Source organism: Rhizobium sp. BK619 (assembly GCF_014195245.1).
Classification (GTDB): domain Bacteria; phylum Pseudomonadota; class Alphaproteobacteria; order Rhizobiales; family Rhizobiaceae; genus Rhizobium; species Rhizobium acidisoli.
In genome coordinates this window covers 1-183,254 of record NZ_JACIBH010000018.1, presented here as the reverse complement: position 1 = coordinate 183,254, position 183,254 = coordinate 1, and the positions used below count along the sequence as shown (strand labels likewise).

General features: G+C 62.5%; 189 protein-coding genes and 2 pseudogenes. 73 read left to right on the top strand and 118 right to left on the bottom strand.

Features of this window, described 5'->3' with window-relative positions; translation table 11 throughout:
• The 9 genes from FHX14_RS30230 to FHX14_RS30190 all read right to left on the bottom strand — a co-directional run.
• The coding region (locus tag FHX14_RS30230; protein ID WP_184378723.1) for a cytochrome c maturation protein CcmE at nucleotides 1–116 on the bottom strand (116 nt) is incomplete at its 3' end.
• Complete coding sequence (gene ccmI / locus FHX14_RS30225; RefSeq protein ID WP_012557064.1) at nucleotides 113–1,291, bottom strand: c-type cytochrome biogenesis protein CcmI; 1,179 nt, start codon at nucleotides 1,289–1,291, stop codon at nucleotides 113–115. The genes ccmI and FHX14_RS30230, both read right to left, overlap by 4 nt.
• A gap of 90 nt (nucleotides 1,292–1,381) precedes the next feature.
• Nucleotides 1,382–1,807 (bottom strand): hypothetical protein, encoded by a 426-nt coding sequence (locus tag FHX14_RS30220; RefSeq protein ID WP_184380668.1) that lies wholly within the window; start codon nucleotides 1,805–1,807, stop codon nucleotides 1,382–1,384.
• A gap of 118 nt (nucleotides 1,808–1,925) precedes the next feature.
• Complete coding sequence (locus FHX14_RS30215; RefSeq protein ID WP_003587694.1) at nucleotides 1,926–3,329, bottom strand: HAMP domain-containing sensor histidine kinase; 1,404 nt, start codon at nucleotides 3,327–3,329, stop codon at nucleotides 1,926–1,928.
• The gene (locus FHX14_RS30210; protein ID WP_003569356.1) at nucleotides 3,319–3,990 is read right to left on the bottom strand and encodes a response regulator transcription factor; all 672 of its coding nucleotides are present in this window, start codon (nucleotides 3,988–3,990) and stop codon (nucleotides 3,319–3,321) included. Before FHX14_RS30210 ends, FHX14_RS30215 begins: the two co-directional genes overlap by 11 nt.
• 53 nt (nucleotides 3,991–4,043) lie before the next feature.
• A complete protein-coding gene (locus FHX14_RS30205) occupies nucleotides 4,044–4,292 on the bottom strand; it encodes a hypothetical protein (protein WP_003587696.1) in 249 nt (82 codons plus the stop codon).
• Nucleotides 4,293–4,590: 298 nt separating this feature from the next.
• A complete protein-coding gene (locus FHX14_RS30200) occupies nucleotides 4,591–4,794 on the bottom strand; it encodes a hypothetical protein (protein ID WP_041671353.1) in 204 nt (67 codons plus the stop codon).
• A gap of 45 nt (nucleotides 4,795–4,839) precedes the next feature.
• Nucleotides 4,840–5,145 carry a Dabb family protein gene (locus tag FHX14_RS30195; RefSeq protein ID WP_012557062.1) on the bottom strand — a complete coding sequence of 102 codons (306 nt, stop codon included), beginning with the start codon at nucleotides 5,143–5,145 and terminating at the stop codon, nucleotides 4,840–4,842.
• A 19-nt stretch (nucleotides 5,146–5,164) separates the two neighbouring features.
• Complete coding sequence (locus tag FHX14_RS30190) at nucleotides 5,165–5,851, bottom strand: hypothetical protein (protein WP_184380666.1); 687 nt, start codon at nucleotides 5,849–5,851, stop codon at nucleotides 5,165–5,167.
• A 157-nt stretch (nucleotides 5,852–6,008) separates the two neighbouring features.
• Between FHX14_RS30190 and FHX14_RS33410 the strand changes: the two genes are divergently transcribed.
• Nucleotides 6,009–6,140: a hypothetical protein gene (locus tag FHX14_RS33410; protein WP_003587702.1), complete on the top strand. Its 132-nt coding sequence runs from the start codon at nucleotides 6,009–6,011 to the stop codon at nucleotides 6,138–6,140.
• Nucleotides 6,141–6,178: 38 nt separating this feature from the next.
• Here FHX14_RS33410 and FHX14_RS30185 read toward each other — a convergent pair whose 3' ends face one another.
• The 4 genes from FHX14_RS30185 to FHX14_RS30170 all read right to left on the bottom strand — a co-directional run bounded on the left by FHX14_RS30185 (nucleotide 6,179) and on the right by FHX14_RS30170 (nucleotide 8,940).
• Nucleotides 6,179–6,739, bottom strand: a complete 561-nt coding sequence (locus tag FHX14_RS30185; protein ID WP_184380664.1) for a TetR/AcrR family transcriptional regulator — start codon at nucleotides 6,737–6,739, stop codon at nucleotides 6,179–6,181.
• A 28-nt stretch (nucleotides 6,740–6,767) separates the two neighbouring features.
• Nucleotides 6,768–7,229, bottom strand: a complete 462-nt coding sequence (locus tag FHX14_RS30180) for a nuclear transport factor 2 family protein (protein ID WP_003587706.1) — start codon at nucleotides 7,227–7,229, stop codon at nucleotides 6,768–6,770.
• A gap of 85 nt (nucleotides 7,230–7,314) precedes the next feature.
• Nucleotides 7,315–8,268, bottom strand: a complete 954-nt coding sequence (locus FHX14_RS30175; protein ID WP_003587708.1) for a pyridoxamine 5'-phosphate oxidase family protein — start codon at nucleotides 8,266–8,268, stop codon at nucleotides 7,315–7,317.
• A gap of 60 nt (nucleotides 8,269–8,328) precedes the next feature.
• Entirely contained in the window at nucleotides 8,329–8,940 is a 612-nt protein-coding gene (locus FHX14_RS30170) for a glutathione S-transferase (RefSeq protein WP_003587709.1), read from the bottom strand.
• 146 nt (nucleotides 8,941–9,086) lie between these two features.
• Here FHX14_RS30170 and FHX14_RS30165 point away from each other — a divergent pair, with 146 nt between their 5' ends.
• Nucleotides 9,087–10,013 carry a LysR family transcriptional regulator gene (locus FHX14_RS30165; RefSeq protein WP_003587711.1) on the top strand — a complete coding sequence of 309 codons (927 nt, stop codon included), beginning with the start codon at nucleotides 9,087–9,089 and terminating at the stop codon, nucleotides 10,011–10,013.
• Here FHX14_RS30165 and FHX14_RS30160 read toward each other — a convergent pair.
• Nucleotides 9,983–10,351, bottom strand: coding sequence for a DUF983 domain-containing protein (locus tag FHX14_RS30160; protein WP_003587713.1), 369 nt, complete (start codon nucleotides 10,349–10,351; stop codon nucleotides 9,983–9,985). The two genes, FHX14_RS30165 and FHX14_RS30160, sit on opposite strands and share 31 nt — an antisense overlap.
• A gap of 217 nt (nucleotides 10,352–10,568) precedes the next feature.
• Entirely contained in the window at nucleotides 10,569–11,972 is a 1,404-nt protein-coding gene (locus FHX14_RS30155; protein ID WP_003587714.1) for a PLP-dependent aminotransferase family protein, read from the bottom strand.
• Between the two features lie 287 nt (nucleotides 11,973–12,259).
• On the opposite strand from FHX14_RS30155, the gene FHX14_RS30150 reads away from it, so the two are divergent.
• Complete coding sequence (locus FHX14_RS30150) at nucleotides 12,260–13,165, top strand: S1C family serine protease (protein WP_003587715.1); 906 nt, start codon at nucleotides 12,260–12,262, stop codon at nucleotides 13,163–13,165.
• Between the two features lie 43 nt (nucleotides 13,166–13,208).
• Here the strand turns inward: FHX14_RS30150 and FHX14_RS30145 are convergent, their stop codons facing one another.
• Nucleotides 13,209–14,096 carry a LysR family transcriptional regulator gene (locus FHX14_RS30145; RefSeq protein WP_003587717.1) on the bottom strand — a complete coding sequence of 296 codons (888 nt, stop codon included), beginning with the start codon at nucleotides 14,094–14,096 and terminating at the stop codon, nucleotides 13,209–13,211.
• 102 nt (nucleotides 14,097–14,198) lie between these two features.
• Here FHX14_RS30145 and FHX14_RS30140 point away from each other — a divergent pair, with 102 nt between their 5' ends.
• Both FHX14_RS30140 and FHX14_RS30135 read left to right on the top strand, forming a co-directional pair.
• Complete coding sequence (locus tag FHX14_RS30140; RefSeq protein WP_003587718.1) at nucleotides 14,199–14,816, top strand: NAD(P)-binding domain-containing protein; 618 nt, start codon at nucleotides 14,199–14,201, stop codon at nucleotides 14,814–14,816.
• Nucleotides 14,817–15,000: 184 nt separating this feature from the next.
• The gene (locus tag FHX14_RS30135) at nucleotides 15,001–15,381 is read left to right on the top strand and encodes a VOC family protein (RefSeq protein WP_003587720.1); all 381 of its coding nucleotides are present in this window, start codon (nucleotides 15,001–15,003) and stop codon (nucleotides 15,379–15,381) included.
• A gap of 85 nt (nucleotides 15,382–15,466) precedes the next feature.
• Here FHX14_RS30135 and FHX14_RS30130 read toward each other — a convergent pair whose 3' ends face one another.
• Entirely contained in the window at nucleotides 15,467–16,429 is a 963-nt protein-coding gene (locus tag FHX14_RS30130) for a LysR family transcriptional regulator (RefSeq protein WP_184380674.1), read from the bottom strand.
• 122 nt (nucleotides 16,430–16,551) lie between these two features.
• Here FHX14_RS30130 and FHX14_RS30125 point away from each other — a divergent pair, with 122 nt between their 5' ends.
• Together FHX14_RS30125 and FHX14_RS30120 are read left to right on the top strand one after the other, a co-directional pair.
• Nucleotides 16,552–17,952: an MFS transporter gene (locus tag FHX14_RS30125; protein WP_184380662.1), complete on the top strand. Its 1,401-nt coding sequence runs from the start codon at nucleotides 16,552–16,554 to the stop codon at nucleotides 17,950–17,952.
• A 94-nt stretch (nucleotides 17,953–18,046) separates the two neighbouring features.
• A complete protein-coding gene (locus FHX14_RS30120; protein ID WP_172643247.1) occupies nucleotides 18,047–18,424 on the top strand; it encodes a hypothetical protein in 378 nt (125 codons plus the stop codon).
• A gap of 602 nt (nucleotides 18,425–19,026) precedes the next feature.
• Here FHX14_RS30120 and FHX14_RS30115 read toward each other — a convergent pair.
• Entirely contained in the window at nucleotides 19,027–19,338 is a 312-nt protein-coding gene (locus FHX14_RS30115) for a hypothetical protein (protein WP_037073230.1), read from the bottom strand.
• Between the two features lie 200 nt (nucleotides 19,339–19,538).
• On the opposite strand from FHX14_RS30115, the gene FHX14_RS30110 reads away from it, so the two are divergent.
• Entirely contained in the window at nucleotides 19,539–20,591 is a 1,053-nt protein-coding gene (locus tag FHX14_RS30110; protein WP_172643300.1) for a fatty acid desaturase, read from the top strand.
• An 89-nt stretch (nucleotides 20,592–20,680) separates the two neighbouring features.
• On the opposite strand, the gene FHX14_RS30105 is transcribed toward FHX14_RS30110, so the two are convergent.
• Nucleotides 20,681–21,595 carry an SDR family oxidoreductase gene (locus tag FHX14_RS30105; protein WP_184380660.1) on the bottom strand — a complete coding sequence of 305 codons (915 nt, stop codon included), beginning with the start codon at nucleotides 21,593–21,595 and terminating at the stop codon, nucleotides 20,681–20,683.
• Between the two features lie 89 nt (nucleotides 21,596–21,684).
• Between FHX14_RS30105 and FHX14_RS30100 the strand changes: the two genes are divergently transcribed.
• On the top strand, nucleotides 21,685–22,245 hold the full coding sequence (locus FHX14_RS30100) for a TetR family transcriptional regulator (protein ID WP_184380658.1): 561 nt from the start codon (nucleotides 21,685–21,687) through the stop codon (nucleotides 22,243–22,245).
• A 5-nt stretch (nucleotides 22,246–22,250) separates the two neighbouring features.
• On the opposite strand, the gene FHX14_RS30095 is transcribed toward FHX14_RS30100, so the two are convergent.
• On the bottom strand, nucleotides 22,251–22,739 hold the full coding sequence (locus tag FHX14_RS30095) for a YcgN family cysteine cluster protein (protein ID WP_184380656.1): 489 nt from the start codon (nucleotides 22,737–22,739) through the stop codon (nucleotides 22,251–22,253).
• A gap of 195 nt (nucleotides 22,740–22,934) precedes the next feature.
• Between FHX14_RS30095 and FHX14_RS30090 the strand changes: the two genes are divergently transcribed.
• From FHX14_RS30090 to FHX14_RS30080, 3 genes are all read left to right on the top strand, one after another.
• Entirely contained in the window at nucleotides 22,935–25,121 is a 2,187-nt protein-coding gene (locus FHX14_RS30090; RefSeq protein ID WP_054181697.1) for a PBP1A family penicillin-binding protein, read from the top strand.
• A 294-nt stretch (nucleotides 25,122–25,415) separates the two neighbouring features.
• Nucleotides 25,416–26,003, top strand: a complete 588-nt coding sequence (locus FHX14_RS30085) for a DUF1214 domain-containing protein (protein WP_003587738.1) — start codon at nucleotides 25,416–25,418, stop codon at nucleotides 26,001–26,003.
• Complete coding sequence (locus FHX14_RS30080) at nucleotides 25,996–26,544, top strand: membrane protein (protein ID WP_003587740.1); 549 nt, start codon at nucleotides 25,996–25,998, stop codon at nucleotides 26,542–26,544. Before FHX14_RS30085 ends, FHX14_RS30080 begins: the two co-directional genes overlap by 8 nt.
• Nucleotides 26,545–26,557: 13 nt before the next feature.
• Here FHX14_RS30080 and FHX14_RS30075 read toward each other — a convergent pair whose 3' ends face one another.
• Complete coding sequence (locus FHX14_RS30075) at nucleotides 26,558–26,725, bottom strand: hypothetical protein (protein WP_003578079.1); 168 nt, start codon at nucleotides 26,723–26,725, stop codon at nucleotides 26,558–26,560.
• Between the two features lie 538 nt (nucleotides 26,726–27,263).
• On the opposite strand from FHX14_RS30075, the gene FHX14_RS30070 reads away from it, so the two are divergent.
• Together FHX14_RS30070 and FHX14_RS30065 are read left to right on the top strand one after the other, a co-directional pair.
• Nucleotides 27,264–27,470 carry a hypothetical protein gene (locus FHX14_RS30070; protein ID WP_003569406.1) on the top strand — a complete coding sequence of 69 codons (207 nt, stop codon included), beginning with the start codon at nucleotides 27,264–27,266 and terminating at the stop codon, nucleotides 27,468–27,470.
• A gap of 250 nt (nucleotides 27,471–27,720) precedes the next feature.
• Complete coding sequence (locus FHX14_RS30065) at nucleotides 27,721–28,770, top strand: DUF2336 domain-containing protein (protein WP_184380654.1); 1,050 nt, start codon at nucleotides 27,721–27,723, stop codon at nucleotides 28,768–28,770.
• 21 nt (nucleotides 28,771–28,791) lie between these two features.
• Here FHX14_RS30065 and FHX14_RS30060 read toward each other — a convergent pair whose 3' ends face one another.
• Nucleotides 28,792–29,136, bottom strand: a complete 345-nt coding sequence (locus FHX14_RS30060) for a DUF1491 family protein (protein ID WP_184380652.1) — start codon at nucleotides 29,134–29,136, stop codon at nucleotides 28,792–28,794.
• Nucleotides 29,137–29,183: 47 nt separating this feature from the next.
• Nucleotides 29,184–30,158: an oxidoreductase gene (locus FHX14_RS30055; RefSeq protein WP_184380650.1), complete on the bottom strand. Its 975-nt coding sequence runs from the start codon at nucleotides 30,156–30,158 to the stop codon at nucleotides 29,184–29,186.
• Between the two features lie 97 nt (nucleotides 30,159–30,255).
• On the opposite strand from FHX14_RS30055, the gene FHX14_RS30050 reads away from it, so the two are divergent.
• Nucleotides 30,256–31,218, top strand: coding sequence for an AraC family transcriptional regulator (locus FHX14_RS30050; RefSeq protein ID WP_246713497.1), 963 nt, complete (start codon nucleotides 30,256–30,258; stop codon nucleotides 31,216–31,218).
• 172 nt (nucleotides 31,219–31,390) lie between these two features.
• On the opposite strand, the gene FHX14_RS30045 is transcribed toward FHX14_RS30050, so the two are convergent.
• Nucleotides 31,391–32,314: a peptidoglycan-binding domain-containing protein gene (locus FHX14_RS30045; protein WP_012557038.1), complete on the bottom strand. Its 924-nt coding sequence runs from the start codon at nucleotides 32,312–32,314 to the stop codon at nucleotides 31,391–31,393.
• Nucleotides 32,286–33,827: a HAMP domain-containing sensor histidine kinase gene (locus tag FHX14_RS30040; RefSeq protein WP_184380648.1), complete on the bottom strand. Its 1,542-nt coding sequence runs from the start codon at nucleotides 33,825–33,827 to the stop codon at nucleotides 32,286–32,288. Before FHX14_RS30040 ends, FHX14_RS30045 begins: the two co-directional genes overlap by 29 nt.
• Nucleotides 33,828–34,279: 452 nt before the next feature.
• On the opposite strand from FHX14_RS30040, the gene FHX14_RS30035 reads away from it, so the two are divergent.
• Nucleotides 34,280–34,774 (top strand): DUF5330 domain-containing protein, encoded by a 495-nt coding sequence (locus tag FHX14_RS30035; protein WP_184380646.1) that lies wholly within the window; start codon nucleotides 34,280–34,282, stop codon nucleotides 34,772–34,774.
• 349 nt (nucleotides 34,775–35,123) lie between these two features.
• The gene (locus FHX14_RS30030; protein WP_003587751.1) at nucleotides 35,124–35,546 is read left to right on the top strand and encodes a SufE family protein; all 423 of its coding nucleotides are present in this window, start codon (nucleotides 35,124–35,126) and stop codon (nucleotides 35,544–35,546) included.
• A gap of 213 nt (nucleotides 35,547–35,759) precedes the next feature.
• Here the strand turns inward: FHX14_RS30030 and FHX14_RS30025 are convergent, their stop codons facing one another.
• From FHX14_RS30025 to FHX14_RS29985, 9 genes are all read right to left on the bottom strand, one after another.
• Nucleotides 35,760–36,191: a MucR family transcriptional regulator gene (locus FHX14_RS30025; protein ID WP_003569414.1), complete on the bottom strand. Its 432-nt coding sequence runs from the start codon at nucleotides 36,189–36,191 to the stop codon at nucleotides 35,760–35,762.
• A 440-nt stretch (nucleotides 36,192–36,631) separates the two neighbouring features.
• A complete protein-coding gene (mnhG, locus tag FHX14_RS30020) occupies nucleotides 36,632–36,964 on the bottom strand; it encodes a monovalent cation/H(+) antiporter subunit G (protein ID WP_003587752.1) in 333 nt (110 codons plus the stop codon).
• A complete protein-coding gene (locus FHX14_RS30015) occupies nucleotides 36,961–37,311 on the bottom strand; it encodes a cation:proton antiporter (protein WP_003587754.1) in 351 nt (116 codons plus the stop codon). Before FHX14_RS30015 ends, mnhG begins: the two co-directional genes overlap by 4 nt.
• Nucleotides 37,308–37,781 (bottom strand): Na+/H+ antiporter subunit E, encoded by a 474-nt coding sequence (locus FHX14_RS30010; RefSeq protein WP_003587756.1) that lies wholly within the window; start codon nucleotides 37,779–37,781, stop codon nucleotides 37,308–37,310. Before FHX14_RS30010 ends, FHX14_RS30015 begins: the two co-directional genes overlap by 4 nt.
• Nucleotides 37,778–39,331, bottom strand: coding sequence for a Na+/H+ antiporter subunit D (locus FHX14_RS30005; protein WP_184380644.1), 1,554 nt, complete (start codon nucleotides 39,329–39,331; stop codon nucleotides 37,778–37,780). The genes FHX14_RS30010 and FHX14_RS30005 overlap by 4 nt, the downstream gene beginning before the upstream one ends.
• Before the next feature lie 250 nt (nucleotides 39,332–39,581).
• The gene (locus tag FHX14_RS30000; RefSeq protein WP_003587760.1) at nucleotides 39,582–39,959 is read right to left on the bottom strand and encodes a Na+/H+ antiporter subunit C; all 378 of its coding nucleotides are present in this window, start codon (nucleotides 39,957–39,959) and stop codon (nucleotides 39,582–39,584) included.
• Nucleotides 39,959–40,378, bottom strand: a complete 420-nt coding sequence (locus FHX14_RS29995; protein WP_012557033.1) for a Na(+)/H(+) antiporter subunit B — start codon at nucleotides 40,376–40,378, stop codon at nucleotides 39,959–39,961. Before FHX14_RS29995 ends, FHX14_RS30000 begins: the two co-directional genes overlap by 1 nt.
• A complete protein-coding gene (locus FHX14_RS29990) occupies nucleotides 40,378–42,738 on the bottom strand; it encodes a putative monovalent cation/H+ antiporter subunit A (protein WP_184380642.1) in 2,361 nt (786 codons plus the stop codon). Before FHX14_RS29990 ends, FHX14_RS29995 begins: the two co-directional genes overlap by 1 nt.
• A gap of 125 nt (nucleotides 42,739–42,863) precedes the next feature.
• Nucleotides 42,864–43,079: a hypothetical protein gene (locus FHX14_RS29985; RefSeq protein WP_003587763.1), complete on the bottom strand. Its 216-nt coding sequence runs from the start codon at nucleotides 43,077–43,079 to the stop codon at nucleotides 42,864–42,866.
• Nucleotides 43,080–43,269: 190 nt separating this feature from the next.
• On the opposite strand from FHX14_RS29985, the gene msrB reads away from it, so the two are divergent.
• A complete protein-coding gene (gene msrB, locus FHX14_RS29980) occupies nucleotides 43,270–43,683 on the top strand; it encodes a peptide-methionine (R)-S-oxide reductase MsrB (RefSeq protein ID WP_003587764.1) in 414 nt (137 codons plus the stop codon).
• A 190-nt stretch (nucleotides 43,684–43,873) separates the two neighbouring features.
• Here msrB and FHX14_RS29975 read toward each other — a convergent pair whose 3' ends face one another.
• The 4 genes from FHX14_RS29975 to FHX14_RS29960 all read right to left on the bottom strand — a co-directional run bounded on the left by FHX14_RS29975 (nucleotide 43,874) and on the right by FHX14_RS29960 (nucleotide 46,533).
• Nucleotides 43,874–44,575, bottom strand: coding sequence for a pentapeptide repeat-containing protein (locus FHX14_RS29975; protein WP_012557029.1), 702 nt, complete (start codon nucleotides 44,573–44,575; stop codon nucleotides 43,874–43,876).
• Nucleotides 44,576–44,715: 140 nt separating this feature from the next.
• Nucleotides 44,716–45,225 (bottom strand): GNAT family N-acetyltransferase, encoded by a 510-nt coding sequence (locus tag FHX14_RS29970; RefSeq protein WP_184380640.1) that lies wholly within the window; start codon nucleotides 45,223–45,225, stop codon nucleotides 44,716–44,718.
• A gap of 92 nt (nucleotides 45,226–45,317) precedes the next feature.
• Nucleotides 45,318–45,986, bottom strand: a complete 669-nt coding sequence (locus FHX14_RS29965) for a hemolysin III family protein (protein WP_184380638.1) — start codon at nucleotides 45,984–45,986, stop codon at nucleotides 45,318–45,320.
• A gap of 127 nt (nucleotides 45,987–46,113) precedes the next feature.
• Nucleotides 46,114–46,533: a universal stress protein gene (locus FHX14_RS29960; RefSeq protein ID WP_003587769.1), complete on the bottom strand. Its 420-nt coding sequence runs from the start codon at nucleotides 46,531–46,533 to the stop codon at nucleotides 46,114–46,116.
• Between the two features lie 190 nt (nucleotides 46,534–46,723).
• Here FHX14_RS29960 and FHX14_RS29955 point away from each other — a divergent pair, with 190 nt between their 5' ends.
• The 3 genes from FHX14_RS29955 (at nucleotide 46,724) to FHX14_RS29945 (ending at nucleotide 50,341) form a co-directional block, all read left to right on the top strand.
• Nucleotides 46,724–47,689 carry a VOC family protein gene (locus FHX14_RS29955; RefSeq protein ID WP_184380636.1) on the top strand — a complete coding sequence of 322 codons (966 nt, stop codon included), beginning with the start codon at nucleotides 46,724–46,726 and terminating at the stop codon, nucleotides 47,687–47,689.
• Nucleotides 47,690–47,863: 174 nt separating this feature from the next.
• Nucleotides 47,864–49,030 (top strand): AI-2E family transporter, encoded by a 1,167-nt coding sequence (locus FHX14_RS29950; protein WP_184380634.1) that lies wholly within the window; start codon nucleotides 47,864–47,866, stop codon nucleotides 49,028–49,030.
• 18 nt (nucleotides 49,031–49,048) lie between these two features.
• Nucleotides 49,049–50,341 carry an FAD-dependent oxidoreductase gene (locus FHX14_RS29945; protein ID WP_184380632.1) on the top strand — a complete coding sequence of 431 codons (1,293 nt, stop codon included), beginning with the start codon at nucleotides 49,049–49,051 and terminating at the stop codon, nucleotides 50,339–50,341.
• Between the two features lie 227 nt (nucleotides 50,342–50,568).
• Here the strand turns inward: FHX14_RS29945 and FHX14_RS29940 are convergent, their stop codons facing one another.
• Together FHX14_RS29940 and FHX14_RS29935 are read right to left on the bottom strand one after the other, a co-directional pair.
• A complete protein-coding gene (locus FHX14_RS29940) occupies nucleotides 50,569–51,357 on the bottom strand; it encodes a polysaccharide deacetylase family protein (RefSeq protein ID WP_184380630.1) in 789 nt (262 codons plus the stop codon).
• A 100-nt stretch (nucleotides 51,358–51,457) separates the two neighbouring features.
• The gene (locus FHX14_RS29935) at nucleotides 51,458–51,847 is read right to left on the bottom strand and encodes a DUF930 domain-containing protein (RefSeq protein ID WP_003587774.1); all 390 of its coding nucleotides are present in this window, start codon (nucleotides 51,845–51,847) and stop codon (nucleotides 51,458–51,460) included.
• Between the two features lie 253 nt (nucleotides 51,848–52,100).
• Between FHX14_RS29935 and FHX14_RS29930 the strand changes: the two genes are divergently transcribed.
• Together FHX14_RS29930 and FHX14_RS29925 are read left to right on the top strand one after the other, a co-directional pair.
• Complete coding sequence (locus FHX14_RS29930) at nucleotides 52,101–54,209, top strand: S9 family peptidase (RefSeq protein WP_184380628.1); 2,109 nt, start codon at nucleotides 52,101–52,103, stop codon at nucleotides 54,207–54,209.
• Nucleotides 54,210–54,488: 279 nt separating this feature from the next.
• Nucleotides 54,489–55,007: a DUF1697 domain-containing protein gene (locus tag FHX14_RS29925; protein ID WP_012557022.1), complete on the top strand. Its 519-nt coding sequence runs from the start codon at nucleotides 54,489–54,491 to the stop codon at nucleotides 55,005–55,007.
• A 59-nt stretch (nucleotides 55,008–55,066) separates the two neighbouring features.
• Here FHX14_RS29925 and FHX14_RS29920 read toward each other — a convergent pair whose 3' ends face one another.
• Nucleotides 55,067–56,509: an MFS transporter gene (locus tag FHX14_RS29920; protein WP_184380626.1), complete on the bottom strand. Its 1,443-nt coding sequence runs from the start codon at nucleotides 56,507–56,509 to the stop codon at nucleotides 55,067–55,069.
• 260 nt (nucleotides 56,510–56,769) lie between these two features.
• Here FHX14_RS29920 and FHX14_RS29915 point away from each other — a divergent pair, with 260 nt between their 5' ends.
• Both FHX14_RS29915 and FHX14_RS29910 read left to right on the top strand, forming a co-directional pair.
• On the top strand, nucleotides 56,770–58,272 hold the full coding sequence (locus FHX14_RS29915) for a protein adenylyltransferase SelO (RefSeq protein WP_184380624.1): 1,503 nt from the start codon (nucleotides 56,770–56,772) through the stop codon (nucleotides 58,270–58,272).
• A 141-nt stretch (nucleotides 58,273–58,413) separates the two neighbouring features.
• On the top strand, nucleotides 58,414–60,753 hold the full coding sequence (locus FHX14_RS29910; RefSeq protein WP_184380622.1) for a glucose/quinate/shikimate family membrane-bound PQQ-dependent dehydrogenase: 2,340 nt from the start codon (nucleotides 58,414–58,416) through the stop codon (nucleotides 60,751–60,753).
• Between the two features lie 477 nt (nucleotides 60,754–61,230).
• Here FHX14_RS29910 and bla read toward each other — a convergent pair whose 3' ends face one another.
• The 3 genes from bla to dmeR form a co-directional block, all read right to left on the bottom strand.
• Nucleotides 61,231–62,121, bottom strand: a complete 891-nt coding sequence (bla, locus tag FHX14_RS29905; protein ID WP_184380620.1) for a class A beta-lactamase — start codon at nucleotides 62,119–62,121, stop codon at nucleotides 61,231–61,233.
• A gap of 89 nt (nucleotides 62,122–62,210) precedes the next feature.
• Nucleotides 62,211–63,203, bottom strand: a complete 993-nt coding sequence (dmeF, locus tag FHX14_RS29900) for a CDF family Co(II)/Ni(II) efflux transporter DmeF (protein ID WP_184380619.1) — start codon at nucleotides 63,201–63,203, stop codon at nucleotides 62,211–62,213.
• Between the two features lie 23 nt (nucleotides 63,204–63,226).
• Nucleotides 63,227–63,499 carry a Ni(II)/Co(II)-sensing transcriptional repressor DmeR gene (dmeR, locus tag FHX14_RS29895; RefSeq protein WP_003587785.1) on the bottom strand — a complete coding sequence of 91 codons (273 nt, stop codon included), beginning with the start codon at nucleotides 63,497–63,499 and terminating at the stop codon, nucleotides 63,227–63,229.
• Between the two features lie 260 nt (nucleotides 63,500–63,759).
• Between dmeR and FHX14_RS29890 the strand changes: the two genes are divergently transcribed.
• Nucleotides 63,760–64,254: a GNAT family N-acetyltransferase gene (locus tag FHX14_RS29890; RefSeq protein WP_054181675.1), complete on the top strand. Its 495-nt coding sequence runs from the start codon at nucleotides 63,760–63,762 to the stop codon at nucleotides 64,252–64,254.
• 12 nt (nucleotides 64,255–64,266) lie between these two features.
• On the opposite strand, the gene FHX14_RS29885 is transcribed toward FHX14_RS29890, so the two are convergent.
• The 3 genes from FHX14_RS29885 to FHX14_RS29875 all read right to left on the bottom strand — a co-directional run bounded on the left by FHX14_RS29885 (nucleotide 64,267) and on the right by FHX14_RS29875 (nucleotide 66,538).
• Nucleotides 64,267–65,181: a cytochrome c gene (locus tag FHX14_RS29885; protein WP_184380617.1), complete on the bottom strand. Its 915-nt coding sequence runs from the start codon at nucleotides 65,179–65,181 to the stop codon at nucleotides 64,267–64,269.
• A gap of 136 nt (nucleotides 65,182–65,317) precedes the next feature.
• Nucleotides 65,318–65,758, bottom strand: a complete 441-nt coding sequence (locus tag FHX14_RS29880; protein WP_012557014.1) for a cytochrome c — start codon at nucleotides 65,756–65,758, stop codon at nucleotides 65,318–65,320.
• Between the two features lie 144 nt (nucleotides 65,759–65,902).
• Nucleotides 65,903–66,538 (bottom strand): LysE family translocator, encoded by a 636-nt coding sequence (locus tag FHX14_RS29875; RefSeq protein WP_179613463.1) that lies wholly within the window; start codon nucleotides 66,536–66,538, stop codon nucleotides 65,903–65,905.
• 130 nt (nucleotides 66,539–66,668) lie between these two features.
• Here FHX14_RS29875 and FHX14_RS29870 point away from each other — a divergent pair, with 130 nt between their 5' ends.
• Nucleotides 66,669–67,361, top strand: coding sequence for a YafY family protein (locus FHX14_RS29870; RefSeq protein ID WP_184380615.1), 693 nt, complete (start codon nucleotides 66,669–66,671; stop codon nucleotides 67,359–67,361).
• 316 nt (nucleotides 67,362–67,677) lie between these two features.
• Here the strand turns inward: FHX14_RS29870 and FHX14_RS29865 are convergent, their stop codons facing one another.
• The gene (locus FHX14_RS29865; protein WP_184380613.1) at nucleotides 67,678–68,523 is read right to left on the bottom strand and encodes a metallophosphoesterase; all 846 of its coding nucleotides are present in this window, start codon (nucleotides 68,521–68,523) and stop codon (nucleotides 67,678–67,680) included.
• 134 nt (nucleotides 68,524–68,657) lie between these two features.
• Nucleotides 68,658–69,260, bottom strand: coding sequence for a superoxide dismutase (locus FHX14_RS29860; RefSeq protein WP_003569477.1), 603 nt, complete (start codon nucleotides 69,258–69,260; stop codon nucleotides 68,658–68,660).
• Between the two features lie 213 nt (nucleotides 69,261–69,473).
• Between FHX14_RS29860 and FHX14_RS29855 the strand changes: the two genes are divergently transcribed.
• The 3 genes from FHX14_RS29855 (at nucleotide 69,474) to FHX14_RS29845 (ending at nucleotide 71,351) form a co-directional block, all read left to right on the top strand.
• The gene (locus FHX14_RS29855) at nucleotides 69,474–69,800 is read left to right on the top strand and encodes a hypothetical protein (RefSeq protein WP_179613466.1); all 327 of its coding nucleotides are present in this window, start codon (nucleotides 69,474–69,476) and stop codon (nucleotides 69,798–69,800) included.
• A gap of 108 nt (nucleotides 69,801–69,908) precedes the next feature.
• Nucleotides 69,909–70,562: a class I SAM-dependent methyltransferase gene (locus tag FHX14_RS29850; RefSeq protein ID WP_184380611.1), complete on the top strand. Its 654-nt coding sequence runs from the start codon at nucleotides 69,909–69,911 to the stop codon at nucleotides 70,560–70,562.
• Between the two features lie 57 nt (nucleotides 70,563–70,619).
• Complete coding sequence (locus FHX14_RS29845) at nucleotides 70,620–71,351, top strand: sulfite exporter TauE/SafE family protein (protein ID WP_012557008.1); 732 nt, start codon at nucleotides 70,620–70,622, stop codon at nucleotides 71,349–71,351.
• A gap of 10 nt (nucleotides 71,352–71,361) precedes the next feature.
• Here the strand turns inward: FHX14_RS29845 and FHX14_RS29840 are convergent, their stop codons facing one another.
• Entirely contained in the window at nucleotides 71,362–71,703 is a 342-nt protein-coding gene (locus FHX14_RS29840) for a nuclear transport factor 2 family protein (protein WP_184380609.1), read from the bottom strand.
• Between the two features lie 115 nt (nucleotides 71,704–71,818).
• Here FHX14_RS29840 and FHX14_RS29835 point away from each other — a divergent pair, with 115 nt between their 5' ends.
• On the top strand, nucleotides 71,819–73,060 hold the full coding sequence (locus tag FHX14_RS29835) for a multidrug efflux MFS transporter (protein ID WP_184380607.1): 1,242 nt from the start codon (nucleotides 71,819–71,821) through the stop codon (nucleotides 73,058–73,060).
• Here the strand turns inward: FHX14_RS29835 and FHX14_RS29830 are convergent.
• Complete coding sequence (locus tag FHX14_RS29830) at nucleotides 73,057–73,668, bottom strand: TetR/AcrR family transcriptional regulator (protein ID WP_012557005.1); 612 nt, start codon at nucleotides 73,666–73,668, stop codon at nucleotides 73,057–73,059. The genes FHX14_RS29835 and FHX14_RS29830 overlap by 4 nt on opposite strands.
• 114 nt (nucleotides 73,669–73,782) lie before the next feature.
• Between FHX14_RS29830 and gstA the strand changes: the two genes are divergently transcribed.
• Nucleotides 73,783–74,466: a glutathione transferase GstA gene (gstA, locus tag FHX14_RS29825; protein ID WP_184380605.1), complete on the top strand. Its 684-nt coding sequence runs from the start codon at nucleotides 73,783–73,785 to the stop codon at nucleotides 74,464–74,466.
• A gap of 12 nt (nucleotides 74,467–74,478) precedes the next feature.
• Here gstA and nadE read toward each other — a convergent pair whose 3' ends face one another.
• From nadE to FHX14_RS29805, 4 genes are all read right to left on the bottom strand, one after another.
• Nucleotides 74,479–75,312: an ammonia-dependent NAD(+) synthetase gene (nadE, locus tag FHX14_RS29820; RefSeq protein ID WP_184380603.1), complete on the bottom strand. Its 834-nt coding sequence runs from the start codon at nucleotides 75,310–75,312 to the stop codon at nucleotides 74,479–74,481.
• A 251-nt stretch (nucleotides 75,313–75,563) separates the two neighbouring features.
• Nucleotides 75,564–76,769: an adenylate/guanylate cyclase domain-containing protein gene (locus FHX14_RS29815; protein ID WP_184380601.1), complete on the bottom strand. Its 1,206-nt coding sequence runs from the start codon at nucleotides 76,767–76,769 to the stop codon at nucleotides 75,564–75,566.
• 21 nt (nucleotides 76,770–76,790) lie between these two features.
• On the bottom strand, nucleotides 76,791–78,401 hold the full coding sequence (locus FHX14_RS29810; RefSeq protein ID WP_184380599.1) for an MDR family MFS transporter: 1,611 nt from the start codon (nucleotides 78,399–78,401) through the stop codon (nucleotides 76,791–76,793).
• Nucleotides 78,402–78,476: 75 nt separating this feature from the next.
• The gene (locus FHX14_RS29805) at nucleotides 78,477–79,667 is read right to left on the bottom strand and encodes an HlyD family secretion protein (protein ID WP_184380597.1); all 1,191 of its coding nucleotides are present in this window, start codon (nucleotides 79,665–79,667) and stop codon (nucleotides 78,477–78,479) included.
• Nucleotides 79,668–79,804: 137 nt separating this feature from the next.
• On the opposite strand from FHX14_RS29805, the gene FHX14_RS29800 reads away from it, so the two are divergent.
• On the top strand, nucleotides 79,805–80,707 hold the full coding sequence (locus FHX14_RS29800) for a LysR family transcriptional regulator (RefSeq protein WP_184380596.1): 903 nt from the start codon (nucleotides 79,805–79,807) through the stop codon (nucleotides 80,705–80,707).
• Nucleotides 80,708–80,760: 53 nt separating this feature from the next.
• Here the strand turns inward: FHX14_RS29800 and FHX14_RS29795 are convergent, their stop codons facing one another.
• Entirely contained in the window at nucleotides 80,761–81,216 is a 456-nt protein-coding gene (locus FHX14_RS29795; RefSeq protein ID WP_184380594.1) for a hypothetical protein, read from the bottom strand.
• 149 nt (nucleotides 81,217–81,365) lie between these two features.
• Between FHX14_RS29795 and FHX14_RS29790 the strand changes: the two genes are divergently transcribed.
• A complete protein-coding gene (locus FHX14_RS29790; protein ID WP_184380592.1) occupies nucleotides 81,366–82,103 on the top strand; it encodes a class I SAM-dependent methyltransferase in 738 nt (245 codons plus the stop codon).
• 270 nt (nucleotides 82,104–82,373) lie between these two features.
• Here FHX14_RS29790 and FHX14_RS29785 read toward each other — a convergent pair whose 3' ends face one another.
• Nucleotides 82,374–83,261, bottom strand: coding sequence for a branched-chain amino acid aminotransferase (locus tag FHX14_RS29785; RefSeq protein ID WP_184380589.1), 888 nt, complete (start codon nucleotides 83,259–83,261; stop codon nucleotides 82,374–82,376).
• A gap of 251 nt (nucleotides 83,262–83,512) precedes the next feature.
• On the opposite strand from FHX14_RS29785, the gene FHX14_RS29780 reads away from it, so the two are divergent.
• A complete protein-coding gene (locus FHX14_RS29780) occupies nucleotides 83,513–84,556 on the top strand; it encodes a zinc-dependent alcohol dehydrogenase family protein (protein ID WP_184380587.1) in 1,044 nt (347 codons plus the stop codon).
• A gap of 276 nt (nucleotides 84,557–84,832) precedes the next feature.
• Here FHX14_RS29780 and FHX14_RS29775 read toward each other — a convergent pair whose 3' ends face one another.
• On the bottom strand, nucleotides 84,833–85,651 hold the full coding sequence (locus FHX14_RS29775) for a sugar phosphate isomerase/epimerase family protein (protein WP_184380585.1): 819 nt from the start codon (nucleotides 85,649–85,651) through the stop codon (nucleotides 84,833–84,835).
• A 342-nt stretch (nucleotides 85,652–85,993) separates the two neighbouring features.
• Between FHX14_RS29775 and FHX14_RS29770 the strand changes: the two genes are divergently transcribed.
• The 4 genes from FHX14_RS29770 to zwf all read left to right on the top strand — a co-directional run bounded on the left by FHX14_RS29770 (nucleotide 85,994) and on the right by zwf (nucleotide 90,944).
• Nucleotides 85,994–86,458, top strand: coding sequence for a cupin domain-containing protein (locus tag FHX14_RS29770; RefSeq protein ID WP_054181653.1), 465 nt, complete (start codon nucleotides 85,994–85,996; stop codon nucleotides 86,456–86,458).
• A 581-nt stretch (nucleotides 86,459–87,039) separates the two neighbouring features.
• Nucleotides 87,040–88,314, top strand: coding sequence for a hemolysin family protein (locus FHX14_RS29765; protein ID WP_184380584.1), 1,275 nt, complete (start codon nucleotides 87,040–87,042; stop codon nucleotides 88,312–88,314).
• Between the two features lie 56 nt (nucleotides 88,315–88,370).
• Nucleotides 88,371–89,141, top strand: coding sequence for a trans-aconitate 2-methyltransferase (gene tam / locus FHX14_RS29760; RefSeq protein ID WP_184380582.1), 771 nt, complete (start codon nucleotides 88,371–88,373; stop codon nucleotides 89,139–89,141).
• Between the two features lie 285 nt (nucleotides 89,142–89,426).
• The gene (gene zwf, locus FHX14_RS29755) at nucleotides 89,427–90,944 is read left to right on the top strand and encodes a glucose-6-phosphate dehydrogenase (protein ID WP_184380580.1); all 1,518 of its coding nucleotides are present in this window, start codon (nucleotides 89,427–89,429) and stop codon (nucleotides 90,942–90,944) included.
• 18 nt (nucleotides 90,945–90,962) lie between these two features.
• Here the strand turns inward: zwf and FHX14_RS29750 are convergent, their stop codons facing one another.
• Together FHX14_RS29750 and FHX14_RS29745 are read right to left on the bottom strand one after the other, a co-directional pair.
• Nucleotides 90,963–91,283 (bottom strand): hypothetical protein, encoded by a 321-nt coding sequence (locus FHX14_RS29750; protein ID WP_012556992.1) that lies wholly within the window; start codon nucleotides 91,281–91,283, stop codon nucleotides 90,963–90,965.
• 150 nt (nucleotides 91,284–91,433) lie between these two features.
• Nucleotides 91,434–91,826 (bottom strand): hypothetical protein, encoded by a 393-nt coding sequence (locus FHX14_RS29745; RefSeq protein ID WP_184380578.1) that lies wholly within the window; start codon nucleotides 91,824–91,826, stop codon nucleotides 91,434–91,436.
• 196 nt (nucleotides 91,827–92,022) lie between these two features.
• On the opposite strand from FHX14_RS29745, the gene FHX14_RS29740 reads away from it, so the two are divergent.
• The 4 genes from FHX14_RS29740 to FHX14_RS29725 all read left to right on the top strand — a co-directional run bounded on the left by FHX14_RS29740 (nucleotide 92,023) and on the right by FHX14_RS29725 (nucleotide 98,440).
• Complete coding sequence (locus FHX14_RS29740) at nucleotides 92,023–93,591, top strand: helicase HerA-like C-terminal domain-containing protein (RefSeq protein ID WP_012556990.1); 1,569 nt, start codon at nucleotides 92,023–92,025, stop codon at nucleotides 93,589–93,591.
• A 321-nt stretch (nucleotides 93,592–93,912) separates the two neighbouring features.
• Nucleotides 93,913–95,508, top strand: coding sequence for an ABC-F family ATP-binding cassette domain-containing protein (locus FHX14_RS29735; RefSeq protein WP_184380576.1), 1,596 nt, complete (start codon nucleotides 93,913–93,915; stop codon nucleotides 95,506–95,508).
• A gap of 629 nt (nucleotides 95,509–96,137) precedes the next feature.
• Nucleotides 96,138–97,658: an ABC-F family ATP-binding cassette domain-containing protein gene (locus FHX14_RS29730; protein ID WP_184380574.1), complete on the top strand. Its 1,521-nt coding sequence runs from the start codon at nucleotides 96,138–96,140 to the stop codon at nucleotides 97,656–97,658.
• Nucleotides 97,659–97,825: 167 nt separating this feature from the next.
• Nucleotides 97,826–98,440 (top strand): outer membrane protein, encoded by a 615-nt coding sequence (locus FHX14_RS29725; protein WP_184380572.1) that lies wholly within the window; start codon nucleotides 97,826–97,828, stop codon nucleotides 98,438–98,440.
• A gap of 55 nt (nucleotides 98,441–98,495) precedes the next feature.
• On the opposite strand, the gene FHX14_RS29720 is transcribed toward FHX14_RS29725, so the two are convergent.
• The 4 genes from FHX14_RS29720 to FHX14_RS29705 form a co-directional block, all read right to left on the bottom strand.
• A protein-coding gene (locus tag FHX14_RS29720) for an IS630 family transposase (protein WP_184380571.1) occupies nucleotides 98,496–99,441 on the bottom strand; the annotation gives its coding sequence in 2 pieces (ribosomal slippage) (nucleotides 98,496–99,101 and nucleotides 99,103–99,441; 945 coding nt in all).
• Nucleotides 99,442–99,670: 229 nt separating this feature from the next.
• On the bottom strand, nucleotides 99,671–100,450 hold the full coding sequence (locus FHX14_RS29715) for a VOC family protein (protein ID WP_179613496.1): 780 nt from the start codon (nucleotides 100,448–100,450) through the stop codon (nucleotides 99,671–99,673).
• Nucleotides 100,451–100,501: 51 nt separating this feature from the next.
• Nucleotides 100,502–100,969, bottom strand: coding sequence for a DUF1579 domain-containing protein (locus FHX14_RS29710; RefSeq protein ID WP_037073237.1), 468 nt, complete (start codon nucleotides 100,967–100,969; stop codon nucleotides 100,502–100,504).
• 141 nt (nucleotides 100,970–101,110) lie between these two features.
• Nucleotides 101,111–101,839 (bottom strand): thioredoxin family protein, encoded by a 729-nt coding sequence (locus tag FHX14_RS29705; protein ID WP_184380569.1) that lies wholly within the window; start codon nucleotides 101,837–101,839, stop codon nucleotides 101,111–101,113.
• An 85-nt stretch (nucleotides 101,840–101,924) separates the two neighbouring features.
• On the opposite strand from FHX14_RS29705, the gene FHX14_RS29700 reads away from it, so the two are divergent.
• A complete protein-coding gene (locus FHX14_RS29700) occupies nucleotides 101,925–102,440 on the top strand; it encodes a MarR family winged helix-turn-helix transcriptional regulator (RefSeq protein WP_184380567.1) in 516 nt (171 codons plus the stop codon).
• A 275-nt stretch (nucleotides 102,441–102,715) separates the two neighbouring features.
• Here FHX14_RS29700 and FHX14_RS29695 read toward each other — a convergent pair whose 3' ends face one another.
• Nucleotides 102,716–103,138 carry an organic hydroperoxide resistance protein gene (locus FHX14_RS29695; RefSeq protein WP_012556982.1) on the bottom strand — a complete coding sequence of 141 codons (423 nt, stop codon included), beginning with the start codon at nucleotides 103,136–103,138 and terminating at the stop codon, nucleotides 102,716–102,718.
• Between the two features lie 125 nt (nucleotides 103,139–103,263).
• Here FHX14_RS29695 and FHX14_RS29690 point away from each other — a divergent pair, with 125 nt between their 5' ends.
• Nucleotides 103,264–103,752: a MarR family transcriptional regulator gene (locus tag FHX14_RS29690; protein WP_184380672.1), complete on the top strand. Its 489-nt coding sequence runs from the start codon at nucleotides 103,264–103,266 to the stop codon at nucleotides 103,750–103,752.
• Nucleotides 103,753–103,794: 42 nt separating this feature from the next.
• Here the strand turns inward: FHX14_RS29690 and FHX14_RS29685 are convergent, their stop codons facing one another.
• The 10 genes from FHX14_RS29685 to FHX14_RS29640 all read right to left on the bottom strand — a co-directional run bounded on the left by FHX14_RS29685 (nucleotide 103,795) and on the right by FHX14_RS29640 (nucleotide 112,478).
• A complete protein-coding gene (locus tag FHX14_RS29685; protein ID WP_003580252.1) occupies nucleotides 103,795–104,028 on the bottom strand; it encodes a hypothetical protein in 234 nt (77 codons plus the stop codon).
• A gap of 131 nt (nucleotides 104,029–104,159) precedes the next feature.
• The gene (gene rpsU / locus FHX14_RS29680) at nucleotides 104,160–104,396 is read right to left on the bottom strand and encodes a 30S ribosomal protein S21 (protein WP_003569533.1); all 237 of its coding nucleotides are present in this window, start codon (nucleotides 104,394–104,396) and stop codon (nucleotides 104,160–104,162) included.
• 56 nt (nucleotides 104,397–104,452) lie between these two features.
• Nucleotides 104,453–104,737 carry a cold-shock protein gene (locus tag FHX14_RS29675; RefSeq protein ID WP_184380565.1) on the bottom strand — a complete coding sequence of 95 codons (285 nt, stop codon included), beginning with the start codon at nucleotides 104,735–104,737 and terminating at the stop codon, nucleotides 104,453–104,455.
• A 212-nt stretch (nucleotides 104,738–104,949) separates the two neighbouring features.
• Complete coding sequence (locus tag FHX14_RS29670) at nucleotides 104,950–105,159, bottom strand: cold-shock protein (RefSeq protein ID WP_003546468.1); 210 nt, start codon at nucleotides 105,157–105,159, stop codon at nucleotides 104,950–104,952.
• A 275-nt stretch (nucleotides 105,160–105,434) separates the two neighbouring features.
• Nucleotides 105,435–106,169 (bottom strand): L,D-transpeptidase, encoded by a 735-nt coding sequence (locus FHX14_RS29665; RefSeq protein WP_184380563.1) that lies wholly within the window; start codon nucleotides 106,167–106,169, stop codon nucleotides 105,435–105,437.
• A 174-nt stretch (nucleotides 106,170–106,343) separates the two neighbouring features.
• The gene (locus tag FHX14_RS29660; protein ID WP_184380561.1) at nucleotides 106,344–107,150 is read right to left on the bottom strand and encodes a L,D-transpeptidase; all 807 of its coding nucleotides are present in this window, start codon (nucleotides 107,148–107,150) and stop codon (nucleotides 106,344–106,346) included.
• A 446-nt stretch (nucleotides 107,151–107,596) separates the two neighbouring features.
• Entirely contained in the window at nucleotides 107,597–108,517 is a 921-nt protein-coding gene (locus FHX14_RS29655; protein WP_012556977.1) for an alpha/beta fold hydrolase, read from the bottom strand.
• A gap of 118 nt (nucleotides 108,518–108,635) precedes the next feature.
• Nucleotides 108,636–110,261 carry a cisplatin damage response ATP-dependent DNA ligase gene (locus FHX14_RS29650; RefSeq protein ID WP_184380559.1) on the bottom strand — a complete coding sequence of 542 codons (1,626 nt, stop codon included), beginning with the start codon at nucleotides 110,259–110,261 and terminating at the stop codon, nucleotides 108,636–108,638.
• A 354-nt stretch (nucleotides 110,262–110,615) separates the two neighbouring features.
• A complete protein-coding gene (locus FHX14_RS29645) occupies nucleotides 110,616–111,626 on the bottom strand; it encodes a ligase-associated DNA damage response exonuclease (protein ID WP_184380557.1) in 1,011 nt (336 codons plus the stop codon).
• A 48-nt stretch (nucleotides 111,627–111,674) separates the two neighbouring features.
• The gene (locus FHX14_RS29640) at nucleotides 111,675–112,478 is read right to left on the bottom strand and encodes an alpha/beta hydrolase (protein WP_184380555.1); all 804 of its coding nucleotides are present in this window, start codon (nucleotides 112,476–112,478) and stop codon (nucleotides 111,675–111,677) included.
• Between the two features lie 120 nt (nucleotides 112,479–112,598).
• Here FHX14_RS29640 and FHX14_RS29635 point away from each other — a divergent pair, with 120 nt between their 5' ends.
• Complete coding sequence (locus FHX14_RS29635) at nucleotides 112,599–113,570, top strand: glycerophosphodiester phosphodiesterase family protein (RefSeq protein WP_184380553.1); 972 nt, start codon at nucleotides 112,599–112,601, stop codon at nucleotides 113,568–113,570.
• A gap of 132 nt (nucleotides 113,571–113,702) precedes the next feature.
• Here the strand turns inward: FHX14_RS29635 and FHX14_RS29630 are convergent, their stop codons facing one another.
• Nucleotides 113,703–116,000 (bottom strand): EAL domain-containing protein, encoded by a 2,298-nt coding sequence (locus FHX14_RS29630; protein WP_184380551.1) that lies wholly within the window; start codon nucleotides 115,998–116,000, stop codon nucleotides 113,703–113,705.
• Between the two features lie 244 nt (nucleotides 116,001–116,244).
• Here FHX14_RS29630 and FHX14_RS29625 point away from each other — a divergent pair, with 244 nt between their 5' ends.
• Entirely contained in the window at nucleotides 116,245–117,615 is a 1,371-nt protein-coding gene (locus FHX14_RS29625; protein WP_003587858.1) for a TIGR03808 family TAT-translocated repetitive protein, read from the top strand.
• A 99-nt stretch (nucleotides 117,616–117,714) separates the two neighbouring features.
• Nucleotides 117,715–118,380 carry a glutathione S-transferase family protein gene (locus FHX14_RS29620; RefSeq protein WP_012556967.1) on the top strand — a complete coding sequence of 222 codons (666 nt, stop codon included), beginning with the start codon at nucleotides 117,715–117,717 and terminating at the stop codon, nucleotides 118,378–118,380.
• A gap of 1 nt (nucleotide 118,381) precedes the next feature.
• Here the strand turns inward: FHX14_RS29620 and FHX14_RS29615 are convergent, their stop codons facing one another.
• Nucleotides 118,382–119,278 (bottom strand): LysR substrate-binding domain-containing protein, encoded by an 897-nt coding sequence (locus FHX14_RS29615; RefSeq protein ID WP_003587862.1) that lies wholly within the window; start codon nucleotides 119,276–119,278, stop codon nucleotides 118,382–118,384.
• A gap of 114 nt (nucleotides 119,279–119,392) precedes the next feature.
• On the opposite strand from FHX14_RS29615, the gene FHX14_RS29610 reads away from it, so the two are divergent.
• A complete protein-coding gene (locus FHX14_RS29610; protein ID WP_003587863.1) occupies nucleotides 119,393–119,587 on the top strand; it encodes a hypothetical protein in 195 nt (64 codons plus the stop codon).
• 82 nt (nucleotides 119,588–119,669) lie between these two features.
• Here FHX14_RS29610 and FHX14_RS29605 read toward each other — a convergent pair whose 3' ends face one another.
• Together FHX14_RS29605 and FHX14_RS33240 are read right to left on the bottom strand one after the other, a co-directional pair.
• Nucleotides 119,670–120,161 (bottom strand): GNAT family N-acetyltransferase, encoded by a 492-nt coding sequence (locus FHX14_RS29605; RefSeq protein WP_037073936.1) that lies wholly within the window; start codon nucleotides 120,159–120,161, stop codon nucleotides 119,670–119,672.
• Nucleotides 120,162–120,511: 350 nt separating this feature from the next.
• Entirely contained in the window at nucleotides 120,512–120,865 is a 354-nt protein-coding gene (locus FHX14_RS33240; RefSeq protein WP_246713496.1) for a hypothetical protein, read from the bottom strand.
• Between the two features lie 32 nt (nucleotides 120,866–120,897).
• Between FHX14_RS33240 and FHX14_RS33235 the strand changes: the two genes are divergently transcribed.
• From FHX14_RS33235 to FHX14_RS29590, 3 genes are all read left to right on the top strand, one after another.
• Nucleotides 120,898–121,491, top strand: coding sequence for a phosphodiester glycosidase family protein (locus tag FHX14_RS33235; RefSeq protein WP_246713495.1), 594 nt, complete (start codon nucleotides 120,898–120,900; stop codon nucleotides 121,489–121,491).
• Nucleotides 121,492–121,629: 138 nt separating this feature from the next.
• A complete protein-coding gene (locus tag FHX14_RS29595) occupies nucleotides 121,630–122,280 on the top strand; it encodes a glutathione S-transferase family protein (RefSeq protein ID WP_003587867.1) in 651 nt (216 codons plus the stop codon).
• Between the two features lie 74 nt (nucleotides 122,281–122,354).
• Nucleotides 122,355–122,720, top strand: coding sequence for a hypothetical protein (locus FHX14_RS29590; protein WP_003587868.1), 366 nt, complete (start codon nucleotides 122,355–122,357; stop codon nucleotides 122,718–122,720).
• On the opposite strand, the gene FHX14_RS29585 is transcribed toward FHX14_RS29590, so the two are convergent.
• Complete coding sequence (locus FHX14_RS29585) at nucleotides 122,705–123,325, bottom strand: glutathione S-transferase N-terminal domain-containing protein (RefSeq protein ID WP_003587869.1); 621 nt, start codon at nucleotides 123,323–123,325, stop codon at nucleotides 122,705–122,707. The two genes, FHX14_RS29590 and FHX14_RS29585, sit on opposite strands and share 16 nt — an antisense overlap.
• Before the next feature lie 269 nt (nucleotides 123,326–123,594).
• A complete protein-coding gene (locus tag FHX14_RS29580; RefSeq protein ID WP_003587870.1) occupies nucleotides 123,595–123,951 on the bottom strand; it encodes a hypothetical protein in 357 nt (118 codons plus the stop codon).
• A gap of 140 nt (nucleotides 123,952–124,091) precedes the next feature.
• On the opposite strand from FHX14_RS29580, the gene FHX14_RS29575 reads away from it, so the two are divergent.
• A complete protein-coding gene (locus tag FHX14_RS29575) occupies nucleotides 124,092–124,847 on the top strand; it encodes a DeoR/GlpR family DNA-binding transcription regulator (protein WP_184380549.1) in 756 nt (251 codons plus the stop codon).
• On the opposite strand, the gene FHX14_RS29570 is transcribed toward FHX14_RS29575, so the two are convergent.
• Nucleotides 124,848–125,855: an asparaginase gene (locus FHX14_RS29570; RefSeq protein WP_003587873.1), complete on the bottom strand. Its 1,008-nt coding sequence runs from the start codon at nucleotides 125,853–125,855 to the stop codon at nucleotides 124,848–124,850.
• A gap of 746 nt (nucleotides 125,856–126,601) precedes the next feature.
• Between FHX14_RS29570 and FHX14_RS29565 the strand changes: the two genes are divergently transcribed.
• Nucleotides 126,602–127,813: an MFS transporter gene (locus tag FHX14_RS29565; protein WP_003587876.1), complete on the top strand. Its 1,212-nt coding sequence runs from the start codon at nucleotides 126,602–126,604 to the stop codon at nucleotides 127,811–127,813.
• 28 nt (nucleotides 127,814–127,841) lie between these two features.
• Here FHX14_RS29565 and FHX14_RS29560 read toward each other — a convergent pair whose 3' ends face one another.
• Nucleotides 127,842–128,465, bottom strand: a complete 624-nt coding sequence (locus FHX14_RS29560; protein WP_003587877.1) for a metalloregulator ArsR/SmtB family transcription factor — start codon at nucleotides 128,463–128,465, stop codon at nucleotides 127,842–127,844.
• Between the two features lie 102 nt (nucleotides 128,466–128,567).
• Here FHX14_RS29560 and FHX14_RS29555 point away from each other — a divergent pair, with 102 nt between their 5' ends.
• A complete protein-coding gene (locus FHX14_RS29555; protein ID WP_003587878.1) occupies nucleotides 128,568–129,989 on the top strand; it encodes an MFS transporter in 1,422 nt (473 codons plus the stop codon).
• Here FHX14_RS29555 and FHX14_RS29550 read toward each other — a convergent pair.
• From FHX14_RS29550 to FHX14_RS29535, 4 genes are all read right to left on the bottom strand, one after another.
• The gene (locus FHX14_RS29550; protein WP_037073241.1) at nucleotides 129,976–130,974 is read right to left on the bottom strand and encodes an NAD(P)H-quinone oxidoreductase; all 999 of its coding nucleotides are present in this window, start codon (nucleotides 130,972–130,974) and stop codon (nucleotides 129,976–129,978) included. The genes FHX14_RS29555 and FHX14_RS29550 overlap by 14 nt on opposite strands.
• Before the next feature lie 150 nt (nucleotides 130,975–131,124).
• On the bottom strand, nucleotides 131,125–132,957 hold the full coding sequence (locus FHX14_RS29545; RefSeq protein WP_184380547.1) for an EAL domain-containing protein: 1,833 nt from the start codon (nucleotides 132,955–132,957) through the stop codon (nucleotides 131,125–131,127).
• A gap of 157 nt (nucleotides 132,958–133,114) precedes the next feature.
• Complete coding sequence (locus tag FHX14_RS29540; protein ID WP_003587881.1) at nucleotides 133,115–133,357, bottom strand: type II toxin-antitoxin system ParD family antitoxin; 243 nt, start codon at nucleotides 133,355–133,357, stop codon at nucleotides 133,115–133,117.
• A 163-nt stretch (nucleotides 133,358–133,520) separates the two neighbouring features.
• Nucleotides 133,521–134,069 carry an HdeD family acid-resistance protein gene (locus FHX14_RS29535; RefSeq protein ID WP_003587882.1) on the bottom strand — a complete coding sequence of 183 codons (549 nt, stop codon included), beginning with the start codon at nucleotides 134,067–134,069 and terminating at the stop codon, nucleotides 133,521–133,523.
• A gap of 141 nt (nucleotides 134,070–134,210) precedes the next feature.
• On the opposite strand from FHX14_RS29535, the gene betI reads away from it, so the two are divergent.
• The 4 genes from betI to FHX14_RS29515 all read left to right on the top strand — a co-directional run bounded on the left by betI (nucleotide 134,211) and on the right by FHX14_RS29515 (nucleotide 139,677).
• Complete coding sequence (gene betI, locus FHX14_RS29530) at nucleotides 134,211–134,906, top strand: transcriptional regulator BetI (protein ID WP_003587883.1); 696 nt, start codon at nucleotides 134,211–134,213, stop codon at nucleotides 134,904–134,906.
• A gap of 1 nt (nucleotide 134,907) precedes the next feature.
• A complete protein-coding gene (betB, locus tag FHX14_RS29525; RefSeq protein WP_003587884.1) occupies nucleotides 134,908–136,371 on the top strand; it encodes a betaine-aldehyde dehydrogenase in 1,464 nt (487 codons plus the stop codon).
• A 203-nt stretch (nucleotides 136,372–136,574) separates the two neighbouring features.
• Nucleotides 136,575–138,224, top strand: a complete 1,650-nt coding sequence (betA, locus tag FHX14_RS29520) for a choline dehydrogenase (RefSeq protein WP_184380545.1) — start codon at nucleotides 136,575–136,577, stop codon at nucleotides 138,222–138,224.
• Between the two features lie 121 nt (nucleotides 138,225–138,345).
• Complete coding sequence (locus tag FHX14_RS29515) at nucleotides 138,346–139,677, top strand: chloride channel protein (protein WP_184380543.1); 1,332 nt, start codon at nucleotides 138,346–138,348, stop codon at nucleotides 139,675–139,677.
• 28 nt (nucleotides 139,678–139,705) lie between these two features.
• On the opposite strand, the gene FHX14_RS29510 is transcribed toward FHX14_RS29515, so the two are convergent.
• Complete coding sequence (locus FHX14_RS29510) at nucleotides 139,706–140,152, bottom strand: Rrf2 family transcriptional regulator (protein ID WP_003569590.1); 447 nt, start codon at nucleotides 140,150–140,152, stop codon at nucleotides 139,706–139,708.
• A gap of 419 nt (nucleotides 140,153–140,571) precedes the next feature.
• On the opposite strand from FHX14_RS29510, the gene FHX14_RS29505 reads away from it, so the two are divergent.
• The 6 genes from FHX14_RS29505 (at nucleotide 140,572) to FHX14_RS29480 (ending at nucleotide 148,638) form a co-directional block, all read left to right on the top strand.
• Nucleotides 140,572–141,330 carry a phosphoadenylyl-sulfate reductase gene (locus FHX14_RS29505; RefSeq protein ID WP_184380541.1) on the top strand — a complete coding sequence of 253 codons (759 nt, stop codon included), beginning with the start codon at nucleotides 140,572–140,574 and terminating at the stop codon, nucleotides 141,328–141,330.
• Between the two features lie 113 nt (nucleotides 141,331–141,443).
• A complete protein-coding gene (gene cysD / locus FHX14_RS29500; RefSeq protein WP_054181616.1) occupies nucleotides 141,444–142,397 on the top strand; it encodes a sulfate adenylyltransferase subunit CysD in 954 nt (317 codons plus the stop codon).
• 1 nt (nucleotide 142,398) lies between these two features.
• A complete protein-coding gene (gene cysN / locus FHX14_RS29495) occupies nucleotides 142,399–143,895 on the top strand; it encodes a sulfate adenylyltransferase subunit CysN (protein ID WP_184380539.1) in 1,497 nt (498 codons plus the stop codon).
• 494 nt (nucleotides 143,896–144,389) lie between these two features.
• Nucleotides 144,390–145,031, top strand: a complete 642-nt coding sequence (locus tag FHX14_RS29490; RefSeq protein ID WP_184380537.1) for a peroxiredoxin-like family protein — start codon at nucleotides 144,390–144,392, stop codon at nucleotides 145,029–145,031.
• 106 nt (nucleotides 145,032–145,137) lie between these two features.
• Complete coding sequence (locus FHX14_RS29485) at nucleotides 145,138–147,429, top strand: PBP1A family penicillin-binding protein (protein ID WP_184380535.1); 2,292 nt, start codon at nucleotides 145,138–145,140, stop codon at nucleotides 147,427–147,429.
• A 255-nt stretch (nucleotides 147,430–147,684) separates the two neighbouring features.
• Nucleotides 147,685–148,638 carry an NmrA/HSCARG family protein gene (locus FHX14_RS29480; protein WP_184380533.1) on the top strand — a complete coding sequence of 318 codons (954 nt, stop codon included), beginning with the start codon at nucleotides 147,685–147,687 and terminating at the stop codon, nucleotides 148,636–148,638.
• 62 nt (nucleotides 148,639–148,700) lie between these two features.
• Here FHX14_RS29480 and FHX14_RS29475 read toward each other — a convergent pair whose 3' ends face one another.
• Together FHX14_RS29475 and FHX14_RS29470 are read right to left on the bottom strand one after the other, a co-directional pair.
• Entirely contained in the window at nucleotides 148,701–149,621 is a 921-nt protein-coding gene (locus FHX14_RS29475) for a LysR family transcriptional regulator (protein WP_184380532.1), read from the bottom strand.
• Between the two features lie 114 nt (nucleotides 149,622–149,735).
• Nucleotides 149,736–150,773, bottom strand: coding sequence for a LacI family DNA-binding transcriptional regulator (locus FHX14_RS29470; protein ID WP_184380529.1), 1,038 nt, complete (start codon nucleotides 150,771–150,773; stop codon nucleotides 149,736–149,738).
• A 559-nt stretch (nucleotides 150,774–151,332) separates the two neighbouring features.
• On the opposite strand from FHX14_RS29470, the gene FHX14_RS29465 reads away from it, so the two are divergent.
• The gene (locus tag FHX14_RS29465) at nucleotides 151,333–152,838 is read left to right on the top strand and encodes a DegQ family serine endoprotease (protein WP_184380527.1); all 1,506 of its coding nucleotides are present in this window, start codon (nucleotides 151,333–151,335) and stop codon (nucleotides 152,836–152,838) included.
• A 164-nt stretch (nucleotides 152,839–153,002) separates the two neighbouring features.
• Here the strand turns inward: FHX14_RS29465 and FHX14_RS29460 are convergent, their stop codons facing one another.
• A complete protein-coding gene (locus FHX14_RS29460) occupies nucleotides 153,003–153,392 on the bottom strand; it encodes a hypothetical protein (protein ID WP_003587898.1) in 390 nt (129 codons plus the stop codon).
• 173 nt (nucleotides 153,393–153,565) lie between these two features.
• Between FHX14_RS29460 and FHX14_RS29455 the strand changes: the two genes are divergently transcribed.
• The 5 genes from FHX14_RS29455 (at nucleotide 153,566) to FHX14_RS29435 (ending at nucleotide 155,671) form a co-directional block, all read left to right on the top strand.
• The gene (locus FHX14_RS29455; RefSeq protein ID WP_003587899.1) at nucleotides 153,566–153,868 is read left to right on the top strand and encodes a hypothetical protein; all 303 of its coding nucleotides are present in this window, start codon (nucleotides 153,566–153,568) and stop codon (nucleotides 153,866–153,868) included.
• Nucleotides 153,869–154,013: 145 nt separating this feature from the next.
• Nucleotides 154,014–154,277 (top strand): DUF1488 domain-containing protein, encoded by a 264-nt coding sequence (locus tag FHX14_RS29450; RefSeq protein WP_003587901.1) that lies wholly within the window; start codon nucleotides 154,014–154,016, stop codon nucleotides 154,275–154,277.
• Nucleotides 154,278–154,686: 409 nt separating this feature from the next.
• Nucleotides 154,687–154,923 (top strand): hypothetical protein, encoded by a 237-nt coding sequence (locus FHX14_RS29445; RefSeq protein ID WP_184380525.1) that lies wholly within the window; start codon nucleotides 154,687–154,689, stop codon nucleotides 154,921–154,923.
• Between the two features lie 126 nt (nucleotides 154,924–155,049).
• On the top strand, nucleotides 155,050–155,217 hold the full coding sequence (locus FHX14_RS29440; protein ID WP_003587904.1) for a hypothetical protein: 168 nt from the start codon (nucleotides 155,050–155,052) through the stop codon (nucleotides 155,215–155,217).
• Between the two features lie 253 nt (nucleotides 155,218–155,470).
• Complete coding sequence (locus tag FHX14_RS29435) at nucleotides 155,471–155,671, top strand: hypothetical protein (RefSeq protein WP_003587906.1); 201 nt, start codon at nucleotides 155,471–155,473, stop codon at nucleotides 155,669–155,671.
• Nucleotides 155,672–156,185: 514 nt separating this feature from the next.
• Here FHX14_RS29435 and FHX14_RS29430 read toward each other — a convergent pair.
• From FHX14_RS29430 to FHX14_RS29290, 27 genes and pseudogenes are all read right to left on the bottom strand, one after another.
• Nucleotides 156,186–156,371: a hypothetical protein gene (locus FHX14_RS29430; protein ID WP_012556939.1), complete on the bottom strand. Its 186-nt coding sequence runs from the start codon at nucleotides 156,369–156,371 to the stop codon at nucleotides 156,186–156,188.
• Nucleotides 156,372–156,504: 133 nt separating this feature from the next.
• Entirely contained in the window at nucleotides 156,505–156,933 is a 429-nt protein-coding gene (locus FHX14_RS29425) for a hypothetical protein (protein WP_012556938.1), read from the bottom strand.
• Complete coding sequence (locus FHX14_RS29420; RefSeq protein WP_184380524.1) at nucleotides 156,930–158,555, bottom strand: hypothetical protein; 1,626 nt, start codon at nucleotides 158,553–158,555, stop codon at nucleotides 156,930–156,932. Before FHX14_RS29420 ends, FHX14_RS29425 begins: the two co-directional genes overlap by 4 nt.
• Nucleotides 158,552–158,764 carry a hypothetical protein gene (locus FHX14_RS29415; RefSeq protein ID WP_184380523.1) on the bottom strand — a complete coding sequence of 71 codons (213 nt, stop codon included), beginning with the start codon at nucleotides 158,762–158,764 and terminating at the stop codon, nucleotides 158,552–158,554. The genes FHX14_RS29420 and FHX14_RS29415 overlap by 4 nt, the downstream gene beginning before the upstream one ends.
• A 19-nt stretch (nucleotides 158,765–158,783) precedes the next feature.
• Nucleotides 158,784–159,146, bottom strand: a complete 363-nt coding sequence (locus FHX14_RS29410; protein ID WP_184380522.1) for a hypothetical protein — start codon at nucleotides 159,144–159,146, stop codon at nucleotides 158,784–158,786.
• On the bottom strand, nucleotides 159,146–159,610 hold the full coding sequence (locus FHX14_RS29405; protein WP_184380520.1) for a lysozyme: 465 nt from the start codon (nucleotides 159,608–159,610) through the stop codon (nucleotides 159,146–159,148). The genes FHX14_RS29410 and FHX14_RS29405 overlap by 1 nt, the downstream gene beginning before the upstream one ends.
• A complete protein-coding gene (locus FHX14_RS29400; RefSeq protein WP_184380518.1) occupies nucleotides 159,585–159,839 on the bottom strand; it encodes a hypothetical protein in 255 nt (84 codons plus the stop codon). Before FHX14_RS29400 ends, FHX14_RS29405 begins: the two co-directional genes overlap by 26 nt.
• Before the next feature lie 544 nt (nucleotides 159,840–160,383).
• The gene (locus FHX14_RS29395; RefSeq protein WP_184380516.1) at nucleotides 160,384–160,941 is read right to left on the bottom strand and encodes an acyltransferase; all 558 of its coding nucleotides are present in this window, start codon (nucleotides 160,939–160,941) and stop codon (nucleotides 160,384–160,386) included.
• A 112-nt stretch (nucleotides 160,942–161,053) separates the two neighbouring features.
• On the bottom strand, nucleotides 161,054–162,409 hold the full coding sequence (locus tag FHX14_RS29390; RefSeq protein ID WP_184380514.1) for a hypothetical protein: 1,356 nt from the start codon (nucleotides 162,407–162,409) through the stop codon (nucleotides 161,054–161,056).
• 198 nt (nucleotides 162,410–162,607) lie between these two features.
• On the bottom strand, nucleotides 162,608–163,102 hold the full coding sequence (locus FHX14_RS33230) for a hypothetical protein (protein WP_246713494.1): 495 nt from the start codon (nucleotides 163,100–163,102) through the stop codon (nucleotides 162,608–162,610).
• A 493-nt stretch (nucleotides 163,103–163,595) separates the two neighbouring features.
• Complete coding sequence (locus FHX14_RS29380; RefSeq protein WP_184380676.1) at nucleotides 163,596–163,763, bottom strand: hypothetical protein; 168 nt, start codon at nucleotides 163,761–163,763, stop codon at nucleotides 163,596–163,598.
• A gap of 133 nt (nucleotides 163,764–163,896) precedes the next feature.
• Nucleotides 163,897–165,966, bottom strand: coding sequence for a hypothetical protein (locus FHX14_RS33225; RefSeq protein ID WP_246713493.1), 2,070 nt, complete (start codon nucleotides 165,964–165,966; stop codon nucleotides 163,897–163,899).
• A 150-nt stretch (nucleotides 165,967–166,116) separates the two neighbouring features.
• The gene (locus tag FHX14_RS29365; protein ID WP_003587928.1) at nucleotides 166,117–166,434 is read right to left on the bottom strand and encodes a hypothetical protein; all 318 of its coding nucleotides are present in this window, start codon (nucleotides 166,432–166,434) and stop codon (nucleotides 166,117–166,119) included.
• On the bottom strand, nucleotides 166,431–167,438 hold the full coding sequence (locus FHX14_RS29360; protein ID WP_184380509.1) for a tail fiber domain-containing protein: 1,008 nt from the start codon (nucleotides 167,436–167,438) through the stop codon (nucleotides 166,431–166,433). The genes FHX14_RS29365 and FHX14_RS29360 overlap by 4 nt, the downstream gene beginning before the upstream one ends.
• Entirely contained in the window at nucleotides 167,404–167,820 is a 417-nt protein-coding gene (locus FHX14_RS29355) for a GNAT family protein (RefSeq protein WP_184380507.1), read from the bottom strand. Before FHX14_RS29355 ends, FHX14_RS29360 begins: the two co-directional genes overlap by 35 nt.
• The gene (locus FHX14_RS29350) at nucleotides 167,817–169,640 is read right to left on the bottom strand and encodes a hypothetical protein (RefSeq protein WP_184380505.1); all 1,824 of its coding nucleotides are present in this window, start codon (nucleotides 169,638–169,640) and stop codon (nucleotides 167,817–167,819) included. The genes FHX14_RS29355 and FHX14_RS29350 overlap by 4 nt, the downstream gene beginning before the upstream one ends.
• Nucleotides 169,637–170,344: a hypothetical protein gene (locus FHX14_RS29345; protein ID WP_184380503.1), complete on the bottom strand. Its 708-nt coding sequence runs from the start codon at nucleotides 170,342–170,344 to the stop codon at nucleotides 169,637–169,639. The genes FHX14_RS29350 and FHX14_RS29345 overlap by 4 nt, the downstream gene beginning before the upstream one ends.
• A 241-nt stretch (nucleotides 170,345–170,585) precedes the next feature.
• On the bottom strand, nucleotides 170,586–171,149 hold the full coding sequence (locus tag FHX14_RS29340) for a hypothetical protein (RefSeq protein WP_184380501.1): 564 nt from the start codon (nucleotides 171,147–171,149) through the stop codon (nucleotides 170,586–170,588).
• Between the two features lie 263 nt (nucleotides 171,150–171,412).
• On the bottom strand, nucleotides 171,413–172,198 hold the full coding sequence (locus FHX14_RS29335; protein ID WP_184380499.1) for a hypothetical protein: 786 nt from the start codon (nucleotides 172,196–172,198) through the stop codon (nucleotides 171,413–171,415).
• Nucleotides 172,199–172,219: 21 nt separating this feature from the next.
• Nucleotides 172,220–172,996, bottom strand: a pseudogene (locus FHX14_RS29330) (phage major capsid protein); the annotation flags it as partial.
• Between the two features lie 1,037 nt (nucleotides 172,997–174,033).
• Nucleotides 174,034–174,228, bottom strand: a pseudogene (locus FHX14_RS29320) (phage major capsid protein); the annotation flags it as partial.
• 32 nt (nucleotides 174,229–174,260) lie between these two features.
• Nucleotides 174,261–175,307 (bottom strand): hypothetical protein, encoded by a 1,047-nt coding sequence (locus tag FHX14_RS29315; protein WP_184380495.1) that lies wholly within the window; start codon nucleotides 175,305–175,307, stop codon nucleotides 174,261–174,263.
• Nucleotides 175,308–175,399: 92 nt separating this feature from the next.
• Entirely contained in the window at nucleotides 175,400–175,711 is a 312-nt protein-coding gene (locus FHX14_RS29310) for a hypothetical protein (protein ID WP_184380493.1), read from the bottom strand.
• Nucleotides 175,712–175,725: 14 nt separating this feature from the next.
• The gene (locus FHX14_RS29305; RefSeq protein ID WP_184380490.1) at nucleotides 175,726–177,882 is read right to left on the bottom strand and encodes a hypothetical protein; all 2,157 of its coding nucleotides are present in this window, start codon (nucleotides 177,880–177,882) and stop codon (nucleotides 175,726–175,728) included.
• Nucleotides 177,882–179,453, bottom strand: a complete 1,572-nt coding sequence (locus tag FHX14_RS29300) for a terminase (RefSeq protein ID WP_184380488.1) — start codon at nucleotides 179,451–179,453, stop codon at nucleotides 177,882–177,884. Before FHX14_RS29300 ends, FHX14_RS29305 begins: the two co-directional genes overlap by 1 nt.
• Nucleotides 179,419–179,889 (bottom strand): hypothetical protein, encoded by a 471-nt coding sequence (locus FHX14_RS29295; protein WP_012556909.1) that lies wholly within the window; start codon nucleotides 179,887–179,889, stop codon nucleotides 179,419–179,421. Before FHX14_RS29295 ends, FHX14_RS29300 begins: the two co-directional genes overlap by 35 nt.
• 18 nt (nucleotides 179,890–179,907) lie before the next feature.
• Nucleotides 179,908–180,144: a hypothetical protein gene (locus tag FHX14_RS29290; protein ID WP_012556908.1), complete on the bottom strand. Its 237-nt coding sequence runs from the start codon at nucleotides 180,142–180,144 to the stop codon at nucleotides 179,908–179,910.
• A 1,022-nt stretch (nucleotides 180,145–181,166) separates the two neighbouring features.
• Between FHX14_RS29290 and FHX14_RS29285 the strand changes: the two genes are divergently transcribed.
• Together FHX14_RS29285 and FHX14_RS29280 are read left to right on the top strand one after the other, a co-directional pair.
• Entirely contained in the window at nucleotides 181,167–182,048 is an 882-nt protein-coding gene (locus FHX14_RS29285; protein ID WP_184380670.1) for a dienelactone hydrolase family protein, read from the top strand.
• A gap of 90 nt (nucleotides 182,049–182,138) precedes the next feature.
• Nucleotides 182,139–182,318 (top strand): hypothetical protein, encoded by a 180-nt coding sequence (locus tag FHX14_RS29280; protein ID WP_184380486.1) that lies wholly within the window; start codon nucleotides 182,139–182,141, stop codon nucleotides 182,316–182,318.
• The last annotated feature ends 936 nt before the right edge of the window (nucleotides 182,319–183,254 follow it).

The following is a 183,254-nucleotide window of genomic DNA, read 5'->3' as shown; positions in this document are numbered from 1 at the left end:
GGCATGTAGAAATAGGCGACCGACTGGCTGAAGGCGAACATGACCAGCAGCACGGCGGCGGCAATAAAGCCCATGCCGCCCGCGATCACCGCCAGACGCTTCTGCTTGCGGGTCATTGCGTCGCTCCCTCAGTGGCTATGCCGAGTTCCTTGGCCAGGGCCAGCAATTGGCTGCCCTGTTCGCCGGGCGGCGGAAAGGCGGCAAGCCCGCGCTTCAGCGCATCGGCGGCACGATCCTTATCGTTCAACACGGCATAAGAGCGGACGAGCCGCACCCATCCCTCGAAATTGTTCGGATCGGCGCTCAGCTTGGCGTCGAGGCTCTCGACCATGCCACGGATCATCTGCTGCCGGTCGCCAGCATTCATGCTTTCGGCCGCCGCCACATCCTGCTGCGTGGGATTGCCGGGGGCAGCCGTATCGGCGCCCGGGGCAGCCTGATTGGCGCCCGGGGCAGCCTGGCCGGCGCCTGCCGGCGCGCTGCCATTCATGGCGATATGCTGGTTGACCAGCGGCAGCCAGGGCGCATCGGCCGGCGATTGTTTCGCCAGCGCTTCGAAGGCCTGGCGCGCCTCGTCGCGTCGTCCTGCCTGCTCCATGCTGAGGGCGACGTAGAAGCGCGCGCGCGGATTGTCGGGTTCCAGCGTCAGCGACTGTTCCAGCACCTGCCGCGTTTCCTCCGTCACCACACCCTCGGAGACCGCCATCAACGTCTCGGCAAGGCCGTCCAGCCGGGCGGGGCTCGGGCCGAGCAGCCGGATAGCGTTGCGGTAGGCCAGTTGCGCGTCGTTCACGCGCATGGTGCGCAGATAGATCGGCGCCAGCACGTCCCAGCCCTTGCCGTCATCGGGGCTCTCGGCCAGGTGCCGTTCCGCCTTGACGATCAGCACCGCCATATCGTTGCCGGGATTTTCCAGCCGCGCTTCCAGCGGCTGCGAGGGCAGATTCGGCCTGCCCGTCGTCAAATAAAGACAGAGCCCGAGAAGCGGCAGCACCAGCAGCACGAAGGCCTCGGTGAAACGGTGATGCCGTGCAGGTTTCGGCGCCTCTTCCGGCTCGCCACCAGAGACGGCGATCAGCCGACGGCCGATTTCCGCCCTGGCATAATCAGCCTCCTCAGGCGTGATCAGCCCGCCATTGAGATCGCGGTCGAGTTCGCGCAGCTGGTCGCGATAGACCGCCGCCTCGCCCGCACGGATATTCTCAGCCGCCTTCGCACCGCGCAGAAGGGGGTAGAGTAGGACAGCAGCGACGACTGCCGTCAGAACGGCGACGAGAATCCAGAACAGCATATCGGCCCAAATACGTGAAGCGGGCCGCCATTCCAACTGCCAAAGCCGGAATGACGAAGATTTGAGGCTATAAGCCGCAATTTACCTGATTCAGCCGAGCGGCGACCAGCTGCCGTCCTCGTTGCGGCAGGCAGCGCCGCGCACCACGGTATCCTTGCCGTCGACGGTCAGCGTATGGGTATATTGCCGGCAGTTCTGTGAACCCACCTGGTAGGGTGCGGCGGCGACCACCTTGCCGGTGACGTCCTTGCCGGTCCACAGCATCGGCTGGCCGACAGCGGCGCCTTCCAGCGCCCGATATTCCGCCTCGAGTGCCCGCTGCTTGTCGCTATCGCTGAGCGTCACGCCGCTGCGGCCGACAAGGCCGCCCTGCAACGCGGTGAGGAAGGCGGCCGAGGCCGAGGGCTTGCTCGAAAAAATGCCGCGTGAAGCAGCACCCTTCGTCGTCGTGCAGCCGGAGAGCGCGACGGCGACGAGAAGAGCGGAAGCGATCATGCCTTGCGAGCGTAAAATCATTGCGTCGAACCACGATCAGGGGTCAATTTCAGCCGATCGAAGTGCAGCGTCCCCGTGTCAGCATTAAGGCAAAGCATGCTATGCATTTGCCAGTATCTTTGTGACATCAAGCAGTTGCTCATGCAACATCCTTTGTGATGCCGGGCAGGATAAGCTTCGCCTTGAGCCCGCCCCATTCGCCGCGGGAAAGCTCGAGCCGCCCCTGATACTCGCTGGAAATCTCGGTGACGATCGAAAGGCCGAGCCCGGTACCGGGCTTGCTTTCGTCGAGCCGGCGGCCGCGCTTCAGCGCCTCGCGGATCTGGTCGGGCTCCAGGCCCGGCCCGTCATCCTCGACCGCGAGTTCCACCCAGTGGCGGCGCGCGCTCGCCTCCGCGCCCCTGACGTCGTCGCCGGCCTCGACGGCCGAAAGCCGGACCTTGCTCCTGGCAAAACGCGCCGCATTTTCCAAGAGATTGCCGACGGTCTCCTCGAGATCCTGCTGCTCCATGGCGACGGCCAGATGCGGCGGCGAGACGACGAGATCGAATTCGGTATCGACGTTCAGCCGGCGCATGACGCGCACCAGCCGCTCGAGCGCCGGCTCGGCATCGGTGCGGGCGAGCACAGATTCGCGCTGCGCAGCGATGCGGGCCCGGTTGAGATAAGACTGCACCTGCCCCTGCATCGATTCCGCCTGGCTGCGCACCAGTTCGCCATGGGATTTTTCGAGCACGCGCGCCTCGTTCAGCAGAACGGCGATCGGCGTCTTCAGCGAATGGGCGAGATTGCCGACCTGCATGCGGGCCCGCTCGACGATGCGGCGGTTGCTGTCGATCAGCGCGTTGACCTCATTGGCAAGCGGCAAAATCTCGCGCGGGAAGTCGCCCTTCAGCTGCTCGCTCTCGCCGGCGCGGATGCGCTCCAAGGCGGCGCGCGCCTTGTCGAGCGGCTTCAGGCCATAAAGAATCGCCAGCGCATTGACGATCAGGCTGCCGACGCCGAAGCCGGCGAGCGCCAGATAAAGGCTGTGGGAAAAGGTGCGCACGTCGTCCTCGACGACATCGACATTGCCGGTGACGCGGACGCGCGCCGCGCGCCCGTCGGTGTCGAGCACCACTTCGGTTTCAGCCACCTGGACGCGGTTCCCGGAGGCATCCGTCACCTGGTAATAACGTTCGTAATTCTTGTCGAAGGGCGCCTCGACGACGGAAGGGACCGGAATGAGCGCCGAGCCGAGCGAGGGCGAGACCAGCGGCGCCGTCGTATAGGTGCCGAGCGGCTCCACCACCCAGTACCAGCCGGTCTTCGGCTGGGCAAAGCGCAGATCGCCAAGCTGCGGGCTGCCGCTGAGCGCGCCCTGATCGCCGATGGTCACCGAGTTGATGACGTTATAGAGCTGTGCCCGCAACAGATCCTGGAAACCACGCTCGGCGCTCTTGCGGTAGAGGGTGGAGATCAACAGGCCGATCACGACAAGCGCCACCGTCGACCACACCGTGGTCAACAGCAAGACACGTGCAGTGAGCGACTTAATTCGCATGTTTCGGCGCTTGGATGCGGTAACCGAGACCGCGCACCGTTTCGATCAGATCGACGCCCATTTTCTTGCGCAAACGGCCGACAAAGACCTCGATCGTGTTGGAATCGCGGTCGAAATCCTGATCGTACATGTGCTCGACCAGTTCGGTGCGCGAGACGACCTCGCCCATGTGATGCATTAGATAGGCAAGCAGGCGGTATTCGTGCGAGGTCAGCTTCAGCGTCGTGCCGTTGACCGTCGCCTTCGAGGATTTTGTATCGAGCCGCACCGGCCCGCAGATGATCTCGGATGAGGAATGCCCGGCCGCACGGCGGATCAGCGCCCGAATGCGCGCCAGCACTTCCTCGACATGGAAGGGCTTGGTGACGTAGTCGTCGGCGCCTGCGTCGATACCGGCGACCTTGTCGCTCCAGCGGTCGCGCGCCGTCAGAATCAGCACCGGCACGCCGCGGCCGGCGCCGCGCCATTTTTCAAGAACGGTCACTCCATCCAGCTCCGGCAGGCCGATATCGAGAATGATGGCGTCATAGGGTTCGGTATCGCCGAGGAAATGGCCTTCCTCGCCGTCGAACGCCTGGTCGACGACATAGCCCGCCTCCTTCAGCGTGTCGGCCAGCTGCCGGTTCAAATTGACGTCGTCTTCGACTACCAGAATACGCATCGGTCCGCCTTCGTCCGCTTCAAATCGATCTGTCCTGAATAGACCGATTCCGCCTACATCGGAACCTTTACCGTCACCTTGCGTGGACGCTGGCCGTTGCCCGACACCAGAACGGTGATGATGCAGGTATCGCCCACCGGCTGCACGGAGAGAAGCTGGCCGCCGGTCTGCTCGACGACCTGGGCTGCGGCGGCGCTGCAATCGCCTGCAACACTATGAACAAGGGTGCCCGCGCCATCCGGTGAAGGCGCCGATACCACCAGTCCGGCGGCCAATGCTGCGACGCTCAGAGGAAAGGCCATGTGCTATGCTTTCAAGGTAATGCCAACGTGGCCCGAATATGTACTCACACGACCTGAATGGCAAATGAATGCACTGTAATGCAGGGCATTTAGAACCATTCTCGACTACTGGCGGCAGATGCTGAAAACGGCTGCCGCGACCGGCTTCGGCGGCCTTCTCCGCGTGGGAAAAGTCTGCGGCTCTGGGCGCACACGGAGTGCTGGGCGTGGATACTCGGGTCACCTGCCCTGACGACGGGGGCGGCGCCCACGCATCAGCCGAGCCCGGGCGTCCCTCAACAGTCCAGGTCAGCCCTTCTTAATATGTCTGGATTATCATCGGCATCAGGACGAGAGCGGCTCTCCGTCCAAGCATCGCGACCGTTGCGGCCGCCTGACCATGAACGCGCAGCTGTTTTTGGCGAATCTTTTGAATCGCTTGCCAGCGCTTTTTCGAAAGTTGAGTCGGGCGGCTCGGAAGTTGATTGAGCTTCAGCGCATCCTGCACCGGAAAATCATTCATCCATTTGAAACATCAACGGAATGTGACAGCCGAATGCTTTGAAACTCATAGCGGCCGCGTCACTGCCGTACGGCTGTCGTAATCGGCGGCGATGCGTTTTTCCCGGAGCGGCCGCACCCGCTCGATCGACAGCTGATAATCGGGATGAGCCTTGTAGGCGGCAAGGGCCGCTTCGTCGTCGAATTCACCGTAGACCACGAGATCGATCTCGGTGCCCAACTGATCGGTCTTCACATTGGTGCCGATTTCCAAAAGCCGCGCATGCGGAATGGCGGTCAGGATCGAAAGCCCGGCCCTCACCTCCTGCAGATGCTCCTCTTGCACGGTGAAGAAGACGATATGGCGGATCACGCGAAGCTCCTGTCAAGTTTCAGAGGGTCAGCCGCGCGATAACACGCAAGCCCCAGGCCTTCAACCGCGCGATCATGCCATGCGCAGCATCGGGACGCATCGCCGCATGGAAGGCCATGGCATAAGCCGCGAGCTTCTCCGCCCGGTCGGTGCCATTGACGATGCGGCGCGCGTTCACCCAGTCCTCGGTCGCCGCGTTCAGGTGATCGGCAAGCTTGTGGCCGGTAAAGCTGCCCTGCAACATGCCCTCGATCAGGATCGTCACCGCTGCATCCATCTCCATCGCCCGGTCGGGATCGGCAACGAGGTCGATGCCCGTCAGCGTGCTCATCGCCTCATAGTTCCGCTTGTGGGTGAGCTGCACCAGGCCGCGCCCGAGCCAACAGCGGCCATCTTCATCGGGCCGCCAGTAGGGCGTCTTCACCCAGGAAAGCCGGCCTGCGGCAAAGGCCGTCTCCAGGATCTCGACGGCGCGGGCATCGCTTTGCGCCAGCGTCTCCCGCACCGGCTGCATCGTATAGGCGGTCTCATGATAGGCGGTTGCGAGGATATAGGCGAGCCATCGCCGGTCGGCATGGGGAAACCGCTCTTCCCAGGCGTCGAGAATCGCCGTGACGCCCGCTACCTGAGGATGAGTCAGCTTTCCCTTAAAGAGCTCGTCCTTCACCGCATCGAAAAATAAACTTCGGTCCATGTGGACAACCATTCCGCGCTTCCCAGAAAACATCATGGTTAAAACCGCCTTAATCGATTAAAATTCATTTAATCGTTTAAAGTCTTTAAGCCACTGATTTACACGCCTTTTGTCTTGTGCAATGCATCTTCTTGCCCTGAAGCCTTGCCGCGAAAAGAGGAGACTTCCGATGCAGACGCCTGCCACTCCGCAAACCACCATTCCCCAGCACCTCGTCGACCAGATGGAAAACGAGTGGCGCCAGATTCGCCTTGAACGGGAAAATCCGCGCCCGGCCCAGCAGCCTCAACAGCAACGCTGAGAGATACAGGCAAAGCGGCGCGGATGTAAGGCCAGCCCTCATCGCGTCGCAGCCTCAAACCGCTTCGCCAGCGTTTCCAGCGAGCGGGTAAAGATCATTTCGTCTCCCAGCGCCCGCGCCAGCACCAGCGCGCCTTGAATGCCGGCGACACCTTCCTCGGCGAGCGCTTGCGCCTCTTCGTCAGAACAGCCTGCCCGGCTCAACGCCGAACGCAAGGCGCCGATCCAGCGAATGAAATAGTCGCCGATCGCCGCCGAAAACCGCTCCCTTGTGTCGTCAAGGGCGAAGGCGCCGACGAGGCAGATGCGGCGACCGGATCTGAAGTAATCATTCACATTGACCCACATCGCTGCGATCGCCTGACGGGCGTCGTCCTGCCTCAGCGGCCGATAGATCGCCTGCTCGAACCAGGCGTCGATTTCGGCAAGCACGGCGTTAGCCATCTCCTCCTTGCCGCCGGGAAAGAAGTGGTAAAGGCTCCCCTTGCCGAGGCCGGTGCGTTCGGTGATGCGGCTGAGCGCCGTGCCCTCATAGCCAAGTTCGCGGAAGATTTCCGCCAGCAGCGGCACGATGTCGGCGCGTTCGTAGACGGTCTTCACCGGCAGAGTTTCCTTGGCCTGGTTTGCGTCAAAGGCCAAGCTCGGTCAGGCCGGGATGATCGTCCGGCCGCCGGCCGAGCGGCCAGTGATATTTGCGCTCGGATTCGCGGATGGGCAGGTCGTTGATGCAGGCGAAGCGGCGCTGCATCAGGCCGGCGGCATCGAATTCCCAGTTCTCATTGCCATAGGAGCGGAACCAGTTGCCGCTGTCATCGTGCCATTCATAGGCAAAGCGAACGGCGATGCGATCGTCGGTGAAAGCCCAGATCTCCTTGATCAGCCGGTAATCCAACTCCTTCGCCCATTTGCGGGTGAGGAAGGCGACGATCTCGGCGCGGCCGTTGACGAATTCGGCGCGGTTCCGCCAGCGGCTGTCCGGCGTATAAACGAGCGAGACGCGCTCGGGATCGCGGCTATTCCAGCCGTCCTCGGCAAGGCGGACTTTCCGGGTGGCGGTCTCAAGGGTGAAGGGCGGGACGAGGCTGGACATGGATGCTCCTGTACTGAACAGTAATTATTGTACCGATCGGTACAATGATTTGCAAGAGGGCCGGAGCGGCGTTTTGCCGCTCCCCTCACCCACGCGAGCGCCGCAGCAGATCGGCGCTCTCCTTCCTCCATCGCAGCGGCAAGGCATCCGGGCGCAGCACGATCTCTTCCGGCGTGAATCGCCACAGCCGTTCCGCCCGTTCAAAGCTTGTGACTTCGGGCGAATCCAGCAGCACCTCGACCTTTCCCGCCAGCTGCAGCATGTCGCCGGTTTCAAAATCGACGAAGACCAGCCCGGCCTTCGGGTTGACCAGAAAATTGCCGAGGGTGTTGAAGAACCGATTGCCGGAAAAATCGGGAACGGTCAGCACCCCATCGGCACTGGCACGCACGAAGCCGACGTCGCCGCCGCGATGGGAGACATCCACCTGCCGCTCGCCATTGTCGCGATCGACATAGGAGGCGACGAAGAAGGTATCGGCGCCCTCGATCATCCCGCGCATGCGATGGTCGAGGTGACCGGAATGCAGCGGCGCCACCTCTGTCGGCCTATCGGGATCGCGGACAAAGACGGAAGAGCGAGGCTGGATATATTGCGGGCAATTGCCGAAGCTCTGGCCGACGCGCAGGCGGAAGGCTTCGGCATCCGTTCGGCGGATGACGCCGTTTAGCCGGTTGCGCCGCCGGGTCTCGAGCTGGATGCCGAGCATTGCGATCGCGTCGCCATCCTCCATGCCGGCATCGGCAGGATCGGCCGGGTCGCGCGGCAGGTCGACATCGAGGCTCTCCGGGTCCGGCGAGGACATGAAACCCGGTCGCGCAGCCCGCACCGTCGCCCAGACATCGCCTTTGGTATCGACAGCGCCGAGCACTATGAAGGGCAGCATCGGAAAAAATGCGCGGTGCTGTTCGGGCATCGCCTTGCGGACGAAATTCCGGCCGGGTCCATCCATACGTTCGACGACCCCGACGCTGCGCTGCATGGCAAGCTCACCCTGATGCCAGGGTGACGTTGCGTCCTCTCTTGTCTGCTCCAGCATGACGGCCTCCTTGCGGGCACCATTTGGGAAATCGGGACGGTGATCCGTCCCGGCGCAGTCTCATGCGGCAAGGCCGATCTTCGTCTTGCGAAAGCCGACGAAACCCGGCAGCGCCTCGATGCGGGCAAGCCAGGCGCGGACGCTCGGATAGGCCGAGATGTCGACATTGCCCTCCGGCGCATTGGCGATGTAGCTGTAGAGCGCGACGTCGGCGATGACAGGATCGCCGCCAAGCAGGAAATTGCGGCCGGCGAGCTCCGCTTCGATCAGCGCCAGAATACGGTGTGCCCGGGCGATCACCTCATCGGTGCGGAAATCGGCGCCGAAAACGGTAACCAGGCGGGCGGCGCAAGGTCCATAGGCGATCTCACCAGCCGCGACCGAAAGCCATTTCTGTATTCGCGCCGCGGCCAATGCCTGTTCCGGCAGCCAGTCGGTGCGGCCATATTTGCGCGCGAGATAGACGAGGATGGCAGAAGAATCGGCAATGACCGTGCCCTCGTCGTCGAGGACCGGCACCTGCCCGAAGGGGTTGAGCTTCAGAAATTCCGGCGCCTTGTGGGCGCGCGCCGCCAGGTCGACCTCGACCAGTTCATAGGGCACGCCAAGCAGCGACAGGAACAGGTGAACCCGGTGCGAATGGCCGGAAAGCGGGTGATGGTAGAGTTTCATGACGGTTTCCTTTGGTCTTCCCGATCGACGGGCCATGATTGACGATGGCCGCCTGCGAACCATCTGCGGGCTAATTTATTTCCTTCCATTTGATTGCAGTAGAATGCTAATCTGGAAGGCATATTCCCATTTTTCGGAAGGATAGAATGGACCGCCTCGACGCCATGACCGTGCTGCTTGCCGTTGTCGAACAGGGCAGCCTATCGGCTGCCTCCCGGCATTTGCGATCGCCGCTCGCCACCGTCAGCCGCAAGGTTTCCGAGCTGGAAGCCCATCTGAACGCCCAGCTGCTGCAGAGAAGCAACCGGAAGATCACGCTGACCGAGGCCGGCCGCTCCTATGTGGAGGCGGCGCGGGAAATTCTCGATCGGGTGGAAGAGGCGGAACGGACGGCGGCCGGCGAATACAGCGTGCCGAAGGGCGCGCTGACGATGACCGCGCCGATCGTCTTCGGGCGGCTGCATGTCCTGCCTGTGGTGGTGGATTTCCTGAAGGCCTATCCCGATATCAATCTGCGGCTGATGCTTGGCGACCGGCTGTCGAACCTCGTCGAGGACCATATCGATGTGGCGCTCCGGATCGGCAACCTGCCGGACAGCAACCTGATCGCCACCAGGCTCGGCGCGATCCGCCGGACGGTCTATGCCAGCCCGGATTATCTCGCACGGCAGGTCACGCCTCGGCATCCGGGCGACCTCGTCGCGCATGACTGCATCACCTTCGACAGCATGGCCTCGACGCTGAGCTGGACATTCGCCGAGGGAAAACGCGATCTCACCGTGCCGATCCGCTCACGGCTTGCCGTCAACACCGCCGAGGCCGCGGTCGATGCGGCGGTCGCCGGCCTCGGGATCACCCGGGTGCTGTCCTACCAGGCCGCACGCGCCGAGACGGCGGGTCTGCTTGCGCCACTGCTTGCCGATTTCGAACCGCCGCCGGCACCGGTGCATCTCGTCTATCCCGCTCAGGGATTGGTGCCCCTGAAATTGCGCGCGCTCATCGATTTCGCCACGCCGCGGCTGCGCGCGACGCTGAACAGATCTCAGGCGAGTTTGCCCTCTTCCGCCTTATAGAAATACTGGCTGGCGACCAGCCAGCCCTTCAGCGGCCTGAGCGGCGGAATGCAGGTGGCAAGCATGAAGGGGCCGGTGACCAGAAGCTGCACCCAGATCGGCGCGGTAAACGCCACCTCCAGCCAGACGCCGAGCAGCACGCTCGGTATGCAGGCAAAGCAGATGACGAAAAAAGCCGGGCCGTCGGCCGGATCGGCAAAGGAATAATCGAGGCCGCAAGCCTCGCATTCCGGCTGCAGTGTCAGAAAGCCCTTGAACATATGACCCTGGCCACAGCGCGGGCAGCGCCCCCTGATGCCGGTCTGCAGCGGAGGAAGCGGGGGATATTCGGTTTCCATGACGATCACACCTTGTTCTGCATAGGCATCAAACCATTCAATGCCCAGCAATGAATGCATTCAATATAAATACATTATTGAGACATTGCCAGTCAACTCGTCAGAATGCCGCAGAGTTCCGCAGGCCGGGCCGACCGCGGATTGTGCAAACTTGATTTGAAGGGGTCGCAATAACCGATCGCTTGCCTGGAGGGCTCAGCTGCGCGGCGTTGGCGGCTCAGAAGAACGAAGCCGCCATCTCCGGCGGACCCTCAAGCGCATGGGCCATGAAATCCAGTGCGCCCTGCAGCTTCTCCCGGGTGATCGGGCCGCCGAGGCAGACACGCACGGCCTCGCGCGCGGCGCCTTCGACCGTGAAGGCATCGCTTGCCACGACGCCGATGCCGGCGGAGCGCATGTGGCTGCCGAAGGTGGAGCGGGTCCAGCCATTGGCGAGCGGCAGCCAGATGTTGAAACTGAGCGGGTCGGCGCGGTAGCTGCCTTCAGGCAGGAGCGCGGCGACCATCTGCTGACGCGCGGCGGCTTCCGTGCGGATGAAGCGCAGGATCGCGTCGGCCGTGCCGTCCTCGATCCAGCGGGTGGCGAGCGCCAAGGTCAGCGGCGAGGCCATGACATTGTTGGCGCGCATGGCGCTGACGAAGGGCCACACGGCCTTGCTATCCGGGGCCACGACATAGGCAAGACGCAAGCCGGCGCCGATACATTTCGCCAGCCCGCCGATATGCCAGGTAAGATCGGGCGCCGTTGCCGCAAGCGGCGACGGGCCTTCCAGCGGAATGAAGCCGTAGGCATCGTCTTCGACGATCGGCACGTGATAATTGCGGGCAACCGTACCGATTTCCTCGCGGCGCCTGGCCGGGATGGTCAGCGTCGTCGGGTTTTGCAGCGTCGGATTGAGATAAAGCGCCTTCGGCTGCAATCGCTCGCAAGCTCTCGCAAAGGCGTCCGGCAGGATGCCGTCCTCGTCCATCGGCAGGCCCGCCAGATTGAGCCGCAGCTGGGCAGCGATCGAGCGCATGCCGGGATAGGTGATGATTTCCGAGAGCACGGTTTCGCCCGGCTTTGCCAGCAGGCCGAAGATCGCCAGCAGGGCCGGATGGGCGCCCGGTGTGACAAAGATCCGCTCCTGCGGAGGCTTGAGCCCGCGACGGCTGAGCCAGGCGGCGGCAGCCTCCTTGTCCATGCTGGAGCCGCCGAAACCCTGATAGCGCAGAAGCGGAACGAGGTTTCCTGCCACCATCGCCATGCCCTCGCGCATGCGGGCGATCAGTTCCGGATCATCCGGTTCCGGCGGCATGTTCATCGAGAAATCGACGATAGCTGCCCGGCGCGGATCGGGCGCCGCGCCAGGCGCGAAGCCCTGGCTCTCCCTGGCCGCACCACCGGTGACGAAGGTGCCTCGGCCGACATGCGAATCGACCAGCCCGCGCTTCTGCGCCTCGACATAACCTCTCGCCACCGTGGTGAAATCGACATTCAGCCGCTTGGCGAGTTCGCGTTGCGGCGGCAGCCGGTCGCCGGCCACGAGGTGGCCGCTGCGCAGATCCATTTCGATCACATCGGCGATCGCCATATAACGCGGGCTGCTGCTGCGCCCGAGATCGGGGTGCCAGTCTTTCATGTCGTCATCCGTGCAGCCTGAGTCCTGATGGGATTGACTGTATATTGTTGCACGGTGACGCTGTCACGAAAAATGTCGTGTGCAACACTTGGTGCGGGCAGTGAATGGCGTGGTGCAGCTCTTTCCAAGCGATTTCATTGCCCATTGAATGCATTGCGCATTGGGTTCCGGGGTTTGGAAATTCCATTGGCAATAGCCTTGCCTCCGCCCACCCATCTTCTTACCTATTCAAGACAGAGTGCGTCAGATTTCGGCCTTTCGCGCCGGCGCTCTGTCAGGATGAAAGCATGAATATCGATCCAATTTTGCGGTCAATCGTGGCCGTTCGTTCTTCCATCCCGGAAGACGCCTTCACAGCAGAGACGCTGGGCACTGTCCGGGAGGGCAGCGGCGTGGTCATTCGCGACAATGGGCTGGTGCTGACTATCGGTTACCTCATCACCGAGGCCGAAGAGGTTTGGCTGACCACCCATGACGGGCGCGTCGTTCCCGCGCATGCACTTGCCTATGATCAGGAATCCGGCTTCGGCTTGGTGCAGGCGCTCGGGGTTCTCAATGCACCGGCCGTGGATCTCGGCGATGCGGCAAGCGCCAAGGCCGGCGATGCTGTGGTGCTTGCCGACGGCATCGGAGAATTCGTCGAGGCCAACATCGTCGCCCGGCAGGAATTCGCCGGCTACTGGGAATATCTGCTGGATGAGGCGATTTTCACGGCGCCGGCCCATCCCTCATGGGGTGGTGCGGCGCTGATCGGTTCGGACGGCAAGCTTCTCGGCATCGGTTCGCTTCGCCTGCAAATGAGCCAGGGCGACGAGGTCGCCGATATCAACATGGTCGTGCCGATCGACCTTTTGACTCCGATCCTCGACGATCTGTTGAACCGCGGAAGCGTCAACAAACCGCCGCGGCCCTGGCTCGGCGCATTCTCCGCCGAGAGCAATGGCGGCGTGGTGGTGATGAGCGTTGCCGAAGGCGGTCCGGCCGCCCAGGCGGGTCTGCGGCAAGGCGATATCATCTCGGAGATCCGCGACGAAGAGGTCGATGGCCTGGCCGATTTCTACCGCAAGGTCTGGAGCAGCGGCCCGGCCGGCGCCGAAATTCCGATGCGGATTCTGAGGAACGGCCGGGAAGCCTGGCTGCGCATCAAGTCCGCCGACCGCAACAATTTTCTCAAGAAGCCGCAGCTGCAGTAAGGTCGCCGACCACCACCGAATGCGCTTTCTGTTTGCGCGGACTCTACCGGCGGAGATCTCCGGCGATCCAGCCGATCGCGGCCTTCACCCGTCGCGGCACGAATTGCCGCGACGGGTGAACCGCATGGATCGGCAGGCTGTATTTTTCCCAATCGGCAAGCACCTCGGTCAGCCGCCCGGCGGCGATGTCCTCCTCTACCAGCACCAGCGGCGCATAGACGAGGCCGGCGTCTTCTATCGCGGCAACACGCATGGCTTCGCCATTGTCGATACCGATATTGCTGCTGATCTTTGCCGCCAGCACCCGTCCATTTTGATCTTCGAAATGCCATTGATCGCGCGGGACGAGGTTGAGGCTGAGAATGCAGCGGTGCTCTTGCAACTGCTCGGGATGGGTCGGGGTGCCGTTCTTGCCGAGATAGCCGGGAGAGGCGCAGCAGACGAAGCGATAGGCGCCGATCTTTCTTGCGATCAGGGAAGATGGCCGCAGATGCGCCACTCGAATGGCAAGGTCATAGCCTTCGGCGATCAGATCGACGTTCCGGTCGGTCAGATTGAGTTCCAGACTGACAGCGGGATGCTGATTGGCAAAGCGAGCAATGGACGATGCCAAGCGCTTCACGCCGAGCGTCGTCGGTCCGCTGATGCGGAGGTGGCCGGATATTTCGTGGTTGTCGGGGCCGGCAATATCGTTCAGCTGCTCCAGCTCATCGATAACCCTGCTTGCTCTCTCCAGAAATCTGCGACCGATCTCGGTGAGCCTCTGGGTTCGCGTGGTGCGCTCGATCAGCTTGACCCCATAATCTGTTTCCAAAGCCTGGATGCGCCGGCCTACCATGGCGGGCGACAGGTTGAGCCTGGCGGCAGCTTTGGCGAAACTGCCAGCCGTCGCCACGGCGACAAAGGTCTTCAAATTGGTGAGATCGGTCATTCGATACTTTTATGCAATTATATTCCGCCATTCAATGCCATTCATGATGGGATTGCTGTCGGCTATATCGACGTCATTCAACTCGATGAAGGAATCGACCACATGAAAACCGCTATTATCGGAACTGGAAACATGGGCGCCGGCTTGGCGCGTCGTCTGGCAGGCAAGCGCGAGCTCATCCTCGCGTCGCGGAATGAGGCCGCGGCAAAGTCGCTTGCCGAGGAGATCGGCGCCACAGGCGCATCGATCTCCTCCGCCGTGGCCGAAGCCGATATTCTGGTCCTCGCGCTGCCTTATGCTTCGGCGCTCGAATTTGCCGAAACGGCAGCATTGCGGGGCAAGATCGTCGTCGACATCACCAATCCGCTCAAGCCCGATTTCTCCGGCCTGCTGTTCGGTCACGACACGTCGGCAGCCGAGGAAATCCAGCACAGGGCCAAAGGCGCCAAGGTCGTGAAGGCCTTCAATACCATCTTTGCCGAGCTGTTTGCGGCTTCCCCAAAGCACACCTCCACCATACCGGTCTTCCTGGCCGGGGACGATGATGTTGTCGAAACCGCCGCAGCGCTGGTCAAGGATGCCGACTTTGCTGTCGAGAAAACCGGCTCGCTCGACGCCGCTCGCCTGCTCGAACCCTTGGGGATGCTGAATATCCGCCTTGGTTACGGCCTCGGTCGCGGCACCGGGATTGCCCCGAAATGGGTTGCAGTCGACGGCTGACGTCACGGCTGGTCTCGCCCATGCGGGGCCAGCCATTCCTATCGCCTGAAATGCATGAGCTGCCAGGCCGCAGCAACCAGCGCCGTTCGTTGACTTGAGACGGCGGTTGAAAGATGGTGGCGTCGTACCATCTTGAGGATGGAAATCCGTCTGGAACGAGCGGTGACAAGGAGTTTTGCGGCCCATGTTCGATCATGTCTCCATCGGCGTCAAAGACCTCGACAGAGCCCGCCGTTTCTATGATGCGGCGCTGGCGCCGCTCGGATATGAGCGGCTCTCCAATTCCGACACCATGATCGGCTATGGCCCGGAACGGGTCGGGCTCTGGGTGATGCAGGTCGAGCAGCCGGTTCTTGCCGATCTGCGGTCCGGGCTGCATTTCTGTTTCGTCGCACCTGATGAAGCCGCCGTCGATGCCTTTCACGCGGCAGCCGTCGCCTCCGGCGGCACGGATAATGGCGAGCCGGGCATTCGGCCGGATTACGGGCAGTTCTATTATGCCGCCTTCATTATCGACCCGGACGGCTACCGTCTCGAAGCCTATTTTCACAAAGGCGAGCTGTAATAGGCTCTAGCTATAACGCAATTCCCGGCAAAAGCGCTTCGCGCTTTGCCTGTGAAAACCGCTTCACACTTTTCCTGGAATTGCTCTACGCCGCAGCTCTCGATATCGAGACGCGGCAGCCGGAGGCGACGAGCGCCTCGTCGGCGACGTCCAGGAACAGACGGCGGAACCAGCGCGCCCGGCCATCAGCCTGGTCGACGCGGCGATAGAGCATCGTCACCGGATCGGCCGGCAGCGACAGCGGCGGCGCACAAATCGTCAGCCCGTGCAATTGCGCCATGCAGCGGCCGATCGATTCCGGCACGACTGATATGGCCGGCATCGCCCGCAGCGCCGTCGGCAGGGCGGAAAAGCGCGGCACCGTGGCGACCACACGCCTGACATGGCCGGTGCGGCTCAACGCGGTGTCGATGCTTGTGGAGGCATTGCCCTCGAACGAGACCGTGACATGGGCGACATTGGCAAAATCCTCAAGGCTTAATGGCGCCTTCAGCTTGAGTTGAGCCTCGTCGTAAATGCAGATCGAGGCCTGGTTGAACAGCGGCGCGCGGATGTGCCAGGAGGCCGGCTCGTCATGCACGGAAACACTGAAATCGAAGACCCCCTCGTCCAGCCGGCGCGCAGCATCGCGCTTTTCGGAAGCGATGCCGATCAGCCGGGCGCCGGGTGAAAGCTGCAATAGGCGGGCGGCAAGCGGGCCGAAAAAGGCCGTTTCGAGATTGTCGCACATGCCGATGCGGAACTCGCCCTGCCAGCTTGCCGGATCGAAGTCGGCCTGCGGGCGAATGGCGCGTTCGATGCCCGACAGCGCATCCTCGATCGCCGGGGCAATGGAAAGGGCGCGCGGCGTCGGCTGCAGGCCGCGACCGACCCGCACGAAAAGTTCGTCATCAAGCGTCTCGCGCAGCCGTCGCAACGCGGCCGACAGGCCCGGCTGCCCGAGCAGCAACCGCTCGGCGGCGCGGCTGACATTGCGCTCCTGCATCAGCACCGAAAAGGCGAGCAGCAGGTTCAGGTCGATTTTGCGAAGCGTGGCATCATTCATCATCATGAGTAATACCTGGCATGGCTACTATCAATTTGCAATGAGGTAGGAAGATGTACATTTTTTCGTTCCCTGCCGTCCGCGCAACCTCCCTCGACGAGGCGGCAGCAAAAAGGAACGTTTCGATGACACTTTCCAAATCGAAAGGCGCTGCGGGGCTGGCATTGCTGCTGCTCTGCGCCGCCAACTTTCTCGACGCCATGGACGTCTCCACCATCGGTGTCGCGCTTCCCGCCATCCAGGCCGAACTCGGCATGGAGGCGACATCGCTGCAATGGGCCGTCAGCGCTTATGTGCTCGGCTATGGCGGCTTTCTGCTGCTCGGCGGCCGGGTGGCCGACGTCTTCGGCCACCGCCGCGTCTTCCTCTGGTCGCTGGCGATTTTTGCCGCCGCCAGCATCGCCGGCGGCTTCGTCGACAGCGGCCCGACGCTGATCGCCGCCCGGCTGATCAAGGGCATTGCCGCCGCCTTCACTGCGCCTGCCGCGCTGGCGCTGCTGCTCTCCGTCTTCGGCGAGGGATCGGCGCGGGCCAAAGCGCTCGGGGTCTTCGCCTCCACCGGCGCCACCGGCTTCGTGCTCGGCATGGTGCTAGGCGGTGCCGCGACGATCTTCAGCTGGCGGGCAACGCTGGTCATGGGTGCGCCGGTCGCCATCCTGACGCTCTTTCTTGCGCCGCTGGCGCTGCCGGCCGACCCGAAAAGAACAGGACCGCGGCCTCCTTTCGACTGGGCCGGCGCACTGACGATCACCCCCGGGCTGCTGCTCTTCGTCTTCGGCATCACCAATGCGGCGGCCGCCGGCTGGCAGGCTTTTGCGACCTGGGGCTCGCTCGCGGCATCGCTGGCGTTGATCCTGCTCTTCCTCGCGGTCGAGGCGCGTCACGCCGATCCGATGGTGCCGCTCGGCATGTTCCGCCGGGCGAAACTTAGGCACGCCAATGCGATTGCCGCCCTCTTCCAGGGCGCCTATGTCGGCTTCCAGTTCCTGGCGACGCTCTATTATCAGAACGTCCTCGGCTGGTCGGCCTTCACCACCGGCTTCTGCTTTGCGCTCGGCGGCGTCTTCGTGATGTTCCTGGCCCCGCGTTTTGCGACGCTGGCACAAAACCGCGGCGCCACCGGGCTGATGGCGGTAGGTGTCGGCCTGCAGGCCTTCAGCTACATCTTCTGGGTGACCGCGCTCGGGCATGTCGACCCGATCCTGCTCGTGCTGTTCTCGCAGATCCCGCTCGGCCTCGGTTATGCACTGACCTACCCTTCCGTACAGGTCGCAGCCCTTTCCGACGTCGAGGATGACAAATCGGGGCTCGCTTCCGGACTGCTCTTCGCCTCCTTCCAGATCGGCGGCGGCATCGTGCTCGCAGCCGCCTCGGCAGTGTTCGGCGCCGCACCGCATTTCGGCTGGGATCCTTATGTCGCCGGTATCGCCTTCGTGGCGCTGCTAGCGGTCGCCATCACCCTGCTTGCCGCCGCCGGTCCGCGGACATCGGCCGCCCGGACGCCGGCCTATCAGGCCGCGGAATGACCGTTGCGCCCGCATCCTGACCGGTGCGGGCGCTTTATAAGATAAAAGGAATATTAGCGACAGAATCCCATTGCCTTGCCCCGGCGAAAGGAGCATGGTCTCGCCTTCGGCAGCCATTGTACGGGCGCTGCCGACTGAGGGTTTTCATCCCCTCGCCCCGACGAAAGGAGGGCCCATGTCTTCCACTTCCGAAAAGCCGCATCTGACCTCGTCCGATCTCGACATGCTTCAAGGCGTGCTCGACGAGGCCGGCTACGATGCCAGAATTCCGACCGACGACCAACGGGTGTTCAACGTCGCGGCCGTGCTGCTGATCAAGCTGTTCCAGGAGGGCGTCACCTCGCCGGCCATGCTCTCACGGGCGCTCGAATACCATTTCGGCAAGCCGAAGGCCCCGCCGAAACCGGTCGTGCCCGTTTGTAACCGATATGCGATACAGGGATTGCCCCGCGAAAAACGCGCCGCCGGCTAACGCGCGGCGCGTCTTTCAGATGCGCCAAAGGAGCCCAATCACTTTGAACCTGCGGTATCGGCGTTGCAGCGGCCGGTTATATCGTGCGGATCGGCGCTTACCAGCAACGGCAGCATGCCCAGGATCTTGCGGAGATTGACAAGGAGTGCCGGGTGGCGCTCCTCGAAGCGGACGGCTGCCTGGCGCGCGGCATCATGTCGGCATCCGGCCACGCGAAAATGCAAAGAACCACACTGCTCGCCTGTTTCCCATCAACGCGTCCCGCTTGTGGAAATATGGCTTTCTTGCGGCAACGGCCTTAATGGCACCGCAATTTCATCGTAAGAGAGTGGTTCGCTGATTTGGCCGATGCGGCATCTGCGGTGACCGGAATCCGGCCCGCCATTTTCCCGATCGCGAAAGCATGATGACGTCCCGCCTCAACGTCGGGTTTGGCTTTTGGTGACCTCTCAGGTCATCCGCCTCCAGACTTCGATGCGGTTTCAGCAGGCATCATTTCATTCAATTCCTGCGGCCCGGCGTTGTCGGGTCGCCCTCATGACGATCCTGCGATCTCCGGTCGCGATCGACAAGCGGGCGAACACCGCGCAGGCTACGGCTTTTCAGTTTTCGATCAAAAGGGGAGATTTATCCATGGCAAAAGGACAGGTAAGAAGCAATCGCGAGGTCCGGAAGCCGAAGAAGGACAAGCAGGCGGCGAAGGTGGAAAGCACGTTCGCCAACCAGATGAAGACGGCGACCACGACCGCGCCGCATGGCAGTGCTCCAAAGAAATAAAACATCTTATCGAGCCTCCGCCCCTTCGCAGAGACAGCGCAAATCGGCATCGATTTGCGCATAAAATCATGCGTGAACTGAAGGTGACTGTGCGTCCCGTCGGCCGCGCTGCGCTCCGGCGTGACATTATCACCCATTGACATGTTTCCACAAAAACAGGAAGTGCTGCAGCCATGGTCTCTCTTCACACAATGTACCGTTTCGACTATCCGCTCTTTCTCATTCGCTCGGCTGTGGTGATCGCACTCGGCCTTTCGAGTATCGCGGCCCTTCATGGCGCTATTCTGTGATCGAATCCGCGCGCCGCAACGAGAGCAAGGAAATCCAAGTGGTCCCTTTGGGCGAACCCGCCGCAAACTCGGAGTCCTCCGAGGGGCACAATGCAATTTTGGCTGAGAAGCGCTGGTTGAAGATCCTTGCCGGATATCGTCAGCCGAGAGCCGGACGCAGCGCTTTCGAGCTTGCCGTCACGGTCGTCCCCTTCGCGCTGTTCTGGGCTGCCGCATGGGCTGCGGTTCATTACAGCTTCTGGCCCGGCCTCATCCTCGTCGTTCCCGCCGCCGCCTTCCTGTTGCGGCTGTTCATGATCCAGCACGATTGCGGCCATGGCTCGTTTTTCGCACGCCGCGGCGTCGACGACTGGGTTGGACGAACGATCGGCATCCTGACGCTGACGCCGTACGACTATTGGCGCCGGGCGCATGCCGAGCATCACGCCTCGGCGGGGAACCTGGACGAACGCGGCGTCGGCGACATCGAAACGCTGACGATTGCCGAATATAATGCGCTGTCGCGCTGGGGCCGGCTCGGCTACCGGCTCTACCGGCACCCGGCGGTGATGTTCGGGATCGGGCCGGCATGGCTGTTCATCTTCAAGCAGCGCCTGCCCTTCGGCATGATGCGCTCCGGCGCCCTGCCCTGGGTCTCCACAATGGCGACCAATCTTGCCATCGCAGCGGTCGCCGCACTGCTGATCTGGGCCGTCGGGATCGTCCCCTTCCTGCTGGTGCATCTGCCGACCGTGCTTCTGGCCGGCGCTGCCGGTGTCTGGCTGTTTTACGTCCAGCACCAGTTCGAGGAAACGCACTGGTCGAAGGAGCCGGACTGGCAGTTCCAGCATGCAGCCCTCCACGGCGCCTCGCATTACGACCTGCCGCCGGTGCTGCGCTGGATCACCGGCAATATCGGCATCCACCATGTCCATCATCTGTCGAGCCGGGTGCCCTATTACCGGCTGCCGGAGGTGCTGCGAGACCATCCTGAGCTTGCCGACCTCGGCCGCATCACGCTCATGGAAAGCCTGCGCTGCGTCAAGCTGGTGTTGTGGGACGAACAGACGAAACGGCTGGTGTCGTTTCGCGATGCGGCGCGGCTCGCAGCCGCGCAGTAAGCAGCGGCCTCAAAGCGCGTCGCCGCAAATCCGATTGATGCGGCGCGCTTAGTCCTTTGTTTTGGGCATGTGCCCCTGGGCGACAGGTATTAGCGGTATCCCGTTACATCTGCCGGCTTGCCCGGCTCCTGCACTTCCACCATGTAGCGCCAGCAATCCGGCCGCGAACCGTCGATGTCGTCGAAGCCGTAGACCTTGGCCAGTCCGCCGCTCGACAGGGACTGGCCATTCCAACGGGCGCGGTCGGGATCGGCGGCAATTGCCGCCACCGCGCGGCCGACGAAGCGCGGCGTTTCGGAAATGGCGAAATGCGGCTGCACCTTGGTCGCGTCGCGCCAATTCTCCTCGCTGACACCATAGGCATCCAGCATCATTTCGGAGCGCAGCCAGCCGGGCGTGATCGAAACCGCCGTGGCGCCGTGTTTTGCCAGATCCTGTGCATGCGCCCAGGCCATGCGGGTGACGCCGGTTTTGACGAGGTCGTAGAAGGGCGACAGCCGGTAATGGGTGGCATTGTAGTCGGCCGTGCCGTCGGTCACCTCGACCAGCAGCCCGCCCGGCCGCTCGATCATCAGTGGCAGCGCATAATGGGCGGTGATCAGATGCGTGTCGATGCCGAGCCGCAGCAGGCGCAGACCCTTGTCAAGCGAATGCTCCCAGACGGCCTTATCCCATTCGAACAGTTTTTCGCCGCCCCAAATGTCGTTGACGAGAATATCGAGCCGGCCGGCCTCCGCCCGGATGCGGGCGACCAGCGCCTCCACTTTAGCCTCGACGAGATGGTCTACCCGCACGGCGATACCCCTGCCGCCCGCAGCCGTGACACGTTCGGCCGTTTCCTCGATCGTCTCCGGCCTGGCATATTCGGATTGCTGCGCGCGCGTCGTGCGCCCCGTCACATAGACGGTGGCGCCGGCAGCGCCGAGTTCGACTGCAATGCCGCGGCCGGCGCCGCGCGTTGCACCGGCGACCAAAGCCACTTTCTCCCGCAAGTCCGTTGTCACTTCTCCATCCTCCACGTTAAAAATGAAAACCGCCCATTTTATATAAACGAACGTTCGTTCATAAATAAGGCAGATGCAAGAGGAATTTGATGCCGCGCCGCCGTACGCTTTCCGATGAACAGCTTCTCGCCATGGTGCTGGCGCTGATCCACGCCGAGGGGCCGGATGCGGCGACCTTTGCGGCGGTGGCCAAAGTCAGCGGCCTTTCCGGCTCGACGCTGGTGCAGCGTTTCACCACGAAGGCGGCGATGCTGCGCGCAGCACTGCTATACGCCTGGGACAGGCTGGATGCGGAAACGGCAAGGCTTGCCGGCAGCGTGGCGAACACACCGGACGGCGCCGTCGCGCTGCTCGTCGGACTGTCGCAGAATTACGGCGACAATGCCGCCGCCTATGGCGAGGGACTGCTGGTGCTGCGCGAGGACTTCCGCGATCCAGTGCTGCGCGCCCGGGGGGCGGTCTGGGGAACGGCGCTGACGGCGGCGATCGCACGCTGTTTCGGATCGGCAAGCGCGCCGGAGACCATCGCCCGGCTGATGCTGTCGCAATGGCAGGGCTCGCTCACCTGGTGGGGCTTTGGCGCTGAAGGGCCGGTGGATAAATATGTGGAGATGGAACTGCGCCGCTTCCTCGCAGCGGTAAAGAGCTGAGCCGCTTACGCCTCTTCCTCTTCCTCTTCCTCGTCCTTTTCTTCACCCACGGTCAGCGGCCAGTCGACAACGTAGTCTTCGAGATCGTCGATATCGATCTCGTTTTCGTTGATCGTGCGGCCGCGCGCGGAAATGCCGGCGGCATGAACGGTTTCCGGATCGCCGGAGATCAGCGGATGCCACCAGTAGAGATCACGGCCTTCATTGACCAGCCGGTAGCCGCAGGTGGGCGGCAGCCAGGCGATATCGGGCACGTTCTCCTTGGTCAGCTGCACGCAATCGGGAACGAAATCCCAGCGGTTCTCATAGCTGGAGCAGCGACAGCTTTCGCCGTCGAGCAGCTTGCAGCTGACCGAGGTGAAATAGATATCGCCGCTATCCCATTCCTCGATCTTGTTGAGGCAACAGAGACCGCAGCCGTCGCAGAGGCTTTCCCACTCGGCGACAGTCATTTCGGCAAGCGTCTTGCGCTTCCAGAAGGGCAGATCGTTCATCGTCGTTTCTTGCAACAGCGGCCCGCAAATTGACGTGACCGCCATCTATCTCTCTTGTTATCAGCCGCAAAATCAATCAATTCTTCAGCATGCTCCTGGTATCGGAGAGCTTTGCGGCCATATGGCGGCCTCGCGCTTTCGCCGCTTTCCGAGGGCCGGAGATGAGCGAAACGCGATCAGGCGGGAATACAGGACGTGCAGGATCCGGACAACCCCGAAAGAGGTCCCGAAGCGGGCCTCAAAGAAACGGCGAGTAACGCGGCGGACAAGCGGCCGGCGAAAAGCCGCCACATCCTGCTGCGCATCGATTCATGGATCGATTCGACCGTCTGGAACGCCGGCTTCCGCGCCGCCGAGATCTGGGAAGACATCACCATCTTCTTCCGCCGCTTCCGCGTGCGCGGCTGGAAGCGCATGGTTTTCGAACTGGCCGGCGAAGGGCTGACGCTCGGGGCGGCCGGCTCGGTGCTGATGCTGCTGCTTGCCCAGCCGGCCTTCGAGGCGACCAAGGAGGACTGGCGCAACCGCGGCGATTTCGCCGTCACCTTCACCGATCGCTACGGCAACGTGATCGGCCATCGCGGCGTCATCCACCAGAACTCCGTGCCGATCGACGAGCTGCCGGATTCCCTGATCAAGTCGGTGCTGGCCACCGAAGACCGGCGCTTCTTCGACCATTTCGGCATCGACGTGATCGGCCTCTTCCGCGCCATGGTCACCAACGCCCAGGCCGGTGAAGTCGTGCAGGGCGGCTCGACGCTGACCCAGCAGCTCGCCAAGAACCTGTTCCTGTCCAACGAGCGCTCGATCGACCGCAAGATCACCGAAGCGTTCCTCGCCTTGTGGCTGGAGTCGAACCTTTCGAAGAAGGAAATCCTCTCCACCTATCTCGACCGCGCCTATATGGGCGGCGGCACGTTTGGCGCAGCCGCGGCGGCGCAGTTCTATTTCGGCAAGAACATCACCGATGTGAACCTGGCCGAATCCGCCATGCTGGCCGGCCTGTTCAAGGCGCCGGCGAAATATGCGCCGCATGTCAACCTGCCGGCGGCACGTGCTCGCGCCAACGAGGTACTGACCAATCTCGTGCAGAGCGGGCTGATGACCGAGGGACAGGTGATCGCCGCCCGGCGCAATCCGGCAACCGTCGTCGACCGCAACGAGGTGGAATCGCCCGACTTCTTCCTCGATTGGGCTTTCGACGAGGTGCAGCGGCTTTCGCCGCGCTTCCACCAGCATTCACTGATCGTGCGCACGACGATCGACATGGGTATCCAGCAGGCGGCCGAGGAATCGGTCGAAACGTCGCTGCGCGAATATGGCGAAGCCTATCACGCCAAGCAGGGCGCCATGGTGATGATCGAGAACGGCGGCGCGGTGCGCGCCATGGTCGGTGGGCGGGACTACGGCGAAAGCCAGTTCAACCGCGCCACCAGGGCGCTGCGCCAGCCGGGCTCCTCCTTCAAGGTCTATACCTATTCGGTGGCCATGGAGAGCGGGATGACGCCGCAGACAACGATCGTCGACGCACCGATCTCCTGGGGCAACTGGAGCCCGCACAATTATGCGAACCATTATGCCGGCCGCATAACCCTTGAGACGGCGATCGCCCAATCGATCAACACGGTGCCGGTGCGGCTCGCCAAAGAGAAGCTCGGCATCCAGCCGATCCGGGCCATGGCGAAGAACCTCGGCGTCGAAACGCCGATCCGCGACGACGTCACCATCCCGATCGGTACATCCGAGGTGACGGTGCTCGATCAGGCGACGGCCTATGCCACCTTCCCGGCCGGCGGCTACCAGTCACGCCGCCACGGCATCACCCAGGTTCTCGATTATGACGGCGACGTGCTCTATGATTTCGACCGCGACGAGCCGGCGGCCAAACGCGTGCTGTCCGAACAGGCCGACGCCTATATGAACCAGATGCTGTCGCGCGTTCCCTATGTCGGCACGGCGCGCAAGGCGGCACTCGACAACGGCATCGTCACGGCCGGCAAGACCGGCACGACGCAGGCCTATCGCGATGCCTGGTTCGTCGGCTTCACCGGCAACTACACTTGCGCCGTCTGGTTCGGCAATGACGACTATACCTCGACCAACAACATGACCGGCGGCTCGCTGCCGGCGATGACCTTCAAACGCGCTATGGACTATGCCCATCAGGGTGTGACGCTGCGCGCCATTCCCGGCATCGAGAATCCCCTGCCCTCGGAAAAGGACCTCGCCAAGACCGTCGCAGCCAAACCGCAGGACGGATTGCCGCAGCTCATCCGGCCGCGCATGCTCTCGGTGCAATCGACGAATATCCTCAAAGCCCTCGGCGCAAAGCTGAAAAATGCCGCCCCGCTGGCGCCCGCGAAGGTGGCGAGTGCGGAATAGATCCTGAGCGGATGCGTCGAACGATGCCGGGAGATCGGCGAGAGTAGCCCCTCATCCGGCTGCCGCCACCTGCTCCCCGCACGCGGGGCGAAGGGGCCAAGCCGTGACCTCTCGGTCTCTCGCTAACGTCTGGTAGGGCACGTCCCCTCTCCCCATCAAAACGGGGAGAGGGTTAGGGTGAGGGGCAGGCATCGGCGTTAACCGGACAGATCGGCGTCCATGTCGTCGCATGGCATTCCACCCTGCCAGAATCAGTGGTAACCCTTCATCTGATATGGTTTCCAAGGTCTTGACGTGTTTCGATTCCCCCTCTTCATCCTGGTCACGCTGATCGTCGCCTTCGGCGGCGGGATCATGATTTCGCTGTATGCGCTGGATGCGACGCAGGGTTTCGGGGCGATCAAGCTCGGTGCCTGGGAGGCCTTTCCGGCGCTGCAAACGGTCGATGCCGATCCTTATGCCAAGTCGCACCGGGCGCGCGCCGGCAAGCTGCTCTACGGCAGCGCCGAGGGGCTGACCTTCACGGCGAGCGTCGACGACGACGGTGCGCGGCTGAATGCCGGCTGCCGTTACCGCATCAGCGGGCAAACGCCGCCTGCCCGGCTCTGGACCCTCTTTACCGCCGACAATGGCGGCAATCCGGCAGCGGTGAAGACCGGGCATCCCGCAGCGCTGAATTCCTGGACGGTGCTGCGCCAGCCGGACAGCAGCTTCTCGATCGACATTTCAGCCGCGGCTCAGCCCGGCAACTGGCTGGCCTTGCCTGAAGCCGGCACCTTCCGGCTGGTGCTGACGCTGTTCGATACGCCGACCGCCGGCAGCTCCGGGGTGATCGACCTTGCCATGCCGAAGCTCACCAAGACCGGATGCGGCAATGCTTAGGATCTTCTTCGCCATTCTGACCGGCCTTTTCGGCGCAGCGCTGCTGCACCTCGTCATCATCCTGTCGCTGCCGCATTTCACCGGCAAGGATGCGGCGACCCGGGTGGAGGCGGAGGGCGACCTCAACAATTTCACGCTGCTCGGCGGCCAGTATGACGAGGCAGGCCTTGCCAATGGCGACCCCTTCGTGCGCACCGCCGTCTGCTCCTTCGACGTCGAGGATGCGCCGGTGCATTTCACCGCCAAGGGCAATGTGCCCTTCTGGTCGATCGCGATCTACGACAGCGCCTCCAACGAGGTCTTCAGCATGAACGACAGGACCTCGGTCGGCGGCGCGCTCGATGTGCTGGCCGGCGGCCCGATCCAGCTTACCGACCTGCGCAAGAACCTGCCGCAGGAATTGCAGCAGGCGATCCTGGTGGAAATGGCGCGGCCGGACGGCTATGCCGTGCTGCGGACGCTGGCGCCGCAGGCAAGTTTTAATGAGGCGGCGCGGAACTTCCTGACGGAAGCCGGCTGCGAGCAATTTAGCGCCCGCTAAAGTTGAACGGACGTTACTTCTTGTTGACGCGCGGCGCGGGCGCCGGGCCATGCCTAGGGCTCTCGGCCAGCCGCTCGTAGCGGACGCCGGTGAACCAGAGGATCTTAGCTTCGCGGGGCTCTTTGTCCGGGCGGCGCGGCGCCCGCGGCTGCCGATCCGCCAATGCGACTACTATTGCCATTCTCGTCTCCATGCACTGCCCGAGACGGATGAACTTACGATGGATTTCACCCTGCCCGCCAATGTGCGAGCCGGCGCGTCCTGCGGTGGCGGAGTGACCGAACCGAGGGCATTCGCGCCTTTCCCACGGCACCTGGTTGAAATACCGTGATCAGGAGTTTCAACGATCCAAACACTCAAATCGCGTCGTTCCCATCCGAATTGAGACAGATGACAGTTAACAGTTTACTAATATTCGGCGGAAGCCAAACACAGTTCACGTTACTTCCTCTGTAACGCGCGAAGAGTTGATTTGGTTTCACGCGCCCGCCCAAGGCCCCGACCGGAACTCGAAGTATAAAACAAGAAGTAAATCATATAGTTGAGAAGAGTTCGGCATACTTACCCGGTGGCAAAGGGGCAATGTTGCAAAAATGCTTCATGAAAATATTTAATTGCAGCCGACTCCGATACGCGTATGGTTGCTCCAGTCGATCACGCATTTCCGGCCCCGATCGATCGCGGATATTCACGCTCTTGCCGGAATGCGGAGGCTAGCGATGTCTTTGCTGGTGAATTCATATTTCTCGCCTGACGATCTCGACGTTCTGCGCGGTGCGCTCGATGCCTGGTGCGCGGAACGGCGCGTCGACATCAAAAGCGTCGAGGCGCAGTATGCGGCATCGGCGGCACTCGACCTTTATCAGGCCGGTCACGACAGCCGCGAAAAACTGCTGGACGCGCTGCGCGATCGCAAGGCCGCCTGACCTTTCCCTTGTGATGCCAGCGATGAGCAATCGTCGCAGTGCCTCTTCAAACCAGACTTATGATGTTCCCGGCCAATCACATGGCGACACGCGCCGCGTGTATATTTCTGGCGCATTTTAATAAAATCTTCAGTATGCATTAACCCTACCGGTGTAGGATTTGTTCATAACCCATGTGGCCCGGCATGCGTTCCGCCAGCGCATATCGGCCCCGTGGTTCCCCTTGGTTCGGCGTTTTCGGGGTGTTCTTGTGCGTGACCGGTTTCGAGACCTAGAGGGCCCATTGGCCGTCAGGAAAAAGGACGTGGTATTGATGGCGACCGTCAGCAGTTTCGAGAACCTGTCTCATCCGACACGGTCCGAACTGCGCCAATTTGCCGAGCTTTTCATGCCGCTCTTCCAGGCCTCCTCCGACGAGGCCAAGCGCCAGGCGGTCGCGGCGCTCTCTCAATGCGAAAACATGCCGGCGGCCGTGGCGCTGTTCATCGGCAACCAGCCGATCGAGATCGCCGCCCCTTTTCTTGCCGCCTCCAAGGCCATCGCCGACGATACGCTGATCACCATCGCGCGCATGCAGGGTGCAGCGCATGTCAAGGCGATCGTCAGCCGCGATTCACTCTCGCCGAAGGTCATCGATGCGCTGGTGGCGCTGCGCCAGAGCCAGCCGCGGTCGGCCGCCGCACCGGCGCCGATGGCAGAATCACAGACGGTGCCGCTTTCGCCGGCGCCTGGAGAGAGCAACGAGGCGGATGCGCTGCAGGAACAGCGGGTTGCCAATGAAGAGGCGTTGCGCGAGCGTATTCTCGGCCTTGCCGGCCATCTCGGCCGGGCCGACGAGGACAGGCTCGGCCTGCGCACGCTCACCGACATTCAGGAGGCGCTGCTGGTGCGCTTTGCCCGCTCACGCGAGGCGATGCATTTCGCAACAGCGCTGGCCGATGCGCTGTCGGCCAGCCGCTGGCTTGCCGAGCGCATCATGCTCGATCTTTCCGGCCAGCAGCTCGCGACGACGCTGACGAGCCTCGGCATGGGCTTTCTTGACGCCGTCTTCGTGCTGGAAAAGCTTTATCCGCATCTTGCCGAACAGCAGCACAATGTCACGCGCGGCTGGATGGTGCTCGATGCGCTCGATCCGGAAGAATGCCACGAACGGGTGGAAGCCTGGCGCCGCGCCGATCGCTACACCTACAAGCCCGAGGTGGCCAATCCGCCCGCCTCTCAGGAAACGCCGAACCACCGCTTCCTCAATCAGGCGCCGGCGCAGCGCGACATGCGTGTCCTGGGGCGGCGGTCCCGCTGAGATCGGCAGACCCGCCGGCCCTCAGCCAACCCGCGCAAGCGGGATCATGTCTCCCAGTTCCTCCGCCTCGAGCTCGACGATCCACAGATCGGGGTCGAACCGGCGTTCCCGCTCCAGCATGGCGCGCACCGCTTCCGGCTCGCTGCGCGACAGGCGGATCTCGAACAGACGGTCGCCCGCCTCACCTTCGCCGAAGGCGGTCTGCGGCGCCGGCGCATAGAGCGTTTCCAGGCCGTCGCGAAAATGCTGGCGGATGAAGATCGCCCCCGCCTCCTCCGCACCCTTCTTCTCGACGGCGGCAAAATCGCCGCTGGCGAAGACACGGCGCAGGAGGGCGGAAACGAAGATGTCGGCGCGTAATCTCATCGGCGCGGTATAGACCGGGCGGCCAGCGGCGGCAATCCGGCTGCCCACTAGCTGGCAATGAAACCCGTCAGCCGCTCACTTAGCTGCCAGAGGCGCTCGGCGAGTTCCGGATCGGTTGCCCAAGGACGGACACCGAGCATCTCGGTCGAATCGCCGGGGACGGCAGTGGCGATATTGCAGTTCTCGCAATAGACGCCGCCCAAACCGTCGAGCTTCTCGCTGACGGCGCACCAGACTGTGGTCGAGGCCCCCTGCTCTACCGTCTTCTTGTTGTTTTCCGGATCGATGACCGGCTGGCCATGCTCGTCGACATAACCGCTCGCCTTGAGGAACTCGCCCGATTGGTGACGGACCAGATTGGTGGTGACGATACCACCGGGATGCAATGAGAAGGCTCTGATACCGTACTTCGCCCCCACAGCGTCCAGTGACACGGCAAAGAGAGCATTTGCCGTCTTCGACTGGCCATAGGCGAGATAGGGGGCGTACTCACGGTTCTCGAAATTCGGATCGTCGAAATCGACGCCGGAGAAGACGTGACCGCGCGAGGAGACCGCGACGACGCGCGCACCCTCGGCCTTTACCAGCGCCGGCCAGAGGCGAGCAGCGAGCTGGAAATGGCCGAGATGATTGGTGGAGAATTGGGACTCATATCCCCGGGCGTCACGCGTCAGCGGGTTCGCCATCACGGCGGCATTGTTGATAAGAAGATGCAATGGCGCACCGCTTTCAAGAAAGCGGTCGGCGAAGTCGTCGATCGAGCCGGGATCCATCAAGTCTAGCATTTCCAGCGCAAGGCCGGGAATGTTTTCCACGGCAGCCTTGGCTTTGCCGAGATTGCGGGCGGGGACGATGACCTTGGCGCCGGCTTCGGCAAGCACACGAGCCGTCTCAAAGCCAAGACCGGAATAACCGCCGGTGACGACCGCCACCTTGCCTGAGAGATCGTGCCCGGCGATGACCTCCGCCGCGGTCGAGGCGGCGCCGAAGCCGGAAACGATGGGAGCCTGTGGGGTGGACATGATATGCCTCCGTGCTTGCGTGATGGCCTTGTATACGTCCGCGAAACGGGATTCTGAATGCTTGCAAATCCCGATTTCCTGCTCCATCGTTCAAAAAATGACCAGTGACCCGCTCTCTGAAATGCTCAATCTGCTCGATGCGCGCTGCCTTGTGTCCGGCGGGCTGATCGCCGGCGGCGCCTGGGCGCTACAATTCCCCCGGCCGAACAGGATCAAGATCAGCGCCGTTGCCAAAGGCCGCTGCTGGCTTTTGCTCGACAATGGCAGTGAACCGATTCTCCTCGAGGCAGGCGACGTTGCGCTTCTGAACGGCCGGCACTCCTTCATCCTGGCGAGTGACCTTGCAGTTGATCCGACCGATGCGGTCGGCGCCTTCAAAGAGAAGGTCGACGGCATGGCGCGCCACGGCGTCGGCGAGGATTTCCATTATCTCGGCGGCCATATCGCGCTTGGACCGCAGGGCATGGAACTGCTGTCCGACGTGCTGCCGCCGATCATCCACGTGCGCGCTGCCCTTGCCGAAGCCGGCGTGCTGCGCTGGCTGCTCGACCAGTTGGTGCGGGAGATGGCGGCAAAGCGGCCAGGCGCGCTGCTCGCCTCGACCCAGCTTGCGCAGTTGATGTTCGTCCAGGTGCTGAGGGCGCACATCATGAGTTCGGCGCCTATGACGGTCGGGTGGCTCCGAGCCTTCGGCGACGATCGTATTGCGCCGGCGTTACGGCTGATGCACGGCGATCCGGGCCGATCCTGGCAGCTTGGCGAACTGGCAAGGGCTGCCGGCATGTCACGCACGAGCTTTGCGTTGCGGTTCAAGACAGTGGCGGGGGTTGCGCCGCTCACTTACCTCACCGGCTGGCGCATGCGTCTTGCCGAACGCGAGCTGCGGGAGGGCGGCATGCCGGTTTCGGCGCTGGCGCTTTCGCTCGGCTACACATCCGAAAGCGCCTTCAGCAACGCCTTCAAGCGGATGACCGGCATCGCGCCGAAGCGCTATCGCGCGGCGATCGCCCGCGAAGCCGGGCCGATCGATTGGTGGTGGATGTCGAGGGCCAGGCAATGACGGCATATTATCGGCCGTTGAAGGCGGCATCTTAGAAGAGTGTCAAAGGCTTTCGGTCGACGTCAGGTTCTAAATCGCGCCGCAGCAAACTTGATTCATGCGACGCGCTTTAGCTCATTGTTTTATGCATGTCGTTATCCCGGAACCGCTGCACACTTCCGGGCGACATGCATTAAATCGCGCCGATTTCCTTGAGTTTTTTCAGCACCGCCTGGGTCGGCTCGCCGTTTTCGGGCAGGTTGTAGTGCTTCTGGAAATGGCGGATGGCGGCGCGGGTCTGCTCGCCGGCGACACCGTCGACGCCGACATTGGCATAGGCCATGTTGGAAAGGCCCTTCTGGATCTTCAGCACCAGATCGACATTGGTAATTTCGCTTGAGGGAACCTGCTTTGCGGATGACGGAGCGGTTTTGACCGTCTTTTCGGCGCTGCGGATCGCTGCTGCGACCGGGTCTTCCGCCGCCGCCTTCGAGCTTACATCCTCGGGCGGCTTTTCCGCGGGAACGGTCGAAGGGCCTGATGCATCGGTCTTCAGCGCCGCCAGCACCTCCGGCGTCGGATCGCCGGTCTGGGCCATGCCGACGGTTTCCTCGAAGAAGAGGATGGCTGCACTGGTGCGTGGGCCGATGACGCCGTCGGGTATGCCGTTATAGAGGCCACGGCGCACCAGTTGCTGCTGGATGTCCATGACGAGCTGGCTCGGCTGCTGGCCGGGCGCGGCTGGCGCCGGCGTTGCGTTGGTTGTGGTCGCGCCATCCTCCGGCCGCTCGATGCGGAAGGTGGTGACGTCGCCCTGCTGCTCCTCGGCTGGGCGGCGGGCGCCGAGCACGTTGGAAGACTGCGGATCGCGGGTGCGGAAAATCGGGTGGGGATGCAGGCCCGGCTGATACCAGAGCGCATTGGCGGCGACGAAGGAGAAGATGACGACGAAGGTGATCGTGCCGCCGGCAACCGAGGGATTGCGGCCGATGACGCCGCCGAGCACCGAGGCGCCCTGCAGGCTGAGGCCGCCGAGGGCCGCTGCACCCGACATCAGGAGGCCCGGCTGCTGCCGGCCTCTTTTTCCCTTAGGCGATTTTCGCTTGCGCGCGGCCATCGAAACGCCCCTCCCCCAATTCTGCACCTGCATTGACCGCGCCCTTCAGCCGCGGCGGGAACTCGACAGTCGCGCCCTGGCCGGCGTCCTCGGCGCACACGGCGCCCGAGCCGTCCACCGCGATCTCGATGGTGATGATCGTGCCTTCGCCGGGCTGGCTGGCGATGGCGAAATGCCCGCCATGCAGCGCCACCAATCCCTTGACCAGGGAAAGACCAAGGCCGGTGCCTTCGAAGCGGCGGGTATAGTCGTTCTGGATCTGGACGAAGGGCTGGCCGAGCAACGCCAGCTTGTCGGCCGCAATGCCGATGCCGGTGTCGCTGACCGTCAGCTTGAGGATGCCGTCGCGCGCCGCCGCATCGACCGAGACGACGCCGCCGGCCTCGGTGAACTTTATGGCATTGCCGACGAGATTGATGAGGATCTGCTGGATGGCGCGCTGATCGGCGACGATTTCGCCGAGGCCGCGCTGGATCCGGCTCGTCAGCGTCAGGCCCTTGGTCTTGGCCTGCAAGGCCAGCATCGATTCGCAGGATTTGACCGAGCTCGCTATATCGAAAGGTTCAAGGATCAGCTCATAGCGGCCGGCTTCGATCTTGCTCATGTCGAGCATGGTGTTGACGACGGACAGGAGATGGGCGCCGGATTCGCGCACGAGGCCGACATATTCGCGCTGACGGTCGTTTTCGAACTTGCCGAAATATTCACCGATCAGGATATCGGAAAAACCGAGAATGGCGTTCAGCGGCGTGCGCAGCTCGTGGCTGACGGCGGCGAGGAAGCGCGACTTGGCATCGTTTGCCGATTCGGCATCGGCGACGCGGTTCTGGGCCTCGGCCCGCAGCTGCTGCTCGACGGAGACATCACGCAATTGGGCAATGACGGCGGCAAGTTCGCCGTCGGCGTCGCGCCGGGCCGTCATGTCCATTCTGAGATAGGCGAACTGGCGTTGATCGCGCGCGACCGGGGGCCGGTCGATGCGCAGATCGACGCACTCGGCATCCTCGCCCCGGCGCAGGCTATCGAGCGCCTGCAGGAAAAGGATGCGGTCGGAGACGTGCACCTGCTCCAGGAAGCCCCTGCCCTTGGGATCGCGCATCCAGGCGAGGAAATCGCGCCGGTCGCGGCCGCCGATCGTCGCCACACTGCCATGCGGGTCGAGGAAGAAGACGAGGCCGGGGGTGGCGTCAAGGAAGAAGTCCTCGGCCGATTGTGTCGCGATCCCGGCGGACGAGCCCTGACGCGCAAGTGCGATGCTGCCGACGGCGGAGAAGAGAAAGGCGGCGAAGACCATGGCGACCCCTGCCGGCAAGGCGACGGCCGGGCTGGTGACCGCCGAAAGGCCGATGGGAGCGGCAATAAGAGCAGCCGACGAGAACAGCACGAGGCGGCGCAGGATCGCAAGCTCGCGCTGGCGCACGGCTTCACCGCCGCCCGTCCGGGAGAGCCAGCTTGTCGCCGCCCGGTCTACGAGCGCCGTCACCCAGCCGCCAATGTTACTCAATACTCGCACGCAATACCCGCCCAAAAAGGCTGTCTATCGATCCGGACAATAGGCCCCGGCGGCTTAAAGAAAGGATAAGGCAAAAGCGCTGTTCACAGCCGGAAAGGCCCGAAAATCCCGTTTTGAAGCATCTGAAAGGCCCTTTGCCTTTTGTGGTTAATGGCAGGTAAGCGACGGATTTTCCTCATATTTCAGCATTGCGTTAACTCCTGTGGCAAGGCGAGCCGGCAAAAGCCCTGCAATTGCAAGCAGGTGCTGCCCTGATGCTTAACGGCGATCGCTCGCATTCGACTAAAATGTCCGTCAAATGCCGTTCGCTAAAATTTGAACTAAATTTGCCGCAAATGCGCGTGAGTTTCGAAAAGCGGCATTCGCAACTTGGCGGTAGGGTGAAATCACACCGGACAACCGGCCTGATTCGGCGACAAGAACCGAACGGGAAAACAGGATGGGCAACGACAATGTGGTTTCTGATCAAAGGATCCTTCTGGTTTGGCCTTGTGCTCGTGCTTCTTTCCGTCTTCAGCACGGAGAGTTCCGACAAGTTCGCCAGCGGCCCGCAACTGCAGCTTTCCGACGCCTTTACGGCGGCAAGCGGCGCCTATGACTACCTCACCGGCATGTGCTCGGAAAAACCCGAGGTCTGCGCCAAGGGCGCCGAAACCCTCACCGCACTCGGCTACCGGGCGCGTGAAGGCGCCCACGTCGCCTATGAACTGCTCGACAGCCAGTTCCAGGACGAGACGCCGGCGACGGCAAAACATACCGAACCGCAAATGCCGGTGGCTCTCACCATGCCCTCGCTTACCGCACCCGCCATCCAGGAAAAGGTACGCGAGGCAAAGGCCGCGCTGAACCAGCCAATGCCCTACCGCCCGCCGGTCGAAGATGACGCCTCCGCCGAGACGGTTGTCACCGGCGCGATCCCGCTGCCGACGCCGAAGCCGGCGATCTGAATTTTCCAAGCTTGCATCGGTGGCCCGCATGACGCGGAAATGCCCCATGCCTGACGTGCCTGCCCTGTTTAATTCAGCATGTTGCTGCGCCGTGAGGATGCCCATCCCTCACGGCGTTTCTTTTTCATGCATGTCCTCAGCACGCGTGCCGCGGTTCCGAGAGAACGACGTGCATAAAAACAAAGAATTGAAGCGTGTCGCATCAATCCTGTTCGACGTGACGCGCTTTAACGGTTCAAATCCGCCGGTCTTTCACCTATATGCAGTTTAGAGCTTTTCCTGGCGCATTCCGGACGCAAAACCGCTGTGCACTTTTGCTGGAAGAGCTTTAATAGTGAAAGGCTTTCCCATGGCATCCCTCGACCAGATCATCGACGACTTCGCTTTCCTGGACGATTGGGAAGACCGCTACCGCTATGTCATCGAACTCGGCAAGGCGCTGCCGGACCTGGCCGAGGAGAAACGCACCTCCGAAAACAAGGTGATGGGCTGTGCCAGCCAGGTCTGGCTGGTGACGCATACGACAGGCGATCCCGACAACCCGGTCATGAGTTTCGAGGGTGATTCCGACGCCCATATCGTCCGCGGCCTCGTCGCCATCGTGCTTGCCACCTATTCCGGCAAGACGGCGTCGGAGATCGCCGGCCTCGATGCCTTCGAAATCTTCTCGAAGATCGGCCTGGTGGAGAACCTGTCATCGCAGCGTTCGAATGGACTGCGATCGATGGTCAACAGGATCCGCGAGGAAGCAAAGCTTCGCGCCGCGGCCTGAACGCGCTTGCGATCAAAGGTTCTGAGCAATGCCGCGCGCACCGCGATTCGGAGAGCGCTGCGATCGACGAATCAGTACATTAACACTTGCTGATAGTATAGGAATACATTCAACGGCTGCTGGTAAAGCATAGCGCGGCGGCGGCGCCGCAAGCACAGACAGAAAAGCCGGGCACAAGACCCGGCTTTTGTCGTTGATGGCTTTCGAAAAAGCTCAGCCGCGGCCGCGCTTGCGGCGCTGACCCAGGCCCATTTCCTTTGCCAGACGCGAACGCGCTTCGGCATAGGCGGGCGCTACCATCGGGTAGTCGGTCGGCAGATCCCACTTCTCGCGGTATTCTTCCGGCGAGAGGCTGTGATGCGTCATCAGGTGACGCTTGAGGGACTTGAAGTTGCCGCCGCATTCCAGACACGTGATCTGCTCGTCCTGTACGGACTTGCGGACAGAGACTGCAGGCTTCTGTTTTTCGACGATGGCCGCAGCAGGCTGCGGTACGGACGTGTTGCTCAGTGCCGAATGCACGTCGGAAATCAGATTTGCCAGGTCGCTGACCGGGACAACATGGTTGCTGACATACGCCGCGACGATGTCGGCTGTCAGTTCCACAAGCAGCTCCGGCGCATTGCCGGTCGCCATTTCCGTCATATTTTTTCTCCTGTTAGCATGCTCAAACGGCCCTTGACTGTTACGTCAAAGACCCGCCTCGTAGAAGCGAACAGCAAAAGCACGGGAAGCGACCTTCTGTTTCGAAAAACGCGAAATCCACCCCTAGATTCCGAAGAGCGAGACCTGTTCTAATACTGCCTGGCTGCAAATCACTACGTCATGCCCCAGGCGATGGCCCCAGTTTAGACATAAAAAATCAAAACTGAGAGACTTGGAAGCAGTACGATTGCGATTCACAATCAGAACTCTACTTGCATTTTCAAATACCATCGTTTGGTCGAAAGGCCAATTATTATTTGTCGTTTTTCTTGAGAAAAAATGACAGATGAAGAATTAAGGCGCGTTCTGGCAAGCTTTACTCACAGCTTCCTGTGCATAAGTTTTGCATAAATCTGGTAAAGCAGCGAAACAGCACAGGCTCAGCGCTTGCGCATATCGTCGCGGACCGAGACGGCGCCGAGCGCATATCCCGAAAGGTGGGCGGCTCTGGCCAGCAGATGGGCGGAGACCGGCGCCGTCAGCAACAGGAAGACGAAGCCGGCAATGGCGCGGGCGAGAATCGCCAAATCCTGCGAATAGAGCCCGGCGGCAAGAAGCAGCAGACCGCAACCAACCGTCCCGACCTTCGAGGCCGCGTGCATGCGTGTATAGAGATCCGGCAGCCTGACCAGGCCGATCGCTGCCGAAAGAGCAAAGAGCGCACCTGACATCAGCAGCAAGGCAGTGATGCCGGCCAGGATATAATCCATCATCGCTTCTTCCCTCCCGCACGCTTTTTGGCGTTAGCCTTTGCCGGAGATGCGGACGCCGGCGTTTTGATGTTGCCGCGCGACAGCACGAATCGGGCGAAGGCGACCGTTGCCAGGAAACCGACGAGGCCGAGCGAAATGGCGATATCGATATAGAGCGAAAATCCGGTTTTGACCGCGATGACGGCGATCAAACCGATGGCGATGCCGGTCAGCATATCGAGGGCGAGGATGCGATCCGGCAATGTCGGGCCGGCGACGACGCGCCAGACCGTCAGTATCAGCGCCAGGCCGAGGATGATGAGTGCAGCCGAGGATGCGGCCGCGACGATGGCGGCAGGTGTGATCACCGAAAAGCCTCCATGATCTTGCGTTCGAAACCATTGGCGATATCGCGCTTGGCTGTCTCGGGCTCGGAACAATCGAGCGCGTGGACATAGAGCGTGCGGCGATCTGTGGAGACATCGACCGAAAGCGTGCCGGGTGTCAGGGTGATGAGGTTTGCCAGCAGAGTGATCTCGAAATCGCTCGTCACCGTCAGGGGGAAGGCGAAGATGCCGGGCTTCAGCTTCATGTCGGGCGAGAGAATGGTGAGCGTGACCCTCCAGGCGGACAGCGACAATTCCTTCAGGAACAAGAGGGCGAGCGAGAACACCAGGCTGGCGCGGCGCAGATATCCCTTGCCGCCGAAGGGTTCGCGGATGATGGCGAGGGAAAGGGCGGCAAGCAGGAAACCGAGAACGAGATTGTGCAGCGAGGCGCTGCCGGTGACGGCGACCCAGGCAATGGCGAGCAGCAGATTGAAGACAAAGGCGATCACCTGATGCCTCCGGGAAAGACCGAATGAACATAGGCTTCCGGATCGGCAAGGCCGGCGGCCGCCGATTGCGACAGCGCCAGCAGCTGTTCCGGCAGGATGCCGAAGCCGACGACCAGCGCCGTCAGCGCGGCAAGCGGCAGGCCGGCACGCCAGAGGGCTGTAACCGGTTTCGTGGCCATCGGCGCCGGCCGCCAATAGGCGAGCAGAAAGAGGCGTCCGAAAGCGATCGTCATCAGAAAACCGCCGGCGAGGATGACGGCCGCCAGCCACCAGGAGCCGCTATCGAGCGCGGCCTTGACGAGAATGACCTTCGGCCAGAAGCCGGAAAAGGGCGGCAGGCCGCAGGCGGCAAGGAAGAGCACAAGGGAGAGCGCGGTAAAGCCGCCGCTTTGGCGATAGAGGCCGCCGAGCCCCGACAATAAAAAGCCGCCGCCGCGCCGGGCGATTTCACCAGCGGCAAGATAAAGCGCCGTCATCAGCACCATGGAATGGAGCGCGTAAAAGACTGCGCCGCTGATGCCGCCGCCCGTACCGCCAAGTGCGACGCCCGCAAGCATATTGCCGATGCCCGATATGACGACATAGCCGAACAGCCTGCGGATATCGTTTTCGGCAAGCGCGCCGAGCGCGCCGACGAGGATGGTCGCGGCGGCGATAAACGCGATCAGCAGGCTCAATTCCTGGCGCTCCATCGGCAGCAGCATGACCACCACCCGGATCAATGCGTAAATGCCGACTTTGGTGAGCAGGCCGGCAAACAGCGCCGAGACCACGATGCGCGGCGTATGGTAGGCGGCGGGCAGCCAGAAATTGACCGGGAAGGCAGCCGCCTTCATAGCGAAGGCGAGCAGGAAGAGACTTGCCAGCGTCATCAGCGGCGCCGTGGCGCGCAAATCCCTCGCCCTTACGGCGATATCGGCCATGTTGAGGGTGCCGAAGACGGCATAAAGGATGCCGACGCCAACCAGAAACAGCGTCGTGGCGATCAGGTTCAGCACCGCATACTTCAGCGCGCCATCGATCTGCTGACGTTCGGAGCCGAGGATGATCAGCCCGAAGGAGGAAATCAGCAGCACCTCGAACCAGACATAGAGATTGAAGACATCGCCGGTGAGAAAGGCACCGCTGACACCGGCCATCAGCAGCATGAGCAGCGGAAAAAACCCGTATCGCCGGCCGCTGTCACCGATATCGGTCAGCGCATAGATGCCGGCGGCGAGCGCCGCAAGGGCCGAGGTGAAGGCCATCAGCGCCCCGAAGAGGTCGATGGTGAAGGCGATACCGAAGGGCGGCAGCCAGCGGCCCATGACCATGGTGAGCGGCCCTTCGGCCACGACCTTGGCCAGCAGCGCCGCATCGATCAGCGCCAGCAGCGCAAGGCCCGATATGGCCAGCCAGGCCTGCAGGCGGGGGTAGGCGCGCAGCATCAGCAGGACGGCGCCGAGCGTGATGCAATGGGCGACCGGCAGGATGGCGAGCCAATGGCCGAGCGGTACCGGGGCGGTGATCAGGGCGGCGGAGAGATCGACGGCGGAGGTGGGAGCGGCCATCAGGCGTGGCCTTTGGGAACGCGAGGGGCGGGCTGTGAGGTACCCCCCTCTGCCCTGCCGGGCATCTCCCCCACAAGGGGGGAAATCGGCAAGACGCGCCCGCTTGCCGATATATCAATTGCACCGCAAGCCACTTCGCTTATCTCAGGGACCTGACGAGGGTGAGACTTCGCCCCCAGCCGATCTCCCCCCTCGTGGGGGAGATGCCCGGCAGGGCAGAGGGGGGTAACCACCAGCACCGACATGATCCTCAATACCCCAATGGCGGCAGCGGCCGGTCGTCGGGCTCGGCGGCGCGCATTTCGCTGGTGTCGTCGGTCCCGAGGTCCTGGTAGGCGCGGTAGGTCAGCACCAACAGGAAAGCGAGGAAGGAGAAGGAGATGACGATCGCCGTCAGGATCAGCGCCTGCGGCAGCGGGTTGGCGGTGCCGGCGGGCAGGCTGTCGAGACCTGCCGGGATGATCGGCGGCACTTCGCGCGTCAACCGGCCTGATGTAAAGAGCAGCAGGTTGACGGCATTGCCGAGGATGGCGATGCCGAGCATGATGCGGATCGTGAATTTCGACAGCATCAGATAGATGGCGGCAGCGAAAAACAGGCCGACGAGGATTGCCAGAAGCGGCTCCATCATTCCACCTCCTTTTCTTCCAATGTCAGCGCAATCGAGGTGATGGCGCCGAAGACGACGAGATAGACGCCGACGTCGAAGAGCATGACGCTCGACAGCGGCACTTCGAGACCGAAAAGGTTCGGATAGACCCAGAGGCCGGTCATGAAGGGAACGGCAAAAAGGATGGAGAGAAGACCTGATACCGTCGACAGCAGCAGGCCGAAGCCGGCGATCGACAGCGGGTGGAAGAAAAGCGCGCGGCGAACGGCGGCAACGCCAAGAGCAATGCCATAGATCGCCAGTCCCGAAGCGGCGATCAGCCCGCCGATGAAGCCGCCGCCCGGCTCGTTATGGCCGCGCAGCAGCACGAAGACGGAAAAAAGCAGCATCAGCGCGGTGAGGAACGGGGCGACGGTGCGGAAGATCAGGGTGTGCATCAGCCCTCGGCCTCCACTGGATCATTGGCGGCAAGCTTGCGCTCGGTGCCGGCGCGGATGCGGATCAGCGCCAGGATGGCGAGGCCGGTGACCGCGACGACGGCGATTTCACCGAGCGTGTCGGTGCCGCGGAAGTCGACGATGATGACGTTGACGACATTGGCGCCATGGGCAATCGTTTTCGAATAGGCGTTGAAGAATACCGTCAGCGCATCGTTGAACGGCACCTGCGTTGCCCGCATCAGCAGAAGCGTGAAGCCAAGGCCGCAGACAAGCGCAAGCGTACCGTCGAAGAGCCTGCGGCCAAGCGGGCGCCGATCGTCCGGCGAGAGGCGGAGCCTGGTCATCACCAGGGCGAGGATGACCACTGACAGGGTTTCGACCATGAACTGGGTGAAGGAGAGATCCGGCGCCCCGAACAGCAGGAAGATGATCGCGACGGCAAAACCCTGAATGCCGAGCGAGACGATTGCCGTCAGCCGGTCGCGGGCGACGAGCACGGCGGCAAGGCCGACGGCGGCGATCAGCAAAACCGCCCATTCATAGAGCCTGACATCGGCCGGCCAGGCGGGAAGGTGTGGCAGTTCACCATAGACGACGGGGGGAATGATGAGGATGGCGGCGACGGAAAGGAAGGTGCAGGCGATATAGATCTGCAGTCGCCCCGGCTGCAGAATACGCATGGTGCGGGCGGCAAAGCGGACAAGGCCCGATATGGCAAGGTCGAATCCGTGATCCGGCCCGCGGCCGGCGGCGCGCAGGAAGATGGCCATTGCCGCGCGGGCGCGGGCGAGCTGCCAATAGACGCCGATGCCGAGCAGCACCGTCAAAGCGGAGAGCGCCAAGGGCACGCCTGGATGCAGCGCCAGCGAAATGTCGATCTCAGCAGGGGTCTGGCGGATGGCGGCTGATATCGGCGACGACAGGGCAGCGTGCGTGAAGCTCGAAAAGATCGCGGCAAGCAGGCCGAGGGTAGCGAGAACGGCCGGGCCGAGCCAGAGCAGGACGGGCGCTTCGTGCGGATGTTTCTCCGTCTCCACCGGTGGGCCGAGAAAGGGCTTCAGCGCCACGGCGAAGGCGACGGCAAACATCAACGCATTGCCGAAGACGGTGATGGCGGTGAAGGTTATCGCGCGGATATCGCCGCCGGTGAGCGCCGTATAGATCTCCTCCTTGGCGAGGAAGCCGAAGAACGGCGGCAGGCCGGCCATGGAGAGGGCCGCCGCCAGGGCGATCACCCATGTCAGCGGCATCGCCCGCCCGAGGCCGCCGAGCCTGGTGACATCGCGCGTGCCGGTCTCGTGATCGATGATGCCGGCGACCATGAACAGCGCACCCTTGAAAAGGCAATGCGCCACGAGATAGAGCGCTGCCGCCTCCACCGCATGTTCGGAGCCGAAGCCGATCAGCATGACGAGCAGGCCGAGCGAGGAGACGGTGGTATAGGCGAGCTTAAGCTTCAGGTCGGCCTCGCGGATGGCGAGCGTGGCGCCGACCACCAGCGTCAACCCGCCAAAGAAGGGCAGAAGGATTTCCCAGGCAGGGGTCGCCCCCATGACGGGATTGAGCCGCATCAGCAGATAGACGCCCGCCTTCACCATGGTGGCCGAATGCAGGTAGGCCGACACCGGCGTCGGCGCCTCCATGGCGTTCGGCAGCCAGAAATGAAAGGGGAACTGCGCCGACTTGGTGAAGGCGCCGGCAAGAACCAGGATGAGGGCAGCGAGATAGAACGGGCTTTCACGCACGGCATCGCCAAATGCCATAAGCTGCGACAGCTGCGTGACGCCCGAGATGTTCCAGAGCAGCAGCAGGCCGGCCAGCAGGCAGAGCCCTCCCCCGCCGGTGACGACAAGCGCCTGCAGGGCGGCGCGGCGTGCGGCCGCGCGCTCATGGTCGAAGCCGATCAGCAGGAAGGAGGTGATCGACGTCAGCTCCCAGAAGATGAAGAGCATCAGGAAACTGTCGGAAACGACGAGGCCGAGCATCGCCCCCATGAAGAGGAAAATGAACGAGAAGAACCGGCCCTGGTCCTTGTGTCCCTTGAGATAGCCGCCGGCATACAGCACGATCAGGGTGCCGATGCCGGTGATCAGCAGTGCGAAAGCCAGCGACAGGCCGTCGAGGAACCAGGAGAAGGAGAGATTGTAGCTCGGGACCCAGGCATAACCGCCGGCGACGACCTCGCCCCGCGCGATCGCCGGCACGAAACGCAGGAAATGCAGAAAGGCGAGCAAGGGCGCGAGCGCCAGAAGCCAGGCACCGTTGGCGCCGAAGAGGCGGATGGCGAAGGGAGCGGCAAGAGCGCCGGCGAGCGGCAGACACAGGGCCAGAAATGTCAGAGCCGTGACATCGGCCATGTCTCCTCCTCTACCGGCAACAGACGAAAGCCGGAGAAAACCGACTGCCTTCTGACTTAGGCGAAATGGTAGAGCGCCTCAAGCAATTTCGATCGGAGGGCGAAAGGGGCGCGATGGCGGGTGGATCAGGCCGCCGATCGGGAACGACGCGTCAGCAGCCGGGCGACGCAGCCATGCAGGATGAAGAGCAGAATGGTCAACGGCCAGAGCATGCAGGCGAAGAGCCCGGCCAGACGATGAAGCGTCAAGCCGTCATGATTGGTCCAGCCCTCCAGCAGCGTGACCGCCATGGCGGCCACGGCTACGAGGCCGTAGAGCAGGACGATTGCTGCTTCAAACACTGTTGATCCCTCAATACACGCAACATTAACCCTAACAGGAAACCCTTAACGGATGTAAAAAGCAAGCGTCCTCACCCCATTGAGGTATGCAGCCAATTTCACGGTGCGCTGTTTCAGACTTGATGAACGGACGACGGCGCACCACATTTTCTGGCAAAATGGAACCGCCCCTCGGCAAAAGGAGCATGGCATGTCCGACACTGCAACCACCGCCAAGATCCACAAGACCGACGCTGAATGGAAAGAGCAGCTCACCCCCGAACAATACCGCATCACCCGCCAGCACGGCACCGAGCGCGCCTTCACCGGCCCCTATTGGGATTCCTTCGAGACAGGGCTTTACCGCTGTGTCGGATGCAATGCCCCGCTTTTCCGCTCCGACACGAAGTTCGACGCCGGCTGCGGCTGGCCGAGCTATTTCGAAGCCGTCTCGCCCGATGCGGTGACCGAGCATCGCGACACGGCCTTTGGCATGGTGCGCACCGAAATCCGCTGCGGCAGCTGCGAAGCCCATCTCGGCCACGTCTTCCCCGACGGCCCGCCGCCGACCGGCCTGCGCTACTGCATCAACGGCCATTCCATGGTGTTCGAGCCGGGGAAATAGCCTTTCGGCGCAGAAGCCAGCCTGCCCCTCATCCGCCTGCCGGCACCTTCTCCCCGCTTGCGGGGCAAACGAGGTGTGCCGCGCCCTCTCCGTTCCCCACGAACCTATCGTATGGCAAGTCCCCTCGCCCCGTCTTTACGGGGAGAGGGTTAGGGTGAGGGGCAACCTTCGGCGTTAAACGAACCCCCGATCACTCATGCTCCGCAGGGCATGGCCAGGTTGTCGGCGCCGAGAGGCCGGCCGGGAGTTTGGTCGAGGTGTCGCCGCAGGCAAGGTCGATCTGGGTCTGTTCGAGGCCGGATGCGGCCGAGAGGTCAAGGCCTTCGATGCGGGTCAGGAACATGAAGGCGCGCTCGAAGACTGCCGGGCCTTCGAAACTTGCGCCGGAGAGATCGGCACGGGAGAGATTGGCGAAAGAGAATTTCGTGCCGGTCAGCACTGCCTTGTCGAAATCGGCGCGGCCGAGTTCGGCTTTTTCGAAGCTCGCGCCGGCAAGCCTGGCCCCGGCGAAATTGGCCCGCTGCAGCTCGGCGCCGGCGAAGGAAGCGCCTTCGGCAATGATATTGGCGAAGCTGGCGCGATAGGCTTCGATCTTGGCGAAGCTGGCGCCTTCGGCGTGTGCGCCCTCGAGCGAGGCGCGCACCAGTGTCGCCTTCTCGAGATTGGCGGATTTGACATTGGCGCCGGCGAGATCGGTCAGCGAGAAATCCGTGCCGACGAGATTGGCGCCTTCGAGGTCACTGCCCTGCAGCATCAGGTTCTTCTTGGTGCATTCCTGCCAGTCGAGCTTCGGCGAGGCCAGGCTGCCGCAATCGGCGGCCCGGGCGGCGACCGGCGGAAATGCCAGAAGGACGAGGGCAAGGAGACCGAGCGACGATCCGTGCTTTGCCATTGAACTGTTCACCTCCATACCATTCTGAAGCCACCCGCGAAGCAGGCCGCCTCGACTTTCTTACACAGCTCAGACTACAATAAAAAGATGGAGAGCGCCGTTCACAATGGCAATGCCCCAGGGGGTCAGGGCCCGCCGGATCAGGCCGAAGGCAGGCGAAGCTCCATGCAGGTGAGGTCCAGCCAGCGGCCGAATTTGGTGCCGACCTCGGAAAATCTGCCGGCGATGCGGAAACCGAGCTTTTCGTGCAGCCGGATCGAAGCGGTGTTCTCCGCCTCGATGCCGGCGATCATCACATGGATGTTGCCGGCCGCGGCGCGGACGATCAGCTCCCGCATCAGGCGCTCGCCGATGCCGGCGCCGCGGCAATCCTTGTCGACATAGACGGAATGCTCGACGGTATGGCGGTAACCGTCGAAGGCGCGCCAATCGCCATAGGAGGCATAGCCCGCCACCTTGCCGGAGATCTCGGCGACGATGACGGGAAAGCCGCGGGCCTTGCGCGCCTTCATCCATTCCCGACGGTTTTCGAGATCGACCAGCGTCTCGTTCCAGATCGCCGTCGTGTGTTCGACGGCGTGATTGTAGATATCGCGGATGGCGGGAAGATGGGTTTCGCTGGCGTCGCGGAGGAGGACGGGGTCTGTCATGATTGCCTGTTCGTATTGTCTGCGACAGGCGGCATACGCCCTGCCCCAAAAGATGTAAACGGCGGCCCCACCTGCGAGAGACGCGATCTTTATCAGACGCCCGGCGCCGACAGGCTGAAACAGGTGAAGACGGCCGAATAATGCACGGCCGCGGCGGTGACGACGAAACCGTGCCAAATGGCGTTCTGGAAGCGCAGCTTCTCCCAGACATGGAAGATGACGCCGAGCGAATAAATGACCCCGCCGATGACGATGAGCAGCATCGAGGCGGAGGGAATGCGCGCAGCCACAGGGCCGGCCACCAGCACGCCGCTCCAGCCCATGGCGAGATAGAGCAGGATGGCAAGACGGTCGTAACGGCCGGGAAAGACGCATTTCAGAATAATCCCGGCAGCGGCAAACAGCCAGATCGCCACCAGCATGAACAGGAGCAGCGGGTCGTCGGCGCCACGTTCGAGGAAGGGCGTGTAGGTGGCGGCGATCAACAGGAAGATCGCCGAGTGATCGAAGCGGCGCAGATACCATTTGGTGCGCGAGACCGGCCAGGCATTGTAGGAAAAGGAAATGGCAAGCGTCAGCACCAGCCCGACGCCATAGATCCAGGCGGCGGCGAGCGCGCCATAAGAGCTCCAGAGAGTGGCGTAGAAGATCAGCACCGTGGCGCCGATCAGCGCCAGCACGAGACCGACGCCGTGGACGATACCGTCGGCGATCAGTTCATATCTGTCGTAAGCCCAGCGAACGCCGTTGAACTCGGCCATGCACGCCAATCCGTTTCATACCCCGATTGCAATCGTCGCATCGAACGGTAGGGCACGCAACTGCGGCAAAGCGCACCGGCGGTAAATCTTCGTGACAGGCTGTCTGGCGGCGAGACGGCCGCACAAATCAAACCTTTTGCCGGTCGACGAGCACCGAGCATTTGGCGTGGCGCACGACCCGGTCGGCGGTGGCGCCGATGAAGTAGTTGGAAAAATCCGGAACATGCGAGGCGACGATGATCAGGTCGGCGCCGTAGCTTTCGGCGGTCGAGATGATCGCCTTGGCGGGCGGGCCGTTGCGGATCTCGACGGTTGCCGCAATGCCGGTTTCTGTCAGCAGCGCCTTCAGCTTGTCACGGCTGTCCTGCATGGCGTCCTCGACCATATTGGCCGGCAGTTCGATCGCGACATAGGTCGGCACATCCTCGATGACGTTGAGCGCGACGATCTCGCCGCCGTCATCGAGCAGAGACGCGGCCTTGCGGAGGATTTTCTCTCCCTTTTCGATGCCCCCGAATGCGATCGCTACGATGATCTTCCTGTACATGGCTCCCTCCATGACTGAGATGTATAAGCATCCCCTAAATAAGATATGGCCGCATTGACGGCGATCAAGTGGGCGCACCATCATCGTCAACAGCCGTTCAACAGTTCATCCTCAAAAACGGGTCTTCTGTGAACAATCGCGATCCGCCATATAGAGATCAAGTACAGCGGCTGAGAGGAGACAGAGGCGAATGAACCGGCGAAACTTCCTCGGCCTTGCTGCAGGCGGCACTTTTGCCGCCACCGCCGGCACGCCTTCCCTTCTACAGGCCAGATCACAGGCAGGAGACCAATCCATGACGACCGAAACTTCTTATGCGCTGACGCGGCCCGCCTATATCGACCAGTCGCATCTCCTCGTGAAGGACCTCGCTCTCGTGTCCGGCTTCTACCGATCGATGCTCGGCCTGAAGGTCATCGAGGAGACGGCGAGCGGCCAGGTGCTGGGTGTCGGCGATCTGCCGCTGCTGACGCTGACGACGGCCAATGATGCCGCGATCGCGCCCCGCAATGCCGCCGGCCTTTTCCACACCGCCTTCCTGATGCCGGATCGCGCCGAACTGGCGCGCTGGCTGCGCCATGCGGCGCAGAACAATGTCGTGCTCGACGGCGCCTCGGACCATCTGGTCAGCGAGGCGATCTATCTGTCCGACCCGGAAGGCAACGGCATCGAAATCTATGCCGACCGGCCGCACGAACAATGGAAGTTCCAGCAGGACGGCATGGTGGAGATGGCGACGCTGCGCCTCGACCTGCAGGCGCTCTACGACAGCGCGCCCGATGAGCGCTGGGGCGGCATGGCTGATGGAACGGCGATCGGCCACCTGCATCTGCAGGTCGGCGATATTCCACAAGCTGACGCCTTTTACCGCGACGTGCTCGGCCTCAAGCTGATGGCGAGCCGTCCCGGCGCAAGTTTCTTTGCGACCGGCGGCTACCATCACCATCTCGCCGCCAATATCTGGAACAGCCGGGGTGCTGCCGCCCGCGCCGACAATATGACCGGGCTTTCGGACTACAAGGTCCGGTTCAACGACAAAGCGACGCTGGATGCGGCGATCTCCAAGCTCGATGCGCTGGAGATCAAGAGCGAGAAGCGCGATGGCGGCACCTTCCTCAAGGATCCGTGGGGCATCGGCCTGACGCTTTCGGCGTAATTTCCGAGGCGCGGATCAGGCCAAACGACCGAAAACATTCGTGTTATGCGGGCAAAATCATGCGGGTGAAGAGGTGCCGCGTGCGGTTTGCCGGTTGGCCCTTTGCCGCAGGGAACCGGAACCGCGTCGGCGCGTTTCCGTGACGAAGCAATGGGCTTCGGGGGACCTCACCGCATGGGCATCGCCAATGGCATCCGCAAACAAGCCAAGAAGATTGCGATCGGCGAACGCCGCACCAGCGCCTGGGCGCAGACATTGAAGGAGGCAGCCGAAGAGCTGCCGCCGACACCGCTGCACCGGCTCGAGAAGGACGGGCTGGACATCAGCATGGCCTGGGCGATCATCGGCATCTTCGGCATTCTGGGGCTTGCCGCCGTCTACCTGATGTCGCTGATCCTGATCCCGATCACCCTTGCCGTCGTCGTCGGCATGATCCTCGGCATGGCGGCGGAGAAACTCAGCAGGATGGGCGTGCCGCGGCTTGCCAACGCCTTCATGCTGTCGAGCAGCGTAGCGCTGGTGATCTTCCTGGTGATCAACTCGCTCGCCGGCCCGCTGATGACCCTTGCCAATGAGGGGCCGGCTTTTGCCGAGCGGACCATCAACCGCGTCATGCCCTATCTCGAGCGCATCGAATGGCTGCATATCACGCCCGCGACCTTCGAAAGCGGGCCGATGTCGATCGGTGCGCTGCTCGAAAACACCGGCAACGTACTGCATGTGGTGACCACCAGCCTGACGCCGGCACTGGTGCAGGGGATGATCTTCTTTGCGGCGCTGCTGCTCTTCCTCGCCAGCCGCGTCAACCTGCGCAAGACGATCATCATGACCTTCCGCACCCGCACGCAGCGGCTGGCGGCCATCCGCGTCATCAACGCCGTCGAGCAGGTGCTCGGCTTCTATTTCGCCACAGCCTCGCTGATCTATGTCGGGCTCGGCGTCGTCATGACCGTGATCGCCTATGCCGGCGGGCTGGCGGCGCCGGTGCTCTGGGGCTTCTTCGCCTTCCTGTCGAGCTTCATTCCCTATCTCGGCATCACGCTGATGACGTTTGCCGTCGCCGTCGCCGGCATTCTCACCCATGATGACATCGTCATCGGCCTGATGCCGGCCGCGGCCTTCTTTACCGTGCATCTGGTCATGGAGAACCTGATTTTCCCGGCGGTGATGGGACGGCGGCTGGAAATCAACCCCTTCGTCGTCTTCCTCGCCATCCTGTTCTGGACATGGATGTGGGGTGCCGTCGGCGCCATGCTGGCCCTGCCGCTGTCGCTGATCGTCATCACAATCATCGAGGAATTGCTGATCGAGGAAAAGCCGCAGCCGCAATTGCCGAAATGATCAACCGGGGAGATAGTGGTGGCATCTGATCTCGCTCTCAACGAAGCCGATCACGACCAGATGGTCAGCGGTCGATCGCTCTGGGGGAAAAGCGGTATTCGGCCGGAATGGCGGCCGATCGAGCAGAGTTTTTCCACCGACATCATCGTGATCGGCGGCGGCATCACCGGCGCCCTGGTCGGCGAACATCTGACGGCGCGCGGTTTTTCCGTTGTTATCATCGACCGGGAGGAGCCCGGTTTCGGCAGCACCGCGGCAAGCACGGCGATGCTGCAATGGGAAATCGACAGCACGCTCACCGAACTTGAGGATTATTACGGCTTCGAACGCGCCGCCGGCATCTACCGCCGCAGCGGAGCAGCAGTCGCCGGTCTTTCCAAGCTGATCGCCGCGCACGGGATTGCCTGCGGCTTCCGGCCGCGCAACACGCTGTATCTCGCCACCAACCAGGAAGGCGCGCGCGAGCTGCTGGAGGAGCGCCAGCTTCGCCGCCGGGCCGGCCTGCCCGGCGTCTACCTCGAACATCCCGATCTCTTCACCCAGTTCGAGCTCGACCGGGATGGGGCAATCTATTCGCCGGGTTCGGCCGAGGCCGATCCGCTGCTTCTGACCTGGGCATTGATCGAAATGTCCGTCCGGCGCGGCGCGCGGCTGGTCAACGCTTCCGTCACAGCGCTTCACAGCGAAGGCGATCACGTCACGGCGGAGACGGAGGGAGGGCACGTCATCGAGGCGCGGCATGCCGTCCTTGCCACCGGCTATTCGATGCCGGGCCTCGACATGCCGAAGCTGCACCGCACCAGTTCGAGCTGGGCGCTCGCCACCGTACCCCAGGACCCGGCAAATTTCTGGCGCGACAGGGCGCTGATCTGGGAGGACAGCCACCCCTATCTCTACATGCGCACGACCGAGGACAATCGCATCGTCGCCGGCGGCGAGGATGACGGCACGGCCGATCCCGAAGCCCGCGACCGCAACCTGCCGGCAAAGATCATGGCAATTCGCGAGAAGATAAAGCGGCTATGGCCGAAAGCGGATACGCGGGTGGAACATGCCTGGTGCGGAACCTTCGGCGAAACGGCCGACGGCCTGCCGCTGATCGGCCCGGTGCCCAATATGCCGCATGTGTTCGCAGCCTACGGCTACGGCGGCAACGGCATCACCTTTTCCTATCTCGCCGCCCAGATGATCGGCGCCATGCTGGCCGGCATGCATCGCGACTGGTTCGAGGATTTCGCGCTGGACCGGGACGGGCCGGGGCTGCGGCGTTTTGGAGAGGATAGGCTGGGGATGGGAGACGCTTTACGGTAGAGGCTTCGTATTGGCTGTTGTGCCGTGGCCGCCCCCTCTGCCCTGCCGGGCATCTCCCCCACAGGTGGGGAGATTGGATGGGCGCAATGGTTTCCCCAAACAACAGCGTCACGGCTAGGCGAAACGGTGGAGAGTCGGGAAGGTTTGTCTACTTGCCGATCTCCCCACCTGTGGGGGAGATGCCCGGCAGGGCAGAGGGGGGCTGCTACCGCACGCCCTTAAAGAATTTACTCAGTCGTCTTGTCGTCGCCCATATCCTCGACATCCTCCAGACGAACGAACTCCGTGCCCTTGGCTTTCAGATCGACCAGCGCCTTCGCCACCCCCTCGCCCGCCGCATGGGTCGGCTGGTTGATGTGGGAGATGACGACGTCGCCGTCCTTGGCTGAGGCGATGCGTTTTTCGGTGATGACGGCGCCGAGCAGCGAGCCGCCGTCGCCGTTCACCGAATAGCCGGCGATGCGATAGCCCATGGCGCGGATTTCGCCGATGGCGGAAAGATTATATTTGGCGGTCGAGCCGCGGAACCAATGGGGCGCGGGAATGCCCGCCGCAGTCATGGCCGCAGCACCGCCCTCGACCTCCTTCTTTACCGCCTGCGGCGAGCCGGCCGAAGCGATGCCATAGACGAGCGTCGGCGTGTCGACGGCCGGGATATGGTTCTCTCCGTGATTTTCGAGTTCGAAGAGATCAGGGTTCTGCAGGAACACGGCAAGTGCGGCGGGATTGTGCTTCAGCCAGCGGGCAGTGACGAAGATCGTCGCCGGGATGCGTTCCCGCACCAGCGTCGACAGGATGCGCTCATCCGCCTGCCCCATGCAGGCATCGAAGGTCAGCGCGATGCGGGCATGGCCGGCGATATTGGAACGGGCAATATGCAGATGCGGCTCGACGAGCTTTACTTCAGGCGCCTTCGGGGCCGGACGTGCGGCCAAGGGCGCTGACGGCAATTCGTCCGCCGATGCGGCGGAGAGGGCAACCAACAGGAACGCCGAAGCGAGCAGGATACGGTTCATATGGGACTTCTACGATTTCGTCGGCCGACTTTAGCGGCTGCTTCTGCGTGGCGCCATGTGGCCGGATGTCACCGCGGCTGCCGCAACAAATCCAGCGGCATCAATCGTAGAGATAATACTTGTCCCACTTCTCGCGCGGCACCTTGTCGCCGATCTGGTAATTGAGCTCGCGCACGTTGATATGCTGCGGGCCGGTGATGCAATTGTAGGAGAGATGGTACCAGTCGCCCTTGCTGCGGAAGACGGCGCCCGGCGCCTGCAGCGAATTGTCGCCGGGGATCGGGTCCTTGAACGTATAGGCGATCACCTTGTCGGGCTTGAAGCCGGCGCTGTCCTGGTTGATGCGGCTCATTGCCTCAGTGTCGCAGCTCTGTTCCAGACGGGTGGAGGGATCGAGTTTTTCAAGCTGCTTCTTGATGGCGGGATCGACGGCAAAGGCAGGGGCAGCAAGGCTGACGAGGGATACAAACAGGAGCAGATGTTTCGGCATTGCGGAGAAATCCCTTGCTGTTGTCCATTCTTCACCCTGCCACAGGCAGCTTGCCGGGGGCTTGGCACGTGTAAATTTCGCTCTGCGATAGCGGACATTCTTAAATATTGTGGTGACATCAAGGCAAGCTCGGCAGGGCGGCCTCCAAGCCTGTGGAAGCTTATCTACCGCCTTGGCGCAGCCTTGCCGCTTGATCCGGCGGCGACGCGCCTCTATCTCTTGCCAACCCGATATCCCGATCCGGAGCCATTCCTTGTCCGTTTTCAACAGCCTGCCGACACCGCCCGCCGCAGCGAAGAAGCCCGTCTCCGATACGCGCCACGGCATTACCCGCACGGACGATTATGCCTGGCTGCGCGCCGATAACTGGCAGGCCATGTTCAAGGATCCTTCGATCCTCGACCCAGAGATCCGCCGGCATCTTGAAGCCGAAAACACCTATATGAACGCTGCGATGGAAGACACCAAGCCGCTGCAGAAGCTGCTGTTTTCCGAAATGCGCGGCCGCATCAAGGAAGACGACAGCTCGGTGCCGGTGAAGGACGGCGCCTACGCCTATGGCACATCCTACGTGACCGGCGGCGAACAGCCGCGCTATTTCCGCATCGCCCGCGACGGCGACGTCGCCGACGAGACGATCCGCACTGTGCTGCTCGACGGCGACAAGGAGGCATCGGGCAAGGCCTATTTCCGCCTCGCCGGTCTCGACCATACGACCGATCACAGCCGCGGCATCTGGGGCTATGACGACAAGGGCTCGGAATTCTTCACGCTGAAAGTGCGCGACCTCGCGACCGGCCAGGATCTCGAAGACCGGATCGAGAATACCGGCGGCGGCGGCGTCTGGGCGCCGGACGGCAAGAGCTTCTTCTATTCCGCACTCGACGAGAACCACCGGCCCTCGAAGGTGTTCCACCATATTGTCGGCCAGCCGCAGTCGGAAGACCGGCTGGTTTATGACGAAGCCGATGCCGGCTTCTTCATGGGCGTCGGCGGCTCGCTGCTCGACGATGTCATCTATATCGACATTCACGATCACGAAACCAGCGAATACCGGCTGCTGTCGACCAAGGATCTGACGGCCGAGCCGAAGCTGGTGGCAGCGCGCGAGGAAGGCATCGAATATTCGCTGACCGAGGGCGGCGACATCTTCTATATCCTCACCAATGACGGCGGCGCCAAGGATTTCAAGATCATGGAAGCGCCTGTCGACAATCCGGGCAAGGAAAACTGGCGCGAAGTGGTCGCCCACAAGCCCGGCACGCTGATCATCAGCCACATGGCCTATGCCCGCCACCTTCTGTGGCTGGAACGCAAGGACGGGCTGCCGCAGATCATGATCCGCGACCGCAAGACCGGCGAGGAACATGCGATCGCCTTTGCCGAGGAAGCCTATTCGCTGGGGCTTTCGGGTGCGGCGGAATACGACACGGATGTCATCCGCTTCTCCTATTCGTCGATGACGACGCCGTCGCAGCTCTACGATTACAATATGGTGACGCGCGAGCGCACACTGCTCAAGACGCAGGAGGTGCCGTCGGGCCACAATCCCGACGATTACATCACCCGCCGCGTCTTCGCGCCGGCCTGGGACGGCGAGACGGTGCCGGTCACCCTGCTCTATCGCAAGGACACGCCGCTCGACGGCACCGCGCCCTGCCTGCTCTATGGCTACGGCGCCTACGGCATCACCATTCCGGCCGGCTTCAACACCAATTGCCTGTCGCTTGCCGATCGCGGCTTCGTCTATGCCATCGCCCACATCCGCGGCGGCAAGGACAAGGGATTTTCCTGGTACGAAGACGGCAAGATGGACAAGAAGACGAATACCTTCAAGGACTTCGTCGCTGCTGCCGACTATCTGAATCAACAGAAGTTCACCTCTTACGCGAAGATCATCGCCGAGGGCGGCTCGGCCGGCGGCATGCTGATGGGCGCGGTTGCCAATATGGCGCCGGAAAAATTCGCCGGCCTCATCGCCGCCGTCCCCTTCGTCGACGTGCTCAACACCATGCTCGACGACACGCTGCCGCTGACCCCGCCGGAATGGCCGGAATGGGGCAACCCGATCGACAGCCGGGAAGAATACGAGCAGATCGCCGCCTACTCGCCCTATGACAATGTCGCCGCCAAGGCCTACCCGCCGATTCTGGCGCTCGGCGGCCTGACCGATCCGCGCGTCACCTATTGGGAGCCAGCCAAATGGGTGGCGAAGCTGCGCGACCAGACGACCGGCGCGGCACCCATCCTGCTCAAGACCAACATGGACGCCGGCCACGGCGGGGCGTCCGGCCGCTTCCAGCGGCTGGAAGAGATTGCGTTCGAGTATGCGTTTGCGATCAAGGTGGCGGGGAAGATGTGAAGGGTTGATAGAGTGGGGTAGCGTAACGCGTGCCGTGGTCGCCCCCCTCTGCCCTGCCGGGCATCTCCCCCACAGGTGGGGAGATCGGCAAGTGGCTAAACCCTCCCGCCTCTCTACCGTTTCGCCCAGCCGTGACGCTAGTTGTTTGGGGAAGCCAGCAAGCCCAGCCAATCTCCGCACCTGTGGGGGGGGTCCGAAGGACGGGCGAGACCCGTGGCTCGCCCCGGGCCCGGCAGGGCAGAGGGGAGCTTACACGGCACAACAGCGAGGGAGAAACAAATGGCAGTCTACATCGCCCTCCTGCGTGCCGTGAACGTCGGCGGCACCGGCGCCCTGCCGATGGCCGAACTCAAGACCATCTGCGAAGGCCTCGGCTTCGCGGATGTGAAAACCTACATCCAGAGCGGCAACGTGCTTTTCCGCTCGGATGCATCCGAAACGGCGGTGGAGGAAAAGCTCGACGCGGCGCTTGGACAGAAGATGGGCAAGCGGCCGGGCGTGATGGTGCGGACCCGCAAGGCGCTCGACGCGATTGCCGCCGACGCGCCCTTTCCCGATGCCAAGCCGAATTTCCTGCTCGTCTATTTCCTGCCCGAAAAGCCGCCCGGCGATGCGCTCGATAAAATGGTGGCGCCAGATGGCGAGGAGGCGAAGCTCGCCGCCCGCGAAATCTATGTGCATTATCCCAAGGGGTCCGGCCGCTCGAAGCTGAAGCTGCCGACGCTGAAGTCCGGCACCTCGCGCAATCTCAACACCGTGCGCAAGCTCGCGGACATGGCGGCCGCGATGGAAGGCTGAGAGTCCAACGCAGAATTTGATTCAAGCGCGGGATATCAAGCCATTGTTTTTATACAACATCAGCCCCTTGCCGTCTGCTTGGCCTTGTAGCCGCTGATCTCTTCGCCGGCGGTTTTGGAGAAGCGCAGGTTCCAGATGGTGGCGGTGATCGAGATGATGGTGACGACGATGAAGGCTATGGAGAAATCGCCAAGCGACGGCGTTTCGACATTGTTGAAAGCCATCGAGCCGTGCAGCGCCAAGGCGCCGATGCAGATGCCGAGCGACAGCATGAGCTGCTGGAAGGTGGTGTAGAAGCTCGTGGCCGAGCTCATCCGTTCTTTGTCGATCTCGTCATAGGCGATGGTGTTATAGGCGGTGAACTGGAAGGACAGGAAGAAGGCGCTGAGGACCAGGACGATGAAGATCAGCGGCATCGGCCAGTCCGGCCGGAAGGCGGCGCAGAGGCCATAGCCGATCGTGCCGAGAATGCCGTTAAGGACGAGGCTGCGGCGGAAACCGAGCCGGCTGAAGACGAACTTCGCCATCGGCTTCATGGCGAGCGCGCCAAGTGCCGTGGCAATGACGATCTGGCCGGCTGCAGCCGCCGACAGGCCGAAGCCGATCTGGAAAAGCAGCGGCAGCAGGAAGGGCTGGGCACCCTGGGTGATGCGTGTCAGCGAACCGGCGATGACGGACGTGCCGAAGCTCGGCACCTTCATCAGCGAAAAATCCATGATCGGCGACGGATGCCTGCGGGCATGTCTGAGATAGCCGATGCCGAAGATGAGGCCGACAGCGATCAGGAAGATCGAGAAGGCGCCCTCGCCTTCATGGCTCGACATTTCGAAGCCAAAAAGCAGCGAGCCGAGCGAAAGGCCTGATAGAATGAAGCCGATCGTATCGAAGGGACCGCTCGCCTTGCCCTTGACCTCGTCGATATAGATCGAGACGAAGATCATGCCGATGATGCCGACCGGCACGTTGATGTAAAAGATCCAGCGCCAGTCGAGATAGGTGACGAAGAAGCCGCCGAGCGGCGGGCCGACGATCGGGCCGATCAGCGCCGGCACCAGCAGCCAGGACATGGCGCTGACCATATCCTTGCGGGCGACGCTGCGCATCAGCACCAGGCGTCCGACCGGCATCATCATCGCACCGCCTATGCCCTGAAGCAGCCGCGCCAACACCAGGAACGACAGGGTCGGCGCCAGCGCGCAGAGGATCGAGCCGACGACGAAGACGGCGATCGCCGAGCGGAAGACAGTGCGGGAGCCAAAACTGTCGGCCATCCGGCCGCTCGCCGGAATGAAGATCGCCAGACTGAGGAGATAGGAGGTCAGCGCGATCGACATGGCCGGGGCGCTGACGTTAAAATCGCGCGCCATGGTGGGCAGCGCCGTCGCCAGCACGGTTGCGTCGATGTTTTCCATCAGCATCGCACTCGCGACGATCATCGCGATCACCCGGAAATTGGGTGCGGCGCGCCGAACCATCGGCGCCTGGTAAATCTGATCCGACATCGTCCGGGATCACTCACGGTGGCGCGGCGGAGCACACGAGGCTGCAGGGCCGCGGGGGATGACATGGCGTAACGCCAAGGGGAGACGATTTTCTATACGCCAGCGATCATGGCGGCGCTATGTCCTTTATGGCAAAGCTGCTTTGCCGAGAGGTAAAGGCAGATCACGATTCCTTGCATCGGCCTGTTCTTCGTGAAGCGTTTCTGGCTCTTCATCCGAACCGGCTTGCGCCGCAGCCACCCCGGCCCTACCTATGAAGCATGACCTCCACGCTGCAGAAAAACCGGGCCGGCGCGGCCTTTCCGTTCGACAACAGCTATGCCGGCTTGCCCGCACGCTTCTTTGCGGCGCAGACGCCGACCGCGGTGGCGGAACCCTGGCTGATCAAGCTCAACGAGCCGCTGGCCGTCGAGCTCGGGCTCGACGTCGAGACACTGCGCCGCGATGGTGCGGCGATCTTTTCCGGCAACCTCGTTCCCGAAGGCGCCGAGCCGCTGGCGATGGCCTATGCCGGCCATCAGTTCGGCGGCTTCTCGCCGCAGCTCGGCGACGGGCGGGCGATCCTGCTCGGCGAGGTGGTCGACCGCAGCGGCAGGCGCTACGATATCCAGCTGAAGGGTGCCGGGCCCACACCTTTTTCGCGCCGCGGCGACGGGCGGGCGGCAATCGGGCCGGTGTTGCGGGAATATATCATCAGCGAAGCGATGTTTGCGCTCGGCATTCCGGCGACGCGGGCGCTGGCGGCGGTGACGACGGGCGAGCCGGTCTATCGCGAAGAAGTGCTGCCGGGCGCCGTCTTCACCCGGGTGGCGGCCAGCCATATCAGGGTCGGCACCTTCCAGTTTTTCGCCGCCAGAGGCGATACCGACGGCGTGCGGGCGCTCGCCGATTATGTCATCGACCGGCACTATCCCGACCTGAAAGACGCTGACAATCCATACCTTTCACTGTATTCAGCCGTCTCCGAGCGCCAGGCGGCGCTGATCGCCCGCTGGCTGCATGTCGGTTTCATCCATGGGGTGATGAACACCGACAATATGACCGTCTCCGGCGAGACGATCGACTTCGGCCCCTGCGCCTTCATGGACAACTACGACCCGGCGACCGTGTTCTCGTCGATCGACCAGCACGGCCGTTATGCCTATGCCAACCAACCCGGCATCGGCCAATGGAACCTGGCACGGCTCGGCGAAACGCTGCTGCCGCTGATCGACGAAGAGCCGGACGGCGCGGTCGACAAGGCGAATGCGGTGATCCGGGCCTATGGCGAACGCTTCCAGGCGCATTGGCTGGCCGGCATGCGGGGAAAAATCGGCCTTGCCGGCGAAGAGGACGGCGATCTCGAACTGGTGCAGGCGCTGCTGTCGCTGATGCAGGCGCAGGGCGCCGATTTCGCCCTGACCTTCCGGCGGCTGTCCGATCTTGCCGGCGATGCCGCCGCAGAGACTGCTTTTGCCGCAAGTTTCCGGGAGCCGGAGGCCTGCGGGCCCTTGCTTGCGCAATGGCGCGAGAGATTGTCGCGCGATCCGCAGACGCCCACGGAGCGCGCCGCGGCCATGCGCCGCGTCAATCCGGCCTTTATCCCGCGCAATCATCGGGTTGAACAGGCGATCGAGGCGGCGGTCGAGAACGGCGATTTCTCGCTGTTCGAGGCGCTGCTGACAGTGCTGGCGAAACCCTATGACGACCAGCCCGGCGTTGCCGCTTATATGGAGCCGCCGAAGCCGAGCGAGCGGGTGCTCGCGACCTTTTGCGGGACGTGAGCGGCTTCACTACAACCGTACCGTGACGTCTGCCTGCGGCAAATGCGGCCGTTGAAAGGCATCTCCTTCGCGCTATCTGGCTGATCGGCGGGGCTTTTCCGCCGCATCTTCATCCGGCTAAATCAAGCGGGAGACAGCCATATGGCGATCGTCGTCACCTCCATCCTCTTCATCATCATCGGGCTTACGCTCGGCGGCGGCGGGCTCTGGCTCGTCACGCTCGGCGGCAGTGTCTTCTACCTGTTCGCCGGGCTGATGTTCCTGATCACCGCCGGGCTGCTTCTGATGCGCAAGGCGGTGGCGCTCTGGGTCTATGCGGTGCTCGTCGTCGCAGCACTCGCCTGGGCGATCTGGGAGGTGGGTTTCGATTGGTGGCAGCTCGGCCCGCGCGGCGGCATGATCATCCTGCTCGGGCTCTGGCTGCTGACGCCGTGGATCCGCCGGCCACTCGGCTTTCGCAGCCCGACGGGCATCACCTACGGCGCCAATCCCTGGCCGCTCGCCGTGCCCGTCATTCTCGCCGTCGTCGTCGCGCTCTATTCGATGACGACGGACCCGCACGATCTTGCCGGCGAACTGCCGAAGGATGCGGTCGCCGCCAACCCCGCCTTCGGCGGCAACGTGCCGGATGGCGAATGGCACCAATATGGCCGCACGCCGTTCGGCCAGCGTTATTCGCCGCTCGACCAGATCACGACCGCGAATGTATCCAGCCTCAAGGAGGCGTGGCGATACGAGACCGGCGACGTCAAGCGGCCGGACGATGTCGGCGAGACGACCTATCAGGTGACGCCGCTCAAGGTGAAGGACACGCTCTACCTCTGCACGCCGCACAACTGGGCGATCGCGCTCGACGCCAAGACCGGCAAGGAGAAATGGAAATATGACGCCAACTCCGGCATGAACCCGGACCGGCAGCACCAGACCTGCCGCGGCGTCACCTATTATGCCGATCCCGATGTCGCCGCCGGCCAGCCCTGCGCCGAGCGCGTCTACCTGCCGACCTCCGACGCCCGGCTGATCGCGCTCGACGCGGCGGACGGCAAGGTCTGCACCGGTTTTGCCGATCAGGGCGTGCTGCATCTGGAAACCGGAATGCGCTACAATCCGGCCGGCTATTATTACTCCACCTCGCCGCCGGTCGCGGTGGCGGGCAAGATCATCGTCGGCGGGGCGGTGAACGACAATTATTCCACTGAGGAGCAATCCGGCGTCATCCGCGCCTTCGACATCAAGACCGGCGCGCTGATCTGGAACTGGGATTCCGGCAATCCCGACGTCACGACGCCTCTTGCCGCAGGCCAGACCTATACGACCAACTCGCCGAACAGCTGGTCGGTGTTCAGCGTCGACGAGGCGCTCGGCATGGTCTACATCCCGCTCGGCAACCAGGTGCCCGACCAGCTCGGCATCAACCGCAGCGACAATGTCGAGAAATTCTCCTCCTCGATCGTCGCGCTGGATATCGCCAGCGGCCAGCTGCGCTGGGTGCGCCAGACTGTGCATCACGATCTTTGGGACATGGACGTGCCGGCCCAGCCGGCGCTGATCGATCTGACCAAGCCTGATGGCACCGTGGTTCCCGCCCTCGTCGGCCCGACCAAGCAGGGCGATCTCTATGTGCTCGATCGGCGGAGCGGCGAGCCGGTCATCCCGGTCAAGGAAATCGCAGCGCCCGGCGGCGCGGTCTCCGGCGATCATACCGCGCCGACGCAGCCGATCTCCGACCTCACCTTCTCGCCGGAGCCGCTGAAGGAAAAGGACATGTGGGGCGTATCGCTGTTCGACCAGCTCGCCTGCCGCATCGATTTCCACCGCTACCGCTACGAGGGCCGCTACACGCCGCCGTCGCTTGTCGGCACGATCGTCTATCCCGGCAATTTCGGCACCTTCAACTGGGGCTCGGTGGCAGTGGACCCGGAGCGGCAGATCATGTTCGGCATGCCGACCTATCTCGCCTTCACCTCGCGCCTGGTGCCGGCCGCCGACATTCCGCCGAGAGGCCAGGACGAGAAGGGCAGCGAACAGGGGCTCAACCGCAATGACGGCGCGCCCTACGGCGTCTTCATGGGGCCGTTCCTCGGGCTCTTGAAGATCCCCTGCCAGGCGCCGCCATGGGGCTATGTCGCCGGCGTCGATCTGCGCACCGGGAAGATCGCCTACATGCACAAGAACGGCACCGTGCACGACATGACCCCGCTGCCCCTACCCTTCAAGGTCGGCGTGCCCGGCATCGGCGGCCCGATGCTGACCAAGGGCGGCGTCGCCTTCCTCGGTGCTGCGGTCGACAACTATCTCAGAGCCTATGACGTGACGAATGGGCAAGAACTCTGGCAAGCCCGGCTTCCGGCCGGCGGCCAGGCGACGCCGATGACCTATACGACGGATGACAACAAACAATATGTCGTCATGGTCGCCGGCGGCCACGGCTCGGTGGGCACGAAGCCCGGTGATTATGTGATTGCTTATACGCTGCCTTGATGGAGGGCTGACGTCTCAACGCAGTGCTTTTGGCTGTGGGTCCTCGGGTCAAGCCCGAGGACGACGGAGGGTTGGGGAGCCTGTGTGGTAAGGATCGTAAGTGAGCGGTGATTTTGTTGGAATTACCGCCTATTTTTTACGCGATCCCAACGCAAAATCGTTGGGGCATTTTGCTGGGACTCCTCCAGGCGATCTCGCCTCTTGCCCACACGCTCCCCCACCCTCCGTCGTCCTCGGGCTTGACCCGAGGACCCATGGCCGCAAGCGCTTCGTTTTGTTGGGCTGATCAGGCGACCACCGTCGAACAAATTCAAGCAAAGTGCTTGCGGCGTGGATACTCGGGTCAAGCCCGAGTATGACGGAGAGCGGGGAAAGCTATGCGGCAGGAGCCGAGACGCCTAGAGCAATTCCCGATCCGTATGCAACCGGCCAGGGGTTTTCCCGTGGGAACCGATCCGGCCCTCGCGCCTCCCCGATTCACACCATCTCCACAATCATCCGCCCAACCTCGGCAAAGACCGGATTAAGCTCCTTCACCGGCGCGGTCGCCTCGGCGATATAGACGGCGGCGACGATTGGGCCGCGGTTGGGGGGCCAGATGACGGCGATGTCACCGAGGGAGCCGTTCGGGCCGGTGCCGGTCTTGTCGCCGACTTTCCACTCTGAAGGCAGGCCGGCTCGCAGCCGCTCGCCGCCGGTCGTGCTGGCCACCAGCCAGGCGATCAGCCTGTCTGCCGAGGCTTCGGTGAGGACCGAGCCGAGCGTCAGGTTGCCGAGCGTGTCGAGCATTGCATCCGGTGTCGTCGTGTCACGCGGATCGTCCTTCCTGCCCTCGTTCAGTGTCGGTTCGGTGCGGTCGAGACGGGTGGTGCCGTCGCCGATCGAGCGCAGCCAGTTGGTCAGCCCCGCCGGGCCGCCAAAACTTTCAAGCAGCAGGTTGCCGGCCGTATTGTCGCTGACCGTCACCGCCGCCTCGCAGAGCTCTGTGATGGTCATGCCGTCGGCATCTGCGTGTTTTTCGCTGAGCGGCGAATAGTCGACCAGCTTGTCCTTGCCGTAGGTCACCCGCCGGTCGAGGCTCTCCTCGCCCTTGTCGGCGCGGGCAAGCACGAAGCCGGCGGCCAGCGCCTTGAAGGTGCTGCACATCGGAAAGGCCTCGCTGCCGCGATAGTTGAAGGAAATGCTCGTGCCAGTGTCGAGCACCGAGACGCCGAGGCGGCCGCCGGTGCGTTTTTCCAGCGCTGCAAGACGCTTCTGGATGTCGTCGTCGTCCTCCCCGGCCTTGTCCTCGGCATTGGCGGGCAGGCCCAAAACAGGCAGGCAGAGCGCCGAGCCGATCAGCATGCGGCGGGTAAGACTGAGATCCATGGCATCCTCCGGCGGTGAGGAGGACAGAGCTAAGGCGCGATTGCGGCGGCATCTCGTCCGCCGTGGAACCTTGTCATCGGCTGTGGCGATTACGCCGCGCGCGTGACCTCGACGGTCACATGCGACAATTCCGTCAGCGCCGAAAGCCTGCCCTTGTAGAAAGCCGGTTCGCGCGGCGTCGAGGTGACGACGGCGACGATGGCGGCGTGATGGCCGGGGCCGACCTGCCAGACATGCAGATCGGTGATCCGATCTTCCTCCGTCTCGATCGCGTGGCGGATTTCGGCCGGCAGCGTCTCGCCGTGCGGCACGACATCGAGAAGGACGCCGCCCGAGGATCGCATCAGGCTCCAGGACCAGTTGGCGATCACCAGGCCGCCGACGATGCCCATGATCGGGTCGAGCCAGAGCCAGCCGTAGAGGCTGCCGAGCGTCAGCGCCGCGATGGCAAGCACGGAGGTCATGGCATCGGCGATGACATGCAGATAGGCGGCGCGGATATTGTTGTCGCCGGGCTTTCCGTGATGATCGTGGGCGTGATCACCATGACCGTGATGGGCATGATCGCCGTGATGGTGCGCATGATGACCATGCGCGTGATGGCCATGCGCGTGGCCGCCGCCAAGCAGCCAGGCGCTGACGAGATTGACGGCAAGGCCGATGATCGCGACGGCGATTGCCTGGGCAAAACCGATCGGCACCGGATTTGAAAGGCGCAGCCAGCTTTCCCAGGCCATCAGCAGGGCGATCAGCGCAAGAATGATGGCGCTGGCGAAGCCGGCGAGATCGCCGAGCTTGCCGGTGCCGAAGGTGAAACGCGGATTGCGCGCCTGCTTGCGGGCGAAAAGATAGGCGAGCGCCGAAATCAAAAGCGCGCTGGCATGGGTCGACATGTGCCAGCCATCGGCGACCAGCGCCATGGAGCCGTAAGCCGTGCCGGCGGCGATTTCCGCCACCATCATCACCGCCGTCAGCGCGATCACCAGCCAGATGCGCCGCTCGTTCACCGCGTGATCGGCGCCGAGGAAGATATGATCATGTTCCAGCGCGTCTGCTCCAGCATTCTCGATCCCGGTACTCATTACAGGCTCCTTCGTCACGGCACTCAGCGGATATAGGTTCGCAAGACTTCCGATATTTCCTCGACCGCCTCGGCCCTGGCGGCGTCATCCTCGGCATTCAGCACATGTTCGCGCAGATGATCGTCCAGCACCTCGCCGGTCAGCCCGGTCAAGGCGCCGCGGACGGAGGCGAGCAGCTGCAGGATTTCGCCGCAGGGTCGCTCGGCTTCCAGCGCCCGCTCGACGGCCTCCATCTGCCCCTTCAGACGGCTGACGCGGGCGATGAGCTTCTTTTTCTGCAAGGTGGTGTGAGACATGGGCCCTTATGTAGCATAGGGGGGTATACTATCAAGAGAGAAAACGGGATCGATACCGATCTGCGCGATCGGCCATTGACAAACACGGCATTTACGACGATTGATGCGCCATGATCAAAAACGCGCACCAGAGCCGCTCGTATTTTTGGCTGTACCTGTAAAGGGCGGCTGGACAGATCATATTGTCAACAAGCCGCCGTCAGGCGGCTTTGTTGTATCGGCAGCGTCCTGACGGCAGACTATCAAAGGACGCGAAGACCATGACCGAAATCGAAGACAGCGAAATTTCACTGATGCGCCCGTCTGTGGTGACGATCCGCGCCGCCAAGCCGCGCGACCTGCCCGAACTCAATGCGATGATCGCCCTCCTGGCCGCCCATCACGGTGATGCCGCGGCAACGACTCCGGAGCAACTGGAGCGCGACCTGTTCGGCCCGCTGCCGTGGATCCATGCACTGGTCGCCGAAACCGGCGACGGGCTGATCGGCTACGCCATTCTCGTGCCGCTCTACAGGGCGCAAGAGGGAAAACGCGGCATGGACCTGCACCATCTCTTCGTGCGCGACGGCCATCGCGGCCACGGCACCGGCCAGTTGCTGGTCGACCGGGCCCGCGAGACGGCGCGCAAGGCCGGCTGCGGCTACCTCTCCGTCAGCGCCGCCACCGGAAACGTGCTGGCGCACCGCTTCTACGAACAGCTGGATTTCACCCCGCGGCCGGTCACCGGCATGCGCTATATGCAGTCGATCGCTTGAGGCAGGTCTGTCCTACCGTCCCGGCACCGCCTTCAGATAGGCGGCGATCGCTTCGCGGTCGGCGGCCGGAAGATGAGCGATGTTCTGCTGCACATCGACCATCGAGCCGCCAACGCTATCGAAATCGGGGGTGAAGCCGGTTTCGAGATAGCTGGCGATATCGGCCTCGCTCCAGCCGCCGATGCTTTTGGAGGCCGGCGTGATATCGGGTATGCGGCCCTTGCCTTCCGGATTGGGGGCGCCGGCGAGCCACTGATCTGCCTGGAAGCCGCCGAGCACATCGCGCGGTGTGTGGCATTCGCCGCAATGGCCGGGGCCTTCGACCAGATATTGCCCGCGCTTGATTTTGTCATCGCTCTTGGCGAGCGCAACACGCGGCTGATCGTTGAAATAGAGGAATTTCCAGCCGCCGAGCGCCAGCCGGATATTGTATGGGAACGGCAGTTCGTGCGGGGGCGCGACATTTGCGCTCTTCGGCAGCGTCTTCAGGAAGGCGAAGAGATCGTTGACGTCCTTGTCGCTCATGCGGGAATAAGAGGCATAGGGAAAGGACGGATAGAGGTGCTCGCCGCCCGGACCGACGCCGCGCTTCATCGCATTGCCGAACGCAGCCAGCGACCAGCCGCCGATACCGGCCTTTTCATCGGGCGAGATGTTCGGCACGTGGAAGGTGCCGAAAGGGCTCTTCAGCGCCAGGCCGCCTGACAGCGTCAGCTTGGCATCGCCTTCGGAACCGGGGGCGGAATGACAGCTGACACAGCCGCCCGCCCAGAACACCATCTGGCCGTTTGCCGGATCCGGCGCGCCGAGACCGGCCCAATGGCTTTCCGGCAGCGGATCGGGTGCGGTGACGAGATAGAAGGCACCACCGCCCAGCACGGCGACGCCGATCAGACAGAGCAGTAACCGAATGAACCTGCGGATCATGCCCCGCCTCCCCTTTTGCCGAGATTTTCCTATAGGGACCGATTCTGCGACCAGCCCCGAACAGGCGGAGAATAAGGTGATCCGCGCCGGCGGCAAGGCTGGCGCGGATCGGTGTCGGAGGGGAATGACCTATCGCTCACTCCTTGATGCGATAGGCCTTGTGACAGCCGCCGCAGCTGGCGCCGAGCGTGTTGACCGTGGCGCCGACAGCCGCGGCATCGGCCGGAAGCTGGGCGAGCGCGGTTTCGGCATCGGTGGAGAGCTTCGCGGCGCGCGCCTTGAAGTCGTCCATGTTTTCCCAGATTTTCGGGCTCGCTTCTTGGTCGCCCGTTTCCGTGCCCGGCTTGAACTGATCGGGGAACACCTTGGCCGTCGCGGCGATCGTCGTCAGCGCCGCTTTCACCGCTTCGGCATCATAGGGCTTGGTGCCCTTGGCGATGGCTCCCAAGGCGCCGGCCGCGCCGCCGATCTGCTTCATCAGGGCAATGCGCGAATCATGCGTGCCGTCGGCGGCGGTCACCGAACCGAAGGCTATTCCTGCCATCGCTGCGGCGGCAGCTACTGCTTTCCAATTCATATTCCTCTCCATTTCTTTTCTGCATTTTCCCGAGCCAAGGCGGCCGACGGCCAATCTGCACCGGGAGCATGACAAAATCCATGCCCTCCGGGCAGTCACGTTTTGCCGGATCATCATAAAAACAATGTGATAGGTCTTGGCAATTCAGGCACTTTTCCAACCCTGCCAGAGGCTGAAGGCGGAGACTGTGACCAGGAGCAGCCCGGCGAAGCGGCCGACAAAGGCCGTAACGTCGGGATTGGCGATGAGCAGGTCCCGGCTGCGGCCGGCCGTCATCGCCAGCGTGCCGTAGATGGCGAACTGGGTGATAACCGTCATTGCGCCCATGATCAGGCCCTGCATCCAGACCGGGCCGTATTCCGGTTTCAGGAACTGCGGATAGACGGCGAACATGAAGATATAGGCCTTCGGATTGACGAGACAGGTGACGGCGCCCTGGCGGAAGGCGCGCCAGCCGGAGCGCGCCGTGCCCGGCCCGACCGCCTCGACGGTGATCGAACTGCGGATCAGCGAAATGCCGATCCAGATCATGTAGGCGACGCCGGCAACGAGCAGAACGTTGAAAAGCTGCGGCAGCATGGTGACCAGCAGACCGACGCCGGCCGCGCCATAGGCCGAATGCACGGCGCCGCCGGCCATGATGCCGCCTGTCGCCGCCAGCCCCCGCCTGACGCCGCCGGTCAGCGAATTGGCGAGCACGAAGAGCATATCCATGCCCGGCACGATGATGATGCCGAAGAGAAGGGTGAAGAAGAGCCAGAGGTTTTCATGGTAGTTCATGTCAGTTACCGCCTTGTCGGTGCATGGGCCGTTTTGAAAGACCCTGATTGATTTCAATCCGATAGGCGGCTCTATACGCAAACCCAACTGACAGTGTATTGTCAGGAGCCTAAGGGATGGGAGAGGCAAAATGCGCAAGGCCTCGCGGCTTTTCGAGATCATTCAGATCCTGAGGCTCGCCAGAAAGCCGATGACGGCGGCTGTGATGGCCGAAACGCTCGAGGTGACCGTGCGCTCGATCTATCGCGACATCGCCGCCCTTCAGGCGATGCGGGTGCCGATCGAGGGCGGGCGCGGCATCGGCTACATCATGCGGCCGGGCTTCGACCTGCCGCCGCTGATGTTCTCGATCGAGGAGATGGAGGCGATCGTGCTGTCGCTGGCGCTGCTCGAACGCACGGCCGACGAGGAGCTGAAACAGGCCGCCCGCCGGGTCAACCGGAAGATATCAGGCGCCGTGCCGGCGCCGCTCCGCCAGGCGATGGATACCAAGGCACTCTATGCCTGGGGCTCGATCGCGCAGCCGGCGGGCTTCGATCTCGCGATCGTGCGCCGGGCGATCCGCGACGAATGCAAACTCATGCTCGGCTACCGCGACGAAGTCGGCCGCGCCAGCGAGCGGACGATCCAACCGATCGCTCTGATCTACTATTCGCAGACCGCCAACATCGTCGCCTGGTGCGAGCTGCGCCAAGCCATCCGCAATTTCCGCAGCGACCGGGTGGAGCACTGCGCGGCACGCGACGAGTTCTTCAAGGGTGATGGCGACAGGTTGCGGGAATTGTGGACGAGCGGCTGGACGGAGAAGGCTGTGCCGGTGTAGCGGACGGGCGTTTATGCGAACAGGTTGGCAGAGTTTAGGCACGAGCGGGAGATCAGCGCCATGCGGCCCCGGGGAAGCGCTTTCGTGCCTGGCACATCTTCGACGTCGCCAAAGGACCGCCGACATCTGCCCCCTCGGCTCAAGGCCGAGGATGACGGAGGGTGGGGTTGCGTTCCGCCCAACTCACCGTCGGCGAGTTGGGCGCTTCCTCGGGGAGGTACCCCGCAATCTCGGTCAATTTCTGTCATTGGGTCGGTAAAGGCCGAGCATGACATAAGCAGCAGTTGGCCAAGTTTTATCGACAGTCTCTCCCAGCCTAATAAACCAGCGTCCGGCTCTCCTCGCGGCCGAAGCCCCGGATTTCAATATAGTCGGGGTGGAGTTCGACGATGGCGAAGGCGTTTTCGGTTTCGGTGTCGACCACGCCCTTGAAATTGACGAAGTGGCAGGCGCCGACCTTGCCGTAATTGCCGGCGTGGTTATGGCCGTTCAAATAGGCGACGACATTGTCGTGCGCGGCGAGCAACGCGACAATGTGGTCGCAGTCCCACATATCGTGCTCGCCGGCGGGATAGACCGGATAGTGATTCATGACGATCACCTTCTCGCCGGCCGCCGCGGCGCTTGCGATTTCATCGGCGAGCCAGGCGAACTGCTCGTCGCTCAGCGCGCCGTTCCACGGATGGGCGTTTCTTTCGCCCCTCGCCTGCAGGTCCGCCAGCATCTTTGCCGCAAGGGCGCGATGCGGATGGCCTTCGGGCGGCGCGAAGGTGCTGATCTCGTTGCCGTCGAGCACGACGAAGCGCCAGCCATGGCGGCGGAAGCTGTAATAGCGCGACGGCATGCCGAGACGCGTGAAGATTTCGGAAAGATGGCCCGCGGAGACCGAGAAGTCGTGATTGCCGAGCAGGAAGAGCGCCTCGTGCCGCAGTCTCTCATAGACCGGCAGGATGTCGTCGAAGCTTTTGAAGCTGCGGTCGATGACATCGCCAAGCGTCATGACGAAGTTCAATTCCTCGCCATTGAAGACCTCGATCGCCTCGGCGAGTTTGGCGAGGCTGTTGGCGTAATAGCGGTCCATGGCCGCATGCGGAGCGATTGCCGCATATTGCGGGTCGGCGATGATGCCGAAGCGAAACAGGGGAAGAGCGGAAGAGGACATGGAGCGTGATTAGGAGCGGCCGGTGACAGGGATGTGACGGCTTCCCGTCGAAAAGAAACACCCGGCGTTTGGACGCCGGGTGCTGAATTGAAGAGCAGAGACATCGCCGCCCATGGCGGTGAGTCTGGTGCTGCTTACTTCGTGGCTTCTTCGTAGCGCTCCAGGACGTAATCCCAGTTGATCAGGCTATCGACGAAGGCCTCGAGGTATTTCGGGCGGGCGTTGCGATAGTCGATGTAATAGGAGTGTTCCCAGACGTCGACGCCGAGGATCGGGGTGGCGCCGTGGACGAGCGGGTTTTCGCCGTTCGGGGTCTTGGAGATTTCAAGCTTGCCGTTCTTGACGGAAACCCAGGCCCAGCCCGAACCGAACTGGGTGGCGCCGGCATTGGCGAAATCGGCCTTGAACTTGTCATAGCCGCCGAGATCGGAGGCGAAAGCCGCTTCGAGCTTGCCCGGCAGCTTGTTGCCGCCGCCGCCCTTCTTCATCCACTTCCAGAAATGGATGTGGTTGTAGTGCTGGGCAGCGTTGTTGAAGAGGCCGGCATTGGTGCCGAAGGACTTCTTCACGACGTCTTCGAGCGACAGATCCGAAAGACCGGCTTCGGCGGCAAGCTTGTTGCCGTTGTCGACATAGGCCTTATGGTGCTTGTCGTGGTGAAACTCCAGCGTTTCCTTCGACATGAAGGGAGCAAGCGCTTCGTAATCATAGGGAAGTTCAGGCAATTCGAAAGCCATGTCAGATCTCCTCTTGGCAATAGATTGCGTCATCGGCAGGTGTGGCGGAACATAGGAGGGGAAAGGGGGAGAGGCAACCAGCGAAATGTCAAAAAACGATCCGTCGAAGGAAAATTTGCCTCAGTTGCAGCGTTGGAATCAGTCGCGCAAATCGCCTGGGATGCCCGCCTCGAAAACCGCTTCCCAGGCGATTCCCTGCAACGGAGACCCGATATGAACAGGAATATAATCCCGCTTCTGACCATTGCCGCGCTTATTAGTCTCGCGGGCGCAGCTCATGCCTCTTCGGACGATGCCTGGAAACAGCTGGCAGCCGATGTCGAAGCCAAGTGCAAGAAGGCGGCGGTCACGCTCGAAAGACCTGCCGCCAGCGTCGATCCCTTCGGCACCAGCCATTACGGGCTGGCTTTGGTGACCGGCAAGCCGAAGGGCGCCAAGGGGCTGGTCGCCCAGATCTGCGTCTACGACAAGCAGAAGAAAAGCGTGGAGATCGGCAGCGAACTGGACGCCAAACAGCTTGGCCTCACGCCGCCAAGATAGGCTGCGTCGGCCCGTGCTGTCTCCGACAATCTGTGCCTTCGGTCACATTTCGTGGGGAACCGGACGCTACCCTTAGGAGTTGAAGTCTGGGCTTTAGGGAGGTGCGGGATGTCAGAGCTTCGCAGCAGGCCGGAAGATCAGCAGAAAATCTATCAGCGCTGGGCGCCGGTCTATGACCGCGTCTATCGCGGCCTTCTCAGCGACGGCCACCGCAAACTGGCAGCACTCGCCGCCGCGGCCGGCACCGATATTCTGGAAGTCGGCGTCGGCACCGGCCTGACGCTCAGGCACTATCCCAGCCGCTGCCGGGTGACCGGCATCGACATTTCCGAACACATGATCGCCCGGGCGCGCGAAAAGGTGCGCCGCGAGAAGCTGCAGCATATCAGCGCGCTCGAGGTGATGGATGCGCATGCGCTGCGCTTTGCCGACCGGTCTTTCAATGCAGTTTGCCTGCCCTTCGTCATCACGCTGATTCCCGAGCCCGAGCGGGCGCTCGACGAATGCGCCCGGGTGCTGCGGCCGGGCGGCGAGATCATTCTGGCCAGTAAGCTCGGCGACGGCGCCGGCCTGCAAGGCGCGATCGAGGCGGCGGTGGCGCCGCTGGTGCGTCACATCGGCTGGTCGTCGGCCTTCCGCATCCACCGCATTCTCGCCTGGGCCGAGCGGCGCGGGGATTTTTCCGCTGCCGAGATCCTGCCGGTCTTTCCGAACGGCTTCTTCAAGATCGTCCGGCTGAAACAGCGCGGACTTTCCGCCTGAATTAAAATTTTTCCCGCATCGCGGATTCTGATGCTACCGTTCGTCTGAGGGGACCGCATGACATCGGATATCTTCTTCTTCATCGTGGTGGGCTTCTGTGCGCAGATCGTCGATGGCGCACTCGGCATGGCCTTCGGCGTGCTGTCGACGACCAGTCTTCTGGCCTTCGGGGTGCCGGCCGCCAATGCCAGCGCCATGACGCATGTGGCTGAGATGTTCACCACGGCCGCCTCCGGCATTTCGCATGCCTATCACCGCAATGTCGACTGGCGTCTGGTGGCGCGGCTGGCGCCAGCCGGCATGATCGGCGGCGCGATCGGCGCCTATCTGCTGGCCAATATCGACGGCAAGGTGATCGCGCCCTTCGTGTCGGCCTATCTGATCGCCATCGGCCTGTTGATTTTCTACAAAGCCTTTCGGCCGCCGGCCAAGCGCGAGGTGCGCGACTGGGCGGTGCCGCCCGTCGGCTTTTGCGGCGGCGTTCTCGATGCGATCGGCGGCGGCGGATGGGGTCCGGTCGTCACCAGCACGCTGGTCGGGCGCGGCCACGACCTGAAGCGGGTGATCGGCTCGACCAATTTCACCGAATTTGCGGTGACGCTGACGATTTCGCTGACCTTCATCCTGACGCTCGGCTGGTCGGAGCTCAATTCGGCGATCGGCCTGATCATCGGCGGCGTCATCGCCGCTCCTTTCGGCGCCATCCTCGTCAAGCGGCTGCCGGTGCGGGCGCTGATGGTGGCAGTGTCGATGGTCATCATCGTGACCTCGGCAATACGGCTCCTCTAAAGCGCCCGGACTACAGATTCCGGCCGAAATAGACCTCTACGGAGGCAATCTTCTCACCGCGAAAGCGCAGGCTCTCCATGTTCGCGAAGCTTCCGCCCTCCAGTTTTTCGGCGCGGTACCGCACGGCTGCCTCGTCGCCATCGACCGCCAGGAATTCGATGTGGATGGCGCGGAAGAACGGTTGCTTCGGCCAGCAGCGCTCGAAATAGGCCGCCCGGTCGATATGGTCGTCACGCGGGCTGGAGAAGGTGAAATCCTCCGTCAGCATGGCGACGACTTTATCCTTGCGGTCTTCCAGATAGGCGGCGTAGAGATCGCGGACGGTTTGCTGCCTCGTGCGCATATCGTTCATGGCAATATCCTCCGATTAACCGATTGCATCACGCAATCAGTATATCTAGCACTTTTACCCGAGATGATCCAGTTTCGGCGCAATCGCGCCCTCACGATCGATGCCGAGGCACGGAATGACCGATACGCAATTGGACGCGGCGAGCGTGAGCGCAGGCTCGATCTACTGGAAGCGCAACCTGGCGATCTCGCTGATCGGCTCCTTCACCACCATCGTGGCGATGACGCTGCTGCTGCCCTTCCTGCCGCTTTATGTGGAGGAGCTCGGCGTCAGCGATCATGCGGCGATCGTGCAATGGTCTGGCATCGCCTATGGCGCCACCTTTCTGGCTGCGGCTCTGGTCGCGCCGCTCTGGGGGCGGCTCGGCGATATTTACGGGCGCAAGCTGATGCTGGTGCGCGCGAGCCTCGGCATGACGCTGGCGATCTCGTTGATGGGCATGGCCGGCAATGTCTGGCAGCTGGTGGCGCTGCGCCTCTTCGTCGGGCTTGCCGGCGGTTATTCCTCCGGCTCGATGGTGCTGGTGGCGACGCAGACGCCGAAAGACCGCTCGGCCTGGGCGCTCGGCCTTCTCTCCTCCGGTATCATGGCCGGCAATCTCGTCGGGCCGCTGATCGGCGGAGCGCTGCCGCCGCTGATCGGCATCCGCGGCACCTTTCTCGCCGCCGGGGCGATGATCTTCCTCGCCTTTCTCGCCACAGCCTTTTTGATCAAAGAGGAGAAGTCGCCGGCCCGCAAACAGGCGGCCAAGGCAAGCGGCGGCTGGAAATCCATCGCCGACAAACGGCCTGTCATCGCCATGCTGGCGACCGGCATGCTGTTGATGTTCGCAAATATGTCGATCGAGCCGATCATCACCGTTTATGTCGCGCAGATCGTGCCGGCCGCCGATGAGGTGACGATGATCTCGGGCATCGTCATGTCGGCGGCCGCCCTCGGCAGCATTCTTTCGGCCTCATGGCTCGGCAAGCTTGCCGACAGGATCGGCCACTGGCCGGTGATTTCAGGCGCGCTTGCCGTCGCCGGGCTGCTGCTGATCCCGCAAGCCTTCGTCACCAGCGCCTGGCAGCTGATCATCCTGCGCTTCCTGATGGGCGCGGCGCTCGGCGGGCTGCTGCCCTGCATCGCCGCCGTCATCCGTCACAGCGTGCCGGACAGTGCGGCCGGCAGCATTCTCGGGTTTTCCATCTCCTCGCAATATGTCGGCCAGGTGGCCGGCCCGATCCTCGGCGGCTTCGTCGGCGGGCATATCGGCATGCGGGCGGTTTTCCTCGGCACCTCGGTGCTGCTTGTCGCGGGTGCTGCCTATGCCTGGCTGGTGAGGCCAACAGATAAGCAGACATCCCACCTGGATTAGCGCCGTCCGCAGATCAGTTCGACGCCGGAGCGGGCGATCGCTTCCAGCGTCTCGCGGCTGTCACCGGCGCGGGCGCGCACGGCAAGCGAATGCATGACGGCGGAGGCGAGCCTTGCCATCATCTGCGGATCGGCGCTCTCGGGAAGCTCGCCGCTTTCGACGGCAAGGCGCATGCGCTTTTCGATCTCGCCGTCGAAATCGTTGAGGCTGCGGCCGAGCACCTCGCGGACGCGTTCATGCTGGATCGCCTCGGCCGTTGCCGTGCCGATCAGGAAACAGCCGCGGGCGGCGGTTTCACCATGCAAATAGATCGAAAGCGCGCTCTCATAGACGCGGGCGAGATTGTCGCGCAGCTGGAGTGACGGATCGAGCGCCTCAGCCAGCGCATCCATGCCATCCTGCCGATAGCCCTCCAGCGTATCGAGATAGAGATCCTCCTTGTCGCCGAAGGCACCGTAAAGGCTCGGGCGGTTGAGGTTGGTCGCAGCACTCAGATTGTCGAGCGAGGCAGCCGCAAAACCCCTGTCCCAGAAAACGTCGCGCGCCTTGCCGAGTGCCGCCTTGGCGTCGAAAGCCCGTGGGCGACCTCGTTTCTTCTCGTCCTTCATATTCTGTACCGTTTCGCATTAAATTCTTGACGAGGGTTATTTTATGCGAAACAGTACAAATGTTCAACGCCATTGACGGGCGGCATCGCCCGCCTCATCAGAAGGAAGCCTGTCATGAAACTCTATATGCACGCCGCCGCATGCTCGCTTTCGCCGCATATCGTCTGCCGGGAGCTGGGGCTCGACATCGAATTGGTCCAGGTCGACCGGCAGACCCACAGAACAAGCGACGGCAAGGATTATCTCGCCATCAACGGCAACGGTTACGTGCCGGCATTGATGCTTGACGATGGCAAGGTGCTGACCGAGGGGCCGGCGATCGTGCAGTTCCTCGCCGACAGTGTGCCGCAAGGATCGGCCATGCTGCCCGAGGTCGGCAACCTCAAGCGCAACGAGGTGCAATCCTATCTGAATTTCATCACTGCCGAGCTGCACAAGCCGATGGTGCTGCTGTTCAACCCGCTTTACTCAAGCGTGCACGAACAAATCCGGGCGCTGATATCGAAGCGGCTCGCCTGGCTGGACGGCCGTCTTGCCGGCCCCTATCTCACCGGCGAGGCCTTCACGGTGGCGGACGCCTATCTCTTCGTCTGCCTGAACTGGTCGCCCTGGACCGGCATCGATCTCCAGCAATGGCCGGGCTTGCACGGCTTTATGGCCCGCGTGGCGGCACGCCCGAAGGTGCGTGAAGCGCTGCAGGCCGAAGAGCTCGAGGCCTTCGACGCGGACGGCGTCTATTTCGCGCCACAGGCCTATCTCGCCTCGGCAGGCCGGACCGGCTCGCCGGTGCGGCCGTAACGTCGACTGCCCTCAGAGGGCGTTGACGGCCACCGGCAGCGCCCGCTTATGGGCGGTGGCGCGATAGGCGGCAAGGATGCGGCGGCGGGCGATCTCGCCGACCGGCTTGCCTTCGAGGAAATCGTCGATCTCGTCATAGCTGACGCCATAGGCCTCCTCGTCGGGGCGCAGCGGCCGCTGGTCCTCGAGATCGGCTGTGGGAACCTTGAAGACCAGCTCATCAGGGGCGCCGAGCCGCTTTGCCAACAGGCGGACGCGGCGCTTGTTGAGACCGGCGAGTGGCAGAATATCGGCGGCGCCATCGCCGAATTTGGTGAAGAAGCCCATCACCGCCTCGGCGGCATGGTCAGTGCCGATGACCAGGCTGCCGAGCGCGCCGGCAAGGGCGAACTGGGCAATCATGCGCTGGCGGGCCTTGATGTTGCCGAGGATGAAATCCTGCCGGCCGGCATCGGCAAAGGCAAGACCGCCGTTTTGCGCAGCCGCCAGCATCGCATCCGCCGCCGCCTTGATGTTGACCACCATCGCGCGGTCGGCACCGATTGTCGCCAGCGCCCGCTCGGCATCGGCCTCGTCCGCCTGGACGCCATAGGGAAGACGCACGGCAATGAACTCCGCCGCATGGCCGCTGTCGCGCAGCTCGCGCACCGCCTTCTGGGCAATCAGCGCCGCCGTCAGCGAATCGACGCCGCCGCTGATGCCGAGCACATAGCCGCGCATGCCCGACGCCACGAGATAATCCTTGAGGAATTCGGTTCGCCGCTCGATCTCACGCTCGGGATCGATATCAGCGGCAACGCCCAGCTCACGGATGATCTCGCCTTGTTCATCGGACAGCACGGTCATGGGGTTCTTCCTCTGTTGTGGGATTCGCGGGCACTATGGCGGAAAGATATGGGAAGGGTAAGGTGCGTGGCACCCCCCTCTGCCCTGCCGGGCATCTCCCCCACAAGTGGGGAGATCGGATGGGCGCGATGGCTTCCCCAACCAACACCCGTGACATCAATCGTAGATTTTGGGCGAAGCATAACCTCCTGCCAATCTCCCCCCTTGTGGGGGAGATGCCCGGCAGGGCAGAGGGGGGTGCTACCGCGCACCTACCTAACGATCGTAAACAGCTCCACCGGCTCGGCAAACCCCTTCAGCCGATGCGCCCCGACGGAGACGGCATCCCCTGCCCCGGCCTCTTCGCGGAACGGCGCCGACATCAGCACGGGCTCGCCCAGTTCGCTGCAGGCGGTCTGGATGCGGCTGACGAGGTTGACGTCGCGGCCGATCAGGGTGAAGTCGAGGCGGCGGCCGGAGCCGATATTGCCGTAGCTGACTTCGCCGTAATGCAGCGCGATGCCGGCCTTCACGCCGATGCCTTCATATTGGAAATGGTCGATCTCATCGAGGATGGCGCGGGCCGATGCCAGCGCGGCGCCGCAGGAATGGGCGGCATCGTAACCCGGGAAGAAGGCAAGCACGGCGTCACCCATGAATTTCAACAGTTCGCCGCCCTCGCGGGTGATCGCCGGCACGATCCGGTCGAAATAGGCGTTGAGCAGGCCAAGCACGGTGCTGCCGGGCAGCCGGTTCGACAGCTCGGTAAAGCCGCGCAGATCGCAGAGCAGCAGCGCCGCCTGCATCGATTCGATCTCGCCGCGGCGGATGCGGCCGGCCAGAATCCGGCTCGCCGTCAGCGGGCCGATATAGGTGTCGAGCAGGCTGAGCTCGACCTGGCGAAGAATGCGCAGTTCGCTGGTGTTGCGCAGCGCCGGCAGGATGCGTTCGATCAGCTGCTGCTCGGAGGCGCTGAAGCCGCCTGGCCGCCTGGTGCCGAAGACGGCGGCGCTGACCGGGCCGTCGCCATTGCAGAGCGGCGCGATGACGAGCTGCATCAGGCCGCGATCGGCAAAGACATCGATATGCTGCCAGCGGCCATGCACACTTTCGCCGGCGCCGACGACCAGCGGTTCGCGGGTGTCCATGACCTTGCGCAGCGGTGTATTGGCAATCGCAACCCGGGCACCGTGTTCGCGGTCGTGGATCTCGACCGGCTCGCCCGGCGCCCAGGCGATGGTGCGGCCGACGAACTCGGGATGCAGCGTCATCAGATGCAGGGTCAACCGATCGACGGGCAGGCCGAGCGCCTGGAGCCGGCGGCCGAGGCCGGAGACGAGGCCCGCCTCATCGAGCGCATGGCATTCGTCGCCGGAGAGCCATTCGATGATCGAGAGCAGCGCGCCGGCGCTGACAGCATTGCCGGCCGCCTTCGGCTGAAACCGGCTGGTATCGGGGGCATGGATCGCTGATGTCATGGCGTTCTCCTTCTTCAAACTCTAGTGAGCACCGCCGCCGGAGAGCTGACCGGGTTTGCTGAGCAGCAGGCTTGCCAGCAGGGCCACGACCAGGGCGACGCCGAGCAGGAAGAAGGTGTCGCTGAAGGCCATGATATTGGCCTGCTTGCGTATTTTGAGCGCAATGGCGACGACGGCCTTGTGGCCGGCGAGCGCCTGATCGCTGACGCCGTGGCTCATGAAATAGGCGGTGAGTCTCGCGACCCGATCGCGCGTGGCTTCCTCGAAGACCGAGACCGAGTTGGTCAGGATGTTCGAGTGGAACTGCTCGCGCTTCGACAGGAAGGTCTGCAGCGAGGCGATGCCGACCGCGCCGCCGAGATTGCGCATCATGTTGAACAGCGACGACGCCGAACCGGCATTCTCCGGCTCGATGCCGGATGTGGCGATGGCCGAAAGGGGCGTGAAGACGAGCGCTTGGCCGACGGCGCGCACGATGTTCGGCCAGAACAGCTGGTCGCTCGCATAATCGCCGGTCATATGCACGTTCATGAAATTCGACGCGGCAAAAAGGGCAAAGCCGACGACGATCAGCAGGCGGATGTCGAAACGCTTCATCAGCCGCGGCACCAGCGGGATCAGCAGCAGCTGCGGGATGCCGGTCCATGCGAGCACCATGCCGATCTGCTCGGAATTATAACCCTGGATCCGGGTGAGATAGATTGGCAGCACGAAGACCGAACCATAAAGCGCGATGCCGAGCAGGAAGTTGGCGACGATGCCGAAGCCGAAATTGCGGCGCACCAGCAGACGCAGGTTCAAGAGCGGATGGGCCGTCTTCAGCTCGATGACGATGAACAGGGTCAGCGAGACGGCGGCGATAACAGTCAGGCGCAGGATGAAATCGGAGCCGAACCAGTCTTCCTTATTGCCCTCTTCCAGCACCGTCTGCAGGGCTGCGAGACCGATCGCCATGGTGACGATGCCAGGCCAGTCGCCCTTGGCGAGCAGCTTCAGGTTCATCGGCGCCCGGTCGAGCGAGGCAAAGAGCAGGCCGATCATCAGCGCGCCGGGCACCAGATTGACGTAGAAGATATATTCCCAGCCCCAGTTCTCGGTGAGGTAACCGCCGATGGTCGGGCCGATGGCCGGTGCGAAGGTGGCCGAAAGGGCAAAGAGCGCCAGCCCGATCGGCTGCCTCGCCTTGGGCAGCAGGGTGATGATGATGGTGAAGGCCATCGGGATCAGCACGCCGCCGGAAAAGCCCTGAATGGCGCGCAGGACGATCATCTGCTGCAGATTGGCCGCAAAGGCGCAGGCGACGGAGAAGATCAGAAAGAGGATGGCGTTGACGAGCAGGTAATTGCGCAGCGAGAAGACCCGCGTCAGCCAGCCGCTCAAGGGAATGACGACGATCTCGGCGATCAGATAGGAGGTCGAGATCCAGCCGCCGTCATCGCTGCCGGCGCCGATGGCGCCCTGGATATCGGCAAGCGAGGCATTGACGATCTGGATGTTCAAGACCGCCATGAAGGCGCCGAGGGTGGAGCCGACGACGGCCATCCACATGCGGACCGGGCTGATGGCGGCGGGCGCCGCCGCGGCGGGGCGTGTGAGCGAATTGCTGTTTGCGGCGGTCTGAAGAGTGGCCATGGCTGATCTCTTTCCGGTTCTCACGGAAAACCTTTCATGACGGGGTTCGGGCGAATTTGGGAAAAGGCGGAAGGGCTATCCGGCGTGCCGGGATAATTCTTCCTCGGCCACAGAGGTCTCTGCAGCCTTGGTATCGATCTCCGGCTCGACCGACATGCCCGAGCGCAACAGGCCGCTCAGCGCCTCGTCGTCGATGACGATCTTGACCGGGATGCGCTGGACGATCTTGGTGAAGTTGCCGGTGGCGTTGTCAGGTGGCAGCAGCGAGAATTCGAGGCCGCTCGCCGGTGAAACGCTGTCGACATGGCCTTTGATCGCCATGTCGGGAAAGCTGTCGACCTTGATCTCCACCGGCTGGCCGGGGCGGACATGGGTCAGCTGCGTTTCCTTGAAATTGGCAACGACATAGACGGCATGCAGCGGCACGACGGCCATCAGCTGCGTGCCCGAGGTAACGTACTGGCCGACGCGGATCGAGCGGGCGCCGACCGTGCCGTCGACGGCGGCGACGATATCAGTATAGGACAGGTTGAGTTCGGCCTGATGCGCGGCCGCTGCCGCCCGATCGCGCTCGGCAATCGCCTGCTGGCGCTGCGTTTCAAGGACCGGCACCTTGTTCTCAGCCGCGACGAGGGCTGCCCGGTCGCGCTCGACGGCGGCGACGGCCTGGTCGCGGGCCGACTGGCTCTGTTCGGCGCGCGATTGCGTGCCGGCGCCGCTGGTGATCAGCCGGGCCGAGCGGGCGGCATCGGAAACGGCAAAATCGAGCGAGGCCTGCGAGGCATCGATCGTCGCCTTGGCTTGGCCGATCACCGACTGCTGCAGGGCGATCTGGGCGTCGATATTGGCGATGGCGGCATCGGCTGCCTTCACGGCGGCCCTCGCCTGCGACAATGCGGCCTGGAAGTCGCGGTCGTCGATGCGGGCAAGAACCTGGCCTGATTTGACCGGGTCGTTGTCATTGACCAGCACCTGTCTGATATAGCCGGCGACCTTCGGGGCGACGGTGGTGTAATCGGCCTTCACATAGGCATCGTCGGTGGATTCGATGAAGCGGCCGACCGTCCAGTAGCGGTAGCCGAAATCGCCTGATAAACCGACGCCGGCAAGCAATGCTGCGGCGATGACCGCGCGCTTGACGATCCTGCGGCCGGTTCTCTTCGGCGCGGCCGCGGCTGGGGCTTCGACGACAGCCGCTTCGGCCGCAGGCGCGCCATCGGCCTGCCGGGCCGTGTCGAAAACATCCTTGCGGGGCAACTCAACCATTGTGTTTCTCCTTCAATGCCGGCCTCCGTTTCAGAGGCCCTGTTCGATTGAAGGGACAATGCACCCTGCCTTTCATTGTGATAATCTGCTTAAATCGGGAAGGATCATCAACTCTCAGCGGATAATCCGAGGACAATATGGATCGGCTGACAAGCCTCACAGTCTTTGGCCGCGTGGTGGAATGTGGCGGTTTTTCCGCCGCGGCGCGCCGGCTCAACATGTCGGTCACCATGGTCGGCAATCACGTGCAGTCACTGGAGGATCGGCTCGGGGTCAGGCTGCTCAACCGCACGACGCGCAAGGTCAGCCTGACGGAAACCGGCAAATATTACTATGAACGCTCCTCGCAGATCCTTGCCGAACTTGACGAGGCGGACCGGACGGCCGGCGCACTCAGCACCACGCCGCGCGGCACGCTGAAGGTCTATACCAGCAGCGCCATCGTGCGTTTCCTGCTGCCCGTCGTCAGCGAATATATGGAACTCTATCCGTCGATCGCGCTCGATTTCAGCATCGGCGAGCGGATGGTCGACATGATCGAGGACGGCTATGATCTGGTGATCCGCACCGTGCCGCCGCCGGATTCCTCGCTCGTCGCCCGCAAGCTGACGCCCTGGCGCCATGTGCTCGTCTGCTCGCCGGCCTATTTCGAAAGCCATCCGATGCCGCAAAAGCCGGCCGAGGTCGCCGATCACAATTGCCTGCAATATGCCTATTACCCCTATGGCGAGGAATGGCGCTTCGAGGATGGCGAAGGCCGGCAGGAAAGCGTCAAGATCGGCGGCAACGCCGTCTCCAACAGCGCCGAAATGCTGCGTTTCCTGACGCTGAATGGCCAGGGCATCTTCCTGGCTCCGAGTTTCGTGGTCTTCGACGACATCGCCGAAGGGCGGCTGGTGAAGATCATGCCGGACTACCGGCCGGTCGAGTTCAGCATCAACGCCGTCTACCCCAACCGCAGCCATCTGGCGACCAAGGTGCGTCTGTTCATCGACCTCCTGGCGGAGAGATTTGCGGAGCATCGGAAATGGATGACGTGAGGATGAACGGGGAGGTGCCGGCGGAACCGCTGCACACTTCCGGGCGACATGCATTAGGTTTGCCGTTCCCGTAAGCACCTGCGGCAAGCGGTCTTCGCGCCGATGAAATAGCTGTATTCATCGCGCCGGATCATTTCCGCCAACGGTTCGATTGCCGGCAGCCCGATCCGCCTGGAAAGGTGGAGGATCAGATCGCTGCCGAGGCAAAGCCCGAGATGGGCACCCCAGGCCAAGGGGCGGCTGTTTACCAGGACGAGATCGAAACGCCGCATCGTCTCAGAGACAACAGTATATTCTGTGTCCTCCCAAAGCTCGCTCGAACGGAAGTCGGGAACGATGAAGCCGAAGTGGCGAAGCAGTTCGTAAACATACTGCTGGCAATTTGCGCCTCCCCCCAGCCCCTTTGTCCGAGCCCCGCCGGGAAAATGATCGGCATTGTAGACGACGCCGTGAAAATGGACGGGAATTCGGATCGGCGAAGCGGATAGGTCAATCGTTGAATTGGTCATTCGAAACGGCCCGTCTTACGGCATTCAACAGTTGCGCTTTGATGAGACCGCTCGATGATATCCTCCAGGGTACGCGTGACAAAACAGAAAGCTGTCATCTTTGTTTCACATCTCGGAGATAGGCGCTGTTCAATTCAGGAGGCTAAGACATGTCCGACGACCTGCCTCTTTATGATGATGATAATCTCTTCTCGGCCTACCAGGAAATGCGGTCGGCGCCGGGCCGGTTGAATGAGGTTGTCGAGAGGCCAGCGATCTGGTCTCTCATGCCGAACCCGGAAAATCTCGTGGTCGCCGATCTTGGCTGCGGCAGCGGAGACATGGTCCGCGATCTGTGCGCAAAGGGCGCAAAAGAAGTTCTTGGCATCGATGCCTCCGAGCGGATGATCGCCGAAGCGACCCACTCGTCGGTCCATCCCGCCGCCCGCTTTGTCGCCCGGCCTCTTGAGACGCTGGAACTGCCGGAAAAGACTTACGACCTGGTGGTGAGCAGCCTGGCTCTCCATTATGTCGAACCGTATGACAGGCTCGTCAGCGATACCAGTCGAGCATTGAAACCTGGAGCAAGATTTGTCTTCTCGGTTGAGCATCCAATCGTGACTTGCGCCCGCCGGGAATGGGAGACGAGTGCCGACGGCGAGAGAACCCATTGGCCGGTGGACCATTATGCGGATGAAGGGAGCCGAATGATCCGGTGGCTTGGGCTCGATGTGCCACGTCAACACCGAACCGTCAGTTCCTATCTGAATGCCCTGATCGACAACGGCTTCGCCATAGAGAGGGTGTTGGAACCGATGCCCGATGACGACGCGATCGCCAGATGGCCGCGCCTTGCCGATCAGCGCCGTCGACCTCCGTTCTTGCTCGTTTCAGCGCGGAAGATGTGAGGCGGCCGACAGTGCCTTCACCCGATTGCAGATTGCCCCTCGCCCTAGCCCAACTGGGGGACGTGCGCTACGAGACGTTGGTGAGGGACGGAAAGGTTGCGGCATACCCCCTTCGCCCCGTTTACGGGGAGAAGGTGGCGGCAGCCGGATGAGGGGCGGGCCTTGCTCTGCGCCTCCGAACCACCCACCCGGCCCTTCGCTTGCGCTTCGGGCGTTCGCAGCTGCAATCGATTCACAGGATCGATTGCTTCGGCTGCGCCGAACCGCTGCTCACTCCTCGCTCTCGCTTCTTCCGTGGGCCCAGTCCATGTAGAGATCCAGCGCCTTGCGGGTGAGCGGGCCTTCCTGGAGGTTGCGGTCGTCGAGGCGGATGACGCCGACGACTTTGGAGTAGTTGCCGGTGGTGAAGATTTCGTCGGCGGCAAGGAAATCCTCGACGGACAGCGTGGCTTCGACGACGTCGAAACCGGCCTTGCGCAACAGGTCCATGACGCGGGCGCGGGTGATGCCGGCGAGGAAGGTGCGGTTGGCGGCGGGCGTCATCACGATGCCGTCGCGCACCAGGAAGACGTTCGACGAGGCGGTCTCGACGACGTTGCCGTTCAGATCGCGCACCAGCGCATTGTCGAAGCCGCGGCTGCGGGCTTCGGCGATCATGCGGCCGCTGTTCGGATAGAGCGAGCCGGTCTTCGCCTCGGTCATCGCCGTCTCCGGCGACGGGCGTCGATAGGGCGAGACGGTGAGGCTGGTGCCGCCATGGCCGCCCATCGGCGCCTCGAACAGGCAGAGCGCGAAGCGGGTCGATTCCGCATCGACGGAGACGACGCTGCCGGGCGAACCATGTTCGCCCCAATACATCGGCTTGATGTAGATCGGCGTGGCGCCGTCGAATTTCCCGACGCCCTCCCAGGCGAGCGCGGCGATTTCCTCGGCCGATTTCACCGGCTTCAGCCCCATGGCAAGCGCGGAGCGGTTGATGCGCTGGCAATGCAGGTCGAGATCGGGGGCGATGCCGTCGAACCAGCGGGCGCCGTCGAAGACCGTGGAGCCGAGCCACATGGCATGCGAGGTCGGCCCGATCAGCGGCGGATTGCCCGGGAGCCACTCCCCGTCGACATGAGTCCAGGTGGTTGAACGCGGTGATGTATCGACGGCCATGTTGCCCTCCCCTCTCAAAGTCGGCATAGCAAAAACCCCTGCGGCTAACCGGGTCAAGGACAAATCCGGGCGGCAAATGCGGAAGCAAGAAAATGTTGAGGGATGGCGCCGGGCCGCAATATTCGTGCGCGGCGCCCGTGGCGCGAGCGATGGGTGTATCAGCAAAAATGATGGAATGGACCGTTGGTACGGAGGCATGCCGCATGCGATCATAGGTTCAAATCGCCTTACAGCAGCAAGGGACGACGCCGATGAAAGCCATGTATTATGAAGCCTTCGAACAGGCGCCCGAAATCCGCACCCTGCCCGATCCGACGCCTTCTGAGGACGGCGTCGTCATATCGGTCGGCGCCAGCGGGCTCTGCCGCAGCGACTGGCACGGCTGGATGGGGCACGACCCCGATATCCGCCTGCCACATGTGCCGGGACACGAGCTTGCCGGAAAGATCGTCGCCACCGGCCGCGGTGTGATGCGTTTCAAGGTGGGCGACCGGGTGACTGTGCCGTTCGTTTCCGGCTGTGGCCATTGCACCGAGTGCCATTCCGGCAACCAGCAGGTCTGCCCGAACCAGTTCCAGCCGGGCTTCACCCATTGGGGATCCTTCGCCGAATATGTGGCGATCGATTATGCCGACACCAATCTGGTGCATCTGCCCGAGACGATCGACGATGCGACGGCGGCAAGCCTCGGCTGCCGCTTCGCCACCTCGTTCCGCGCCGTCGCCGACCAGGCACGCACCGGGCCCGGCGAATGGATCGCCGTGCATGGCTGCGGCGGCGTCGGCCTGTCGGCGATCATGATCGCCACCGCGCTCGGCGCCAATGCGATCGGCATCGATATTTCCGAGGAGAAACTTGCCTTCGCGAGAGACTGCGGGGCGGTGGCGACGGTCAATGCCTCAGGCGTCGCGGATGTGGCGGAGGCGGTGCGCGAGATCACTAAGGGCGGCGCGCATGTCTCGATCGACGCGCTCGGCCACCCCGCCACCTGCTTCAACTCGATCAAGAATCTGCGCCGGCGCGGCCGGCATGTGCAGGTGGGGCTGATGCTCGGCGAATATGCCACGCCGCAAATCCCGATGGCGCAAGTGATCGGCCACGAGTTGGAGATCTACGGCAGCCACGGCATGCAGGCCTGGCGCTACGACGCCATGCTGTCGATGCTGGCGGCCGGCAAGATCGCCCCGCAGAAGCTGATCGGACGGCGAGTCAGCCTGGAGGAGGCCGTGCCGACGCTGATGGCGCTCGACAAGGCGGAGGCCACGGGGATCAGCGTGATTACGCGGTTTTCGTGAGGGAGTTTTGCTGTCTCGCCTGTGACAAGCGTGAGAGGGAACCAAGGCGCTGCCACGATTTCGCTTCTCCCCCGCGGGGGTCCGAAGGACGGGTCGAGACCTGTGGCTCGACCCCGGTCGATGCCGGCAGGCAGATGAGGGGGCTACACGGCAGATCGCTAAATTCGCTGAGTGCAAGCGAAGGGCAATGAATGGTGTGCCGCGCGGCCCCCTCATCCGACCCTTCGGGCCACCTTCTCCCCGCTGGGGAGAAGAGGGAGCGGCAAGCAACCGGCTTTATTCAGCCAAGCCAATGGCGGCGAGATAGGCAGCGGAAGCCCGGATCTTCGACTTGTCCTTGATCTCGATAATTAGACGCGGATTGCTTTCGAGCTTGGCGAGAGCGGCGAAGACGGCGTGCCAGTGGATCGAGCCCTCGCCGAGGCTCCAGTGACGATCGGCATAGCCGTCGGCATCCTGCAGATGCACATGTTGCAGGCGGTTGCCGGCGGCCTTGACGTAATAATCCACCGGCGGCGCGCCGGTATAGCCATGGGCATAATGGGCGTGGCCGGTATCGATCGAGACCGCGACGGCGGGCGAATTGAAGCTGTCGGCAAGCGCCACGCGGATATGAGGGTCCTTGTCCTCGATGTTTTCGAACACCATGGTACAGCCGATATCCTCGGCGCGCCTGACGGCATCACTGAGCGTCAGATGCACACGCTCGACCAGATCCTCGCGGGCGCCGTCATTGTTGTCGAGGTTGTTGTAGGACCACGAAGTGTAAGGGCTGTGGACGACCATCTGCGTCGCGCCGACGGCGGCGCAGACATCGAGGCCCTGCAGCAGGCGCCTGGAGACGACGGCGCGGATATCGGGATCTTCCGAGGCGATGGTAAAACCCCAGAACGGGCCGTGAATGCCGAGACGGCCGGTGTGACCGTCGAGAAGCCTGCGGGCGCGTTCGGCGAGCGGCGCCCAGTCGCCGTTCAAGACCTCGGCATCGACGAAACTCTGCAGTTCGAGATCGCGGGACTTTTCGAACAGCCAGTCGCGGTGAAGCTCGACGTCATCGAGCGTCATGGCGGCGCCGACGACGGGAAGAGAAGACATGGGTGTGCTCCATCGATGAACGCCGTGACGGCGTGGGGGATGGCCGGAACAGCCGCCGCGTTCTATGCGCCCCTTCTGTGTCGGCGGTATTACAGGCGCGGAACCTTTCGAAACGCCGCAGCCCTGTCATTTCCGCACGGCTGGCACAGCGCTGGCGGACCTTGCGAAATAGATCCGCCGCACCGATATCAGCCTCTCAGCTTCGTGAGGCATGTCCCATGCCCGAGCTATGTGGCGACGGTGCCCTCGGTAACAAGGCTGTTGTCAAAGGCGGTGCAAAGGTCTAACGGCTGCGCCCGCAAGAAAAAGCCCCGGGAGAAAAGCCCGAATAAAGAAAGGGACATGATGTCCAACTCATTTGTGACAATGCCTGCCGGCGAAGAGGCGAAGCGCTTTTTCGTCCTCGGCGACCGGATCGAGCGACAGGTCCGTATCCGCGGAACCTGGCTCAACATCTTCGACGTCACCGTACCATCAGGCAGCCGCACCCCGAAACACGCGCATGCGAGCCCGGAAGTGTTTCGCATCCTCAAGGGACGTTTGACGATCTGGCGGCTCACCGACAACGGCCCTGAGGAGATCGAGGCCGGCGCAGGCGACATAGTCACCATCCCGCCCTTCATGGTGCACGGCTATTCCAACCGCGGGATGGCCCCGGCTGTCTTTTCCGCGATCGTCGATCGCGACATGGCGGAATTCATCGAAGCGGAAGGCACGACCGAGCCGCTGAAAGCCCCCTCGCCTGAGACTATTGCCCGCATGACGGCGGCGGCCAATGCTTACGGGATCACCATTCTGGCGGCTTGATGGCGCGAGCGCGTGATGCCGGGTCCCTTCGGGCGGCTTTCGGCATCATGCGGAAACACCAACAAGATTTTTAAAACCTTCAATCAGAACGCCGCACTGCCGCCGTTTCAAAACTGTCACATCAATAGGCTATGAGGATTTTTGCTTAGCGCCTCTTGCGCCGGCACCGTTTCACCGCCAAAATTGCGACATGCCCGACAGCGACCCATCCAGTACAAGCTCCGCCCGTTCCAGCCGGGATCTTCCGGCCGAGGAAGCTGGCGACCACTGTAGACGGCGCGATGACCTCCGCCTCGCCTCGGGTAGATCCCGCAGAGAGCGGCCTTCTTCCAGATCATTGCGAATGACGCGCCGCCACATGGGCGGCTCCTGCCGAATCACTAATGTTTTTCGACCGCATTCCCGACCCTTCCGCCCGGGTCGGTCTTGCCGCCTCACGGAATTCTGAAGACCGATGAAAGCGACACTGATGTGATACGATGACGGAATGACGATGGGTGACGCTGATATAGCGTCGCTTCGAACCCCTCGCCGCGCCGCCTTGTCGATGCGGCATTGAAACCTCAACGAATAGGGTCCCTGTGTTTCTGGAAATCGGAATTGTGGCGTTTCTCACCATCGTCAATGGTGTGCTCGCCATGTCGGAGTTGGCTGTTGTGTCTTCTCGAACAGCCCGCCTAAAAGTTCTCTCCGACCATGGGAGCAAGGGGGCAGCTCAAGCCATTAAACTTGCCGAAAACCCCGGTCGTTTTCTCTCTACGGTTCAGATCGGCATTACGCTGGTCGGTGTTCTCTCGGGCGCTTTCTCAGGGGCCACCCTCGGCAGCCGCTTGACCGGATGGCTGGAGACACAGGGGATGTCATCGACGTTAGCCGACGCGATTGGCGTCGGTTCGGTCGTTGTGGCGATCACCTATCTTTCTTTGATTGTCGGCGAACTTGTTCCGAAGCAGATCGCATTGCGAGAACCCGAAGCCGTTGCGGCGAAGGTCGCACCGGCCATGGCGGTCCTTTCAAAAATCGCGCTGCCGCTCGTGTGGCTTCTGAACGCTTCCGGAAATCTTGTGCTGAAGCTCCTGGGCCAAGCCGGAAAAGGCGGCGACAACGTTTCTGACGAAGAGATCAAAACCGTTCTGGCCGAGGCGCAGTCGGCCGGCGTTATCGAAAGCGAAGAGTCCGCGATGATATCAGGCGTCATGCGCCTGGCGGACCGCACCGCCCGAGCGCTTATGACGCCCCGACGCGATGTCGAAATTATCGATATCGACGACAGCCTTGATGAAATTCGCACTCAATTGCACCGGACGAAACGGTCTCGGCTGCCCGTTCGCAAAGGCAGTTCGGACGAGGTGATCGGCATCCTTCCGGTCAAGGATTTTTACGACTCGATGTCGGAACACGGCAGTGCCGATATCAAGGCCCTGACGCAGGACGTCCCGGTGGTTTCAGACCTTTCGACCGCGATCAATGTGATTGAAGCCATCAGGAAATCGCCAGTCCACATGGTGCTGGTTTTTGACGAGTACGGCCATTTCGAGGGGATTGTTTCGTCAGGCGACATTCTGGAAGCGATCATGGGCGCTCTGCAGGAGGGACCTGTGGACGAGCAGGCCATCGCTCGTCGCGATGACGGTTCTTATCTGGTGTCCGGCTGGACGCCGATCGACGAATTCGCCGAGTTCCTGAATCTCAAGCTCGATGACGATCTCGAATATCAGACTGTGGCCGGCCTGGTGCTGGAAGAGCTGAAACATCTGCCGGAGTTGGGTGAGAGCTTCACGAGAGGCGGATGGCGCTTCGAAGTCGTCGATCTCGACGGCAGGCGCGTGGACAAGATACTTGTGTCCGCGGAGTAAAGCTCGGCGGGCGCCTCGAAGCTGCTCGACAGCTACAACATCAGGAGGTACCGCCCATGGCATGGTCCGCCAATCAATATGTGAAATTCGAGGATGAGCGCACACGACCGGCGCGCGATCTTCTGGCGCAGGTGCCGCTGCAAAGCATCGGCCGCGCCGTCGACCTCGGTTGCGGGCCGGGCAATTCGACCGAACTGATCATCGAGCGCTATGGGGCCGACGGCGTCTCCGGCCTCGACAGCGACATGAACATGCTGGAGGCGGCCCGCAAGCGGCTTCCAGGCACGGCCTTCGTCGAAGCCGATCTCGGCAGCTGGCAGCCGATGGAGCCGGCCGACCTGCTGTTTGCCAATGCCGTCTTCCAATGGCTGCCCGATCATCTCGATATTTTCGACCGGCTGATGGACGGGCTTTCCGCAGGCGGCGTGCTGGCGGTGCAGATGCCCGACAATCTCGGCGAACCCTCGCATCTGATGATGGAGGAAACCGCGCATGCAGGCCCCTGGAAGGCCGCCTTCGAAGAAAAGAGCGTGCGCCGCCAGGCCTTGGCGCCGCCTTCGGCCTATTATTCCAGGCTGATCGCCAAGGCCGCGCGCGTCGATATCTGGCACACCATCTACTATCACCCGATGGCGGATGCGGCTGATATCGTCGAATGGGTGAAGGGAACCGGGCTGATGCCCTATCTCGCCAAGGCCGGCGAAGAGTATCGCGAGGCGTTTCTGGCGGATTATCTGGGGCGGGTGGAAAAGGCTTATCCGAAGATGTCGGACGGGCGGGTGCTGCTGCGGTTTCCGCGGATTTTCATGGTGGCGGTGAAGGGGTAGTCGGTTGCTGCCGACGGGCTCGGTTTGCGTCGATAGCTGCCCCTCACCCTAACCCGACCGGGGGCGAGCGGACGTCCCATACGAGAGTTCGATGGGGAATCGAGAGGTTGCGGCTATCCCCCTTCGCCCCGTTTGCGGGGAGAAGCTGCCGGCAGGCGGATGAGGGGCAGGCCGCCCTCGGCACGCCCCAGATAATGTCAAATGCCTGTTATCCCCCGCCCGCATATGTTGCGGCGAAATCGATGCGCACTATAGTCGGCCGGAAATTCTCAGGAGATGACACACATGGACGCTGCCCCTACCCCGCCGGTCACCCTCGTCATCTTTGGCGCGACGGGAGACCTGACGCGCCGTCTGCTGGTGCCCGCGATCATCAATCTGACGCGTGAGAGCCTCGTCGGCGACGATCTCCACATTCTCGGCGTCGGCATCGAACCGGGCGACGACGAGTTTCTGCGCCGGCGGCTCGACGAATTTCTCAATCATCTGAGCGGCGAACAGCCGACGCTGAAGGACGAGGCCTGGGAAAGCCTGCGCCGGCGCATTTCCTATATGGCGGGAGATTTCACCAAGGACGATATTTTCCTCGAAATCGGCAAGCGGCTGGGACCGGATGCCAATGCCGCTTTCTATCTGGCGGTGCCGCCGTCCTTCTTCGGCTCTATCGTCGAGAAACTCGCCGCCCATGGACTGACCGACGAGAAGGACGGCACCTTCCGCCGCGTCGCCATCGAAAAGCCGTTCGGCACCGACCTCGCCTCGGCGCGAGCGCTGAATGCGCAGATCCTCGCGCAGATCGCAGAAAGCCAAGTCTATCGGCTCGACCATTTCCTCGGCAAGGAGACGGTGCAGAACCTGATGACGGCGCGTTTTGCCAATATGATCATCGAGTCTTTGTGGAACAGCCGCTATATCGACCATGTGCAGATCACCGCCGCCGAGATCGTCGATGTCGGCAGCCGCGGCAAGTTCTACGATGCGACAGGCGCGCTGCGCGACATGGTGCCGAACCATCTCTTCCAGCTCTTGGCGATGATCGCCATGGAGCCGCCGAACAGCTTCGATGCCGAGGCGATCCGCAACGAGAAGAGCAAGGTGCTGAAAGCGCTGCGCATCTATACGCCCGAGGAGGCGAAGACGCATGGCGTGCGCGGCGCCTATACCGCCGGGCCGCTCAACGGTGCCGATCTTCCGGCCTACCGCGACAGCAAGGACGTTTCGCCCGACAGCCGGACCGAGACCTATGTGGCGCTGAAGCTCTATGCCGATACCTGGCGCTGGGCCGGCGTGCCCTTCTACCTCAGAACCGGCAAAGCGCTGACGGCGCGCGACACCGAGATCGTCATCACCTTCCAGCCGGTGCCCTTCGCGCAGTTCCGCGAGACCGAGGTCAATCGCCGCCTGCCGCCGAACCGGCTGGTGATCCAGGTGCAGCCGGACGAGGGCATGAGCATGGAAATCTCGATCAAGTCGCCGGGGCTCTCGGTCGAGACCACGCCGGTTTCCCTCGACTTCCGCTATGCCGACAAGTTCGATATCGGCAAGACCACCGGTTATGAATCGCTGCTCTACGATCTCTTTATCGGCGACCAGACGCTGTTCCAGCGCGCCGACGGCATCGAGGCCGGCTGGGCTGCGGTGCAGCCCTTCCTGGATATCTGGGGCAAGGATGAGAGTGTGCCCGACGCTTATGCGCCGGGCAGCATGGGGCCGGCCTCAGCCGACCAACTCATCGAGCGCGACGGGCGGCGCTGGCATGAACTCGGCGTGATCCTGCAGCAGGACAAGAAAGAGGGCAAATAGCGCCCTTCCCTCGTCCTGTCAGTTTCCGCGATCACGGCATGCCGGGCTGAGGGAAGCGCCGCTGTTGCCGCCTTCAGTGGCAAGGGCGCCGCGGGCCTTGCGCGGCGGGCAGCGCGCCCAGTCGACCCGGCCGCTCGGGACGCCGTTGTCGACGCTGCCGGTTTCGATCGAGTCGAGCGGGATGACCAGCCCGCTTTCCGGCTCGTTGCCCGGCGAGGTGCCGAGCGGCGGCGTGCCGTCGAACCGGCCGCTGGCATCCATGCCCATATTCGACTGGGCGAGAACCGGGGTGGAGAGGCTGAGGAGAGCGATCGAGGCTGCTGCAATAAACCTGCGCATGATGCTATTCCTTCTGATTTCAGCGATGCTGATAGAAACAGCAATCCGGCTTGCTTGTTCCCTATGGAACGGGCGCAGATGATCAAAGTTTGGCGAGGGGAATGGAGCCCCGCAACGACGCCGCAGGGCTCCTTCTGTTCGGCTGTCGTTTTAGACGAACTGGCTGAGGCCGGGGACGGAAGCCACGACTTCGTCGACGACCTCTTCGCCAGCATATTGCTTGGCGATTGCGATGGTTTCCTTGGCGAGCGAGGTGATCTCGCCCATGCCGAGGCCCTCGCCCATCAGCTGCTGGCCGAGGCCCATGATGCCGCCGCCGCCGAGCGAGTTCATCAGCCCGCCGAGCAGACCGCCGCCGCCGGCGCTTGCGCCGTTGAACTGGGCGACGAGATCGCCGCCGCCGGGGATCGCCTCGATCATCCGGGCGACCGGACCGTCGGCGGCCTCGCGCTGCAGGAAGCCGAGCATCATGCCGAGCGCCTTTTCGGCCAAATCAGGCGCGATACCCACACGATCGGCGATCTGGGTCACAATTTCATTCATCGTCAGCCTCCTGTTTTTTGACGTTAACGTCAGCGTTAATCGAGATTCGAGCGCAACTCAATGTCCGGTTTTGCTTTCGATGCAAACAGTTGTCCGCATCCGCCTGCCTGCTTATAACAGAGAAACGATGGTTCGATGAAGGCGGCGCAAGCCCGTCTTCCGACAAAGAGCGGCAGCGCCGAAGGGAGAATTGCGGATGATCGAGGATGGCAAGATTTTCATCGGCGCGAGCCGCAATCCCGACGACAGCATCAACAAGCCTGAATATCTCGATCTGAAATTCGGCAACCGCCACGGCCTCGTCACCGGCGCCACCGGCACCGGCAAGACGGTGACGCTGCAGGTGCTGGCCGAGGGCTTCTCCCGCGCCGGCGTCCCGGTTTTTGCCGCCGACATCAAGGGCGATCTTTCCGGCATCGCCGCCAAGGGCGAGGCCAAGGATTTCCTCACCAAGCGGGCCGAGCAGATCGGCTTCACCGACTATGAATTCGATCAGTTTCCGGTGATTTTCTGGGATCTGTTCGGCGAGAAGGGCCACCGGGTGCGCACCACCGTCGCCGAGATGGGGCCGCTGCTGCTCGCCCGGCTGATGGATGCCTCCGAACCGCAGGAGGGCGTCATCAACATCGCCTTCAAGATCGCTGACCAGGCCGGGCTGCCGCTGCTCGATCTCAAGGATTTCACCTCGCTGCTGAATTATATGGGCGAGAATGCCGGCGAGCTTTCCAATCAGTACGGGCTGATCTCCAAAGCCTCGGTCGGCTCGATCCAGCGAGCGCTGCTGGTTCTCGAACAGCAGGGTGCGGAACATTTCTTCGGCGAGCCGGCGCTGAAGATTTCCGACATCATGCGCACCAGCAATAACGGCTACGGCCAGATCTCGGTGCTTGCCGCCGACAAGCTGATGATGAACCCGCGCCTTTACGCCACCTTCCTGCTCTGGCTGCTGTCGGAGCTGTTCGAGGAACTGCCCGAAGTCGGCGATCCGGACAAGCCGAAGCTAGTGTTCTTTTTCGACGAAGCGCATCTGCTCTTCAACGACGCGCCGAAAGTGCTGACCGAACGGGTCGAGCAGGTGGTGCGGCTGATACGCTCCAAGGGAGTCGGCGTTTATTTCGTGACGCAGAACCCGCTCGACGTGCCGGAAACGGTGCTCGCCCAGCTCGGCAACCGCGCCCAGCATGCGCTGCGCGCCTATTCGCCGCGCGAGCAGAAGGCGGTGAGGACCGCGGCCGATACCTTCCGCCCCAACCCGGCCTTCGATTGCGCCACCGTCATCACCAATCTCGGCACCGGCGAGGCGCTGGTCTCGACGCTCGAAGCCAAGGGCGCGCCGTCGATCGTCGAGCGCACGCTGATCCGCCCGCCATCTGGCCGCGTCGGGCCGGTGACGGATGCCGAGCGCCAGCAGATCATGGACAGGAGCCCGGTTCTCGGCGTCTATGACGAGGACATCGACCGCGAATCCGCCTTCGAGATATTGGCGGCCCGCGCCAAGAAGGCAGCCGATGCCGATGCCGCCAAACGGGCGCAGGACGAAGCCGCAGAACAGCAGCCGGGCACCACCACCTCCGGCTGGAGCTTGCCGGGCTTCGGCGGCAGCAATGACGACAACCAGCAGGGCCGCGGCCAATCACGCGGCCGGTCTTCCGGCTACCAGCGCGAAACGGTGGTGGAAGCGGCGATGAAGAGCGTGGCACGCACAGTGGCGACCCAGGTCGGCCGGGCGCTGGTGCGCGGGATCTTGGGAAGCTTGAAGCGGTAGGCGTTTCTAGGGGCACGCCCCTCATCCGCCTGCCGGCACCTTCTCCCCGCATGCGGGGAGAAGGGGATGTGCCGCGACCTCTCCGTCCCCCTTGCCTCCAGCAGGGCACGTCCCCTCGCCCCGTTTTATACGGGGAGAGGATTAGGGTGAGCGGCAGCTTGCTCTTCCTCTAGAAGGAGGCAAGATCGTTCCCCGCCTTGAACCGCAAGCCTTCATCCCCTAAATTACCTGCCATCGACCATTTCAACAGGATGTGTGCCGCAATGGATTTCAACCCGATCGCAATGCCAGTTCGCCTTGCCAACGGGGAAATCCATATCCATGCCTGCATCCATCACTCTATCCAAAATTTCATGGGCCACGCCTGACGGGCGGCCGCTTTTTTCCGGTCTCGATTTGAGTTTCGGGGCGGAGCGTATCGGTCTGGTCGGGCGCAACGGCGTCGGCAAGACGACGCTGCTGAAGCTCGTTTCAGGTGACGCCAAGCCGCACTCGGGAACGGTATCGGTCGGCGGCAGCCTCGGCATCCTGCGCCAGAACGTGCAGGTGGCATTTCACGAAACCATCGCCGATCTCTTCGGCGTCGCCGGGGCGCTTACGGTTCTCCGCCGCGCCGAAACCGGCGACGCAACGGCCGACGAGCTCGCCTCGGCCGACTGGACGCTGGAGGCGCGCATCGCAGTTGCGCTCAATCGAACAGGGCTCGACGCACAGCCGGAAACGCCGCTCGCCGAACTTTCCGGCGGGCAGCGCACCCGGGCCGGACTTGCCGCGCTTGTTTTCACCGAACCGGATTTTCTGCTGCTCGACGAACCCACCAACAATCTCGACCGCGACGGCCGCGAGGCGGTGATCGCGCTGCTATCGGGCTGGCGAGCCGGGGCGATCATCGTCAGCCATGACCGGGAATTGCTCGAAAGCATGGATGCGATCGTCGAACTGACATCGCTCGGCGCGACGCGCTACGGTGGCAATTGGAGCCATTATCGCCAGCGCAAGGCGCTGGAGCTTGCGGCAGCAGAGCACGATCTTGCCGATGCCGAAAAGCGCATGGCCGAGGTCGCGCGGAAGGCGCAGGCGACGGTGGAACGTCAGGCGCACAGGGACAGCACGGGGCGGAAGATGGCCGCCAAGGGCGGCATCCCGCGCATCATGCTCGGCGGCATGAAGGAGCGCAGCGAAACGACCGGCGGCGACAATGCCCGCCTTGCCGAACGCCGGCGCACCCAGGCGCTGGACGAGGCGAAGGCCGCGCGCGAAAAAATCGAGATCCTGCAGCCCTTGTCGGTGACCTTGCCGCCGACCGGACTGGCGGCCGGCAAGATCGTGCTGCGGGTGGATCGTATGACATCGGGCTATCGGCCGGGTGACCCCGTCATCGGCGATCTCTCCTTCGACGTGACGGGGCCGGAACGCATTGCCGTCACCGGCCGCAACGGCTCGGGCAAGACGACGCTGCTTTCGCTCATCACCGGCGAAATCAAACCCTGGGCCGGCACGATCGCCGTGATGACCGACTTCGCGATGCTCGATCAGAAGGTCAGCCTTCTCGATCCGTTGGCCTCGATCCGCGACAATTTTCGCCGGATCAATCCGCTTTCCGATGAGAACACCTGCCGGGCCGCGCTTGCCCGCTTCATGTTCCGGGCGGACGCGGCGCTGCAGACCGTCTCGACGCTCAGCGGCGGGCAACTGCTGCGCGCCGGCCTCGCCTGCGTTCTCGGCGCCACACCACCGCCGCTGCTGATCCTCGACGAGCCGACCAACCACCTCGACATCGACTCGATATCCGCGGTCGAGGCGGGCCTCAGCGCCTATGACGGGGCGCTCATCGTCGTCAGCCATGACGAGACGTTTCTGGAAAGCATCGGGATCACGCGGCGGCTGGAATTGGCTGGCGGTGATCCGGCGGGTTAGGCGGCACTCATTGAGGCACGCAGCCCATAGGGCGGAGCCTCGAGGGACGCGTCCAGCACCGCGTCTTGCGCCCATCAACGCCGGTGGCCGACCTCGTCCTTCGAGGCCCCTTCGGGGCACCTCAGGATGAGGTCGGAGAAAGGCCGCGGCACCCTCCAACCTCCCTCATCCTGAGGCGCGTAGGCCAAAGGCCGGAGCCTCGAAGGACACGCTCCAGCGCTGCTCCTTGCGTCCAACCACCAGTGCACCCGCCTCGTCCTTCGAGGCCCCTGCGGGGCACCTCAGGATGAGGCTCTCTTGGGCGCCGGGGAACGGCGCCTCCCTTGCCTCCTAGTCCAGGCAATGGTATTTCAATCCTGCAACCCTTTCGAGAAGGGAGGATCACGCTATGCAATATTATTTCCGGCATCATCGCCAGCGTGGTCCCGTCAACGCCTTGCAAATGCGTTTGCAGGGCTGACCAGAGACGGTTTCTCGACATCTCTTCCTGGTCTGCCCCTCGTGGCCAATGCGGCGCCGTGCGAAATACAGCGCCCATTCCTGTAATTTCCCGGGCCCGATAGGCGCAATTCCGTGATGGCTGAACGCCCCGGATCGCGTCGACACCCGGTCAAGACCAGAGAACGTTCATGACCCTCATCAATATCCGCAATCTCGGCGTGACGCTGGGCAATCCGCTGTTTACGAAACTCAATCTTGTCGTCAATTCAGGCGACCGCATCGGCCTCGTCGCCGCCAACGGGCGGGGAAAGTCGACGCTGCTTGCCTGCATCACCGGCGCGCTGGAGCCGAGCGAGGGCGAGATCACCAAGGCGCGCGGGCTGACCGTCGGCCATGTCGCGCAGAACGTGCCGGCGGCACTGTTCGACACGCCGTTCTACGATGCGGTGCTGCAGGCGCTGCCGGCCGATCAGGCCGACAGCGAGAGCTGGCGCGTCGACGTGGTGCTGGAATCGCTCGAGGTGCCGGAGGTGATGCGCTGGCGGCCGCTGAAGCAGTTGAGCGGCGGCTGGCAGCGGCTCGCCATGCTTGCCCGCAGCTGGGTCAGCGAACCCGACGTGCTGCTGCTCGACGAGCCGACCAACCATCTCGACCTCGAAAAGATCGCGCAGCTGGAGGGCTGGCTGAATGCACTGCCGCGCGACGTGCCGGTTATCCTCTCCAGCCATGACCGCGCCTTCCTCGATGCGACGACCAACCGGACGCTGTTCCTGCGGCCGGAGCAATCGCAGGTCTTCGCCCTGCCCTATACCCGGGCGCGCGCCGCTCTCGACGAGGCTGACGCCTCCGAAGCCCGGCGCTATGAGCGGGACATCAAGGTGGCGGAGCAATTGCGCAAGCAGGCGGCCAAGCTCAACAATATCGGCATCAATTCCGGCAGCGATCTGCTCGTCGTCAAGACGAAGCAGTTGAAGCAGCGGGCGGAGAAGCTCGAGGATGCGGCAAAACCGGCGCATCTCGAGCGCTCGGCCGGCGCCATCCGGCTTACCAACCGCGGCACGCATGCCAAGGTGCTGGTGACGTTGGAGGATGCGGCGGTGAGGACGCCGGATGGAACGCTGCTGTTCAAGACCGGCCGGCAATTCATCTGCCAGGGCGACCGGATCGTGCTGCTCGGCCTCAACGGCGCCGGCAAATCGCGACTGGTCTTGATGCTGAAGCAGGCAATCGAAAGACGGGAGGCGGGACAGGATGGCATCAAGGCGACGCCGTCGGTCGTTCTCGGCTATGGCGACCAGGCGCTTGCCGATCTGGCCGACCAGGATAGGCCGATCGGCACGATCATCCGCCGTTTCGATGTCGGCGACCAACGGGCGCGGGCCTTGCTGGCCGGAGCCGGCATGACGATCGATATGCAGGCAAAACCGATCGGCCAGCTTTCCGGCGGCCAGAAGGCGCGGCTCGGCATGCTGGTGCTCAGGCTGACCGAGCCGAACTTTTACCTGCTCGACGAGCCGACCAACCACCTCGACATCGAGGGGCAGGAAGCACTGGAGAGCGAGCTGATGGCGCAGGAGGCGAGCTGCCTGCTGGTCTCGCACGACCGCAGTTTCGTGCGGGCGGTGGGAAACCGGTTCTGGCTGATCGAGAAGAAGAAGTTGGTGGAGGTGGAGAGCCCGGAAGGGTTTTTTGCTTCGGTTGCGGGATAATGGGGATGATCGGTGGTGGGGCGTGCGGTGCCGCGCCCTCCGCGATCGGCCCGCAACAAATCTCAACGTTAAAAGACACTCCGCAACATCGGGGCGGGGCATGTTCTAGAGGGTCGGGCGGTGTCGCGACCGCCCTCTTTTGCTCCCAATGAACACGAGGCATCTTCATGCATATCAGACTTATCGCCTGCGCCGCCCTGGCGCTTTCGGCCGCCGTTCCGGCCGTTGCCGCCGACCTCACTTACGAGACGCCCGCTCCCGCCGCCGAGCAGATATCCTCTGCCTATAATTGGTCGGGCTTCTATCTCGGCGGCCAGGGCGGATATTCCTGGAGCCAGACGAAGATCCTCGGCTCGGATGAAAATATCGACGGCGGCACGGCCGGCCTGCATGCCGGCCATAATTTCCAATCCGGAAATATCGTCTACGGCATCGAGAACGACTTCAACTACAACTTCAAGAAAAACGACGATGCCAACCTCGAATGGGATGCATCCGGCCGGGCGCGGGTTGGCTACGCCTTGGATCGAACCCTGTTCTTCGCAACCGCGGGTGTGGCGGCCGGCGGCGGCAAGGTCGACATTCCCACCGCTGGAAAGAAGGACGGCATCCTGATCGGCTGGACGGCCGGCGGCGGCATCGAACACGCGGTCACAGACCATATTCTGGTGCGCGGCGAGTATCGCCATTCCGATTTCGGCAACAAGGACTTCGGCTCCGCCATCGGCGATGTCGGCGCCACGCAGGACAAGGTTCTGTTCGGGACAAGTTACAAGTTCTGAGGGGAAGACCGGCGACACTCCCGCAAGTTGCCCCTCACCCTAGACGGTTTTGCATTTAGGTTGACCCATATCCTGCGTTTCGAATGTAGTTTGCGCATTCGTTTGGTTTGATTGTCTCTATGGTTCGAGCCAAGGCGTCATGGACTGTGTCTTCGGAACGGGCCATTGCGGTGCGCATGGCCTGTTTGATCTTGGAGAAGAGCTGTTCGATGGGATTGAGGTCAGGGCTGTAAGGGGGCAGGAAGAAGAGCTTTGCCCCTGTCCTTCTGATAGCCCGACGCACCGCCAGGCCTTTGTGGCTGCCGAGATTGTCGAGGACAACGATATCTCCCGGTGACAAGGTCCGAACGAGTTCCTTTTCGACATAGGTCAGAAAGGCATTGGCATTGATCGGCCCGTTGAGGACCCATGGTGCATCGAGCCGGTCGTTTCTGAGGGCTGCGACAAACGTCATCGTTCTCCAATGACCGTGCGGGACATGGGCGATCAGGCGTTTGCCCCGTTCGCCCCAGCCCCTGAGCGGCGCTATATTCGTCTTCACCCAGGTTTCGTCAATGAACACAAGGCGATCAGGATTGATCTCGCCTTGATGGCGCTTCCACCGTTCACGTTGGCGGGCCAGCTTCGGCCTGTTCTGCTCTGCCGCCAGCACGGTTTTTTTTGAAGCTTTTGCCTTCGCGATGGAGAAAGCGGCAGATATTGGCTGGATGGACTTTGAGGCCGCGATCCTGCAATCCCCGCGCCAGCCACTCAAGCGTCACATGCTCCGGCCCATCGATCATCGACAAGACCCAGACGCGATGCTCGCCGCAGATCAACGCCCGTCGATGACCGCCCATCTTGCCAGGCTCAACACTGCCGGTACGGCGCTGGCGCTGCGCCCACTTGATCACGCTCGACGGCGCGACATTCAGAGCGGCGGCAACCGCATGACATGTCTCGCCTTGCCCCACACGGGTCATCGCCAGTTCTCGCAAATCCATCGAATAAGCACGACCCATCGAACAAGCCTCCATGGCTCATTCAATCAAATCTGATTTGCGACAAAAACGGAATCCCGATTCAACCAAGTCGCAATCTGCTCTAGCCCTCTCCCCGTAAAACGGGGAGAGGGGACGTGCCCTGCGAGGCGTGAGCGAGGGACGGAGAGGTTGCAACATATTCCCTTCTCCCCGCGCGCGGGGAGAAGGTGCCGGCAGGCGGATGAGGGGCTGCGGTTGAAATCAACAGCTACCGCTTCGGAGCCACCAGGCAGAAAAAGGCGCCTTGCGGGTCCATGGCCTGGATGATCCAGCTGCCGCCGGGGACTTCCATCGGACCGTGGACGACCTTGCCGCCACCCGAGTTGACGCGTTCGATCGCGGCATCAAGCGCCGGCACGATGAAATAATAGCTCCAGAACGGCATCGGGATGTTTTCCGGCTTGGTCATCATGCCGCCGATCTGCTTGCCGTTGCGGGCGAAGAGGTAGTAGACGCCCATCGGGCCCATGTCCATTTCGCTGTCCTTGGTCCAGCCGAACAGCTTGGAATAAAAGGCGACGGCGTCTTTGCCGTTGCCGGCATAGAGTTCGTGCCAGCCGATATTGCCAGGGGCATCGGGTGCCAGTTCCGGCCAGGTTTTGTCCATCGGCGCCGGCGTCATGATGCAGAGCACTGCGCCATGCGGATCGGCGACGACGGCGAAGCGGCCGATACCGGGGATATCGTCCGGCGGACGGCGGACCGATCCGCCATTGGCAACGAAATCCTTGGCCGACTGATCGACGTCGTCGACATCGACATAACCCGTCCAGTTCGGCGGAATGCCCTTCCCCTCGAGTTCGGCCGGAAATTCCATCAGGCCGGCGACGCCGATGCCGTTCGCCTCGAAGATCGTATAGGTCGGCATGCCCTCCACTTTCATCTCGGAGGTGGTCCAGCCGACGACCGAGCTGTAGAATTTCGCGGCAGCCGATGTGTCGGGGGTCATCAACTCGCACCAGATGAACTTTCCATGCGTCTCAGACATCGTACTCTCCCTTTAGAGGCGCCCCTTTTCAAGGTTCGAGCGCCGTGATTGTCAGATCTGCCGGGCGTAATGCGCTTCCATGAACTGTTTCCAGGCGCCATCAGGCTGCCTGGCGCTGGAGATGAAGGTGCGGTGATCGGCGTCGACGAAGGTGATCTGCTCGCGGTAATCGGCAAGACCTTCGCCGTTGAAGTCGGGCCCTGTCGTATAGAGGTCCAGCACATTGCCCGAAGCGTCGAGTTCGCCCTCGTAGACCCACATGAAGTCCATCATGCTGCCGATCCAGCTGCCGACATACTTGGCCTTTGCGGCGTTGTAGCCGAGCGTCAGGATGCTGGCGGCCTGTTTGCCATCCGGCATGCGGCCGGTGCCCTCGGCGACGAACCAGATACCGTGCAGCGAGCGGACGGTCTCCGTCCAGGGCTCGCCGCCGGACATTTCCGGTGCGGTGACGGTCCAGTCGCCCACCAGTCTTTCCAGGAAGGAATGTTCCTTCAGCACTTCTGCGGTCTTCATCATCCTTCTCCCTTGTGATGTCCGCCAATGGCTTCGTCAGCGCAATTCCCAGGAAGTCGCCTGGTGACGTCTGCTCGAATTTGCGCTGGCCAGCCAGGGCATGATGCCGAAAACCGCTGACAGTTTCCGGCATCATGCTTTGGCTCAGTGACAGCAGGATGGCGCCTTGGGGGCCTCCTCATATTCGTCATGACGGCGCACGAAATTCATCGTGCTGTCCTCGTTGCGGCCTTTCGGGGCGCGGTCGAGGATCATCAGGGTGCCGATCAGTTCCTCCGGCCCGCGGGCGTAGCTCGAATAGGTATGGAAAACCTCGCCCTTGTCGTTGCGGTAGAAAGCGCTCAGACCCGGCAGTTCGTCATTGGCGTCAGCCGGCTGCATGGGAGTGAAATTGTAAAAGACCTTGTCTTTGGCAAGATCCTCGGGGCTGAAAGAGACATGATAATCGAAATTGAAGTCGCTGCCGAAGGAGGAGACCCAGGGAAATTTCCAGCCCATGCGGCTTTTGTAGGCGGCGATCTTGTCGAGCGGCGCGCGTGAGACGGCGACCCAGGTGACGTCGTGATGGTTGAGATGCGGCAGGGCGCCGTCGACGTGATCGGACAGGAAGGAGCAGCCGGGGCAGCCGGCATCCCAATCCGGGCCGAGCATGAAATGATAGATCAGCAACTGGCTGCGCCCGTCGAAGAGATCGGCGAGCGATTTCTTTCCCTCGGGCGTGTCGAAGACGTAATCCTTGTCGACCTTCACCCAGGGCAGCGCCAGCCGTTCGGCGTTGATGCTGTCTCGCAGCTTCGTCGCCTCCTTTTCCTTCAGCAGCAGGGCACGGCGGGCTTCGATCCATTGCTCACGGGACACAACCTCATTCTGCATGGGATGCGCCCTCCTCCGGCGCTGCCGGCGAGCCGGCTCTCTCCTTCTCCTTGACTAAATACATTGATATCAATAGAAATAGAGCATGTCAAATTCGGTCGAGATTCCCTTTTCCACGACGCTCTTGGTGCGCGACACCTGCCTCTGCCTGCATGTGCAGCGGGCGGCACGGGCGCTCGCCCGGCTGTTCGACGATGCGCTGCGGCCGGCCGGGCTGACCAACGGGCAGTTTTCGCTGATGATGTCGCTGAACCGGCCGGAACCGCCGCCGATGGGACCGGTCGCCGCGCTGCTTGCCATGGACCAGACAACGCTGACGGCGGCGCTGAAGCCGCTGCAGCGCAAGGGCTGGGTGACGGTGATGGAAAATCCGAAAGACCGGCGTGGCCGGCTGCTTGGTCTCACGCCCGATGGCAAGGCTGCGCTGGCAAAGGCGCTGCCGATCTGGAAAAGCACGCATGCCGCCCTCGACGACGCGCTGCCGGAAGGCGGCCCCGCACGGCTGCGGCAGGATCTGCAGGCTGTAGCAGGGATGACCGGTGAGACGGTGAAAGCCTCCCCTCGCCGGCCGCGTCGCAGCGGGCGGGCGATGGCCGGTTAGAGCGGGCGGAGCTCGCCTTGGGTTCTCAAGAAATCGCGTCGTTCCGCCATGCAACCACAGTGGCCGGGCGTGGGTGCTCGGGTCAAGCCCGAGCACGACGGAGATTGAGGGGTACGCTTGGCTAGAGGCGAAAGGTCGCCCCTTGCTCCGTCGTCCTCGGGCTTGACCCGAGGACCCATGTGACGAGCACGCCGTTCGTGTCAGCAGCAAGAAAAGCGACGGCCTCCAACCGAAGTCGGAAGCCGTCGCCCGCATTTTCACCGATAGCGTCTGGATCAGGAGACCGTGACCGGAACTTCGGTCGAGGTGCGCATGGCATGGCTGTAGGGGCAGACGATGTGGGCTGCGGCGGCGAGCTTTTCGGCGGTTTCGCGATCGAGACCGGGGATGTTGACCGTCAGGGCCACTTCGATGCCGAAGCCGGTGCCATCTTCGCGCGGGCCGATGCCGACCTTGGCGGAGACCGTCGTTTCCTCGGGAATCTTGACCTTCTGCTGGCCCGCGACAAATTTCAAGGCACCGAGGAAGCAGGCGGAGTAGCCGGCGGCGAAGAGCTGCTCGGGATTGGTGCCGGTTGCGCCGTCGCCGCCGAGTTCCTTCGGAACGGTCAGCGTCACGTCCAGAACGCCGTTTTCGGAAACGGCGCGGCCGGCGCGGCCGCCGGTGGCAGAGGCTTTGGTCGTATAGAGAATAGGCATGACGATCTCCTTTGGTTGGCCCTTCGATCGGGTTGGATTTTCACTATCGCACAATTAAATTGTACGCAAGTGAATTTTGCAAATTGCATTTCGACATGGAAAAGAAGACAATCACGGCCTTAAGGATGATGGATATGAGAGCGCAGACGATAAAAACGATGGAGATACCGCAGGAGGAGAAACGGCTGGAAAAGCAGCTGTGCTTCGCGGTCTACGCAACGGCGCATGCTTTCACCCGCGCCTACAAGCCGATCCTCGACAGGGTGGGCCTGACCTATCCGCAATATCTGGTGATGCTGGTGCTGTGGGAACGCGGCGAGCTGCCGGTGAAGACGATCGGCGAACAGCTCGACCTCGATTCCGGCACGCTGTCGCCGCTGTTGAAACGGCTGGAGCAAAGCGGGCTGATCAAGCGGCTGCGCGACCTGCGCGACGAGCGCCAGGTGATCGTGTCGCTGACCGCGAAAGGCCAGGCGATGAAAGGGGAAATCGATACGATCATGACGGCGATCGGCCAAGCCGCAGGCTGCACGCTCAAGGAAATGGCTGACATGCGCGACATGCTGCATCGGCTGCGCGGCAATCTCGGCCGGGCCGGCGCGAACGGCGGCTGACCACATCCGACGGGTTAGCCTAAGACGGTGTCGGCCCGAGGATCAGGGCCGCTTCACCGCCGCCTTGGCCGGCGACCGGCGCTTCTTTGCGGGCGCGGCTTCAGGTGCTGCCTCGGCCTCCTGCTGCAGACGCAGGGCCTTCAGCTTTTCGGTCTTCTTGTCACGGGCCGATGCCTCGGCCGCGATGATGGCGCGCGCCGTGTGATCGGTCGCTTCCGCCTTGTCGCGAGACGAAAGCTTGGCGGGATTGAAGAATTCTCCCTTGGTGGCGGTCATGTGCCCCTTTCTCAGGTGATGCCGGAGGCCTTAGCCATGGCTAAGGGCCGTGATTCCGCGGCCGAGCCGTGAGGCCACGGCTGACCGGGATGCCGCGAGTCCGCAGTTGGCCGCGATGCCGCGGCCCGGGATTAGCGGGCGCGAAGTACCTTCTTCGGCGCCGGCAGCAGACCTTCGCGCTGCAGCTTCTTGCGGGCAAGCTTGCGCTGGCGGCGAATGGCTTCGGCCTTTTCGCGGGCGCGCTTCTCGGACGGCTTTTCGAAAGCGCTGCGCGCCTTCATTTCCCGGAACAGGCCTTCCCGCTGCATCTTCTTCTTGAGCACGCGGAGCGCCTGATCGACGTTGTTATCCCTGACGAGAACCTGCAAAACGATATCCTTCCTGTCGGCGGCCGGGCCGCGCTGTGATGGTAAAAACGGCGGGACTACTTGCCCGTCCGGATGCTCGAAAACTTCAGCCAAGGCTCGGCGCTATCAGACTTGGCCGCTGCCTCGGGGGAAATCCTGGAGGGCGATTCCCCGGTGTCGATGTCGGCCTCGGTGATGCGCCGCTCGAAATTCTCAGCGTCGAACCGGACGCGATATTGCACATGCCCGTGGTCGTTGGGCAGAATGCTGGCGATCCGGCACCGCTTATCGGCTTTTGCCGTACGGGTGAGGCCCGATTTCAGCACGATCATATCGCCGATTTGATAGTTTGGTCTGCCCATTTCAGCGTCCCTTCAACTCTTCGGCTGCTCACCGGTCAATCAGAATAGTCGCGGTCAATTCTTATATACCGGCGATCAAAGCAAAAAGGCCGGGTTGGCACCCGACCTCTTCCAGTCACTCAGCCATTACTCCGCCCAGTCGGTCAGCTCGCTGCCAGTACATCCGTGGTCAGCGCGCTGCCAGCATCTGGACAGCATAGGCGAATGACAAATCATGCGGCCTGAAGGTTGTCAGCCGAATTCTTGCCCGACTTCTTGTCGCGGACGAGATCGTAGCGGATCTTCTGGCCTTCAACGAGTTCGCGCATGCCGGCGCGTTCGACCGCTGAAATGTGGACAAAAACATCCGTAGAACCATCATCGGGCTGAATGAAGCCAAAACCCTTGGTGCCATTGAACCACTTGACGACGCCTGAATTCATAACGATCTCCTTTTCAACCGTTGTGTTCGCCTGCGGAAGAATGTCCGACAAGCCGTATCGATGTTGAGAGGATATCTGACGGAGCGCTTCAGCGCGTGGACAAAGGTCGCAAGCAATTCGATACGCACCATGTAGGTTATTTACCGAATTAAGCAATGGTTTTCTGAAAATAAAACTTTTCCGGGCGTGGAAAACGAGGGCATTTACCCATGAAATGCCGGCTCGGCCGGGCAAGATTGAGCCGGGGCGGCCGGATCGCGACCGCCCCGCTGACGTCACTGCAAGACGACGATCGGCGCCTTTGTCGGCACGCGGTCGTAGAGATCGATGATATCCTGGTTCATCAATCTGACGCAGCCCGAGGAGACGGCCTTGCCGATCGAGCGCCAGTCGGGATTGCCGTGCAGGCGGTAGAGCGTGTCTTCGCCGTTCGAGAAGATATAGAGCGCGCGGGCGCCGAGCGGGTTCTTCAGGCCCGGCTCCATGCCGCCGTTCTCGATCGAATATTTGACGAGTTCGGGTTGGCGGGCGACCATCTCGTTCGGCGGCTTCCAGCGCGGCCATTTCTGACGCCACTGGATGACGCCCGAGCCCTGCCAGGCGAAACCCTCGCGGCCGATGCCGACGCCATAGCGCATCGCCATGCCGTCACTCTGGACGAGATAGAGAAAGCGCGACGGCGTATCGACGACGATGGTGCCGGGTGGCTGGCCGGTGGGATCGAGGACGCGCTGGCGATAATAGCGCGGGTCGATCTGCTCATAGGGAATGGCGGGGATGAGAAAGCCGCCATCCTCGACGGGGCCATACATGACGGCAAGCTCGGCCCCACTCGGCACGCTCGAAGCCTCAGGGGATTGGAACAGGCGCATCGGCGAACGGTAGATGATCGTCGTATCGCCCGAAGTGACCGTATTGGCCGAAGAGGCGCAGCCGGTGAGCGCGGAGGCTGCGGTCAATGCCGAAAAGGAAAGAAAGCTGCGGCGGGAAAGATGTCTATCGAAGCTCATGACGCGGAACTGATTTCCTCTGATGCGGGAGCCGGACGAGATCTCGCGTAAGCTGCGATTCGTCCGATGCCGAGAACAACATCAGAAGATCTATCGGCTTGCGCCAAATAAACCATAGCTTCACGCAGACGTGTCCGGCCTTGGGCCGACGATATCAGCGGCGCTGTTGCAGCGCTACATCACAACGATCTCCGCCTTGGCAGGAAGGCGGTCATAGAGATCGACGACGTCCTGGTTCAGCATGCGCACGCAGCCCGACGAAGTGGCCTTGCCGATCGACTGCCAGTCGGGCGTGCCGTGGATGCGATAGAGCGTATCCTGCCCGTCCTTGAAGATATACATGGCGCGGGCGCCGAGCGGGTTCTGGAGCCCCGGATTCATGCCGCCGTTTTCGGCCGAAAAGGCGCGAACCTCGGGCTGGCGCGAGACCATCTCGACCGGCGGCGTCCAGCGCGGCCATTTCTGCTTCCACTGAATGACGCCGCGGCCCGACCAGGCGTAACCATCGCGGCCGAGGCCGACGCCGTAGCGCATCGCCTTGCCGTTTTCCTCGACGAAATAGAGGAAATGCGCCTTGGTATCGACGATGACAGTGCCGGGGCGCTCGGTCGTCTGGTAATCGACTTCCTGGCGCAGGAACTGCGGCTGGACGCGGCTGACCGGGATCGCCGGCAGCGTGAAATCCTCGTCACGCAGCTCGCCATACATCGCCATATGGACCGGATTGCTGACCGGCAGGCCGTAGGTCTGGTGGAACTGGGTCTTGTAGAGTTCGCGGGTCTGCGGCACCGGCTGATCGGGTATCGGCCGCACCCGGCGCGGATCGACACCGGGCGGCTGATAGAAGACCGGCGAAGTCTCCTGGACGAAGCGGGCGGGCGAATCGGCGGCGACATCGGGAATGAGGATGTTGCAGCCGCTCAGCGACCCGGCTGCGATGACGAGCCCGGCAATCGGGAAGACCCGGCGCAGAAATTTCATGGAACCACCCTTATCAACGATCGGCGAGACAGCGATATCGATCGTGACGATGGCATCCGCGGCTGGCGCGAGGCTGGTGTCGAGGGCGGGAAAAGCCGGAAGCCAACGCATGCGACCCGAAGGGCGCAGCAAAAAGCACTATGCCTCAGGGCCATCCCCACTGCCCAGCTAAACTTCCTGCAGTGGCGAAGGCGGCAAACAGGAGCATCAGAGGAAAAACCCGCTTGGCATACCAGCCATGCTCGGCTGGAGTCATTTTCGTCAAGTCGCGACGGCTCGCGATGCGCGGAAGCATGAGCCAGATTACAACTGCTAAAGTGAAGGCAGCGGCGGCGAAGAATATATTGCCAGTCATGACTTGAGACGACCACCTGTGGAGACCGGTAAGCCACTAATAACCGGAAATCACGAAGCGAGCAAAACGCCTTTGAAGCGGCGGCGAAAAATCAGGCCGCCACCCCGTGGAAGAAGCGGATGCTCTGTTCGATCTCGGCCGGCAGCGCCGAAGTGTGGTTGCCGGCGACGGTTTCGGTTTCGATATGGATGCCGGCGGCGCGGGCGCGGCGGGAGAGCAGGTCGGCCCGGTCGTTGAAATGGGCCTCTTCCGTGCCGTGGACGACACGGACGGGACATTTGAAGCTCTGGGCGTAACACAGCGCCGACCGCACTTCGAACTCATGGGCATTGCTGTCGTCGAAGCGGATATCCTGAGGATAGCGCTTGAAGAAGCGGAAGGCGTCGGGATTGCCCGAGATGGGTGCGGCAGCCCGGAATTTCTGGGTGCTCATCGCTGTCAGCATGGTCAGCGTGCCGCCGATGCTGTGGCCAGCAATGAACAGCCGCCCTGGATCGACGCCCGGCAGATGCGCCAGCCGCTCGGTGGCCGCAAGAACGTCGTCGACCTCGTCGTAGAAGCCGGAGAAATTGCCCATCTGGCCGTTTTCGCCACGCAGCGACGGCATCATCACGACGTAGCCGGCATCCATATAGGGCTTCATCAACTGCCAATGGCCGATGCCCATGGCATTGCCGCCGTGGAGGAAGAGCACGGCGGGCTTGGCGGCGCGCTCGCGCTTATACTTCGAAACCCAGGCGGCGAGCTCAAGTTCGCCGTAGCCGGAGCGGTAAAAGATCTTGTCGGCGTCGGCCGGCGCGCTCAGCGGTTCGTATTTGTCGGGCGCCGGGCCCTTCTGCAAAAGCTTGGTACGGAATTGGTGGCGGACCTTGGCGTAGTCATGCTTGGCAAGCCGCGGCTCATCCGGAACATCGAACGCCGCCGCCACTTGCGGCAGGACGAGTGCGCCGGCAAGACCCGCCAGCACGGCACGGCGTTGGCGGAAAAAGGCATTTCGTTCATGCGAGCTCATAACGCAGCACCCAAATCACTTCCCCGGCACAGAAGATTTGCACCGGAAGATCGTTGCCGCCAATACACATCCTGTTGAAATTTTGGGACTGCGGCATTGTTGCACAGGAGATTGGCCCTCACCCCGGCTTGGCGTCGATCATGGCGATCAGCGTGCGCAGCCGATCGGCCTCATAGGTGGGCTTGTCGGGGCGAAGACGGGCGATGCGGGGGAAGCGCATGGCGACACCCGATTTATGCCGGGTCGAGCGATTGATGCCTTCGAAAGCCACTTCGACGACGAAACCGAAATCCTTGTCGGCGCGCACCGCTCGCACTGGGCCGAAACGTTCGGTGGTATTGTTGCGCACGAACTTGTCGAGCACTTCGAGTTCGGCATCGGTGAAACCGAAATAGGCTTTGCCGACGGGCACCAGCTGTTCGCCGTCCTCGTCGTCGGCCCAGACGCCGAAGGTGAAATCGGAATAGTAGCTCGAGCGCTTGCCGTGGCCGCGCTGGGCATACATCAGCACCGCATCGACATTGTAGGGATTGCGCTTCCACTTGAACCAGGGGCCCTTCATCCGGCCGGCCTGGTAGATGCTGTCGCGCCGCTTGATCATCACGCCCTCGATAACCGGATCGGGCGGGTCGGCGCGGAGACGGTCAAGCTCGTCCCAGGACGAGAACGGCACGAGCGGCGACAGGTCGAAACGGTCGTGGGGCGCGCGGTCGATGATCTCGGCCAGCCGATCGCGACGATCGATATAGGGGCGACCGCGCACATCCTCCTCATCATCGAAGAGCAGGTCGTAGGTGCGGATGAAGGCGGGGTAGTCGGAAAGCATCTTTGCCGTCACCGTCTTGCGATTGAGGCGCTGCTGCAGGTCGGAGAAGGTGCGGGTCGGGCTGTTGGAACGGGCGGTGCCGCCGACGAGCAGCTCGCCGTCGACGACGCCGGAAAAACTGATCGCGTCGAGAATATCGGGAAAGGCGCCCGAAATATCGTCGCCGGAGCGGGAATAGATTTTGCGCCGATCGCCGGAGCGGGAGAGCTGGACACGGATGCCGTCCCATTTCCATTCGGCGGCGTAATTGGCCGGATCGAGACCGTTAAGGTCCCCCTCCTCCACCGCATTGGCGAGCATGACCGAATGGAAGATCGCCGGTGTCGCCAGCACCGGTTTTTCGCCGCCCGCCGCCAGCCATGCAAACAGCGCCTCATAGGGCGGCTGCAGGCCGTGCCAGAGCGTTTCGATCTCGGTGACGTCCTTATCGCCGAGATCGGCCAGCGCCTGTTTGGCAAGACGGGCGGAAACGCCGATGCGCATGGCGCCGGTCGCCAGCTTGATGAAAGCGAACCGGCCGGAGGAATCCAGCCGATCGAGCAGGTCGCGGACGAAGCCGCGCACTTCGGTGCGGCCGAGCGCATTCATATCGGTGACAACAGTCCCGAGACGCGGCTGGGAAAGGGCCGAGCGGTCGATATCCCGCTCATTGTCCCAGACGAGCGAGATGGTTTCGGCGAGATCGCCGACATAATCGTAGGAATAACGGAACAGCACCTCGTCCATGCGCTCCAGCACCAGTTCGCGCAGCATGGCGGGCTTGACGTTGCGCACTTCCAGCGTGCCGGCGATGGCGGCAAGGCCGTAGCCGCGGTCTGGGTCCGGCGTGTCGCGGAAATAATCGGTGAGCAGCTTCAGCTTGCCGTTGCGGCTGGGGGTGAGGACGAGGCGGTCGAGGAGGTCGGCGAAGGCTTTCATATCGGCCTCCGCGTTTGGGAAGAAGGCTCAATGAGGGAGTGTCGGACAGGCGTCGCTGCGACATCCAAAGTGGCGGCAAGGTCGGCTCTGGAGGGGTCTTGATACAGGACGCCGCCGGTCTCCCCACCCTCATTCCTGTGCTTGTCACAGGAATCCAGTGCGCCCAAGTCCTTGGGCGCGAGAAACTCTTCGGCGTTACGTGAGTCATTCACCGCGCCGACGCGCGGTGGCTGGATTCCTGTGACAAGCACAGGAATGAGGGAGTGTGGAGCAGGCGTCGCTGCCACATCCAAAGTACCGGCGACGGCAGCAAGGTTGGCTATGGACAGGTTTTGGTCCAGCACATAACTCATCTCAATCCGCCTCATCCTCATAGCCCACCAGATGCAGCGGCTTCGCCTTGATGCCCTGCAGCTGGCACCAGCGCACCAGGGCCTCTTCGCGGCCGTGGGTCACCCAGACTTCGGCCGGGTGCAATTCGCGGATGGTTTCCGTCAGTTCCGGCCAGTCGCAATGATCGGAGATGACGAGCGGCAGTTCGACGCCGTGCTGTTTAGCGCGCTGGCGCACCATCATCCAACCGGAGGCGAAGGCCGGCAGCGGCTCGTTGAAGCGGCGAGCCCAGCGGTCGGCGAAGGCCGAGGACGGGCCGACGACGACCGCGCCCTTAAAGGCGGATTTGTCGCGGCTTTCGATCGTGGCCGGCAGCAGCTCGCCAAGATCGATGCCCTCGCCGACATAGTAGTCGCAGAGCTTTTCCATCGCGCCGTGGATATAGATCGGTTCGCTGTAGCCGGCATCGCGGAGCAGCCTGATGACGCGCTGGGCCTTCCCCAGCGCATAGGCGCCGACGAGATGGGTGCGCTCGGGAAATTGCCGGAGCGAGGCAAGCAGCTTGGCCGTCTCATCCATCGGATCGGGATGGTGAAAGACCGGCAGGCCGAAGGTCGCCTCGGTGATGAAGACATCGCAGGCGACCGGCACATAGGCGGCGCAGGTCGGATCCGGGCGGCGCTTGTAATCGCCGGAGACGACGATGCGGGTGCCGTTTTTCTCGATGGCGATCTGCGCCGAGCCGAGCACGTGGCCGGCAGGATGAAAGCTCACCTTGACGCCGTTGACGAGCAGGTCCTCGCCGAAGCCGGCAGCCTGCTCGCTGACGCAGAAGCCCTCGCCGTAACGCAGGCGCATGATGTCGAGCGTCTGGCGAGTGGCAAGCACGTTCACATGGCCCGGCCGGGCGTGATCGGAATGGCCGTGGGTGACGAGCGCCCGCTCTACCGGCCGCACAGGATCGACATAGAAGCCGCCTTCGGGGCAATAGAGCCCTTCCGGGGCGGGATAGAGCAGCGCATCAGGTCTCATGAAACAAGAGATAGCGGCAAATGCACGCGAGGCCAGAGGGAGCGATCATCAAGGGAGCCTGTCGAGAAAGGACAACACTGCGGCATTGAACTCCCCCGGCCGCTGCAGCGGCGCGAAATGGCTGACGCCTTCGAGATAAGTCATCTCAGCGTCCGGAATGCTGCGGGCAAGATATTCGGCATGCTCTGGCTTGATGAATTCGTCGTGCTCACCGAGCACGATTGCGACCGGCACGCGGATGCGGCCGAGGTCGGCGGCCTGATAGTTCGGCTCCGTGCGCATCATCAGGCTGACCGCCTCGACGAAGGAATTGAAATCATCCGGCGTGGCGGACAGTGCCGCATAATCCCTCGCGTGGCGGCTGAAACAGCGGTCGATGACCGGCGTCGGAACGAATTCCAGCGTCCCGCTCGGATCCATGTTGCAGGCGAAGAAGAAGACGCCGTCGACACGCGACGGGGCCGTCGCGGCGAGGATCAGCGCGATGCAGGCGCCGTCGCTCCAGCCGATGAACGCTGCCTTTTCCAGACGCAGTTCGTCCATGACATCAAGCACGTCTGATGCCATCAGTTCATAGCTATAGGGACGGGCATCGCGGCTGCTGCGGCCATGGCCGCGGCTGTCGATCAGCACGACGCGGCGGCCGCTGTCCAGCAGCGCCGGGAGCTGATAGCCCCAGTTGCCGCTATGGCCGAGACCGCCATGCAGCAGGATGACGGCAGGGCCGGTCCCGTAGCTCGCATACCAGATGCGGGCGCCATCGCGCCCGACATGGCCTTCGACTGATGCCGGCGGCAAGGCGGCCGCGCCGTGTTCTGCAAAACGGATGAGCTCGTCGTCCTGTTGTTCCATGGCGATGCCGATCCTCTCCGGGGAATAAACTGCCGGCATAGAAAAGCCGGAAAACAGCCCAAGAACAACCAGAATCGCTTTCTAGCTGTTGCCTTCTTTGATGCAATCAGGGGGAGCATGATGGGCAGGAAGCTTTTCTATTGCGTGGGCGCGGTCGCACTTGTCGCGGCCGGCATCTATCTCAACAACACCAGCCTGCTCGCCGAGCATCGGCCGGGAAAGCCGGTGCTGCTCGCCCATCGCGGCATCGCTCAGCGGTTCGACGAGACCGATCTGAAGAACGACACCTGCACGGCGAGCCGCATGCTGGCGCCGAAACATGACTATCTCGAGAATACCATCCGCTCGATGCAGGCGGGCTTTGCGGCGGGCGCCGATATCGTCGAGATCGACGTGCATCCGACGACGGATGGCGAATTCGCCGTCTTTCACGACTGGACGCTCGACTGCCGCACCGACGGCCACGGGGTCACCCGCGAGCATTCGATGTCGGAGATGCGAAAGCTCGACATCGGCTACGGCTATACCGCCGATGGCGGCAAGAGTTTTCCCTTTCGCGGCCGCGGCATCGGCATGATGCCGACGCTGGCGGAGGTGCTTTCGACCTTTCCGGATCGGCGCTTCCTGATCAACGTCAAGAGCCGCGATCCTTCCGAGGGCGAAAAGCTCGCCGCGGTGCTCAACGGGCTTTCGGCCGCACGGCGGGCCGACATCATCGTCTATGGCGGCGACGAGCCGATCGATGTCCTGCGCCAGCTGGTGCCCGAGATCAAGACCGCCTCGCGCAAGAGCCTGAAAGGCTGCCTTTTCGGCTACATCGGCTATGGCTGGACCGGCGTGCTGCCGGATGCCTGCAAACACGCCATGATGCTGGTGCCGATCAATATTGCGCCATGGCTCTGGGGCTGGCCGGACCGTTTTCTCAACCGGATGCAGGATGCCGGAACCGAGGTCCTCGTGCTCGGCCCCTATCGCGGCAGCGATTTTTCCACCGGCATCAACGATCCCGCGCTACTGGCGCGGCTGCCGGCAGACTATGCGGCGGGCATATGGACGAACGAGATCGAGGCGATCGGCAAGCTGGAAAAATAAGGCGTTCAAGCGCGTCGCGATCTTTCAGATTCGATCCTTGCGCTTTAGCTCTTTGTTTTACGGATGTCATTGCCGCAAAAGCGCTTCGCGCCTTGCCTGGGAAAAACGCTGCACAGTTTTGCGCGACCGCCTTTAGAGGCTGCGCGCCCGCAGCAATCCCGGGATTTCCTCCGGAGAGACGGGCTTCGAAAAGCGGTAGCCTTGCGCCTCTTCGCAATGCGCGTGACGCAGGAAATCCATCTGCGCGTCGGTTTCGACGCCTTCGGCGAGGACCGAAAGCTTCAGCGTCTGTGCCAGCGAAATGACCGCCGAGGCAATGGCGACGGCGGTCTTGTCGCCCGGCAGGGCCTCGACCAGCGAACGGTCCATCTTCAGGCGGTCGAAGGGGAAGGTCTTCAGCGCCGCCAGGCTGGAATAGCCGGAGCCGAAGTCGTCGATCGACAGGCGAACACCGAGCGCCCGCAGCGATTCCATCATAGCGAGCGCGCGTTCGGCATCCTGCATCACCACGCTTTCGGTAACCTCGAGCTCCAGCCAGCGCGCTTGCAGGCGGTGGCGCTCCAGCGCTTCGGCGACGTGGCTTGCAAAATCCGGATCGGCGAACTGCTTGGCCGAGACGTTGACGGCGATGGTCAGCGGCGTCAGGCCCATATCCTGCCATTGGCGCGCCTGGCGGCAGGCCTCGTTCAGCACCCAGAGGCCGAGGGGAACAATCAGGCCGGTCTCTTCGGCGAGCGGAATGAAATTGACCGGCGGCACCCTGCCCTTGGCCGGATGGTTCCAGCGCACCAGCGCCTCGATGCCGGTGATGCGGCCGGTGGCGACATCGACCTGCGGCTGATATTGCAGGAACAGCTGGTCGCCGGTGATCGCCTGGTGCAGCTCCTCCTGCTCGCCGAGCGGCATTCCCACCGGCGTGCCGCCGCCATCGTGATGCTGCAAGGTGTTGCGGCCAAGCTCCTTGGCCCGATACATGGCGCGGTCGGCATTGGCGAGAAGCTCTTCCGAGGTCGCGCCGTCGAAGGGAAAGGCGGCGACGCCGATGCTCGAGGTGACGGTGATCTCGCCGCCGTCGCTGGGGATCGGCCGGTTGATCGCCTTCTGCAACTCGCGGAGGCGGCGCGTGATGCCGGCATCGTGGCTCGACTGGTGAACGAGCACGACGAGGAATTCGTCGCCGCCGAGACGCACCACCATATCCGAGGCCCGGATGCTGTTGGCCATGCGGGCGGCGGTTTCCTTCAGCACCTCGTCGCCGGCGGCGTGACCGCGGCCGTCATTGATGTCCTTGAAATTATCGAGATCGATATAGGCGACGGTCACCTTGCGGGTGTGGCGCCGGGCCTGGTCGAGGATATTGGCGAGCCGCTCCTTCAGGAAGGCCCGGTTCGGCAGGCCGGTGAGATCGTCGTGATGGGCCATGAAATGGATGCGGTCGTCGACACGCTTGCGCTCGATGGCGATGCCGGCAATGTGCGTGGCGAGCGCCACCAACTTTATTTCGTGCTCGGTCGGGCGGCGGATTTCCCTGGAATAGAGGGCGAAGGTGCCGAGCACATTGTTCTGCGAGGTGACGATCGGCGTCGACCAGCAGGAGCGGAAGCCGAAGGGCGCGACCAGCGCGCGAAAATCCTCCCAGAGCGGATCGCTCATCACATCTTCGACGATCACCGTCTGGCCGCGCCAGGCGGCGGTGCCACAGGAGCCGACCTTGGGACCGATGGTGACGCCGTCGATCAGCCGGCTGTAGCCGCCGGGCAGATTGGGGGCGGCGCCGTGATAGAGCCTGGTGCCCTCGCCGTTGAGCAGCAGCACCGACCCGTCGATGCCGGTCAGCTGCGCTTCGATCATCAGCACCAGCGCCTCGAGGATCATCGGCAGCGGCTCGTTGCGGGCGATCATTTCGAGCAGGTTCGCCTGCTCGCGATGGAGATCCTCCTGGCGCTTGCGTTCGGTGATATCGCGGGAAACGCCGATCAGGCCGATGACCTCGCCGCGATCGTTGCGCAGCGGTATCTTCGAGGTCAGCCGGCATATCGGCCTTTTGCCGCCGGGCAGGACGTAGCTTTCCTCCATGTCGATGCAGGCTTGCCCCGTCGCCATGATCTGTTGCTCGATATCGAAATGATGGCGAGCCGTCTCGAAATCGAACAGGTCGAAATCACGCTTGCCGGTAAGCAGATCCGCGCTCTCCAGGCCGAGGCTGCTGGCGGTGACGGTGTTGGCGAAGACGAAGCGGCTGTCACGATCCTTGACGTAGAGGAAATCCGGAAGTTCGTGGACGATCGCCTTCAGGCGCAGGTTCTCGATGCCGTCGGAGAGGTGATGGGCGGTCGAGGCCATCATCGCCTCCGTCGCGGCGACGATGCGCCGCGTTTCGGCCGACAGGGCATCGGTCGATTCCCATCGCCTGGCACTCGGTTCGTGCATGCCGCCATTCTCCCCGGAGGCCGAAGGCCTCATCCCGCATAATCACCCCATAATATTCCCTTCAAAGTAGTCTTCATTTCCTTCGGCTTGCTTAAATGAAAGGGTGAACAAGACGACAAAATCGGCGGCGATATCCTGCCTTTGTCCGAGGCGACAACCGCGATTCCGGCCGCCTGTGCCAGAAAGAGGCAGGCGCGTCTGGCATGTTTCGTGCTACGGGCGCGTTATGACGAGAGAACCAGGAATGCCTTCCCGCCGCGACATGCTTTTCTTCCTCGCCGCCGCGGCGGTTGCGGGAGGTTCAGCGCCGCGCGCGCTTGGCGCACCGCTGGCGGCTGCCGGACAACCCGATCTGCGCGGCGCGATCGACGCGGTGGAATATCGCGCCATTCCCGACAGCGGCGACCGCAAGACCCGCAACCTGCAGCAGATGATCGAACAGGCGGCGCGCGAGAACGTGCCGGTCTTCCTGCCACCCGGCACCTATCGAGTCGCCAATCTCAACCTGCCCGACAATACCCGCATAACAGGCGTGCCCGGCGCCTCGCGGATCGTCTATACCGGCGAGGGCCACCTGTTGGCGGCGGCAAATGTGCGCCGCATCGAGCTTTCCAACCTCGTCATCGACGGCGGCAACCGCCGGCTCGGCGACACTGCCGGCGGGCTCGTCCAATTTACCGGCGTCGACGAGGTGCTGATCGACAATTGCGACATCGGCGGCAGCCGCAAACACGGGTTGCAGCTGGAGCGCTGCGGCGGGCGGATCGAGCGCAGCCGTATTTCTGGCGCGGCCCAGGCCGGGCTATATGCGGTCGATTCCGCCAATCTTTCGATCACCGGAAACACGATCACCGATTGCGGCAATGGCGGCATTCTGGTGCATCGCTGGAACAAGGCGGAGGATGGCACGATGGTTTCCGGCAACCGCATCTCCAACATCCGCGCCAATGACGGCGGCACCGGCCAGAACGGCAACGGCATCAACATCTTCCGCGCCGATGGCGTGATGGTGGTGAACAACCATATTTCCGACTGCGCCTTCACGGCGATCCGCGCCAATTCGGCCTCGGACATCCAGATCAGCAACAACCAGTGCCGACGATCCGGCGAGACGGCGATCTATGTCGAATTCGCCTTCGAGGGCGCCGTCGTTTCCGCCAACATGATCGACGGGGCGGCGAACGGCATCTCGATCGCCAACTTCGACGAGGGCGGCAGGCTGGCGACCGTCACCGGCAACGTCGTGCGCAACCTCACGCTGAAAGGCCCCTACAAACACGAGGTCGGCTTCGGCATCGGCATTGCGGCGGAGGCCGACACGCTGATTTCGGGCAATGTGATCGAGGGGGCGCCGCGCTGGGGCATGCAGATCGGCTGGGGGCCTTATCTCCGTAATGTCGTCGTCAGCGGCAATGTGGTGCGCCAGGCGCCGGTGGGATGCGCTGTGTCGGTCGCCGACGGCGCCGGCACCGCCGTCATCACCGACAATGTCTTCCAGGAGACCGCTGAAGGCGCGGTTTTAGGCTTCCAATGGGAGAAGAAAGTCTCGGCCGAGATGGCCGGCGGCGGCGCGCCCTACAAGCAGCTGACCGTCGAGCGAAACCGCGTTTCGTGAAGAACATCAAAAGCTTTCATCATCCCATCAGCGGCAAGGACTTTTCCAGGCTCAATCGCGCATCTACGGTCTCGCGGACAACATCGAGGGGACAAGATCATGCTGACAATCTACGGAGTCTATCGATCGCGGGCGTCGCGCGTCTACTGGATGGCTGAGGAGCTCGGACTCGAATTTCGGTCGGTGCCGGTGCTGCAAGCCAGGCGGTTGGCGGAGCCCCTATCCGAGAGCGCGCCGTTCAACACCCACTCGCCCGATTTCGCTGCCGTCAATCCGATGGCGCAGATCCCCAGCATCAAGGATGGCGATTTCGTCATGCACGAGTCGCTGGCGATCAATCTCTACCTCGCCCGCAAACATGGCGGGCCGCTTGCAGGACAAACCGTCGAAGAAGACGGATTGCTGACGATGTGGACCGTCTGGGCCGCCTCGCAGGTCGAGCCGCATTCGGTCAGGATCGTGCTGACCTATGATAACGGCCTCGAAAACAGCCAGGAGGGCAAGGAGACGATCGCCGCCTCCTGTCATGCCTTGCGCAGGCCGCTTGCCGTGCTCGAAGGCCAGCTTGCCGGCCGGCAGTGGATCGTCGGCGACCGCTTCACCGTCGCCGATCTCAACATTGCCGAGGTGCTGCGCTACGCTCAGAGTGAAGAAGCGCTGTTCGATGCGCATCCGAATATCAAGGCCTGGATCGAGCGCTGCCAGTCGCGCCCGGCCTACAAAAGGATGCAGGAGACGCGTGGCAGGGAACCGATCGAGGTCTGAATTATCGGAACAGCGCAAGCGTGCCGGCCATTTCCTCGCGGATCCAAGCCTTGAAATCCCTGACCTTCTTCGGCTCGCGCGTGCCTTCGGCGGTGACGAAGTAGTGGCCGAAGCCGGTGCGCGCGCGAATGCCGAAGGGGGCGACCAGCCGGCCTTCGGCAAGCGCAAAGGCGGCAAGGGTCTGCCAGGCGAGCATGACGCCTTGCCCGGCGATCGCCGCATCGAGGCACAGCGAGGCATCGTTGAAGACGTGGCGGGTCGCAGGTGTCGCGCCTGACAGGCCCGCCTCGCGCATCCAGACATCCCAGGAGAACATGGCGCGGCCGTCGACGACGGCAGGCAGCGCCAGGATATCGGCGGGCGCCTTCAGTTTCGCCGCCATCTCCGGCGAGCAGACCGGAAAAACCTCCTGCTCCAAGAGCAGTTCGGCCTTCACGTCAGGCCATTTGCCGGCGCCGACGCGAATGCCGATATCGACATCGCAGAGAGCGGGACTGACGAGATTGGTGGTCGCATCCAATCGCAGCTTGATGTCGGGATGACGTTCGGCAAAACGATCGAGCCGGCAGACGAGCCAGCGGGCGGCAAAAACCGGCGCCACCGAGATCGTCAGGATCGTATCGTCCTTGCGTTGGGCAATCGACACGGCCGCCGAAAGACGGGCAAAACCTTCGTCGAGCGCCAGCAGTATTGGCCGGGCGGCTTCGGTCGTCATCATTCCCCGGGCGGTGCGCTCGAAGATCACCAGGCCAAGCTGCGCCTCCGCCTTGATGACCTGCTGGCTGACGGCGCCAACCGAGACGCCGAGTTCGTCGGCGGCCGCCTGCAACGAGCCGAGCCGACCGACGGCCTCCAGCGCCCTGAGGCCGTTGAGATGCACAGTGTTCAGGTTCTTCATATATAGTTTTTCTATAGCAGAACCGCATTAATCTCAATTGAAAACCCGCCTGAGGGAGCAGAGATTACGGACTACGGCGATCGTCCCCGCCGTTTGGAGAAAGCGAGGCATGCCATGTCGTTGCTGAAGTTTTTCTTGAGGCCCGCCCTAGCCCTCAGCGGCGCAGACGCGCCCCCAGCCTGGAAGAACGATCCGCTGCGGCATCCGGAGGTCGAGCGCATGTCGATGCGGGAAATTGCCGATCTGCCGCTTGGAACAGAGACCGGTCTTGCCGCCGAGGCCAAACCGACGCTGGCGAAATGCGCGTGACGATGCGCACCCGTTTCAGCCGGCCCTGAAACGCGCCGCATCACTCGCGTGACGCGACGCGCTTTGTTCCGAGCGACTTGCCTCAGTCCACCGAAGCCTGCCAGCAAATCACGCGACCGTCTTCCGGATCAATGCGCTGGCCGATGCGGATGAAGCCGTTGCGCTCGAGGACACGTTGCGAGGCGATGTTTTCCACGCCCGTATCGGCCGAAACGAGCGTCACGCGCGGGTCCCTCCGCGCCCATTCGAGCAGTTCGCCGATTGCGCGCGTGACGTAGCCACGCCGCTCGCGGCTCGGTGCAATCCCGTAGCCGATGTGGATTTCGCCGTTCTCAGGCGCACGAATGAGGGAGCACAGCCCGACGATCTCGCCATCCTCGACAATCAACCAGGCCGACGGGGTAAAATCGGCGCCGATCTCGGCGGCGATCCGCGCCAGCATCTGCAGCACCTCAGGCGGCGCGATGGCGCTATCGGAAACCAGGCGCGTATCTGCGGGCGCGGCGCCGTTCAGCAACGCGGCGAAATCATAAGCAGTCAATTCGATGATCATATTCTTCTCGACATTGGACATGCGCCAGCTTTGGCGCGTCATGGCCGAGCAGCAAGACTAGCCCTCGATTGAATTCGAGCCGCCTCTCGTCCTTCCGCCTCGGCCGGTGCGTTCTGAATATTTTGCGACGGCAAACAAAGGCGTTCTCCTCTTCGGGCCCGATCCCGGAATGAGCGGATGCGGATTGATATTGAGGGCGACCGGCTTCTTTGTCCAGCCGTTACGGAGGACTGGCCCCGGCAGGCTGAAGGGCTATTTCGACAGAGCGGGCAACACGTCCACCGTAGAAAAACCTTACTTGGCGGTTGCATTCGCGCGACGCTACGCCAACCCGGCGTCGCGAAGCCCTATCTGTTTCAGCAAAGAGATTTTCAGTGCCAGCAATTCGAAAAATCCTGTTCGGACTCCTCGCAATTTTCACGGTCGCCATTGTCGTCAGCGCCGGCTGGCTCTGGCAGGTCGCGAGTGCTTACGGTTTCAACACCGTCTTGCGGCGCGGTGGAACCTATTGGATCGACATGAAACCTGACGACGAGCGTCTTTCCGCCTCCATGCGTTTGGCGTTGAGCCCGGTCATCCCGGCCGTTTTGCCCGGGCCGCTGGTCTGGCAGGAGCCGGAGACGGGCTTCGAGGTGGCGGAACTGCCGGTTCTTGCCGATGGCCGCGAAGTCGACCGGATCTTGCTCAGCCGAATTGACCCGGCCCGCTTTCGATTCGTCACGCATAATGCGGCTGCTGGCGATACCGGCATCGACGAATGGGAAAGGTTTTGCCGAACGCCGTGCTCATCGTCAACGGCGGTTATTTCGACAAACATGGCAGGCCCGATACGCCGTTCATCAGCGAAGGCATTGCGATGGGTCCTCAGCAATATGACGCGAGGGCCGGCGCCTTCACAGCCGGCAAAGACACTGCCGATATCCGCGATCTGACCCGTCAAGATTGGCGGACCGCCTTTGCCGGCGCGTCGAACGCCATGGTCTCCTATCCGCTGCTGATCGGCGATGACGGGCAGACGCATGTGAATGTGAAAAGCCGCTGGCTCGCCAACCGTACGTTTGTCGCCAAAGACGATTTGGGGCGTGTCGTCATCGGGACGACAAAGGACGCGTTCTTTTCCCTCGACCGGCTTGCGGAGTTTCTCAAGACCTCGCCGCTCAATCTCAAGGTCGCGCTCAATCTTGACGGCGGTCCCGTCGCCTGCCGGAGCGTTCGGCTGAATGGCTATCGGCAAAAATTCTACGCAAGGTGGGAGTCTCAGGCGGACGACAACAAAGTAAGCCTGCTCCGCTGGCCGATTTCCGAGGCCAATTGGGCGATGCCGATGGTGCTGACGGTCGAGCGGAAGTAGGTGAGGATCTGGCGATCGTCGCAAGGCCAGCGAGGATTATCGCGAGCATTGTCGGAATCGCGTTTCGCCAGCCGTCTTCAAGCCATTGCATAACGCCTTACATCGCATCGATCTAAGGATAATCATATGGAGGAAGCGATGACGATTACCATTACCGCCTTTGAACGCTCGCCCGATCGCGGCCGGGGCCTGGCGCGCGACATGCGCGTTCGCTGGGCGCTCGAAGAAGCGGGCCAGCCTTACGAGGTTCGTCTCGTTTCGTTCAAGACGATGAAGGAGCCCGCGCATCTGGCGCTTCATCCTTTCGGGCAGATTCCGACCTATGAAGAAGGCGATCTTACTCTGTTCGAGTCCGGCGCGATTGTGTTCCATATCGCCGAGCGCCATGCGGGCCTGCTGCCTGCGGATGCGAATGCCCGGGCGCGCGCTGTCACCTGGATGTTTGCTGCGCTCAATACGGTGGAGCCGCCGATCTTCGAGCGCAGCCTCGCCACCATCCTCGAGCGCGACGAACCCTGGTACGAGCAGCGCCTGCGCGCCCTTGGGGACAGCATCCGCAAACGGCTGGACAGCCTTTCCGCTCGCCTTGGCGATGCCGACTGGCTCGATGGCGCGTTCAGCGCCGGCGACCTGCTGATGGTGACGGTGTTGCTCAGGGCGCAAGCATCGGGTCTCTTGGAGGAATATCCAAACCTTGCCGCCTATGTCGCCCGCGGCGAAGCCCGGCCGGCCTATCAGCGTGCTTTCGCGGCCCAACTGGCGGTGTTCACCGCCGCATCGGCCGGCTGACAAGGGCCGGCTTCTGTCCGAAGCTGTGGGGCGCAGTTTCAGCTTTCGGATCAATACAAGGGGAAGGCGAGATAATGACCGGCGACGTCGATGCAATTTTTGAGCGCCTCAAGAGGCTGGCTGCGGAAGCCGGTTTGCTCGATGTTGAGGAAAGCACCTCTTATGGCAACCCGGCGCTGAAGGTCGCGGGAAAGAGCTTTGTTGCGGTGAAGGACGCCGAGACGATCGTCATCTCGATAGGCCTGGACGACAAAGATCATCTGCTCGAAATGGCGCCCGACATCTATTTTCAGACCGCGCATTATATCGGCTGGCCGCATCTGCCGGTGCGCGCCGCCGTGATCGGCGACGAGGAATTGCGATTGCGGCTCATCGGCGCCTGGCTGTTCCGGGCGCCGAGGAAGCTTGCTGCCCGTTTCGGATGTCAGCCGCCATCGTAGGCCAGCGCCCGCTGGACGGCGGGGCGCTGCAGCATGCGGGCGTGGTGATCGCTCACCTCTACGAAACGGGCGGGATCGACGCCGTCGGACGGCAGCCAGCCGGTCATGACGAAAAGATAGGGATCGGCGATCGAATAGCTCTCGCCCATCACCCACGGGCCTTTGAACATCGTCTCTTCGATCAGGGTGAAACAACCGGCCATATTCTCAGGCACCTTGGCCTTCATTGCCTCGAGTGCCGCCTGATCGTCGGCCCAGCGGGAGCCGCGCGGGCGATGGGCATGGTTCACATGCACGGTCGAGCAGAGATAGCTGTTGAAGGACTGCAGCCGCGCCATGTCGAAGGCATCGCCGAGCGGCGCCAGCTTGGCGGCCGGCGCGCTTTCGGCGATGAAGCCGAGGATTGCCGGCGTTTCCGTCAGCACGCCGCGATCGGTGACCAGCGCCGGCACCCGGCCCTTCGGATTGATCTTCAGATAGTCCGGCGAGCGCTGTTCGCCATTGGCGAAGCTGAGCTTCCTCGTTTCGAAGGCGAGGCCGGATTCCTCCAGGGCAATCAGGCTTGCGAGTGCGCAGGTACCCGGCGCGTAATACAATGTCAGCATGGTTCTCGTCTCCCTTTCGGGAGGTGGTATAGCGCAGGGATGCGTGCGCCGGAACCGGGGGATGATGCGACATGTCGCCAATGACCGGCGTGCCGTGGCGCGCCCCTCATCCGGCTGCCGCCACCTTCTCCCCGCTCGCGGGGAGAAGGGAACACGCCGCGACCTCTCGGTCCCCCGCAGACCTTTCGCAGGGCACGTCCCCTCTCCCCGTTTTTACGGGGAGAGGGCTAGGGTGAGGGGCAAATGCATGGCACAAACTCGCCGCCCCCTCAGCCGCAGCCCGGCACATCCTCAAGCCGATGCCAGACCGGGATGCCGCGCTCCCTGGCGATACGCACGTCGTTATCGGCCCCCTTAGAGTCGCCCGGGAGCCGCAGCACGCCTTCGCAGAGCTGCAGCAGCCGGCCGGCGACCGGGTGGAAGATCTCTTCGTAAAGCGCATCGCCGACCGACTTGCCGCCGGCGGCGTGCCAGATCGGCAGGGCCACCCATTCGCCGATCATCGGCACATGGCCGGCGGCAAACAGTGCGTGTGAAGGTTCCTCCAGCCGTTTCAGGTTAGCAGCCATCTTTTCCGGGTCGTCGCCCGTTCCAGACCGATAAGGCCCGGCAATCAAAATCAGCATTTTCCACTCCATCGCTCCGCTTTTGCGTGAGCACTCCCGGCTTCATGCACGGGATTTCGTGAAAATGCACGATATTCCTTGAATGTCGAGTCTATTCGTGCAATATCGGGCCATTATGTTTGATTTCGTGCAGAGAGCCCATGCTGACGTCCCAACGCAAAACCCTCATCCTCGACATATTGCGCCGTGACGGCCAAGTGATCGCCAAGCGTGTCGCCGAGGATTTTTCTCTTTCTGAGGACACGATCCGGCGCGACCTCCGCGAAATGGCGGCGGAGGGGCTGTTGAAACGCGTGCATGGGGGCGCGATGCCGCTGGCGCCGGAACTGCCCGATTTTACCGCGCGGCGCAGCGTTTCGTCGGAGATCAAGGCGCGGCTCGGGGCTGCTGCGGCGGCGATGGTCAAGCCCGGCCAGATGATCTTTCTCGACGGCGGGACGACGACGGCGGAGATCGCTCGACACTTGCCGCGCGACATGCCGCTGACGGTTGCGACCCACAGCCCGACGATCGCCGCCGAACTCGAGCACCACCCGACGGCGGAGGTGATCCTTGCCGGCGGGCGGCTCTACAAACATTCGATGGTGGCGACGGGCGCGGCGGCGGCGGCGGCGATCTCGCAGCTGCGCCCCGATCTGTTCTTTCTCGGCGTGACGGCCGCCCATCCCGTGCACGGGCTTTCCACCGGCGATTTCGAGGAAGCGGCGATCAAACGCCATATCGCCCGCTGCTCGGCCGAAACGCATGTGCTGCTGACGGAGGAGAAGTTCGACCTCGTCTCGCCCTGCCCGGTGCTTGGAATTTCCGAGGTGGCAGGGCTGATCGTGCCGGCGGAAATGCCGGCCGAGCGGCTGAAACCCTATCGCGATCTCAAGAGCACGATCGCCGTGGCATAGTCATTCGGTCAAGGCGGACGTGACCCTGATATCGCCGACATGGATGCCGTTCCAATTGCGCATCGAGGTTGCGGCAAAGGCCGTCAGGGCGGCATGCACCTCGCTCTCCGTCTCGAAGAAACGGGCAAGTGTCGCCGCCACCATGGCTTCGGCGGCGCGGGTGGCGCCATCCTCGCATTTCAAGGCGATGGCGATGCCCTTTTCCGGGATCGCGGCGCAGAAGACGCCCTCGGCGCCTGTCTTGACGAAGATACGGCCAGGGGCAATCTGCATCAGCGCCGTGCAAGCGCGACCGGTGCCGGCGACGTAGAAGGGCTCGGCCATGCAGGCCTCGATCAGCCGGCGGGACGCCTTGGCGCGCAAGGGTTCCAAGCCGGTTCCGGTCGCCATTTTGGCAAAGCCGTGGGCAAGGCTTTTGAGCGGCACGGCATAGGTCGGGATCGAGCAACCGTCGGTGCCGCAGCTCTCGGCCCCGAGCACCGCACCGGTCAGGCTTTCCATCGCCGCGCGGATCTCGACCTGTAGCGGGTGCTCGTAGCCGACATAACCCTTCGGATCGATATCCTGATGGCAGCAGGTGCAGATGAAGCCGGCATGTTTTCCCGAGCAATTGTTGTGCAGCGCGGTCGGTGCGGCGAGCGCGCGGGCCTGCTGGATCAGGACCTTCTGGCTCATCGACCAATGGGCGCCGCATTCCAGCGCGTCGGCATTGCGGCCGGCCCGCGACAGCATGGAGGCCGCAAGCGCCACATGCTCGTCCTCGCCATTATGTGAGGCGCAGGCGAGCGCCAATTCCTTATCGCCAAAACCATAGGCGTCGGCCGCACCGCTTTCGATCAGCGGCAGCGCCTGCATCGCCTTGCAGGCCGAGCGCGGGAAAACGGCGGCTTCGATGTCACCGAGCGAGAAGACGAGCTTGCCGTCACCATCGACGACAGCCACCGAACCGCGATGGCGGCTTTCAACGAGCAGGCCACGAGTAACTTCGACGGCGACGGGATTGGTCATGAGCTCTCATCCGGATGCTGGCGGGATGCGGCAGGCATAACGCGTCGCGGCGCGAAAGCCAACGGGGTTTGGCCCACCCTCCGCCATCCAGGCCTTAAGCCGAGCATCCACACCGAATCCACCAGCGGTGGCAGCATGGATCCTCGGCTCAAGCCCGAGGAGGACGGAGTGTGGGGTGGGCTTCTGCAGCAAGAACCGCAATGCTGGGGCGGATCAGGGGGATAATTGCGCCCGCCGCAGGTCGAGCCTCAACCTCCGTCATCCCAGATCGTGAGCCTGGATCGAGCCGTTATTGATGAGGCTGCTCGGGGCGCGCCAGCTTTGTCCGCCTGGTGTGAAAAGCAGACCTTGAGGTTAGGCGCATCGGCACGCTATCTTGCAACCCAGTTCGCATCGAAGGAATTATTTTGCAATCCGGCCTATCCATTTCAGAGTCGATATTGTGGGTATTTTTCACGGTCGTCTCTCTCTGCCTGGCGTGCTGGCTGGCGCGCCGGCCCATGAGGACAAGCACTGGAATCATCCTTGGAGCGCTTCTGGGGTTGGCCTTAATATCGATTGCGTCAGTTCTGGTCGGTTTCCTCGGAAACGTTCTGCCCTTGGGCCAGATCGATTTCTGGCTCTCCGGTTTGACGGCGCAAATCTGAAGCGAACAATCATCACAGGAATTGACTGAAGCGATCGAAAACTATCGTTTCTCTGATGTATCGGATGTGGCTAAAGGTGATGCATCAGGAACCGCTCCCATGTCATCCAGCTTTTCCCTAATCCTGCGCGACAACAGGATCCGCATTCCGGCCGTGACGCTTGTGGCGCTCGCCTTCACCTATGCTTCGACCGCGCCCTATCAGTCGATCATCGGGATCAACGAACTGGGCCTCAGCAACGGCACCTATTCGGCGCTGATCTTCTTCTCGGCGATCGTCAACGTCACCACCAGCCTGACGCTCGGCATCTGGTCGGACAGGCTGAAAGAGCGGCGGCCGCTGGTGTTGGGGCTTTCGGTCGCCGGCATGCTCGGCTTCGGGTCGATCGCGATCTTTCACAGCCCTGCCGTCTTCGTCGTCTCGACGCTGTTGCTGGTGCCGATGAGCAATTCCACCTATTCGCTGCTGTTTGCCAGCCTGCGCGCCAGGACCAACCAGATGGATCGCGGCCAGGCAGCGGGGATCACCGCGACGGTGCGGGCGCTGTTTTCCGGCTCATGGGCGCTGGCGCCGGGGATGATCGGCCTTTATCTCGTCAATTCGTCGTCGATGACGCCGGCTTACGGGATCGCCGCCCTGGCAAGCTGCACCTGTTTCTGCCTGTATTTCTTCTTCGCGCCCGGAAACGGCACGGCCGGTCCCGCCCCCGATCAGCCCGGATTCCTGGCATCGCTGAAGCGGATTTTCATGCCCTATGTGCTGGTCCGCGTCATCGTCATGGCGCTGCTCTTCGGGCTGCAGCGGCTAAACAGCATGCTCCTGCCGCTGATCATCACCCATGCGGGGGGTGGAAGCGTGGTCGATGTCGGCTTCATCGCCGGGCTGACGGCCTTTCTCGAAATGCCGTTCATGATGATATGGGGCATGGCGCAGCGGCGGTTCCGCACCGTGCATGTGCTCGCCTTCGGCGCGCTGATCTACTGTGCCTATCTGCTGCTGCTCGGATTTGCCGCCGCACCCTGGCACATCTATGCGCTGCTCCTCCTCAACGCCTGCGGGGCGGCAGCGATCCTCAGCGTGCCGATCACCTATCTGCAGGACCTGATCGCAGATCGGCCAGGGCTCGGAACCTCGCTGATCTCGCTCAACACCTTCATCGGCACCGGCATCGCCGCCGGGCTCTTCGCTTTCGGCACATCGGTCAGCGACTATTCCGGCACCGCCTTTGTCGGCGCGGCCGCAGGCTTCGCGTCGGTCGGTGTCCTGCTTTATCTCGAAAGCGCCAGGCGGCAGGCGCGGCAGCCGGCCTGAAGCGCGCGCTGCCTGCGTGTGCTCCGCCTCAACGCGGCGTGATGCGATAGGCGCAGCGCCTTGCGCCCAAGAGGATGTGTTCGCTGCGCTCGACCTCGGCGCCGAGGGCAGCGCGAAAGGTTTCGAGTTCGGAGCGGCAGAAGCCGGCGCAGGCGGTGGCCGCCGCGCAAATCGGGCAGTGGTTTTCGACCAGCATGAAGGAGCCGTCCGCCTCCTGCCAGTGATCGGCCATATAACCCTCGCGGGTGCGGATGGCGGCAAGGCTATCGACACGCGCGGCAAGGTCGCCGGCATTTTGCAGTTCCAGCCGATAGCGCTGCAGCGTCTCAGCCTCGCGGGCCGAGATGACGGTGTCGAGAGCTGCGGGTCCGAGCTGTTCGACCAGCGTGACGAGCAGGTTTGCCGTCAGTTCGGCATGGCCGTCCGGGAATTGGCGGTTGCCCGCGGCAGTCAGGTGCCAGAGCTGACGCGGCCGCCCCCTGCCCGTGGCGCCGACGGTGACCGGCTCCACCAGCCCCTGGTCCGCCAGCTTGGCGAGCTGCTGGCGGGCGGCCTCGCCCGATATGCCGAGCGCATCGCCAATCGCGGCGCCAAGCTGCGGGCCGTCGGTCTTTATCAGGATCAGGATGCGGTTGACGGGGGACTGGCGCATATTTTTCCAAGAGGGATCTTGTTTTAATCCGGGTGGCGTGTAATTTTCCAAATTATAACTTGGAAAATTATTCTTCGCCAGAAAAAATCTCGGGGTCATTCCATGTCCGATATCGACCAGACTGCAGCCATCCCCGCCACCAACTCCCTCCTCCGCCTCTTCCTGCCCGAGCATCTGCCGGCAACGTTGATGCTTGCCGGCGGCGTCATGCTTTACGCTGTGGAGACTTACATCATGGCGACCATCGCGCCTTCGATCGTGCGTGATATCGGCGGGCTCGCGCTGTTTTCCTGGGTCACCAGCCTGTTCGTCGCCGCCGCCGTGCTCGGCTCGATTTTCGTCGCCATGCGGCCGCGGGGGATCGGGCTTCGCGCCATCTATGTGATCGCCGCACTGGTCTTCGGCGTCGGCAGCCTGATTGCCGCAGCCGCGCCGTCGATGCCGGTGGTGCTGGTCGGACGCGCGGTGCAGGGGCTCGGCACTGGGGCGCTGGCAGCGCTTGGCTACGCCTTCATCCGTTTCGTCTATCCCGAGCCGCTATGGACGAAGGCGACGACGCTCTATGCGGCGATCTGGGGTGTGGCGACCGTCATCGGGCCGACGCTTGGCGGCTTCTTTTCCGCCGGCGGCAACTGGCGCTACGCCTTCATCGTGCTGGTGCCGCTCGGCCTGGTGATGGCGGCTCTGGCGCCGCGGCTGTTGCCCGAGGTCGAAGACGACCGCGAGCAGGCGAAAACGCCGGTTGCCCAGATCGGGCTGCTGCTCGGGGCCGTGCTAATGGTCTGCACCGCCGGGACGATCGAGGTGACGGCCGCGAAAATCGCTTTGATCGCGGCCTCGATCGCTGCGGTGATCGGCATGCTCCTTATCGAAGCCCGAAGCCCGAACCGGCTGCTGCCCTCCGGCGCGGTCAGCCTTTCCAGGCCGATTGCGCGTGTCTACCTGACGATGCTGGCCATGACCGTCGTGCTCGTCAGCGACGTCTTCATTCCCTATTTCCTGCAGGTGCTGCACGGGGTGACGCCGCTTGTTTCCGGTTATCTCGTGGCGCTCGTCGCCCTCGGCTGGACGTTTTCGGCCTTCCTCAGCGGCTCGCTGACCGGCGGCCGCGCGCAGGCGGCGATCGTTGCCGGCGCGCTCATCGAGGCGGCAGCGACCATTTCGCTGGCGGTCTTTCTCGCGCGCGACAATCCGCAAGCGCATATGCTCTTCATAGTGCCGGCGGCTACGGCCATGTTCATGATGGGCTTCGGCGTCGGGCTCGGCTGGGCGCATCTCGTCGCGATGGTCCTGACGCTCGTCGCCGACAGCGAACAGGACAAGGCGTCGGCGGCGATCCCGACGATGAGTTCGCTCGGCGGCGCTTTCGGCGCGGCCTTTGCCGGCCTCATTGCCAATGGCGCCGGCCTCGTCGATCCGGGCGGCATATCCGGGGCGCTGTCGGCAGCCTATTGGCTCTATCTGCTGATGGCGCTGCCCGGCGTTTTCGCCATCGGCGTGTCACTGTCACTTAGCCGACGCTGAGCATGATCTTGCCGACATGGCTGCCATCTTCCATCAGCCGATGGGCGGCGACGACCTCTTCAAAGGCGAAGACCTTGTGGATGACGGGGGCGACGGTGCCGGCCTCCAGAAGCGGCCAGACCTCGGAGAGCAGGTCGTCGCGGATGGCGCGTTTTTCCTCCGCCGTGCGCGGGCGCATGGTGGAGCCGGTGACAGTCAGGCGCTTGACCATGATCGGCGACAGATTGACCTTTTCGGCAATGGCGCCACCGAGGAAGGCGATGATCGACAGGCAGCCGTCTTTTCCAAGCGAGGCGAGGTTGCGCTCGAAATAGGCGGCGCCGATCATGTCGAGAATGATATCGACGCCCTGGCCGGTCTCGGCCTTGATCACCTCGGCGAAATCCTCGCTTTTGTAGTTGATCGCGCGTTTGGCGCCGAGCCTTTCGCAGGCCTCGCATTTCTCGCTTGAACCGGCCGTGGCGTAAACCTCGGCGCCGAAGGCACGGGCGAGCTGGATCGCCGTCGTGCCGATGCCGCTGGAGCCGCCATGGATCAGCACGGTCTCGCCTTCGGTCAGCCCGGCCATCTGGAAGAGATTGGCCCAGACGGTGAAGAAGGTTTCGGGAAGGGCCGCGGCCTTCACCGCGTCATAGCCCTTGGGAAAGGGTAGGATCTGGCCGGCCGGCAGCAGGCAATATTCGGCATAGGCGCCGCCATTGGCGAGGCCGCAGACCTTGTCGCCGACGCGGTAGCCGCTGACGCCAGGGCCAATCGCAACGATTTCGCCCGACAGTTCCAGGCCGAGGATCGGGCTCGCATCCCTGGGCGCGGGATAGCTGCCCTGGCGCTGGGCGACATCGGGGCGGTTGACGCCGATCGCCTCGGCGCGGACGAGGACCTGTCCCTCACCCGGCACCGGAAGCGGGTGTCTGCCGATGGTCATCACTTCCGGCCCGCCGAAAGACGGCAGATCGACGAAACGCATTTCCTGAGGCAGTGACATTTCCCGAGGCAGTGACATGGCGCGGCCCTCCCTGACGCATCTTTCGGGCATTCCGAACGCAAAACCGCGACACACTTTTGCTGGAAATGCTCTGCGCCAAGGAAATAAGTCAGCCCTGCGGGCTTGGGAAGGCATGATATGGCTAGGGCGTCAATTCGCCTCGCCCAGCGATAAATGCTGCAGCAGATGAAAGACGAGGCCCTCCTCGCTCTCCTTGGCGGCCGACTTGATGACGGCGATCTCGGCGCTGACGCGGTTGATATCGTCGATGACGAGGCCTTCCGGCAGTTCGATGACGCCGATCGAGCAGCGCATCAGCGGAAACAGCGCTTCGGCGCCGGCGCGATCGTGACCGAGGATGCGGCCGGCGGCGCGATGCTCGTCCGAATAGAGATCAAGCACATCGTCGTGGAAGTCGCTGATCAGCCGGTCGAGGATCTCCGTCAGTTCCTCCTGCGTCCAGCCGACGACGCCGATGAAGAAATCGTCGCCGCCGACATGGCCGAGAAAGTGGCGCTCGGCGAAGAAGTAGCGGCGCATCAGCGCGGCAAACAGCGAGATCGCGTGGTCGCCGAGATGGAAGCCGTAGGCATCGTTGAACGGCTTGAAATTATCGAAGTCGCAGTAGCAGAAATGGCGGACCGCATCGCCGTCGCGGCCGGACTGGCGCATGAAATCGCGGATGGCGCGATTGCCCGGCAGGCCGGTCAGCGGGTTCTGGTCCTGGGCTGTCTTCAGCTGCTTCTCGTTGATGACCTTGATCAGCGAGGCGGCGGAGACGACGCCGGCATAGCGCATATTGTCGGTGAGGATCAGGCAGTTGCTGCCTTCCATATTGGCGAAGATCGCCATCAGCTGCTCGGCATCGCTGTCGAGGCCGACGATCGGGGCCATTTCGACGAAATGCGAGATGCTGCGCTCATACATCTTGTTCTTCAGCAGATCGCGGCCGAAGGGCTGGTAGATATATTCCTTGAGATGCTGCTCGTGAATGATGCCACGCGGCTCGCTGTTGGCGTTGAGCACGGGAAAGAAAGCCTGGCGCGGATTGCGGCGGAAGAGTTCGAAGACGCTGTCGATACTGTCGTTCTCATAAACCGTCGGCAGGAGTTCGATCTGCTTGCGGATGAGGATTTCATCGAGCGACTGGCTGCCGCGCTTGGTTTTTCCGAGCTCCTGCAGATGCGGGAAGGACGGCGCCAGCTCCGACATATGGGTCGTCGGGCGGGAGATGAACCAGCCCTGGACGAGATCGACGCCATATTCGCGGCAGGCGATGAATTCGGCCTCGGTCTCGATGCCTTCGGCGATGACGCGGGTGCCGAGCACGTGGGCGATGTTGACGATGCTCTTCAAGAGGTGGCGCTTGCGCGGGCTGCGATCGATCTCGGCGACGAAATGGCGGTCGATCTTGAGGTAATCGACGGCATAATCGCACAGCAGCTTTATCTCGCCGTGACCGACGCCGAAATCGTCGATCGCCAGTTTGAAGCCGGCCTTGCGCAGCTTGGAAACCAGGGCTGAGAATTCCGGCACGCTGGTATTGTCGAAACGTTCGGAGAATTCGAAGCAGACGGAGGACGGCGGAATATTGGCTTTCCGCAGGTGCTGCAGCAGGCTCTCGACCAGGCGTTCGCCATGCGGGATCAGCCGGACATCGAGATTGAGGAATAGCGTCGAGGTGGAGAAATTCGACAGGGTGGCGAATTTGGCGAGCGCGCGGCTCGCCAGCATCTGTTCGAGCTGCAGCAGCTGGCCGGCCTGATAGGCCTCGTCGAGAATGTCGACGGGCGTGTCGAAGCCGATACGCTCCTGGCCGCGCATCAGGGATTCGTAACCGAACACCGTACCGGTGCCGGCCTCGACGATCGGCTGAAAGGCGTTCTCGACCACGAGCTTGGCAAGCGTGACGATCTGGTCGCTGGCATAACGGCGCAGGACGCCGGGCTCGACGGTGGCAGCCAGGGAAGTGCCGCTCGTCATTTGGCTGATCTCCACTGTGACTTGTTCTTCTTGGTCAGGAAGATGCCCCGGAAGGATCAATGAACCCTTTCGCCAATATGAAAGTTTTGTGAAAGACGCAGGCGCGACCACGCGTTCCGCGTTTGCTTTTAATTCCAGAATACAATCAGGCGCTTAGTCAGGCGGAGCGGCGGCGCTCGGCCTCGTGATCGGCGAACATGTCGGCGACACATCTGCCGCCTGATGGAGCGCCCTCGTCGTCGAGGACATCGTCGCGGAATTCGTTGAGCTTGCGGGCCGTATCCCAGAGGCGGAGCGCCTCGCGGACGACCTCGCTGCTCGAGGCATAACCGCCCGTGTCGACGGCGGCGCGGATGCCCGCTGCCTGTTGCGGAGAGATGGAAACGGTGACCATCGGCATGAACTTCCTCCCTTTTTTATTGAGGCAGAACCCTGCCTTTGGGGGACGCATGACCATTTGCGGCGATCGTATACAGGACCACCCGCTTTTGGCGAGCGGTCCCTACCCCTTTAGTCTAATCCCCTGTCATGCCCTTGTCAAAATAGGCGTGTCAAAAAGGGCTTCAGCCGCGGATGCCGAGGCCGAAGGCGATCATCGTCGAGCCCTGGATGATGAGATCGGCGGCCAGGAACAGGCCGAGGACCCAGAGGCTGTTGACCGGCCAGCCGAGCGCGATGACGAAGCCGGCAAGAGCGGTGACGACACCGCTGGCGACGATCCAGCCCCAGCCTTTGGCCGGCTTCATCTTCCTTCCGACCCAGGTGCGGAAGACGCCGGCAATGACGAGCGCCAGCGACAGAAACAGCGTCAGCGCCGCCGAAGTCAGGATGGGATTGACGAAGGCGGAGATGCCGGCCAGCACGTAAAGCAGGCCGCTCAGCGCCCAGAACAGCACATGATCCCAGCCGCGCACCTGGAAGGCGTGGACGAGATAGATGACGCCGCCAAACAGCATGAGCATGCCGATATAATAAACCGAGACGACGGTGGCGAGCATCAGATTGCCGAGCGCGATCAGACCGCAGACGAAAAGCAGCACGCCGAGGCCGACGAACCAGAGCCATTTCGACTGCAACTGGGATGTCGGCATTTCGTCAAAGACATCAGTCATAACGCACCTCCCGATAGGTTTTGAATATGTTGCAGCAGGAGCCCGGGAAAAGATGCGACTACCGCGAGATCGTGAAAGATTTTTGTTGATTGATCAGTCAATCAAAAATACCCTGGTCAAAATTTCAAGGGAGTTGGCGCTTTGCCGAAAGTCGGAATGGAGCCGGTGCGCCGCAAGGCGCTCGTCGATGCGGCGCTGCGGGTGATCGGTGATCACGGCTCGCTGGCCGTCACCATGTCCGACATTGCCCGCCAGGCCGGCGTCTCTCCAGCCCTTGCCCATCATTATTTCGGCAGCAAGGAACAGTTGCTGATCGAGACGATCCGCTCGCTTCTGAGGCAATTGCGCAGCGATACGGTGGCGGCGCTGAAGGCGGCGCAGACGCCGCGTGCCCGGCTTTCGGCGGTCATCCGTGTCAACTTCCACGCCGACCAGTTTGCGCCCGAGACGATCGCCGCCTGGCTTGCCTTTTACGCCGAAGCGCAACGCTCGGAGGAGACGCGGCGCTTCCTGGTGATCTATGCCCGCCGGCTGCGCTCCAACCTGCTTGCCGCTCTCAAGGCGCTGCTGCCCGCCGACGCCGCAGAACGCATCGCCGAGGGCGCTGCGGCGATGATCGACGGGCTCTATATCAGGCAAAGTCTGAAATCCGCGCCGATCGGCATCGAAGCCTCGATCGCGCTGACCGAGGATTATCTGAATGCGCTTCTGACCAGCGCCTCCCCTGCTCCCCAGCGGGTGAAGGCCGAGACTGCCGCCCCCTCATCCGGCCCTGCGGGCCACCTTCTCCCCCAGGGGAGAAGGGACGACCACATCGAACCATCTAGGGACCAATGACATGAAAGCCCAGCCGAAAGCCTCGCACTTCATCGACGGCGAATATGTCGAGGATACCGACGGCACCGTCATCGAGAGCCTCTATCCGGCCACCGGCGAAGTGATCGCCCGGCTGCACGCGGCAACGCCTGCAATCGTCGAGAAGGCGATTGCGGCGGCCAAACGCGCCCAGCCGGAATGGGCGGCGATGAGCCCGATGGCGCGCGGGCGCATCCTCAAGCGCGCTGCCGACATCATGCGCGAGCGGAACCGGGCGCTGTCGGAACTGGAAACGCTCGATACCGGCAAGCCGATCCAGGAGACGATCGTCGCCGATCCGACCTCGGGCGCCGATGCCTTCGAATTCTTCGGTGGCGTTGCACCCGCCGGCCTCAACGGCTCGCATATCCCGCTCGGCCAGGATTTCGCCTATACCAAGCGGGTGCCGCTCGGCGTCTGCGTCGGCATCGGCGCCTGGAACTATCCGCAGCAGATCGCCTGCTGGAAAGCTGCACCTGCGCTCATCTCAGGCAATGCCATGGTCTTCAAGCCCTCGGAAAACACGCCGCTCGGCGCCCTGAAGATCGCCGAGATCCTGCATGAGGCGGGGTTGCCGAAGGGGCTCTTCAACGTCATCCAGGGCGACCGCGATACCGGGCCGCTGCTCGTCAACCATCCCGATGTCGCCAAGGTGTCGCTGACCGGATCGGTGCCGACGGGCCGCAGGGTGGCAGCGGCTGCGGCCGGCAATCTCAAGCATGTGACGATGGAACTCGGCGGCAAGTCGCCGCTGATCGTCTTCGACGACGCCGATCTCGATTCGGCGGTCGGCGGCGCAATGCTCGGCAATTTCTATTCGACAGGCCAGGTCTGCTCGAACGGCACCCGCGTCTTCGTGCAGAATGGCATCAAGACGGAGTTCCTCAAGCGGCTGAAGGCGCGCACCGAGGCGATGCTGATCGGCGATCCGCTGGATGAGGCGACGCAGATCGGCCCGATGGTTTCCTGGGCGCAGCGGGAAAAGGTGGTCGCCTATATCGAGAAGGGCAAGGCCGAGGGCGCAACGCTTGTCGCCGGCGGCGGCATTCCGAACAATGTCTCCGGCGAAGGCTATTACATCCAACCGACCGTCTTTGCCGACGTCACCGACGAGATGACCATCGCCCGGGAAGAGATCTTCGGGCCTGTCATGTCGGTGCTCGATTTCGACGACGAGGACGAGGTCATCACACGCGCCAATGCCAGCGAATTCGGCCTCTCCGGCGGCGTCTTCACCGCCGACCTCAGCCGCGCCCACCGCGTCGTCGACCGGCTTGAGGCCGGCACGCTGTGGATCAATGCCTACAACCTCGCACCGGTGGAAATCCCCTTCGGCGGCTCGAAACAATCCGGCTTCGGCCGGGAGAATTCGCTGGCAGCGCTGGAGCATTACTCCGAGCTGAAGACGGTTTACGTCGGCATGGGGCCGGTGCAAGCGCCGTACTAAAGGGCGCAAGATCCTGCCCCTCACCCTAACCCTCTCCCCGTAAACGGGGAGAGGGGACGTGACAAACGGGGCGGTCAAGAATGCCGAAACGGTGCGGCATATCCCTTCTCCCCGCGAGCGGGGAGAAGGTGGCGGCAGCCGGATGAGGGGCAGGCCCGGCGAACAAGCAGCCGGACGAAGGGCAAATCGAGAAAGACAATACCATGCAAGCAGATTTCGTCATCATCGGCTCCGGTTCGGCCGGCTCGGCGCTTGCCTATCGCCTCTCCGAGGACGGCAAGAACAGCGTCCTCGTCATCGAGGCGGGCGGCAGCGATTTCGGGCCGTTCATCCAGATGCCGGCAGCCCTTGCCTGGCCGATGAGCATGAAGCGCTATAATTGGGGTTATCTGTCCGAGCCGGAGCCAAACCTCAACAACCGGCGCATCACCGCGCCGCGCGGCAAGGTGATCGGCGGCTCCTCCTCGATCAACGGCATGGTCTATGTGCGCGGCCATGCCGAGGATTTCAACCGCTGGGAGGAGCTTGGCGCCAGCGGCTGGGCCTATGCCGATGTCCTCCCCTATTTCAAGCGGATGGAGCATTCGCATGGCGGCGAGGAGGGATGGCGTGGCACCGACGGGCCGCTGCATGTCCAGCGCGGCGGTTTCACCAATCCGCTGTTCCGCGCCTTTGTCGAGGCCGGCAAACAGGCGGGCTTCGAGACGACCGAGGATTATAACGGCAGCAAGCAGGAAGGCTTCGGGCTGATGGAGCAGACCATCTTTTCCGGCCGCCGCTGGTCTGCCGCCAACGCCTATTTGAAACCGGCGCTGAAGCGGAAAAATGTCGAGATCGTCTACGGCTTTGCGCAAAGGATCGTGATCGAGGACGGCCGGGCGACCGGCGTCGAGATCGAGCGCGGCGGCAGGATCGAGGTGGTCAAGGCCAACCGCGAGGTGATCGTCTCGGCCTCCTCGTTCAATTCGCCGAAGCTGTTGATGCTGTCGGGTATCGGACCGGCTGAGCATCTCAAGGAGATGGGCATCGAGGTGAAGGCCGACCGGCCGGGCGTCGGCGCCAACCTGCAGGACCATATGGAATTCTACTTCCAGCAGGTGAGCACCAAACCGGTGTCGCTCTATTCCTGGCTGCCCTGGTTCTGGCAGGGGGTGGCGGGCGCGCAATGGCTGCTGTCGAAGGGCGGGCTCGGCGCCTCCAACCAGTTCGAAGCCTGTGCCTTCCTGCGCTCGGCACCGGGGCTGAAACAGCCCGACATCCAGTATCATTTCCTCCCCGTTGCGATCAGCTATGACGGCAAGGCGGCGGCCAAAAGCCACGGCTTCCAGGTGCATGTCGGCTACAACCTGTCGAAATCGCGCGGCAGCGTGACGCTGCGCTCGGCCGATCCGAAGGCCGACCCGGTGCTGCGCTTCAACTATATGAGCCATGCCGAGGACTGGGAGAAATTCCGCCATTGCGTGCGGCTGACCCGCGAGCTCTTCGGGCAAGCAGCCTTCGACGACTATCGCGGGGCAGAGATCCAGCCCGGAGAGGGTGTGCAAAGCGACGAAGAGATCGACGCCTTCCTGCGCGAACATCTGGAAAGCGCCTATCACCCCTGCGGCACCTGCAAGATGGGCGCCAAGGACGATCCGATGGCGGTGGTCGATCCGCAGACCCGGGTGATCGGCGTCGAGGCCTTGCGTGTCGCCGACAGCTCGATCTTCCCGCACGTCACCTACGGCAACCTCAACGGCCCGTCGATCATGACCGGCGAAAAGGCCGCCGACCACATCCTCGGCAAGCAGCCGCTGGCGCGCTCGAACCAGGAACCGTGGGTCAACCAGCGGGCTGCGGTGAGCGATCGGTGATAGCTGGAGAGGGCTATCGTCGCCTGTTCGCGAAGTTCGTCGGCGGCGAATTTCGAAGAAAGAGATGGTTCTTTCCCCGCAAACCGGTTTAGGAAGAGGTCCTGTCCAACATCGCTCCGGCATGCCAGTGTTGTATCGCAAGTCCAGACTTCTTCGCAGATCCCGTGTTCTCTGGGGTTCCCTCGCGCTCTGGCGCCCGCGGCTGATCTTCTGGTTCGGCGCTTTTGCGATCGGCATCATCAGCGTCGGCTTCGCCAGGCTGGCCGATCTCGCCCAACGCGCCTTTGCCGGCATAACAGCTTCCGGCGAATGGAGTTTTCTGCTGCCGCTCGTCATCACGCCGCTCGGCTTCATGCTGTCGGCCTATCTTGCCGCAACCTTTTTCCCGAACGCGCAGGGCAGCGGTATTCCGCAGGCAATTGCTGCGCGGCATCTGCGCGATCCGGATGATCGCAGCCGCCTGCTGTCGCTGCGGCTGGTCTTCGGCAAGATCGTGCTGACGGTGCTCGGCCTCCTCAGCGGCGCATCGATCGGCCGCGAAGGACCGACCGTGCAGGTGGGCGCTTCGATCATGCTGGCGGTCGCGCGTTTCGGCGGCATGGCACAGGCCCGCGGGCTGATTCTTGCCGGTTCGGCTGCCGGCATCGCCGCTGCCTTCAATACGCCGCTCGCCGGCATCGTCTTTGCGATCGAGGAGATGAGCCGGACCTATGAATCGCGTGCCAACGGCCTGGTTCTGACCGCCGTCATCCTGTCCGGCCTTGCCGCCCTCGGGCTTGCCGGCAGCTACAATTATTTCGGCTCTACTGCGGTGGCGCCAGTATCGCTGCGCGACTGGGAACTGGTGCTCGTCTGCGGCATCGGCGGCGGCGCGCTCGGTGCGGTTTTCAGCGGGCTTGCGCTGCATGCCGGCCAGCACCTCCGCCGCTTTGCACAGCCACAACCGCTGCGGCGGATGGTGATGCTGGCAACTGTCTGCGGCCTTGCCGTCGCCGTTATCGGCATCCTGTCGGGTGGCACGACCTTCGGAACCGGCTACGATCAGGCGAAAGGCGCGGTCGAGGGCAATCCCCTGCCCCTGCTCTTCTTCGTCGAAAAGCTTGTTGCCGGCTTCCTGTCGATGATTTCGGGAATCCCGGGCGGCATCTTCGCGCCCTCACTCGCCATCGGCGCCGGCTTCGGCAGCAGGGTCGGCCAGTTGATGGGCAGCGGCATCGCGCTTGCGGCAATCCTCGGCATGGCCGGATATTTCGCCGGCGTCGTGCAGGCACCGATGACTGCCTTCGTCATCATCCTCGAGATGACCGGCGATCACCAGGCCGTCATCCCGATCATGGCGGTATCGATGATCGGCTACATCACCTCGCGCCTGCTGTCGCGCGAGCCGCTCTATCACGGACTGTCGCGCGTCTTCATTGCCGCGGCGATCAGGGCCCGGCGCGCTGGAGCATGATGAATCAGGAAAGCCGGCCGACGGCCGCTCAGGCCAGCAGCCGGGTGACCTCGGCGCCGTGCCTTGGGCCGACGGCATCGGCGATGGTGGTGGAGAACAGTACCTTGCGGGTGGCGTCGGCGACCTTGGCGAAGACGTGGCGGATCTGGCAGTTCTGTTCGCCGTCACAATCGTCGCACCGGCGGTAGGCGGTGATCGACAGACATGGCAGCGGGGCGATCGGGCCGTCGATGATGCGCAGGATTTCGCCGAAGGTGATGGTATGGGCGGGCTTCAGCAGCAGATAGCCGCCCTGCTTGCCGCGGCGGCTGACGACGATGCCATGATGCTTCAGGTCGAGCAGGATCTGTTCGAGGAACTTTTTCGGGATCTTCTGCTGGGCCGCGATATCGGAAATCATCACCGGTTCGTCGGCATCGGCATCCGCCAGAACCGTCAGCGCCCGCAGCGCATATTTCGCCTTTTGCGTAATCATCTCAGACCATCGACACACAGGCGGCGCGAATTTCCGCGCCGCTACGGAAGTACTTTCGCCTCTATGGCACAACCAGCATGAACGGAATTTGAACGCGCCGGAGAAAGCCTTGAGGACTAAGCGTTTTCGGCCTTGTTTTTCCCTCTCGGCCGAGCTGTCACAATTTACGCTCAAACCGCCCTTTCTGCACCTTTTTCGGCATCACTTCAGATTTCGGATTGACAGGCCGCGTGTAACCCTACTATTTTTATAGACATACCAGCTGTTCGCGGGGATTTTTGTCCTCGGGCGGCTGTTTTTTTGCATTGCGGCAGCTTCGGAGAGATATTTGCTCCTCCGGCCGCAGCTTTCGAAATCCCTTTTTCTGTCCGAGCCAGGATTGAACTGCGATACTCCCGTCAACAAAGGACAGGATTCTCATGACTGTTATCAATACGATTGCAGAAGAAGGGCCGATTGCGGAAGCCGAGGCGCTGAACCAGAAGCTGGCGGGTCTCGACCTGGCCGGGCGTCTGTCGCTGGTCTCCGGCCTTGGCGGCCGCGTGGTGTTCACCACCTCGCTCGGCATCGAGGACCAGGTGATCACCGCCGAGATCGGAACGCATCGCCTACCGATCGATATTGCGACGCTACAGACTGGCCGGCTGTTTGCCGAGACGCTGTCGCTGATGACCGAGACGGAAAGCCAGTACGACATCAAGATCCAGCGCTACGAGCCCGAGAAGGCCGATATCGACGCCTATGCGGCGCAATACGGCCTCAACGGTTTCTACGAGAGCGTCGAAGCCAGGCATGCCTGTTGCGGCGTGCGCAAGCTGAAGCCGCTTGCGCGCGCACTCGAAGGGGCGACGATCTGGATCACCGGCCTGCGCCGCGGTCAATCGGCCAACCGCGCCGAAACGCCGTTCGCCGAATACGACGCCGAACGGCACCTTTTGAAGGTCAATCCGCTCGCCGATTGGGACCTGGAGGCGATCAAGGCCTTTGTGTCCGACAATGGCGTGCCGGTCAATCCGCTGCATGCCCGCGGCTATCCCTCGATCGGCTGCGAGCCCTGCACCCGGGCGATCAAGCCCGGCGAGCCGGAACGCGCCGGCCGTTGGTGGTGGGAGCAGGACGAGACGCGCGAATGCGGCCTGCATGTCGCCGAAGAGGCCGCCGTCATCGCCGCACAATAATCAACTTCACGGCTTACCGAACCCGGGCGCGGCCACCGCCGCAGCCCTGGGAAAGCCAGCATCAGGAACTGCTTTGCGGCGAACCGCAAAGGATCGACAGTCTGGAGTAAAACATGCCCGATAGCCGTCCGGATACGGAACTCAGCAATCCCCAGAGCGCCAAGGCGCCACTCGACCCGCATCTGAAGGCGCTGGAAAACGAATCCATCCACATCTTCCGCGAGGTTGCCGCCGAATTCGAGCGTCCCGTCATGCTCTATTCGATCGGCAAGGATTCCTCGGTGCTGCTGCATCTGGCGCGCAAGGCCTTTTATCCCGGCCGTGTGCCCTTCCCGCTCCTGCATGTGAACACCGGCTGGAAATTCCGGGAGATGATCGCCTTCCGCGACGCGACCGCGAAGAAGTACGATCTCGACCTGATCGAGCACATCAATCCGCGCGGTGCGGCCGAAAACATCACGCCCTTCACCCATGGCTCGGCGGCTTTCACCGACATCATGAAGACCGAGGGCCTGCGCCAGGCGCTGGATGCCGGCCAGTTCGACGCCGCTTTCGGCGGTGCGCGGCGCGACGAGGAAGCCAGCCGCGCCAAGGAGCGCATCTATTCCTTCCGCACCCCCGATCATCGCTGGGATCCGCGCAACCAGCGGCCGGAACTGTGGAACGTCTATAATGGCATGATCCGCAAGGGCGAGAGCGTGCGCGCCTTCCCGCTGTCGAACTGGACCGAGGTCGATATCTGGCGCTACATCCAGGCCGAGGACATTCCGCTGGTGCCGCTCTATTACGCCAAGAAGCGGCCTTTCGTGGAGCGCGACGGCATGATGATCCTGGCCGAGGATCCGCGTCTCGAACTGCTGCCCGGCGAAGTCCGCCAGGAAGGCATGATCCGCTTCCGCACGCTCGGCGACTTCCCGCTGACCGGCGCCATCCGCTCACAGGCGACCACCCTCGAAGAGGTGATTGCCGAACTCGAAATCGCAACTGTGTCCGAACGCCAGGGCCGCGCCATCGACCGCGACCAGTCCGGCTCCATGGAAAAGAAGAAGCGTGAAGGATATTTCTGAGATGACCGCAGCCCAAACCGCCGTCTCGGCCGCCACCGTTGTCAGCCTGCCCGCCGCCGAGCCGCAGAAAGCCCAGCGCGACACACGCCCGCTGCGCCTGATTACCTGCGGCAGCGTCGATGACGGCAAGTCGACCCTGATCGGCCGCCTGCTCTGGGACACCAAGGCGGTCAAGGAAGATCAGGCCGCCACGCTGCAGCGCGATTCCACCGGCAAGCAGAACGATCTCGGCCTTCCCGACTTCGCACTGTTGCTCGACGGCCTGCAGGCCGAGCGCGAACAGGGCATCACCATCGATGTCGCCTATCGCTATTTCTCGACCGACAAGCGCTCTTTCATCGTCGCCGACACGCCCGGCCACGAACAGTATACCCGCAACATGGCGACCGGCGCTTCGACCGCCGATCTCGCCATCCTGCTCGTCGATGCCCGCTTCGGCATTCTCGAGCAGACGCGCCGTCACGCGACGATCGCTTCGCTGCTCGGCATCAAGCAGTTCGTGCTTGCCGTCAACAAGATCGACCTGACGGGCTATGACCGCGCCGGCTTCGACAAGATCAGCCACGAATTCCGGGAATTTGCCCTGTCGCTCGGCGTCAAGCAGATCACCGCCATTCCGATGTCGGCGCTGAAGGGCGAAAACGTCGTCTATTCCGGCCAGGCTGCCATGCCCTGGTACACCGGCCCGACGCTGGTGGAGACGCTGGAGCTTGCGACCGTGCGCTCGTCGCAGACGGTCGGCTTCCGGCTTTCGGTGCAGCGCGTGTCGCGTCCGGGCGAAAGCTTCCGCGGCTATCAGGGCACGGTTGCCGGCGGCTCGGTCAAACCAGGCGACAGCGTCATGATCCTGCCGTCGGGCATGGTCGCCAATGTCTCCAAGATCGTCACCTTCGATCTCGTGCGCAATGCCGCCGTTGCCGGTGATGCGATCACGCTGGTGCTCGACCGCCAGGTCGATGTGGCGCGCGGCGACATGATCGTCTCGATCGACGCCCAGCCGCAGGTCGGCCTTGCCTTCGACGCACAGATCGTCGCGCTGCAGCCCGAGGGCATCGAGCCCGGAAAACGCTACTGGCTGAAGAGCGGTTCGCGCCGCCAGCGCGTTCAGGTGCAGCCGCTCAGCCAGCTCGAGCTGAAGACCGGCACCTGGACTGCCGCCCAGCGGCTCTACATGAACGCCATCGGCAAAGTGCGCCTCGTTTTCGACGAAGCGGCGATCTTCGATCCCTATGAGCAGAACCGGCTGTCCGGCTCCTTCATCCTGATCGATCCGGAGACCAACAACACGGTCGCCGGCGGCATGGTGACGGGCAAGCGCACGGAACTCGGCGGTCTGCACAATGGCGAAGGCCGCGTCATCCTCTCGCTCCCGGCCGATCTTGCCGAGCAGATCATGGCGAGCGAACTCTTCGCCAGCCGCAGCCACGAGGCCGAGGTGCGGCGCATGACGGCGGCCGAAGCGGCCGACCTCTGGTCGAGCGCTGCAAGCGATATCTGATAGGGATTGAGGGGCTGCCCGGGAGGTCGCCCGGCCCCCTTCATCCGCCTGCCGGCACTGTCCTTCGGCCCAGCCTGTGAAGAAAAGGGATGCCGCGCCCTCCCTCCGCCCTCATCCTGAGGTGCCCCGCAGGGGCCTCGAAGGACGAGGGCGGCCACCGACGTCTCTTCAACAAATGGGACAATGGAGAGTGCTCATCACCCGCCCCCGTCCTTCGAGGCCCCTGCGGGGCACCTCAGGATGAGGGCTGATCGGGGTGCCGTGCGGCAGGTCCTCAGCTCAATTTTCTGTGTCGGCCTCTGCGGCCCTTTAAAATATCAGAGTTTACAGAAAACGGCCGTTTACCGCTTGCCCGCGGGCCCATGTGGGCTCATTCTTAGATCGGATCCTGGCGGTGCGGTAAGACGAGAGGTCGTCTGCAACGCTCAATCTCGACCTCGCAGCACTTGACGTGGCGCCTTTGCTCGACTGATCCCCGAGCGAGGAGGTTGTCCATGTCCACACCCTATGTCGATCATCCGCTGAAACCGGGCGACCGGGTCCCGAACGTTGAGTTCGATGCGATCTCGCGTGAGGGGAAGATCGCGCTTGACGATTTTCGCGGCCGCAGCCCATTGCTGATCGGTTTGTTTCGAGGCCTGCATTGCCCGTTCTGCCGGCGCCATGTCGCGGCCATGGCATATCTCAACCCCGTGCTACGTGAGAAAGGCGTCCAATCCCTGGCTGTCGTGAACACCCCGGTCGAACGCGCGCGGCTCTATTTCCGTTACCATCCGATACCCGATCTTCTTGCTGCGTCCGATCCGGCACGGGCTTCGCACCGGGCCTTCGGCTTACGCGAGATCGGGATCGACGCGGTCATGGCGATACGGATCGATCTTCCGGGCGAGTTGCCCGAGCCGATGAGCGTGATGGCAATGGACGATTTTCTTAACGAGAAGGAAGGATATCAAATCACGGCAGCCGATGAGCAGATGATGACCGCCGACCACGGGCAGCTTGTCGGTCAGTTCCTGATAGACCGGGAGGGCATCGTGCGCTGGAGCTTCACTGAAGTTCTGGAGGCTGGGCTGCAGACATTCAAGGCACCGAATTCCCAGGAATTGATGTCGGTCGCGTCGCAAGTCGCGCTTTAAAAGCGAAAAACGCGCTCGACACCCACTGCGCGGTTGCTCAGTGGGTTCCTGACCCTCTACGACTGGGCGGTAGATCATCAAAGCGACCTGTCCGAGGCGGTATCCAATGCCCAATTCTCCCGAATCCTCCGGTGAAAGCGTCAGCAGCTCGAGCTCGGATCGCGAGAAGACACTGGCCTCGGCAGCGCAGGCGGACGCCTTGGATTCGCCCGGAACCCAAGGCGAAGACCCGCAGCCGCCCCATGGATCCTTCGACCAAACCAGGCGGGCCGCCAAGACGCTATTCGGTGCGATACGCCAGGATTTGCAGGCAAGTTCTGCTTTGGCAAAGCTCAAGGCCGCCGCGCTGTTATTGAAGACGAAGCTAACAAGGTCGGGGCGGCCTGGAGTCACTTCTCCCCACAAATGGATGACGACGGCTTGGGTCAAATCCTGGCGCGGTATTCGCGATCGCCGTTCAAAGCCGCGTGAAAATCCTCGCAGCGCATCGTTCATTGCGGGCTGGCGGAAATTCGCTCTCGGGTTCACCCTTCTTGTCTGCCTCCTCGTCGGAAGCGTGCTGGTCTGGGCGCTGAAAGACGTGCCCTGGAGCGAAATCCGGGATGGAACGTTGAAGCCGGTCGTGGTGCTGGAAACCGCCGACGGCGCGCCGTTGGTCAGACAGGGACCTTATCAAGGGCCATATGCTCGATACGACCAGTTTCCGCCCCATCTGATCGATGCCGTCCTTTCCATCGAGGATCGCCGGTTCATGGATCATTTCGGCATCGATCCCAGGGGCATCGCCAGGGCGTTTTGGCGGAACCTGGAGGCTGGATCAGTGGTGGAGGGTGGCAGCACCATCACCCAGCAACTGATCAAGCTGCAATATCTCGACAGCGACCGAACGATAAAACGAAAGATCCAGGAGGTGGTGATCGCCTTCTGGCTGGAGTGGAAGCTCGGCAAGGCGGAGATCCTGACGCGTTATCTCAACAGCGTCTATCTCGGCGCGGGCGCCACCGGCATGCCGGCCGCGGCGCGCATCTATTTCAACAAGGATATCGGCGCCCTCAACCTGCCGGAGTCGGCGATGCTGGCGGGATTGCTGCGGGCGCCGAGCCAATGGAATCCGATCGACAATTTCGAAGGCGCCCGGCAGCGCACCATGGTCGTTCTCGACGCGATGGCGGCCAATGGCAAGATCACCGCGCCACAGGCGGCCGAGGCCAAGACGAGCTTTGCGAGCCTCCACCCGACGACACCAACGCCGCGTTCCGGAAGCTGGTTTGCCGACTGGATTTCGCCGCAAGCGAGCGAAATCGCCGGCGCCTCGCCGGGTTCGACGACGGTGCGCACCACGCTGGTGCCGACATTGCAGCAGATCGCCGAAAGGGTGGTGAAAAAAGGGCTCGACGGTGAAGGAAAAACGGTCGGAGCATCACAGGCGGCGTTGGTTGCGATGACACCCGACGGCGCGGTCGTGGCGATGGTTGGCGGGCGCGACTACAAGGCAAGCCAGTTCAACCGCGCCGTCACCGCGATGCGCCAGCCGGGTTCCACCTTCAAGCTGTTCGTCTATTACGCAGCATTGAAGGCTGGGCTCACTCTGTCCGACCAGGTTCTGGACGCGCCCATAGACATAAACGGCTGGTCGCCCGAAAATTCCGGCGGCGACTATCGCGGTTGGGTCACGCTTGCCGAGGCGTTCGCGCGATCGCTGAATGCCGCGTCGGTGACGCTTGCGCAAGAGGTCGGTCTCGACAATGTGATTGCCGCGGCGCGCGAACTCGGCATCGATGCGCCACTGGCCAACACGCCGTCATTGGCGCTTGGCACATCCGAAGTCAATCTGCTCAACCTCACCAGCGCCTATGCGTCGGTCCAGCTCGGCAGGGCCCCTGTCAAACCCTGGGGCATCATCGACTTTCAAGCGGCGGGGCAGCCCCAGACATTTCGTGTCGGCTTACAATCCAAGCCGACTGTCGATCTTTCGCCCTACCAGTCCGATCTGCTCGGCCTCCTGCAGCTGGTGGTCGAGCGCGGCACGGGACGCGGGGCAGATCCGGGCACCTTTGCCGCCGGCAAGACCGGCACGAGCCAGAACAATCGCGATGCCTGGTTCGTCGGCTTCACGGAAGCGCTCGTCGTCGGTGTCTGGGTTGGCAATGATGACGACGCGCCGATGAAGGGAGTGACCGGCGGCGCCCTGCCGGCCCATATCTGGCGGGACTTCATGCGCGAGGCGATGAGCAAACCGACATTGGACGGGGTGCGATCGACAGAAGCAGCCGTCGATGGCCAAGGCGCGCCGCAATCCTGCAACATCACCGCCTGCTCTCGCAGCTACCGCTCCTTCCGGCCGTCCGATTGTACCTATCAGCCATATTCCGGCGGCCGACGGCTTTGCGAAAAGTGATGTGGATGAGCCGAGATTGCGCCGGCCGCCCTGCCTGACGCGATATTGCCGATCCGTGAGACGCTGCCCAGACGTATCGGCGCCACTTATCCACAAAACGGCATTATCTTATGCATTTCGGCCATCTACAGCCATAGTACCTGTTTCGATAGAGTCCCCACCGTCGAGGCGGCTGTCGGCACGGACCGACTGCGCTGCCTTGTAAAGACGCCTGCCACTCTGGTCGGCGGCAAATGACAGGGAAAGGATGACGCTATGTCTACAGACAACAAGCCGCTGATCGCAGTGACGGGTGCGACGAGCAAACAGGGCCGCAGCGTCGTTGCGACACTTCTTCAAAGCCAGCGGTTCCGCGTTCGTGCTTTCACACGGAGAAAGGATTCGCCCGAAGCTTTGCGTCTCGAGAAACTCGGCGCGGAAATCGCCGTCGTGCCTCTCGAACTCGGCCGTCAGAAGGAGCTCGTTGCAGCATTCAAGGGCGCGGATGGCGCCTTTCTGATGACGCCGCCGATCGTCCCGCCGGAGACCAGCGAGGCTCCTCTCGGCCGGCAGCTGGCGGATGCGGCCGTGGAGGCCGGCGTCGGGCACATTGTTTTCAGCACGCTCGAGAATGTCGACACGATCACCGGCGGGACGAAATATGCGCCGCATTTTACCGACAAAGCGCGCGTTGCGGACTACATTCGCGGCCTGCCGATCTCGCATTCCTTCATCATGCTGGCATTCTTCTACACCAACCTTCTCGAATATTATGCGCCGCGGATGGAAGGCGACACATTGCTCCTGCCGATCTATCTGCCTGAAGATTTCGCCGCACCTTTTGTCGATCCGCTGACGGCGACCGGGCCTGTTGTCCTCGAGATCTTCTCCAACCCCGAGCGCTACAATGGCAAAACGCTTCCGATCGTCGGCGATATCATTTCCCCGCGCGAGATGGTCGAAACCTTTCAACGCGTGACCGGCCTCAAGGCCGAGTATCGAAACGCTTTCACCAGGGACGGCCTGCTTGCCTATTTTCCCGAGTTCGCCGCCAACGAATCCTTCGTTCGAGAGCTTCTCGGGATGGTCGAATATGCTGTCGAGTATGGCTATTTCGGCAAGGAGCACGATCTCGAATGGAGCCGTCGCCTGAATCCCGGGACGCTCGACTGGGAGCAGTTTCTGCGGACGACAGGGTGGCGCGGCGACAAGCGGTCTTTCGCAGGTTGAAGCATGGCTCGCAAAAGTGCGGCAGCGGTTTTGCGATAACGGGATGCCTGAAAACAAGAGGCTTACGACGGCCGGATTCCCGGCAGCTTGGCAACCTCGGCGGCCAAAAAGTCGACGAGGAGCCGAACGCGGGCAATGGCCGCACGCTCCGGAACAATCAGCAGGCTCACCGGAACCGGCGAAGGCCGATAGTCGCCAAGCACGATCTCCAGCCGGCCGTCGTCCAGCAGGTCGTGAACCAGCCAGAGATGTGTGGGACCAATGCCGCGTCCGGCGGCAAGGGCTTCGCGCGCCGCAAGCCCGTGATCGACGCGCAACCGACCGCTGACCGGGATCATCAGGCTGGTGCCATCGGGAGCGGAAAGAAGCAGCTGATTGCTGCCTGCCACGTTGGACATCACGACGGTTTCGTAGCGCGACAGATCAGTCGGGCGCTGCGGCCGTCCGCGGGCGGACAGATAGGCAGGGGCGCCGACCAGCAGCCGCTGGCTCTCTCCGATCGCATGAAGCTTCATCGAGCTGTCGGCGAGAGGCCCAAGACGGAGCGCCACGTCAACGCCCTCGCGCACCAGGTCGATACGCTCGTCCGTCAGGTTGAGGTCGACGCGGATATCCGGATGCCTGTCCTGAAACTCAAAGATCATTCGCGTGACATGCATGACGCCAAGCGCTGCCGTACAGGAAAGGCGAACGGCGCCAGCGGGGGCCTGACGTGCATCTCTCGCTTCTTCAGCAGCCTGTTCGACCAGGCGCAATATCTGCAGGCAGTTGGTATAATAGCGGCTGCCTTCCTCGGTCAGGGTGACGCGACGGGTGGTGCGGCTGAGAAGCGGCACCCCGACAGCCTCCTCAAGTTCATTGAGGTGCCGCGTCACGGTGGATTGGCCGACATCCAGCTCCCTTGCGACCATCGACAGGTTGCCGCGCTCGGCGACGCGAACAAAGGTGCGCATTCTGTCAAAAGACAGGCCGACCTTATCCATTTTTCAGCATAGTGATTGCCATTCTGACCGTATACGGAATAATCCCGGCGATGCCTAGCGCAGGCTTCGGCAAGGCTGGCTCCACCTCTGTTTATCGCGGTGTCCTACCCCAGATTACCGCGTCGAACCCCGGGGAATAATGGTAAAGCCGAGGTCGGCCTTGTCTTCATCGGCCGGCTCGTCGCGGACGGCGCGCAGCAGCATGTCGGCGACGCGGTAGCCGATATCGTAGCGCGGTATGTGCACCGTCGTCAGCGACGGCTCGATGAAGGCCGAGAACTCCAGATCGTTGAAGCCGCAGATGCCGAGATCCTCAGGCACGCGGATGCCGCGCGCCTTGCATTCGATGAGGACGCCGAGCGCCAGTTCGTCGCTCTGGGCAAAGACGGCATCGACATCGGGCACGCGCTGCAACAGGCGGGAAAACAGCTCCCTGCCGAGGCCGGTGCGGCTTGCCGCCTCCCCGCCGATGATGAGATCGGGGTCGAAACGCCCGGCGTCCCGCATCACAGCCTCATAACCTTCGATGCGGCGGCGCGAGCGGACATCGGCACCGCGCCCGAAGAAAGCGATCCTGTTATAGCCCCTCGACAGAAGGAAACGGGTGGGTTCAGCACCCGCCGTATAATGATCGAGGCCGACGACCAGCTTCTGCGGTTCCTGGCTGAGATCGGTGATATGGGCGATGGGACAGGCGGCGCGCTCGATCAGCGGCAGAAGATCGCGATAGGATTCGGCGCCGGCGATGATGACGCCGGCCGGCTTCTGCGTCAGGAAGGATTTCAGCAGGCCGGCCTCCCCCTCGGCATGATTCAAAGTATTGGCATATTGCACGGTGAATTCGGTGTCGCGGAAGCGATCCTCGATGCCGACCATCAGGCCGGTGAAGCCGTATTGGTGCAAGGCCGGCGTGATGACGCCGACGATGCCGTTGTGGCGGCCGGCCAGGGCGCGAGCGGCGAGATTGGGGATATAACCCATTTGCTCGACCGTGCGCAGGATCACCTCGCGCAGATCCTCCGAGACGATCTGAGGATTGCGAAGCGCACGCGAGATGGTGATCGGGCTGACGCCCACCTTCTTCGCCACATCGCTCAACGTCACATGCGCGCCGCGCTTGCTGTTGCGCCCCCGCTCCACTGCCTTATTCATCGCCCCTCATATGCCACCGCGAGACTCAGCTGCCCCGATTCGCAGTCTTCACTTTCTGAAGAATAAATAATTTAGAGTCTACTAACATTTTATATTCGCAACAGATTCCGGGAATAGAACTTTCGGAAACGGCGGCGCGATCGTCTATCGGCAAAATTACGGACGCAGGCGGCAACCGGATCACCGCGCCCTGGAATAAGTCCATTTATTTGCGAAGGAAATCGCTGCGAAGAAGCCGCTGCGAAACAACGTCCCAGCCGGAATTTCCGGCACGCGGCACCCGGCCCTAAAGTCTTCGGTACAAAGATTAAATTCCGGTCATTTCTTACAAATCGGCAATATAAAGATGATCAATATTTAATTTGTAAATCCGCTGGCCGCGATCATATGAATCCCGAGCGCGAATTCTTGCATTCGCCCGGTCGCCACCCCGACGACTGCGCTGCGATGAGATGAATTGGCGCCACCGCCATCCGACGCCAGGTCCCAAGACATCGACCCATACGCCATGGAACCACGACGCCATCAAAACCCAACGCTCTCGCAACGGACCATCACCATGTCACACATCCTCCGCAAACATCGCACTGCTGCCCTCATCGGGGCTGCCATCATCGCCGGCGCGGCATGCCTGCCGTTTACCATCAACGCGGCGAACGCCGTTGCCGCACCTGCCGATGCCGGGGGCATTCTCGCCGCCAGCGGCTCCTTCGCCTCCGTCGTCGAGGCCGACAAGCCTGCCGTCGTCACCATCACCACGACCATGAAGGCGACCGATGTCAGCGCCGACCAGCAGCAGTCGCCGATGGACGAGCAGTTCCGCCAGTTCTTCGAGGATCAGGGCATCCCGTTGCCGCGCCAGCAGCCGAAAAACCGGCCCTCGCAGCAGGCGATGGCGCTCGGCTCCGGCTTCATCATCAGCCCGGACGGCGTTGTTGTCACCAACAACCATGTCATCGACAATGCCGTCGACATCAAGGTGACGCTGGATGACGGCACGGAACTGCCGGCCAAGCTGATCGGCACCGACCCGAAATCCGATGTCGCCGTCTTGAAGATAGAGGCGCCCAAACCGCTGCAGACCATTGCCTGGGGCGATTCCGACAGGCTGAAGCTCGGCGACCAGATCCTGGCGATCGGCAACCCCTTCGGCATCGGCACCACGGTGACGGCGGGCATCGTCTCGGCGCGCGGCCGCGACCTGCACAGCGGGCCCTATGACGATTTCATCCAGATCGACGCGCCGATCAACCATGGCAACTCAGGCGGGCCACTCGTCGACCGCAGCGGCAATGTCGTCGGCATCAACACCGCGATCTATTCGCCGAACGGCGGCAGTGTCGGCGTCGGCTTCGCCATTCCGTCCGACGAGGCCAAGGCGATCGTCGCCAAGCTGCAGAAGGACGGCTCGATCGATCACGGCTATCTCGGCGTGCAGATCCAACCGGTGACGAAAGACGTCGCCGATGCCGTCGGCCTCGACAAAACAGGCGGCGCACTGGTTGCCGCCGTCACCGCCGATACGCCGGCGGCCCATGCCGGCGTGAAGCCGGGCGATATTATCACCTCGGTCGGCGGCGAGAGCGTCAAGACGCCGAAGGACCTGTCGCGGCTGGTCGCCGATCTTTCGCCGGGCGCCAAAAAATCTCTCGGCATCTGGCGTGACGGCAAGACGATCGATCTCAACGTCACCGTCGGCGGCAATGAGGACGGTCAGAAACAGGCCGCTGCCGAAAGCTCGGACAGCAAGGGCGAGAGCAGCGGCCAGCCGAGCCTCGGCATCGGCCTTGCCGACCTGACGCCAGACGTGCGCCAGCAGCTCAACCTGCCGCGCGCCGTCAGCGGCGCGGTGGTCGCCAGCGTCGATCCCGACAAGTCGGCCGCGGCCGCCGGCATCCAGTCGGGCGATGTCATCGTCTCGGTCAACGACAGACCGGTTCACAGCACCCGCGATGTCAAGACCGCGATTGCCGAGGCCGGCAAGGCTGGCCGCAAATCGGTGCTGCTGCTCGTCGAACGCGATGGCGGCAAGACCTTCGTCGCCGTGCCGTTCGGTGCGGCCTGACGGCTCGAAGTCAAAGGAAAGCCCGTGAGAGCGGGCTTTCGACCAACCGAACCCCCTCGCGTTCAGCTCTTGCCAATCTATTGCGTCGAATTGCTGATGCGTCGGGAGATCACCCTCTTGGGTGCGTGCTGAATGCCGCCGCAGTGAGCGGCGGTACGCACCGATCATCGTTCAGGCAGCCTGGTTTTTGGGAAGCGATAGCCGAGCGGTCGCCGCGATGGGTTGGCACCCGTGGGTGCCGTATACCGGCCAATCCGATAGGCCTTCGGCGGAGCGCCGCCGTCATCCTGCCATCTTACAAAGGACGCGTCTTCGATTGCTTGAGTGAGCGGCCCTGAACTCAACTGGGTTGCAAGATACATTCTCAACGCCGATCTCAGCGCCGCCTCATCGACGATTCCAATCTGGAAACAATGAATGAGGAAACTCGTCGCGCTGATCTCGCTGATATCAATCGCATAAGTTTCGCCGCCACGGAAACCGGCCTTTCGAAGAATGCGCTCCAGCATTCGCAAATTGGTGACATCGAAAAACGGATCAGATGTGGAAGACATGAAGTCCTCCTTTATTGGGGCTAGGGTTCACGCGCGCCCCAAGCGGCGGTGCCCTTATCGTGCCCGCCGATCGCTCAGCTTGCGCTCTTTGCCATATGGCCGCAACCTCATTCGCCGGCAGCCATTGATAATGTCGTCGTAAAACCCATTTCAGAGAAAGGAGGATACGCATCATGCAGTTCAACGGTGAAGCGACCCTCACAAGGCCTTCGGCATTGGCGGTTTCCGAAAGGCGTGCGCTTATAGATCACCTCAGTGAGGTTATCGGCCGCCTGACTTACGGGCTGGCGGCTGATGGATTGCTCGACCTTGTGCCGTCTCTGCTTGAGATAAACAGCGTTCTCCGCGATATGACGGATGAAATTTCCCGTGCGGACCCTGTATATTCCGACCAGGTTATCGCCAGCACTGTGCGCTTGATCAGGACATCGGAGGCCTTGCTGGAGAACAGGGTCATTGTGCAGACCATCCATTAAGATCGGTCGCCCATTAGAATCGGTCGGCGGTCGGACATGCCGAGAGGCTTTGGCATCAAGCTCCTCCTTCTCCGAGTGCATCCAGGATCATCGCCGGCCCCAAGGCCCGCACAACGCCCGCGCCCACTTCCAAGGATCGACCGCCATGGCACTTATCTTTCCAAACCGAAGCCGGAGCTTCGACCAAGTGCGAAAAGGCGTGCGCTTCAGCGGCTATGACGGCATGTTCGAGGTCCGGTTCCTGGTCGAAGAAGGCGCACTCGGCAGTGCCATTACGCAGAGTTCTTCGGAGGCCGCCTATCTTAGTGCCTTCGATGCCGCGCGTTCTTCCATTCAGGAAGCCGCATCGAGAGCCTATCGGCATCGACGTGGAAACAATTTCACGCTCAAGGCCGAAGATTTTCACTAGAACAGCATGTCACGGGGAGCCCGCGCTCCGCGAGCTGTGCCATCGGCCCGGCAAGACCGAAACGCATCTTCCGCGCCTGCTCTCTCTCCTGCAGTAAACTGCGAGAACGCGGATCGCTTGCCTCGACCCGGAAAGCATAAACCGAGCCGGCGCGCGCCCTGTTTTCGATCTCTCCTTTGGCATGGCATCGGCGAGACGATTGGTTTAAGGTGCAGCCCTCAGACCTGCCATGCCCCTCGACTCGCAGGGTGGCGTTGCTGCACGATATATGGAACTCCAGACAGACACGGCCAAGCGCTGTCCGATACCAGCCTTCCCATAGGGGCGCGGATTGCTTGATGCTTTTTACCAACGCGGCTTGCTGAGCCGGCATCGCGTTTAATGGCACGCGACCACCCAAAGGGAAACCATGGACCACGCACCCGAGAACGAAACGCTTTTCAACATCACCGGCCACTTCGTACAGGAGCTGAAGGCCGTTCTTCAAAGCGAAAGCATCGTCGAAGGCTCCGACTACGAAAACAGCGCCTTCGACGAAAAACGAAGGGCGGAAGGGCTTCACCTGCTGCGATTTCACGAGACCAGCACCGCAGCTCAGGCAACCCAGATCTGGAAAAAACACACGACGTCCCGGTCTCATCGCTAACCGGAACAAAGCCTATCCGGCTGACGTTGACGTGACGCCGACTCTCAAATCCTGACGAGACCATGATGCTGGCGTGTCCTGACATGACGCGCCAGTCAGCTCGACATTTCCATGAAAGGAAAAATCATGACCAATGACAAAACGAAGAACGCGGCTGCGACCGACGGACCCTACGACGTCATCTACTTCGCAAAGAAACACCGGATTTCCAACGAGGATGCCAAAGACATCATCGAAAAATATGGCGCCAATCGCAAAGAGGCTGATAAGGCCGGCCGCCGCATCAGCGCCTGAGGCTGGGCGGCGTTGCCGGACGGGACTCCAACAGCTCCCGGCACCTGCTTGCTATGCCCACGATTCAGTGGACGAATTAACCCTACTGGCTTACCTTAATATCAGCATACGCTTGAATACATCAGGCGCTATGCCATCGTATCTTCAGGATAACATCTTCCTGAAGCAATTCGCCGGAACCGTGGCCCGCCTCTTAGTTGAGAGGCTGGCCTCAATGCATAGGGGCCGAGCGCGATCATAAGAAGGGTAAGTCATGAGCGTCGTCTTGGAATTTCGTCCCAAATGCCCGCATGTCGAAACTCTCGCCGACTGCCGGGAAGCGCTTGAACCTCTCGTCATGAAGATCCTCGGTGAAGCCGTCAGCAGGGGCTATCCGCCGGCGGAGGCCGCAATGGTGATCGCCGATATCGCCGACGATTACATCCTCATGCTGTCGCGCCAACTCCGGTATTGATCGGATTTGTCGGCTCGCGCCTCGGGCTGCGAGGGCCGGTCGCAAAAGCACTTCCGCCATGAGAGATGTGGGAGTGGACCGCGCAGCGACTGCAGGGGTAGCAGTTGGTACAGGAGACGAGACCTGCTACGCGGTCCGTCGGCCACAACGTCAGTATTTGCCGGAAGTTCCGCCCATATCGGCTCCGCAGATGAGCCTTTGCTCCCGCAAGCAGGTCGGAGGAACAAGCGAAAATTGCTTCGCTCCGCTTCAATCGTTAGACTGGTATCCTTGCGCGCCGACGAAAAACGAAAGCGCCTCACCGCCCCAACAAAAAACCCCGGCGAAGCGGGGCTTTCAGCGGATTTCGCGGGATAATCACCATAAACGGCCCTGCCTGAGCAACAGAATCGGCCGCAGAGACCGGAAAACAGGATCATCTCCCCTCGCCTTTCCGCGGTTCGCTCAATCTTTGAATCATCACCGTAACGCAGCGTGAAACAAGTCACATCATCCGCCTGAACCGCGACCGTTGCTAACGCCACCGCGGCTGTCTCGGCGGCGCATTGGCCTGGATTTCATGCAGCGGCGCCCGAGCCCCGAGAAGTTTCTTCAGCTTCTTCTCCTCGGCCGGACCGATCCCGAACTTGCGGCAATGTTCTGCGACATCATGCTCCCGCGGACCGGGGATGCGAACTTGGCGATTGCTCATGCTTTTCATGACCGTTTCCTCCTGAGAGGAAAACCAGCACGATGCGAATTGGTTCGTTAGCAAAGTCTAAATTTTGGTGTTACTTACTCCCTGTTCAGCAAAAAGGTGTCGATCGCCTAGCAGCGCAGTAACTTGGGCGGGCTCAACTGATCTTCAACCAATGCCTCAGCGCTGCCACCGCACCGTCGCTCGCATAGGCAATCATCCCGCCGACCGTCAGGCCGGCAAAGGCAATCAGCCCCGATATCCCGTAGCCGATCGATTTCATCCGTTTCCATTCTTCCAGCGCCGGCGCCACCGTCTCCTGGTTCTTCTCGACGGTCTCCTTGAGGCCCTTGATCTCCTCGCGGATCTGGGCGTCGACACCGCCGCTGATCGCTGCCCTGGTATCGAGATGTGCGATCTGCCTTGCCTGCTCGTCGAGCCGGGTGTGGATCACGGCGCGGCTGTCGTGAGCATTGGCCTTTTCGTCGCTGACCTCGTTGCGCAGCAGTGCGACGTTTTCCTCGATGCCGGTCAGCCTTCCCTCGACGCGCCCGAGAGCGCGGAGAATATCGTCGTTTGATGTCATGGATAGAACTTCGCCTTGTGCGATTGAGGCAGGCGGCTGACGAAACGCAGGACGCCGTAGAGAGCCGGGTGAACGAAATCGGCGGCCGTATAGGCGTGACCGAGCAGGGCGGCGTTATCCTGCACGTTGGTCGCCAGCACTTCGGCGACGCGGTAGTTCGCCGTGCCGTCTCCCAAATCCGTTCGGTCTACCAGCGTCCGGCTGGTCCAGAGCCCAGTCTGATACTCGAACATGATGCGCGCGCCGAGCTTCGTCGTGTTTGGCAGGCGCATCGTGTCCCATGCCGTCACCCCGTCTTGGTTGCCGGGATGGCCGATGACGTTGCCGAGCGGCGTCAATTCGGCCGCCGATCCCTTCGTCGGATCACTGTCCGACATGAAGGCCGGCACGATATCAATCGTCTTGGCGAACCGCGACGATGCGATGAGTGACGCGTTCATGCTGGCGAGCGTGCCCGTGACCGGGTTCCACAGCGCCGACGTCGCGCTGTAGCCGGCGACCGTGCGGCCGCTATCCGACGATCCCGCCAAGGTCGGCAGAATGGTCGTGCCCACCATATGCGCGCCGGGATACCGGGCGATGATCCGATCATCGAGCCCGAACTTGCGCGACTGCCAGAGCGAAAGCGTCGTGTTGTTGTCGTTGCGGCCGCCCTGGTCGAGGCAGAAAGTCCAAATGTCTTTGCCGCCGTTGAACGTCGTCTTGATGGCGTCAATCATCACCCATCGCTTGGTCGCGTTGGTGGCAAGCTCGAATTCGTTATGCTCACCAGGAACGCCCATGACGAGCGGGACAGTGCTCCCCCATACCTGGTCACGCTGGTCGAGCCATCGCCGGATCATGCCCATGTTGCCGCGCTCGTCGGCCGACGCGGCGATCTCCTGCCGCTCGATCAGGCTGTCGCCGACGACGAGTGGAACCGGCCGGCCGTCCCATCCTTTCGCCAGGACAAGCGCGGGCCCGTAAGCCTGGATCTGCGAATTCGTCGCGTTGCCGATCGTGTTGTAGAGGCTGTCAGGATCGAGCGCCGCCGTCGACGCCCCGTTTGCGGCAGCCAGCGCCTGTACAGACGCCAAGTCGGCCGCGCCCCAATACCTTTCGCCGCGATGGCGCTGGATGCGATAGGAGCCGCAGCGCTGCGCACCCTCTGCGCCGTGATAGACGGTCCGGACGCCAAAGATCGACCATGCCGGCAGAGCAACTGGCAGCATGACCTGCCCGTAAACAATGCCGGTTGCGGCGGTGACCGTCGCCGGCACCAGACCGCCAAACAAGATCGGGTATTCCGTGCCGTTCGGCATCACGAAGAACGCCTCGTCGATCACGGTGTCGGCGTTCGGCGACTGCGTTTCTTGCGGCGCATTGCCGCCTTCGGTCAGCGCGAAGCCGACGAACGGGATAAGGAAGTCGTTCGTCGGATAGTCGGGCGAGCCGAAGAACAGCTTGGTGCATTGGTAATTCAGCCCGGCCGGGAACGTCCATGGCGTGGCGGTCGCGCCGGTCGGCCAGCGCGTGCGCGTCGCCGCCGGCATGTAGCGATCAGGATCCGGCACCCAAGGCGGTGGCGCCAGAACAGCTCCACCCCTCGGATACGTCAGGGCAAGCGAGATGGCATTCATCATCGGCGGGTTCCATATCTGGTGGTGAGGTCGTCGTAGAAGCGCACGGTGCGCCCCTGGCGGGCATTGGCGCGGTCGAGCGCCTGGCGCTCGCGGGCGAGGATGGCGATGATGGGCTCGCCCTCCACGACAGGCGCATGCGCTTCCTGCCTCAGGAGATCATCGGGCAATGGCGGCAGCGCGATGCCGGCCGCCGCCTGCCCCTTCATCACCGCCGCTCTGTTCAGCCGCTCAGTGGCGGAGCAGCCACTGACGATCAGCAGCAGTGACAGCGCAAGCGCGGTTCTTTTCCGAAAGCTGAAGCTCATAGGATTGGATCTCGGTTTCGAGTGTGTCTCTGGCCGCCTGCTCCGACGCCTCAGCGGCTTTCAGGCGCTTGCGGTGCTCTTCGGTGGCCTCGGCCGCCGCGTCGCGCTGCCGTTCCATCTCGGCGGCTTTCGCTTCAGCCGTCGTCTTCTCGGCCAACATGATATAGCCGGCCCGCGCCTCTCGCGCCGCCGAGGGATAACCGATCGCAACCGCATAGAGGTGATAGAGCACCAGCCCGGCGGCGATGCCGGCGCCCATCTTGAGCGTGTCGAGGAGGGAGAACATCAGATGCCCTCGAGGCAGAAGGCGCGCTCTTTCTGCCGGCGCCGGGTGAGGCCCGGAAAGGTGATGCCGGCGGCGCGGTTCCACTTCAAAAGCGCCTCGCAGCCCTCGGCCGTCCTGCCCTGGTTGATCAGCCTGACCGCGCTCGAGCCGCAGGCCGCCTTGACGCCGACATTATAGGCAAACGAGGTGAGCGCCACGAAACGGGCATCCGGCAGCGGCACGCGCACGCAGCTTTCGACGCCGCCCGCATAGGTCTTGAGCTCCAGCGCCAGCAGCGCCTTGCACTGCTCCACAGTCTTGTGATCGCCGGGTTTGACGCCATTGGTGCTGCCGTAGCAGATCGTCCATGGCTGCCCCTTCGTGGCCGGATCGGGATAGGCATTCTGGCGCAATCCCTCGAACGAGCCGACGAGCGCCACAGCCATGGCCGCGGCGGCACTACCCTTCTGCAGGCGGTTTGCCATTCAATTCTCCTGAGATTTTCTGCTGAACGAAGATGCGAGCAACGATCGCCGCAACGGCGAAAAGCCCCGTTGCGACCGACATGGCGAGCTGGATGTAGAGGTTGCGCGACACCCAGGTTGCAGCGACGAAATTGATGACGGGCTCAAGCACAATGAAGAGCAGCGCCAGCGCCATGAGGCGGACGGACCAGGCGTGCTTGATCACTGCGCGCCAGTTATGGACGAGCATGGGGTGGGCTCCGGGATGCTGTGAAACGCAAAAGGCCCGCCGAAGCGAGCCTTGAGTTATATCGATTTTGAATTTGCGCCTAAGCGACGGCTTTCATTTCTCTTTTATTCACTGGTGCATTTTCCGCTTCAAACTGGAGCATCTCTCCCCAGGGATTTGCTATCAATCGAGATCGCGCGGGCAATTGAGAGCCGATTTCTCGACTGAAAATGAAGACCAAAGCGAACCAGTAAGTCAAAGGCGACTTAGCGACCATCATGAGCAGCATCGCAAAGTCGGCTACACGACAGACATATTTGCAACGTAAGCTTGAGCGTGGCTCGCCTATTTTCCCCGCGAGAGAGATTTCTACTCGAATATCCAAAATAACGCCCGTTTCCGGGCTGTCTGGAAGGCATAGTGATGGTTCCGCTGTCGCAGTCCTTGTCCACCCAGCGGAGGATCATCTTCTATCCATAAAAAAGGCTCCGAAGAACCGCCCCCTCTTTCCGTTTTGGCCAAGGCCAAGCTACCGCCCCCTGCCCGCTTACAATCCGAATCCGATTTAGATGCGGTATTTGACTACTTTCGCCGGCGAGCCAACGGCGATGGCATAATCGGGAATATCGGCCGTGACGACGGAATTCGCTCCGATCACGGCGCCGGTTCCTATCGTGACGTTCATCAATATTTTGGCACCCGCGCCAATCCAGACATCATCACCAATTTCGACAAAGCCGATTTCAGCCTTCTGGAGCCTGATTGGAACGTCTCGCCTCATACCGTGGCCGTGATCAATGATCTGGACATCCGAGCCGATCAGCACATCGTTGCCTATGGATATGCGGTTCTTGGCAGTGATGATGTTCCGGCGACCGATGACCGTATTGTTTCCAATAAACACCTTCGGCTCAGGCATCGTGAGTTGGAAGAAGGAATAGTCTTGAATCGTGACGTTGCTGCCGACCTCAAGAACCGCATGCTTTACCATGCGGAACTCAGCACTGCGCTTGACAACCAGGTTCGAGCCGGCGCGGCTGAAGTAGCGAAATCGCTTGTAGGCGGTAACGAGACGCTGAAGAATTCCTCCGCGATTCCGGTACGATGCTTTATCGGCTGCCATGGTTTCCTCCGAGTTCGAAGGTCATTAGCTGACGACATCGATTATTGCCAGTGATCGTGCCTGCATATCCCCGCAAGAAACTCGGGCGCGCTCGATCGTGACACAAGCGGCATTATGCATTCCTCCCACACGGGAAATAGAAACCATCGTTCCACAGCCAGAGAGTGCCGGACGCGCCAGCCACATGGCGGATCTGCCTGCTTGTATTTGTCCAGATATCGCTACAGCCGATTGCAAGTCCGTTGGCGACCTGGATGGTGCCCATGTTGCCGCCATCATTACCGATACCCCCTGCAAGCGTTCCTTGAGCAGGGTCCGATAGCAGGGCTGCGTTAGTTGCCGCCGACGAGGTGAATTCAAATCGCAGCTTGGCCTTGACCTTCACCCCATTCGGCACTGTCAGCGCCAGGAGTGCCGAAGTTGTGGAGATAGCAACGTTGACAGCGTCCTTGACCGGCGTAACGAAAGTGTATTCGTCACGCGGGTACATCACGAATTGCCGGATGAGCGAGCTGGCATCGGTCAACACCACACCGATGCATTTGACGATGCTATAGCCGGTGAGCAGCGTTGTGGTGACGCCGCCGATGGTTGCCGAGGTCGAGAGAACAATGTCGAACGACAGGTCTGCGTCCTTGCGCAGGGCATAGGCAAAATAGGTCGCGTTCGCTGCAACGGCGCCAGCGTCAAGGCCGCCAGCGCCGGTGCCAGCCGCAAATGTTCCCGTCACTCGCTTCGTCAATGACGTTGCGCTGGAAACGAAGCTCGATCCCGTCCTGGCAGATCCTGCAGCAAAATCGATATGCGTATTCGGGCTGGCGCCGTTGTTGGAAAGGGTGAGCCCGACAATGAAATCGCCGACCGCCGAACTGTCGGCTTTGCTCTGGATCCTGGCGAAGAGCTTGTTGGTGAAGAAAGCGGCACCGGAACAGATGATTTCGACGCTGTAACCGTCCTTGAGGACAAGCGTGGCCGCGCCGTCGATCGTCTCCGAACCATTCGGATCGATCGTCACATCCCCGCCATCGGCGATGACGCAATAGTGCCAGTTTGCGCCGAGCGTCGCCGCTGCGGTCAGGGTGAGCGTGGCTCCCGCGGTAAAGCGATGGACGGCGTTATCGTCGGATGCGAGCGCGGTGTAATCGCCCGACTTGGCCGCATAGACCAGAGCGTGATCGAACGAAACGTCGACGCCGTTCTGGGCAAAGCCGAGCAGGCCGCCGCCTTTCAGATAGAGGCCGGTCTGCGGGGTCGAGGCGAAGCCGACGCCCGGCGCGGACACGGTTCCGCCTGCGGCTTTGAGCGGTGCGATCATCGGCGCCGAACCGTCGCGCGGCAGCGAATTGGTGATTTCGTTGCCGAGGTCGGTGGTCAGCGCGTTCCACGGCGCCGGGTCGATGACCTGGCCGACGGAGGGTGTCGTGCCGGCGGGTTTGGAATAGACGCCGGTTGATGGGTTTCTGGGCATTTACCTTCTCCAAAGAAAAAGGCCCCGCGAATTGCGAGGCCTGTGGTGTGTGTAGCGATGCCGGGTGACGGGCAGCCGCATTTTGCATGGGTTGATCAACCTGGAGATCGACAGCCTCGGCTTGCCACTTCAACGTCGCGGATATGGAAACGCAACATTCCGCATAAGCCGGACACTTGAATTTGTCCGCTGTTGAGATCAGGCAACAGGGGAAAAGACGGCTCGAAAGAGACGCCCTGTTTTCCGCTTTGTTTTCTGAACTACGTCAGACTGTCTTCTCTTGAACAAGAGGTCGGCTCCATAGAGATCGGTTCGGGTTCCTATCAAGCCACTGTTGCGCCCCTCAAAACGAGCAGCCAGATCAAAGCCCATTTCATCAGCTATTCTCGTTAATGATATTTCTGAAATGGTCCGGTGGGGATAACGTATCTCTATGTTGTCGAATCCGTCAGGAACCGGGCCGGCGCCGTTATCAAAAAGGCGGGACGACTGGATGGTGAAACGCTTTCTGTTCGAGAAGGCATTCCGCGCCAAATAAGCGTAACGAGTTGTCCTGCTCAGAGCCTCCCGCCAAAGCTGTTCCGGATCCGCAAGGTATTGAAGCGTCCCGCTACTGTAGAATACGTCAAACTCAGCCGGCAATTGTTCGGAGTACGATATCCCTGGCCTTAAAACCTGCGCAGCATCCACCATGGATTTTGTCTCCACGACTGTGAATGACCAGGCTGGGAGCTGCTTTCGCAAAACGGCGCACATCTCACCAGCGGATCCGCCGAAATCGACGAACCGGCCCGACGGAACATCCATGGTCGGCAGGAGGTCCGCTGGAAGTTGGACATAGGCCTCTTCCTGACCAACCAACTGCCGCGACCGTTCTATCCGGAAGGCTGTGAGATGCTTATCCCCATATGCAGGAGCCGCCGCGGCTGCTCTCCTCCACGATCTGTACGACCTCTCACGCGTCCGCCATTCCTTTACGGCTTCAATTGCGGAACTAGGGAGAACTCTTTTGACGAGACGTTTGAGCATAAAAGGCCTGCGTTTCAAATATTGGCGAGTGACAGTGGAGGTTGAACTGACCGTCTACAGCACTAACGGGCGGCCTGCTACCAATAGTTTTAGAACGATGAGACTTCAATTTATAGTACTACTTGGTTTTCTATTTCCGTGTCGCACATGGGCCTGTTTATTCCCGCGCGATCATCGGCGCCGAGCCGTCGCGCGGCAGCGATTTGGTGATTTCGTTGCCGAGATCGGTGGTCAGCGCGTTCCACGGCGCCGGGTCGATGACCTGGCCGACGGAGGGTGTCGTGCCGGCGGGTTTGGAATAGACGCTTGATGGGTTTCTGGGCATTGGTCTTCTCCAAAGGAAAAGGCCCCGCGAATTGCGAGGCCTTGCGTTATACAGTCGTTAGCCGGCGCCACGGTGCCAGCACCCGGCGCCGAGAGAGCTTTCACGCGTTGCTGCCCTCGAAAGCCTGAACGGGCTACCAAAGGCCACTTTGCTGCCGTCCAAGGAGTGCACGCACGAGCGCGGCCCCAGGCCCTTCGCGGGTCTGGTTCATCGTCTGCCGCGGATTGCGAGAGTCCGGTTTCGGTGTCGAAATGGGCGGGTTGTCAGGCAGGGCCAAGGGATCGGCGGCGCCGTCAGCCTGGTACTGTGGCAGAAAGCTCTTTGCTCTCGCGAACCGGTCTGCGGCCTCCTGGTTCCCCGGCTTATCGTAATCGGCAAATTGCCAGGCTCTGTTCATCAGGCGTTGCGCCTCCTCGAGCGATTGAGCGGCGTTCAGCCTGGTGATCAGGCGAGGGTTCTCCTGCAGGAAGAACTCGGCCTGTGTCTGCGGGCTGATCGCGCCCGGCTTTTCACCCTTGGCGGCAGCGAAGTCGTAAAGTGCCTGCAGGCGGGTATCGCGCCACGACATGATGGCGCCCGATCTGCCTGGCTTTCCGCTCTTGCTCGGGTCGGGCCAGGAGCTGTTGGCTAGCTTGCTCGAGAACTGGCTTTCGGACTGACCCGTCGAGGCGATGGCCGCCAGACCATAGGGGTTGGTGACCTGGATGATCGAGCCATTCTTCGTCTTGTAACCGTTCTTCACCGTGCCCATGAAGCCGTCGAAGACATCGGCGTCGATGGGTTGCTGGCGGGGAGTGCCCCTTACCGCCTGCCGATCGTGGCGGCTGGGTTTTGGCGTAGGAACGGGCACTTTGCCCGTTGGAACGAAGGGATCGTCGCCAGGCAGCTGGGGCGCGGTCGCGGGCTGCTGGCGGCGCTCGTCCGTCGTCATCTGCGGATCGGGATATTCCGGCCGCGGCGTCGGAATGGGCACCTTGGTCCGCGTAGGGACGGCATGCGCGGTCCCAGCGGTCTGTGCCGCGATCGCCGCTTCAATCATACTGTCCGGATAAAGAGCGCCCGATGTTCCCTGCTCCTGAGTGACGAGGGCGCGAACGAACTTCTTTGCCATAGCCGGGTCGTTCAGGCGCAGATCATCGTCAGGGTCAATGCCCATCATTTGCGCGATGTTGGCAGCCGCCGTGAAAGAGTTAGGCGTCCATCCGCTGGCTCCCGCAATCATCTGGTTCGGCGTCAGCATGCCCTTTCGATACTTCCTCATGATCTGCCAGATATTGTGCCGCATGCCCGCTTCCGGCGTGGCATAGACGACTTGCGGATCGCCCTGATCGGTGTTCTCGGAAGGGCCGATGATTCCTGGCCCGTGCTGGCCGGCGTATTTGAGATTGGCGGGATTGTTGTTGCGCATGCCGGCCGGCAGTTTGGCGCTACGAACGGGGTCGGATAGAATCGTTTGAAGCTCTGCCCCGTCGTTTGCGGATCCGGCGGCGTCACCGACAGCAGCCGGTGCCGCGGGCTGTTGGCGGCGTTCGTCGGTCGTGACCTGCGGGTCGCGATAGCCAGGTTTCGGCGAGGGAATAGGTCCGTTGTCAGGCAGCGGAGCGAAGGCGTCATCGCCCGGTTGATCGGCCGCCATTGGCTGCTCGCGGCGATAGTCGGTCGTAACCATCGGGTCGCGATAAGGCCGCGGCGTCGGAATGGGAGGGTTGGCGGGCGGTGCGAAGGGATCGTCGCCAGGCTGGTCGGCCGCCCGGCGATAGTCCGTCGTGACCATCGGGTCGCGATAGGGTTTCGGCGTCGGAATAGGCCCGTTGTCGGGCAGCGGCGCGAAGAGACCGGCGCCGGGCTGGGCGGCCGGGGCCAAAGGCTGTTCGCCGCGATCGTCCGTCGTCATCAGCGGGTCGAGACTGGGTCTTTCCGGCGGAACGGGCCCGTTGTCCGGCAGCGGCGCGAAGGGATAGTCGCCCGCATCGCCGGCCGGCGCCGCGCTGCCCTCGCCGCTTGCCTGCTGCTCCTGCTGGCGGATCGCCAGCCCGCCCAGGAGGGCCTGGACAAGACGCGCGGCCCCTTGCCAGGGGGATTGTACGGGGCCGGAATCCATGCCCTGCTGCAGCATGGCATCAGCCAGCTGCTTGCGCCGGTCGCTGATGTCGCCCTGTGTCTTGCCGGTATCGCCGCCGAAAATGAATGACGCTAGTGACATTGGTCCACTGCCCTTTCGTAGAAGACGCGGTCGAAACCGTCTGTCTGGATGGATTTTTCACACATTGTTGAACATGAGGCCGATCTGGATCGGACCGTCGTCCCTGTATCGGGACCGATCAGCACGCCGTTACCCCGCTGATGTCCTAGTTCAGCCGTCAATCCGGCGCGTCGGCCCACCACCGAAGAACAGCGACAGGAAGCCGGGAGAGGCCGGCGCTGGTTTGGAAGGCTGGCCTGTCGAAACGCCGGCACCTTGACCGGCGCCTGCCTGCTGCTCCTGCCGCTGTTGACGAACCGCCAAGCCGCCGAGCCCGCCTTCGGCAAGCCGCGCGATCCCTTCCCACGGCGATTGCACCGGGCTCGCATCCATGCCCTGCTCCAGCATGGCGTAGGCCAGTTGCTTGCGCTTGTCGTCGATGTCGGCCTGGGTCCTGCCGGTATTGCCGCCTGAGATGGTTGGGATCATGCCACTGCCCTCTCGTAATCGACGCGATCGAAACCGTCGGCAGCTTCGAACACGGCATCCGGGTGGACCCCGCGCACGTCATCCGACATCAGGCCGAGCTGCATCGGGCCGCCGTCCTTGTAGCGGAAGGCGTAGACCGGCAGGCCGTTATCCAGGGTGCCGACCCGTCTGATGTCTTCCTTCAGCCGCCGGTCGGATTTCATCGCCCAGCCTCCGAGCAGTGAGCCGCCGAGGCCGAAGAGACCGCCCATGGCGGCGTTCGACTGGGCGACCTGCTGATTGTACTGGCCCATTTTCTGGTTGAAATTTTCATTGATCAGCCCGGCCTGGTCGACGTTCGGCAGCTGCGTCGTCGGCGTGTTGACGTAGCTCGGCTGGTGAACCTGCGATCCCGACATCAGCGCCGAAATCTCGTTCAGCGGCTGGTTCCGCTCGGTCAGGATCGAATTCTGGGCATTCGAATACATGTCGCCGAGATACTGGTCGGAGGCGGCCTGCTTGCGCGTGGAAAAATCGCGCAGCGCATTGTCGTAAGCCGCCGAGCCCATCGAGATGCCCTTGTCGGCCAGGCTCTGGTCGAGGCTTGCCTGATCGCGGTCCCACTGGTTGTTGAAGCCGGACTGCCAGTGATCGTTGACATATTTGTCGACATTGCCGGCGCTCAGATCGACATTGGTGCCGAGGATACCGGAGATCTTGCCGGTCTGGTCGTTGGCGAGCCTGGCGAGGCCGAGTTGCGTCTGCTGCGTCTGGTCGTAGATCGCCTGGTTCTGAGGCGAATAGGTCTGATAGGCGGAATAGACCGGCAGCTCATATGTCTTGCCGTTCTGATCCTTCATGATGCTCTTGCTGGTCTGCTTGTATTCCAGCGAACCATCCGGCGTGTACTGGTTGGTGTGGCTCAAGCCGGCATTGGCAATGGCGGTGTCGACGTTGGTGGCCGTCTGTGCCGCCGCGGTCTGTGTCGGATCAGGCGCCTTGGGGGCCTTCGGCGTGGAGACCATAGGGGAAATCCTCCTTCATGATTGCGTAAAGCAGCGCGTCGCAGTCGCCGAAATAGGCCTGCTGGCGGCCTTCCAGCCGTGCGCCGAGCCTTGCGAGCATCGTCTGGGCGTCGATATTGTCGGCCCGTGTCCTGGCGGTTGCGCGCCGGCAGCCGAGCTGATGCACGACATAGTGAAACACCGATCGCATCAGCGTCCGCGAAAACCGGTCGGCGGCGAGCGAGACCTCGACATCATGCGCGGTCCAGACGTTGAAGACGAAGCCGGCGATGATCCTGCCGCGGTCGACATGGGCAAGCGTGGTGTAAGGCGGGTGGAAGCTGACGCCGATCCGGCCGCCGACCCAGGCAGCGATTTCCTGGCGCGGTTCGGAGACGATCAAATCGGCGCGCCCTTTTCGTAAAGCACCGAGCCGCCGACGACGGCCGCCTCGGAGACGGAGCCGGAGGAGCCGGAGATCAGCGCGCGAATCGTCGGCGCCAAGGCCGAGCCGGCGCCGCCGGCGGAGGCAAATTTGCGCACCAGCGAAACGCCGGGGAATTTCGACACGCCCCAGACCGCCGTTCCCCATTTCGCCGCCGCGTTGTTTTCGACCGACGACAGCAGTGCGGTTGGAATCTTGGTCTGGTAATCCACCGAGATCCCGCCATACATCAGCGAGGAAACGCCGATCTGCGCCGTCACCCCGATCAGCTTCGAGAGCTTGGTCGAAAGCCCGTCGCCATAGCGGCTCCACGCGCCGACCATCAGCGCGTCGATCGCCACGCCATTGTCGTTGGCGCCGACCTCGGCCTCGTAGACCGTGCCGTCGCCGGCGCCGAAGAACAGCCGGTCCTGCCAGGTCGCCCAGCAGGAGGCCGGCATGCCGACGAAGCGGCACCAGGCGCCGGTTTCGGTGTTCATCACATACTGGTAAGGGCCGAAGGAGGACGGCAGGTTGACGATCGCCATCTGCCGCGCCGGAAAGCTCGAAAGCTGCCATTCCCCAGAGGTCGTGCCGGTCGCCGCCACCGTCTCGCGCCAGGTCGGGCCGATCCTTGCGGTAATCGCCCCGAGGCTGGTGGCGCCGCGGTCGAGCTGCACCGCCTTGGTGATCGGCACGATGCCATCGGTCGTCATGATCGCCAGATCGGCGCCGACCGAGAGCAGGCAGCGGTCGCTGCCGAGCGGCCGGCCGAGCTTGAAGGTGCCGATCAGGCCCCAGTTCGAAACGCTGGAGGGATCGGAGCCCTGGAAGACGATCACCTCGCCTTCCGAGGAGATCAGCACCAGGCATTGCTGCAGGCCCGTCGAAACCGGAATCGTCCAGACGTTGATGGCCACCAGCGTGCCGCCATATTTCATGTTGCCGCCGACCGGCAACACCGTCGCCGCGCCGCTGACGGCGTCGGTGGCGAGATACCAGACATTGGTCGAATTCTTCTCGATGAACCACAGGCGCGAACGATAGGCCGTCACCGCGATCAGCAGCGACGAGTCCGATATGCCTGATATCATCGTCGAGGCGACGTAGGGGGTGGCGACCGCGCCCTTTTCGAGCTGCGCATTGGTGACCGTTCCCGTCACGGTGACGACAAGCGTGCCGGCCGCCGGCGTGAAGGGAAGCGAGACGCGGTTATTGACGCCGGTGCCGTTCAGCGTGCCGGAGAAGGCGCCGGACAGCGTCACGGAGCCGGTGCCGAAAAAGCTCAGCGTATACGCCGTGTTGCGGACGGCGACGTTCTGGGTGGCGAGCGCTGCCGTGCCCACGAGGAAATTATTCGTCCAGGAGGTGCCGTTGAAGAGCAGCGGCGTGTCCAGGCCGTTGACGAGACGCAGGAATTCCTGGCCGGCCGGGTTGGTATATTGCTGCACCGACCAATGGGCGCTCGCCATGCCCGAGACGACAGGCGCACCGACGGCGCCGCCTACCGTCACGTCGAAAATCTTGTCGCCGGCAGCGGCAAACAGCCTGTTGCTGACGCCCGAATAGGGGATGACCGTCTGCACGTCGCCGCCAAGGCCGGTTGAGAAGGCAAGGAAGCCGTAGCGGGCGCGCACACGGTTGGCCTCGGGAAAGAAATTGTCGAGCTGAAACGCCGCATCCGCAGGCATATCCGCCATCTCGACATCGGTTCGCCAGCCGCCGATCGGGGCGATCCAGTCCTTGCTCGGCGAAACGCGGCCGGTGCGCCCATTCGGAGGGACAGGTCTGCGGGTCATGGATTTGCCACCGTGATCGTGCCGGGCCAGTAATTCTCGGGCCCCTCACCCCTCGCCGGCAGCGAGAGATCGACAGGGCTTGCCGCCCGGTCGGCGCCGATCGCCGCTTCCTTGGATCGCTCGAAACTGGCGATCTCCTCGCCGTAATCGAGGCCCTTGGCCCGCTTCCAGCGCCAGATCAGCGAGAGTTCGAGGAGGTCTTCGGGGAAACGGGCGGTATCCGTGTCGTTCGCCCAGGTGTCGGCTATCGCCGCGCCACCATTCACCGCCACCCAGAAGCCGGAAATATAGGCATATTCGATCGTCTCGCCCGAGACGTTGGGGTAGATGTCGAGCTTGCCGCCGGCCATGCGCCAGATTTGCGGCACCGGGTTGGAATTGAGGATCGTCTGGCGCTGCCAGCTCTGCGGCTCGACGGGCCCGTTGAGCTGCCAGAGGCGCGAGGCATTCCAAATCTTGGCATTGGCGGCGAAGCGGTTCCAGTCGGCGGGCGGCTCGGCCGGTTCCGGATTTGCACCGGTCGCCACGAACTGCCGCCGCACCATCAGCGCCGACCAGTCATGCTCGCGCACCAGGTCGCGGCCGGCGCGGGTGGAGAGGATGCGCAGCTGCATGATCTGCGGATCCGCCGAAGACATGACGGCCGTCGGCGGATCGAGGTCGATTTCCGCGCAGACGTTCTGAATGATGGTCAAGAGCGACATGTGCGGATCTCCGGTTGAGAGCAGTTGCGGCGGATGTAGGTGAATTTGATAGGGTGTGCCGTGTAGCTCCCTCATCCGCCCTACGGGCACCGACCGGGGTTGAGCCACTGGTCTCAACCCGTCCTTCGGACCCCCGCTGGGGAGAAGAGACAGGTGGCGGCGTCTCGATTCTCCCTTCTCCCCAGCGGGGAGAAGGTGGCCCGAAGGGTCGGATGAGGGGGCTGCTTGCGTCAGCGCTTCTTCAGGCTGCTTGCCGACCGCGGCTCTTGCTGCCGCTTTCGTTTTCCAGCGCCTCGAAGCGCGAGGCCATCTCCTTCATCTGCGCCTGCAGGCGGGTGACCTCGTCCTTCAGCCGCTCGTTTTCGGCGGCAAAGGCGGAAGCGGCGCTGGAGTTTTCGGCAGTGGCGAGATAGGCCCGGGCGGCGGCGGTAAGCTCGTTGGCGCCCATGCCGATCTTCTGCTTGGCGGTGTCGGAAAGGGCTGCCAGCTGCTCGACCGTATAGATGTTGACCGCCTCCATCTCCTTGATCTGGCTGGGTTTGAGATAGGGCCATTGCGAAAGCGGCGTGCCGGTCAGCTGCTCGCGCGCCTCCGCCCCTTCCTTGAAACGCTTATAGGCGTCGGCAAAACGCTGTTTGTCGTTGTCCGTCACCTCGCGGTAGACTTCGGTATGCTTGTCGCCGGCGATGAAGATGCGGACGAATTCCTTATCGGCAAAAATCGGCCGGCCTTCCTTCTCGGTCAGAAAGGTCTGTTCGACCGGTTCGAGGCTGAAGGAGGCATAAATTCCGGTATTGTCGGGCATTTGCTGGTCTCGCTGTTGATGGCGGGGAGATGCGGGCGCCGAAGCGCCGCTGTGATGTCGTGCCGGTGGCTGCCCCTCACCCTAACCCTCTCCCCGCTTGCGGGGAGAGGGGACGTGCCCTGCGAGAGGTAGTGGGGACGGAGAGCTCGCGGCTTGCTCCCTTCTCCCCGCAGGCGGGGAGAAGGTGCCGGCAGGTGGATGAGGGGCATGCCACGCATGGAGAGGGCGAAACGGGCGCCGAAACGCCCGTCGATTGCTTTGATTTAGTTCACCTTCGACAGAAACGGCCGCATCAGCGTCGCTTCGAGCACGCCCGTCGCCGTGATGGTGATAGCAGTGCCGTTGGCCGTCGCATTGGCCGAGAGCGTGATGCTCTGGATGACGCCGTTCGGGTTGTAGGTGATGCCCGAGATCGTCGTGCCGCCTGCAATACCGGTGCCGGCGACCGCCGCACCGATGAACGGGCCGGAGCCGGCGCTGAGGCCGGCAATACCCGCCAACAGGTTGGAGCCGTTGACCGTTGTCGCCGTAAACGTCTGGTTGGCGGCGGCAAAGTTGACGTTGGCGATGGCCTTGGTGGTGGCCGTGGCCGAGGCCGGGGCGCTCGCCTGGCCTGCGGTGGTGGTGGTTTCGGCAACGACGAGGGCCGCCGTTGCGGTCGCCACCTGCGACGGCGCCTGGCCGTTGCGCTGCAGCCAGATGTAATAGGTGCCGGCGGCAAGGGTGATGGCGCCAACCGGACCGCCGGTCAGCGTCGGCGGCTGGGCGGCCCCGGAAAAGACGCCACAGCGCTGGCCGACGACGGCAGCGGCCGTAGTCAGCAGCGAAGCGACATAATCCCGGGTCCACTGGAACCACTGGCCGGGCTGAAGGGTCGTCTGCGAGGCCAGCACCAGCTGGCAATAGACCCATTCGGATTCACGATCACCGCCGGCGATCGCGCCGAGGGCAAAGTTCGGCCCGGGAATACCGGAGCCGGAAACGATCGGGCCTTCGACGACGAACGGGTTCGCGCCAAGACGATCGGACTGGATTGTTGCGATCGACATTTGCTTGTTCCTTTCGTTCGATCAGGCGAACAACACGCCCTGCAGGAAGGCATTGTTCATGGTGAGGTTGCCGGCGAAGCCCATGAGCTGGACGAAGGCATCCTGGTTGGTGTTCATCCGCTCGTCACCGATCGGCGCCATGTCGCGGTCGCGGTGCGGGCGGTAGAACAGGTACTTGGTGTTGAGGAAGAACATCTGGTTCAGAGGCGCGCCGCCGCCGAAGCCGCCGTCGAAGATCACGTCGGCGCCCATGTATTGCAGCGACTGGAAGCCGGCCATGCCCTTGTCGGCCGAGGTGATGCGCTGGATCGCCTGCAGCGATTCCCAGTAAAGGCGGAAGAAGTTGTTGTCGGCGACGACGAGGTCGGGTGCGTCGGAACCGCGCACGCAGGACATATAGAGCCGGTTCATATAGCTCTGGATGTTGGCGTTGGTGGCGGCCGCACCGCCATCGGCCGAGGCCGAGAATTTCTGGTTGCGCCAGAAACCCCAGGTGGCGCGCGAGATGCCGCCGACCGTGCCAGAGGTCGGCGAGGTCGAGATCAGCAGTTGCAGGCCGCCGATCTGCCGCCCGCCATCGGCCGTGCCGTCGGAATAGCAGTCGAGCGCGATGTTGTTTTTCAAAGTGGTTTCGGCATTCTCGATGCGCTGTTCGAGCAGGTCGAGGATCGCATCCTCGCCGGAATTCTGCAGCTGTTCGAGGCCGGACATGGAGACGGCGACCGCAGCCTGCTTGAGGTCGTATTCGGCAGCGGTGATGACGTCGGAGGGTTGGACGTTCAGGATATCGTAACCAGAGTCAGTTCTGTTATCGCAGAGGCTCTTTATCCCCTGCTTCTTCACCTTGCGCCAACTCAGTGAAGCTCAGACTATATCTTCCCATTTGCTATGGGCCGGGATTTCGTGGGCAGATTATTCTTTCGTCACTGCCTAGTCGTTCGACCTTCCGCATCCCTCACAATCCATCGGATTGCTACATATGCGGCTTGGTTCGGGATTGCCATCATTTTGATTCAGATGCTATTATTAGAACACAACATCTGATTGGCGATAGTTTTCCCCGAATTAACCCGGTTTTTCACCTGAGGTAATACGTGCCACAGATCACTTTGACATGTGAATATTGCGGAGCTTCTTTCGAGAAATGGCCTTCGGCGATCCGCTATGCGGAAGCCAACGGAACATCCTCCAAATTCTGCTCTAGAGCCTGTGTCGGCAAAGCCCGATCAGATGGTTCGATCGAAGCTAAAAGGAAGCGAGGCTCAACCCTTGTCTGCGAGGCATGTGGGAATGGTTTCTATCGAACCGTCAGCGACATCAAGGCGGGTCGGTCTCGGTTTTGTTCCGAGCCCTGCCGCCAGCAGGGATTTAGGCTGAAGCTGATCGATAAAAGCGCTCCACGTCCTCAAAATCTAAGGGGCAAAACAATCACATGTGTTGTTTGCGGGGATCAGGCATACCGCAAGAAATCGATGATCGAAAGGAACATCGATAAGACCTGCGGCGATCCTAAATGCGTATCAGCTTATGGCAGGTCCATGTGGGGACTTGAGCCATATTCCGAGGAGGAGTTCTTGAAGCCGCGCCCGAGACGCCGATACCGAACCACTAATTTCACGCCATTGCAGCGAAAGAAGTGGCTTGGAACAGAGTGCGCTCATTGCGGTTCGAATTCCAACCTAACGCTGGATCACATAATCCCTTGCTGTGCAGGTGGTACAAACGTTCAAGAGAATGCTCAAACGTTATGCGGCCGCTGCAACAATATCAAAGCTGCCACAACGGACAGGCTTTTGGCACGCAAGCAAACCTCAGGCGGCGGCTGCAAAAGTTAACCGCTTGAAGGTGGAATTTTCCTGGTACTGCAGTTCCTGGACGATGGTGCGGCCGCCGGAGATCGGCTTTTTGCGGCCGCGGCTGTTGAGGCGGGTGAGAAGACCGTTGTTCTTCGTCACGTCGTCGGCGACCGTGCCGCTGCGGTTGCGCAGCGTCGTGGTGACGATTTCAGAGAGATTGGGCGAAATGGGCATCGATCATTCCTTTGATCAGAATTGGCCTTTGATCAGACTTGGCCGCGCGAAAAACGCATGGCGTCGCGCAGCGAGTCCCGGATGGAGGTGGGCTGGCCCCTTGCCGCATCGCGGGTCGGGCCCGGCGCGGAAGAACCAGAGATGGATCGCGAGGCGCGGCGGGCTTGATCTGCCGCTGCGGCCCTCTGGGCTTGGAGTTGTGGGACGGATGCCTGAGCAGTCTGGCTGATCAACTGCCGGCGAATGTCCGGGCGCATCCAGCATGCGGCGTCGTAGGCGTCCTGGAGCGACGTTGCCCGCCCTGCGTTGACAAGGGCGATCATGTCCTCGAGCACATCTTCGGCGTGCGCGTTTGCCGGGTCGGAAAGGAAGGCATCGACTTGAGTTTCGGTGTCTCTTTTCCGTAGAACGTGTTCGACCGTGGCCTCGACATTGATGGATCGAGGCTGTGGCTGTACCTGCTGCGCATTGCGCTGCAGGGCCTCCCCCGTCTGACCGTTGACGAGGGCGTGAAGATTGACCCCGGCCACCTTGGCGACGTGAAGAACGGTGTTGACGGGATCGCGGATCAGCGCCTTTTCCCAGTCGATCGCCCGGCGCATGACATCGGCATGGGTCATGCCGGCCTGGCGGATCAGCGGCGTGAATTCCTCGAGGCCCCTGTAATCCTGCAGCACGCGGAAGCCGTTATCGACCTCCTGTTCGCGCTTGGCGATCGCCGCCTGCACTTCGCCGGGAAGGCTGGTGAACTGCGCCTTGGCTTCCGCCGACCAGCCGGGCGGAACCCGGCTGCCGATAGCTGCCGGCTGATCGCTGGCCTGGCCTCGAGACTGCGGTTGAGGCGCCTGCTGCTGGGGGGTCGGCACCCCTGCCCTCGCTGCGGGAGCCTGTTCCTGCCCCTTGGCGAGAAAGCGGCCGTTTTCACCGTCGCGCGGCTGGCCTGATATATCGCCCGGTCCATTGGCCTCGACGGTGTCGATCGCCGCTTTCAGACTGTCGCGGATGCTGACGGGTTTATCGTCGAACGCACCAAAATCTTCGCTGCCGTTGCCGGCCTCGTTCAGGTCTTCCATATCCATTGGGAAATTTCCTATGTCGGGGATTGATGCCCGTTAGAGCTTTTATGCATGTCGTTATCCCGGAACCGCTACACACTTCCGGGCGACATGCATTAGGCGTTGTACTCGGCGTGCACCCGCCGCAATTCGTTGCGGATCGCGTTACGATCCGTCTTCGGCTGCTCGATCGGCTGCGGCTTTTCATTGCCGATCTCGACCACGCCGGCTGCCCGGTAGGCCGAGCGCAGCCTGGCTTTCGAGGTGTAATGCTTTCCGTCATGCATCGACTGGATATCGATGCCGTCGCTGACGAAATGCGGCGCTGGCAGATCCGACTGCGCCGGGTTTTGCGCCGGCAGGCAGTTTTGCGGCCATTGGTCGAGTGCGTGCCAGCCGCCGCAGACGCGGCAATAGCGTTCTCTCATGCTTCTGCTCCCGTTCACTGATAGGCCGGCTGCGGCGGGAATTGCTGTGCTTGGAGCTGCTGCCCCTGGATCTGCTGCCCCCCGATCTGCTGTAATGCCTGCGCCGCCATCTCACCGCGCGCCTGTTCCACCGTGGCGCGATGCTCGATCTCGGCCTCCGCGACACTGAGTTCGGCCTTGCGCTGTTCGGCACCCGCCTTCACCTCGGCGGTTTTCAGCTTGAGCATCTCGCCGGGCGATGGTTGCGGCTCCGCTTTCGGCGCGCTTGCTGCCTGGGAAAGCTGGGCTCCCACCTGCTCCAGCGTGCTTTCCAGCTGACGGCCGGCGCGGAAGCCGCGGGCGGCAAAGAGCAGCGTCTCGACCATCACCGGCACCAGCATCGGGCTTTGCTGCGCCATGGCGCCGGCCTGCTGCATGAAGCCGCCGACCATCTGGACGAATTCCATGCGGCGCTGCTTTTCGGCATCCTCGTCGGGCTCGATCGTCGAATCCGTCTCGATCTCGATCTGGAAGCCGCGAATGCTGTCATTGCGCAGGAGCTGCACCACCTCGTCGATCGTCGGCTGCTGCATCATCTGCTGCAGCTGCGGCGGCATTTCGGGCGGCGCCATTCCTGGGGACGACTGGGCGGGTTGCCCCATCTGCTGCGCCCGCATCGCCGCCTGCTGCGCTGCCATCTGCATCTGCTGCATCTGCATCTCGACCTGCTGCTTCTCGGCCATCGTCGGCAGCTTGATGCCGCTCACCAGCATCAGCGTTTCCGGCTGGAACTGGTCGCAGATGATTTCGCCGGCAAGGCGGATGATGTCGCGGGCAAAGCGGGCCAATTCGGCCTGGCGGTCGCGAATGCGGATCGAGCCCCACTGGCTCTTGATGCGCTGCGCCGTCGCGGTTTCGGACGCCTGCGTGTCGCCGCGCACGATGTCGGAGATGCCGGTGATCTGGTAGACGTCCTCGATCAGCTGCTTGCGGGCGGACATGCAGGCGACGATCACTTTCTGCACCTCGTCGATCGGCAGCGTCACGATCGCTTTCGAGCCACCCTTGTCGGTGAAAGCCGCCCATTCCGGGATCGGCACCATCACCATATCATTCTCAGGCCGCATCGCTTTCTCGATCGCCGGCGAGACCGCGCCGTCGCCGGAGGGATAGAACACTTTCAGGCGCAGCTGATCGGTCAGCTTGTTGATGCGCTTGGTCAGGAGATCGATCTCGTCGCATTGCTGCTGGTAGTAGACATAGTCCGGAACCGGGATCAGCGAGCTGGTCGACATCGTGCCGTAGGCCGGGCGCGGGCAAGGCCAGAAATGCGTCAGGTCGAGTGGCGGCTCCGATACTTCCAGCGCCACCGGCGAGCCGTCGGCGATCCAGACGGTATAATTCTCGCTCTTGCACCAGATTTCCCAGACATGGGTCTTGCCCTCATTCTCCAGCCGCTCCGCCTGGCTGGCGCCCTTATTGCCGGCAGCACCTTCCGCCGCCCGGGATGCCAGGGCCTCCGCGCCGAAGCGTTTTTCCATTTCCTCGTCGGTCATCGGCACGCGCCGCGCCACCCAGGTCACGTCCTTCCAGCGCCGCGCCGGCGAATGCAGGAAGTCCGACCAGTGGACATAATCGATGCACACACGCTCGTCACTGATCGCCTCGGGCGCTGCTCCGCCGATCTCGCCGGGCAAACTCTCGGGTCGATTTTGGGCTGCCGCCGGGTCCGAGGGCTGGACGCCCATATCGAGCGGCTCGAAATCGGCCTCGTAGCGCAGCCACACCGTGCCGCGGGCGCAGAGCAGGAAATCGTCGCGCACCGCCCGCATGATCGAATCGATATCGGCCTCGTCGCCGGTATAGGCGAGATTGCGCTCGACCAGTTCCGAGGCGATGCGCGCCACCGGCTGGGCATCCTTGAAGCGGCGCTCGACGACCGGCTGCGGCACGCGGGCATAGACGGCCGGCTGCAGCACCGAAGTATTGGCCCAGAGCATCGGAAAGCGGCGCTTGGCGGCGCTCGTCTGGTCGGACTGCTGGTCGAGATAGATCTTCTCGATCTTGACGCAGCGGTCGTGCCAGGATTTGAAATAGCGCTGCGCGCGTTCGAGCTCCTGCTGCCAATGGGCGCCGACCTTGGCCGGATCCCAGCGCTGCCCGCCCTCTGAAGCCGTTATTTCTTCTTCCATCAAACACGCTCGCTTTGGGTCGGAGTGGAATCGGCAAAATCGTTGAATGTCATCGTCTGGAATGTCGGCAGCGGCTTACGCTCCGGTTTCAGCGGCTCGGGCGCCAGGCCGGTAAAGATGATCGCGAGCCCGCCGAAAGCGTCGGCGCCGTGCGAGGCCCAGTTGTGCAGCGGCTCGTCGCGGAAGACGCCGAGATCCTCGTCCCAATCCTTGCGGTAGTTCCTCAGGCACTTGATGCCCTCGATGCAGCCGGCCTGGTCGAACTCGACCTTTGCCAGGATGCGCCGGGTGCCGTTGATGCGGTCGTGCACATAGGCGCGCTCAACCTTGCGCACCGTGCCGAGACCGCGCGCCCTGACCTCTTTCAGCATGATCTCGATGCGGGTCATGCCGCCGCGCGTCCATTCCCGGACCTTGATGTCGTGCGGCATGTTATGGACGCCGTAGACATAGCCGTGCTCGGTACTGCGCCGTGCCAGCTCGTCGAGCATGCCGTCCATGCCGGTGCCGGTATGCTCGAAATAACCGATCATCCTGATACGGCCGGGCAGCACCTGGAACAGCCAGACGCTGTTGGTGTCGTCCATGCCGATATCGGAGATGGTGTGAACCGGATAACCATCGACATGCGGGAAAACCCCGATGCGTTCCTCGGCGTCGGCCACCGCCATCTGATCGGCGTAATAGGCACCCTCGACGCTCGCCTCGAAGGCTTCGGCCGGCGTCGAGGGATATTCGCGCTTCATGTCGCCGAGCTGGGTTTCGGCCTTCTTGACGTACCAGGCCTTCTGCCCGTCGGTCAGGGTGATACCTTGTTCGGCAAGCTGGCGGAAATATTTGGCGAAAGCATCGCTGACGATGACGCCTTGAGGCGCGATCGCATATTGCGGCTCTTTCCACCACGGGAAGAAATGGAACTTGAAGTCCAGTTCGGTCAACTTGGTGACTTGCCGCTGCTTGACCTTGGCATCCTCGCAGAGCGAATAGAAATGCCCTTCCTGGCCTTCCGCCGTGCTTTCGACGAAGACCAGCTGGCCGGCCTGCACTGTGTTCAAGGCGCCGGTGCGGACCTCCCTCGCCTTCTCGGGATATTTGGCGCAGAGCTTTCCATATTCGGAAATATGCAGATATTGCAGCGTTCCCGAGCGCAGCGAGGTGCCGACCCGGATGCTCGAATTGTTGGCGAGCAGCAGTTCGGTCTGGTTGGTCCTGACGACCGGCACGGCGTTGCGAATGCCTTCCGGCAGATTGTCATAGGGATATTTGATCTTGTCCCGAAAGATCGTCTGCACGTCGCCGAGCGTATGGGCGATGGTGCCCGCCCTGATATCCCGGTTGAAGACGCAGGCATCGAGCATGAAGATCTGGATGAAGGTCGTCAGGCCAAGCTGGCGGGCCTTCAGCAGCACATTGAGATAATGCATCTCTTCGAAAAACGTCATCTGCGTCCAGTTCATTTCGAACCTGACGCGCCGGCCCGATTTGTCGGTGATCCAGTAGAGATTGTTCAGCCGCCAGCGCCAGTCGGAAAACTGGTCAACCGCCGTTTGGAAGTCCGCGGGTTTTGCCATTGATATCTTCCAGCAATTGCGAGACTTCGCCGGTCACGCCCTGTTCGGGCTCGGCCTTCGAACCGTATTTCTTCGGCCTGAGCTTCTCGGCAACCCATTGGCGGGTGGCGATGCGCAGCTGCGAGCGCCGGATCGCCTCGCCATTCTCCTGCCAGCCGGTGGTCTCGCCGGCGGCATTCTTCTTCTCGATCCAGTCATTGCTGCGGTCATCGGCAATCTCGACCAGCTCGTCGACGAAGCCGTCGGCGAGGATCTCGCGCGCCAGCGCATAGCGCGCCCGAAACGCCGCCTTGCCGTCGTCGGCAAGCCAAGAGAGCACCGTCGATTTCGCCGGCATATCCTCATCCCGGCAGATCGCCCGCAGGCTTTCCCTGTCGGCAATGCGCTCGCAGATCTTCTCGGCCAACGCCTGGGTGAACTTGGTCGGTCTGCCCATGGGTCTGTTTCTGAAAGCTCAGAACAGCGCGATGATGTTGGACGCGGTGGTCCCGGTCAGCGCCACGATGGCCGCATGAACGGGAAGGATCGTCCCCGCCGGCACGCTCTTGAAGACCACCGGATCCACATCCCGCCGCGGCGCAATCGCCACATCACCGGCCGTGCCGATATAAAGCGCACGCGCCCCGACAATCGCACTATCATTCGGGGTCACCGCTGCTGCCCGCGAGGCCGGAGCAATCGAAGCGTCCATTGCAGTTCTCCTTGTGAGAAATGGGTGTCCATGCCGACGCTGCCCCAGGGGCACGCTTAGCTCCGATAGGTTTGGCGAAAACCTCCATCCATCCTCCATCATCCCAGGCCTCGAGCCTGGGATCCATGCCCACGTCTGGCGGAAGCCAACGTGGATCCTCGGGTCAAGCCCGAGGAGGACGGAGAAAGGGGTGGGCTCTGCGCCAAACCCGCGGTGGCGTTCGATGACACTGGCCGGGGAGGCTGGGCGAATGCATGCAATCGAAGAGCGATACCGACTTGATCATCGGCATTTGCCTTCGGATTCAATTTTCGCAGCTTGGATTTACGGTAGTGATAAATGATCCGCCGGGGGGTGATCAAGGGCTGATGTGGGTTTTGTCAATTTGAAGTGCACGCCAGAATGTCACCCACTGCTGCGGTGGTGGATTTGGCGAAAACGCCACCCCCCAACCTCCGTCCTCCTCGGCCTTGAGCCGAGGATCCATCCCCACTGCTGATGGAGGTCAAGGTGGATCCTCGGGTCAAGCCCGAGGAGGACGGAGCAAGGGGTGAGCACTGCTGAAAATCCGCGATGATGGCTCAGTCACTTTAGCCGCTGTCATCGGCTCGATGGAGATGGCATGCCGACATCGACTTGGCCAACCACACCTCCGAATTCAAATCTCGCAGTTTGGATTTACAGTAGTCTTAACTGACCTGCCGGGGGGGGTGATCAAGCGCCTGATTGTGGGTTTATAGCGTAGAAATCCGCCCCTCACCCTAACCCTCTCCCCGTAAACGGGGCGAGGGGACATGCCCTGCGAGAGGTTGATGGCGAACTGAGAGGTCACGGCTTGCCCCCTTCGCCCCGTTCACGGGGAGAAGGTGCCGGCAGGCGGATGAGGGGCCCTGTACCGACCTGATTCAAATTTCGCAGCTTGGATTTACGGCAGTCATAACCGACTTGCCAAGCGGTGATCAACGGTTTCTGATCGTACGCCGCCGCCACCCGCTTTGCCAAGCTTAGAGGTCCGGCGTACAATTATCGGGCTCTCGGTCAAACGGTTGGAGGCGTCAGTGAAAACCGCGAGACTCTTTCTCTGCCTTTTCGCTCTTCTCGGCGTCGGGCTCCCAGGAAACCCGGCCAAGGCCGACGAATTGGTGCGGTTCGAAAGCGCTCCCGTCAAGCTGAGCGCCTTTCGAATCCGCAAGGCCGCTGAACAAGGAGAATTACTCTCCCAACCGCCCGGCACGCCATTGCTCGGATATTTATCCCGCCCTCAGGGCGACGGTCCCTTCCCGGCGGTCGTCGTCATGCATGGATGCGACGGCATGCGTCCGAGTGTCAAAGACCTTTGGCCGAAACGGCTTGTCTCCTGGGGTTACGTCGTGCTGGTCGTCGACAGCTTCACCACCCGCAATATCCAGGACACATGCCGAAGCGCGCTCCCCGATCCCGTCTTCGACGCCTATGGCGCTTTGAATTTCTTATCGAAGTCGAGCTTCGTCGATACCAGGCGCGTTGCACTGATGGGCTTTGCGGCAGGCGGCACCGCGACGCTGGAGGCAACCAAGATTGAGGGGAACGAACAGCTGATGGACCACAAGTTCAGGGCAGCGGTCGCCTACTATCCGATCTGTGCGGCAAGTCAGGGCGATGCGACGGTGCCGACCCTGATTTTAAGCGGCGACCGGGACAATTGGAGCCCGGCTGAGCGATGCCGGAAGAGGCTCGCCGGTGTTGGCGACGATGCCCCGCCGATCGAGCTCAATCTCTACAAGGGTGTTTATCACAATTTTGATGCCCCCGAATTCGCGATGGGAAGGAGGGTGTTGGGACACATCGAAAAATACGACCCCGACGCCGCAGGAAAATCCATCCGCAGCGTTTACGCGTTCCTTCGCAAGTCGCTCCTGAAGTGAGAACGCGCCGCGCGTCGTATGCCCGCTTGCGCGCCACTGTTGAAACACGCCGTCCGTGGTATGGTGCATACTCGCAAAAGGAGCGAGCGGATGATCTGGATATACTCTGTCATCGGCGTCTTGATCGGCGTGTTATTGATCGGCCTTGCGCTCTGGCTCGGCATGTCGCCATCATTATCCGAGCGACAATCCTGGCTCCCGGAACCAAGCGGAAACTCCGTGGAGTCGAATGATTCGAGCATCGCTGGGCAAGGCAGCGACGTGGCCTAGAGAAGGCTGAAGGCTAGAAGCGGAACCGTCACAACAACGCGAACACCGCCAGCATGTCGCTGATTGGCAGTGCCATCGGCGAGTTTGTCACCAACACACCCCAGTCTCCGTCATTCCAGGCCTTGAGCCTGGAATCCATGCCCGCTGCCGGTGGGGGCGCGGCGTGGATCCTCAGGTCAAGCCCGAGGAGGACAGAGGGTGGGGTGAACTCTGCGGCAAATCGGCGACGTATGGCGACTCCGTAGAGCCGAATGATCCGAAGCATTGCTGGGGAACGAAGCTCACACCCGCGAGAATTGGACGCCAGCGGTTGGTTTGGCACCACATACTCCCAATCTCCGTCATTCCAGGCGAGCCTAGAATCCATACTCGCTGCCGATGGGGGCGTCGTGGATCCTCGGGTCAAGCCCGAGGAGGACGGAGGGTGGGGGAGCTCTGCGGCAAATCGGCGATGTATGGCGACTCCGTAGAGCCGAATGAGCCGAATGATCCGAAGCATTACTGGGGACGAAGCTCACACCGGCGAGAATTGAACGCCAGCGGCTGGTTTGGCGCCAAACACAGCCCCGATCTCCATCATTCCAGGCCTTGAGCCTGGAATCCATGCTCGCCGCTGATGGGTGGCCGTCGCGGATCCTCGGGTCAAGCCCGAGGAGGACGGAGGGTGGGGTGAGCTCTGCGGCAAACCAGCAAGTATGGCGGAGTATAAGCGCAAGTACGCTTCCCAATCGCACTCTTCACGCCTAACGCGCCGGCAGCAAGTGTGGCACCACATACCCCCAATCTCCGTCATTCCAGGCCTTGAGCCTGGAATCCATGCCGCTGCCGATTGGGGCGTGGATCCTCGGGTCAAGCCCCATAGGCGCTAACTTAGCTGCCGATGTGCGATGGCGCGTCGCCTTCGTGGTGGTTCTCGCAGTCGATGTAGCAGCTGGC

What these genes read in the sequence shown, in the direction of transcription:
- zwf (WP_184380580.1), top strand. Translation starts at nt 89,427, where the DNA reads ATGGACGCTGCCCCTACCCCGCCGGTCACCCTCGTCATCTTTGGCGCG.
- FHX14_RS29290 (WP_012556908.1), bottom strand. Translation starts at nt 180,144, where the DNA reads ATGGACGCTTCGATTGCTCCGGCCTCGCGGGCAGCAGCGGTGACCCCG.
- FHX14_RS29505 (WP_184380541.1), top strand. Translation starts at nt 140,572, where the DNA reads ATGACTGTTATCAATACGATTGCAGAAGAAGGGCCGATTGCGGAAGCC.
- FHX14_RS30000 (WP_003587760.1), bottom strand. Translation starts at nt 39,959, where the DNA reads ATGGAGCCGCTTCTGGCAATCCTCGTCGGCCTGTTTTTCGCTGCCGCC.
- FHX14_RS30165 (WP_003587711.1), top strand. Translation starts at nt 9,087, where the DNA reads ATGGACCGCCTCGACGCCATGACCGTGCTGCTTGCCGTTGTCGAACAG.
- FHX14_RS29860 (WP_003569477.1), bottom strand. Translation starts at nt 69,260, where the DNA reads ATGGCTTTCGAATTGCCTGAACTTCCCTATGATTACGAAGCGCTTGCT.
- FHX14_RS29485 (WP_184380535.1), top strand. Translation starts at nt 145,138, where the DNA reads ATGCCCAATTCTCCCGAATCCTCCGGTGAAAGCGTCAGCAGCTCGAGC.
- FHX14_RS30145 (WP_003587717.1), bottom strand. Translation starts at nt 14,096, where the DNA reads ATGACCGATCTCACCAATTTGAAGACCTTTGTCGCCGTGGCGACGGCT.
- FHX14_RS29725 (WP_184380572.1), top strand. Translation starts at nt 97,826, where the DNA reads ATGCATATCAGACTTATCGCCTGCGCCGCCCTGGCGCTTTCGGCCGCC.
- FHX14_RS29560 (WP_003587877.1), bottom strand. Translation starts at nt 128,465, where the DNA reads ATGCGCCAGTCCCCCGTCAACCGCATCCTGATCCTGATAAAGACCGAC.
- FHX14_RS29955 (WP_184380636.1), top strand. Translation starts at nt 46,724, where the DNA reads ATGAACCGGCGAAACTTCCTCGGCCTTGCTGCAGGCGGCACTTTTGCC.
- FHX14_RS30205 (WP_003587696.1), bottom strand. Translation starts at nt 4,292, where the DNA reads ATGGCCTTTCCTCTGAGCGTCGCAGCATTGGCCGCCGGACTGGTGGTA.
- betB (WP_003587884.1), top strand. Translation starts at nt 134,908, where the DNA reads ATGAAAGCCCAGCCGAAAGCCTCGCACTTCATCGACGGCGAATATGTC.
- FHX14_RS29345 (WP_184380503.1), bottom strand. Translation starts at nt 170,344, where the DNA reads ATGTCGCTCTTGACCATCATTCAGAACGTCTGCGCGGAAATCGACCTC.
- FHX14_RS30215 (WP_003587694.1), bottom strand. Translation starts at nt 3,329, where the DNA reads ATGCGAATTAAGTCGCTCACTGCACGTGTCTTGCTGTTGACCACGGTG.
- FHX14_RS29840 (WP_184380609.1), bottom strand. Translation starts at nt 71,703, where the DNA reads ATGAACGATATGCGCACGAGGCAGCAAACCGTCCGCGATCTCTACGCC.
- FHX14_RS29750 (WP_012556992.1), bottom strand. Translation starts at nt 91,283, where the DNA reads ATGCGCAGGTTTATTGCAGCAGCCTCGATCGCTCTCCTCAGCCTCTCC.
- FHX14_RS29940 (WP_184380630.1), bottom strand. Translation starts at nt 51,357, where the DNA reads ATGAACCGTATCCTGCTCGCTTCGGCGTTCCTGTTGGTTGCCCTCTCC.
- FHX14_RS29550 (WP_037073241.1), bottom strand. Translation starts at nt 130,974, where the DNA reads ATGTCACTGCCTCAGGAAATGCGTTTCGTCGATCTGCCGTCTTTCGGC.
- FHX14_RS29925 (WP_012557022.1), top strand. Translation starts at nt 54,489, where the DNA reads ATGGCAGTCTACATCGCCCTCCTGCGTGCCGTGAACGTCGGCGGCACC.
- bla (WP_184380620.1), bottom strand. Translation starts at nt 62,121, where the DNA reads ATGGATCTCAGTCTTACCCGCCGCATGCTGATCGGCTCGGCGCTCTGC.
- FHX14_RS29790 (WP_184380592.1), top strand. Translation starts at nt 81,366, where the DNA reads ATGTCCGACGACCTGCCTCTTTATGATGATGATAATCTCTTCTCGGCC.
- FHX14_RS29915 (WP_184380624.1), top strand. Translation starts at nt 56,770, where the DNA reads ATGACCTCCACGCTGCAGAAAAACCGGGCCGGCGCGGCCTTTCCGTTC.
- FHX14_RS29735 (WP_184380576.1), top strand. Translation starts at nt 93,913, where the DNA reads ATGCCTGCATCCATCACTCTATCCAAAATTTCATGGGCCACGCCTGAC.
- FHX14_RS29865 (WP_184380613.1), bottom strand. Translation starts at nt 68,523, where the DNA reads ATGTCCTCTTCCGCTCTTCCCCTGTTTCGCTTCGGCATCATCGCCGAC.
- FHX14_RS29965 (WP_184380638.1), bottom strand. Translation starts at nt 45,986, where the DNA reads ATGGCCGAGTTCAACGGCGTTCGCTGGGCTTACGACAGATATGAACTG.
- FHX14_RS30050 (WP_246713497.1), top strand. Translation starts at nt 30,256, where the DNA reads ATGACCAGTGACCCGCTCTCTGAAATGCTCAATCTGCTCGATGCGCGC.
- FHX14_RS29700 (WP_184380567.1), top strand. Translation starts at nt 101,925, where the DNA reads ATGTCAAATTCGGTCGAGATTCCCTTTTCCACGACGCTCTTGGTGCGC.
- FHX14_RS30220 (WP_184380668.1), bottom strand. Translation starts at nt 1,807, where the DNA reads ATGATTTTACGCTCGCAAGGCATGATCGCTTCCGCTCTTCTCGTCGCC.
- FHX14_RS33230 (WP_246713494.1), bottom strand. Translation starts at nt 163,102, where the DNA reads ATGGTGGATGCTGCGCAGGTTTTAAGGCCAGGGATATCGTACTCCGAA.
- FHX14_RS29995 (WP_012557033.1), bottom strand. Translation starts at nt 40,378, where the DNA reads ATGCACACCCTGATCTTCCGCACCGTCGCCCCGTTCCTCACCGCGCTG.
- FHX14_RS29585 (WP_003587869.1), bottom strand. Translation starts at nt 123,325, where the DNA reads ATGCTGACATTGTATTACGCGCCGGGTACCTGCGCACTCGCAAGCCTG.
- FHX14_RS29665 (WP_184380563.1), bottom strand. Translation starts at nt 106,169, where the DNA reads ATGAGCTTCGATAGACATCTTTCCCGCCGCAGCTTTCTTTCCTTTTCG.
- FHX14_RS29280 (WP_184380486.1), top strand. Translation starts at nt 182,139, where the DNA reads ATGATCTGGATATACTCTGTCATCGGCGTCTTGATCGGCGTGTTATTG.
- FHX14_RS29295 (WP_012556909.1), bottom strand. Translation starts at nt 179,889, where the DNA reads ATGGGCAGACCGACCAAGTTCACCCAGGCGTTGGCCGAGAAGATCTGC.
- FHX14_RS30210 (WP_003569356.1), bottom strand. Translation starts at nt 3,990, where the DNA reads ATGCGTATTCTGGTAGTCGAAGACGACGTCAATTTGAACCGGCAGCTG.
- FHX14_RS29365 (WP_003587928.1), bottom strand. Translation starts at nt 166,434, where the DNA reads ATGATCCCAACCATCTCAGGCGGCAATACCGGCAGGACCCAGGCCGAC.
- FHX14_RS29705 (WP_184380569.1), bottom strand. Translation starts at nt 101,839, where the DNA reads ATGCAGAATGAGGTTGTGTCCCGTGAGCAATGGATCGAAGCCCGCCGT.
- FHX14_RS30055 (WP_184380650.1), bottom strand. Translation starts at nt 30,158, where the DNA reads ATGTCCACCCCACAGGCTCCCATCGTTTCCGGCTTCGGCGCCGCCTCG.
- FHX14_RS30125 (WP_184380662.1), top strand. Translation starts at nt 16,552, where the DNA reads ATGACACTTTCCAAATCGAAAGGCGCTGCGGGGCTGGCATTGCTGCTG.
- FHX14_RS29850 (WP_184380611.1), top strand. Translation starts at nt 69,909, where the DNA reads ATGTCAGAGCTTCGCAGCAGGCCGGAAGATCAGCAGAAAATCTATCAG.
- FHX14_RS29540 (WP_003587881.1), bottom strand. Translation starts at nt 133,357, where the DNA reads ATGCCGATGGTCACCGTTTCCATCTCTCCGCAACAGGCAGCGGGCATC.
- FHX14_RS29570 (WP_003587873.1), bottom strand. Translation starts at nt 125,855, where the DNA reads ATGACCAATCCCGTCGCCGTCGAAGTTACTCGTGGCCTGCTCGTTGAA.
- FHX14_RS30075 (WP_003578079.1), bottom strand. Translation starts at nt 26,725, where the DNA reads ATGGCAATAGTAGTCGCATTGGCGGATCGGCAGCCGCGGGCGCCGCGC.
- FHX14_RS29835 (WP_184380607.1), top strand. Translation starts at nt 71,819, where the DNA reads ATGACCGATACGCAATTGGACGCGGCGAGCGTGAGCGCAGGCTCGATC.
- FHX14_RS29350 (WP_184380505.1), bottom strand. Translation starts at nt 169,640, where the DNA reads ATGACCCGCAGACCTGTCCCTCCGAATGGGCGCACCGGCCGCGTTTCG.
- FHX14_RS29480 (WP_184380533.1), top strand. Translation starts at nt 147,685, where the DNA reads ATGTCTACAGACAACAAGCCGCTGATCGCAGTGACGGGTGCGACGAGC.
- FHX14_RS30095 (WP_184380656.1), bottom strand. Translation starts at nt 22,739, where the DNA reads ATGAACGATCTGCCCTTCTGGAAGCGCAAGACGCTTGCCGAAATGACT.
- FHX14_RS33240 (WP_246713496.1), bottom strand. Translation starts at nt 120,865, where the DNA reads ATGCGTGACGAATCGAAAGCGGGCCGGGTCAATTCGGCTGAGCAAGAT.
- FHX14_RS29670 (WP_003546468.1), bottom strand. Translation starts at nt 105,159, where the DNA reads ATGAATTCAGGCGTCGTCAAGTGGTTCAATGGCACCAAGGGTTTTGGC.
- FHX14_RS30070 (WP_003569406.1), top strand. Translation starts at nt 27,264, where the DNA reads ATGTCTTTGCTGGTGAATTCATATTTCTCGCCTGACGATCTCGACGTT.
- ccmI (WP_012557064.1), bottom strand. Translation starts at nt 1,291, where the DNA reads ATGCTGTTCTGGATTCTCGTCGCCGTTCTGACGGCAGTCGTCGCTGCT.
- FHX14_RS29400 (WP_184380518.1), bottom strand. Translation starts at nt 159,839, where the DNA reads ATGCTCGTCCATAACTGGCGCGCAGTGATCAAGCACGCCTGGTCCGTC.
- FHX14_RS33235 (WP_246713495.1), top strand. Translation starts at nt 120,898, where the DNA reads ATGGGAAAGGTTTTGCCGAACGCCGTGCTCATCGTCAACGGCGGTTAT.
- FHX14_RS29780 (WP_184380587.1), top strand. Translation starts at nt 83,513, where the DNA reads ATGAAAGCCATGTATTATGAAGCCTTCGAACAGGCGCCCGAAATCCGC.
- FHX14_RS29920 (WP_184380626.1), bottom strand. Translation starts at nt 56,509, where the DNA reads ATGTCGGATCAGATTTACCAGGCGCCGATGGTTCGGCGCGCCGCACCC.
- FHX14_RS29405 (WP_184380520.1), bottom strand. Translation starts at nt 159,610, where the DNA reads ATGGCAAACCGCCTGCAGAAGGGTAGTGCCGCCGCGGCCATGGCTGTG.
- FHX14_RS29625 (WP_003587858.1), top strand. Translation starts at nt 116,245, where the DNA reads ATGCCTTCCCGCCGCGACATGCTTTTCTTCCTCGCCGCCGCGGCGGTT.
- FHX14_RS29845 (WP_012557008.1), top strand. Translation starts at nt 70,620, where the DNA reads ATGACATCGGATATCTTCTTCTTCATCGTGGTGGGCTTCTGTGCGCAG.
- dmeF (WP_184380619.1), bottom strand. Translation starts at nt 63,203, where the DNA reads ATGAGTACCGGGATCGAGAATGCTGGAGCAGACGCGCTGGAACATGAT.
- betA (WP_184380545.1), top strand. Translation starts at nt 136,575, where the DNA reads ATGCAAGCAGATTTCGTCATCATCGGCTCCGGTTCGGCCGGCTCGGCG.
- FHX14_RS29685 (WP_003580252.1), bottom strand. Translation starts at nt 104,028, where the DNA reads ATGACCGCCACCAAGGGAGAATTCTTCAATCCCGCCAAGCTTTCGTCT.
- FHX14_RS30175 (WP_003587708.1), bottom strand. Translation starts at nt 8,268, where the DNA reads ATGCTGGAGCAGACAAGAGAGGACGCAACGTCACCCTGGCATCAGGGT.
- FHX14_RS30140 (WP_003587718.1), top strand. Translation starts at nt 14,199, where the DNA reads ATGAAAACCGCTATTATCGGAACTGGAAACATGGGCGCCGGCTTGGCG.
- FHX14_RS29335 (WP_184380499.1), bottom strand. Translation starts at nt 172,198, where the DNA reads ATGTCGATCGCAACAATCCAGTCCGATCGTCTTGGCGCGAACCCGTTC.
- FHX14_RS29615 (WP_003587862.1), bottom strand. Translation starts at nt 119,278, where the DNA reads ATGAAGAACCTGAACACTGTGCATCTCAACGGCCTCAGGGCGCTGGAG.
- cysN (WP_184380539.1), top strand. Translation starts at nt 142,399, where the DNA reads ATGACCGCAGCCCAAACCGCCGTCTCGGCCGCCACCGTTGTCAGCCTG.
- FHX14_RS30190 (WP_184380666.1), bottom strand. Translation starts at nt 5,851, where the DNA reads ATGGTTGTCCACATGGACCGAAGTTTATTTTTCGATGCGGTGAAGGAC.
- FHX14_RS29950 (WP_184380634.1), top strand. Translation starts at nt 47,864, where the DNA reads ATGGGCATCGCCAATGGCATCCGCAAACAAGCCAAGAAGATTGCGATC.
- FHX14_RS29855 (WP_179613466.1), top strand. Translation starts at nt 69,474, where the DNA reads ATGAACAGGAATATAATCCCGCTTCTGACCATTGCCGCGCTTATTAGT.
- FHX14_RS29935 (WP_003587774.1), bottom strand. Translation starts at nt 51,847, where the DNA reads ATGCCGAAACATCTGCTCCTGTTTGTATCCCTCGTCAGCCTTGCTGCC.
- FHX14_RS29870 (WP_184380615.1), top strand. Translation starts at nt 66,669, where the DNA reads ATGCGCAAGGCCTCGCGGCTTTTCGAGATCATTCAGATCCTGAGGCTC.
- FHX14_RS29630 (WP_184380551.1), bottom strand. Translation starts at nt 116,000, where the DNA reads ATGCACGAACCGAGTGCCAGGCGATGGGAATCGACCGATGCCCTGTCG.
- FHX14_RS29690 (WP_184380672.1), top strand. Translation starts at nt 103,264, where the DNA reads ATGATGGATATGAGAGCGCAGACGATAAAAACGATGGAGATACCGCAG.
- FHX14_RS29425 (WP_012556938.1), bottom strand. Translation starts at nt 156,933, where the DNA reads ATGACATCAAACGACGATATTCTCCGCGCTCTCGGGCGCGTCGAGGGA.
- FHX14_RS29645 (WP_184380557.1), bottom strand. Translation starts at nt 111,626, where the DNA reads ATGAGACCTGATGCGCTGCTCTATCCCGCCCCGGAAGGGCTCTATTGC.
- FHX14_RS29420 (WP_184380524.1), bottom strand. Translation starts at nt 158,555, where the DNA reads ATGATGAATGCCATCTCGCTTGCCCTGACGTATCCGAGGGGTGGAGCT.
- FHX14_RS29410 (WP_184380522.1), bottom strand. Translation starts at nt 159,146, where the DNA reads ATGTTCTCCCTCCTCGACACGCTCAAGATGGGCGCCGGCATCGCCGCC.
- FHX14_RS29575 (WP_184380549.1), top strand. Translation starts at nt 124,092, where the DNA reads ATGCTGACGTCCCAACGCAAAACCCTCATCCTCGACATATTGCGCCGT.
- FHX14_RS29880 (WP_012557014.1), bottom strand. Translation starts at nt 65,758, where the DNA reads ATGAATTGGAAAGCAGTAGCTGCCGCCGCAGCGATGGCAGGAATAGCC.
- FHX14_RS29795 (WP_184380594.1), bottom strand. Translation starts at nt 81,216, where the DNA reads ATGACCAATTCAACGATTGACCTATCCGCTTCGCCGATCCGAATTCCC.
- FHX14_RS33225 (WP_246713493.1), bottom strand. Translation starts at nt 165,966, where the DNA reads ATGTCACTAGCGTCATTCATTTTCGGCGGCGATACCGGCAAGACACAG.
- FHX14_RS30170 (WP_003587709.1), bottom strand. Translation starts at nt 8,940, where the DNA reads ATGAAACTCTACCATCACCCGCTTTCCGGCCATTCGCACCGGGTTCAC.
- FHX14_RS29460 (WP_003587898.1), bottom strand. Translation starts at nt 153,392, where the DNA reads ATGTCTTCCACATCTGATCCGTTTTTCGATGTCACCAATTTGCGAATG.
- mnhG (WP_003587752.1), bottom strand. Translation starts at nt 36,964, where the DNA reads ATGATGGATTATATCCTGGCCGGCATCACTGCCTTGCTGCTGATGTCA.
- FHX14_RS29535 (WP_003587882.1), bottom strand. Translation starts at nt 134,069, where the DNA reads ATGACTGATGTCTTTGACGAAATGCCGACATCCCAGTTGCAGTCGAAA.
- FHX14_RS29475 (WP_184380532.1), bottom strand. Translation starts at nt 149,621, where the DNA reads ATGGATAAGGTCGGCCTGTCTTTTGACAGAATGCGCACCTTTGTTCGC.
- FHX14_RS29660 (WP_184380561.1), bottom strand. Translation starts at nt 107,150, where the DNA reads ATGAAATTTCTGCGCCGGGTCTTCCCGATTGCCGGGCTCGTCATCGCA.
- FHX14_RS29800 (WP_184380596.1), top strand. Translation starts at nt 79,805, where the DNA reads ATGGATCGGCTGACAAGCCTCACAGTCTTTGGCCGCGTGGTGGAATGT.
- FHX14_RS29640 (WP_184380555.1), bottom strand. Translation starts at nt 112,478, where the DNA reads ATGGAACAACAGGACGACGAGCTCATCCGTTTTGCAGAACACGGCGCG.
- FHX14_RS30035 (WP_184380646.1), top strand. Translation starts at nt 34,280, where the DNA reads ATGTGGTTTCTGATCAAAGGATCCTTCTGGTTTGGCCTTGTGCTCGTG.
- FHX14_RS29805 (WP_184380597.1), bottom strand. Translation starts at nt 79,667, where the DNA reads ATGGTTGAGTTGCCCCGCAAGGATGTTTTCGACACGGCCCGGCAGGCC.
- FHX14_RS29655 (WP_012556977.1), bottom strand. Translation starts at nt 108,517, where the DNA reads ATGAGCTCGCATGAACGAAATGCCTTTTTCCGCCAACGCCGTGCCGTG.
- FHX14_RS29830 (WP_012557005.1), bottom strand. Translation starts at nt 73,668, where the DNA reads ATGAAGGACGAGAAGAAACGAGGTCGCCCACGGGCTTTCGACGCCAAG.
- FHX14_RS30155 (WP_003587714.1), bottom strand. Translation starts at nt 11,972, where the DNA reads ATGAAAGACTGGCACCCCGATCTCGGGCGCAGCAGCAGCCCGCGTTAT.
- FHX14_RS29990 (WP_184380642.1), bottom strand. Translation starts at nt 42,738, where the DNA reads ATGGCCGATGTCACGGCTCTGACATTTCTGGCCCTGTGTCTGCCGCTC.
- gstA (WP_184380605.1), top strand. Translation starts at nt 73,783, where the DNA reads ATGAAACTCTATATGCACGCCGCCGCATGCTCGCTTTCGCCGCATATC.
- FHX14_RS29810 (WP_184380599.1), bottom strand. Translation starts at nt 78,401, where the DNA reads ATGGCCACTCTTCAGACCGCCGCAAACAGCAATTCGCTCACACGCCCC.
- FHX14_RS30025 (WP_003569414.1), bottom strand. Translation starts at nt 36,191, where the DNA reads ATGACGGAAATGGCGACCGGCAATGCGCCGGAGCTGCTTGTGGAACTG.
- FHX14_RS29435 (WP_003587906.1), top strand. Translation starts at nt 155,471, where the DNA reads ATGAGCGTCGTCTTGGAATTTCGTCCCAAATGCCCGCATGTCGAAACT.
- FHX14_RS30030 (WP_003587751.1), top strand. Translation starts at nt 35,124, where the DNA reads ATGGCATCCCTCGACCAGATCATCGACGACTTCGCTTTCCTGGACGAT.
- FHX14_RS29715 (WP_179613496.1), bottom strand. Translation starts at nt 100,450, where the DNA reads ATGTCTGAGACGCATGGAAAGTTCATCTGGTGCGAGTTGATGACCCCC.
- FHX14_RS29470 (WP_184380529.1), bottom strand. Translation starts at nt 150,773, where the DNA reads ATGAATAAGGCAGTGGAGCGGGGGCGCAACAGCAAGCGCGGCGCGCAT.
- FHX14_RS29430 (WP_012556939.1), bottom strand. Translation starts at nt 156,371, where the DNA reads ATGAAAAGCATGAGCAATCGCCAAGTTCGCATCCCCGGTCCGCGGGAG.
- FHX14_RS30120 (WP_172643247.1), top strand. Translation starts at nt 18,047, where the DNA reads ATGGTCTCGCCTTCGGCAGCCATTGTACGGGCGCTGCCGACTGAGGGT.
- FHX14_RS30060 (WP_184380652.1), bottom strand. Translation starts at nt 29,136, where the DNA reads ATGAGATTACGCGCCGACATCTTCGTTTCCGCCCTCCTGCGCCGTGTC.
- FHX14_RS29775 (WP_184380585.1), bottom strand. Translation starts at nt 85,651, where the DNA reads ATGTCTTCTCTTCCCGTCGTCGGCGCCGCCATGACGCTCGATGACGTC.
- tam (WP_184380582.1), top strand. Translation starts at nt 88,371, where the DNA reads ATGGCATGGTCCGCCAATCAATATGTGAAATTCGAGGATGAGCGCACA.
- FHX14_RS30115 (WP_037073230.1), bottom strand. Translation starts at nt 19,338, where the DNA reads ATGGGTGATAATGTCACGCCGGAGCGCAGCGCGGCCGACGGGACGCAC.
- FHX14_RS29490 (WP_184380537.1), top strand. Translation starts at nt 144,390, where the DNA reads ATGTCCACACCCTATGTCGATCATCCGCTGAAACCGGGCGACCGGGTC.
- FHX14_RS29675 (WP_184380565.1), bottom strand. Translation starts at nt 104,737, where the DNA reads ATGGGCAGACCAAACTATCAAATCGGCGATATGATCGTGCTGAAATCG.
- nadE (WP_184380603.1), bottom strand. Translation starts at nt 75,312, where the DNA reads ATGACCGTGCTGTCCGATGAACAAGGCGAGATCATCCGTGAGCTGGGC.
- FHX14_RS29650 (WP_184380559.1), bottom strand. Translation starts at nt 110,261, where the DNA reads ATGAAAGCCTTCGCCGACCTCCTCGACCGCCTCGTCCTCACCCCCAGC.
- FHX14_RS29450 (WP_003587901.1), top strand. Translation starts at nt 154,014, where the DNA reads ATGGCACTTATCTTTCCAAACCGAAGCCGGAGCTTCGACCAAGTGCGA.
- FHX14_RS29380 (WP_184380676.1), bottom strand. Translation starts at nt 163,763, where the DNA reads ATGCCCAGAAACCCATCAAGCGTCTATTCCAAACCCGCCGGCACGACA.
- FHX14_RS29970 (WP_184380640.1), bottom strand. Translation starts at nt 45,225, where the DNA reads ATGACAGACCCCGTCCTCCTCCGCGACGCCAGCGAAACCCATCTTCCC.
- FHX14_RS29360 (WP_184380509.1), bottom strand. Translation starts at nt 167,438, where the DNA reads ATGGTCTCCACGCCGAAGGCCCCCAAGGCGCCTGATCCGACACAGACC.
- FHX14_RS30180 (WP_003587706.1), bottom strand. Translation starts at nt 7,229, where the DNA reads ATGTCCAGCCTCGTCCCGCCCTTCACCCTTGAGACCGCCACCCGGAAA.
- FHX14_RS30130 (WP_184380674.1), bottom strand. Translation starts at nt 16,429, where the DNA reads ATGATGAATGATGCCACGCTTCGCAAAATCGACCTGAACCTGCTGCTC.
- FHX14_RS29395 (WP_184380516.1), bottom strand. Translation starts at nt 160,941, where the DNA reads ATGGCAGCCGATAAAGCATCGTACCGGAATCGCGGAGGAATTCTTCAG.
- FHX14_RS29310 (WP_184380493.1), bottom strand. Translation starts at nt 175,711, where the DNA reads ATGAGAGAACGCTATTGCCGCGTCTGCGGCGGCTGGCACGCACTCGAC.
- msrB (WP_003587764.1), top strand. Translation starts at nt 43,270, where the DNA reads ATGTCCGACACTGCAACCACCGCCAAGATCCACAAGACCGACGCTGAA.
- FHX14_RS29510 (WP_003569590.1), bottom strand. Translation starts at nt 140,152, where the DNA reads ATGATTACGCAAAAGGCGAAATATGCGCTGCGGGCGCTGACGGTTCTG.
- FHX14_RS29390 (WP_184380514.1), bottom strand. Translation starts at nt 162,409, where the DNA reads ATGCCCAGAAACCCATCAACCGGCGTCTATTCCAAACCCGCCGGCACG.
- FHX14_RS29465 (WP_184380527.1), top strand. Translation starts at nt 151,333, where the DNA reads ATGTCACACATCCTCCGCAAACATCGCACTGCTGCCCTCATCGGGGCT.
- FHX14_RS29300 (WP_184380488.1), bottom strand. Translation starts at nt 179,453, where the DNA reads ATGGCAAAACCCGCGGACTTCCAAACGGCGGTTGACCAGTTTTCCGAC.
- FHX14_RS30100 (WP_184380658.1), top strand. Translation starts at nt 21,685, where the DNA reads ATGCCGCGCCGCCGTACGCTTTCCGATGAACAGCTTCTCGCCATGGTG.
- dmeR (WP_003587785.1), bottom strand. Translation starts at nt 63,499, where the DNA reads ATGTCTCACACCACCTTGCAGAAAAAGAAGCTCATCGCCCGCGTCAGC.
- FHX14_RS29745 (WP_184380578.1), bottom strand. Translation starts at nt 91,826, where the DNA reads ATGAATGAAATTGTGACCCAGATCGCCGATCGTGTGGGTATCGCGCCT.
- FHX14_RS29770 (WP_054181653.1), top strand. Translation starts at nt 85,994, where the DNA reads ATGATGTCCAACTCATTTGTGACAATGCCTGCCGGCGAAGAGGCGAAG.
- FHX14_RS29455 (WP_003587899.1), top strand. Translation starts at nt 153,566, where the DNA reads ATGCAGTTCAACGGTGAAGCGACCCTCACAAGGCCTTCGGCATTGGCG.
- FHX14_RS29910 (WP_184380622.1), top strand. Translation starts at nt 58,414, where the DNA reads ATGGCGATCGTCGTCACCTCCATCCTCTTCATCATCATCGGGCTTACG.
- FHX14_RS29595 (WP_003587867.1), top strand. Translation starts at nt 121,630, where the DNA reads ATGACGATTACCATTACCGCCTTTGAACGCTCGCCCGATCGCGGCCGG.
- FHX14_RS30150 (WP_003587715.1), top strand. Translation starts at nt 12,260, where the DNA reads ATGAATATCGATCCAATTTTGCGGTCAATCGTGGCCGTTCGTTCTTCC.
- FHX14_RS29730 (WP_184380574.1), top strand. Translation starts at nt 96,138, where the DNA reads ATGACCCTCATCAATATCCGCAATCTCGGCGTGACGCTGGGCAATCCG.
- FHX14_RS29305 (WP_184380490.1), bottom strand. Translation starts at nt 177,882, where the DNA reads ATGGAAGAAGAAATAACGGCTTCAGAGGGCGGGCAGCGCTGGGATCCG.
- FHX14_RS29710 (WP_037073237.1), bottom strand. Translation starts at nt 100,969, where the DNA reads ATGATGAAGACCGCAGAAGTGCTGAAGGAACATTCCTTCCTGGAAAGA.
- cysD (WP_054181616.1), top strand. Translation starts at nt 141,444, where the DNA reads ATGCCCGATAGCCGTCCGGATACGGAACTCAGCAATCCCCAGAGCGCC.
- FHX14_RS30135 (WP_003587720.1), top strand. Translation starts at nt 15,001, where the DNA reads ATGTTCGATCATGTCTCCATCGGCGTCAAAGACCTCGACAGAGCCCGC.
- FHX14_RS29885 (WP_184380617.1), bottom strand. Translation starts at nt 65,181, where the DNA reads ATGATCCGCAGGTTCATTCGGTTACTGCTCTGTCTGATCGGCGTCGCC.
- FHX14_RS29605 (WP_037073936.1), bottom strand. Translation starts at nt 120,161, where the DNA reads ATGTCCAATGTCGAGAAGAATATGATCATCGAATTGACTGCTTATGAT.
- FHX14_RS29340 (WP_184380501.1), bottom strand. Translation starts at nt 171,149, where the DNA reads ATGCCCGACAATACCGGAATTTATGCCTCCTTCAGCCTCGAACCGGTC.
- FHX14_RS30080 (WP_003587740.1), top strand. Translation starts at nt 25,996, where the DNA reads ATGCTTAGGATCTTCTTCGCCATTCTGACCGGCCTTTTCGGCGCAGCG.
- FHX14_RS30160 (WP_003587713.1), bottom strand. Translation starts at nt 10,351, where the DNA reads ATGGAAACCGAATATCCCCCGCTTCCTCCGCTGCAGACCGGCATCAGG.
- FHX14_RS29975 (WP_012557029.1), bottom strand. Translation starts at nt 44,575, where the DNA reads ATGGCAAAGCACGGATCGTCGCTCGGTCTCCTTGCCCTCGTCCTTCTG.
- FHX14_RS29815 (WP_184380601.1), bottom strand. Translation starts at nt 76,769, where the DNA reads ATGACATCAGCGATCCATGCCCCCGATACCAGCCGGTTTCAGCCGAAG.
- FHX14_RS29515 (WP_184380543.1), top strand. Translation starts at nt 138,346, where the DNA reads ATGCCAGTGTTGTATCGCAAGTCCAGACTTCTTCGCAGATCCCGTGTT.
- FHX14_RS29580 (WP_003587870.1), bottom strand. Translation starts at nt 123,951, where the DNA reads ATGCTGATTTTGATTGCCGGGCCTTATCGGTCTGGAACGGGCGACGAC.
- FHX14_RS29890 (WP_054181675.1), top strand. Translation starts at nt 63,760, where the DNA reads ATGACCGAAATCGAAGACAGCGAAATTTCACTGATGCGCCCGTCTGTG.
- FHX14_RS29445 (WP_184380525.1), top strand. Translation starts at nt 154,687, where the DNA reads ATGGACCACGCACCCGAGAACGAAACGCTTTTCAACATCACCGGCCAC.
- FHX14_RS29695 (WP_012556982.1), bottom strand. Translation starts at nt 103,138, where the DNA reads ATGCCTATTCTCTATACGACCAAAGCCTCTGCCACCGGCGGCCGCGCC.
- FHX14_RS29740 (WP_012556990.1), top strand. Translation starts at nt 92,023, where the DNA reads ATGATCGAGGATGGCAAGATTTTCATCGGCGCGAGCCGCAATCCCGAC.
- FHX14_RS30005 (WP_184380644.1), bottom strand. Translation starts at nt 39,331, where the DNA reads ATGGCCGCTCCCACCTCCGCCGTCGATCTCTCCGCCGCCCTGATCACC.
- FHX14_RS29785 (WP_184380589.1), bottom strand. Translation starts at nt 83,261, where the DNA reads ATGGCCGTCGATACATCACCGCGTTCAACCACCTGGACTCATGTCGAC.
- FHX14_RS29620 (WP_012556967.1), top strand. Translation starts at nt 117,715, where the DNA reads ATGCTGACAATCTACGGAGTCTATCGATCGCGGGCGTCGCGCGTCTAC.
- FHX14_RS29440 (WP_003587904.1), top strand. Translation starts at nt 155,050, where the DNA reads ATGACCAATGACAAAACGAAGAACGCGGCTGCGACCGACGGACCCTAC.
- FHX14_RS29635 (WP_184380553.1), top strand. Translation starts at nt 112,599, where the DNA reads ATGGGCAGGAAGCTTTTCTATTGCGTGGGCGCGGTCGCACTTGTCGCG.
- FHX14_RS29960 (WP_003587769.1), bottom strand. Translation starts at nt 46,533, where the DNA reads ATGTACAGGAAGATCATCGTAGCGATCGCATTCGGGGGCATCGAAAAG.
- FHX14_RS29315 (WP_184380495.1), bottom strand. Translation starts at nt 175,307, where the DNA reads ATGGATATGGAAGACCTGAACGAGGCCGGCAACGGCAGCGAAGATTTT.
- FHX14_RS30200 (WP_041671353.1), bottom strand. Translation starts at nt 4,794, where the DNA reads ATGAATGATTTTCCGGTGCAGGATGCGCTGAAGCTCAATCAACTTCCG.
- FHX14_RS30045 (WP_012557038.1), bottom strand. Translation starts at nt 32,314, where the DNA reads ATGGCCGCGCGCAAGCGAAAATCGCCTAAGGGAAAAAGAGGCCGGCAG.
- FHX14_RS29565 (WP_003587876.1), top strand. Translation starts at nt 126,602, where the DNA reads ATGTCATCCAGCTTTTCCCTAATCCTGCGCGACAACAGGATCCGCATT.
- FHX14_RS29610 (WP_003587863.1), top strand. Translation starts at nt 119,393, where the DNA reads ATGTCGTTGCTGAAGTTTTTCTTGAGGCCCGCCCTAGCCCTCAGCGGC.
- FHX14_RS29545 (WP_184380547.1), bottom strand. Translation starts at nt 132,957, where the DNA reads ATGACGAGCGGCACTTCCCTGGCTGCCACCGTCGAGCCCGGCGTCCTG.
- FHX14_RS33410 (WP_003587702.1), top strand. Translation starts at nt 6,009, where the DNA reads ATGCAGACGCCTGCCACTCCGCAAACCACCATTCCCCAGCACCTCGTC.
- FHX14_RS29555 (WP_003587878.1), top strand. Translation starts at nt 128,568, where the DNA reads ATGTCCGATATCGACCAGACTGCAGCCATCCCCGCCACCAACTCCCTC.
- FHX14_RS29590 (WP_003587868.1), top strand. Translation starts at nt 122,355, where the DNA reads ATGACCGGCGACGTCGATGCAATTTTTGAGCGCCTCAAGAGGCTGGCT.
- FHX14_RS29875 (WP_179613463.1), bottom strand. Translation starts at nt 66,538, where the DNA reads ATGAACTACCATGAAAACCTCTGGCTCTTCTTCACCCTTCTCTTCGGC.